This window comes from Methylophaga sp. OBS1, from assembly GCF_026319365.1.
Map to the genome: position 1 here is coordinate 745874 of NZ_JAPDMS010000001.1, position 230686 is coordinate 976559.

216 protein-coding genes, 2 tRNA genes and 2 pseudogenes (2 of these 220 cut by a window edge) are annotated in these 230686 nt (G+C 49.6%); 142 read left to right on the forward strand and 78 right to left on the reverse strand.

The genetic code is table 11. The features are described from left to right. Positions 1 to 1175 carry the 3' portion of a ribonuclease J gene (locus tag OMQ46_RS03635; RefSeq protein WP_266235764.1) on the forward strand. Its footprint begins 202 nt before the window's first position, so 1175 of the gene's 1377 nt are visible here — the last part of the coding sequence; its start codon lies beyond the left edge, outside the window; its stop codon occupies positions 1173 to 1175. A gap of 35 nt (positions 1176 to 1210) precedes the next feature. Further along, a complete protein-coding gene (locus tag OMQ46_RS03640; protein WP_266235762.1) occupies positions 1211 to 1630 on the forward strand; it encodes a PilZ domain-containing protein in 420 nt (139 codons plus the stop codon). A gap of 4 nt (positions 1631 to 1634) precedes the next feature. Here OMQ46_RS03640 and OMQ46_RS03645 read toward each other — a convergent pair whose 3' ends face one another. Then, on the reverse strand, positions 1635 to 1853 hold the full coding sequence (locus OMQ46_RS03645) for a hypothetical protein (protein ID WP_266235760.1): 219 nt from the start codon (positions 1851 to 1853) through the stop codon (positions 1635 to 1637). Positions 1854 to 1917: 64 nt separating this feature from the next. Continuing rightward, a complete protein-coding gene (locus OMQ46_RS03650) occupies positions 1918 to 2322 on the reverse strand; it encodes a gamma-glutamylcyclotransferase family protein (protein ID WP_266235758.1) in 405 nt (134 codons plus the stop codon). A 50-nt stretch (positions 2323 to 2372) separates the two neighbouring features. Between OMQ46_RS03650 and OMQ46_RS03655 the strand changes: the two genes are divergently transcribed. Further along, positions 2373 to 3290 carry a patatin-like phospholipase family protein gene (locus OMQ46_RS03655; RefSeq protein ID WP_266235756.1) on the forward strand — a complete coding sequence of 306 codons (918 nt, stop codon included), beginning with the start codon at positions 2373 to 2375 and terminating at the stop codon, positions 3288 to 3290. Between the two features lie 304 nt (positions 3291 to 3594). Here the strand turns inward: OMQ46_RS03655 and OMQ46_RS03660 are convergent, their stop codons facing one another. Beyond that, positions 3595 to 4506 carry a LysR family transcriptional regulator gene (locus tag OMQ46_RS03660; protein WP_266235754.1) on the reverse strand — a complete coding sequence of 304 codons (912 nt, stop codon included), beginning with the start codon at positions 4504 to 4506 and terminating at the stop codon, positions 3595 to 3597. A 114-nt stretch (positions 4507 to 4620) separates the two neighbouring features. On the opposite strand from OMQ46_RS03660, the gene OMQ46_RS03665 reads away from it, so the two are divergent. Continuing rightward, complete coding sequence (locus OMQ46_RS03665; protein ID WP_266235752.1) at positions 4621 to 5217, forward strand: FMN-dependent NADH-azoreductase; 597 nt, start codon at positions 4621 to 4623, stop codon at positions 5215 to 5217. Further along, positions 5217 to 6056 (forward strand): pirin family protein, encoded by an 840-nt coding sequence (locus tag OMQ46_RS03670; protein WP_266235750.1) that lies wholly within the window; start codon positions 5217 to 5219, stop codon positions 6054 to 6056. The genes OMQ46_RS03665 and OMQ46_RS03670 overlap by 1 nt, the downstream gene beginning before the upstream one ends. A 251-nt stretch (positions 6057 to 6307) precedes the next feature. On the opposite strand, the gene OMQ46_RS03675 is transcribed toward OMQ46_RS03670, so the two are convergent. Then, complete coding sequence (locus OMQ46_RS03675) at positions 6308 to 8797, reverse strand: heavy metal translocating P-type ATPase (RefSeq protein ID WP_266235857.1); 2490 nt, start codon at positions 8795 to 8797, stop codon at positions 6308 to 6310. Between the two features lie 136 nt (positions 8798 to 8933). Between OMQ46_RS03675 and OMQ46_RS03680 the strand changes: the two genes are divergently transcribed. Further along, positions 8934 to 9335, forward strand: a complete 402-nt coding sequence (locus tag OMQ46_RS03680) for a MerR family transcriptional regulator (protein WP_266235746.1) — start codon at positions 8934 to 8936, stop codon at positions 9333 to 9335. Positions 9336 to 9338: 3 nt separating this feature from the next. Here the strand turns inward: OMQ46_RS03680 and OMQ46_RS03685 are convergent, their stop codons facing one another. Next, entirely contained in the window at positions 9339 to 9746 is a 408-nt protein-coding gene (locus OMQ46_RS03685) for a hypothetical protein (protein WP_266235745.1), read from the reverse strand. Between the two features lie 184 nt (positions 9747 to 9930). Between OMQ46_RS03685 and OMQ46_RS03690 the strand changes: the two genes are divergently transcribed. Beyond that, entirely contained in the window at positions 9931 to 10425 is a 495-nt protein-coding gene (locus OMQ46_RS03690; RefSeq protein WP_266235743.1) for a methylated-DNA--[protein]-cysteine S-methyltransferase, read from the forward strand. 210 nt (positions 10426 to 10635) lie between these two features. Here the strand turns inward: OMQ46_RS03690 and OMQ46_RS03695 are convergent, their stop codons facing one another. From OMQ46_RS03695 to OMQ46_RS03730, 8 genes are all read right to left on the reverse strand, one after another. Further along, positions 10636 to 10983, reverse strand: a complete 348-nt coding sequence (locus OMQ46_RS03695) for a DUF3135 domain-containing protein (RefSeq protein ID WP_266235741.1) — start codon at positions 10981 to 10983, stop codon at positions 10636 to 10638. Between the two features lie 78 nt (positions 10984 to 11061). Continuing rightward, entirely contained in the window at positions 11062 to 12006 is a 945-nt protein-coding gene (locus OMQ46_RS03700; protein ID WP_266235739.1) for a trypsin-like serine protease, read from the reverse strand. Between the two features lie 243 nt (positions 12007 to 12249). Continuing rightward, complete coding sequence (locus OMQ46_RS03705) at positions 12250 to 12768, reverse strand: SMP-30/gluconolactonase/LRE family protein (RefSeq protein ID WP_266235858.1); 519 nt, start codon at positions 12766 to 12768, stop codon at positions 12250 to 12252. A 9-nt stretch (positions 12769 to 12777) separates the two neighbouring features. Then, a complete protein-coding gene (locus tag OMQ46_RS03710) occupies positions 12778 to 14193 on the reverse strand; it encodes a PQQ-dependent sugar dehydrogenase (RefSeq protein WP_266235859.1) in 1416 nt (471 codons plus the stop codon). Positions 14194 to 14216: 23 nt separating this feature from the next. Then, positions 14217 to 15314 (reverse strand): alkene reductase, encoded by a 1098-nt coding sequence (locus OMQ46_RS03715; protein WP_266235735.1) that lies wholly within the window; start codon positions 15312 to 15314, stop codon positions 14217 to 14219. 11 nt (positions 15315 to 15325) lie between these two features. Further along, a complete protein-coding gene (locus tag OMQ46_RS03720; protein ID WP_266235733.1) occupies positions 15326 to 16315 on the reverse strand; it encodes a zinc-dependent alcohol dehydrogenase family protein in 990 nt (329 codons plus the stop codon). A 16-nt stretch (positions 16316 to 16331) separates the two neighbouring features. Continuing rightward, the gene (locus tag OMQ46_RS03725; protein ID WP_266235731.1) at positions 16332 to 17492 is read right to left on the reverse strand and encodes an iron-containing alcohol dehydrogenase; all 1161 of its coding nucleotides are present in this window, start codon (positions 17490 to 17492) and stop codon (positions 16332 to 16334) included. A 58-nt stretch (positions 17493 to 17550) separates the two neighbouring features. Continuing rightward, entirely contained in the window at positions 17551 to 18165 is a 615-nt protein-coding gene (locus tag OMQ46_RS03730; protein ID WP_266235729.1) for a TetR/AcrR family transcriptional regulator, read from the reverse strand. A gap of 221 nt (positions 18166 to 18386) precedes the next feature. Here OMQ46_RS03730 and doeB2 point away from each other — a divergent pair, with 221 nt between their 5' ends. From doeB2 to OMQ46_RS03750, 4 genes are read left to right on the forward strand one after another with little or no spacing between them, the layout of a single operon-like run. Next, a complete protein-coding gene (gene doeB2, locus OMQ46_RS03735; protein WP_266235937.1) occupies positions 18387 to 19547 on the forward strand; it encodes a N(2)-acetyl-L-2,4-diaminobutanoate deacetylase DoeB2 in 1161 nt (386 codons plus the stop codon). Between the two features lie 53 nt (positions 19548 to 19600). Continuing rightward, positions 19601 to 20875 (forward strand): aspartate aminotransferase family protein, encoded by a 1275-nt coding sequence (locus OMQ46_RS03740; RefSeq protein ID WP_266235728.1) that lies wholly within the window; start codon positions 19601 to 19603, stop codon positions 20873 to 20875. After that, positions 20872 to 22143 (forward strand): ectoine hydrolase, encoded by a 1272-nt coding sequence (gene doeA, locus OMQ46_RS03745; protein ID WP_266235726.1) that lies wholly within the window; start codon positions 20872 to 20874, stop codon positions 22141 to 22143. The genes OMQ46_RS03740 and doeA overlap by 4 nt, the downstream gene beginning before the upstream one ends. 7 nt (positions 22144 to 22150) lie before the next feature. After that, the gene (locus OMQ46_RS03750) at positions 22151 to 23512 is read left to right on the forward strand and encodes an NAD-dependent succinate-semialdehyde dehydrogenase (protein WP_266235724.1); all 1362 of its coding nucleotides are present in this window, start codon (positions 22151 to 22153) and stop codon (positions 23510 to 23512) included. Between the two features lie 63 nt (positions 23513 to 23575). Here the strand turns inward: OMQ46_RS03750 and OMQ46_RS03755 are convergent, their stop codons facing one another. The 5 genes from OMQ46_RS03755 to OMQ46_RS03775 all read right to left on the reverse strand — a co-directional run bounded on the left by OMQ46_RS03755 (position 23576) and on the right by OMQ46_RS03775 (position 26719). Continuing rightward, the gene (locus tag OMQ46_RS03755) at positions 23576 to 24508 is read right to left on the reverse strand and encodes an MBL fold metallo-hydrolase (RefSeq protein ID WP_266235722.1); all 933 of its coding nucleotides are present in this window, start codon (positions 24506 to 24508) and stop codon (positions 23576 to 23578) included. Continuing rightward, on the reverse strand, positions 24505 to 24699 hold the full coding sequence (locus tag OMQ46_RS03760) for a CPXCG motif-containing cysteine-rich protein (RefSeq protein WP_266235720.1): 195 nt from the start codon (positions 24697 to 24699) through the stop codon (positions 24505 to 24507). The genes OMQ46_RS03755 and OMQ46_RS03760 overlap by 4 nt, the downstream gene beginning before the upstream one ends. 59 nt (positions 24700 to 24758) lie before the next feature. Then, positions 24759 to 25247, reverse strand: coding sequence for a GNAT family N-acetyltransferase (locus tag OMQ46_RS03765; RefSeq protein WP_266235718.1), 489 nt, complete (start codon positions 25245 to 25247; stop codon positions 24759 to 24761). After that, positions 25244 to 26425: a chromate efflux transporter gene (gene chrA, locus OMQ46_RS03770; protein WP_266235716.1), complete on the reverse strand. Its 1182-nt coding sequence runs from the start codon at positions 26423 to 26425 to the stop codon at positions 25244 to 25246. The genes OMQ46_RS03765 and chrA overlap by 4 nt, the downstream gene beginning before the upstream one ends. Before the next feature lie 75 nt (positions 26426 to 26500). Further along, positions 26501 to 26719, reverse strand: a complete 219-nt coding sequence (locus OMQ46_RS03775) for a DUF2061 domain-containing protein (RefSeq protein WP_266235714.1) — start codon at positions 26717 to 26719, stop codon at positions 26501 to 26503. A gap of 254 nt (positions 26720 to 26973) precedes the next feature. Here OMQ46_RS03775 and OMQ46_RS03780 point away from each other — a divergent pair, with 254 nt between their 5' ends. Beyond that, complete coding sequence (locus tag OMQ46_RS03780) at positions 26974 to 27441, forward strand: Dps family protein (RefSeq protein WP_266235713.1); 468 nt, start codon at positions 26974 to 26976, stop codon at positions 27439 to 27441. A 31-nt stretch (positions 27442 to 27472) separates the two neighbouring features. Here the strand turns inward: OMQ46_RS03780 and OMQ46_RS03785 are convergent, their stop codons facing one another. Next, positions 27473 to 28312 (reverse strand): ion transporter, encoded by an 840-nt coding sequence (locus OMQ46_RS03785; RefSeq protein ID WP_266235711.1) that lies wholly within the window; start codon positions 28310 to 28312, stop codon positions 27473 to 27475. A gap of 122 nt (positions 28313 to 28434) precedes the next feature. On the opposite strand from OMQ46_RS03785, the gene OMQ46_RS03790 reads away from it, so the two are divergent. Further along, positions 28435 to 29028, forward strand: a complete 594-nt coding sequence (locus tag OMQ46_RS03790) for a cysteine hydrolase family protein (RefSeq protein ID WP_266235709.1) — start codon at positions 28435 to 28437, stop codon at positions 29026 to 29028. A 313-nt stretch (positions 29029 to 29341) separates the two neighbouring features. Here OMQ46_RS03790 and OMQ46_RS03795 read toward each other — a convergent pair whose 3' ends face one another. Then, complete coding sequence (locus tag OMQ46_RS03795) at positions 29342 to 29890, reverse strand: lipocalin family protein (protein ID WP_266235707.1); 549 nt, start codon at positions 29888 to 29890, stop codon at positions 29342 to 29344. 366 nt (positions 29891 to 30256) lie between these two features. On the opposite strand from OMQ46_RS03795, the gene OMQ46_RS03800 reads away from it, so the two are divergent. Next, positions 30257 to 30688 carry an RrF2 family transcriptional regulator gene (locus tag OMQ46_RS03800; RefSeq protein WP_266235705.1) on the forward strand — a complete coding sequence of 144 codons (432 nt, stop codon included), beginning with the start codon at positions 30257 to 30259 and terminating at the stop codon, positions 30686 to 30688. 28 nt (positions 30689 to 30716) lie between these two features. Here the strand turns inward: OMQ46_RS03800 and hmpA are convergent, their stop codons facing one another. Then, positions 30717 to 31925 (reverse strand): NO-inducible flavohemoprotein, encoded by a 1209-nt coding sequence (gene hmpA, locus OMQ46_RS03805; RefSeq protein WP_266235703.1) that lies wholly within the window; start codon positions 31923 to 31925, stop codon positions 30717 to 30719. A 107-nt stretch (positions 31926 to 32032) separates the two neighbouring features. Here hmpA and OMQ46_RS03810 point away from each other — a divergent pair, with 107 nt between their 5' ends. The 3 genes from OMQ46_RS03810 to OMQ46_RS03820 all read left to right on the forward strand — a co-directional run bounded on the left by OMQ46_RS03810 (position 32033) and on the right by OMQ46_RS03820 (position 34564). Next, a complete protein-coding gene (locus OMQ46_RS03810; protein WP_266235701.1) occupies positions 32033 to 32614 on the forward strand; it encodes a 5-formyltetrahydrofolate cyclo-ligase in 582 nt (193 codons plus the stop codon). 32 nt (positions 32615 to 32646) lie between these two features. Continuing rightward, positions 32647 to 32967 carry a hypothetical protein gene (locus OMQ46_RS03815; RefSeq protein WP_266235699.1) on the forward strand — a complete coding sequence of 107 codons (321 nt, stop codon included), beginning with the start codon at positions 32647 to 32649 and terminating at the stop codon, positions 32965 to 32967. A 154-nt stretch (positions 32968 to 33121) separates the two neighbouring features. Next, positions 33122 to 34564, forward strand: a complete 1443-nt coding sequence (locus OMQ46_RS03820) for a sensor domain-containing diguanylate cyclase (RefSeq protein WP_266235697.1) — start codon at positions 33122 to 33124, stop codon at positions 34562 to 34564. Positions 34565 to 34623: 59 nt separating this feature from the next. On the opposite strand, the gene pqqA (OMQ46_RS16620) is transcribed toward OMQ46_RS03820, so the two are convergent. Then, the gene (gene pqqA / locus OMQ46_RS16620) at positions 34624 to 34695 is read right to left on the reverse strand and encodes a pyrroloquinoline quinone precursor peptide PqqA (RefSeq protein WP_081443609.1); all 72 of its coding nucleotides are present in this window, start codon (positions 34693 to 34695) and stop codon (positions 34624 to 34626) included. A 141-nt stretch (positions 34696 to 34836) separates the two neighbouring features. On the opposite strand from pqqA (OMQ46_RS16620), the gene OMQ46_RS03825 reads away from it, so the two are divergent. Then, positions 34837 to 35622, forward strand: a complete 786-nt coding sequence (locus OMQ46_RS03825) for a hypothetical protein (protein ID WP_266235696.1) — start codon at positions 34837 to 34839, stop codon at positions 35620 to 35622. Positions 35623 to 35679: 57 nt separating this feature from the next. On the opposite strand, the gene OMQ46_RS03830 is transcribed toward OMQ46_RS03825, so the two are convergent. The 3 genes from OMQ46_RS03830 to OMQ46_RS03840 form a co-directional block, all read right to left on the reverse strand. Then, positions 35680 to 36138: a MarR family winged helix-turn-helix transcriptional regulator gene (locus OMQ46_RS03830; RefSeq protein WP_266235694.1), complete on the reverse strand. Its 459-nt coding sequence runs from the start codon at positions 36136 to 36138 to the stop codon at positions 35680 to 35682. Positions 36139 to 36337: 199 nt separating this feature from the next. Then, complete coding sequence (locus tag OMQ46_RS03835) at positions 36338 to 36736, reverse strand: hypothetical protein (RefSeq protein ID WP_266235692.1); 399 nt, start codon at positions 36734 to 36736, stop codon at positions 36338 to 36340. Between the two features lie 160 nt (positions 36737 to 36896). Further along, on the reverse strand, positions 36897 to 38198 hold the full coding sequence (locus OMQ46_RS03840; RefSeq protein ID WP_266235691.1) for a mechanosensitive ion channel family protein: 1302 nt from the start codon (positions 38196 to 38198) through the stop codon (positions 36897 to 36899). Between the two features lie 147 nt (positions 38199 to 38345). Between OMQ46_RS03840 and OMQ46_RS03845 the strand changes: the two genes are divergently transcribed. Further along, positions 38346 to 39095 carry an SDR family oxidoreductase gene (locus tag OMQ46_RS03845; RefSeq protein WP_266235690.1) on the forward strand — a complete coding sequence of 250 codons (750 nt, stop codon included), beginning with the start codon at positions 38346 to 38348 and terminating at the stop codon, positions 39093 to 39095. A 49-nt stretch (positions 39096 to 39144) separates the two neighbouring features. On the opposite strand, the gene OMQ46_RS03850 is transcribed toward OMQ46_RS03845, so the two are convergent. Together OMQ46_RS03850 and pqqA (OMQ46_RS16625) are read right to left on the reverse strand one after the other, a co-directional pair. Then, positions 39145 to 39351 carry a cold-shock protein gene (locus OMQ46_RS03850; protein ID WP_266235688.1) on the reverse strand — a complete coding sequence of 69 codons (207 nt, stop codon included), beginning with the start codon at positions 39349 to 39351 and terminating at the stop codon, positions 39145 to 39147. Between the two features lie 244 nt (positions 39352 to 39595). Beyond that, positions 39596 to 39667 carry a pyrroloquinoline quinone precursor peptide PqqA gene (gene pqqA / locus OMQ46_RS16625; RefSeq protein ID WP_266235936.1) on the reverse strand — a complete coding sequence of 24 codons (72 nt, stop codon included), beginning with the start codon at positions 39665 to 39667 and terminating at the stop codon, positions 39596 to 39598. Positions 39668 to 40025: 358 nt separating this feature from the next. Between pqqA (OMQ46_RS16625) and OMQ46_RS03855 the strand changes: the two genes are divergently transcribed. Next, positions 40026 to 40343 (forward strand): cupin domain-containing protein, encoded by a 318-nt coding sequence (locus OMQ46_RS03855; protein ID WP_266235686.1) that lies wholly within the window; start codon positions 40026 to 40028, stop codon positions 40341 to 40343. A gap of 43 nt (positions 40344 to 40386) precedes the next feature. After that, a complete protein-coding gene (locus tag OMQ46_RS03860; protein ID WP_266235684.1) occupies positions 40387 to 41403 on the forward strand; it encodes a DUF3080 domain-containing protein in 1017 nt (338 codons plus the stop codon). A 1-nt stretch (position 41404) separates the two neighbouring features. On the opposite strand, the gene OMQ46_RS03865 is transcribed toward OMQ46_RS03860, so the two are convergent. Then, positions 41405 to 42415: a sensor domain-containing diguanylate cyclase gene (locus OMQ46_RS03865; protein WP_266235682.1), complete on the reverse strand. Its 1011-nt coding sequence runs from the start codon at positions 42413 to 42415 to the stop codon at positions 41405 to 41407. A 214-nt stretch (positions 42416 to 42629) separates the two neighbouring features. Between OMQ46_RS03865 and OMQ46_RS03870 the strand changes: the two genes are divergently transcribed. Further along, positions 42630 to 44675, forward strand: a complete 2046-nt coding sequence (locus tag OMQ46_RS03870; protein ID WP_266235681.1) for an LTA synthase family protein — start codon at positions 42630 to 42632, stop codon at positions 44673 to 44675. A gap of 200 nt (positions 44676 to 44875) precedes the next feature. Continuing rightward, entirely contained in the window at positions 44876 to 47071 is a 2196-nt protein-coding gene (locus tag OMQ46_RS03875) for a TonB-dependent receptor (protein ID WP_266235680.1), read from the forward strand. Positions 47072 to 47331: 260 nt separating this feature from the next. On the opposite strand, the gene OMQ46_RS03880 is transcribed toward OMQ46_RS03875, so the two are convergent. Beyond that, positions 47332 to 47607 carry a cupin domain-containing protein gene (locus OMQ46_RS03880; protein ID WP_266235678.1) on the reverse strand — a complete coding sequence of 92 codons (276 nt, stop codon included), beginning with the start codon at positions 47605 to 47607 and terminating at the stop codon, positions 47332 to 47334. Between the two features lie 183 nt (positions 47608 to 47790). On the opposite strand from OMQ46_RS03880, the gene OMQ46_RS03885 reads away from it, so the two are divergent. Further along, positions 47791 to 48951 (forward strand): HD-GYP domain-containing protein, encoded by a 1161-nt coding sequence (locus tag OMQ46_RS03885; RefSeq protein WP_266235676.1) that lies wholly within the window; start codon positions 47791 to 47793, stop codon positions 48949 to 48951. Between the two features lie 5 nt (positions 48952 to 48956). On the opposite strand, the gene OMQ46_RS03890 is transcribed toward OMQ46_RS03885, so the two are convergent. Continuing rightward, positions 48957 to 49280, reverse strand: a complete 324-nt coding sequence (locus OMQ46_RS03890; RefSeq protein ID WP_266235675.1) for a hypothetical protein — start codon at positions 49278 to 49280, stop codon at positions 48957 to 48959. Positions 49281 to 49420: 140 nt separating this feature from the next. On the opposite strand from OMQ46_RS03890, the gene mtgA reads away from it, so the two are divergent. The 5 genes from mtgA (at position 49421) to fae (ending at position 54903) form a co-directional block, all read left to right on the forward strand. After that, entirely contained in the window at positions 49421 to 50116 is a 696-nt protein-coding gene (gene mtgA, locus OMQ46_RS03895; RefSeq protein WP_266235673.1) for a monofunctional biosynthetic peptidoglycan transglycosylase, read from the forward strand. Between the two features lie 116 nt (positions 50117 to 50232). After that, positions 50233 to 51312 (forward strand): NAD(P)-dependent alcohol dehydrogenase, encoded by a 1080-nt coding sequence (locus OMQ46_RS03900; protein WP_266235671.1) that lies wholly within the window; start codon positions 50233 to 50235, stop codon positions 51310 to 51312. A gap of 327 nt (positions 51313 to 51639) precedes the next feature. Continuing rightward, the gene (locus tag OMQ46_RS03905) at positions 51640 to 53247 is read left to right on the forward strand and encodes a GGDEF domain-containing protein (protein ID WP_266235670.1); all 1608 of its coding nucleotides are present in this window, start codon (positions 51640 to 51642) and stop codon (positions 53245 to 53247) included. Positions 53248 to 53721: 474 nt separating this feature from the next. Beyond that, a complete protein-coding gene (locus OMQ46_RS03910; RefSeq protein ID WP_266235669.1) occupies positions 53722 to 54171 on the forward strand; it encodes an RT0821/Lpp0805 family surface protein in 450 nt (149 codons plus the stop codon). Positions 54172 to 54351: 180 nt separating this feature from the next. After that, the gene (gene fae / locus OMQ46_RS03915; protein ID WP_266235667.1) at positions 54352 to 54903 is read left to right on the forward strand and encodes a formaldehyde-activating enzyme; all 552 of its coding nucleotides are present in this window, start codon (positions 54352 to 54354) and stop codon (positions 54901 to 54903) included. 46 nt (positions 54904 to 54949) lie between these two features. Here fae and OMQ46_RS03920 read toward each other — a convergent pair whose 3' ends face one another. Continuing rightward, positions 54950 to 57064 (reverse strand): putative bifunctional diguanylate cyclase/phosphodiesterase, encoded by a 2115-nt coding sequence (locus tag OMQ46_RS03920; protein WP_266235666.1) that lies wholly within the window; start codon positions 57062 to 57064, stop codon positions 54950 to 54952. A gap of 22 nt (positions 57065 to 57086) precedes the next feature. After that, a complete protein-coding gene (locus OMQ46_RS03925) occupies positions 57087 to 58661 on the reverse strand; it encodes a methyl-accepting chemotaxis protein (protein WP_266235664.1) in 1575 nt (524 codons plus the stop codon). Between the two features lie 158 nt (positions 58662 to 58819). Between OMQ46_RS03925 and OMQ46_RS03930 the strand changes: the two genes are divergently transcribed. Continuing rightward, positions 58820 to 59797: a LysR family transcriptional regulator gene (locus OMQ46_RS03930; protein ID WP_266235662.1), complete on the forward strand. Its 978-nt coding sequence runs from the start codon at positions 58820 to 58822 to the stop codon at positions 59795 to 59797. A gap of 127 nt (positions 59798 to 59924) precedes the next feature. Then, positions 59925 to 60893, forward strand: a complete 969-nt coding sequence (locus OMQ46_RS03935) for a response regulator (RefSeq protein WP_266235660.1) — start codon at positions 59925 to 59927, stop codon at positions 60891 to 60893. Between the two features lie 247 nt (positions 60894 to 61140). On the opposite strand, the gene OMQ46_RS03940 is transcribed toward OMQ46_RS03935, so the two are convergent. Then, a complete protein-coding gene (locus OMQ46_RS03940; RefSeq protein WP_266235658.1) occupies positions 61141 to 61461 on the reverse strand; it encodes a hypothetical protein in 321 nt (106 codons plus the stop codon). A gap of 186 nt (positions 61462 to 61647) precedes the next feature. Between OMQ46_RS03940 and mltF the strand changes: the two genes are divergently transcribed. Next, the gene (gene mltF, locus OMQ46_RS03945; RefSeq protein WP_266235657.1) at positions 61648 to 63006 is read left to right on the forward strand and encodes a membrane-bound lytic murein transglycosylase MltF; all 1359 of its coding nucleotides are present in this window, start codon (positions 61648 to 61650) and stop codon (positions 63004 to 63006) included. Positions 63007 to 63221: 215 nt separating this feature from the next. Next, the gene (locus OMQ46_RS03950; RefSeq protein ID WP_266235655.1) at positions 63222 to 63878 is read left to right on the forward strand and encodes a tetratricopeptide repeat protein; all 657 of its coding nucleotides are present in this window, start codon (positions 63222 to 63224) and stop codon (positions 63876 to 63878) included. On the opposite strand, the gene OMQ46_RS03955 is transcribed toward OMQ46_RS03950, so the two are convergent. The 5 genes from OMQ46_RS03955 to OMQ46_RS03975 all read right to left on the reverse strand — a co-directional run bounded on the left by OMQ46_RS03955 (position 63879) and on the right by OMQ46_RS03975 (position 66712). After that, the gene (locus OMQ46_RS03955) at positions 63879 to 64595 is read right to left on the reverse strand and encodes an SDR family NAD(P)-dependent oxidoreductase (RefSeq protein ID WP_266235653.1); all 717 of its coding nucleotides are present in this window, start codon (positions 64593 to 64595) and stop codon (positions 63879 to 63881) included. A 41-nt stretch (positions 64596 to 64636) separates the two neighbouring features. Beyond that, positions 64637 to 64972, reverse strand: a complete 336-nt coding sequence (locus OMQ46_RS03960) for a hypothetical protein (protein WP_266235651.1) — start codon at positions 64970 to 64972, stop codon at positions 64637 to 64639. Between the two features lie 168 nt (positions 64973 to 65140). Next, a tRNA-Val gene (locus tag OMQ46_RS03965) sits at positions 65141 to 65216 on the reverse strand. Between the two features lie 188 nt (positions 65217 to 65404). Further along, complete coding sequence (locus tag OMQ46_RS03970) at positions 65405 to 65839, reverse strand: chemotaxis protein (protein WP_266235649.1); 435 nt, start codon at positions 65837 to 65839, stop codon at positions 65405 to 65407. Positions 65840 to 65968: 129 nt separating this feature from the next. Further along, entirely contained in the window at positions 65969 to 66712 is a 744-nt protein-coding gene (locus OMQ46_RS03975; RefSeq protein ID WP_266235647.1) for a dienelactone hydrolase family protein, read from the reverse strand. A gap of 328 nt (positions 66713 to 67040) precedes the next feature. On the opposite strand from OMQ46_RS03975, the gene OMQ46_RS03980 reads away from it, so the two are divergent. From OMQ46_RS03980 to OMQ46_RS04005, 6 genes are all read left to right on the forward strand, one after another. Next, positions 67041 to 67853, forward strand: coding sequence for a hypothetical protein (locus OMQ46_RS03980; protein ID WP_266235645.1), 813 nt, complete (start codon positions 67041 to 67043; stop codon positions 67851 to 67853). Continuing rightward, on the forward strand, positions 67854 to 68891 hold the full coding sequence (locus OMQ46_RS03985) for an ABC transporter substrate-binding protein (protein ID WP_266235643.1): 1038 nt from the start codon (positions 67854 to 67856) through the stop codon (positions 68889 to 68891). After that, a complete protein-coding gene (locus OMQ46_RS03990) occupies positions 68888 to 70414 on the forward strand; it encodes an ABC transporter permease (RefSeq protein WP_266235642.1) in 1527 nt (508 codons plus the stop codon). Before OMQ46_RS03985 ends, OMQ46_RS03990 begins: the two co-directional genes overlap by 4 nt. Further along, a complete protein-coding gene (locus OMQ46_RS03995) occupies positions 70411 to 71439 on the forward strand; it encodes an ABC transporter ATP-binding protein (RefSeq protein ID WP_266235641.1) in 1029 nt (342 codons plus the stop codon). The genes OMQ46_RS03990 and OMQ46_RS03995 overlap by 4 nt, the downstream gene beginning before the upstream one ends. 404 nt (positions 71440 to 71843) lie before the next feature. Then, the gene (locus tag OMQ46_RS04000; RefSeq protein WP_266235639.1) at positions 71844 to 74063 is read left to right on the forward strand and encodes an NADP-dependent isocitrate dehydrogenase; all 2220 of its coding nucleotides are present in this window, start codon (positions 71844 to 71846) and stop codon (positions 74061 to 74063) included. A 333-nt stretch (positions 74064 to 74396) separates the two neighbouring features. Next, positions 74397 to 74696, forward strand: coding sequence for a hypothetical protein (locus tag OMQ46_RS04005; RefSeq protein WP_266235637.1), 300 nt, complete (start codon positions 74397 to 74399; stop codon positions 74694 to 74696). Here OMQ46_RS04005 and OMQ46_RS04010 read toward each other — a convergent pair whose 3' ends face one another. From OMQ46_RS04010 to pstS, 5 genes are all read right to left on the reverse strand, one after another. After that, the gene (locus OMQ46_RS04010; RefSeq protein ID WP_266235635.1) at positions 74697 to 75359 is read right to left on the reverse strand and encodes a hypothetical protein; all 663 of its coding nucleotides are present in this window, start codon (positions 75357 to 75359) and stop codon (positions 74697 to 74699) included. Positions 75360 to 75446: 87 nt separating this feature from the next. Continuing rightward, entirely contained in the window at positions 75447 to 76274 is an 828-nt protein-coding gene (pstB, locus tag OMQ46_RS04015) for a phosphate ABC transporter ATP-binding protein PstB (RefSeq protein WP_266235862.1), read from the reverse strand. A 12-nt stretch (positions 76275 to 76286) separates the two neighbouring features. Then, entirely contained in the window at positions 76287 to 77186 is a 900-nt protein-coding gene (gene pstA / locus OMQ46_RS04020; protein WP_266235864.1) for a phosphate ABC transporter permease PstA, read from the reverse strand. Beyond that, positions 77183 to 78160: a phosphate ABC transporter permease subunit PstC gene (pstC, locus tag OMQ46_RS04025; RefSeq protein ID WP_266235630.1), complete on the reverse strand. Its 978-nt coding sequence runs from the start codon at positions 78158 to 78160 to the stop codon at positions 77183 to 77185. Before pstC ends, pstA begins: the two co-directional genes overlap by 4 nt. A gap of 98 nt (positions 78161 to 78258) precedes the next feature. Continuing rightward, a complete protein-coding gene (pstS, locus tag OMQ46_RS04030; protein ID WP_266235628.1) occupies positions 78259 to 79317 on the reverse strand; it encodes a phosphate ABC transporter substrate-binding protein PstS in 1059 nt (352 codons plus the stop codon). Positions 79318 to 79908: 591 nt separating this feature from the next. On the opposite strand from pstS, the gene OMQ46_RS04035 reads away from it, so the two are divergent. The 6 genes from OMQ46_RS04035 (at position 79909) to OMQ46_RS04060 (ending at position 87575) form a co-directional block, all read left to right on the forward strand. Then, positions 79909 to 80445, forward strand: a complete 537-nt coding sequence (locus OMQ46_RS04035; RefSeq protein ID WP_266235626.1) for a sigma-70 family RNA polymerase sigma factor — start codon at positions 79909 to 79911, stop codon at positions 80443 to 80445. 36 nt (positions 80446 to 80481) lie between these two features. Then, positions 80482 to 81471 (forward strand): FecR domain-containing protein, encoded by a 990-nt coding sequence (locus OMQ46_RS04040; RefSeq protein WP_266235865.1) that lies wholly within the window; start codon positions 80482 to 80484, stop codon positions 81469 to 81471. A 111-nt stretch (positions 81472 to 81582) separates the two neighbouring features. Next, complete coding sequence (locus tag OMQ46_RS04045; protein ID WP_266235622.1) at positions 81583 to 85074, forward strand: TonB-dependent receptor domain-containing protein; 3492 nt, start codon at positions 81583 to 81585, stop codon at positions 85072 to 85074. A gap of 533 nt (positions 85075 to 85607) precedes the next feature. Continuing rightward, positions 85608 to 86087, forward strand: a complete 480-nt coding sequence (locus OMQ46_RS04050) for a MotA/TolQ/ExbB proton channel family protein (RefSeq protein WP_266235620.1) — start codon at positions 85608 to 85610, stop codon at positions 86085 to 86087. Positions 86088 to 86116: 29 nt separating this feature from the next. Then, positions 86117 to 86527: an ExbD/TolR family protein gene (locus OMQ46_RS04055; RefSeq protein WP_266235618.1), complete on the forward strand. Its 411-nt coding sequence runs from the start codon at positions 86117 to 86119 to the stop codon at positions 86525 to 86527. 106 nt (positions 86528 to 86633) lie between these two features. Beyond that, positions 86634 to 87575 (forward strand): TonB family protein, encoded by a 942-nt coding sequence (locus OMQ46_RS04060; protein ID WP_266235617.1) that lies wholly within the window; start codon positions 86634 to 86636, stop codon positions 87573 to 87575. 105 nt (positions 87576 to 87680) lie between these two features. Here the strand turns inward: OMQ46_RS04060 and OMQ46_RS04065 are convergent, their stop codons facing one another. Continuing rightward, entirely contained in the window at positions 87681 to 88565 is an 885-nt protein-coding gene (locus OMQ46_RS04065) for a LysR family transcriptional regulator (RefSeq protein ID WP_266235616.1), read from the reverse strand. Between the two features lie 92 nt (positions 88566 to 88657). On the opposite strand from OMQ46_RS04065, the gene OMQ46_RS04070 reads away from it, so the two are divergent. From OMQ46_RS04070 to OMQ46_RS04090, 5 genes and pseudogenes are all read left to right on the forward strand, one after another. Continuing rightward, positions 88658 to 90232, forward strand: coding sequence for an NADH-quinone oxidoreductase subunit L (locus tag OMQ46_RS04070; protein ID WP_266235614.1), 1575 nt, complete (start codon positions 88658 to 88660; stop codon positions 90230 to 90232). Next, entirely contained in the window at positions 90229 to 92622 is a 2394-nt protein-coding gene (locus OMQ46_RS04075) for a YbcC family protein (RefSeq protein WP_266235612.1), read from the forward strand. The genes OMQ46_RS04070 and OMQ46_RS04075 overlap by 4 nt, the downstream gene beginning before the upstream one ends. Next, positions 92619 to 93538 (forward strand): annotated as a pseudogene (gene cysD / locus OMQ46_RS04080) (sulfate adenylyltransferase subunit CysD). The gene OMQ46_RS04075 and the pseudogene cysD overlap by 4 nt, the downstream one beginning before the upstream one ends. Next, entirely contained in the window at positions 93535 to 94323 is a 789-nt protein-coding gene (locus OMQ46_RS04085; RefSeq protein ID WP_266235611.1) for a DUF6671 family protein, read from the forward strand. The pseudogene cysD and the gene OMQ46_RS04085 overlap by 4 nt, the downstream one beginning before the upstream one ends. A 106-nt stretch (positions 94324 to 94429) precedes the next feature. Continuing rightward, positions 94430 to 96352: a Cache 3/Cache 2 fusion domain-containing protein gene (locus OMQ46_RS04090; RefSeq protein ID WP_266235610.1), complete on the forward strand. Its 1923-nt coding sequence runs from the start codon at positions 94430 to 94432 to the stop codon at positions 96350 to 96352. Positions 96353 to 96417: 65 nt separating this feature from the next. Here the strand turns inward: OMQ46_RS04090 and OMQ46_RS04095 are convergent, their stop codons facing one another. After that, the gene (locus OMQ46_RS04095; protein WP_266235609.1) at positions 96418 to 97824 is read right to left on the reverse strand and encodes a TonB-dependent receptor; all 1407 of its coding nucleotides are present in this window, start codon (positions 97822 to 97824) and stop codon (positions 96418 to 96420) included. 166 nt (positions 97825 to 97990) lie between these two features. On the opposite strand from OMQ46_RS04095, the gene OMQ46_RS04100 reads away from it, so the two are divergent. From OMQ46_RS04100 to OMQ46_RS04110, 3 genes are all read left to right on the forward strand, one after another. Further along, positions 97991 to 99484, forward strand: coding sequence for an alkaline phosphatase D family protein (locus tag OMQ46_RS04100; protein ID WP_266235607.1), 1494 nt, complete (start codon positions 97991 to 97993; stop codon positions 99482 to 99484). A gap of 314 nt (positions 99485 to 99798) precedes the next feature. Then, a complete protein-coding gene (locus OMQ46_RS04105; protein ID WP_266235604.1) occupies positions 99799 to 103146 on the forward strand; it encodes a PAS domain S-box protein in 3348 nt (1115 codons plus the stop codon). A 3-nt stretch (positions 103147 to 103149) separates the two neighbouring features. Further along, on the forward strand, positions 103150 to 104190 hold the full coding sequence (locus OMQ46_RS04110; RefSeq protein ID WP_266235603.1) for a response regulator: 1041 nt from the start codon (positions 103150 to 103152) through the stop codon (positions 104188 to 104190). A 156-nt stretch (positions 104191 to 104346) separates the two neighbouring features. On the opposite strand, the gene OMQ46_RS04115 is transcribed toward OMQ46_RS04110, so the two are convergent. After that, a complete protein-coding gene (locus OMQ46_RS04115; RefSeq protein WP_266235601.1) occupies positions 104347 to 105960 on the reverse strand; it encodes an AAA family ATPase in 1614 nt (537 codons plus the stop codon). A 308-nt stretch (positions 105961 to 106268) separates the two neighbouring features. Between OMQ46_RS04115 and OMQ46_RS04120 the strand changes: the two genes are divergently transcribed. The 6 genes and pseudogenes from OMQ46_RS04120 to OMQ46_RS04145 all read left to right on the forward strand — a co-directional run bounded on the left by OMQ46_RS04120 (position 106269) and on the right by OMQ46_RS04145 (position 113988). Further along, positions 106269 to 107882, forward strand: a complete 1614-nt coding sequence (locus tag OMQ46_RS04120) for a methyl-accepting chemotaxis protein (RefSeq protein ID WP_266235868.1) — start codon at positions 106269 to 106271, stop codon at positions 107880 to 107882. A gap of 396 nt (positions 107883 to 108278) precedes the next feature. Beyond that, a pseudogene (locus tag OMQ46_RS04125) lies at positions 108279 to 109412 on the forward strand (methyl-accepting chemotaxis protein); the annotation flags it as partial. Between the two features lie 147 nt (positions 109413 to 109559). Beyond that, positions 109560 to 110066: a prepilin-type N-terminal cleavage/methylation domain-containing protein gene (locus OMQ46_RS04130; RefSeq protein WP_266235596.1), complete on the forward strand. Its 507-nt coding sequence runs from the start codon at positions 109560 to 109562 to the stop codon at positions 110064 to 110066. Between the two features lie 5 nt (positions 110067 to 110071). Then, entirely contained in the window at positions 110072 to 112924 is a 2853-nt protein-coding gene (locus tag OMQ46_RS04135; protein ID WP_266235594.1) for an EAL domain-containing protein, read from the forward strand. A gap of 76 nt (positions 112925 to 113000) precedes the next feature. Then, on the forward strand, positions 113001 to 113318 hold the full coding sequence (locus OMQ46_RS04140) for an HPF/RaiA family ribosome-associated protein (RefSeq protein WP_266235593.1): 318 nt from the start codon (positions 113001 to 113003) through the stop codon (positions 113316 to 113318). 184 nt (positions 113319 to 113502) lie between these two features. Then, positions 113503 to 113988: a pyridoxamine 5'-phosphate oxidase family protein gene (locus OMQ46_RS04145; RefSeq protein ID WP_266235592.1), complete on the forward strand. Its 486-nt coding sequence runs from the start codon at positions 113503 to 113505 to the stop codon at positions 113986 to 113988. Positions 113989 to 114229: 241 nt separating this feature from the next. On the opposite strand, the gene OMQ46_RS04150 is transcribed toward OMQ46_RS04145, so the two are convergent. From OMQ46_RS04150 to OMQ46_RS04160, 3 genes are all read right to left on the reverse strand, one after another. After that, positions 114230 to 115510, reverse strand: a complete 1281-nt coding sequence (locus OMQ46_RS04150; RefSeq protein WP_266235590.1) for a PQQ-dependent sugar dehydrogenase — start codon at positions 115508 to 115510, stop codon at positions 114230 to 114232. A gap of 236 nt (positions 115511 to 115746) precedes the next feature. Beyond that, the gene (locus OMQ46_RS04155; RefSeq protein ID WP_266235588.1) at positions 115747 to 116220 is read right to left on the reverse strand and encodes a cupin domain-containing protein; all 474 of its coding nucleotides are present in this window, start codon (positions 116218 to 116220) and stop codon (positions 115747 to 115749) included. 185 nt (positions 116221 to 116405) lie between these two features. Beyond that, positions 116406 to 116906: a YgjP-like metallopeptidase domain-containing protein gene (locus OMQ46_RS04160; RefSeq protein ID WP_266235586.1), complete on the reverse strand. Its 501-nt coding sequence runs from the start codon at positions 116904 to 116906 to the stop codon at positions 116406 to 116408. Positions 116907 to 117114: 208 nt separating this feature from the next. On the opposite strand from OMQ46_RS04160, the gene rnk reads away from it, so the two are divergent. Beyond that, entirely contained in the window at positions 117115 to 117531 is a 417-nt protein-coding gene (gene rnk, locus OMQ46_RS04165) for a nucleoside diphosphate kinase regulator (RefSeq protein WP_266235585.1), read from the forward strand. A gap of 189 nt (positions 117532 to 117720) precedes the next feature. Here rnk and OMQ46_RS04170 read toward each other — a convergent pair whose 3' ends face one another. Further along, positions 117721 to 118590, reverse strand: coding sequence for an MOSC domain-containing protein (locus tag OMQ46_RS04170; RefSeq protein ID WP_266235583.1), 870 nt, complete (start codon positions 118588 to 118590; stop codon positions 117721 to 117723). Positions 118591 to 118718: 128 nt separating this feature from the next. Next, the gene (locus OMQ46_RS04175; RefSeq protein WP_266235581.1) at positions 118719 to 119288 is read right to left on the reverse strand and encodes a hypothetical protein; all 570 of its coding nucleotides are present in this window, start codon (positions 119286 to 119288) and stop codon (positions 118719 to 118721) included. Positions 119289 to 119457: 169 nt separating this feature from the next. Here OMQ46_RS04175 and OMQ46_RS04180 point away from each other — a divergent pair, with 169 nt between their 5' ends. From OMQ46_RS04180 to OMQ46_RS04265, 18 genes are all read left to right on the forward strand, one after another. Continuing rightward, the gene (locus tag OMQ46_RS04180) at positions 119458 to 120594 is read left to right on the forward strand and encodes a porin (protein ID WP_266235579.1); all 1137 of its coding nucleotides are present in this window, start codon (positions 119458 to 119460) and stop codon (positions 120592 to 120594) included. A gap of 41 nt (positions 120595 to 120635) precedes the next feature. Further along, positions 120636 to 121859: a formamidase gene (fmdA, locus tag OMQ46_RS04185; RefSeq protein WP_266235578.1), complete on the forward strand. Its 1224-nt coding sequence runs from the start codon at positions 120636 to 120638 to the stop codon at positions 121857 to 121859. An 11-nt stretch (positions 121860 to 121870) separates the two neighbouring features. Beyond that, positions 121871 to 122215: an FmdB family zinc ribbon protein gene (locus OMQ46_RS04190; protein WP_266235576.1), complete on the forward strand. Its 345-nt coding sequence runs from the start codon at positions 121871 to 121873 to the stop codon at positions 122213 to 122215. A gap of 34 nt (positions 122216 to 122249) precedes the next feature. After that, positions 122250 to 123488, forward strand: coding sequence for an urea ABC transporter substrate-binding protein (gene urtA, locus OMQ46_RS04195; RefSeq protein WP_266235575.1), 1239 nt, complete (start codon positions 122250 to 122252; stop codon positions 123486 to 123488). Between the two features lie 98 nt (positions 123489 to 123586). Then, on the forward strand, positions 123587 to 124510 hold the full coding sequence (gene urtB, locus OMQ46_RS04200) for an urea ABC transporter permease subunit UrtB (protein WP_266235573.1): 924 nt from the start codon (positions 123587 to 123589) through the stop codon (positions 124508 to 124510). Positions 124511 to 124536: 26 nt separating this feature from the next. After that, positions 124537 to 125679 (forward strand): urea ABC transporter permease subunit UrtC, encoded by a 1143-nt coding sequence (gene urtC, locus OMQ46_RS04205; RefSeq protein ID WP_266235870.1) that lies wholly within the window; start codon positions 124537 to 124539, stop codon positions 125677 to 125679. Continuing rightward, on the forward strand, positions 125676 to 126422 hold the full coding sequence (urtD, locus tag OMQ46_RS04210) for an urea ABC transporter ATP-binding protein UrtD (protein WP_266235570.1): 747 nt from the start codon (positions 125676 to 125678) through the stop codon (positions 126420 to 126422). Before urtC ends, urtD begins: the two co-directional genes overlap by 4 nt. Before the next feature lie 19 nt (positions 126423 to 126441). Beyond that, the gene (gene urtE, locus OMQ46_RS04215) at positions 126442 to 127131 is read left to right on the forward strand and encodes an urea ABC transporter ATP-binding subunit UrtE (RefSeq protein ID WP_266235568.1); all 690 of its coding nucleotides are present in this window, start codon (positions 126442 to 126444) and stop codon (positions 127129 to 127131) included. 107 nt (positions 127132 to 127238) lie between these two features. Further along, positions 127239 to 128060, forward strand: coding sequence for an urease accessory protein UreD (locus OMQ46_RS04220; RefSeq protein ID WP_266235567.1), 822 nt, complete (start codon positions 127239 to 127241; stop codon positions 128058 to 128060). Positions 128061 to 128087: 27 nt separating this feature from the next. Next, on the forward strand, positions 128088 to 128390 hold the full coding sequence (gene ureA, locus OMQ46_RS04225; protein WP_266235565.1) for an urease subunit gamma: 303 nt from the start codon (positions 128088 to 128090) through the stop codon (positions 128388 to 128390). A 10-nt stretch (positions 128391 to 128400) separates the two neighbouring features. Then, positions 128401 to 128709, forward strand: a complete 309-nt coding sequence (locus OMQ46_RS04230; protein ID WP_266235934.1) for an urease subunit beta — start codon at positions 128401 to 128403, stop codon at positions 128707 to 128709. Next, positions 128706 to 130427, forward strand: a complete 1722-nt coding sequence (gene ureC / locus OMQ46_RS04235) for an urease subunit alpha (protein ID WP_266235563.1) — start codon at positions 128706 to 128708, stop codon at positions 130425 to 130427. Before OMQ46_RS04230 ends, ureC begins: the two co-directional genes overlap by 4 nt. Before the next feature lie 10 nt (positions 130428 to 130437). Continuing rightward, complete coding sequence (ureE, locus tag OMQ46_RS04240; RefSeq protein ID WP_266235561.1) at positions 130438 to 130893, forward strand: urease accessory protein UreE; 456 nt, start codon at positions 130438 to 130440, stop codon at positions 130891 to 130893. Then, entirely contained in the window at positions 130893 to 131576 is a 684-nt protein-coding gene (locus OMQ46_RS04245) for an urease accessory protein UreF (protein ID WP_266235559.1), read from the forward strand. The genes ureE and OMQ46_RS04245 overlap by 1 nt, the downstream gene beginning before the upstream one ends. A gap of 22 nt (positions 131577 to 131598) precedes the next feature. Continuing rightward, on the forward strand, positions 131599 to 132207 hold the full coding sequence (gene ureG, locus OMQ46_RS04250; RefSeq protein ID WP_266235557.1) for an urease accessory protein UreG: 609 nt from the start codon (positions 131599 to 131601) through the stop codon (positions 132205 to 132207). A 23-nt stretch (positions 132208 to 132230) separates the two neighbouring features. Beyond that, positions 132231 to 132797 (forward strand): HupE/UreJ family protein, encoded by a 567-nt coding sequence (locus tag OMQ46_RS04255; RefSeq protein WP_266235555.1) that lies wholly within the window; start codon positions 132231 to 132233, stop codon positions 132795 to 132797. A 166-nt stretch (positions 132798 to 132963) separates the two neighbouring features. Beyond that, positions 132964 to 136365 carry an ATP-binding protein gene (locus OMQ46_RS04260; protein ID WP_266235553.1) on the forward strand — a complete coding sequence of 1134 codons (3402 nt, stop codon included), beginning with the start codon at positions 132964 to 132966 and terminating at the stop codon, positions 136363 to 136365. Continuing rightward, on the forward strand, positions 136355 to 137278 hold the full coding sequence (locus OMQ46_RS04265; RefSeq protein WP_266235552.1) for a response regulator transcription factor: 924 nt from the start codon (positions 136355 to 136357) through the stop codon (positions 137276 to 137278). The genes OMQ46_RS04260 and OMQ46_RS04265 overlap by 11 nt, the downstream gene beginning before the upstream one ends. A 75-nt stretch (positions 137279 to 137353) precedes the next feature. Here OMQ46_RS04265 and OMQ46_RS04270 read toward each other — a convergent pair whose 3' ends face one another. From OMQ46_RS04270 to OMQ46_RS04280, 3 genes are all read right to left on the reverse strand, one after another. Then, positions 137354 to 137644 (reverse strand): DUF3144 domain-containing protein, encoded by a 291-nt coding sequence (locus tag OMQ46_RS04270; RefSeq protein ID WP_266235550.1) that lies wholly within the window; start codon positions 137642 to 137644, stop codon positions 137354 to 137356. Between the two features lie 34 nt (positions 137645 to 137678). Further along, positions 137679 to 138029 carry a cupin domain-containing protein gene (locus OMQ46_RS04275; protein ID WP_266235548.1) on the reverse strand — a complete coding sequence of 117 codons (351 nt, stop codon included), beginning with the start codon at positions 138027 to 138029 and terminating at the stop codon, positions 137679 to 137681. Between the two features lie 202 nt (positions 138030 to 138231). Beyond that, positions 138232 to 138762: an REP-associated tyrosine transposase gene (locus OMQ46_RS04280; protein WP_266235546.1), complete on the reverse strand. Its 531-nt coding sequence runs from the start codon at positions 138760 to 138762 to the stop codon at positions 138232 to 138234. Between the two features lie 278 nt (positions 138763 to 139040). On the opposite strand from OMQ46_RS04280, the gene OMQ46_RS04285 reads away from it, so the two are divergent. Continuing rightward, positions 139041 to 139235 carry a hypothetical protein gene (locus tag OMQ46_RS04285; protein WP_266235544.1) on the forward strand — a complete coding sequence of 65 codons (195 nt, stop codon included), beginning with the start codon at positions 139041 to 139043 and terminating at the stop codon, positions 139233 to 139235. 149 nt (positions 139236 to 139384) lie between these two features. On the opposite strand, the gene OMQ46_RS04290 is transcribed toward OMQ46_RS04285, so the two are convergent. The 6 genes from OMQ46_RS04290 to bcp all read right to left on the reverse strand — a co-directional run bounded on the left by OMQ46_RS04290 (position 139385) and on the right by bcp (position 148120). Beyond that, positions 139385 to 140143, reverse strand: coding sequence for a hypothetical protein (locus OMQ46_RS04290; RefSeq protein WP_266235542.1), 759 nt, complete (start codon positions 140141 to 140143; stop codon positions 139385 to 139387). An 83-nt stretch (positions 140144 to 140226) separates the two neighbouring features. Then, positions 140227 to 141393: a ribonucleotide-diphosphate reductase subunit beta gene (locus OMQ46_RS04295; protein ID WP_266235541.1), complete on the reverse strand. Its 1167-nt coding sequence runs from the start codon at positions 141391 to 141393 to the stop codon at positions 140227 to 140229. Continuing rightward, complete coding sequence (locus OMQ46_RS04300) at positions 141393 to 144320, reverse strand: ribonucleoside-diphosphate reductase subunit alpha (RefSeq protein ID WP_266235539.1); 2928 nt, start codon at positions 144318 to 144320, stop codon at positions 141393 to 141395. The genes OMQ46_RS04295 and OMQ46_RS04300 overlap by 1 nt, the downstream gene beginning before the upstream one ends. A gap of 351 nt (positions 144321 to 144671) precedes the next feature. After that, positions 144672 to 145193, reverse strand: coding sequence for a hypothetical protein (locus OMQ46_RS04305; RefSeq protein WP_266235537.1), 522 nt, complete (start codon positions 145191 to 145193; stop codon positions 144672 to 144674). Positions 145194 to 145304: 111 nt separating this feature from the next. Beyond that, positions 145305 to 147452 (reverse strand): methyl-accepting chemotaxis protein, encoded by a 2148-nt coding sequence (locus OMQ46_RS04310; protein WP_266235535.1) that lies wholly within the window; start codon positions 147450 to 147452, stop codon positions 145305 to 145307. 200 nt (positions 147453 to 147652) lie between these two features. Further along, positions 147653 to 148120: a thioredoxin-dependent thiol peroxidase gene (gene bcp / locus OMQ46_RS04315; protein WP_266235534.1), complete on the reverse strand. Its 468-nt coding sequence runs from the start codon at positions 148118 to 148120 to the stop codon at positions 147653 to 147655. A gap of 120 nt (positions 148121 to 148240) precedes the next feature. Here bcp and dapA point away from each other — a divergent pair, with 120 nt between their 5' ends. The 5 genes from dapA to OMQ46_RS04340 all read left to right on the forward strand — a co-directional run bounded on the left by dapA (position 148241) and on the right by OMQ46_RS04340 (position 152796). Next, entirely contained in the window at positions 148241 to 149119 is an 879-nt protein-coding gene (gene dapA / locus OMQ46_RS04320; protein WP_266235533.1) for a 4-hydroxy-tetrahydrodipicolinate synthase, read from the forward strand. A gap of 23 nt (positions 149120 to 149142) precedes the next feature. Then, positions 149143 to 150174: an outer membrane protein assembly factor BamC gene (gene bamC / locus OMQ46_RS04325; RefSeq protein ID WP_266235531.1), complete on the forward strand. Its 1032-nt coding sequence runs from the start codon at positions 149143 to 149145 to the stop codon at positions 150172 to 150174. Beyond that, positions 150174 to 150941 carry an MBL fold metallo-hydrolase gene (locus tag OMQ46_RS04330; protein ID WP_266235530.1) on the forward strand — a complete coding sequence of 256 codons (768 nt, stop codon included), beginning with the start codon at positions 150174 to 150176 and terminating at the stop codon, positions 150939 to 150941. Before bamC ends, OMQ46_RS04330 begins: the two co-directional genes overlap by 1 nt. 11 nt (positions 150942 to 150952) lie before the next feature. Continuing rightward, positions 150953 to 151663 carry a phosphoribosylaminoimidazolesuccinocarboxamide synthase gene (gene purC / locus OMQ46_RS04335; RefSeq protein WP_266235528.1) on the forward strand — a complete coding sequence of 237 codons (711 nt, stop codon included), beginning with the start codon at positions 150953 to 150955 and terminating at the stop codon, positions 151661 to 151663. 155 nt (positions 151664 to 151818) lie between these two features. Then, the gene (locus OMQ46_RS04340) at positions 151819 to 152796 is read left to right on the forward strand and encodes a sensor domain-containing diguanylate cyclase (RefSeq protein WP_266235526.1); all 978 of its coding nucleotides are present in this window, start codon (positions 151819 to 151821) and stop codon (positions 152794 to 152796) included. On the opposite strand, the gene pyrC is transcribed toward OMQ46_RS04340, so the two are convergent. Next, positions 152785 to 153834: a dihydroorotase gene (gene pyrC, locus OMQ46_RS04345; RefSeq protein WP_266235524.1), complete on the reverse strand. Its 1050-nt coding sequence runs from the start codon at positions 153832 to 153834 to the stop codon at positions 152785 to 152787. The two genes, OMQ46_RS04340 and pyrC, sit on opposite strands and share 12 nt — an antisense overlap. Positions 153835 to 153992: 158 nt before the next feature. Here pyrC and OMQ46_RS04350 point away from each other — a divergent pair, with 158 nt between their 5' ends. From OMQ46_RS04350 to argF, 10 genes are all read left to right on the forward strand, one after another. Then, entirely contained in the window at positions 153993 to 155735 is a 1743-nt protein-coding gene (locus OMQ46_RS04350; protein ID WP_266235523.1) for an acetolactate synthase 3 large subunit, read from the forward strand. A 1-nt stretch (position 155736) separates the two neighbouring features. Continuing rightward, positions 155737 to 156231, forward strand: coding sequence for an acetolactate synthase small subunit (gene ilvN / locus OMQ46_RS04355; protein WP_266235521.1), 495 nt, complete (start codon positions 155737 to 155739; stop codon positions 156229 to 156231). 50 nt (positions 156232 to 156281) lie between these two features. Further along, positions 156282 to 157295, forward strand: coding sequence for a ketol-acid reductoisomerase (gene ilvC, locus OMQ46_RS04360; RefSeq protein ID WP_266235932.1), 1014 nt, complete (start codon positions 156282 to 156284; stop codon positions 157293 to 157295). A gap of 111 nt (positions 157296 to 157406) precedes the next feature. Further along, positions 157407 to 158150 carry a CDP-diacylglycerol--serine O-phosphatidyltransferase gene (pssA, locus tag OMQ46_RS04365; protein ID WP_266235520.1) on the forward strand — a complete coding sequence of 248 codons (744 nt, stop codon included), beginning with the start codon at positions 157407 to 157409 and terminating at the stop codon, positions 158148 to 158150. A 191-nt stretch (positions 158151 to 158341) separates the two neighbouring features. Next, entirely contained in the window at positions 158342 to 159874 is a 1533-nt protein-coding gene (locus tag OMQ46_RS04370) for a 2-isopropylmalate synthase (protein ID WP_266235518.1), read from the forward strand. Continuing rightward, on the forward strand, positions 159874 to 160371 hold the full coding sequence (locus tag OMQ46_RS04375; protein ID WP_266235516.1) for a DNA polymerase III subunit psi: 498 nt from the start codon (positions 159874 to 159876) through the stop codon (positions 160369 to 160371). The genes OMQ46_RS04370 and OMQ46_RS04375 overlap by 1 nt, the downstream gene beginning before the upstream one ends. A gap of 12 nt (positions 160372 to 160383) precedes the next feature. Further along, the gene (gene rimI, locus OMQ46_RS04380; RefSeq protein ID WP_266235515.1) at positions 160384 to 160854 is read left to right on the forward strand and encodes a ribosomal protein S18-alanine N-acetyltransferase; all 471 of its coding nucleotides are present in this window, start codon (positions 160384 to 160386) and stop codon (positions 160852 to 160854) included. A 155-nt stretch (positions 160855 to 161009) separates the two neighbouring features. After that, positions 161010 to 161591, forward strand: coding sequence for a superoxide dismutase [Fe] (gene sodB, locus OMQ46_RS04385; RefSeq protein ID WP_266235513.1), 582 nt, complete (start codon positions 161010 to 161012; stop codon positions 161589 to 161591). Positions 161592 to 161747: 156 nt separating this feature from the next. Next, positions 161748 to 162947, forward strand: coding sequence for an aspartate aminotransferase family protein (locus tag OMQ46_RS04390; RefSeq protein ID WP_266235511.1), 1200 nt, complete (start codon positions 161748 to 161750; stop codon positions 162945 to 162947). A gap of 2 nt (positions 162948 to 162949) precedes the next feature. Next, positions 162950 to 163849 (forward strand): ornithine carbamoyltransferase, encoded by a 900-nt coding sequence (gene argF, locus OMQ46_RS04395; protein WP_266235509.1) that lies wholly within the window; start codon positions 162950 to 162952, stop codon positions 163847 to 163849. Here argF and murU read toward each other — a convergent pair. Both murU and OMQ46_RS04405 read right to left on the reverse strand, forming a co-directional pair. Beyond that, the gene (gene murU / locus OMQ46_RS04400) at positions 163835 to 164512 is read right to left on the reverse strand and encodes an N-acetylmuramate alpha-1-phosphate uridylyltransferase MurU (protein WP_266235507.1); all 678 of its coding nucleotides are present in this window, start codon (positions 164510 to 164512) and stop codon (positions 163835 to 163837) included. The genes argF and murU overlap by 15 nt on opposite strands. Then, entirely contained in the window at positions 164509 to 165504 is a 996-nt protein-coding gene (locus tag OMQ46_RS04405; protein ID WP_266235506.1) for an aminoglycoside phosphotransferase family protein, read from the reverse strand. Before OMQ46_RS04405 ends, murU begins: the two co-directional genes overlap by 4 nt. Positions 165505 to 165701: 197 nt before the next feature. On the opposite strand from OMQ46_RS04405, the gene OMQ46_RS04410 reads away from it, so the two are divergent. After that, entirely contained in the window at positions 165702 to 166121 is a 420-nt protein-coding gene (locus OMQ46_RS04410) for a hypothetical protein (RefSeq protein WP_266235504.1), read from the forward strand. Positions 166122 to 166123: 2 nt separating this feature from the next. Here the strand turns inward: OMQ46_RS04410 and OMQ46_RS04415 are convergent, their stop codons facing one another. Together OMQ46_RS04415 and OMQ46_RS04420 are read right to left on the reverse strand one after the other, a co-directional pair. Beyond that, entirely contained in the window at positions 166124 to 166714 is a 591-nt protein-coding gene (locus OMQ46_RS04415) for a Maf family protein (protein WP_266235872.1), read from the reverse strand. A 13-nt stretch (positions 166715 to 166727) separates the two neighbouring features. Further along, positions 166728 to 168362, reverse strand: a complete 1635-nt coding sequence (locus OMQ46_RS04420; protein ID WP_266235501.1) for an alpha-D-glucose phosphate-specific phosphoglucomutase — start codon at positions 168360 to 168362, stop codon at positions 166728 to 166730. 83 nt (positions 168363 to 168445) lie between these two features. Here OMQ46_RS04420 and OMQ46_RS04425 point away from each other — a divergent pair, with 83 nt between their 5' ends. From OMQ46_RS04425 to OMQ46_RS04560, 28 genes are all read left to right on the forward strand, one after another. Next, positions 168446 to 169384, forward strand: a complete 939-nt coding sequence (locus tag OMQ46_RS04425) for a cation diffusion facilitator family transporter (protein ID WP_266235499.1) — start codon at positions 168446 to 168448, stop codon at positions 169382 to 169384. 74 nt (positions 169385 to 169458) lie between these two features. After that, a complete protein-coding gene (locus OMQ46_RS04430) occupies positions 169459 to 169995 on the forward strand; it encodes a nuclease-related domain-containing protein (RefSeq protein WP_266235497.1) in 537 nt (178 codons plus the stop codon). Positions 169996 to 170011: 16 nt separating this feature from the next. Further along, on the forward strand, positions 170012 to 170926 hold the full coding sequence (locus OMQ46_RS04435) for a 5'-nucleotidase (RefSeq protein WP_266235495.1): 915 nt from the start codon (positions 170012 to 170014) through the stop codon (positions 170924 to 170926). A gap of 2 nt (positions 170927 to 170928) precedes the next feature. Next, positions 170929 to 172377: an HDOD domain-containing protein gene (locus OMQ46_RS04440; protein WP_266235493.1), complete on the forward strand. Its 1449-nt coding sequence runs from the start codon at positions 170929 to 170931 to the stop codon at positions 172375 to 172377. A gap of 71 nt (positions 172378 to 172448) precedes the next feature. Continuing rightward, positions 172449 to 172533: transfer RNA gene (locus OMQ46_RS04445), tRNA-Leu, on the forward strand. 62 nt (positions 172534 to 172595) lie between these two features. Continuing rightward, positions 172596 to 173897, forward strand: a complete 1302-nt coding sequence (tig, locus tag OMQ46_RS04450; protein WP_266235492.1) for a trigger factor — start codon at positions 172596 to 172598, stop codon at positions 173895 to 173897. 88 nt (positions 173898 to 173985) lie between these two features. Beyond that, positions 173986 to 174624 (forward strand): ATP-dependent Clp endopeptidase proteolytic subunit ClpP, encoded by a 639-nt coding sequence (gene clpP / locus OMQ46_RS04455; protein ID WP_266235490.1) that lies wholly within the window; start codon positions 173986 to 173988, stop codon positions 174622 to 174624. 45 nt (positions 174625 to 174669) lie between these two features. Continuing rightward, positions 174670 to 175941, forward strand: a complete 1272-nt coding sequence (gene clpX, locus OMQ46_RS04460) for an ATP-dependent Clp protease ATP-binding subunit ClpX (RefSeq protein ID WP_266235488.1) — start codon at positions 174670 to 174672, stop codon at positions 175939 to 175941. Positions 175942 to 176310: 369 nt separating this feature from the next. Next, on the forward strand, positions 176311 to 178707 hold the full coding sequence (lon, locus tag OMQ46_RS04465; RefSeq protein ID WP_323135144.1) for an endopeptidase La: 2397 nt from the start codon (positions 176311 to 176313) through the stop codon (positions 178705 to 178707). A gap of 18 nt (positions 178708 to 178725) precedes the next feature. After that, positions 178726 to 179385 carry an SPOR domain-containing protein gene (locus tag OMQ46_RS04470; RefSeq protein WP_266235485.1) on the forward strand — a complete coding sequence of 220 codons (660 nt, stop codon included), beginning with the start codon at positions 178726 to 178728 and terminating at the stop codon, positions 179383 to 179385. A gap of 107 nt (positions 179386 to 179492) precedes the next feature. After that, a complete protein-coding gene (locus tag OMQ46_RS04475; protein ID WP_266235483.1) occupies positions 179493 to 179984 on the forward strand; it encodes a CvpA family protein in 492 nt (163 codons plus the stop codon). 18 nt (positions 179985 to 180002) lie between these two features. Further along, positions 180003 to 181511 carry an amidophosphoribosyltransferase gene (purF, locus tag OMQ46_RS04480; RefSeq protein WP_266235481.1) on the forward strand — a complete coding sequence of 503 codons (1509 nt, stop codon included), beginning with the start codon at positions 180003 to 180005 and terminating at the stop codon, positions 181509 to 181511. A gap of 67 nt (positions 181512 to 181578) precedes the next feature. Continuing rightward, positions 181579 to 182103, forward strand: a complete 525-nt coding sequence (locus OMQ46_RS04485; RefSeq protein WP_266235480.1) for a YceD family protein — start codon at positions 181579 to 181581, stop codon at positions 182101 to 182103. A gap of 33 nt (positions 182104 to 182136) precedes the next feature. Further along, positions 182137 to 182316: a 50S ribosomal protein L32 gene (gene rpmF / locus OMQ46_RS04490; protein WP_266235478.1), complete on the forward strand. Its 180-nt coding sequence runs from the start codon at positions 182137 to 182139 to the stop codon at positions 182314 to 182316. A 14-nt stretch (positions 182317 to 182330) separates the two neighbouring features. Further along, the gene (plsX, locus tag OMQ46_RS04495) at positions 182331 to 183350 is read left to right on the forward strand and encodes a phosphate acyltransferase PlsX (protein WP_266235476.1); all 1020 of its coding nucleotides are present in this window, start codon (positions 182331 to 182333) and stop codon (positions 183348 to 183350) included. Next, positions 183347 to 184309 (forward strand): beta-ketoacyl-ACP synthase III, encoded by a 963-nt coding sequence (locus OMQ46_RS04500; protein ID WP_323135140.1) that lies wholly within the window; start codon positions 183347 to 183349, stop codon positions 184307 to 184309. The genes plsX and OMQ46_RS04500 overlap by 4 nt, the downstream gene beginning before the upstream one ends. Positions 184310 to 184327: 18 nt before the next feature. Then, positions 184328 to 185266, forward strand: a complete 939-nt coding sequence (gene fabD / locus OMQ46_RS04505; RefSeq protein ID WP_323135139.1) for an ACP S-malonyltransferase — start codon at positions 184328 to 184330, stop codon at positions 185264 to 185266. Then, positions 185266 to 186009 carry a 3-oxoacyl-ACP reductase FabG gene (gene fabG / locus OMQ46_RS04510; protein WP_266235473.1) on the forward strand — a complete coding sequence of 248 codons (744 nt, stop codon included), beginning with the start codon at positions 185266 to 185268 and terminating at the stop codon, positions 186007 to 186009. The genes fabD and fabG overlap by 1 nt, the downstream gene beginning before the upstream one ends. A gap of 141 nt (positions 186010 to 186150) precedes the next feature. Next, positions 186151 to 186387 (forward strand): acyl carrier protein, encoded by a 237-nt coding sequence (gene acpP / locus OMQ46_RS04515; protein WP_266235472.1) that lies wholly within the window; start codon positions 186151 to 186153, stop codon positions 186385 to 186387. 208 nt (positions 186388 to 186595) lie between these two features. Beyond that, entirely contained in the window at positions 186596 to 187837 is a 1242-nt protein-coding gene (gene fabF, locus OMQ46_RS04520; RefSeq protein WP_266235874.1) for a beta-ketoacyl-ACP synthase II, read from the forward strand. Between the two features lie 17 nt (positions 187838 to 187854). Then, positions 187855 to 188673: an aminodeoxychorismate lyase gene (gene pabC, locus OMQ46_RS04525; RefSeq protein WP_266235468.1), complete on the forward strand. Its 819-nt coding sequence runs from the start codon at positions 187855 to 187857 to the stop codon at positions 188671 to 188673. A gap of 1 nt (position 188674) precedes the next feature. Next, a complete protein-coding gene (mltG, locus tag OMQ46_RS04530) occupies positions 188675 to 189682 on the forward strand; it encodes an endolytic transglycosylase MltG (RefSeq protein ID WP_266235466.1) in 1008 nt (335 codons plus the stop codon). A 2-nt stretch (positions 189683 to 189684) separates the two neighbouring features. Continuing rightward, on the forward strand, positions 189685 to 190311 hold the full coding sequence (gene tmk, locus OMQ46_RS04535; RefSeq protein WP_266235465.1) for a dTMP kinase: 627 nt from the start codon (positions 189685 to 189687) through the stop codon (positions 190309 to 190311). Then, complete coding sequence (gene holB / locus OMQ46_RS04540; RefSeq protein ID WP_266235463.1) at positions 190308 to 191291, forward strand: DNA polymerase III subunit delta'; 984 nt, start codon at positions 190308 to 190310, stop codon at positions 191289 to 191291. Before tmk ends, holB begins: the two co-directional genes overlap by 4 nt. 5 nt (positions 191292 to 191296) lie before the next feature. Continuing rightward, positions 191297 to 191650, forward strand: coding sequence for a PilZ domain-containing protein (locus tag OMQ46_RS04545; RefSeq protein ID WP_266235462.1), 354 nt, complete (start codon positions 191297 to 191299; stop codon positions 191648 to 191650). A gap of 39 nt (positions 191651 to 191689) precedes the next feature. Beyond that, on the forward strand, positions 191690 to 192463 hold the full coding sequence (locus tag OMQ46_RS04550; RefSeq protein WP_266235460.1) for a TatD family hydrolase: 774 nt from the start codon (positions 191690 to 191692) through the stop codon (positions 192461 to 192463). A gap of 2 nt (positions 192464 to 192465) precedes the next feature. After that, a complete protein-coding gene (locus tag OMQ46_RS04555; protein WP_266235458.1) occupies positions 192466 to 193092 on the forward strand; it encodes an arylesterase in 627 nt (208 codons plus the stop codon). 64 nt (positions 193093 to 193156) lie between these two features. After that, positions 193157 to 193525 carry a hypothetical protein gene (locus OMQ46_RS04560; protein WP_266235456.1) on the forward strand — a complete coding sequence of 123 codons (369 nt, stop codon included), beginning with the start codon at positions 193157 to 193159 and terminating at the stop codon, positions 193523 to 193525. On the opposite strand, the gene OMQ46_RS04565 is transcribed toward OMQ46_RS04560, so the two are convergent. Then, positions 193512 to 193880, reverse strand: a complete 369-nt coding sequence (locus tag OMQ46_RS04565; RefSeq protein ID WP_266235455.1) for a sirohydrochlorin chelatase — start codon at positions 193878 to 193880, stop codon at positions 193512 to 193514. The genes OMQ46_RS04560 and OMQ46_RS04565 overlap by 14 nt on opposite strands. A 95-nt stretch (positions 193881 to 193975) precedes the next feature. Here OMQ46_RS04565 and OMQ46_RS04570 point away from each other — a divergent pair, with 95 nt between their 5' ends. Both OMQ46_RS04570 and OMQ46_RS04575 read left to right on the forward strand, forming a co-directional pair. Next, a complete protein-coding gene (locus OMQ46_RS04570; RefSeq protein ID WP_266235453.1) occupies positions 193976 to 194287 on the forward strand; it encodes a hypothetical protein in 312 nt (103 codons plus the stop codon). Between the two features lie 394 nt (positions 194288 to 194681). Next, complete coding sequence (locus OMQ46_RS04575) at positions 194682 to 194807, forward strand: hypothetical protein (RefSeq protein WP_266235452.1); 126 nt, start codon at positions 194682 to 194684, stop codon at positions 194805 to 194807. A gap of 7 nt (positions 194808 to 194814) precedes the next feature. Here OMQ46_RS04575 and OMQ46_RS04580 read toward each other — a convergent pair whose 3' ends face one another. After that, a complete protein-coding gene (locus OMQ46_RS04580) occupies positions 194815 to 196491 on the reverse strand; it encodes a putative bifunctional diguanylate cyclase/phosphodiesterase (RefSeq protein WP_266235450.1) in 1677 nt (558 codons plus the stop codon). A 324-nt stretch (positions 196492 to 196815) separates the two neighbouring features. Between OMQ46_RS04580 and OMQ46_RS04585 the strand changes: the two genes are divergently transcribed. Together OMQ46_RS04585 and OMQ46_RS04590 are read left to right on the forward strand one after the other, a co-directional pair. Beyond that, entirely contained in the window at positions 196816 to 198615 is a 1800-nt protein-coding gene (locus tag OMQ46_RS04585) for an assimilatory sulfite reductase (NADPH) flavoprotein subunit (protein WP_266235449.1), read from the forward strand. A gap of 36 nt (positions 198616 to 198651) precedes the next feature. Next, a complete protein-coding gene (locus tag OMQ46_RS04590; protein WP_266235447.1) occupies positions 198652 to 200358 on the forward strand; it encodes an NADPH-dependent assimilatory sulfite reductase hemoprotein subunit in 1707 nt (568 codons plus the stop codon). A 121-nt stretch (positions 200359 to 200479) separates the two neighbouring features. Here OMQ46_RS04590 and ettA read toward each other — a convergent pair whose 3' ends face one another. After that, a complete protein-coding gene (gene ettA / locus OMQ46_RS04595; protein WP_266235445.1) occupies positions 200480 to 202138 on the reverse strand; it encodes an energy-dependent translational throttle protein EttA in 1659 nt (552 codons plus the stop codon). Between the two features lie 91 nt (positions 202139 to 202229). Further along, positions 202230 to 203627 (reverse strand): D-alanyl-D-alanine carboxypeptidase/D-alanyl-D-alanine-endopeptidase, encoded by a 1398-nt coding sequence (gene dacB, locus OMQ46_RS04600; protein WP_266235443.1) that lies wholly within the window; start codon positions 203625 to 203627, stop codon positions 202230 to 202232. 287 nt (positions 203628 to 203914) lie between these two features. Between dacB and OMQ46_RS04605 the strand changes: the two genes are divergently transcribed. Beyond that, entirely contained in the window at positions 203915 to 204373 is a 459-nt protein-coding gene (locus tag OMQ46_RS04605) for a hypothetical protein (protein WP_266235441.1), read from the forward strand. Here OMQ46_RS04605 and OMQ46_RS04610 read toward each other — a convergent pair. Continuing rightward, entirely contained in the window at positions 204370 to 207906 is a 3537-nt protein-coding gene (locus tag OMQ46_RS04610) for an EAL domain-containing protein (RefSeq protein WP_266235440.1), read from the reverse strand. The two genes, OMQ46_RS04605 and OMQ46_RS04610, sit on opposite strands and share 4 nt — an antisense overlap. Next, a complete protein-coding gene (locus tag OMQ46_RS04615) occupies positions 207903 to 208862 on the reverse strand; it encodes an ABC transporter substrate-binding protein (protein ID WP_266235438.1) in 960 nt (319 codons plus the stop codon). Before OMQ46_RS04615 ends, OMQ46_RS04610 begins: the two co-directional genes overlap by 4 nt. A 142-nt stretch (positions 208863 to 209004) precedes the next feature. On the opposite strand from OMQ46_RS04615, the gene OMQ46_RS04620 reads away from it, so the two are divergent. Further along, a complete protein-coding gene (locus tag OMQ46_RS04620; RefSeq protein WP_266235436.1) occupies positions 209005 to 210066 on the forward strand; it encodes an HPP family protein in 1062 nt (353 codons plus the stop codon). Between the two features lie 139 nt (positions 210067 to 210205). Further along, on the forward strand, positions 210206 to 211321 hold the full coding sequence (locus OMQ46_RS04625) for a YbfB/YjiJ family MFS transporter (RefSeq protein ID WP_323135145.1): 1116 nt from the start codon (positions 210206 to 210208) through the stop codon (positions 211319 to 211321). Here the strand turns inward: OMQ46_RS04625 and OMQ46_RS04630 are convergent. Beyond that, entirely contained in the window at positions 211293 to 212672 is a 1380-nt protein-coding gene (locus OMQ46_RS04630) for a heavy metal sensor histidine kinase (protein WP_266235435.1), read from the reverse strand. The two genes, OMQ46_RS04625 and OMQ46_RS04630, sit on opposite strands and share 29 nt — an antisense overlap. Next, on the reverse strand, positions 212644 to 213327 hold the full coding sequence (locus OMQ46_RS04635) for a heavy metal response regulator transcription factor (RefSeq protein ID WP_266235433.1): 684 nt from the start codon (positions 213325 to 213327) through the stop codon (positions 212644 to 212646). Before OMQ46_RS04635 ends, OMQ46_RS04630 begins: the two co-directional genes overlap by 29 nt. A gap of 141 nt (positions 213328 to 213468) precedes the next feature. Between OMQ46_RS04635 and OMQ46_RS04640 the strand changes: the two genes are divergently transcribed. The 4 genes from OMQ46_RS04640 (at position 213469) to secD (ending at position 219087) form a co-directional block, all read left to right on the forward strand. After that, positions 213469 to 215229, forward strand: coding sequence for a copper resistance system multicopper oxidase (locus OMQ46_RS04640; protein WP_266235431.1), 1761 nt, complete (start codon positions 213469 to 213471; stop codon positions 215227 to 215229). A gap of 9 nt (positions 215230 to 215238) precedes the next feature. Continuing rightward, positions 215239 to 216006 carry a copper resistance protein B gene (locus OMQ46_RS04645; RefSeq protein ID WP_266235430.1) on the forward strand — a complete coding sequence of 256 codons (768 nt, stop codon included), beginning with the start codon at positions 215239 to 215241 and terminating at the stop codon, positions 216004 to 216006. A gap of 112 nt (positions 216007 to 216118) precedes the next feature. Beyond that, positions 216119 to 216499, forward strand: a complete 381-nt coding sequence (locus OMQ46_RS04650; protein WP_266235428.1) for a hypothetical protein — start codon at positions 216119 to 216121, stop codon at positions 216497 to 216499. A 68-nt stretch (positions 216500 to 216567) separates the two neighbouring features. Continuing rightward, positions 216568 to 219087, forward strand: a complete 2520-nt coding sequence (secD, locus tag OMQ46_RS04655; protein ID WP_266235426.1) for a protein translocase subunit SecD — start codon at positions 216568 to 216570, stop codon at positions 219085 to 219087. Positions 219088 to 219126: 39 nt separating this feature from the next. Here secD and OMQ46_RS04660 read toward each other — a convergent pair whose 3' ends face one another. Continuing rightward, on the reverse strand, positions 219127 to 220305 hold the full coding sequence (locus OMQ46_RS04660) for an NnrS family protein (protein ID WP_266235424.1): 1179 nt from the start codon (positions 220303 to 220305) through the stop codon (positions 219127 to 219129). A gap of 67 nt (positions 220306 to 220372) precedes the next feature. Next, entirely contained in the window at positions 220373 to 220681 is a 309-nt protein-coding gene (locus OMQ46_RS04665) for a hexameric tyrosine-coordinated heme protein (RefSeq protein ID WP_266235422.1), read from the reverse strand. Between the two features lie 65 nt (positions 220682 to 220746). Between OMQ46_RS04665 and OMQ46_RS04670 the strand changes: the two genes are divergently transcribed. Continuing rightward, complete coding sequence (locus OMQ46_RS04670; RefSeq protein ID WP_266235421.1) at positions 220747 to 221202, forward strand: MarR family winged helix-turn-helix transcriptional regulator; 456 nt, start codon at positions 220747 to 220749, stop codon at positions 221200 to 221202. Between the two features lie 52 nt (positions 221203 to 221254). On the opposite strand, the gene OMQ46_RS04675 is transcribed toward OMQ46_RS04670, so the two are convergent. Then, on the reverse strand, positions 221255 to 221710 hold the full coding sequence (locus OMQ46_RS04675) for a CBS domain-containing protein (RefSeq protein WP_266235419.1): 456 nt from the start codon (positions 221708 to 221710) through the stop codon (positions 221255 to 221257). Positions 221711 to 222059: 349 nt separating this feature from the next. Between OMQ46_RS04675 and OMQ46_RS04680 the strand changes: the two genes are divergently transcribed. The 7 genes from OMQ46_RS04680 (at position 222060) to OMQ46_RS04710 (ending at position 229574) form a co-directional block, all read left to right on the forward strand. Then, a complete protein-coding gene (locus tag OMQ46_RS04680) occupies positions 222060 to 222572 on the forward strand; it encodes a type 1 glutamine amidotransferase domain-containing protein (protein WP_266235417.1) in 513 nt (170 codons plus the stop codon). A 6-nt stretch (positions 222573 to 222578) separates the two neighbouring features. Then, positions 222579 to 222944, forward strand: a complete 366-nt coding sequence (locus OMQ46_RS04685) for a DUF488 domain-containing protein (protein ID WP_266235416.1) — start codon at positions 222579 to 222581, stop codon at positions 222942 to 222944. Between the two features lie 130 nt (positions 222945 to 223074). Next, entirely contained in the window at positions 223075 to 223344 is a 270-nt protein-coding gene (locus OMQ46_RS04690; RefSeq protein ID WP_266235414.1) for a hypothetical protein, read from the forward strand. A 175-nt stretch (positions 223345 to 223519) separates the two neighbouring features. Then, a complete protein-coding gene (locus OMQ46_RS04695) occupies positions 223520 to 225145 on the forward strand; it encodes an ATP-binding protein (protein ID WP_266235413.1) in 1626 nt (541 codons plus the stop codon). A 151-nt stretch (positions 225146 to 225296) separates the two neighbouring features. Further along, positions 225297 to 225830, forward strand: coding sequence for an RNA polymerase sigma factor (locus tag OMQ46_RS04700; RefSeq protein WP_266235412.1), 534 nt, complete (start codon positions 225297 to 225299; stop codon positions 225828 to 225830). A gap of 157 nt (positions 225831 to 225987) precedes the next feature. Further along, positions 225988 to 227004: a FecR family protein gene (locus OMQ46_RS04705; RefSeq protein ID WP_266235411.1), complete on the forward strand. Its 1017-nt coding sequence runs from the start codon at positions 225988 to 225990 to the stop codon at positions 227002 to 227004. Between the two features lie 158 nt (positions 227005 to 227162). Then, positions 227163 to 229574: a TonB-dependent siderophore receptor gene (locus OMQ46_RS04710; protein WP_266235410.1), complete on the forward strand. Its 2412-nt coding sequence runs from the start codon at positions 227163 to 227165 to the stop codon at positions 229572 to 229574. A 149-nt stretch (positions 229575 to 229723) separates the two neighbouring features. Here the strand turns inward: OMQ46_RS04710 and OMQ46_RS04715 are convergent, their stop codons facing one another. After that, a complete protein-coding gene (locus tag OMQ46_RS04715) occupies positions 229724 to 230323 on the reverse strand; it encodes a nucleotidyltransferase family protein (protein WP_266235408.1) in 600 nt (199 codons plus the stop codon). Further along, positions 230324 to 230686, reverse strand: the end of a protein-coding gene (locus OMQ46_RS04720) for an XdhC family protein (RefSeq protein WP_266235877.1). The gene runs 624 nt beyond the window's last position; the window shows 363 of its 987 coding nt (coding positions 625-987); its start codon lies beyond the right edge, outside the window; the stop codon is at positions 230324 to 230326.

A 230686-nucleotide genomic window follows, 5' to 3' on the forward strand; every position in this document is an offset into this window, starting at 1 on the left:
CTGATCGTAAGGATCGTCTGGATGGACTTATTATTACCCATGCGCACGAAGATCACATTGGTGCCGTGCCTTACCTCTGGTCACGGTTTCAATGCCCGGTCTACACCACGGCATACACCGCTGAAATTCTGCGCCGCAAGCTCAAAGAGGTTGGCCTGCAGGATAAGGTTCCGGTCAGCATCGTTGAGCCGAGAGCGGAAATGGATATCGGGGTATTCCATGTGCGCTGGATTCAGTTAACACATTCCATTCCCGAGCCTTTTGCCCTGTTGATCAGCACACCGGCCGGCAGCGTCTTTCATACTGCGGACTGGAAGCTTGACAGTGATCCTGTGGTCGGGGAGCGGTATCAGCCAGCTGACTTCGAGGCACTGGCTGAACTCAATATTGATGCCATGGTGTGTGACTCTACCAATGCCGATTTGCCCGGTTGGTCAGCATCAGAAGCCTCGTTGAGACGTGGCCTGCAGCACCATATCGAACAGGCCAAAGGTCGTGTCGTGGTGACCTGCTTCGGTAGTAATATCGCGCGGCTTAGGACCATTGCCGATATCGCTCAGCAAACCGGACGTCATCTGGGCCTACTGGGACGGTCACTGATCAATACCTACACCGCAGCCAAACGAACCGGCTTCTGGCACGATGTGGAGACCTTTGTTGATCCGCATCATCTGGGGTACCTGCCAAGACAGACGGTGCTATTGGTGGCAACAGGCAGTCAGGGTGAGCCGCGCACGGCACTGAATCGGCTCAGTCAGAACAGCTTCCGGGATATGCAGCTGGAACCCGGCGACACGGTGATATTCAGCGCTAAAGTTATCCCTGGCAACGAGGCGGCAGTCGAAGCCTTAATCGATCGTCTCAAAGCCATGCAGGTTGATGTCATCACGGTAGATAACAGCCGTCTTCCCATCCATGCTTCAGGGCATCCGGCTCAGGATGAATTGAAAGCCATGTATCAGTGGGTGAAGCCGGCCTGTGCAATTCCTGTACACGGGGAGTATCGACATATGCGGGCCAATGCCCGGGTGGCAAAATCGGTCGGAGTGCCGGAGCAACTGGAAGGTCAGAATGGGGATCTGTTTTTTATTGCCCCGGTTCGTGGTATTCGCCGTCGTGCGGTCAGCACCGGCCGGCTGGGGTTAATCAATGACAAGCTAAAAAAGCTCTATTGATTCACACTTTTAGCCGCTTGTGCTAAGTTGCTGGAATGATTGAAGAACTACGGCAGTATATCCGCCACCCAAGCAGCATCCCTATCAGTTACCGTTTGGGGCAGCGGCATCATATTCAGCCAGCCAGAGATATCAGTCAGGGCGGACTCTGCTTTACGAGCCAAGAGCGGGCATTGGTCGGTGAGAGTATCTTTGTCGAAATCAAATGCGGCAGGCCAGGCTTTAGTGCAGAGGGCATTGTGCGCTGGTGTAGCAGGGAAGGCAGAAAATATTTAATTGGTGTCGGCTTCAGGGACAGGGCAGTGCAATATGCCATGCGGATGGTGGAGCAGGTCTGCCATATTGAAGCTTTCCGACATCGCCTGGAGCAGGAGACAGGGGTAAAACTCACCAGTGAGCAGGCTGCTTTTCGCTGGATAGCTGAAAATGCGGCTGATTTTCCAGCGGCAGATTAATTCCTCAGACTCTGGCATCAAAGCGTGGGCCGCGACGATCTGATGAGACCCTGCGCTCAATCATCGGTTTTTTATTGCGTTTACGTCGGTCAGGCTGTTGTCTTCTGTCATTTTCCGACACGGTTCTGGTTTTGTCCGCAATCGGACGTGCAGGACCGACCTGAGTCGGGCTGCTGACAGTGACCATATCGTAGTGACTGAGACGCGGTATTTCGTTCATCATGCTTCACTTTCATCTTCTGTAACTTCTCTATCGACTTGATTTTGATGAACTTTAGAAATTTAATTCACTGCCATGATTTTAATTGGAAACGCCCATTGACAATACGTTTGTTCGGATCGACCGGGTGGTTATAGATATAAGCCCAGGCGCTGATTGATTTGCCGCCAGAGACTGTGACCTCTACAGTTTGTCGCCGGTATTCACGTGGTTCGGGGAAGGCCGCTGAACATTCCTCAAAGTCATCCAGTTGCGCAAGGACTGAAGGGGTGGCCAGACGATAAACCTCGCCATGCACCTCGTCGTCAGCCATATTTGAAAGGACCGCGCCCGGATAATCATGAATCTGATACAGTTGTGCGCGTATCCTGCCGTGGCAGACAAACTCACTATGGGCTTGTAATACCTGATGCATGGGATGCTCACTGTTGTGCATCAGTGTGCCGTAGACAAATAAGTATTTATTGTTCATTTTACTTTAATTTACCTATGTAATATTCAGAATAATATAGAAATAAATTAATGAAGAAAAAGATTAAAGTCGGTCTCGCGCTGGGCAGTGGCGCTGCCAGAGGTTGGGCCCATATCGGTGTCATCCAACGCCTGATCGAGCAGGGAATCGAACCCGATGTGGTGTGCGGAAGTTCTATTGGTGCCCTGGTTGGTGCGGCCTATGTCAGCGGTAATATTAATAAACTGCAGAATTGGGTCATTGAGCTGGATAAGTTGAAAACAGTTCGCTATTTCACCATCAACCGTTCTCTGCGAGGGTTCGTTAATAAGCACAGACTACATCACTTTCTGGATGAATATGTTGTCGGCGCCGAACAACAGATTGAGGATTTGAATAAGGCGTTTGCTACCGTCGCCACCGACCTCAATACGGGACGAGAGATATGGAATACAAAAGGAAAAGTGCTGGATTCGGTCTGGTCATCGATTTCACTACCGGGTCTGTTTCCGGCGATAAAGCACGATGACCGCTGGCTGATTGATGGTGGCCTGGTTAATCCGGTGCCGGTATCCGTCTGTCGGGCACTGGGAGCAGATGTTGTCATTGCTGTGAATCTCAACAGCGACATTGTCGGCAAACATTTTCGGGCCGAGTCACCGGAAAAAGTCGATACCAGTGAACCGGCCAACCCAAGTTTCACTGAGCGTTTCACCGATATGATCGCTGATTACACCAGTAATCTGTTTAGCAATGCTGATAAAGAAGACGAGGCACCGGATTTGATGGATGCCATAGCCGCTTCAATTAATATCACTCAGGATCGCATTACCCGCAGTCGCATGGCCGGCGATCCGCCGGAAATCATTTTATCGCCAAGGCTCTCTCAGATCGGCATCCTGGAATTTTACCGGGGCAGTGAAGCTATTGAGGAGGGTAAAGCCAGTGTGGACCGGCATAAACGCGATTTTGACTACTTTCTAAACTAATCCTGTCAGTGGGTTATGAATGATTGTTGAAATGACAGTGGCATCAAGGATCTGACCGGTAAGAAGAAAAAATCCTGCTGATTGTGCTGGCGCTCAACACCCTGATGTTTATGATTAGGTTCAGCCTGGGCCGGATAGCGGTATCGACCGGGTTAATGCCGATTGAGATGGATCGCTACACTCACACTGCCGGTCAATATCCTCTGCATCTGGCATCATCAAAGAGCGTGTCAAGGGACTCTCAGAGCCAGTTGATAAGCTGTTTGATTCAGTTGACACCGCTTGGGTCCTGCAATTCTGTGTCTTATTTCGGGCACTGCCAGTCTGGCCGTTGTGCAAAGTAATCGCGCAGAAATTCAATCAGGAGCCTGACGCGTTGCGACAGAAATCGGGTATGTGGATAGACCGCATAAACGCCAATATCATTATTTAATAAACAATCATCAAGGACGGGTAGTAACTCGCCGCTGCGGATGGCCCCGGCACAAATAAAATCCGGCGACAGGATCAATCCTTTACCCTCTATTGCGGCATCCATAAGAAACTGACCGTTATTAGCCGTCATGACTGTCGGCAGATTGACCGACAGACGTTCTCCCCGGTGATTTTTCAACTGCCAGCTCGGACTGACGTGACTGTAATGTAATTTGACGTGGCCATAGAATAAATCTTCGGCGGTCTGCGGTTTACCGTTGCGCGCAAAGTAGTCCGGGCTTCCACAGAGTAATAAACGCGTTGTGGAGAGTTTTCTGGCAATCAGGCTGGAGTCAGCCAGGTTTGATACCCGGATGGCCAGATCGATGCCTTCTGCCACCAGATCCTGCTGCCTGTCATTAAAGTCGATATCAAAAATGATATCCGGATTGGCTTGATTGAACTGCCGTATGGCCTGATTCAGATGCATCAGACCAAAACTGATGGGGGCCGCCACCCTGATTCGGCCGGATACTGCTGACTGACTCTCACTGATGGCGGTTTCCACTTCATTGATATCATCCAGAATCCGCACACAATGCTGGTAATAATCACGGCCGGCGTCAGTGAGGGTCTGTTTGCGGGTGGTGCGCTTAAGCAGGCTGACGCCAAGCCGTTTTTCCAGCTCACTGAGTCGTTTGCTGACAGCCGATTTGACGGTATTCATCTGTTCTGCTGCACGGGTGATACTGCCGGCTTCCACAACCCGGACTAAAGTCTGCATTTCTTCCAGTTGATTCATTAAATGTTCTCTTATAAGAAACAATAAGTTTATTAATAGCGTGTTTTTCAAAAAAATGGAAACGATAAACTGTCACCATCGTTTAACCAAACGCAACAAAACAGGGAGAATCCAATGAACAACAGCATTTTACTGATCAACTCCAGTAGCCGGATTCAGGGTTCGGTAACACGTGATATCTCAGCACAACTGGTACAGCAGCTTCAGCAACAAACCGGCCTGAGCACGATTGAACGTGATCTGGCAGACGGCATCGCGTTTATTGATGAACAGTGGGTCGGCGCCAATTTTACCGATCCTGCAGAACGCAGCGCACAGCAGGAGGCCGCACTGGCAGAGTCGGACCGCCTGATTAACGAATTAAAGCAGGCCAGTCATATCGTGATTGCTGCGCCTATTTATAACTTCAGCGTGCCGGCGGTGGTCAAAGCCTGGATTGACCAGGTGGCACGAGCCAGAGTGACGTTTCGATATACCGAAAATGGACCGGAAGGTTTGCTTAAAGGCAAAAAGGCCTATCTGGTTATTGCCTCAGGCGGTGTTCCTCTGGGCAGCGAGGTTGACTATGCTTCGAGCTATTTACGGCATGTGATGGGCTTTCTCGGTATCGATGATGTCACCCTGGTGAATGCCAATGATCTGAACAGGGCAGCCAATGATCATGGCGATATTCAACAACAGTTGGCAGCGATTGCAGCAGGAGAACAGTGATGAGCATAAGAGAACTCAGACAAATCGTGAACGGCATCCCGGTCTCTGATGGTGCCGGCGTGCAGCTGAAACGGGTGATTGGTTCACCACAGTTGAATATGCTGGATCCGTTTCTGATGTTCGATGCTTTCGGCTCAGACAGACCACAGGAATATCTCGCCGGTTTCCCACCCCACCCACATCGTGGCTTTGAGACAGTCACCTACATGCTTGCCGGCAAAATGCGGCATGAAGACAACGCCGGTAACCAGGGTGTGATCGAGACAGGGGGCGTGCAGTGGATGACTGCGGGCAGGGGCATTATCCATTCAGAAATGCCAGAGCAGGAAGCAGGTTTGCTGGCCGGTTTTCAACTCTGGGTCAACCTGCCAGCCGCTGAAAAAATGCGTGAACCGCGTTATCAGGAACGTTCTGCGGCTGAGATCCCGGTTGAGACCCTTGAAAATGGTGGGGAGATTAAAGTCGTTGCCGGGCAGACCGATCAAGGCACCCGGGGAGTGATTGACAACGCCTATGTCAAACCGCTCTACCTGCACGTGACATTACCGGCAGGCAGCCACTTCGTACAGCAGGTTCCGGAGACAGATAACAGTTTTGTTTATGTGATTGAGGGGCAGCTATCTGTTGGTGATCATCAACGGCCGTTGAATCAGGGGCAGTTGGGTGTACTGGAGAAAGGACAGACTGTGAGCTTGTTGGCAGAAACGCAAAGCCAGTTTCTACTGGTGTCGGGGCAGCCGCTGAAAGAGCCCGTTGCCCGGGGTGGACCGTTTGTGATGAACACCCGCGAGCAGCTTGAGCAGGCCTTTGACGATTACCGTGAGGGACGGTTTGCCTGATTGAAAAGTTTGAACCACAGAGGCACAGAGGGCACAAAGCTCAGAATGGCTAAAAATTTATCCGCAGATTTCGCTGATTTTCACAGATTAAAACAACAGTTCATTGATATCGTTATCCAGCGACAGGGCTTCTAAATTGAGCTTTGAATGTTTTCTGCCAAAATAATCTGCGCTCATCTGCGTAATCTGTAGAGCATTTTATAACTCTGCGCCCGCTGTGCCTCTGTGGTTAATTTTTAAACAGTGACAAATTAGAGTTTCACCCGCCGCAGTCTGAGCGCATTAGCGATCACCGATACCGAACTCAGGCTCATGGCTGCTGCTGCAATCATCGGTGACAGCAACAGGCCGAAGAAGGGATACAGGACACCGGCTGCGATTGGTACGCCCATCGAGTTATAAACAAAGGCGAAAAACAGGTTCTGGCGGATATTACGCANCGNCGNNCGGCTTAATTTCAANGCCTGATGAATGCCACGCAAGTCACCTTTNACCAGGGTTATGCCGGCACTTTCCATGGCCCCGTCGGTTCCGCTACCCATAGCGCTACCAATCGTTGCCTGGGCCAGTGCTGGGGCATCATTGATACCGTCACCCGCCATGGCGACGGTTCTGCCTTCTGCCTGTAACTCTTTGATCACCTGATTTTTCTGCTCAGGCAAGACATCGGCTCGGATATCATCAATGCCAAGCTGACTGGCGACGGCCTCTGCGGTGACCTGGTTATCGCCGGTTAACATGACAAGGCGAATATTTTCCTGATGCAGGGCTTTTATGGCCTCTGTGGTGGATGACTTGATTGGATCAGCCACACCAATCAGGCCGGCTGCTTGATTATCAACGGCAACCAGCATCACGGTCTGGCCCTGTTTGCGATAAGCCTCTGCTTTTTCCTGTAATGGCGCTGAATCTATTCCCAGCGTGGTAAACAGGGCAGTGTTACCCAACGCCACAGGGTGACCGTCAATCTCGCCCTTAATACCCTGGCCGGTTACAGAGTCAAACTGGTTTAGCCTGGATAAGCTCAGGCCTTTTTCTTTGGCACCTTCAATTACCGCCATCGCAAGCGGATGTTCACTGCCTTGTTCCAGACTGGCAGCCAGAGTGAGCAGGGTGTTGTCATCCAGATCGGTCATTGACTCAACCATGACCAGCTTCGGTTTACCCTCGGTCAGCGTGCCGGTTTTATCTACGACCAGGGTATCAATCTGCTCCATGGCTTCCAGCGCTTCAGCATTTTTAATCAAGACGCCCATCGAGGCGCCGCGACCGGTTCCGACCATAATCGACATCGGCGTCGCCAGACCCAGGGCACAGGGACAGGCAATGATTAACACAGCAACGGCATTGACGATGGCATGTGCCAGTTTCGGTTCTGGCCCCCAGATAAACCAGGCGCCGAGGGTGAGGATAGCGATAAGTACCACTGCGGGCACAAACCAGGCCGCCACTTTGTCGACCAGTTTCTGAATCGGCGCGCGTGAACGCTGCGCTTCGGCCACCATATGCACAATTTGGGAAAGCAGGGTGTCACTGCCGACCCGCTCAGCACGCATCAGCAGGCTTCCGGTACCGTTGACGGTAGCACCGATAAGCTTGTCATCTTTTTGCTTACTGACCGGTATCGGCTCACCGGTGACCATGGACTCATCAACACTGCTATTACCCTCTATCACCGTGCCGTCAACGGGTATTTTTTCTCCGGGACGGATCCGCAATTGCTGGCCTACCCGGACCTCTTCAAGCAGAATATCCTGCTCCTGACCATCCTCAGTCACCAGTCTGGCTGTTTTGGGCGCAAGGCCCAGCAGCATTTTGATGGCGGTATTAGTCTGGCTGCGGGCGCGCAGTTCAAGTACCTGGCCCAGCAATACCAGCACGGTAATAACCGCTGCTGCCTCAAAATAGACGGCGACACTACCATCAGCATGTTGCATCGAGGTTGGAAAAATAGCCGGGAAAATCAGTGCGATGACACTGTATAGCCAGGCAACGCTGACACCGAGGCCAATCAGTGTGAACATGTTCAGGTTCATGGTTTTGACTGACTGCACAGCACGGATGAAAAACGGCCATCCGGCCCAGAGCACGACGGGTGTTGCCAGCAGGAACTCCAGCCAGTACCAGCGCTGTGTTGGGATACTGGCGGGCAAGAGGGCGGGTGCCATATCCAGCAGCATCGTGATGATAAACACCGGTAGCGTTAACACTGCGCCAATCCAGAAGCGCCGGGACATATCTTTCAACTCACTGTTGTTCTCTTCGACTTCGACTGTGTTCGCTTCCAGCGCCATGCCACAGATTGGGCAGTTACCGGGATGATCCTGAACGATTTGCGGATGCATCGGGCAGGTGTATTCAGTTCTGGTGTTCCCCAGTTGCGGTGATTCGGGCTCCAGGGCCATACCGCATTTGGGGCAACTGCCCGGCCCTGCCTGGCGCACGCCTTCGCACATCGGGCAGATATAATCGCCACTGCCTTGTCGTGATGCTGCTGGTCTGTAAGCCTGTTCATGACTGCCACAACAGCTGTGTGGCCGTTTTTCAGTATGCGGTGCTTTGTCATCACCTCCACAGCAGTTGTGATCTGCTTCTGATTGCTTGAGGTAACGCCCTGGATCGGCTTTGAAATTATTCATGCAATGCTGGGAACAGAACACATAATCCTGCTGATTATGCTGCGCGTGATAGCGCGCGTTGTCTGCATCAACAGTCATACCGCATACCGGGTCGATTGCCATGCTATCTCCTTAGCTAAGCATTGTGGCGCAGTGCCAATGTAAATCTTCATTCGGGGCACTGCCAACCAGACTCAGCTTGTGTCAGTAGGTTAATTTCTACTATAAAGTACGTACCTGGGTACGGAGTCAAGCGCTGATGACACAGAAGCTATCACTGACCATTGGAAAATTTGCTGCCATGGCAGACGTAAGCGTTGAAACGGTTCGTTTTTATCAGCGCAAAGGTTTACTGGCAGTCCCTGCCTCAACGGATGGCAGCGTCAGGCGCTATGGTCCAGCGTCACTACGCCAGTTGAAATTTATCCGGAAAGCTCAGGAAGCAGGCTTTACCCTCAGTGAGATCAAAACGCTGATCAAGCTGGATGCCACGCAGGATCATGAGCAGGCCTATCGACTCGCAATGAAGCGGCTTGAGCAGCTGGAAGCAAAGATCAGGGAGATGGTGCAGGCAAGAGATAGCCTGAAAAAGCTTGCCAGTGACTGCGCCTGTGGCGCCAAAACTCAGCCCTGTGCCATCCTGGCTGCGTTCGACTTATAAACTTCACTGCTGCGATTTGTATTCTGCTTTGATGGTCTCAAGCGTAGGCGGGATAGCATCGCAGTGACTGACATCTCCACTGCATTTAATACATTCGAGGGCATGCCAGCCGGTATTAATATATTCCTCCCGGTTCGGACCGCCCAGGCGGTTTGCAATGCCAATGGTCGCTTTCGCCCTGCTGCTGATATAGCTGTATTCACCCAGGCAGAATCGCATCTGTGCAGGATCGGCTTTGATTTTGTCGTCATATTTCTGATGTATCTCCCGACCCACCTGATTCAGGTAATGCAGCTCTGCATAGAGTTTTTGTAATGTATCGTCACTATGCTGATAGACACCCGGCGGCACGCCGCCAGCCAAGGCTGTGAACGAGAGGGAAAATAGGGCAAAAAATAAACTCAGTCTCAAGATTCTGCTCCATAGCTGATTGAGTGTATAGTCAGATGATAACGCATCCGGCCAGCTTTATCTCAGTAAGACAACGGGGCAATGATTCCCTGACCGACACGTTTTATCATAATCACTTTTATGAGTACTCGACCGAGATGGAAGTTCGCCGCGCCCGTTTTAATGACAGTCAAGGAGGAACAGGATGATTGAATACGAATTGGGCAGCTGTTCACTTGGGTGCGTGCTGGTAGCAAGCAGTGATAATGGGATTTGTGCCATTGCGCTTGGTGATGAACCGGGACCACTGGTTGAATGGCTCAAGCAAACATATCCACATGTGCAAAAAGGGCAGCAGAACCGGGTTTTACTGTCACGTCTGCAACAGGTTTTAAATTTTGCCGAATGGCCGGATGCGGATCTCAAGCTTGAACTTGATATCCAGGGAACGGAGTTTCAGAAACGGGTCTGGCGAGCCTTGCTGAGGGTTCCACCAGGACAAACCCGGACCTATACGCAGATTGCCGACGAAATTGGTTCGCCCAGCGCTGTGCGTGCGGTCGCGGGTGCCTGTGCCGCAAATTTACTGGCTTTGGCGATTCCATGTCACCGTATAATCAGGCAGGACGGTGAGGTCTCTGGCTATCGTTGGGGGCGTGAACGCAAAAAAATATTGTTACAAAAAGAAGCCCGTCTTTAAGTCTTTGATAGGGCAGTGGGCGTTGAATGGCAAACCTGTTTGTCAAGTCTGATTTGTTTGATGCTGGTTAAAAATTAACCATATTTTAAAGCTTGTCATAAAAGAATCACTTAGCGTCTTTCCAGAAACTTATCCACATACTTCTCCACAGAAAATGTGAGTAATGTGAAAAACTTTTTGTGTGTGTCTGAAAGTGTCAGCAAACGGATTTCATCCAAGCCAGTTCTTGCTTTTGCATGCAGGCCTGAATTGCAGTATCTGGCAGCTGTTTTTCGATTCATGCCGATCCTGCTGAATAATCTGTCCCAAATCCAGCTTAATCAGTCGATTAAACTGTGCCATCAACATGTCTGAAATTTCGATACAGGCGCCGAGCGCATGACTGTGACGTCGACGAACCATATCGATTCTAAACTGTAGACCATTGAGACGACGCCGTTCAGCATCGCTCTGAGCAGTTTCGTTAATGCATTGACGAATCACAGCTGCGCGTTTTTTTTCAAATGCCGCCTGATCCTGTTTTGCCAGTAATGACCATTCTTCGAAATTGATTATCATCGGGGCATCCCCTCTGAACTTCGGGCTTAAATCTGTGACAGCCCAAACTGATTTTGGTGCCTGATTTTGTAGAGGCAGTTACTGCCAGGTGTCGATATCCGCGCCCAAGAGTCTTGCCTGCTTGAATATAGCCCGTGCCTCATCGGTATCCAGTCGCACGCCGTAGGCGACATAGGGGAAGTCACTGAGTGGAGCACGTGTCTGTTTGAAAAACGGCCATTGTTTGTTCTTGCGGTAAAAGGTTTCAATAAAGCTGGTTAATGCCACCACGCCACGTTTAGGCCCAGGTAGGTTAATCATCCAGGGACCGCCGGAGTCGCCTCGGGTGGGCATGGGCAGGGATGTCTGGTATTCATTCTGATGCAGCCGGTTGACGGCCAGCAAGGCATTGTAGGAACGAAGTAGCAGTTTTTTGGCTTCGAACTGTGTGCGGAACTGCATATAAAGCAACGGATCCAGAGGCTCATAGGTATCTGGTACAAAACGTTGAAATTCCTCATCGGCCGTCATCAGGGGTTTAATCGCGCAACTGGGCACTTCTGTCACCATCGCTTTGTAGCCCTGGCCATAACCACATAACAGCGCTTTGGGAGATGCACTTGCCGGTGTCACAGGAACAGCTTCAACACTACTTGGGGCATCGCCATCAAAAATCAGCACCGCAATGTCCCTGGCCATATTTTCATCCAGACTGTCATATTCGCTGTAAACCGCAGCTCGAATAGGTGGCACGGGCACACCCAAGAACAGTTGAATCAGAGGGGTTTTAGTCACGGGGTTGAGCCGGGCATTGCGCAGGCAATGCGCCGCTGTCAGCAGTGTCAATGGTGAAGTGCCAACGACCACCGAGCTACATTCACTGGTTTCGGTTATCAGGCCTTTGACAGAGGCATGCCAGCGTAACTGGTCGATACTTATTTTACCGGTAGAGACAGAAACCGGGTCTGCGGCGGAGCCGTGAATCACAGCATTGGCAGGCAACACCCAGACCATACTCAGGATAAGCAGGAGAAATTGTCGCATCTGAACGCCCCCCGAAACAGCAAACTGTTTGCAAAGACTGTCCTGATATCAATTTAGCATGATGTAGTGATGATGTGTGAAAAAGTCATGTCTTTTGTGTGAAATAGACCCGGGTACGTAGGTCAGTTTTTTTATAAACAGTCACATAAACCGACACTGAAGCGAAGTTAAACATTGCAGAGGGCGGTCAAATAAAAGCCGGGATCCCAGGACCCCGGCTTTAAAGTCTGCTTAAAGTGAATTTTACCGTAATGGCAGATGAATTAATTCACCGGCTTTCATGTCCGGCACCAGCAGATACTGACCATCCGCTGACAGGGCAATGTCAGCAGCAGCCTGCAGATTATCGGCGATGATCTGAGGGGTCGCTCGCGGACCGGCCAGTTGCCAGACTTTGCCGTTATTCCAGTCACTGATATAGAGGAAACCGCGGGTGTCGCGAACCAGACCGTCAGCACCACCGAATCCGGTATTCAGATCCTTGACCTTGTCTGAGGCGATATCAAAACGATACAAATCACCGGTACCGAAGTCGGCAACCAGCAGACTGCCAATACCATCCATCAATAGTCCATTGGGACGTTTGATACCAGCCTGGTTATCCATAATTTCAGTGACTTCACCCGTGGTGGAAACTCGATAAATACCGGCATTTTGACCGGTGTCAGTGCCGCTGTCTGAGACATAGACATTGCCACTGCCGTCGATTTCCACATCATTGANGAATTCAACTTTACCTGGGAATTTGCTACTGTCAGCCATAACCTCAATTTAGCCGTCCATATCAATCTTCAGGACCTGATTTATATCAGCAACATAGAGTTCGTTGTTGAATAAATCGAGTCCTTTCGGATCATTCAAACCGCTGGCCAGCACGGTTTTGCTGCCATCAGTGTTGATGATGCTGATCTGACCGTCATCTTTTTTGCCAAACTCGCCGATTTCGCTGATAAACAGGCGACCGTCCGGGTGAGCAATAACCGATTCCGGCATTCTCAGTCCTTTCACGGTTTGTTTACTGGTCTGAGCCGGTTTGACAGCAGTGGTTTCCTGCTCTTCACCATAACTGACACGGTAAATCACGCCGTTGTAGTCATCCGAGACCAGCAAAAAGCCATCGGGCAGTTGCAGGACATCGGTGGGACGACCCCAGGCTTCACCCTCGATCAACCAGCCATCGATAAAGGTCTGGTGACCTGTGACCTGATTGTTGTCGTTGAAAGTGACACGCTCCAGTTTATAGCCCACCGGCTCAGTCCGGTTCCAGGAACCATGCTGAGCGATGATGGCGTCACCCTGATACTCAGCCGGGAACATTTTGCCGGTGTAAAATTTGAAACCGAGGTTGGCGGTATGGGCCTGAAACTCGACTTCAGGAAAAGTGACTTCCTGGGGCGGCTGTTTGTCTTTCCAGTCCTGATGGCGGGCATCGCCACCGGCATAAAACGGGAATCCAAAGTGCATGCCTTTTTCCGGGGCCGCGTTGAATTCGCCCGGCGGATTATCATCACCCATCATATCGACGTTGTTGTCAGTGAAATACAAATCACCGGTCTCGGGATGGAAGTCGATACCCACAGAGTTACGCACGCCGTGTGCATAAACTTCCGCTTCACTGCCATCCGGATTCATGCGAATAATCGTCCCCTCGTAGCCATTAACCTCACAAATATTGCAGGGGGCGCCGACCGTGACATACAGTTTGCCGTCCGGGCCGAAATCAATATAGCGCCAGCCGTGATGGGCTTTATCTGGCAGGTCTTCAAAAACGACTTCACGCATCTGTTCGAATGGCAGGGTCAAATCAAAACCCGGCGCAGCATAGCGGGCGATACGGTGTTGTTCAGCCACATACAGGTTACCCTGGTGCATGGCCACACCGTTACCGACTTTAAGATCGCTGAGAATATTGACGACTTCATCAGCCTGACGGTCCTTGTTCTTGTCGACCACGGCATAAACATTCTTGCCACGGGTACCGACGAAGACGGTGCCGGTGGACTGACCGACAGCCATCTGACGGGCATTCGGCACTTCAGCGTAGACTTCAACTTTGAAACCGTCTGGCACATTGAGTTTATGCAGATTGGCTTCGGCGGCTGCACGGTCTGCCATGACCGGTGCCGCCATCAGTCCCAGCGATGAGGCTGCCAGGCTTGCTAGAGATAAAAATTTGAGTTTCATCATTCCTCCTTTAATGGATTGAGGCCTCAAGCTTCGAGGAAGGGGTAATCAATATAGCCACGTTCGTCGCCGCCATAGAATGAGTCCGGGTCGGGCTCGTTGAGCGGCGCGTTTTTTTCGAAACGTAATGGCAGATCGGGGTTGGCGATAAACAGTTTGCCGAATGAGACCAGATCGACTTCGCCTCTGCTGATGATGTCATTGGCCTTGTCCAGGCTGTAATCGTAATTGGTCATATAAATGCCATGCCAGAGCGGACGCAACGAGTGAATATCAAATGCCGGACCGGCCGCACCCGGGTTATCGATACCCATTTCGGTGATATGCAGATAGGCAAGACCGAATTTGTCGAGCTGCTCGACGGCGTAGCGGAAAGTCTGTTCTGGATGGCTGTCGTGGACATCATTAAATGGCTGCAATGGCGACAGTCTGACACCGACTCGATCTGCGCCCCAGATCCGGGTGACTTCATCAACCACTTCCAGCAACAGCTTTGCCCGATTTTCAAGGCTGCCACCATACTCATCGCTACGCTGGTTACTGCCGTCACGCAGGAACTGATCCAGCAGATAGCCGTTGGCACCGTGGACTTCAACACCATCAAAACCGGCGCTTAAAGCGTTGTGCGCGGCCTGGCGGAAGTTTTCTTTGATGCGTTTGATATCGTCCAGTGACATTTCTCGCGGTGTTTCATAAGGCTTCATGCCCTCATAAGTCATGACTTCTCCGGCGGGTTTAATTGCCGAAGGCGCCATCGGCAGCTTGCCGTTGAGCAGGGAAGTATGACCAACACGGCCACAGTGCCAGATCTGCATCACGATTTTGCCCCCCGCCTGATGGACCGCGTCGGTCACCTTTTTCCAGCCTTCGATCTGAGCCTCGCTGTAAATGCCGGGAATATTGGGATAACCGATGCCGTCCTCAGAGACCAGTGTGGCCTCGGTAATGATGAGACCGGCAGAGGCACGCTGACGGTAATATTCGACCATCATATCGGTCGGAACCAGACCTTCACCGGCACGGTTGCGGGTCAGTGGTGCCATGACAAAACGATTTTTCAGCTGAATGGCGCCAACCTGTAATGGTGACTGCAAATCCGCTGTGGATTCTGATGCTTGCTTCATAGACATTCCTTTTAGACAGTAACGATAATTTTGCCCAACTGGGTATTGGATTCGAGATAACGATGCGCTTCGACAATCTCATCCAGGCTGAAGGTTTTAGCAATCAGCGGTTTCAGCTGAGCGCCTTCCAGCCAGCCGTAGATATCGTCCTTGGCACGTTTCAGTTGTTGCGGATCCTGGGTGAATTCAAACAGGGTATAGCCACGGATAGTCAGACCTTTACCCAGCACACTGAACAAGGGGAATGGAGTGGGTTCAGGGCTCAAGGCGCCATATTGAAAAATAATGCCGTGGCTGGAAGCGACCTCGGCCAGGGTCGCCAGCATCGGACCGCCAACCGGATCGAAGATGATACGGGCACCCTGACCCTCAGAGATATTTTCCACGGCGGCGATGACATCCTCTTCTTCGCTGACGACTACATGCCGGGCGCCATGATTGAGTAATTCCTGTTTCTTATCACTATGGCGGGTCATCGCGATGGGTACGGCCCCGACCAGATTACACAACTGAATGGCGGCCAGACCCACGCTGCTGGAGGCGGCCGGAATGAGCACAAAGTCATCGGGTTGCATCTTGGCAATATCGATCAGGGCACCATAAGCCGTGAGGTACTGCATCCAGACTGCGGCTGCTTCCTCCCAACTCAGGTTGAGCGGGTGAAAAGCCACCGCAGTGACGGGAACGTTAATGACTTCGCCATAGACGCCATAACGATTCAGCGGGAAATTGGGTATGGTGCTGACGGCATCACCCACCTTGTAGCCATGCACATTTTCACCAACGGCCTTGATGGTTCCTGCAGCTTCATAGCCAAGCCGTGCCGGAAATTGAGGCGCTTCCAGGTATTGACCACGACGGAACATGGCTTCGGCCCTGTTCAGTCCGATGGCTGCAACCTGAATCTGTATTTCACCTTCGCCCGGTGGCGGCACTTCTTCATCAACAAGCTTTAGAACATCCGGTTCCCCGGTTTGATTGAATCTGACTACTTTTGACATGGCTGACTCCTTGTTTTTAGAGACTGGCTTCCAGAATCCGGCGGCTCTTATCAAGGTCGATATCTTCACGCTCACCCAGTTGGGTTAGTCCATGCTTTTCCAGTTGCTGGACCATCAGCGGAATAGCCTCTGCGCCGATCTGGTAATCACTGAGCCGTGTTTTCACGCCCATCTGCTCAAAAAATCCGCGGGTTTTACTGATGGCCAGATCAATGCGGCGTTCTTCGTCTGCCTCATTGATATGCCAGACGCGGTCCGCGTACTGTAATAGTTTGTCGCGTTTAGCGGCACGTTGTTCCTGCATCACGCTGGGAAGCACAATCGCCAGGGTTTGCGCATGGTCGAGGCCATGCAAAGCCGTAATTTCGTGACCGATCATATGCGTGGCCCAGTCCTGTGGCACACCGACACCGATTAAGCCATTCAAAGCCAGTGTCGCTGTCCACATGAAATCAGATTGAAGCGCATAATCTTCCGGGTTTTCCAGAAGCGCAGGGCCTATCTCTATCAAGGTTTGTAACAGCCCCTCGGCAAAGCGGTCCTGAATCCTGGCAGCTGCTGGATAAGTCAGATATTGTTCAACCACATGGGTGAAGGCATCCACCACGCCATTGGCCAGTTGTTTGCCGGGGAGGGTGTAGGCTTTGCTTGGATCCAGTATTGAAAACTGGGGGAAAACAAGCTGGCTACTGAATGCCAGTTTTTCCTGTGTTTCATAACGGGTGATAACTGAGTTTGTATTCATTTCTGAACCGGTCGCCGGCAGAGTGAGCACACTACCGAACGGCAGCGCAGTGCGAATATCACGAGCGCCCTTGACCAGGATTTCCTCCCAGGGATCATCCCCGCAGGCCACTGCGGCTGCAACAAACTTGGTGCCATCGATAACCGAGCCACCACCGACAGCCAGCAGAAAATCCAGTTTTTTATCCCGGATAAGCTTAACGGCTCTCATCAGGGTGCTGTAGCTGGGATTGGCTTCAATACCGCCGAAAAACGCTACATGACGTTGACCCAGTGCCGTCTCTACTTCATCCAGGGTGCCGTATTTTTTAGCACTCTCGCCGCCAAAAAGGATGAGTACTCTGGCAGATGCCGGAACCAACTGGTCGATGGCATTGATTTGTCCTTTGCCAAAGACAATGCGGGTCGGGTTATAAAACTCAAAATTATTCACGTAGATCCTTTGATATTTAATAGACCAGTCGTCTAGTTATTGGGCAAATAAAAAGGCCTTAGACAGCAGCCTTGGTTAAATTCAAACGTGCATGCAATGCATTCATCGCGACATGCAAAGCGTCAGGGTTGTGGTTGACCTTGGTGAGCAAGGTGGCACCAATCCATAAATAATAGATCTCTTCTGTGACAGTTCGAGCGTCATCGTCAATGCAGATTTCACCATGGTCAATGGCTTGCTGAACAACTGCTGCCAGTCGGTTGATAACACGGTGGGTTCCCTGTTTCAGCGCCAGACGCATGCTTTCGGAAAGGTCGGTGACTTCACCGCTGAGTTTGACCACCAGGCACTTGTCGGTTGAGGTGTCACTGCACTGTGAATTTTTCCAGTTATCGAAATAATCAAGTAAACGATCCACCGCGCTGCTGTCATCACCCTGAAAGTGGCTATCCAGGGTCAACATATACTGATCAAAATAATTTTCCAGCAGCACACTGCCGAAATGTTCTTTAGAGTCGAAATAGTGATAGAAGGACCCTTTGGGCACGCCAGCCGTTTTCAGAATCTCATTGAGACCGACCGCAGCAAAGCCTTTTCCCAAAATGATGGTTTGGGCAGTGCTGAGAATATGTTGTCGGGTATCACTGTAACGTGAACTGGCTGCTTGATTCATGAAGCTCATTATTTCAGAAAATAGACCAGTCGTCTAGTCATGATTATCGATGCCTGAACAAGGACTTATTGTTTAGGGTTCAAAATGTTGGAACAAGGCTTGCTTGGTGTTAGTCTGAGCCTGAAAGTCTCGTTGTCGAAACAAAAATGCTTCCACAGCGGGCTTCCACATCACATTTCATCGAAACGTGCACCGTTTTGAGTCAAACCGCAGGGGGCAAGATGGGCGACATCTGGCAACAAGCGATCGATAGTGCGCAGCAACTGCGCCGTGACCTGCACCGGCATCCCGAGCTGGGCTGGCAGGAAGTGCGTACCGCTGATCTGATTCGTCGTGAACTCAGCGCCCTGCAGATTCCCTGGCAAGCCTGCGCCGAGCTGGGCACCCTGGGACGTCTTAACCCCAATAGCAATGGTCAACATATCGCGCTTCGAGCTGATATGGATGCATTACCCATTCTTGAGCAAAATGAACATGACTGGCGCTCAGAGCATGAGGGTTTTATGCATGCCTGCGGTCATGATGGTCACACTGCGACATTACTGGCGACAGCGCGCTGGCTGAAATCGGTTGAGTCCAGCCTGCCGGGGCCGGTAACCCTGTTGTTCCAGCCAGCGGAAGAAGGGGGCCATGGTGCAAAAAAAATGATCGATGACGGTGCGCTGGAAGGGATTGATATGATTTTCGGCTGGCACAACTGGCCGGTGATTCCCTTTGGCAAACTGGTCTGCCCGGACGGCATTGTGATGTGTGGCAACGGTACTTTTCAGATCAGTCTGCAGGGAAAAGGCGGACATGCGAGTCAGCCGGAACTCTGTCATGACCCGGTGCTGGCAGCCAGTGCCGTGACACAGGCCCTGCAGCAAATCGTCAGCCGCAACCTGGCGCCCCAGTCTACCGCTGTGGTCAGTGTGACTTCGATCGAAGCGCCCAGTGCGCCGACCGTGATTCCTGATACGGCATTGATTGGCGGCAGTATCCGCGTGCCGGATATCGTTACCCGGGATCGGGTAAATTCACTGATTACCGAGATCAGCCAGCAAACTGCCGCAGCTTATGGTGTAGAAGCCGAAGTCAGACATTTTCCACGCTACAACGCGACCATTAACCATGCTTCGCAGGCGGCTTTTGTGCGCCATCAATGGCAGCAGGATCATGGAGAAGACAGCCTGGATCAGCGCCTGCCAATACCCGTGATGGCTTCAGAAGATTTCAGTTATTACCTGGAACAGATTCCGGGGGCTTTTGCCCTGATTGGTGCCGATGACGGTCCTGAACATCAGGCCGTGTGCCATAGTCCCTTGTATGACTTCAATGACAGGTTAATACCCCTTGTCACTCGACTCTATTCGCGCCTGGTCGGTGCGCCGATTGCAGAATAACCGACCCGTTTTCCGTTGCCGTAGCATCGGCGTTTCTTTTGTGGAGGTATTTAATGAGTGTATTCGAACAGCGTGAGTCCGCCATCCGAGCCTATTGCCGTGTTTACCCGGTTGTGTTCGATAAGGCACGCAATGCAAGGCAGCGGGATGAGGACGGCAAAGAATATATCGACTTTTTCGCTGGTGCCGGGGTGCTCAATTTTGGCCACAATAATGAGCGCATGACTCAGGCCGTAGTGGATTACATTCAATCAGGCGGGGTGACGCATGCGCTGGACATGATGACTACCGCGAAACGCCGGTTTATGGAGCGCTTCGAAAAGGTCGTGCTGAAACCGCGAAACATGAATCACAAGATGCAGTTCATCGGCCCCACCGGCACCAACGCGGTGGAAGCAGCGATGAAACTGGCACGACGGGTGACGGCCAGACAGGAAATTGTTGCCTTCACACGGGGCTTTCACGGTATGACGCTGGGCTCACTGGCTGCCACAGCGAACCGTTATTTCCGTGGCGCAGCGGGTGTACCCCTGAATCATGTTTCACATTATCCCTTTGGCTGTAACAAGCCCTGTATGGGGTGCGAGTCCGGCTGTGGTCTGGAAAGCATTGAGCATATGCGCAGTCTGTATCGCGATACCTCAAGCGGCGTGACACCGCCGGCCGCTTTTCTGCTGGAAACGGTGCAGGCTGAAGGTGGGGTGAATGTCGCCTCGAAAGAGTGGTTGCAGGCCGTGGCGGCACTGGCCAAGGAGGTGGGCGCGCTGCTGATAGTCGATGATATCCAGGTGGGCATGGGCCGCACAGGTTCCTTCTTCAGCTTTGATGATATGGGTATTGACCCAGACATCATCTGTCTCGCTAAAGGCCTGGGTGGAATGGGTACGCCCATTGCGATGAACCTGATTAAGCCGGAAGTGGATGAGTACTGGTCTCCGGGTGAGCACACCGGCACCTTCCGCGGCCAGAGCATTTCTTTTGTTGCCGGCAGCGAGGCGCTCAGTTACTTCGAAGACAACAGTCTGATGAAAGAAGTGCATGAAAAGGGCGATCGGATGAATGATGCCTTAGCACCACTTGAGCAGCGCTACGACCAGGTTCAGATCCGCGGCAGAGGTATGATTCTCGGTCTGGATGTGATGACCGGCGAACGGGCCAAAGCGATTGTCGAACGCTGCTTTGAAGCCGGCCTGTTGATTGCTGCATGTGGCACCGGCGGCCGAGTGGTGAAATTGATACCGCCCCTGACGATTCCGGACAGTGATCTGGAGGAAGGGCTGAAGATTCTGGTTGAAATCACTGAAAAAGTCATGGAGGAAGCGGCATGAGACAACGTGATGACATGACTTTTCCCTTTGAGGAATATGAACGCCGGCTCAGTGAGTTACGGGTGCGGATTGCCCAGCGTCTGCTGGATGCGGTGGTGATCACTGATCCGGAAAACATCATGTACCTCACAGACTATCAGACCACCGGTTATTCCTTTTTCCAGGCGCTGGTGGTGCCGCTGGAGCAGGAACCCTTCATGATCACCCGACAGATGGAGGAATCCAACATCATCGCCCGAACCTGGGTCGAACGAACGCGGCCCTATCCCGATACCGGTGATGCGATCCAGATGCTGGTCGATGCATTGCGTGAGTTTGGCCTCGCCAACAAGCGCATAGGCTATGAACGCAATAGTTACTTCTTCCCGGCCTACCAGCAGGACTTCATTCACACCACCTTGACTGACGGCAAACTACTGGACTGTTTCGGTATTGTCGAGCAGGGCCGGATCCGCAAATCTGACGTTGAAATCGATCTGATGCGCAAAGCCGCCGCGGCTACTGAGGCAGGAATGCAGGCGGGGCTGGAAGCGTCAGCCGCAGGGGTGACTGAAAATGAGATCGGGGCCGCCATAAGCAGTGCCATGTTCAAAGCCGGGGGAGAGCCGCCCGCTGTGATGCCCTACGTCACCTCTGGTCCGAGAACCATGATCGGTCATGCGACCTGGGAAGGACGGACTGTACAGCCGGGCGAGCATGTATTTCTTGAGGTCGGTGGCTGCTACCGGCGATACCACACAGCACTGATGCGTACCGTGGTGCTGGGTGAGCTGAGTGACTCCATGTACAAAGCTCAGGAGCGCATGAAAATGGCACTGAATGCCGTGCATGAAGTGGTTCAACCGGGAATGACCGTATCTGATGTGGATAACCTGGTTCGCAATATCATCACCAATAACGATGTCGGTGCCAGGCTGGTAACCCGCTCCGGTTATTCGATCGGGATCGCTTTCCCGCCCAGTTGGGATGAGGGGTATATCTGCAGCCTCAAGCAGGGCGAATCAGCGATTCTGGAAGAAGGCATGACATTTCATGTCATTCCCTGGATGTGGGGCGTGGATGGTGATAAGACCTGCGGGATCTCTGACACCATCCATATTACTGCCGATGGCTGCGAGTCATTCTTCTCGCTGGATCGCAACTTTACCGTCAAACCGGATCAGGGGCAGAAAAAGCCAGTGGAATTAGAGCCGGTCAAAAAAGCCGAAAAGAAAACCGATCCACAGAATGACGATGTGACCCCTAAAACCGCCAAAAATGCAAAGTGAGGTGCTGATGTTACATGCAACCAATCCGTACACAGGCCAGGTCCTGAACAATTACGAGGCGCTGGATGAGGCCGGCATTGAGCGCCAGATCGCTGCTGCACATCAGGCATTCAAGGCCTGGTCCAGGAAAAGCTTAGCCGAGCGCGCTGAGGTATTAAAAACCGTTGCAGCCAGGTTACGTGACAACAAAGTCCTGCTCGCTAAGTTAATGGCAGAGGAAATGGGTAAGCCGGTCAAGGAAGGGGGGCCGGAAGTCGAGAAAGCCGCCTGGTGTGCTGAGCATTATGCAGAACATGCAGAAATGTATCTAACCCGGGAAGAACTGCCTTCAGATGCCTCTCTGAGTTATGTCTGCTACCAGCCGCTGGGCACTCTACTGGGGATTCTGCCCTGGAATGCACCGTTATGGCTGGCTTTTCGTTATCTGGCGCCGGCACTGATGGCCGGTAACACCTGTGTGATGAAGCATGACCCCAATGTGCCCGGCTGTGCTGAGGCGATCGAGACTGTCTTTCGTGAAGCGGGTGTGCCAGACAATATTATGGTGAATCTGCCGGTTGAAACCCCCCTGGTTGAAAAGGCTATTCGTGATCCACGCATTGCCGCAGTGTCTTTCACTGGTTCACCCGTTGCCGGCGGTAAGGTGGCATCGACCGCAGCCTCAGAAATCAAACCCTCGGTACTGGAACTGGGGGGGAGTGACCCGTTTATCGTATTGCAGGATGCCGATTTGGAATCGGCGGCAGATGTAGCCACGCTGTCCCGTATTATCAATGCCGGTCAGTCATGCATTGCGGCCAAGCGTGTGATCGTGGAAGCGCCGGTTTACGATGATTTTATTGGTCGGGTTTTCGAGCGACTGCAGAAGCTCAGACTGGGGGATCCACTCTCAGAAGAAACGGACATCGGTCCGATAGCGCGCTTCGATTTACGTGAAGACTTGCACCGTCAGGTCACTGAGACGATCGCTGATGGTGCCCGTTGCCTGATGGGAGGCGAAATGCCCGATGGCGAAGGATTTCTGTATCCGGTCACGATGCTGGTGGATGTCACAGCTGAAATGACGGCATTTCGTGAAGAAACCTTCGGGCCCGTGATGTGCATCATCCGCGCCGAAGATGCCAAGCATGCGGTTGAACTTGCCAATGACAGTGAGTTCGGACTGGGTGCCGGTGTCTGGACCGGTAATGCCGCATTAGCAGAAGATATCGCGATGAAACTGGAGGCCGGTCAGGTTGCTATTAACGGTATCGTTAAAACGGATCCGCGGCTGCCGAGCGGGGGGATTAAAAAATCCGGTTATGGTCGTGAACTGGGACCTCATGGCATTAAAGAGTTTGTAAACGCCAAACAGGTTTGGATCAAGTGATATAAGTGTATAAGTGAAAGAGCCGGCGATAGGCGCCGGCTCATATCGTTCAAGCTTGCTTTGCTATTGTCGGGGGCGAAGATGTAAGTAGGACTGGTCAATCAGATTCCGATGCACACCTTCAATATTAAGTGGTAACCACGCCTCATACATGTTGAGTGACTGAAATTGGTCAAGTCGGATTTCCTGCTGCAATTGTTGCAGACTTTTGCCCGCCTGCATGCCATCAAGTACGGCAGCATAGAGTTGTTCCAGATAACTCAGATAAAACCGGACATCGTCTTTATCTCCACGCTCAGCATGGCCGCCCACCAGTATGTCGAAGTCCATCGCCAGCACGTCACGGGTTGAATTGATCATACCGCGGATATCATACCCCGGCAGACTTTTGTAAGGCATACGGCCCAGGACGATCCAGTCCACGACATGCAACACACCCTCGCTGGGAAAGTGGATCGAAATCGAGCCTTTGCCGTTATTGGGGCCGTGGTAGCGGAGGTGAATCGGTGTATCACCGAGGTAGAGGCGCATCTCATCATTGAAGACCAGATTGGGGATTGCTGTTTCGGCTTGCGTAGCCAATAGATCATCCCGGGCCCATTCATGGGCGATAAAGGTGACGCCGGGACCGGCAAAGACTTCTCCCCCGTAAACATGATCCGGGTGGTTGTGACTATATATGACATAACGTACGGGTTGTTCGAAACGTGTCTCGAGCGCTTTTTTGAGCCAGCGAGCCGCATCCGTGGAAATGGGATCAGTGAGCGCGATACCGTCATCAGTGACAATAAACACGGCATGATGGGTGCCGTTACTGAACTGGTAGATATTGTCTTTAACCGGGGTAATACTGAAGTTTTCGGCATGGGCCGTGCCTGCCAGCAGGGTCATGAGGAAAAAGAACAGGGTTCGCGTCGACATCAGCATTGTTTTCTGTTTTGCTTGCCACAGGGTAGTCACAACTGACTGAGTTCGCCAGTTGATACTGTCAGTCACTCATTCTCTGAATGGACGGTGACATCGAAGTCATTGTTATCATTCACAAGCACATGAAACTCGATCGGTCGACAGCATATTTCGCAGTCTTCAATATACTGCTGTTCAGATACGCTGCAGTCGATCAGCACTGTGAAATGCTCGCCACAGTATGGGCACATGATGGTGTCTACTTCCAATGGATGAAGCATGGTCTGGCCTCCATATCAATGGGATGTATAGCCTCAGTCCATTGTGTCATGTAACAAGCTCAGCGTGAAAGGCGGAAAAGATGACGTTTATCGCCGAGTCCGATACCGGTCTCGATAATCTCGAAGCCGAGTGAGTGATAAAAGCTGAGCAGGGCAGGATAGTGATCCACCGCATCGAGTTGCAGGGTCGCGTTGCCAGTTTGCTCAATGCAGTAATGCATCAACTGTTTGCCGAATCCCTGGCCCTGCGCATCAGGATTAACAGCAAGCTGGGTAATATAAAAGTCGGCATCTGGTGCCTGCGGCCAACAGTCATCGTAATAATCCGATTTATGGGTGCCCAGTGCAATACAGCCCTGAACCCCGTCCCCAGTCTCCAACACGTAAACCTGTTTAGCCTCTAGATTAGCCAATACGGCGGATTCATCATAAACGCCCAGCCAATGGTGCATGCCCTTGTTACTCATCCACTGAGCACAGGCCTGTAACAGTGAGGTGATCTCAGGGACGTCCTGTGAAGTGGCAGGACGAATTCGAGCTGAATTCATAATAGCGCAGCGCCAATACTGGCCAGCACACACCAGGCAACAACCAGAAGTGCTGACAATCTGAAAAACTGCAGCATAATAAAACCAATCAGACCGATAATAAAATCAGTTATGTGCTGAACAGCGCTGACCCAGATAGGGTCGTACAAGGCCGCCGCCAGCAATCCGACCACACTCGCATTAACACCAGCCAGTGCGCTTGCCGCCAATGGATACTTCAGCACCGACTGCCAGAGTGGCAGCATGGCGCCAATCAGCAGAAAACCGGGCAAGAAGATGGCACATAAGGCTAATATTGCGCCGGTCATGCCGCCCATGTCTCCCGGCAACAGCGCACCCAGATAGGCTGCGACAGAAAATACCGGTCCGGGTACAGCCTGAGCAGCACCGTAACCGGCAAGATATTCATCCGCGGCAACCCAGCCGGGTTCAACGACGGTTTGTTCCAGTAGTGGCAGCACTACATGGCCGCCACCGAAAACCAGCGCGCCGGCGCGGTAAAAGGCATCCATGACGGCAACCAGACTATGGCTATCAGCCAACACGGGCAGAAAAAACAACAGACCAAAAAACACGATTAATAAAAGCCAGGCTACCCGTTTACCATAATCGACCTCAAACCGGCTGGCAGGTAATTGCTGGTCTCTGCAGAGTATCAAGCCGGCCAGAGCACCACCAATAACGACTGCTATCTGGATCAGGGGATGATTGATAACGAGCAGACACAGGATAGTGGCCAGCGCGATAAAACGTCGGCGCCAGTCCGGTGTCAGTTGTTTTGACATCAGCCAGACAGCCTGCGCCACAACGGCAAGCGCTACCAGTTTGAGCCCATGTATAGCAGCGCTGCCAACCGTGTCAGATAAATAAGGTAACCACTGGGCAAACAGAAACAGAAGAAAGGCGGAGGGCAGCGTAAACGCAAAAAATGCAGCCAGTCCTCCCAGCCACCCGGCACGCATCAGGCCCACACTAAAACCCATCTGACTGCTGGCGGGGCCGGGCAGAAACTGACACAGCATCAACAATTGGGCGAATTGTTCTTCCGTGAGCCAGCGGCGTTTTTGCACAAACGCCTCACGATAATAGGCAATATGAGCAATGGGGCCACCGAATGAGGTCAGCCCCAGTTTGATGAAGGCGATAAAAACTTCAGCTGCTGTACCTTGCTTGCTCATGCTGTGTCCATTCATTTGTCATGAGCGTGAATTATGCTTGCCTGAGTCAGGATTGCAAGTCACCGTAACAGAAGCCTAGCCGGTTTGAGCAGAGCCGGCAAACTGAGCCGGTGTTTTGCTTGCTTTTTGCTGCAAGCGATTCCATATTTTTTCATGGAAGTGGAAAGCTACCGTGTTGATAGCGGGTTCCACCATTGCCATGACACTGCCAAACAGTATGCTGCCGGTTAACAGGTAACCTACGGTAAAAGCGACACTGAAGTGCACAATTGCGAAACTGATTGTTTTAGCCATAATCATTCCTCCCTTTGAGAATGATTATCATTAATTATCTTGAACAGGTAAAACAAATTAGTTCAATCAATGTGATTGAAAAAAACGTAATAGATAAAAGAACGATATTTCATCGACACAGTCGATTAATGTGACCAGAATTACTTGTTTCACTTTAATGTAAGTAACTCATACAATGTGAAGCGTAATCAGACGAAACTCGTTTTCGTCGCCTGACTAAGGTCAATTTTCACTCTGAACAAGGAGGCATAATAATGAGTACCATTGATATTGGTATCAACAAGCAGGATAGACAAGATATTGCTGACGGCCTCAAGCGCCTGTTGGCAGACAGTTACACACTGTACTTGCAGACTCACAACTTCCACTGGAATGTGACCGGTCCGCAATTTCGCGAACTCCACCTGATGTTTGAAGAGCATTACACTGAATTGGCTCAGGCTGTTGATGACATCGCTGAGCGCATTCGTACACTGGGTATTGCAGCGCCCGGCACCTACAAGTCATTTGCCGAACTGAGCAGCATCGAAGAAGTTGAAGGCGTCCCTGGCGCCGCCGATATGGTTGTGACGCTCACCCACGGTCATGAGCAAGTGGTGAAAACCTGCCGTGAAGTGCTTAAAAAAGCGCAGGATGCTGATGACGAATCCACTGCCGCACTGGTGGGTGATCGCATGCGAGTTCATGAAAAAACCGCATGGATGCTGCGTGCCATGCAGTAATCTGCTTCAGCCAGGTTAGATAAAAGGGAGCTCAGGCTCCCTTTTTTATTGCCTGAAGCTCCGATTGTTGCACCAGTAACGCTTTGAGTTCTGCAATCTGGCGTGACAGATCAGCCACTGTGGGTTCATCAGCATGATCCCGCTGCCACTGTTCGGCGCTTTCTTTTTCCATCACATTGACCACAATACCAATCAGCATATTTAAAAAGGCAAAAGCATTCAAAAAGATAAAACTGACGTAAAAAGCCCAACTCAGGGGATGAACGGCCATGGTTTCGTACATGACATCGGTCCAGTCTTCGAAAGTCATTACCCGGAATAATGTCAGCATTGATACTGTGATATCTCCCCATAATGTCGGATTGATCTTGGCAAAGAACGTGGTGCCTACAGCGGCATAAATATAAACAATGATAAACATCAGCAATGCCACGTAACCCAGCTGAGGCAGGGCTTTCAGTAATGAATTGAGCAGCGTGCGCAGTTCCGGGATAACCGAGACCATCCGTAACACTCGGAAGATGCGAATCAAACGACCGACAAGGGCCAGCTCGCTGTCCTCGATCGGGATCAGACTGACGATAACAATCAGGCTGTCAAAAATATTCCAGCCGCTTTTGAAAAATTGCCATTTTCGTTCTTCAGCAAAAAAGCGAATGCTGATTTCAACAAGAAAAAACAGGGTAATACTGTAATCCAACCAGACCACGATATTGAGAAAAGTGGGTGGAATATCATAAGTTTTTGCGCCCGCCAGCAGGGCGGAAAACAGAATCACCCCAACCACGATAATCTCAAATAGCGGGTTGCTTCTGATGGCGTTAAAAACGCGGGTCAGGCTGAACGATGATTTGCTGTGAAGACCTTGCATTGTGGCTCCGGTTCGGTAGTTACTTCCCGCGGAATAATAGCGGTCGCCCGGATTAATGCAAGCGTCATGTGTTCCATGAATCGTATTGTGCTAAGGTCAGGAAAAAACAGGAGATACCATTAATGACTACGACATTGAGAGATATCGTCGGCCTGGGGCATGAGCCCTCAGCCCTGCGTGATTCGGCCCTGATTATGATTGATTGCCAAAATACTTACCGTCAGGGCGTCATGCAGTTGGAAGGGGTAGAGCCCGCCCTCAAAGAAGCGCAAAAACTGTTGCAACTGGCCCGGGACAACGGGGTGCCGGTGTTCCACATTCAGCATGATGGCGGAGCCGGTTCACCCTATGACCTCAACACCGCGCTGGGTGAAATTGCTGAAGAAGTCGCGCCCATTGATGGTGAGCACGTCATCACCAAAAATTTCCCTAATGCTTTTGTTCAGACACCGCTGGATGAATATCTTCGCGGACAGGGGATAAATAATATTATTCTGGCGGGTTTTATGACGCATATGTGTGTCAATTCTACCGCTCATGGTGGGTTCAACCTGGGCTATAACCCCACTGTCGTGGCCAGTGCCACTGCCACACGCAGTCTTGATGCACCAAATGGCTCAACATTACCCGCCAAACAGGTTCATGAAGCGGCGCTGGCCTCTACCCGTGATCTTTATGCAGCAGTGATTAATTCTGTCGACGATTTAAAGCTATAAGTCGTTTGGCGGGTTGCGAGCGCTATTCACCTGATGACTGTAGTGCGATTGATAAGCGTTGAACGGCTTTTCACCGGAGTACGGCGGGATATGTGACTCAGCGATGCTGGTATCTGGCACAGAGAGCATGGGGCACTGATCGAAGCAGGGTCAGACAAGTGTCGGTGATGATTGTAAATTTTTCTCTAACGTTCATTGACTGCCAGTGATAGGTTTTCTGGCATTGTTTCTACCCGGTGCTGAAAGAATCGGGTAGAAGTCAATGTTCGGCACAACTGCTGTCATAGACCAGTCTGACAAAATATATACCGGCTTATTCCCGGTCACCCAGTCTCTGCTGTGGCACCTTTCTGACCAGGCTGGTGTTGTAACCCATTTCTCCAATCAGTGCCAGCATGTGTTGATAGTCGTCTTCAGGAATTTGTGGTGTTCTTGCCATAATCCAGACGTAGTCCCGTTTATTCCGGCCAATGATCACCTGACTGTAGTCTTCAGTGAGATAGACAATGCGATAGTCGGCCTTGATCGGCCAGATGAACTGCATACCCCAGAGCGCATTGGTTTCAGTATTCTCAACAAACCCCTTGGGATGGTAGGTTTTCAGCTCACCGTCAAAGCTGCCTTCACGAAAGGTGAAGGTGGTGGCAATGGTGCCGTCGTCATTTAGCGCGTAAGACTCTACGGCGTTGTATGCTTCTTCTTCTATAAAAGTGGGTATATTGGCGATGACATACCAGTCGCCCATAAAGCGTTCGATATCCACATAGTCGACGGTTTCCAGTGGCGGTTTTGACACGGTCTGACATCCAAACAGACTGAAACAGGCCATGACTATCAGGCCTGCTTTTTTTAATGAGGGCATAACTGACTCCTAATTTTTGAGTCAGTGTTGGCTCGCATCTGTGAATTTGTCGTGAAGCCCCAGTTTAGCGCGGCTTGCCCTCAATCTGTGCAACAAAAAGGAAGAGATCTGCCGGTCAAAAAAAGAGCCTGCAACTGGCAGGCTCAAAGCGAACCGAAGAAGAGGAGTGACTCTCCGGTTGAACTGCGAATAAAGAATTTTAGTATCTGGCTGCTGTCTTAAAGGTGGCATTTGCCTGTGGCTGGAAAATTGCTTGCAATAACGGGGCGATGACCAGAGTCAGAAGCAGCAATAATAAATAAATCGGTATAAATTATACCCATTTTAATTGGGATAGACTATACCGCAGTTTTAAGGAGTACGTTAATGCAGCTCACTACACACTCGGATTACGCGATGCGTCTGCTGATTTACCTGGCGATTCATCCCGGTGATAAGCCAGCGACGGTTAAAGACGCGGCTGAGCGCTATGGTATATCCACCAACCATCTGGCAAAAGTCGCCCAGAAACTGGTGCAGGAAAAAATCGTTCTCAGTCAGCGTGGCCGAGGTGGTGGTTTGAAGCTGGCCATGCCATCTGCAGAGGTTAATATCGGCAAGGTGATCCGGAAAACTGAGAATATGGAGTTGCTTGAATGTTTCGGTGATAAGTGTGCCTGCCCAATAGACAATGTCTGCATTCTTTACAGTGCACTGCGTAAAGCACAGAAGGCGTTCCTGGAAGTACTGGACGGCTATACGCTTGAAGATGTCGTTAAAAATAAAGCCAAGCTTCAGCAAAGCTTGAATGTGGCCTGATTCGCTCATCCCTGAGCTATGTAAAGGTTCAGCCGGCCAGCTGAAGCGCCGGCCCAAATGCTTCCAGATGGATTTGTTCGCGCGCAACGCCGGATTTTGTCAGTAATTGGAAGCAGTGCTGCATCATGCCGCTGGGGCCACACAGATAAAAATCTGCCGATTTATCCAGCGTCGTCAGTAATGCCTCATCGATCCAGCCCTCGCTGTGAAAGCGTCCCAGATAACGATCATTATCCGTCGGGTCACTGTAGCGGATATGCCAATCGAAGTGTTCATGATGCGCTTTCAATGCGGCAATTTCATCAGCAAACGCCAACTTTTCTCCATTTACGGCGGCTTGTATTAAGGTCACCGGTGCCTTCTCATACTCCTCCAGGCTGGCATGCAGCATCGACAAAAGTGGGGTGATTCCCACGCCACCGGCAATCATCACCATGGGGCTGCCCGTCGGCGTACGAATGGTAAATTCGCCACAGGGCGGTCCCACCCAAATGGTATCACCGGTATCAATCTGATCATGCAGAAAGTTGGAAACCAAACCGTTGGGTGCATCATCCTGAACGGCTGTTTCGCGTTTGACACTAATCCGATAAAAGTCCTCTCCCGGCTTATTGGAAAGGCTGTAGTTACGCATCGACTCGGCATTTTTGCCTGCTGGAACCCGCACACTAATGTATTGACCCGCCTGATGGGGGGACAGTGGTTGATTATCAAGCGGCTGAAGATAAAACGAGCTGATGATTGCACTGTTGGCTTCCCGTTTAACCACCGTGAAAGGTTTAAATCCTTGCCAGCCATGGTGCTGTTCGTGGTGGCGATAGATTTCCGCTTCTCGCTTTATGAATATATCAGCTAACACCTGATAGGCCTCTGCCCAGGCATTGATGATGTCATCAGTTGCCGCATCACCCAGTAATTCTTTAATTGCGCCCAGCAGGTTCTGACCTACGATCGGATAGTGTTCCGGCTGGATCCCCAATGAGGCATGCTTTTGTGCAATCAACTCTACCGCTGCTACCAGGGCAGTCGGATCGTCAATGTTTTCTGCGTAAGCACAAATGGCACCGGCAAGCGCCTTTTGTTGACTGCCAGCCTGCTGGTGAGCCTGATTGAAGAAAACCCTCACTTCAGGATTATTTTCAAACATCCGCTGATAAAAAAGACGGGTCAACTGTTCACCATGGGCTTGAAGAACGGGGACTGTGGCTTTGATAGTATTGATGGTTTCCGGGTGCATGAGCAGGGCTCCTTAAAACAAGTATATAAAATGCGTATTTATAAGATGCATATTATTTACCAGTTATAATTTCGTCAAGTGGATAATCCAATGAGAGGAATATTTCAATGAAAACCTGGCGACAGGAACAACGTCAGCGCTTGCTTGAAGAGAGAGCTTCGCTGACTGAAAAGGCACATAAACAGATCAGTAAATCTTGTCTGGCACACGTCGCAATGTATCTGGAAGACTGTCCGCCCGACATACTGGGTATTTACTGGCCCATTAAAGGTGAAATCGATTGCCGTGTCCTTGCGGAGGGGTTGCTTGGGGCAGGCTGGACACTCGCTGTGCCTGTTATCAACAATCGCAGCCGTCTATTAGACTTTGCGCGCTGGCAGCCGGATACACCGATGATTCAGGGCACTTGGAATATTCCGGTGCCAGCACAGCCTGAGTGGTTAACGCCGAGCAGATTTTTGGTGCCTCTGGTCGGCTTTGATAAAGCCCATTATCGACTGGGTTACGGTGGCGGTTATTACGACAGGACCCTGGCTGAGAGGTCGGAGCCTGTCGAGACTATTGGCGTGGGAATGGAAATGGGGCGATTGGAAACTATTCATCCGCACGCGCTGGATATACCCATGATGCGGATAATTACAGAGACAGGTCTACAATTGCCTGAACCTCAGGCCAACTCAGACATCTAAGTAGTGTAGTTTAAGGCAATGAAGGGGCATTTATGTCGAACGTCAGCATTATCGGTATGGTTCTCTATCTCATTCTGGCGCTGTTTGGTGGATTTCTGACCGGTCTGTTCAGTCGATACGCCTATCGTGGTGCTTACAATGAGTTTGGCAGACCACTGGCCGTGATTTTCAGTATCGTCTTTTATATCGCACCGGCCTGGGCAGTGCTGAGTCTGTTCAAGGATGACGATCTGGACATTTTCTACCTGCTGCTTGTGGTCAGCTTTGCCTTTGGTGTGTTTTACTTCAATCGGATTGGCGGTGAAGAGTCCGAAGACCGGCATTATCATTTACCCGATGAGGATGAGCGCTGATGCCTCTGGCAGTATTTGAGTGAGCAGGCGCCAGATGTTATACGACCGCTGACGATAGCAGGCTGCATTGATCACAAAAATGTTTTTTTAAAACTGGTATTTAAAACCCAGCTTGCCTATCATGTCAGCTTTTTTCAGGCAAGTCAGGCCTATTATGCGCAGCCGTAAACGTCTCTATAGCGTCATCATCAGTGTCATTGTATTGCTGGGGTTTCTGGCAACCAGTCTGATCGGTTATTTTGTTGCGCGTGATTCCATTGCAGAACGCCTGCAACAGGAAATGCTGCCGTTGACCAGTGACAATATCTACTCCGAGATTCAACGGGATTTGCTGCAGCCGGTGCTGATTTCCTCATTGATGGCCAACGATACCTTCGCGATAGATTGGGTCGCCAACGGCGAGCAGGATCCAAAGCAGATGCAGCGTTATCTGGCTCAAATCCAGGAAAAATACGAAACCATCACGGCCTTTTTCGTTTCTGAAAAAAGCCGACTCTACTATCATCCTGACGGCATCATCAAACAGGTCTCAAAAGATGAACCGGCGGATGACTGGTACTTCCATGCCCGCCATATGAATCAGGATTACGAGATCAACATCGACCAGGATACGGCTGATCGAAGCCGACTGAGTATTTTCGTCAATTATCGGGTGGAAGACCGTGAGGGGGAATTTATCGGTCTTATTGGTGTAGGGCTGTCTATGGAGAGTGTGGTTCAGCTGATTGAAAATTATCAGCGTCGTTATGGCCGCGAAATTTATTTCGTTAATCGCCAGGGCGATGTGATGCTGCAGAGCAGTCAGTACAGTGATGAACTGCATATTCAGAATAAGGAAGGCCTGGATAAACTGTTCACCCGTATTCTGACCACGCCCAGTGCTTCCGTATCCTTCGAAGCCAAGAACGGTAATGTGATCTATCTCAACAGTCGTCTGGTGCCGGAATTTGACTGGTTTCTGATCGTGGAACAGATCAATGATCCGGCTTCAGAGAAAGTTGAAGCCGCTTTATGGATTAACCTTCTGGTCTCGTTGGCTATCAGTGTCGTGGTGCTGATCATCGCTCATCTGGCGCTGCGGGGATATCAGGGAAAACTCGAGACCATGGCCTCCCGTGATAAGCTGACCGGTGCTGCCACCCGCCAGGTCTTTGATAGTCTGTTCGAGCAGGCCCTGGCTAAATCCCGACGCAGTCAGCAGGCCATCTCTCTGGCATTGATTGATATCGACCACTTCAAACAGGTGAATGATAACCATGGTCATCAGCATGGTGATGAAGTGCTGGAAGCGGTAGCCCGTATTATCAAGCTACACATCCGTAAGGAAGATGTTTTATGTCGCTGGGGCGGTGAAGAGTTTCTGGTCATGTTCACTGACTGCGACCAGACTCATGCCATGCAGCGAATAGAAGCAATTCGACGTGCTATTTCAGCCTGGACATTCCATTTTGAGGATCAAAGACTGACCGTCACTGTGAGCGCGGGCCTTTCTGAACTCAAACAAGGGGAGGGCATGACCACCTTGATTGAGCGTGCAGATAAGGCGCTTTACCTTGCCAAAGGGGCTGGCAGGAACTGCATCAAGCTCGCGGAATAAACCATCAGGCATAAAAAAAGCCCCTTGAAAGGGGCTTTTTATTGCGTTCAGGCTGTGTATCAGCGGTTGCAGATGTACATAGTCACTTCAAAGCCAAAACGCATGTCTGAATATTCTGGTTTAGTCCACATAACAAATTTCCTCGTTGAGTGATTACTTGAGAAGTTCAAGTAGTTGTCTGTTATTTTAGAGATCGCCACCAGATGCACAATCAGGCTTTGGCGCGATATTGTTCAGGATTATCCTGAGCTGAAAAACGAGCAGGAGACAGGATGGCACTGAGACAGAAGTTATCGATTGCAGTCGCACTGGTTTGCCTGCTGCTTGCCTGTCTGCCTCTGGAAGCGGTTTTCAGTGAGCAGCTGACACAGATGCTGAAGATTACGCTGACGGTCTATGCACTGGCGAGGGGGCTCAATGCCGTGATTTCTGTTGCTCAGGGAACGGAAATGTCGATTGAGCCTATGGGCGTTGGTCTGACACTGACACCCGGAGAGGTTCTCGACCCACTGAATGATCTGATAGAGCAAGTCTCTACGGTTTTACTCATTGCCTCAGCATCAATTGGCGTGCAGAAGATTATTCTGATGCTGACAGATCATGCTTTAATTCAGATACTGCTTGTCTTGCTCGCTGTGATGGCGCTGCAGCTGTCGACTCTGCGGCCAGCAGTCGGTAACTCAGGTCGAGTCGTCTTAAAAATGCTGGTGATCCTGACCGTGTTGAGATTCACTGTGCCCATGCTGGCTGTGGTGTCTCACCAGACGCAAAACTGGTTACAGACAGAGCGTCAGCAAGCTGTTGCCGTGCTCGAATCAGCGCAAAGCAGTGTTGATCAACTCAACGAGAGTTACCAGTCAGAGTCGGGGGGCTGGTTGAGTCACCTGCGTGACAGGTTTGATCTACAGACTCAACTGAGTCAGGTGAAAAGTCGTGCTGAGCAGGGCGTCGAGGCAGCCGTCTATCTGCTTGCCGAGTTTGTGCTGATCATGGTCCTGTTACCATTGCTGTTTGTTTGGTTGGCGCTTCGAATTGCCAACACTATACACTGGCAATAAAAAGCCCCAATAAATTGGGGCCTTTCAAGTTTTAAGTAAAGCTGGCTGGTTGACTGATCAGGCGGCAGAATCCCGGGCATTTCGGTTACTGAGACTGCTGGCCAGTTGATTTAGCCGGTCGAGCAGTTCGAAAAACTCGGTTGAGTTCAGTTGCGTCTGACAGGCCACCTGTTCCTGTACTTTGGCAATCATTGGTTCCAGCTTCCTGGACTTGTCAGTCAGTAGCAGGCGGACGATGCGCTCGTCTTTATCTGTGCGTACTTTCTCCACCATGCCGGCATTCTGCAGGCGTTTGATAATCGGTGACAGGGTGCCTGAATCCAGGTTGAGTTTCTTCATGACCTCTTTGATGGCGATGCCGTCTTTCTCCCACAATACCAACAACACCAGATACTGCGGATAAGTCAAATCGTAGTCATCCAGCAAACTGCGATAGAGACGGGTGATATTATTGGTAGCGCTGTACAGCGCGAAGCATAATTGCTTGTCCAGTTTCAGGTTTTCGAATTGCGACATGCCTTAATCCTCATTGTTATGCATTGCGTGCAACACAAAACGTGTTTATCCATTTGCACACCATATTATGCATAATATAGGAAGATTTACAGCCGCTGTTAAGCGAGGCGGCAAAAATACAACGGCACACCGGCAGTAAAATGACTTTCCTGAAGTGCTCAGACACCCTGCACAGAGGGGCTCAGTCTTCAGCCCCGGATTAAATCAGACGAAGTTTAGGCAGGTTCTGACGCAGATGCTGTTTGATTTCTTCAACATCGGGCCGAAACACAATAGGAAAGATCTGCGCCTGTGATTCAGGTTCAATGAAAGGCGTAATCTCATAGCCTTCGAAGAACAGTTCGGCACGAGCCTGACAGATGCGTTTGATGCCCTGGCTGAATGCCGGATGATCCTCAGCGGACATGGCATTTTCACCGATGGTCCAGTTGAGTTGCTTCCAGCTCTGATAACAGGTTTTGCTGATCTGGGAAATGCGTTGATTTTCTGCTTTGATGTGAGCACCGGGCTGGCTATCCGGTGCTGATCCGGCAAATGTCTGGTTGAATGCCACTATCATCAAGACGACTGACGGTGCGATTAAGGGGGAGAACTTCATACTCACCTCGCTATTGTTGTCACTGACCTGTTGCCATTCAATAACAGCTTTTGTGAATAAGAAGTGAAGGTCAGAAACGCTTTATCATCATCTTAGCATGAAATGTTGCGCACAAGACAATAAGTTGTCGGACAGTCAATGCGTGCTCTGCCCTGGACGCTTAATGAGCGGGTTGTCCCAGGATTTTGATTTCGCGTTGCGGGAATGGGATTTCAATACCGTGTTGTTGCAGGATATCCCATATCATCAGCAGCAAATCACCGCCCACCCGGTTACGACCGTCATCGATGCCTTCCATCCAGAATTCAACCAGGATATCGATACCGGAATCAGCAAACCCCTGGATTTCTGCATCCGGTCTTTCCTCAATGGGAATATCCGGTCCACTGATGACCTGGGGATGACTGGCCACCACCTCACGAACCAGTTCAAACAGTTTGTGCAGGTCTGTTTTGTAGGCCACCTGGAAAGTGAGCGAGTAACGTTGTTTCTGATTTTTGTGCGTCCAGTTGGTAAAACTGGTGGTGATAAATTGTTCGTTGGGTACCATGATGTCTTTGCCATCAAAGGTTTCCAGCGTAGTAGAGCGCATTTTCAGCTCACGAATGGTGCCAGCTCGACCGTCTTCCATTTCGACATAATCGCCTACGGAAAGAGAGCGGTCCAGCAACAAAATGATCCCGGAAATAAAGTTGGAGGCGATCGATTGCAGACCAAAGCCTAAACCCACACCGACAGCACCACCGAAGACAGCAAGGGCTGTGAGGTTAATGCCCATGATTTGCAGCAACATCAGGAATACCACCACAAACAGGGTTACCTGGAACAGCTTGGCAAAGACTTCTCGCGTCCCCAGATCCAGGTCTTCCTGGTTGCGGATTATCTGCTGTCCGGCGTTATTGGAGAGTCTGCCCAGCCAGAACAGGACTGAACCGAAAATCAACACCCTGGCTACACCATAGGCGGATATCTTGAAGTTACCGATTTGCAGTGAAATTGTCTCAAGGTAGGCAACTACCTCATCCAGCCAGCCCAGGATATGCAGCACGGCAATCGGCAAAATCATCCACAATGCGAGTTTTCTGAACAGTTGTTTTTCAACGAAGCGGTTAATGATGGTGTAAAGCATAAAGATCACAGCGACGCTGAGGCTGATCCTGATCAGCCAGCTCTGCGCCAACAATGCCTGACCGATGTCTGCTGCCACCGACAAGGCCAGTATCATCATCAGGGGCAGGACAAGATCCCGCAAACGGTAAATCCCCTGTCTCAGGTTAAGCATGGCTCCATCAGTGGGCGCCTGACGAAGCAGGGGGGAGCGGGATTTGAGGAACTTCGCCAATGGGAAAGCTATGAGCAGCGCCAGCAGAATCAGGCCAATCTGTGAGTAGAACTTGGGACTGCTCAGCCAATGCAGACTCGTTGTCAGGAACTGATCCAGAAGTGCTTTATAGTTATCCATTGTTTGGCGTCATTGTCATTTTGATTGAGTCGGTTGAAGAATAATGTAGGTGACTCGGCGACTGATAGCAATAAAAGTGCGGCTGAACTTTATCGATTTCGACGAGTCAGCATGACATCCCCATCATGGACAGCTGAGGCCGAACTCATGAACACATCCTTTGATATTGATTACAAAGTGGCTCTGGTGACTGGCGCTAATCGCGGCATTGGCAAAGCTATCGTTGAGACTTTTCTTGCGCGAGGTGCCCGTAAAGTTTATCTGGGCGTTCGTGACTTGAACTCAGTCGCTGATCTCGAGCAAAAATACGCGGATAAAGTAACAGCCATTCATATCGACCTGAGCCAACCCGGCACCGTTATTTCTGCGGCGGCTAACGCACAGGATGTGGATATTGTGGTCAACAATGCCGGCATTTTGAAGAATGCCAGCCCACTACAGCCTGAGTCGATTGACGCGCTGGAAACCCAGATGGATATTAACGTTGCTGGACTTCTGCGGATGGCTCAAGCCTTTGCGCCAGTACTAAAAGCCAACGGCGGTGGTGCCTTTGTGCAGTTGAATTCAATTGCATCACTGCGTTCGTTTCCTGCTTTCGCCACCTATGCCGCCTCCAAGGCAGCAGCCTATTCCATTACCCAGGCATTACGCCACGAAATGGCAGAGCAGAAAACGGTGGTGTTGAGCGTCCATCCCGGTCCGATTGCCACCGATATGGCGGACAGTGCAGGGTTGAGTGATGTGGCTGAACCCCCGAGCCTGGTGGCGGATGGCATCATTGACGCGTTGAGAAAGGGCGAGTGTCATGTTTTCCCGGACAGTATGGCTAAACAGCTATGGCAGGCCTATGAGCGGTTTGCCAGAGAAGTGATTGAAATCGAACCGGGTACGGCCTAAAAAAAAGCCCCGAAAAACGGGGCTTTTTTTATGACTGACTGTAATCAGATTACAGTGCAGTGATGTTCTCAGCTTGAGGACCTTTAGCGCCCTGGCTTACGGTGAACTCAACACGTTGACCTTCTTTCAGGGTTCTGAAACCGTCGCCTTTGATTTGGCTGAAATGCGCAAAAACATCCGGGCCGCTTTCTTGTTCGATAAAGCCATAGCCTTTAGTTTCGTTGAACCACTTTACAGTACCGGTAGATGTAGACATAGATAATCCTATTTACTAATAAAAACATGCCCTAACAGGCGGTATAGCTGGAAGGTGTGCAGAAGTACTTATTAATAAACAGGACGAGCTACTTAAGGTAATGCATCGAAATGAAAAATAAATATTCAGATCAACTTTCAAGCTGAGTTCAATTTATCGGGTTTATCTGTTGCTGTCAAAAAATATTTTCAGACATGAAAAACCCCGCCATAGCGGGGTTTCCCAGTCGGTTAATCAGTTTTGATTAACGGTTATTGATATACATCGTAACCTCAAAACCAAAACGCATGTCATTGTAGTCTGGCTTGGTCCACATGGTTCTCACCTCCTGACACTTTTTGTTAACACGATTACAAGATAATACAGAGCAAGTGTTTTGAAATCAGCAAATTACGTCTGATCACTCAGTAATTTACTGATTAAGCCAAGCCTGGCGTTTGCCATCAAACGCCGATTCAGCATTCAACCTCCCTGGAAATACTGATCGACTGGCCGGAACTCCGGTCATCTCCGATGTTCTGAACATCACAGATAAGCAATCTTGTCGGGGGAGTGTCCACCGATTCTCGGGCAGCTGACCTGAGACAATACACAAGCTAACCCAGTGAGCAGTCATACGGCCACTCAGCGCCCCGGGCTTGAACGAATAAGCAATGCGTAATCAGGGAATAACAATGTTAGTGAACAGAGCAACAGAGCGCGACTGGCAGTTCGCCGATCAACAGGGCATCGACAAAAGTCTGTTTAGAGTCAATGACAAAGGCGGCAGAACGGCCATCATCAGAATGAAAAAAGGCGCGCACTTTCCTCAGCATGTCTACCAAGGAGAGGCTGAGATGATGATTCTCAACGGTCAGGTATTGATTGGTGGGGTGGAGTTGCACAAAGGTGATTATTTGTTTGCTCAATCCGGTGAGGAACATGACATTGTTGCTCTCACTGACAGCGAGATCTTTCTGTCAACGCAACAGGCAATGACGCTGATCACCTGAGTCCATGCCACGTTTTTTCCGACTTTGTTTCATCACCCTCCTGATGCTGTTGTTGACGGCCTGTGATCCGTTTTCTCAGCCTGACAGCATGATGGAGAGTTATATTGAGCGTCTGGCCAGAGTGCTGGAGCTGAATGCCCGGACCACGCCGCTGATGGAAGTGCAGACCTTTCCCCGAATGCGTGATCGGCGGATTGATATTGATGAGATCAAAATCAACATGCTGGATTTCCTGTCGCTGTATGGCTGTGAACTGCAGGTGGTTGTTGGGGAACGTAACTCCGCCATGGGCAGGGTGATGACGCCACTCAATGACTTGCGTTACCAACTGCGGTTTATCGACAAAGCCGGGCAGTGTCTGCCTGAGATTGAGCAGGATAAGTTGAAAACGGCGCTGATGCAGGCGATACAACAGAAAAAAGCCTCTCTCCCACAGTATTTCTGGAATGCGGTCTGGGCCGATGAACCCATGGCAGAACTCATGAGTCAGTCGAGCGGCTTTTATCAGCAGGGCGAGACCCATGTCAGTCCGGGCGCACTGAGCGCTGACCTGAATCATGCCCGGGAGGTACTGCATAGCCTCAAATCAGCTTCGCCCGATGCGGCGCTGGAAAAAATGGGCAGGATTCAGCAACGTTGGGTGTTTGATCACAGTGGCGGTCAGCTCATCAACAGCGTTCGATTACTGATTAGCCGTCTCAATGATGCTTCAGCGCTGCTGAAACAGAAAATCGATGGAAAGCCATTATGCTATCAGGGCAGACCTAATCCCCAGGCAGAGCGGGTGAAGGGGGTGTTTTTTAATGTCTACATTGCCCGGATACAACCCTATATTTCGACGGTGAGTCGTGATGGCGAGCAGATTTTTGGCGGCCTGGCTGCACTGGCCGGAGCTCAGGCGTCTGATATGCCTGACGCCTTCGAGCCTTATTACCAACAGGTGTTAAATATCAACAATAACGACAGCCTTTGGCAGCAGTTTGATTTGGCGATTAAACAGCACACAGCGCACTGGCAGGCATTATTACGTCAGTGTGGTATGCAACCGATGGCCGGTTAACTCAGCTGATGCAGTCCATGACCCTGTTTTTTCCGGCGCGTTTGGCTGCATAGAGTCTTTCATCAGCTTTGCTAAGCGCCGCCAGAATCGTGGTGTCATTACTGGCCAGTTCGTAGACACCGATACAGACGGTGATTTTGATGTCACCACTGTGTTTGTGGAAGAAAATTTCACTCACTTTACTGCGAATCCGTTCCGCTAGGTCCATCGCTTCAGCGCGTCGGGTTTCAGGCATCAACATGGCAAACTCTTCACCCCCAATGCGTCCGAAAATATCGTAGGTGCGTTTGTTGGCTGAGATACAGTGAGTAAAGAGTTTAAGCACTTCATCCCCGACTTCATGACCGAAGGCATCGTTGATTTCTTTAAAATCATCGATATCCATCATCAACAGACAAACGGGGTTTTTACCACGCTGGGCGCGCTGCAATTCTTTATTGCTTTCCGCGATAAAGGCACGACGGTTCCAGATACCGGTCAATTCATCCGTGTCAGCGAGATTTTTCAAATCCCGGCTTAATTTTTCCAGTTTATGATTTTTTTCCAGTAGATCCAGGTGACTTTCTACCATCAGTTGCATCTGTTCTATCAGGCCAAGTTGTTTGTCATCGTAATGGTGAGACTTGGAGTCAAGCACACAGAGCGTGCCGAATATGTCTCCATCAGGCCAGCGTAAAGGTAGACCAAAGTAGTTGATCATGTGCCTTTCCACATCAGGGTTATTCTGCCAGGCGGGATCATTGAGGGCATTTTCAACGAATAGTGGCGCATTTTTTCTCACCACTTCTTCACAGTAAAGGCCCGAGCCAAGAAGGACTTCTGTTTCTCCGATTTGATAAGGATTGCTGACAGCGCTGTTTTTAACACAAACCGTTATTTTGTCATGGTCGAGTCGCATGATAAGCGCGACCGGAACCGCGATGTATTCAGCCAGCAAATCAAGCATGGTTTGCCATTGCCTGAGCAAATCATTACTTACCTTGGGATGGGAGGTGCTATTAAACTGTGCCACAGCCATTCCTTTGCAGTTTTTTGCTAGCTTACATGATAAACCCCTGTCATCAATAGGGAATTTCCTGATTTAAAGGTGTTTTGTAGCCTGAATAACCCAATAAAATTACTGAAAGATTTGATCAAAAAGACACAAAGGCAATAACGCACATTTAATTTTACTTTAAGCCAAGCAAGCTAGAGTCTCGCCAGCTTTACTACAGAAATAACAGGCGATGACACAGCAAACTTATCCTGGTAACCGTTTTCTTGGCCCATATTCAGCATTAATTAAACTGCTGTTGGTTTATCTTACTATTCTCGGTTTATCAAGGTTATTGCTGACAGTCTGGCAATTTGAACGGTTGGATGGCACTGGCCAGTTCGCTGTAGTCATGATGAATGGGCTCAGGGTAGATCTTATTCTGTCAGGCATGTTGCTGGCACCGCTGCTATTAGTGATTCCGTTCTTAGCGCATCAATTTAGCTGGCAGTTCTGGCAACGCCTTGTTGGCCTGTGGGCGGTGTTGACGGTGACGCTTATTGTATTTCTGGAACTGGCCACGCCCACCTTTATTATCGAATATGGTCAGCGTCCAAACCGCTTGTTTATCGAGTATCTGAAATATCCACAGGAAGTCATGTCAATGTTGTGGGAGGGGTATCGCCTGACATTGATTGGCGGTTTACTCATTACCCTGACAGTAGCCTATGCCATGTTTCGGCTCAGCAAACTCTGGCTGAAGCAGAAACAGCCAGACTGGGCTTATTGGAAGACGATATTGGCCTGGCCATTGATGCTCCTACTCACGGTAATGATGATTCGATCCTCTCTCGATCACCGTCCGGCAAATCCTTCTACTTTTGCCATCACACCCGATCCGCTCGTCAATGACTTGATGCTGAACTCAGCATGGTCCGTGTATTTTGCCATTTACAATCTCAAGCATGAGGAACAATCCAACGAGGTCTATGGCGATCTTAGCCATGAACAGATTCTGACGGAAATCGATCAGGAGAAGCCCGAATTGATCGTGAATGCCGACGCTAAGCCACCCATCATCAATCCACAACATGCAAGCATTCAGCGTCAGAAACCACTCAATCTGGTCCTGATCCTGGAGGAGAGTCTCAGTGCCGACTACGTGAAAACGCTGGGTGGCAGCGGCGACACACCGGAACTGGACAAGCTCAGTGAAAAGGGTTGGTGGTTTGAAAACCTCTATGCCACAGGCACGCGGTCTGTACGCGGCATTGAAGCGGTAATCAGTGGTTTTCTGCCTACCCGGGCGCGCAGTGTGGTTAAGTTGTCTTTATCACAGCAGAACTTCTTTACCATTGCTTCATTACTTGAGAGTAGAGGTTATCTCACCGAATTTATCTATGGTGGGCAGGCGCATTTTGACAACATGGCAAGTTTCTTTGTAGGTAATGGTTTCCAGCACATTATCGATCGTGATCACTTTGAGAATCCGGTATTTGAGGGGAGTTGGGGAGCCTCGGATGAAGATGTATTTAACAAACTGCATGAAAGGTTGCAGCAGCATCATAGGAGTGACCAACCGTTTTTCAGCTTTGCTTTTACTTCCTCTAACCACTCTCCTTATGAGTTTCCCGATGGTCGGATAAAGATAGAGGGAAAAAAGCAAACACCGGAAAATGCAGTCCGTTATGCCGACTACGCACTGGGGCTGTTTTTCCAAAAAGCACGTCAGAGCGAATACTGGAAAGATACCGTGTTTCTGGTAGTGGCCGATCATCACAACCGTGTTGAGGGTGATAACCTGGTTCCAATAGAGAAATATCACATACCCGGATTAATTCTGGGTGCCGATATTGAACCCAACAGGCTTGCTACTATTGCCAGCCAGATTGATCTGCCGACCACAGTGCTGTCGATAATGGGAATCTCGGCTTCACACCCAATGATAGGCCGGGACCTGACGCTGCCAGAAGAACAAAGCAAACCCGGCCGTGCTTTTATGCAATACGATGACTACTTTGCCGAGGTGGTGGGGGATAAAGTCGTCATATTGAGGCCGGAAAACACGCCCTTGTACGGTCAGTATGATCATAAGACGCAGGCTTTGAATATGAACGGCTCTCCAGAATATGTCCCCTATGAGCCCACACTGGCTCATGCACTTTTACCCAGCTGGCTGTATCGCTGTCGTTGTTATCAGGTACCTGCCGCCAATATCAGTCTCACACAATCAGACACAGTGAAGTTGACAGACTACCCGGTCTCCCCACTGCGGGTGAGCCAGCCTGAAGTCCCCTGAAAACGTTTGATTCAGCGAATAGTGAAAGACAAAGGCGACTCGCCTTAATCAGACATCAGTTTCTGACATAACTGTGATCGGCTAATGGCAATAACGGACTCTAGATTCTCAACAAAACTAAATAGTAAACGTTATCATTTACATAATCATAGGCGTCTCGTAAAATACTGTCTCAAAGCATTTCTTTGGAGAACAGGTAGATGTCACCCCATTTCAAACAGATCTCGCTCAGCATTGCGCTGGCTCTGGGATCCCTCAGTTTCCCGGTATTAGCCGCTGACAGCAATGAAGAAAAAGCAGTTGAGCTGGATGCCTTAACCGTTACTGCCAGTGCTGATGCCTCAGCAGAAGGGCTGTCACCGGCATTCGAGGGTGGTCAGGTCGCTGAGGGTGGTCGTGCCGGTATTCTCGGCACCAGAGATCATCTTGAAACCCCATTCAGTATTACCAGCTATACCAATGAGTTTATTCAGGATCGCCAGGCTCAAAGTGTGGGGGATGTACTAAAAGCTGACCCGGGGGTCAGAGTAGCGAGAGGTTTTGGTAACTTTCAGGAAGCGTATTTTATTAGGGGGTTCATTCTTAACTCAGATGATATTGCTTACAACGGCCTCTACTCATTACTGCCTCGTCAATATATTGCTACTGAATTGTTTGAGCGTGTCGAGGTTTTTAGGGGCGCGTCATCCTTTTTAACAGGTGCCAATCCAAATGGTGGCGGCATCGGAGGCGCTATCAACTTGTTACCCAAGCGAGCACCAAATTATGACCTAAATCGAATTACGTTAGGAGCCTCTCATCACGATGACAGAAACATTGCCGCTGATGTAGCTCGTCGCTATGGTGCAAATGACGAGTTTGGCATCCGTGTTAATGCAGCGCATCATAACGGTGGCTCCTCCATTGAGGACGAAGAGGCAGAATTAAATTTGTTCAGTATCGGGTTGGATTACCGAGGAGAGCGTTTACGCCTATCTGCAGACTTTGGCTATCAAAATCATCAATTGGATGAAACAAGAACCAATGTCGCGCTGAGTTCCTTCCCGTTTCCTGAAATTAGCACTATTCCTTCTGAACCTGACGCAAGCAGTAACTGGGCTCAACCTTGGTCTTATTCTAACGAAGAAGACCATTTCGGCACCTTCAGAGCTGAATATGATTTTGCCGAAAATCTCACTGCTTGGGCTGCTTACGGTATGCGTCACGGTGAAGAAGAAAACTCCCTGGGTAACTTGAGTCTTGTAAGTGGTGTAACTGGTGAAGGTAGAGTCAGTCGGTTTGATAATAAGCGTATCGACAGAGTTCAAACAGGCGAGCTCGGATTGAAAGGCAATTTTCGTACTGGCTCAGTAGGACATGAATGGGTAACTGCCTATTCCTATTTTGTATCAGAAACGAAAAACGCTTTTGGTTTTGTAGGTGGGTTAACAAGTAATTTGTACAACCCAACCTACTATGAACAACCAGCATTGGCCGATGTTTATGATCCTCGGCTTGGTAATCGCGTGAGATTAAACAGCTTTGCCTTGGGCGATACCCTGTCATTTATGCAAGATAAGTTTTTGCTAACGCTTGGTGCAAGATATCAAACGCTTAAAAGTGAAGACTATGACTATCAAAATCAGACTGGTCGTACAGCGCAATATGATGAGAATGAGGTTACGCCGACTATCGGAGCAGTGGTAAAACTGACCGATCAAATGTCTGTGTACGCGAACTACATCGAAAGTCTTGCAAGAGGCCAGACAGCACCTGCTAGTTCAGGAGGAAATCCGGTTGTCAATGCGGGCGAGTCCCTATCTCCATATGTGGCTGAGCAAAAGGAGTTAGGTTGGAAGTATGAGAGTGAATTGCTCGGTCTCGGTTTGGCTTATTTCACAACAACAAAACCACGTGCGTATGTTGAGAATAATGTTTTCACAGAAGCCGGTGAAGATGAGCATCAGGGTGTGGAACTGACCTTATATGGCAAAGCAACCGACAACATCAAACTCCTCGGTGGTGTGACCTGGCTTGATGCAGAACAAAAAGACACCGGTGATGAGTCTATTGATGGTAATGAGGTTATTGGGGTCGCTGAATGGCAGGCAACAATGGGCGCTGAGTGGGAACTACCACAATTTGATGGTCTGGCACTGGATACTCGAGTGACTTATACCGGTTCACGTTACGCAAACGATGCGAATACGCTCAAAGTTGATGATTGGACAACGGTGGATGTTGGCGCCCGCTACATCGTCGCTATGGGCAACCAAGATCTGACACTGAGAGCACGTGTACACAATCTATTTGACCGTGACTACTGGGCTTCAGTTGGTGGTTACCCGGGTAATGGCTATCTGGTGCTGGGAGCACCACGTACAGTCAGTCTGACCGCAACCGTTGATTTCTATTGATTGATTAGGTCCCGGGCACTCATGCCCGGGACCTGACCCCGCCTTTAATTGTTTTCAAGGCGAACAGCAAGACGCCTTAAAAGCAGCTCCGCCAGTTGAATCCGGCCATCTTGCCAGCTTCAAGTTGGAGACTGAGCAACATGGCGATATTGATATTACTGGGCCCAGCCATGTCGTAAGCGCGATAGCCTGATTGTTCGACTGATATAACAGCAGTCCAAAGCTAATAAGAAAAAAGGCACCCGAAGATGCCTTGTTGTCTAGTCGTAGCTGTAGTGTTTGCGAAGGGGCTTGGTGACTTGCCAAAAGCTTTTGAGACCGGCAGGAAACTCGACGTAGTCACCGGCAACGACGGTCACTGGTGGCTCACCATCCGGAGTCACAATAATTTCACCCTCAAGCAAATAGGCTTTCTCAGTTTCGTCAAAATCCAGTCTGAACTCTGTCACCGGGCAATCCCAGATTTCCCAGCTGGCCACTCCCAGTTCTTCGAGACGCGCTTCGGACGGGTTTTTGTCAATAATAATTTTAGGCATTGATGATCCCTGTATAAAGAAACTCCCTGCATAGCAGGGCTGACTAAATCCGCAGAGAATGCGGCCGGCGAATAGTAGCAGAACTTGTTTGTTTAAGGTGAATTTAAAAGCCGGGTCGAAATGACTTTAAAGTCGCCCCGTCCAGGCGTAATATCGAACCATACACAGGAGTGGGAGGTTGAAATGGATGCAAGAGTTATCTCCATGCTGGCCAACCAACCGGATACTTTAAACGGTCGGCTGGAAATTCTTCACCAGGCTGTATTGCAAAAAATACCCGCGATCACCCGTTTGAGCTGTGCGCTCTATGACAGCAAAACGGATGAGCTGAAAACATTCCTGACCAGTTGCATCACTGGGTCGCGTGATGAGCCGCAAAAACTGCTTCTGTCTGACTGCCCTCATCTGGCTGAGCTGGCAGAAAAAATCCAATATTGTGTCGTCAATGAGGCTGACAGCTTTGATAAGCTGGACTCGAACCATGCTGACTGGCTCAGGGAGAAAGGTTATCGATCTACCTTTATTGTGCCAATGCTGCATGGACAACGCTTTATCGGGTTTATTTTCTTTGATGCGATAGAGCCGGAAGTTTTCAGTGAAAGCGCTCAGCGTGAGCTGGTGCTTCATGTACAAGTCATCAATATGACGATCGCCGCAGAAATGTCGATGGTGCAGTCATTATTGGCGACGACTCAGGTAGCTCGCGATTTTACTGATATGAGGGATTTCGAAACCGGTCTGCATCTCGACCGAATGGCCCATTACGCTCATATAATCGCTCAACAGCTTGCCCCGAAATATCAGCTTAGTGATGAATGGATTGAACATATTTTCATGTTTGCTGCCTTGCATGATATCGGCAAGATCGGTGTGCCTGACAGTATTCTGTGTAAGCCCGGCCGGCACAATGAGGAAGAGCGTGCAATCATGAAAACCCATGTCAACAAAGGCGTGGTACTACTGCGGCGGCTACTGGCCGACTATGATCTGGTAGACATGCGCGATACCGAAGTAATGCAGAACATTGTGGCATATCATCATGAATATCTGGATGGATCAGGGTATCCAAACGGTCTCCACGGTGAGCAGATTCCGCTGGAAGCCAGAATCGCTACCGTGGCTGATATTTTTGATGCGTTGACCAGTCGACGTCCCTATAAAAAGGCCTGGTCTGTTGATGAGGCACTGATAGAGCTTCAATCAATGACTGCGGCTGGAAAGCTTGACCCGGAATGTGTACAGGCCGTCATTGACGAACGCGATCAATTTGAGCATATCGTCAACCTGCTGGCAGATGAGCAGGAAAAACGTTCACCTGATGATGATATGAATCTGGGGCGGTGATAATATTAGAAAGTCAGTGTGGCGGCTTTTTCTCCATCAATACTGACCAGACAGGAAAGGTCTATTTTCTTTTTCCACTGACAGTCTGAGCTGACTGTACGACCTTGATAAATACCCGAAAAGCTTGTCGCCTCATAATCGTAAGGCAGGTCACCCTTTATGACTGTTTCACCATTAACAAGCACTTGGTGTTCAAAGGTGAGTTCATTGAAACGGCCGCTGATTTCAAGTTGCGCTTCTGAGTTAGCCGGACGATAAAACTGTTTAGGCGATGCCGTAGTACAACCGACCAAGAGCAATATCAGGCCGGCAAGAAAAAATTTATTCATAATCTATCCCAATCAGGTTTTAATGAGCGCGGCAGCCGCCGTTGACTGACAATCTCTTCATACTACCTAAACTGGTATCAAAGCCACAAGCAGTGTCAGCATTTGGTTACCTCGTGAACAGCATCTGCTAGGATTTCGATGTGAAAAATTTTAAACGACTGCTTATTCGCTATTTGTTGTTGATCGTGCTGGCCGCGGTGACTCTCAGCCTGTTGATGGTGCTGCCGTTTCGCTGGCTTAATCCGCCTTATACGATGGTGATGGCGGACCGCTGGTTGAGCAGTGAGGGCAATTTCTATCTTCATCAGCAGTGGCTCGATTGGGATGCAATCCCCAAACGGGCCGCCCTGGCTGTGGTGGCATCAGAAGATCAGCGATTTCCCCAGCATCAGGGGTTTGACTTCGACGCGATTCTGACGGCGTTAAAAGCGGCATCAAAAGGAAAAGCACTGCGCGGTGCCAGTACGATTAGCCAGCAGGTGGCTAAAAATATGTATCTGTGGACCGGGCGCAGCTGGTTGAGAAAAGGGCTGGAAGTGTGGTTTACGTTGTTGATAGAGATGAGTTGGGGTAAGCAGCGCATTCTGGAGGTTTATCTCAATATTGCTGAGTGGGGACCTGGGGTTTTCGGTCTGGAAGCCGCGAGTCGCTATCATTTCTCCAAATCAGCTGCCCAACTGACACCGATGCAGTCTGCGTTGCTGGCGTCGACGCTACCCAGTCCGCTCAACTACGACCCTGCTCGGCCACAGCCTCACCTGTTAGAACGTGCTCACTGGAATCTGGAGCAACAGGAAAGACTGGGTGGCGCAGCCTGGCTGGCACCTTTACAGTAAACATTTTGTGTTTCACAGCCAAGATTTGATCTGGATCAGTCTCATTGCTGATCGATGTTGAAGCACTCATAACCCCCTGTTAAATTTAGTTTTATAGATAACTACGGGAGCTTGTTATGGCTGAAATGATGAAAGCAGCGGTTTTTGTTGAGCCTGGTCGTATTGAGATTGAAGACAAACCCGTGCCGGCTATTGGCGACAATGACGCGCTTATCCGTGTCACCACAACCACAATCTGTGGAACCGATGTGCATATTCTCAAAGGTGAATACCCGGTTGAAACAGGGCTGACGATAGGCCACGAGCCCGTGGGCATTATTGAAAAGCTGGGTAAGAATGTGAACGGCTACCGGGAAGGACAGCGGGTGATTGCCGGTGCAATCTGTCCGGGCTTTCATTCCTATGCCTGCCAGGATGGCCATCCGGCACAGGATGGTGGAAGCCATGCGCATGGTTACAAGCCCATGGGAGGCTGGCGTTTCGGTAACACGATTGATGGGGCGCAGGCTGAGTATTTGCTGGTGCCGGATGCCCAGGCCAACCTTGCCCCCGTCCCGGATGAACTGACCGATGAGCAGGTGCTGATGTGCCCGGACATCATGTCTACCGGTTTTGCCGGCGCCGAATCAGCCAATATTAAAATTGGCGATATGGTGGCAGTTTTCGCTCAAGGTCCGATAGGGCTGAGTGCCACAGCTGGGGCGCGTCTTCGCGGTGCCGGCCTGATTATCGCCGTGGACGGGGTGGATGAACGCCTGGACATGGCCAAAAAGATGGGGGCTGATATCACACTGGACTTTCGCAAAGTCGACGTCGTAGATGAAATTTTGAAACTCACCGGCGGGCGTGGTGTAGACGCTTCGATCGAGGCTTTGGGGATACAGGATACTTTCGAAGCGGCTTTGCGCGTGCTTAAACCTGGCGGCACGCTCTCCAGCCTGGGCGTTTATTCTACTGATCTGTCGATTCCGCTGAATGCTTTTAGTGCTGGGCTGGGTGATCACAAAATTATTACCAGTTTGTGTCCAGGTGGTAAGGAACGGATGCGTCGGTTAATGCGTGTGATCCAATCCGGCCGCTTGAACCTCGAGCCCATGGTGACCCATCGTTTTAGTCTCGACCAGATCGTTGAGGCGTATGATTTGTTCTCACATCAGCGTGATGGTGTGCTGAAAGTGGCAATCAGCACAGCCTGAATATAGACTCAGCTTGGTCAGCAACAAGTGGAAAAACAATAAAAGGCCTCCAGAAACAGCCAGTAATTTAAATGACACCCCCCTCATTTCACGGGGTAGTCGTGTGCAGAGGATTTGCTAGACTTCACAGTGATTGATATAGACATATCTGTCCAGGGAAAGTGTGGGACGGGTAATTGGTGAGAGTACATTTCTGCATCATTGAGGGGCTCTCAATTGCTGGCTTAAATGGAGTGGTGAAGGGCTGATAGGTCAGGATGACGAAGCCTCATCGTTATGTGCCTACCTCAGAGATCAATCCATAGACTCGCCTTTCTTCTGCTTGCCTTGACCATTACCGGTCAGGCACTGGCCGACAAGGTTATATTACAACTTCCCTGGTATCACCAATTTCAGTTTGCCGGATACTACGCGGCAAAATCACAGGGGTATTTTGCTGAGGCGGGTATCGATGTTGAGATTCGCGCCGGTGTCAATAAAGAGGGTGACAGCCTCAACCCGGTCGAGGAAGTGGTTTTCCATCGTGCTCAATTCGGCGTTACCCGCAGTGATTTACTGATTCATCACGCTCACGGCTTACCCGTGGTGATGCTTGCCACCATTATGCAGCGTTCGCCTGCCGTATTCATTACACTCGAGCAATATGGCATTAACAGCCTCAAAGACATCGGGAATAACCCTGTTTCACTTCCATTGGTGACAGATAGATCTGCCTCGGTGATAGATGTTGAAATTATTACTGCCCTTGCCCGCGCGGGCGTAGAGATGAACCGGCTTAACAACAATGCTGAAAAATGGAACCTCGCCAGCTTACAAAGTGGTGAAAGTCAGTTGATTTTCGGCTACGCCAGTGATGAACCTTTTATTCTTGAGCGTCGAGGCTACCAGCCCAGTGTCATATCCCCCATGGACTACGGTATTGATCTTTACGGTGATCTGCTATTTACCAATGAATCAACCCTGAGAAATCAGCCTGAGCTGGTCGCTGGTTTCAGGCAAGCCGTGTTACGTGGCTGGGCATACGCTCTACAAAACCCGAAGCAGGTTGCCAAGCATATCCTGGAGACTTATCCAGTTCGAAATGCTGACTATGATCTGGAATTTATGTTGCAAGAGGCGCGAGTATTAAGGAGCTATATTCAGCCAGAGCTGATTGAACTGGGTTACAGCAACCTGGAACGCTGGCAAAGGATCGCCGATCTGTACCGTGAAATTGGCATTGCTGATCCCATCGATTTTCAACGCTTCATTTATTCACCAGAGACATCAAACAAGCTCAATCACTGGCTCTGGCCAATCAGTCTGGCTTTCAGCTTACTGGCTGCCTTACTTATCTGGTTGTTCTGGACTCGTTTACATTTGACCAGAACCGTCCGCCACAGTGAACATCGGGAGTCCGAGCTTCGGATTCAGGCAGAGACCGACCCGCTGACGGGCCTGGTGAACCGGCGCAGATTGGCGCTGGAACTGGATGTTGGTTATCTGCGTGCACGTCAGGAACAAAGACCCTTGTCCATGTTAATGCTGGATGTTGATCACTTTAAACGTGTCAATGACAAATACGGGCATTTGGCCGGTGATCGGGTGCTGTGTTCCTTATCGTTTTTATGCCGAAAGGTCACCCGTGACGGTGATGTGGTCTGTCGATATGGTGGTGAGGAGTTCGCACTGTTATTGCCTGGGACTACTATCGATGAGGCAAGTGTCATTGCCGAACGCCTGATGTCTGAAGTACGCAATGACAGCGTGGAATGGGAAAACCATGCTTTAAACTACACGATTAGTATTGGCGTTGCAGAACTTAACGCACATGATGAAAAGGGCCTTGATCTGTTGAGACGGACAGACAGGCACCTCTACCGTGCCAAGGCCGCGGGCCGGAATACGGTTTTTGCCCAGGCGCTGGGGGAACTGTCGCTGGTCAAAGGCGGTTGATTCTCTTCAAATCACCGCGCTGACAAGCTTTTGACGACGATCAGCAGTTCAACGTTCACAGCCCAGCCTCTACCGTTTTATGTTTATTGCCTCAGACACTGTCTGTATTATCGGGCGTGTTGCCCTTAAGCAGCGTTAATGAAGTGGTGATTTTGAGTCCGACAGGCGCCATGGCGTGCCATTGCAGACAGGATACAGTTTGCAATCTCTGGTGCATCCCCGACAAGGCAGACGAGTGGCAGAGCCCGTTGCAGCAGGCTTTGATTTTGTTTCTGTCATTATTTTTTCCCAGAGCTAAAGATGGTCATATTAGGTGGCCAGTAGCGAAAATAATGTGAAAAATAAGCCTGCTGAAACAATCTTGATCCAGCTAGCTGTGAACTATTAGGCATTAAAACAAATTTAACAGTGCAAGCTTGAACCTGAGTTGTCTAGGATGAGTCAAATTATGGCTGATTTCAAAAAGGAGAAGCTATGAAATCCAGATTAATTCTAATGGTCGCATTCAGTCTGCCCCTCTTTGTAGCAGGTTGCAGCGTTGATAAACAAACCGTCGGCACCGGTGTTGGTGGTGCTGTTGGCGGCGTATTGGCTTCTAATGTCGGCGGCGGTTCCGGCAAGACAGCGGCTATCATCGGTGGGACACTGCTTGGTGCCATTATCGGTGGCAAAATCGGTGCCGACATGGATGAACTGGATCGTCGCCGCGCAGCCAGTACCCTGGAGACTTACCCCACGGGTAGAACCAACACCTGGCAGAACCCTGATACCGGAAATGCTTACGACTTCACGCCGACCCGGACCTACAATTCAGGTGGTCAGCCCTGTCGTGAATACGAGATGGATGTTTACATGGATGGACGCAAGGAGGTGGTGACGGGCACCGCTTGTCGGAACGCCAGTGGTGAGTGGGTCAATCAATAAACACATTAAACACTGAAAAAAGCCGGCACAAGCCGGCTTTTTTTATTCCAGATTCTCAGCCAATAAGCCTTTTGGGTAATACCGTTTTCTAGCGATTTCACGCATGATCAATTAATGCTTGTGAGTCATCTGAAAACAGGCATAAAATTGCGCGCTTTTTCTATTTTCTGGAGTGAAATAATGTCAGAACCAGTCTGGTTTAGAACCGGTGAGGCCACCGTGTTCGCAAGTGATGATCAGGGTACCGATGCGATGCCCGAGATTTTGATTGGTAGTGTTAAAGGTCCGGCAGGTATGGCCTTTGCCAACCTGATGGGACAAACAGAGGGGCATACCCGAATGTTTGCCATCCGTGCCACCAATCAACAGGTCAAACCGGCCACTATGATTGTGCCCAAAGTCACGATTAAATCCGGTGCTTATGTCGCCCTGTTTGGCGGCGTTGTCCAATCTGCAGTGGCTGATGCTGTCCTGGACAGTGTGATTGAAGGCGTAATCCCGAAAGAACAGGCAGAAGAACTCTGCATCATTGCCATGATCTGGATTTCGCCGGAAGCGGCGGCGAATCCTGATGTCGATCGTAAAGACCTTTATCGGACTAATTACGAGGCGATGAAACTGGCGATTCAACGTGCCATGACGGGATCACCGAGCATTGATGCGTTGATTGAAAACCGCAACACCATACATCACGAAATGTATAACCCGGAGACGGGTGAGTCACTCTGGTAGGCTTAGGCTATCGACAGTCAGCCAATACAGGCTGACTGTTGATGTCTCAATGCACCGTGTTCACTGCAGCATCCTGATTCAGGCGTTCCAGCTTTTTAGCGATGACATCAAGTAACTTGCGGTACTGGGTTTCCGCTATCTGAAAGTCATCAGCGGCATCTTTTTCATCACCACATTTCAGCAGTGTCAGACAATTGCTGATCAGATAGGAAAGTCGGCTGTATTCCTGGTCAAGATAGTGCAGAAAAGTATGTTCTATGAAATGTACATGAAACGCTTTTTTCAGCCAGAAGCGGCAGTGGCTGTTCTCGCTGAAAATAGTATCGGGGCGAACTGCCCGACGCAGCGGATCCGAAGGCAGGATACGACGTTTTGCGTGTTCCACCTCAACATCAAGAAAATGAGCAAATAAGCGAAGCTGGGAAACTCTCAAACAACTGATGCTGCGATATTCTTCCAGCAAAAGAGCAGGGGCGACGAAATCGCAAGACCAGGTCAGTACTTCATCAGCGGGTATCGGTCTGGAAATGGCATAACCCTGCACCATTTTACAGCCCATGCAAAGTAAGATCTGACCATGCTTAAGAGATTCGACGCCTTCGGCTATTACATCAATATCGAAGGAAGTCGCCAGAGAAATTACGCTTTCGACAATTTTGAAATCATTAGGGTCATTGAGCATATTCCGAACAAATGACTGGTCGATTTTTACTGAGCTGATCGGTAGCGTTCGAATATGACTCAGGGAGGAATAACCTGTACCAAAGTCATCCAGGGCTGTTGTGATATTGAGCTGTTCTTTACAGGCATGTATGACGTTTTTGATTGTAGACAGCTCATCGAGTGCATGGCTCTCAAGAATCTCTATTTGGAAATAACTCAGATCCAATTCCGGAAAGTCATGACAAATCTTTCTCAACGCTTCAACAAAATTGCCGCGGGCAAGTTGATAAGCAGAAAGATTGACACTGACGGTGACTTTCATTCCATGCTCATGCCATCTTTGAAGCTCTGTCAGCGCTTCATGTATGACCCACAAGCCCAGACTGATCTCAACTTCTGACTCATTGATCGAGGGAAGAAATTCCAGCGGCATTAACAACCCTTTTTCCGGGTGCTGCCAACGAACCAGTGCTTCAAAACCGATCAATTCACCGTTGGCAATGTTTAATTTGGGCTGAAAATGAAGTCTTAACTGACCTTCATGTATCGCTGTGAGTACCTCAGGTTGATTAAAGCTATGTCGCGAATTTTGATTGACCAGATTGGCATCGCCATACATAGAGATGCTGTTTTTACCACTGTTCTTGACTCTGTAAAGTGTCTGATCGGCGTGATCAATCAAGGACTCGAGTGAGCCACGATCAAAGGGATACAAAGTATAACCAATAGAAACACCGATATTGATAATATTGCCCTCAATTTCATAGGGCTGGCTCAATACATTGAGAATTTTATGCAACAGGTTTTCGCAGTCCTGCCGGTTGTGAAGCTCTCCAAGTAAAAGTACAAACTCATCGCCACCATAGCGTGAAGCAGTATCCTGCTCGCGTATGGTTTTTTCTATCCGGTGTGTTAATTCAATCAGCAACAAATCGCCCACGTAATGACCATAGGTGTCATTCACGGGTTTAAAATCATCCAGGTCCAGAAAACACACAGCCAGCATTTCCTGCATCCGATCACTTTTGGCTACAGCACGATCAAACCGGTCTTCCAGCAGATTACGATTGGGCAGCTTAGTCAAGGAGTCATAGTGAGCGAGTTTTTCCAGGGTGGCATGATGCTCTTTCATTTTGGTGATGTCAGACATCATTCCAATGTAAATCGGTGGCTGATCGTCACTGAGTTTTAAACGATTGACTGTCAGAAGTTCTGCATAAAACTCGCCGTGTTTATTACGATTCCAAACCTCTCCCTGCCACCAGCCTTGTTCTCGGATTGTTTGCCACATCCGCCCATAGAAATCGGTATCATGCTTACCTGAACTGAGCATACTCGGGTTGTTACCCAGAAGTTCACTCCGACTGTACCCGGTGATTCGGCAAAAAGCGTCATTACAGGCAATCATGTTGACCTTTTCATCGGTCACGATAATCCCTTCCTGGGAGCGTTTGAATATTTCTTCCAGAATCTCAGGGTGATTTTTCAGGTTGAGCATACAATTACCGTTATCGTTCCCTTCAGTCGGTTTGTTTCGCCCAGAACTGTGTCGTCAGCTCTTTGAAGTTTGAGATAACTTGATTCATGTGATCACTGATGGTCACGGTGTTATCTGCTTCTTTATAATTACGATCAGAAGAGTCTCTGATGGTGTGAATACTTTTGTTGATTTCTTCAGAGACCTGACTTTGTTGTTCTACAGCGGCTGCAATTTGTCGCGTCATATCATTGATATTTTCAATGGTGTGCATGATGTGTTTAAAAGCGTCAACAATCTCCTCACCTTGCCTGGCGCTCACCTCAGCGTGACTAATACCTTTTTCCATGGCTTTCACGGCCGTGGTGGCATCATCTTGTAAACGCTCCATCATGCTACGAATTTCTTCGGTCGATAACCGGGTTCGACTGGCCAGAGAACGGACTTCATCTGCTACTACGGCAAAGCCACGACCCGCGTCGCCGGCCCGTGCAGCCTCAATTGCCGCATTAAGGGCCAGAAGGTTTGTTTGCTCGGAAATATCATTGATCACATCCAGCACAATGGCGATATTCTGACTGCTTTTTTCCAGTGCCTTAATAGTGTCTGAGGCATTGACCAGGCTTTCCTGCAGCTGCTTGTTGATTTCTGTGCTGGTGTTGATGACAGCCTGACCTTTTTCAACAGCCTGTAAGCCCTCATTGGCCATCGAACTGGTACTTTGTGCACTTTGGGATACTTCCTGAATCGATGCCACCATTTCATTGATCGCTGTAGCAACCTGTTCAGTCTCGTTAAACTGCTGTTCGGCATAACCTTTAGAGGCAATGATGGCGTCTCCAAGTGACTGTGTTTTATGACCCATTGCACCTGCACTATCCGCGATACGTCCAACCAGTCCGGCTGTTTCTGACTCCAGAAAGCGCATAGCGAGCATCAGATTGCCGACTTCATCCTGCCGACCGGTATAAACATACCGTGCAACCGGATCATCAACAATTTCGACGGCATGCTTGAACAAGTCATTCAGAGCCTGACTTGAGCGCCATAGGCCGGCTATTGAGATTAGAAGGGCGATAAAAACTAATAAGAGAGGAGGGAGGAAAGGAAAAGAGAAACTTAGTAACAGCGCGGAGACGATGGGTAAACCGGCCCAAAGCATCAATACTGTTCGAAAAGATAAGTTGTTTTTGAGCGCTTTCATCTTTTTGCCTGCTCTAAGGCCTTGGTATAGATGTTGGGCTCTTTCTACCCGTTCAGGTGACGGTTTCCGTCTGACGGATTGGTATTCGAGTTCTCCGTTATCCCTGACTGTGGGGGTGACATAAGCATCCACCCAATAATGGTTTCCATTTTTGCAGCGGTTTTTGACCAGACCCATCCAGGATTGGCCGGACTTAACCCTGCCCCAGAGCATGGAGAATGCCTCCGGAGGCATATCCGGATGACGAACGGTATTGTGACTTTTTCCGATTAACTCTGCTTCTGTGAACCCACTGATTTCAATAAAGTCTTTATTGACATAGCTAATAATTCCCTTACTATTTGTGGTGGAAAGAATATTGGCTTGACTCGAATAACTTTCTTCCACCTGAGTAACTGGTTCATTAATCTTCATGGCTGGCCTCACATTTCAACAGCCGCTTAATCTCCAGCAGAAGGGTTCACAGAGATAAGCAAGTGTCAGGAACCTCTCGTTAACATTTTTTCACAAGGTGAAAAAATGTGACGTAGTCGAGGTTATAAGCTATTTACTGGAAAGGTCTAATACTAAATATGAATCAGCTGATTGCTCGGGGTTATCAGTTTAAATTTGACCTGAAACAACTCAGGTCTTTTCTTGCTGTAGCTGAAAAACTCAGCTTCAGGGGGGCCGCTGAAGCACTATTCATTTCACAGCCAGCATTATCGAAACATATTGCTCAACTTGAGGCTGCTTTGGAGTGCAAGTTGTTTATCAGAGATAAAAATTCGGTCGTGCTGACAAACGCGGGTAAGGCTTTATATAGCACGCTGCCAATCGTGCTGGAGCAGCTGCAGCAGACCGTCGCCTCATTGAAAACCAGAGAGGAGGGAGCCGAAACCATCAAGATTGGCTATACCTGTGCTGCGATGGCTAGTTTCTTCCCTGGTCTGATCAGAGAGGTCAGACAGGCACTGCCTGCGTGTGAATTCGAGTTTTCAGAAGCAATGACGGACAAGTTGATTGAGGATGTCACACAACAGCATCTGCATGGTGCCTTTATCATGTCACGGCCTGAAGATCCCAAGTTAAAGCGAATTGATATCAGATCGGAACCTTTAGGTCTGATGCTACCGGATAACCATTTTCTCGCTATGATGAAAGAAGTGTCATTATCATCCCTGGCAAAGGAGACACTAATCCTCTTCCCCAGGCAAATGAATCCAATGCTTTTCGACGACATCATTCAACATTGCGAGCAGTCAGGCTTTTACCCTAAAAAAATTGTTGAAGCGCAGTCTGGCCATGCTGCTATTGGTTTTGTGGCAGCCGGTGCAGGAATTGCCTTTATTGTCCATTCTATGGCAACGGCCTGTCTCAAAGGCACCTGTTTCAGACCACTGACATCACCGGCCCCCCGGATTAAGTATAGTTTTATCACTCATCCACAGGCCGAGGGTGAATGGCTGAATGTCTTCGAACAACAAATACAGCAAATGCTCTGTCCAAAGCGCCGAAGCAGTCAGGCGACTGAGCATGGGGATAAAAGTACAGAGATGCTTTTAGATTGAGACCAGATCAAAGCTGGGATGGATTAAAAAAACGACCTGATTGACCTTCAGAGGTGAATTTAAGGTACTGGTTTTCCTATCAATTCAGGTCTATAGTGGTTTTATGTGAACCAGTTAACAAAATACTATGAAAGTGTTGATTGTTGATGATGCAGAAATCGACTCTTTAATCTGTCAGAAGATAGTTGAAAGCCTCGATTATCGGCCAATAGCCGTTTCCTCGGCTTCAGAAGCACTGGAAATTCTTCAAAAACCAGGGGCGCCGGACATTATTGTTATGGACTGGTTCATGCCGGAAGTGACCGGTATAGCGCTTTGTGAGCATATCCGAAGTATGCACCTGATGGTTGAACCCTTTATTCTGATGATGACAGCCAATACAGATCGACATGCTGAGGCGGAAGCGCTCAATGCGGGGGCTGACGATTTTATTTCAAAACCAGTCAATCGAATTGACATGGAGGCCAAGCTCAGGCTGGGACGACGCCTGATAAAAACCCAGTTGGAGTTGCTTGTAGCTAATCAAAAGTTGCAGGAAAAGCTGCAGATTGATGCCGTTACCGGGATTATGAACCGCCAATCCGGACTCAAGGCAATCAGTTCAGCCCTGTCAAGGTTGTCCCGGCAGAAACAAAAGCAGGGACTGCTGGTTCATTGCCATGTTCGGCTCAGTCATGAAAAGCACAGTTCTTTTATGCATGAAGTGCATGACAAAATATACATCCAACTGGCTCATCAGTTAGCTCAGATTTTGAGGCAGAGCGATGTTGTGGTGAGATTCAGAGATGACGAGTTTCTATTTTTTGCAGAGAGTGATGCTGATAGTCATCAAAACCTCATGCAACGTATTGAAAGGGCCATCATGCGCGATTATCCCAGCGAAGATGAAGAGGGGGCCTCTTCCTTGATAGCCGGGCTGGTGATTAGACCTGAACAGGCCATGACGCCGGTCGAGAATCTCTTGCAACAGACAGAAATCATCCTCAGTAATCTTCATGCTGACGGCAAGACCGCCGAGTTAATTTCTCTTCCAGCACAGCGCAATACCCGTGTTGTTGATTTTTCTGATTACCGGCGGGCGCAGGGTAAGCTCTAGGGTTCTCTCCCCGCCACTATTTCATCACACTGGAACCTGACCAATAGTGTGATCTCCACAGCGGAGAGCACAATTCAAAATTCTGATGCGATTTCAAATCAGCAGATATCATGTCTGTGATATGGGATTACAGTCCGTCAAGTCTTTTGAAGAACTAACTTTCTCATTACTGATAGACGTTATGCAAAGTACGAGCACAGAAATCAGGCTGAAAAAGTTAGGATCGCAGACAATTAAAATAAGGAGCTTAAATCAGGGGTTCTGTCCCTTGCTGACGCTGCACACAGGCATTGAAAATCTGATCATGTATGGTATCGGCGTCGGTTTCGACCGGCTGGATGAATACGCGCTCGGCGATGAGGAGCAAATCTTTGCGGCCCTGGGACTCACTGTAGATCTGCATGATATTGGCTTCAAATTCTTTCCAGTTGTGTCCTTCTTTTTGTCGGATCTGCTGAATCTCATAAGCGGTACCAGCCTGGTAAGCGCAACTCGTGATATTGCTTCGTTCAATTGGGGCTGAAGCCAGGTTTGAGACAGTCAGAATTAACAATGAAAGCGTAGTCATCTTTATTGCTCTTCTTAAGAGAAGCCTGATACTGAAGGTAGCGCGCAACAGAGTTTTTTACAAGCCTGTTTAGTGGGCTGTCATTATTTTACAAACCTCTCCAAAACCAGTTGTGGCGATGAATTAGGGTGTTCAGCTGCTTGAGCCGGCCTGGAAATACGAGACTGTTGATGTCATGTTAGCACCATGCATCACTTCAGATTATTCATACTCATCCCGTTTATCATGCTGACCGGCTGCGGCGAGTCTCCACAAAGCGGAGAACAACGCACGCTTGAGGAAATCAAAAGTTCTGGACAGCTCCGGGTTGTTACTCGTAACTCACCTACCACCTGGTATATCAATACCGATGAAGAGCCGACAGGCTTTGAGTATGACATGGGGCAACGATACAGCGAATTTTTGAATCTAGAGCCAAAGTTTATCGTTAAAGACAGTATTGGTGATATTTTTGATGCCCTGGAAAACGGCAGTGCGGATGTGGCTGCGGCCGGCTTAACAGTTCTGCCATCAAGAAATCAGAAATTTCTTCCCGGACCGACTTACGATAGCGTTCATCAGGTGCTTGTTTGCCATCGGGATGGCTACAAGCCTGAAGGTTATGATGAGCTCTCTGAGGTCAGTATTACCGTTGTGGCAGACAGCAGTTATTCGGAAAGGCTGAGTGAAATCAAGCAGAACAGGAATCCTCAGCTTGAATGGCAGGAGACGGAGAAGCGCTCCACTGAAGAGTTACTTGAGCACGTCGCTGAGCAGAAACTGGACTGCACTGTTGCCGATTCCACAATCATGCAAATCAATCGACGTTATTTCCCTGAGTTGCGCGTCATGATGCAACTGACCGAATCACAGTCTGTTGCACTGTACCTGCCCGCTGGCGCAGCTAAGCTACAGGCTGAGCTGAAACAATGGTTTAGTGAGTTTGAAAAAAGCAAAGCCATGAGCAAGCTGAGGGACCGCTACTTCGGTTACTTCAGAGAATTTGATTATGTCGATGTCAGTGTGCTGAAACGTCGTGTCGACAAACGTTTGCCACGTTATAAAAAGTTTTTCCGGGTGGCGGCAGACAGATACGACTTGCCTTATCTGACTCTTATTGCCCAGGCATATCAGGAATCTCACTGGGACCCCGACGCAGTTTCACCCACTGGTGTCAAAGGCATCATGATGTTGACAAGAAATACTGCCAAGGCCATGGATGTGGTGGATAGGACTGATGCCAAACAGAGTATCATCGGTGGCGCACGCTATTTGAGACGAATGATGGGGCGGTTTGATGACCGGGTGAAAGACCTCGACAGACTCTATCTCGGACTCGCTGCTTACAATATCGGTAGAGGTCACATGCATGATGCACAGTCACTGGCCAGGCAGCTCAATTTAAACCCCTATGAGTGGCATGATATGAAGCAGGTGCTGCCTTTACTCTCCCAGAAGAAGTACTATCAAAACTTAAAATACGGCTACGCCAGGGGGACTGAACCGGTCCGCTATGTGCAGCGTATCAGAGAGTATCAGCATATTCTTGAAAACGAATTGCAGTAGTTTCAACCCTCATTCTTTGTGGCTGATATTGTGGCAGCATCCATATTGAGCTTGGTTAGGGGAGAGTGGGGCTCTCACCTCAATGATGCTCAATTTTTATGATGACAAATCACCATTCATGGGGTGGGTGAAGCACACCTTCCAGCTTTTCATTGGATCAGGGACTTTTTCAAGTTTCAGCCTGTCTTTATTTCGTTACCAAGAGAGAGGGAATTATGACTATTCACCAGAAAATGATGCTGACATTGTTTTTCGGGATAAGCCTGATACCCCTACAACTCAATGCAGAGGAAAATCAAACCAGCCTGAATATTCCCGTGGCGATTGAACTGTTCACCACTGGTGGCATTGATGCCGATCAACACCCCAATCAGTATGAAAAGTTCGCAATGGACCTGGTCACTCAGATCGATGAAAAGGATCTGGAGCAAATCGAATCGCTCGCCGAGCAAGGTAATGTCCATTCACAGACATTAATGGGGCTGGTCTATAGCTTGCCCAATGAGGAAGGTGAAGGGAGAGTGTTATCCAACATGGTGATGGTGCCCTCGCCCAAAATGCAGAATTACGTTGAAAACTTTCAATTACCTGTAACAGATCTGGTTGAAAGAGACCCTGATAAATCCAAAGCCTATCTTGAAGAAGCGGCTGCAGAAAAAAATACACTGGCAGAAACCCTGCTGGCAGAAGCGATAATGCAGACGGAAGGGCAACGTCCTGATTTTGAAAAATCCCGTGACTATTTCCATCGTGCGGCTCTGAAACAACACTTGCGTGCACAGATCGGGCTGCTGCAGGTTTCAGCTATTCTGGAAGAAGATGTGGATCCGGCCATCATGCGCCAGATCTTCAGCGAAATGACCGGTCAATAATTACCAGTCAACACGTTGACCCTGCCAATCGAGAAAAGATAATTCGCCGTCCGGCTCAAGCTGTTCAAGAATCTTAAGCAACTGCTCTGCCACAAAGTCCGGCTGAAACAGTTTGTGTTCGGGCACCTGTTTACTGAATGGTCTCGATAAAGGCGTGTCGGTTGTGCCGGGATGAAAAGCCAGTAGTTTCACATTAGGCGCCCGTCTGGCGTATTCGATAGCGGTTGATTTGAGCAGCATATTCAGTGCTGCTTTACTGGCACGGTAGCTGTACCAGCCACCCAGGTGATTGTCTCCAATGCTGCCTACCCGGGCACTGAAGATAGTGACTTTGCAGCCCCTTGCCTGTTTCAACAGTGGCAGAAGTTGTTTCAGCCAAAGAGCCGGGGTTATGGCGTTGATCTGAAAGACGTGTTGTATCGCGTCTGAATTGAGCTCTTCCAGTCGCTTTTCAGGACTGACTTTTTGATCGTGTAATATCCCCAGGCAAATAAAAACCCGGTTGAAGGTCAACGCTGAATCCGTGAAACGTTTTACCAGCTCAGCGATTGAAGGTTCGGAATAATCAGACTGATACCAGTCGACACCCTCTAACTCTGCAGGCTGCTGACCACGGCTGACTGCGATAATCTTTTCAGACGGTTCAGCCTCTTGAAGACGACGAATAATGGCCCGGGCGATATGGCTGTTACTTCCGATGATGAGTGTAGAATTCATGAGGACATTGTGTGTCAGTGCCGGTGAAATTTACGTCGTGGTTAATCAGCGAAAGGGAATTTCCAGCGAATATCCTCAGCAGGCATCATCTGACTCACACTCATTCTTATCATGCCGGTTGGATCACTCGGCTGGCCGATGACGATGTAGCGACGTCCGGATTCGGTGAAGCCGAGTCCGCGAGCCTCGTCAAACTCTTTTATCGGGCTGCTGTTTCTGAGCGTGAATGGCAGTAATTCATCCTCATCAACGGCGGGTTTGAAAGGTGGCACCGTTTCAGGACGTTGCCGCAAGCCGACGAAAATTTCCTGTTCACTGGGTAATATCAGAATATTCCAGTGATAGAGGGTCATGACTGAGCCAGCTTTATTTTCCATAAGCTTCCAGAATTTTGATAACCATGGCTATTTTGCTTGTTTGCTGAGAGGCGGGCAAACAGGACGCTGGCAATAAACAGAATGACTGTCTTATAGCTAAAGAGAAACACCGGAAGTTTTTACAGCGCTGAAAGGTTCAGCGGCACTGTTGTATAAAAGAAGGTTTCTTGGTGGGTGCTGAGGGGATCGAACCCCCGACCCTCGCCTTGTAAGGGCGATGCTCTCCCAGCTGAGCTAAGCACCCCAAGAAAGCGTGGCATTCTACAACATCTTTTGAGAATGTGAAGCGTTTGTTTGGTTTTTTTTGGAAACCCACGAAGAAAGAGGTGCTTAGCTGTCTCGAAATTGACTTTGAACTTTAAAAAAAGCGGTCTGCTTCGACTCAGTGCGATAGATCACGCTCCTGAAGCCAGGGCCCGTTATCTGGGCGAATCAGGCGACGACCCGACAGAAGTCGCCATCCCATTTGAATAAGTAGGGGGTAATTTGCTGATGCAACTGAAGATGGGCTTGCCACCATTTCTTGAACTGCTCGAAAAGTGCCTGTGTTTGATGATCCAGGTTTTTGACATCACAGATATCAAGCAAAGATGTCAGTAATGCCTCGGCTTGATGCTCATAATCGCTGACCAATGGTGACTCATGCTGGCGCAGTATGAGCAACTCCGTTTTGAAATGCATTTGCAGTTGGGAATAGAGCATCATGAGATGCTTGATCAGATTGTTATCCTCGCCCTTTAAAAACAGGTAATAGATGGAGTTGATGCTGGCGAGAATGGCACGGTGCTGTTCATCTATGATTTCTTTGTCCTGTTCGAACTCCTTATGCCAACTTAATAACAAGGGTGTTTTCTTTTGCTGAGTCATCTTTCTACGCTCACAAGTTGATGTAGGAATTTTGCACTTGTGAACTGTTTCATAATGTGAACTGGTTAACAAAATAAAAAAGGGGAGACCTGAAACAGGTAACTCCCCTTGAATAAAGCCAGTTTTGAACTATCGCAGCGTGCGACTAAACAGGTTCAGTGCCAGTTGGTAACCAATCATGGCGGTCTGGGCATCGTAGCGGCCGCCATCACCTTCATCTCGCATAAAAGCATGCTCTGCATTGAACTCATGCCAGGTAAATGTAATGTCAGTTTGATTCAATTGCTGGTGGATTTTATCCAGACCTTCTCTCGGCACATGGTTATCCTGCTTGCCCCAGATCATCAGCAGCTCACCCTTGATATCATCCAGTCGTTCCATGCTGTGTTGCCCCGGCTTGTTAGGAATCTTCTGGATATGCAGGTCGGTGGCGTAAAAACAGGCCGTGCCCTTGACTTCGGGTTGCAGCGCGGCGCGGAATGCCAGATGACCACCGATGCAGTAACCCATCGCACCAATGTGGCCGTTGAACCAGTCTTGGGTTTTGACGTACTCAATCATTGCGACATTGTCTGAATCATAGCCCTGAACGTCTTTGGCTTCTTTGTCGGCATTACCTTTATCCCGGCCGGCGTCATCATAGCCCAACACGGTGCCAATCGGATTTAATTCGTGGAAGACTTCTGGAACCAGCACGGCATAGCCGTGACTCGCCATCAGACGTGCTGCACGCTCGATCGGGCCGGTTTGCTGGAAAATTTCAGAATAGAACAGAATGACCGGGTAACTGCCGTCGCCAACCGGGCGGTGAATATAGGTTCGCATCACCCCGGTGGGGGTATCCAGATCAACAAAATCGCTTTGAATTTTCATAGTGTTCAGCTTCTTTTGAGTTCAGAAAAAAGAAGCAATTGTACATTGTCTGGTTAATTCACATCAGCATTGGGTGGTCGCCAGTGATAGTCCGAGGATAGGAGAAAGCGTGTTTTTGCTTCATAATAAGCCGCTTTAAGTCCTGGCCGAAGGCGTTGGTGGGGGTGAACTCAAACATGACAAGTATGTCTGATTTGAGTTTGAAGTAGGGCACTAGTCGAGAATGCGAAACAATGTTGTATCTGGTTTACCCTGATAATAGAAATGAGTATCATTATCATGAGTGTCCTTAATTTACTGACTTATCCTAATTCCAGGAGATAAAACGATGATAAGCAATCGGTTCAAACGCCAGCCCCTGATCACACTACTGAGTGCTGCCTTACTGTTTACCACGCCGGTTACATTTGCAAATGGCCCTGTGGGTGAGCATGTTAATCACCTGTCTGACAATATCGACACCTACAGCGAAGAAGTAAACTGGCTCAGTACAAAAGTGGAAGCCATGATTAACCGCTATCAGGAAGGGGGTGTCGAAGCTGCCAAGCCTGAACAACTGGTTGAATACTGGGAAGAAGTCAAATTCCACTCGGCCATTGAAACCAATTACGTACCAGTTTATGCCTCAATCTGGCAGGGCTTGTTCGGTGTTAAAGGCGCGTTGGAAGAGCAGGCCCCGATGGAAGAAATCCTGAAACAACAACGCTTCCTGGAACAGTCACTGTGGCAGGCACTCGGTGCCGTGAAACTGGCCGCTCAGTATCAGGACAAAGGCCTGACTGAGAAGGTTGCTACCACGCAGGCAAACCCGACCAACTCACTGGAAGCGCTCGATGCCATCAAAAACCGTCTGGATCGCGTCGTGGCTAAATATGCTGAGAAATTGCCTAAAGAAGCCGTGGGCATCGTTCACGACACTTACCTGAATCTGTTTGAAGGTGTCGAAGGTGAGTTGATTTCACTGGATGCCGACTTGGTAGAAGATCTGGAAAAAGATTTCAACGTGATCCTGCCACAGGCTATTCAGAATGATGAAAGCCTTGATGATGTCCGTGATGTCGTTGACAGCATGAAAGGGAAAATCGACACAGCCCATGCGCTGCTGGAACAATCTGCTCAAGAGAGAAAGGACGTTTTCTAAATGCAACGCAGAACATTCATACAAACTCTGGCAGCGCTCGCCGCTGCCGGGGCTTTGCCACTCAATATCAGACAGGTGCTTGCCGATCCGGCCAGGGCCTTATCTGTCGATGAACTGCCCAAACTGGAGGGTGAACTAACGCTTTACCTGGGACGTGGCGAGGGTGGTCTGTATGAAAATGTGATTAAAGCCATTGAGGACCGTAACCCGGATCTGGACCTGAAGATCCGACGGGGACCGACCGCCTCACTGACCAATGCCATCCTGGCTGAAGCCAAAGCCGGGGTGCGTCGTGCAGACCTGTTCTGGGCGGTTGACTCTGGTGCGGTGGGCATGGTGACCGCCGACCAACTTGCACAACCATTACCCAGTGACCTGACCGGCCAGCTGCGAGAGGAATTCCAGTTTCCAGATTGGGTGCCGATCACGGGCCGAATCAGAACCATTCCCTTCAATTCGGAAAGACTGACTGTTGATAAAATCCCACAGGATATTATGGCGTTGCCTGATACCGACTTCAGTATCGGCTGGGCACCGGCTTATGCAGCATTTCAGTCTTTTGTCACCGGGATGCGGATTCTCGAGGGAGATGAGGTGACTGCCGACTGGCTGAAAGCCATGAAAAGGAAAGCCAAAACATTTGCCGGTGAACTGGGTGTGGTCATGGCGGTAGAGCGTGGTGAAGTCGATATCGGTCTTGCCAATCATTATTACTCGCTGCGCCTGAAAGCCGGTAAACCGGATGCCAATGTGGATCTGGCTTTCACCAATAATGATGCCGGCTGTCTGGTCAATGCTTCCGGTATTCTGGCGCTTAGGGAAGGGGAGCTGCCGGTTAATTTCATCCGTTATCTGCTGACCCGGGAAGTTCAGTCATATCTGGCCGAGGAGGCCTGTGAGATTCCGCTGGTCAATGGCGTTATGCCACCGGAAGGGCTGCCGAGACTTAATACCATCAATCCGCCGCAAATTGATCTGACTCGTCTGGCTGATCTGCGACCTACCATCGATCTGATGCGCAATGTCGGGGTGCTATGAAGCGATGGTCCCCGTCGTATCCACTGGCATTTATCATTGCGTTGATTGCAGTGATGCCGGTGGTGGTATTGATAGCACTGGCAGCAGACAGCCCGCAGTTTTTTGATGCCCGTAATCTGGAGATTCTCACCAATACGCTGGCTTTGATGCTGTTCACTGCCGGCGGGGCGGTACTCCTTGGCGTGCCGCTGGCACTGCTCACAGCCTATGTCAGGCTGCCTTGGGGTAAGTTCTGGCTGGTTGTGCTGGCTGCACCATTAGCTATCCCCAGTTATATCGGTGCTTTCACGCTCTATGCGGCTTTCGGTCCCGGTGGCGAAATCGAACAGTTAACCGGCCTGACTACCCCCAGTTTTGATGGCTTGTTAGGTTCCAGTGTGGTGATGGCGCTGTACACCTATCCTTTTGTGATGCTAACCGTGCGAGCCTCATTGCTGAGTCTTGATGCCAGTCTGGTTTACGCTGCCCGCACATTGGGAATGTCTTTGCTCAGCAGCTTGTGGTCAGTCGTGTTGCCCCGAATCACCAATGGCATTGCAGCCGGTGCACTCCTGGCTGCGATGTATGCGCTTTCTGATTTTGGTACCCCAGCTATTCTGCGCCTGGATACCTTTACCCGCATGATTTATGTCGAGTACAACAGCTTCGGTTTGAGTCAGGCGGCGATGCTGTCACTACAATTGCTGGTAATCGTCGGCCTGATTTTGTTTCTGGAGTCACGCGTGAAGGGAACCCATGAAAGACCGGGCAAATCGCTGACGTTATGGCCGGGCAGGCTTCGTATCTCAGCCATGCTGCTGGCCACCATGCCGGTGATTGCCTTATCCATCATCCTGCCGCTGGCTGTGTTTGCTATCTGGCTTTGGCGGGAGGGCGCCGGTAACTTTGAGCTGGTTTATGCCTGGAACTCAGCCTATGCTGCGTTTTTTGCGGCGATCGCAACGGTCATCTTTGCCTTGCCTGTAGCCCAGGCGGCTATCAGCGGTAAGTTTGGTCGACTGATGGAGCGGGTGAGTTATCTCGGTTTTGGGGTACCCGGTATCGTGATGGGCACAGCCCTGGTCTATGTTGGTCTGCAGCTCTCATTGCTTTACCAGACGCTGGCTCTGCTGGTGCTGGCTTATGTGATGCGCTTTTTACCCCTCGCGGTGGGGTCGATTCGCTCTACCTCTGAGCGTCTTGATCCCAGTCTGGTGAAGGCAGCCAGATTGCTCGGGGCCTGTCGCAAAGAGGCCTTCCGTCGCATAACACTGCCGCTCAGTATTCGTGGCATCGTTGCCGGTGCCGCTTTGGTATTCCTTGAGGTCATGCGAGAATTACCGGCAACGTTGATCCTGAGCCCGCTGGATTTTGAGACGTTGGCCACTTACCTTTGGCGTGTCTATGAAGCCGGCTATTTTGGGCAGGCAGCGATCCCCGGGCTGTTATTAGTCGTGATCTCCGCTCTGGCTCTGGCCGTCATGTTTTATGGCGAGCGCTGGAACCAGACCGATGTCATCGAAGAGGAACCCTCTCTCTCATGATTGAAGTGCAGAATGTCTCTGTCCATTACGGTCAGAAAAAAGTTGTCGACAACCTCAGTTTCACGCTGGGTGATGCCGAGTTGTTGACACTGGTCGGCCCCACCGGGTGTGGCAAAACCACCATTCTCCAGGCACTGGCGGGACTGATTCCGATTTCGGAAGGCACGATCAGGCTGGGCTCGCAAACAGTGACGGCCAACAAAACGATTGCGCCTGAGAAACGGCAGGTCGGCATGGTGTTTCAGGACTTTGCCTTATTTCCGCATCTGACAGTGATTGAAAATGTCGGCTTCAAACTCAAAGACAAAAGCAAAGCGGAACAGTGGATTGAACTGCTGGGGTTGAGCCCCTGGCGGGATACCAGACCGGCGAATCTATCCGGTGGCCAGAAACAGCGTGTCGCTCTTGCAAGGACACTGGCGCATGAGCCGGCTTTTGTTTTGCTGGATGAACCCTTATCCAATCTGGACGCGGCACTGAAAGACGATTTACGTTGGGAAATTCGTCACGCACTGAAAGATGCCGGTGTACCGGCTATCTGGGTCACCCATGATCAGGAAGAAGCCCTGTCTGTTGGCGATCGGATTGGTGTACTCAAAGACGGCAAGCTGGAACAGATTGGCACACCGGAGCGCTGTTTCAGCGAACCACAAAATCGCTTTGTTGCCCGATTCCTGGGCGATGCCAGTTTTCTGCCCGGTACGCTGGATGCGGCAAGTAATATCGTTGCCACCGCATTGGGTAATGCACCGGCAGCACCGGTGAATGGTGCGCAGGGTGATGTCGACTTATTGCTCAGACCGGACGATCTCTCGTTAACATTGGATGACACCGGTAATGGCGAGATCATCTGGAGCCGTTATGAAGGGAGTGCCCGCTTGTACGGTATCAAAACTGATACTGGCGCTATGGTCAAAATTCGTTGCAGTCATGAGAACATCGCAGAGCCGGGCCAGCGTGTGATGATGCACATCATTACCACGCATCCTCTGGCTGTTTTTGCCCGTGGGGAGCAGGCCTCGTAGCTGGTGAGTTTGATAGCGGTTGCGTTTATATCAAGCGCAGTTGCGTCAACACAAACCCTGCAGATGCCTCCATTCGTCGGCATGACAAGGCTGGTGTCATGTTGAGCGGAGCCGAAACATCTCAACGCTTTTCAGATATGCCTCCACTCGTCGGCATGACAAGAATGGTGTCATGACGAGCGAAGTCGAGACATCTACAAGCCCAGAAAAGTGACTCAGCCCTGAACGTTTTACCAAACCAGGCAAACAAAGCCTGGCTGAATCGGTATAATAAATCGCCATTGAGCGGCGCATAGCTTAACTTCACTGCGCCCATTACAATCCACATCACAAACCTGTTAACTGCAATGCTGCAGAGTCTCAGTGTCTCTGCGGTCTGGATAAGGTGTTACATAGGAATTAGCATGTCGAAAATTATCTACACTAAAGTTGATGAATCACCCGCTGCAGCGACATTTTCGTTGCTGCCTATCATCCGCGCTTACACCAAACCGGCGGATATTGATTTTGAGATCAGTGATATTTCACTGGCGGGTCGCATTATTGCCAACTTCCCGGATAATCTGACTGAAGCGCAGCGCATTCCTGACCATTTGGCAGAACTGGGCAAACTCACCCAGGACCCCAACACCAATATCATCAAATTGCCGAATATCTCGGCGTCTATTCCACAGCTGAAAGCCGCGATCAAAGAACTCAAGGCCAAGGGTTATGATCTGCCGGAATATCCGGACAGCCCGAAAAACGACGAAGAACAGAAAATTAAAGATCGCTACGCCAAAGTGCTTGGTTCTGCTGTGAATCCAGTCCTGCGTGAAGGTAATTCTGACCGCCGGGCCCCGGCAGCAGTGAAAAACTATGCCCGCAGCAACCCGCATTTTATGGGGGAGTGGAAAGCTGATTCCGCGACAGATGTAGCCCATATGGAAGCAGATGATTTCTATGGCAGCGAACAGTCTGTGACATCGAGCAAGGTCAATGAATATAAAGTGACCTTTGTGGACAAAGCCGGCAATGAAACCGTGCTCAAGCAATCCATTCCTGTACTGGCCGGTGAAGTAATCGATGCTACCCGAATGCGAGCCAGCAGTCTGCAGGCCTTTTATGCCGATGCTATCGCCAAAGCCAAGCAGGACAATGTACTGCTGTCTTTACATCTGAAAGCCACCATGATGAAGGTCTCGGATCCGATTCTGTTTGGCTTTGCCGTGAAAACCTATTTCAAGGAGCTGATTGCAAAACACGGCGCGTTGTTTGATGAGTTAGGCGTTAATTTCAATAATGGTCTTGGTGATCTTTACAGTCGTCTGGACAATGTCGATGCTGACACCCGCGCCCGGATTGAAGCCGATATCGAAGAGATTTACGCTGAGCAACCCAGTCTGGCCATGGTTGATTCCAATAAAGGTATTACCAACTTCCATGTGCCGTCTGATGTGATTGTGGATGCCTCCATGCCGGCGATGATTCGTGCCGGCGGTAAGATGTGGGATAAAAACGGTGAGCAGAAAGACACGCTGGCAATGATTCCTGATCGCTGTTATGCCGGTGTTTATAAAACGGTCATTGATGACTGCAAAGCCAAAGGCGCATTGGATCCGGTCACCATGGGCACTGTGCCCAATGTTGGCCTCATGGCCCAAAAAGCCGAAGAATACGGCTCCCATGACAAAACCTTCCAGGCACAAGCCGAAGGCGTGATAAAAGTGACAGATCGGGATGGTGACACCATCTTCGAATTTGATGTGGCGGCGGGTGATATTTTCCGTATGTGTCAAACCAAAGACGAGCCGATTCAGGACTGGATCAAACTTGCCGTGAATCGCTCACGACTGTCTGACACCCCGGCGATTTTCTGGCTGGATCAGAACCGTGCTCACGATGCTCAATTGATTAGCAAAGTCCATCAGTACCTGCCCGATCTTGACACCGATGGGCTCGATATCCGGATTCTGGATCCGGTGGTCGCAACGCAAATTACCCTGGACAGGATGCGTAAGGGCGAAGATACCATCTCGGTAACCGGTAATGTACTACGTGACTACAACACAGATTTGTTCCCGATTCTGGAGTTCGGTACCTCAGCCAAGATGCTGTCTGTCGTACCACTGATGAAAGGCGGCGGCCTGTTTGAAACCGGCGCCGGAGGCACTGCACCGAAACTGCTGAGCCAACTCCTGGAAGAAAATCACCTGAGCTGGGATTCTCTGGGTGAACTGATGGCCCTGGCTGCATCGCTCGAACACCTGGCCAACACGCAGAACAATGCCAAAGCTAAAGTGCTGGCCGATACGCTGGATGCAGCCACTGGCAAACTGCTTCAGGAAAACAAATCACCCAAAGAGAAAACCGGTGATCTGGATAATCGTGGCAGCCATTTTTATCTGGCAATGTACTGGGCACAGGCGCTGGCAGAGCAGGAGGATAACGCCGAGCTGAAAACAGTTTTCGAGCCTATCGCCAAGGCATTGTCTGATCAGGAACCGCAGATCGTTAATGAGTTGAATAAGGTGCAGGGAAAAAGTGTCGATATGGACGGCTACTACCTGCCTGATGATGCCGAGATGCTCAATATCATGCGTCCCAGCGAGACCTTTAACCAGATCCTGGCTAAACTGATTTAACAGCAACAGCCAATGGCAGATGAAAAGCCCTCAGTAGAGGGCTTTTTTTTTATGCTTATGCTGTTTGACTGGCGTCATCATTCAAGCTTGTCATATTAGCGTCATTGACTGCGGTCATAATGAGATATTTACGCCTTATTTTAGGAAAGCTGGGTTTTCATAATTGAGGCATCTGCTCAGCGATTCGGGCATTGCCAGGCGCAAAATTAAATTGATCTGGCAGCCCCTGGGCACACGATTTGGGTAGATAATGTCAATGGCAGGTGCTTAATCAATAAGGCCGACATCCACTAGGCATAATTTCAGACACTGTAATCAGCAGGCACGAAGCGTATGAAAACACAATCACCAGATGATTTGACTATTGAATTTACGCCACTGGAGAAAATTGAAGTGCTCTATAACGAGTTAGTCAATTGGTATGGTGAAGCAGATAAAAAAGAGTTACGCGTGGCCGCCAAGCTATTGATTGTGGCCCTGGAAAAATTCTCTATTCACGCAGGAGCGGGCTGGCAGCAAATGGTTCAGGAATACGTCGATATCCTCAAACAGGACCCCGATAAGTTTGAGCGGATACTGGAATCAAATCGTGGCGAGCTCAAGCAGAAAAAATCTACTGATGCTTACCACTAGTCACAGAGCAAGCACAAAGTCCCTGTTCTGTTCACTTTCCAACAGGCCGGCAAACTTTCTGGTTTGCTTTGGCAGGTAAAGCCAGTCATCGACAATATTATTTTTACTGCGTTTTTTTGTCATCTCAGCCGGTTCGAAGAAGAATTTGGCGTTTTCTGCAGTAAGAACAAAAGGGGCATGACCTTGTTGCATCATCACGTAGCTCATGATCAGCGAGCCGGTTCTGTGATTGCCTTCGAGAAATAACTGTGGCTGACTGAGCATAAAGGTAAAAATGCCGGCAGCTTGCTTCCAGACACTGTCGTGGTCGTGAATATTCAGCCACTCCATTAATTGTCCGATACCTGCTGTCTGGTTTTCGTAGAAGTAACTTTCGGTTGCTTCAAACTGAGAGGCATCTTCAGTCGCTGACACCGGTGCATGTTCAAACAGCACGGTATGATTGAGCTCAAGTAAGTAATGCGAATTCCCGTACTCAAACAGCTCAATGCCCTGAGCGATAAACTGATCGATCAAGGCATACCCCGACAGGAGATTGGCGATGACCTCATCCGAGGGGGGCGTCTTTTTAACAGTCAGCGTAGCATTGATTTGATGGAACCGCTGTTGTGTCCGGTTCAGAGAAGATCGGATCTCAGCCAAGTTTAACCGTGATGGTGTCATGATCAAGCCTTACCCCGACACCGTGATAAAACAAGTAACTGCAGCCCGAGTCTGATTAACATCCGTTTTAATCATACTCATCATCAATTAGCTGAACTCACCCCGGACATAAGCCTGAGTCAATTTCTGCTTGGGATCTTCAAAAATCTGTTGCGTGTCACCCATCTCTACCAGATGACCGGTGCGACCGCCTTTAGAGATATCCACGCCCATAAATGCCGTCACATCTGCAACACGGGTCGCCTGCTGCATGTTATGCGTGACCAGCGCGACACTATAGTGCTGTTTCAGCTCGATCATCAGTTCTTCAATCTGACGTGTGGCAATGGGGTCCAGGGCAGAACAGGGCTCATCCATCAAGAGGACATCAGGCTCAGTGGCGATAGCTCTGGCAATACACAAACGCTGCTGCTGACCACCTGACAAAGACAGTCCGCTGTTATTGAGCTTGTCTTTCACATCGTTCCAGATAGCAGCACGCTCTAATGCTCTGACAACCATTTCTTCTTCGTCACCTTTAAAGCGGTTCAGACGCAAGCCGAAAGCGACATTGTCATAAATGCTCATCGAGAACGGGTTCGGTAACTGGAATACCATGCCGATGTATCTTCTGACGACAACGGCATCGACCTTTTTACTGTAGATATTCTGGTTATGGTAATGAATCTGACCGTCGAACCTGAACGAATCAATCAGATCATTCATTCTGTTCATACTTCTCAGCACCGTACTTTTACCGCAACCGGAGGGGCCGATAAAACCGGTGACTTTGTTTTTTTCAACCGGGATGTTGGTGTCACGCACGGCACGAAAGTCGCCGTAGTAAATGTTGTTTACCTGACAGTCCAGCACGACCGGGCCTTGTGGCACGTACTTTTCAGCGATAAAAGTGTCCAGTTCGGATTGATTGTTCATGTTAAACCTCGACTAATCTTTAAATTTGCTTTTGCCGACAACGCGTGCCAGGACATTGAATATCAGTACAATCATCACCAGTACCAAGGACGCGGCCCAGGCCAGCTCGATCTGATTGTCAAACGGCATACCGGAGAAGTTGTAAATCAAAATTGACAGGGATGCGGTTGGCTCAGCCAGTTCCGCCATGTAGTAGTTACTGAACAGCGCCGTGAACAGTAATGGAGCAGATTCACCGGCGGCCCCGGCTACAGCCAGAATCACGCCCGTCAGAATACCCGGCAGGCCTGTAGGTAAAACGACTTTCAGGATGACCTGTGTATTGGTACAGCCCATACCGAATGCCGCATCTTTCATCTTTTGCGGTACCTGTTTCATGGCTTCTTCGGCAGCCAGGGTCACGGTAGGCAGCATCAATACCGCCAATGCCACGCCACCGGCCCAGGCCGAGTAGGTACCGGTAGTCACCACCAGTACGGCATAAATGAAGACACCAGCCAGAATAGAAGGGAAGCCGGTCAGTACTTTCGCCAGAAAGCGGGAAGTCGTGGCCAGCTTGCTGCTGGGGTCGAGTATGGCCAGGTAGATGGCGGCCATGGTGCCGAGAGGAATACTGATAGCGGCAGCAATACCCACCATCACCAGGGTGCCGACAATCGCGTTACCGAAACCGCCGCCCATTTCAAACCCGGCCGGTGGCAGGGCGGTGATTGCTTCCATATCAAGACGTGCACCGCCTTCCACAATCAGCATGTAGATGACAGAGAACAGGGGGATACTGGCAATGACAGCGAGTACCCATACCAAACCTGTCAACAATGTATTTTTCAGCGCCCGCCACTCAAGTGCATTCCTCTCCAGCGAGGGGAGATCGAATTGGGGTGGCATGACCTGTTCGTCGAGTTGATTCACTTTTTGCCCTCAAATTTACGCATGGTGTATTGCTGTACTGCGAGCCCAGCGACATTAACGATAAACGTAATAACCAGTAGCACCAGGGCGGCGTACATCAGTGCCTGAATTTCCAACTGGCCTGCTTCAGGGAAAGTGGAGGCCAGTAATGAGGCCAGGGTATTGGCAGGCGCAAACAGGGAAACACTGATGTTATTGACGTTACCAATCAGCATCGCCAGTGCCATGGTTTCACCCAGAGCGCGGCCGAAACCCAGTACCATACCGGCTAAAATGCCCGAAGAGGCGGTGGGCAGCATGACTTTCAGTATGACTTCCCATTTCGTCGCCCCCATGCCGTAAGCCGCCTCTTTCACTTTGTAGGGAATCCGACGGAAGGCATCAGCAGAGATAGCCGCGACGGTGGGTAATATCATGATTGATAACACCAGGGCAGCCGGTGCCAGGCCAGGGCCGCTCAGTTCAGTGCCAAACAGGGGGAACCAGCCCAGTTTTTCATGTAACCATTCCGCACCGGGTCTGAGTAAGGGGATGAGTACATAAATGCCCCATAAACCGTAGACAACAGAAGGAATGGCGGCCAGCAATTCAATGATGGTTCTGAATGTCACTTCAATCTTGGCATGGACAAACCCCTGAGTCAGGAAAATGGCAATGCCTACACCCAGCCCACCGCCAATCAGTAAGGCCAGTAGTGAGCTGTAGATTGTTCCCCAAATTTCCGGTAGTACCCCGAAAACTTGCTCGTTGGTGTCCCATGTGGTGCCTGTAACAAAGCCGAGGCCGTGTGCTTTTATCGCGGGCATGGCTTGAGAGCCCAGCTCGAATACGATGTAGCCCACAAGAAGCAGAATGGAAAGCGCACAGAAGTAAGCAAAGGCTCTGAAAATGGCATCTTTCAGGTAGTCAGAAGCAGAGGGTGGTGCAGAGAGTGTCCGCGTGCTGCTGGCTGGTTTAAAGGGATCGTAGACCATGAGAAGACCTGTTCAGGATACGGAGATTGATAGCAAAATGCTGCAAGCACCAGTCAGGCGCTTGCAGCATTGAACCAAAGCAGTTAGCTCTCAATGATTTATTTGATCATTGCTGAAGCGTTACGAACGCGCTCTACTACATTTTCGGGCAGTGGGATGTAACCCATTGCTTCAGCCGATTCCTGACCGGTGGTCACCATGTATTCGATCAGGTCACGCAGCGCTTTGGCTTTTTCATCATCCTGGTCTTTATAAACCAGCAGCCAGGTGAATGAAGCGATGGGGTAGGCATCTTCACCAGATGGGTCAGTGGCCCAGGCACGCAGGTCAGGAACGTCGCTGCCCGGCAGATTTCCTTCCGGGAAGGTGGTTGTAGCCAGCGCGGCTGCACCGGTTTCGCTACCAGCAGGAATGAAGTTGCCAGCCTGGTTTTCCAGCATCGCAGTGGGTGAGCCGGTCAGTTTGGCAAAGCCGTACTCAATGTAACCAATGGCGCCGGGGGTTTGTTTGATAGTGGCTGTCACACCATCGTTTTTAGGTGCTTTGACCAGCTTGATATCATCGGGCCAGTTGGGAGATTTAGCAGCACCGACGGTGTCTTTAAATTCAGGATTAATCGCAGCGAGGTGGTTAGTAAATACATAGCTGGTGCCGCTGGAATCAGAACGAACAACCACAGTGATTTTCTCGTCTGGCAGCTCAACACCAGGGTTGGCAGCCTGAATTTTCGGGTCGTTCCAGTGGCTGATTTTACCCATGAAGATAGCAGGGTAAACATCGCGAGGCAGTTTCAGTTGCTCAACGCCATCCAGGTTATAAGAAAGCACCACTTCACCAGCCGTCATCGGCAGCAGGATAGTGCCTTTTTTAACCTGCTCAATTTCGCTGTCTTTCATTGCCGCATCACTGGCAGCAAAGTCGACAGTTTCATTGATAAAGTCGCGAATACCCGCGCCACTACCTTTTGATTGATAATCAACACGAACGCCATCGGTTTGTTTGCTGTAGTCTTTAAACCATTTGTTATAAAGCGGTGCGGGGAAACTGGCGCCAGATCCATTCAGCTTCAATTCTGCGTGAGCTGTGGCTGATGACAGGCCGACAGCAACAGCACCTACCAACAGGACCGACTTTAAGTTGCGTGCTAATAACTTCATAAAAACTCCCGATTTAGAAAAACCTAATGCAATACGTCATGTGTATTTGCTGCACGTTAAAGAAGTTTGATTAAAGTTTTATGACAGTGATGAAATAAATGCATGCAGCACATGCAATCAGCATGATGTGTCTGCCGGCACTGCAGCAATCAGGCGGAGAGTAAATCGGTAAAAAAACGTTCATAGTCCCGGGATTATCGCCACGGGATCGAGGTTATATTAATGTCCTCTGCGAGGCTCATTCAGCGTATTCAACTCGTTTCCGGGTGATCGGGCTTTTCAGCGACGATCAATGACACTGAATCGCACATCTAACCGGCCTCCACCTGCCGAAGGTGGCCAGATCCGATGCCGCTGACCAGAAGGGAAAGCGATGCTGAGTTTGAAGATGATATCGGTCAAGCCTGCTACCTACGGAAAAGACGACTCACTCCTGGCGTAAACCCAGAAATTTAAATTTCAGGATTTTTTCCTATGTTTAATGAGGGTTTGCAAGTAGTAATTTAACGGAAACAAGTTGTGTGAATTTCATCACATCTTGGAGTCAATCAATTATTTTGCTGAGCTAGCCAGGCTCTGGGGGAGTGTGTGATGAATACACCATCTATTCATCAGCAGGTAGATAATGACACGACAGCGTCAGTCAAAAATGAGACCGTCGGCGATCTCTATCGCTCACATAATCTCTGGCTCCTGAGCTGGCTGCGAAGAAAACTGGGTTGCAGTGATGACGCCGCGGATCTGATGCACGATACCTTTTCCCGTGTATTGCAGAAAGATGATTTGTCCGACATTAGAGAACCCCGCGCCTTTCTGACTACTATTGCCCATGGCATCATGGTCAACCATCTGCGTCGGCGGGATATTGAACAAGCTTATCTCATGGCACTATCCCAGTTGCCGGAAGCTGAGTCACCATCGACAGAGACGCTCTGTATGATGGTAGAAGCATTGACTAAGATCGACGAGATGCTTGATGGTCTGCCGGATCATATTCGCAGTGCGTTCCTCTGGTTCCAGCTTGAAGGGATCAGTCACGCCGAAATTGCCTCTCGTCTGTCGGTTTCGGTCAGCTCGGTCAGACAATACATTGCCAAAGCTTTATTGCACTGTATCGAATTCGCCTAGCACGCCAGCCAACCCCCGCATATTGGCAAAATGACAATGAACCCGAAGACCACCAACCCACTCACCTCAGCCACTAACTGGTACGTGCTGCTGACTTCTGGCGAGGCCACCGACGGAGATCGCCGGGACTGGGAAGACTGGCTCAAAGCCTCTGCTGAAAATGAGCGAGCCTGGCAAAAAGTGGAATCGGTGACAGGACGCTTTGCCGGGCTCGACAGCAGAGCCAGTCTTTCTGTGCTGGATCGTCCACTGCATGAGAGGCACGCCATTTTCGCTGAGCAACGACGTCGTGCTATCAAACACCTGAGCCTTTTGTTTATGGTCGGCACCAGTGGCTGGCTCGCCTATCAGCACAAACCCTGGCATGGACTGATGGCTGATTTCGCTACAGCCAAAGGTGAAATAAAGCATGTCACCTTACAGGATGGCAGCAAACTGGTGCTGAATACCAATACAACAGTGGCGGTGCAGTTTGATAAGCAATACCGTCATATTCAACTGCTTCAGGGTGAAATATACATCGAAACTGCCAAGCAGCCCGTCGAGCAACATCGCCCCTTTATCGTCACAACCGAACATGGCTCTGCCACCGCACTCGGCACCCAGTTCAGTGTGCGTATTCATGACAAGCAGAGTCAGGTGGGTGTGTTCAAAGATGCGGTCGAAGTTAAGGCCAGTGACGTGAGTTCACACTCTGTGAGGCTTAACGCGGGTGAGAAAGTCTCATTCACACGTAATAAACTCCCTGAAAAAGAGGCTTTCGACCTCTCAGCCAAAGCCTGGACACAGGGCTTTATTATTGCTGACAAAATGCCGTTGAAAACCTTTGTCGATGAACTTTCCAGATACCATACCGGCGTTTTACGTTGTGACCCGGCTATTGCTGATCTGACTATCTCAGGTGCCTTCCCTTTGACTGACACGGATGCCACCTTGAACAGCATCAGCCAGATTCTGCCGATTCAGGTCGAGAGCCATACCCGTTACTGGACCATGATAAAGCCAGCTCAGAAAGAGTCTGGCTAGATGAAACGTTGAATTTCAAAAATTAATAATTTTTTCAAAATCGACTGACACTTTTCCAATCTCGATTGGCATAACCAGTATAAAAGCCAAAAAATATAGCGGGAGAGAAAAGTGAAACCAGTTAATCCGGGTGCGATCAGCCCCAAGAAAATCCTCCACCTTAGTATCACCCTGGCCATTCTCGGGGCAACGCCACTCGTTGATATACAGCAAACCGCCTTTGCTGCTGATGCGCCTGAATCTACTTCCACAGAAACAACTTACGATATACCTGCAGGTCCATTGAGCACGGCGATTTCCAGTTATGCTGCCCAGAACGGTGTGCGCTTAACCTTCGACCCGGCCTTAGCTGACGGCAAAAGCACCGATGGGCTGCAAGGGCAATACAAGGTTACTGAAGGTTTCGAAAAACTACTGCAAGGCAGTGGCTTGCAAGTGGTGGATGATCAGGCTGGCGGTTATTTCCTGGTGCCGGGGCAGGAAGGATTACCTGGATTGGGGGAGGACCGTCTGATTCTGGATACCGTTAAAGTGCGTGCGAAGCGCTTTTATGAAGTGGGTCCCTTACCCGGACTGGGTCTGACCAAGGAGGAAATTCCGGGTAACGTACAAAGTATTTCTGCAAAGGAGATCAGGGAGTCTCACTCGATCAGTATGACAGACCTTTTTAATTCAAAACTTCAGGGCGTTACAGTCAACGACTACCAAAGCAATCCTTTCCAGATGGATTTGCAATATCGTGGTTTTACGGCAGGACCTCAAATTGGTACTCCGCAAGGTTTAAGTGTTTTCTTGGATGGTATAAGAGTGAATGAGCCTTTTGGTGATGTCGTTAACTGGGACATGATGCCAATGAATGCTATTGCTAGTGTTGATGTGTTTCCCGGTTCTAACCCTATCTTTGGTTTGAATACGTTGGGGGGGTCCTTTGCCTTAAAAACAAAAGATGGGTTTAACCACACTGGCACTGATGTTCAGGTTCTTGGTGGTTCATTTGGGCGCAAACAGGTTCAGGCAGAAAAAGGCTGGAATAACGGGACTGTAGGTTTGTTTGGTGCTGGTAGCTTTTTTGATGAGGAGGGCTGGCGTGACAATTCACCCAGTAAGGTGAATCAGTTTTTTGGTAAAGCGAGTTACCGAGGTGAGAAATTAGATCTTCACCTTAGTACTTTGATTGTCGATACAAGCCTGGTTGGGAATGGTCTGATTCCAACCGAAGAGTATGCTGCTGATAGAGAACGTGTTTTTACATCACCAGACGTTACTAAGAACAGGTTGCAACAGTTTCAATTATCTGGCGCCTATCAAGTGAATGACACTTTTAGTATCACGGGACAGGTTTATCGTAGGAAGAGTAAACGTGAGTCACAGGGAGCGGACGTTTATACCGATTTCGAAGATCAATATGTAAAACGTAATTTAGATGAAGGAGAAGAGTTTACTTGCATATTTGATTCTAATAACAAATATGGCCTTCCAGATTATGCTGTATTCGATTTGCCAAATGGCGATTTCTTTTCGATTCTTGACCCATCATCTCCATATTATGAATTCACGCAAAAGACCGACTTCGAGGAAGCTTTTGCAACTCTCGACTCATCGATGATCAATCCTGATCTTCCTGACTATTATGTCGAGATGGCGCTAGATAATTTCCACAAGAAAAAAAACCATGAGAATAGTTTGTTTCTTAATTCTGTTGATGAGCAAGGATACCAAACGCTTCCTCCTGGAGAGCGAACTTCCTATTCAAACTCGGAATTTTCTTATGAGTTTGAACCTCTTTACATCCTTTCACAATATAAAAACGTAGACCCTTTATTCTCTGCATATTTCGGGCAAACATACTTCTATTATTACACACCTGACGGAGTCAAACACGCGCTTGTTTTTAAAAATCCCAGGAACGCAGATACATGTATTGGGGATACTCTTGTTACAGCAGAAGAGGATATTTATTTGGAAGATGAAAATAACCGGAGACAGTTTGTAGACGGTGGAGATAACGCCCTGACAGCACCGGGATTTGTCGATGGCACTCCGACAGCGATTCTTACAGATAACACAATTAACCAACTCACTGATGGGGCCTCGATTCAATTGAATTGGAACACAGACAAGCACAAATTTATGATCGGAGCGTCTGTTGACCGGCCCTATGCTGAATACATTACGACTCAGCAGTTAGGTCTGTTAACAGCTGATCGTGAGTTTTATTTTGCACCGGATGAAATCAGGGACCAGTATATTGCAGCCGACAGGCCTATCGCCAACAATAACTTTGATGGTGAACAACTTACTAAGAGTATCTATTTCAGTGAAACATGGAGCCCTGTAGATACGTGGCACTTTAATTTTTCAGCCCGATATAATGATACGCATGGTGAAAACCGTATCAAATCCAGAACATGGGGACGAGGTTATGTTTCGAGTATAGCGAGATATGAAGCCAACCCTAACGCCTACGACGCATGTGCACCGGGGGAGGATTGCCCTACTGGATACGTCGTTCCTGACGAACTCAATTTTCTTAACCGTGGGGAAACCGAAGAGTTTAGCTACTACTCTTTAAATCCTTCTCTGGGCGTGGCATGGCAAGCTAGGGATGAGCTCAATGTTTATGCAAATTTTGCTCAAGGGGTGCGTGTCCCATCTGTGATTGAACTTGGTTGTGCACTAGATAAAACACCTGTTTCGCCAAATAATATGTACAAAAGTCTTGCGGAGAAACGAAGTTGCTCATTACCTTCGACACTGTCAGGTGACCCTTATCTGCCACAAATTAAAGCCGAGACATTTGAAGTTGGCCTTCGGGGATACATTGATGATTTTATTGAATGGAATGTCACTGCATACAAGACAAACATCAAAGATGATATATATCTAGTCTCATTTTTTGGAGGACAGGATTTTTTTGACAGTATTGGGAAAACTCAACGACAAGGCTTGGAGCTAGGTATTTCAGGTCAAAAAAATAAATGGGGATTTAGCATCAACTACTCGTTAACTGAGGCGACATTTCAAGATAATTTCACTACTGGTGGGCATGATAACAGTAGTTCATATGAAGGATTTTCTGGAAACAATAACTACAGTCGAGTGATTGATGTGGAGCCCGGAGCTCGTATGCCGGGGGTGCCATTGCATAATCTCAACGCGACAGTAACTTATGACGTGACACCCAAGTGGCAGGTAGGCCTGACAGCAATAGCACACTCAGAGAGCTATGTTCGCGGGAATGAAAATAACAAACATCGTCCCGGCCAAGTTGTCTATGAGTCAGTTGAAGTTTCTGGAAGTATGGAGACAGCTCCAAGAAAAGCATCCAACAATCCCGGCACAGTTCCTGGATACATGATTTTTAACTTACAGAGCACATATCGTTTTACAGACAACTTCAGAGTCAATTTACTTGTAAATAACATATTCGATAAAGAATATTTTACAGCTGGAATGTTGGGTCGAAACCCTTTCTCTCCTGCAACCTATGGTGCTGTTGGACCTGACGGTTATAACCATAATTCACTGGAATGGAACAGTACAAACTTTGTCGCTCCCGGCGCCCCAAGAGGAGCTTGGTTAAGCATGCACTGGCAGTTCTAGTTCATGATAGGTCTCTCTCAGTGCTGGCTCTTGATGTAATGAGGGTCAGCATTTTTTCTTCAATCGTTATTTCTCAGCTCATGAAATGACTGCTGGCATCACATACCTGGATAAATGAATATGGATATTCACCGTAAATTCCGGTTGAGTTTGAAGTTAATCAAATACCTTTGTATTGCTGTTTTCATCCTCTTTTTGCTAGTAGTGCAACTTATGCAGCCGGATGCTTGATTGGGTGACCGTTGTCACTTTGTCTTTCTTAATTGGCATGGTTAGTAGAGACGCCACCTTTCCCAGAGTTTAGCCGTGTGTGTTCTCAATCTGCCAATCATCACTAAGGAAAATCACCAATGGATATCACTGCGCCGAATATCGTTGAATCCGTGCTTATCTTTCTTATCTTTTTATCCGTCCTGATTTGGGCAGTGGGCATGTCCAAATATGTCACGTTCCTGCGTTATGCAAGGGCAGATAGGGTTTTTCTCAGGCGCTTTTCCGAGTCTAACCACATAAGGGAGCTTGATGACGCGCAGATGAATCAAAAAGGTCGGCTAGCGCGTGTTTGCCATGCTGGGCTGACTGAGTTGGATTTAATTCAGACGCTGGAGGGCAAGGTCAGTAACGATGAAAAACGGGAGATTCTGAACCACGCATTGCAGCAGCAGGCGCATGTGGAGCAGGCCCGGATGGAAAACGGCTTGTCGATTCTTGCCAGCGTGGGTTCCACGGCACCGTTTATTGGTCTGTTCGGTACGGTGTGGGGGATTATGAATGCGCTGAAAGAAATCACGGCTTCCGGTTCGGCCAGTCTGGATGTGGTGGCCGGGCCGATTGGCGAGGCCTTGATTGCGACAGCGGTTGGTATTGCCACGGCGGTTCCGGCGGTGCTGGCTTATAACTATTTTCTGCGTAAGGTGCGTCTGTCATCAGCGACGATGAATAATTTCGCCTCCGCTTTTCAGTTATTAGCCCTTAAGTCCGGTGCGATTTCCAACAGACAAACCGGCAACTGATTTTTCATTATTCATAAGAGGCAAACGCCATGGCAATGAATAGCGGTGGTAGTGAAAACATGATGAGCGAAATCAACGTCACCCCGCTGGTGGATGTGATGCTGGTATTGCTCACTATATTTATTGTGACGGCGCCTTTGTTGATGAATGCGGTGCCGCTGAACTTACCCAAGGCCACAGCAGATATTGCGGTGACGCAGCCTGAGTCTGTCACTATCAGTGTCACCGAGGATGGCAGTACCTTTTTTGATAAAGAACCGGTGACGCCTGATTCGCTGGATGCCAGGCTACTGGTGGCAGCAACTAATCAGGATCAGATTGTTGAGATCTTTGCTGACGAAAAGGCCGAGTATGGCGCGGTGGCTGATGTGATGGCTGCGATCCAGCGTGCCGGTATCAGTAATTTCACCTTTGTGATGCAGCCTGAGACGGGGCAGTGAGTTTGAAAGCGGCCTTTGTTCAGATGGTCTTTTTATGACTGCCCTGGTTACAGATTTATCATCATCAAGTGCTATTGGGGCTGATCGACTATGGCCCGGCTTTCTGTTGGCACTGTTGATTCATCTGCTGGTGATAGTGGCCTTTATGCCTTCCATGCAATCGGCGCAACCGGCAGCGCCTACGAAAATCGTCGTGTCAGTGAATCAGCTACGGCCAGAACCGGAATCCGAGCCTAAGCCCATGCCTGAACCTGAGCCACCCCCGCCGGTGCCGGAAGTCATGCAGCCAAAACCGATTGATAGCAAACCATTGCTGACAGCTAAAAATGAGCTGCAGAAACCGGATCAGATCCTGGTGCCGGAGCAGGTGGAACAGGTCGAACCCAAAGTCGAGCCGGAATCGCCAGCGCTGCCTGAAGTCGAGAAACCGAAACAACCCGAGCCGGAAAAAAAGCCTGAACCGAAGCCAAAACCAGAGCCGAAGCCAGAACCGAAACCACAGCCCAAGCCAGATCCAAAACCGAAACCCAAGCCGGAACCCGTGAAAGAAAAGGTTGAGCCCGAGCCGGTAGAAGCGCCGCCTGCCACCGAGCTTGTCGAGGCTGACACCGCGCCGGATCAGACTGTGACAGAGAATAGCGCCGAGACAACAGCCGAGGTCACTAATCCCAATGCGACCAGTGCCAGCACTAACGGCAAAGACACAGACTCAAGGAACCAGGGTAATGTCAGTACCGGCGAGGTTGATCGTAATGCGGCCTGGAAAGGCTATGGGCAACTGCTGTATGCGATGGTGTCCAAGAATAAGGAATACCCGCAGCTGGCGATACGCCGGAATCTGGAAGGCATCGTGCTGGTCAACGTGCAGTTCGTGAAAGGTGAGTTGGTAGAGATTAAAATCGTCAATCCGGGCAGTGGCCATGCAGTGCTGGACAGGGCGGCGAGGAAGATGCTGGAAAAAGCAGTCAGAGCCATCCCCGTGCGAGGCGATCTGGCTGGAAAGACTTTCTCTGTTGTTGTGCCAGTCGATTTTAAACTGACCAGTTGAGTCGAGAGTGTGATGCCAGCTATCTGGCCGGGGTGGTTGAGATGGCAATTAATGATTACACATTGAGTAATTGCCCCGGGTTAAGAGCCTGAACGAGTCTCGCAGTCAATCCACCATATTCTTTTTCAGCAGATCCGTCACAATTTCTGGTACGTAGGTGCGTCGAATGGTAATGGCGTAAAAGTGCTCATAGACATTTGGCAGTACCTGGTATTCGGCTAATCGGCCATTAGCGATTTCATCCTTGACCACAACTGAAGGCAGGGCGGTAACCGCCCCGGTGTCTCTGACCAATAGGCGCAGCATCGCCATATCATCGGCTTCTGCCATCACTGCCGGACTATAACCGACTGTCGAACAATAGGCATCGAAGGCAGAACGGATTTCTGTGATGCCTGTAGGCAGAACCCACTTCAAGCCGTCATAGCCGTCCGGGAATGTCGTGTCGGGTTTAAGTTCAGCAGGTCCGATAATAGAGACGGATTGCCTTGAAACCAGCTGACTCTGCCAGATAGCGTCGTCGTTCTGCTGGCTGACGGAGCGGTTGGTCAATACCAGATCGAGTTCGTGGCTGCTGAGACCATTCAACAGGTTTGTCATCCCCCGGGTACTCAACGTAAAGCTGACATTGGCTTCCTGTAATAGAGGACTGATGAAGGATTCGGTGAAGTTTCTCGACAGGGTAGTGAGTACGCCGATATTGATATGACGTTGTGTCGCCAGTTCTCCCTTCTTCAGAAAGGATTGCAGCTCTTCACCGGTGGTAAAGATTTCATCGGCGTAACTCAGCACTTTCCTGCCGGTATCGGTCAGGACAAGCTGTCTTCCCACGCGTTCAAATAACTGTACGTCCATGGTGGTTTCAAGCTGTTTGATTTGCTGTGACAGCGCTGATTGCGACACGTGACACTCTTCCGCCGTTCGCGTGATGCTGCCTGAGATCGCAACCCGCCAGAAGTAATAAAGATGATGATAGTTAATTTTAGCCATGGTTAACCAAAACTTATTAATTTATTAATTATTATCTATTTTATTTATGTTATCGCGTTTGACATACTGCTGCCAGCAAAGGAGGTATGCCTGTGAATCAATTCATCTCGTCTCACTTATCCATTCTTATCCCTCTGGTTTTAGCCATGGGTGCCTGGCTGGCCGGCAACCCGGGTCTCTCTGACAACAAACGCCGCAGGATACTGAGAACAGTCTCCCTCGCTATCATAGTCTCGATGTTCATTGTCACAGCCAGTTATTTTCTGCTTTCTCACCAGGCTTCGACAGGCATTTTGGCGATGAACGGCATCAATCTTACGGTCCTGTTTTTGATCAGCTTCATGGCTGTGATTCTGATTAAATTTTCTGAGCGATACATCCGTTCAGAAGCACGCTCTGACCGCTTCTGGCGCTGGTTATTACTGAGTCTGACTTCAGTTTCTGTGGTTGTGCTGAGTAATAATCTGTTGTTGTTATGGCTGGGCTGGGTCTCGATCAGTCTGTGTTTCCATCGCCTGTTGTTGTTTTATCCCGACAGACCCCGCGCTGTGCTGGCTGCGCACAAGAAATTTATTCTAGCCAGGGTCGCCGAGATCTGTCTGCTGGGCGCTGTGCTGCTGTTGTATTATCAGCACGGTACATTCCAGCTCAACGCCGTTCTGGACTACTACCTCAGTGTCGCACCCGGCCACGAACTGAGTTTTGTCGAAAAAGCGGCGGCTTTCCTGCTCGTGCAGACTGCCTTGATAAAATGTGCCCAGTTACCGCTGCATGGCTGGTTGATTCAGGTTGTAGAGGCACCCACACCTATCAGTGCGCTGTTACATGCCGGTATCATCAACCTGGGCGGTTTTCTGCTCATCAGTTTTGCGCCGTTGATGGCACTGGCACCGGTCGCCCAATGGACCCTGATTGTGGTGGCCGGCTTGAGCACATTGATCAGTGCGCTGGTGATGGTGACCCGAATCAGCCTCAAAGTCCGGCTGGCCTGGTCGACCTGTGCCCAGATGGGACTGATGCTGATCGAATGTGCCCTGGGATTGTATGAGCTTGCCTTGCTACACCTTCTGACGCACTCGCTATATAAGGCTTATGCATTCCTGAGTACCGGTGAAGCGGTTCAGGATTACACGCTCAAGCAGTTGGCACCACAGCAAAAAGTGACGTTTGATACGGCACTTGTCTGTTTGTCACTGGCTGTCGTCGCGACGGCATCCATTCCTCTTTTGACGGCTTATCAAGGGCCTCTCAGCATCTGGTTGCTGGTGAACGCCGCGCTGGCGCTGTATCTGGTCTCGGCATTGAGACAGGGGCTGTCACTGGCCAGTCTGTCTGCAGTGTTCATCGCCGCAGGGTTAGTCGGTTTCTATCTTGGCGGCAAGGCGCTGCTTGATAATCTGATAGCTGAACTGCCAGTGACCGGCATGTTCTCAGCCATGGATATCTGGCTAATGGCGCTGGTGCTGGCCTTGTTTATCCTGACGGTGCAGATTCGGGTTTTCCCGCAAGCCAAACAGACACAAACCCTCTATCGCTGGTTATTCTCCGGCCTGTATCTGGATGAAATGATGACACGCCTGACACTTCAGCTCTGGCCTGTCGTGCTTCGTCCGAAACTTCAGCACAACAAGACCGAACAACAATCTATTGAGGAGTCCTGGGTATGATTGACGCCAAAGCTGAGTTCAACAGGGAAGCAAGTGCCGAGCAGCTTGCAGCTATTCGTCATGCCTGCGCACAGATTGCGCCCAACTGGCCACTGGACCGTTTCATCGCTGTCAATGCCTTGTGGGAATGTCGTCATCATCCCATCGAACTGGTCTCAGCCAGGTACGCGGCGTTGGCCGGTGTCAAAACGACCCTGTCTGCGGATGAACTGCTGGCCAGTTTTGATAATGGCACTATCTCCGAATCATCACTTATTGCAGCCGCAAAGGCTTATAAGCTGAGCACTGACATTCCTGATCTGAGAGCCGGTCTGAAGCAATCCTCCCCGGCTGTCTGGCTGAGTATCGCTGAAATTGCAGATCTGAGTCGCGACCACCACAAAATGCGCTGGCAGGACGAGACTATCCATCAAATCAGCCAGTTTTGTGGTGAGTTTATCAATCAGCACCCGGACAACCTGGAAAGTCTCTATGCCCGCTGGCTGGATTTCACGACGCATGATTATGGTATGTCTCTGTTGATGGGGGAGAAGCATCTGCGGGAAGCCTTCGTCGATCTGCCTGGTGATTTCGATACCCTGTTTGCCGAAGTCGCCGCTGAACTCGATCTCAGCAACTACGATCTGGAGATATACGCACACAAACTGCTTCTCAGTATCAATGGCTGGGCCAGCTATTTCTCCTGGCAGCGCTGGGAAAAACAACTGCAGGGACAGGACAGCCAGTATGTGGAGTCACTGCTCGCGATCAGAATGGCCTGGGACCTGGTTGTCTGGCGTCAGCTAAAAAAGAAAAACGAGACCACAGACTTTCGCACCCTGGAAGCCCGCTGGGCCCAACAGAAGTTTCAAATTAACGAGCTCATTGATGAGCATATTGAGCATTTGCGTTATTTCTGGGCCTGGACGCATGCGGCGGAACTGGAATACCAGAAAAAGCTGCATCAGATCCTGAAAACTTCAGCACGATCCGGTCAGGATACGCCTGTGTTGCAGGCCGCGTTTTGCATCGATGTTCGTTCCGAACGTTTCAGAAGAGCTTTGGAAAATCAGAGTCCAGCGATTCAGACCATCGGCTTTGCCGGCTTCTATGGCCTGCCTATCAGTTATCAGCCCGCAGAGACACCGACAGTGCGTCCTCAGTTACCGGGTCTGGTTGCACCGGCGATCAGAGTCAGTGAGAAAAAAGCAAGTCAGGATAAGCTTCATAACCTGCACACGCTGAGCCACTGGAAGAGCTGGGGCAATTCCTCGGTCTCAGCGTTCACCATGGTCGAAACGGTGGGCTGGACTTATGCGTTCAAGCTGCTCAAGGACAATTTTCTGCGTAAGAAAAAAGAGAATCTGATTGATTCACTCAGTCACCATCATGACTGGGAACTGCTGAACCAGGACCAGCCGCTCAGTCTTGAGGAGAAAACCAGTCTGGTCAGTGGCGTTCTGAAGGGCATGGGACTGACCCAGCAGTTTGCTCCGACCGTACTCCTGCTCGGTCATGGCAGTGAGACCCGCAATAATCTCCATGCCTCGGGTCTGGATTGCGGTGCCTGTGGCGGCCAGACCGGTGAGGTCAATGTTCGTGTGCTGGCGAGTTTGCTCAATGATGCGGTCATAAGACAGAAGCTGGCAGAAGCGGGCATTCAGATTCCAGAACAGACGCGTTTTGTTGCCGGTTTACATAACACCACCACCGATGAAGTGAGCTGCTTCGGGGAAATCGACACGGAGATCGAGGGCTGGTTGAAACAGGCTTCCAACGCCACGCGCCGTGAACGCGTAGCGACGATGGAGACGGGATTGCAGGAGCTTGACGACCATAAACTGGAGAAAGCACTGTCAAACCGTGCCAGAGACTGGTCTGAAGTCCGCCCGGAATGGGGACTGGCCAACAATGCTGCGTTTATTGTAGCACCGCGTGATCGCACACGCGCCTTGCCGCTCGATGGTCGGGTATTTCTACATGATTACGACTGGCGTCAGGATCCGGATGCCGCCTTACTGGAACAGATCATGACCGCCCCCATGGTGGTGACTCACTGGATCAATATGCAATACAACCTGTCTGTCGCGGATAACAACTTTTTCGGCAGTGGCAACAAGCTGCTTCACAATGCGGTTAATCAGCACATCGGGGTTTTTGAGGGCAACGGCGGTGACTTGCGTATCGGCTTGTCATATCAGTCGATCCACGACGGCAATCAATGGCGTCATCAGCCCCTGCGTCTCAATGTCTATATTGCGGCACCCAAAGCCGCGATAGAGAGAGTCATCGCGGACCATGAGACCGTCAGGCAGTTAGTCGATAACAACTGGCTGTTCCTGTTCTGCTGGGATGATGACAACGTGATTGAACGATACCTGCCAGGTAATCAGTGGGAGCTGGCGAAATGAAGTCACTCAACCACCTTCAGCAACTGGAAGCCGAAAGTATTCACATTATGCGTGAGGTGGCCGCAGGCTTTGAGAATCCCTGCATGTTCTATTCGATCGGCAAGGATTCAACCGTCATGCTGCATCTTGCCCGCAAAGCTTTCGCGCCCGGTAAAGTGCCATTCACGTTACTGCACATTGATACCACCTGGGAGTTTGCCGAGATGGCCAGCTTCCGCGATCGGCTGGTCGACAGGCACGACCTGGATCTGATTGTTCATGTGAATGAGGCTGCATTGGCTGAAGGGGTACACCCGATTGAATCAGGCTCAGTGGTCTATAACGACCTGATGAAAACGGTGGCGCTGAAACAGGCGCTGGATAAACACGGTTTTGATGCTGCCCTGGGTGGAGCGCGCCGTGACGAAGAACGCTCCAGAGCCAAGGAACGCATTTTTCGGTCCGAAGCCCCACCCACCGCTGGGACCCCAAAGCACAACGTCCTGAACTCTGGAATATTTACAACACCAGGTTGAACCCGCGGGAGACAGTGAGAGTCTTTCCTTTATCGAACTGGACTGAGCTGGATATCTGGATGTACATCCTCAGAGAAAACATTGATATCGTGCCGCTCTATTTCGCCAGGCCCAGACTTTCCTGGGTCGATGAGGGCACTGGCCAGATTCTGGGGCTGGATGATGAGCGTATCCTGCCTTACCTGTCTGAATCGGAAAAAGCGAGCATTGAAGAACGCTGGATACGCTTCAGAACGCTGGGCTGTTATCCCCAGACAGGCGCAGTTGAGAGCCGTTCTTAAACAGTGGGCGATATCATTATTGAAATGATTAATTCCCGAACCAGTGAACGGCAGGGACTCATGCTGGATAAAGACCAGGCCAACTCCATGGAGCGGAAAAAACAGGAGGGGTATTTTTGAAAACGGCTGCGTTGCTTACCAGGCATCGTAAATCTCAACAGCTGGCGCCTGTTTTGTACGATATCGGTATTGAGTTGGTCGAAATCGATTTTTTCGATACCGACACGCTGGGGACTTTTGCCGGAGAAGTTGAAAGAGTCCTGACACCCAGTGAATGCGCGCTGGAAAAGGCCAAAAAAGCTGCTGAAATGAGCGGTCTCAACATGGGGCTGGGTAGTGAGGGCAGTTTCGGTGGCGGACCGCTTGGTGGTCTGATGAACTGGAATCAGGAGATTATCTGCCTGTACCAGAAAGAGCCGGAACTGGTCGTCTACGCCTCTGCTGAGGGCCCAACTGCGATCAGGGCCATCAAAGCCGATAATATCGACGAGCTGGTCAGCAAAATGTCGGATTTTCAGCAGCAGCGATGGATTGTCCGATGCCCGGACGGTATTCTCAAAGGGCTCACGCAAGATGAGGTGGCAGGTATTTATCAGGCTCCCTTCACCCAATGGCCCGTCGAACTGGAGCCCGACTTAAGAGCGATGCACTCACCACTCAGACAGCTCATGATCCAGAAGGCGGCACTGAACCTCGCTGAGCGTATTCAATCCAAATGTCCTCAGTGCGACGCTATCGATTTCTGGCCGGATGAAAAGGCGTATGGTCCGGCCTGCCAACAGTGTGGTTACCCGACTAATGAAGTCAAAGCGCTCACAAGCACCTGCAAATCCTGTGGTTACCGGGACACTGAGACCGTGCTTGTCAGCGGTGATGAACGTTTTTGTGATCAGTGTAATCCCTGAATCAGGCCGTTGTCTGCATATTAAAGTTGCTTGAAATCAGGGCGATACCCTGTGTAGTGAATAACTAAAGAATGGCCTGAGCCATCACTACCGAGAGAGCGCACCTGTGAGCATACAAAAGAAATTCCTCATCGCCCTGGCTTCGTGCATGCTGTTATTGGCCATGCTGACGGTTGCCGGCTTAACTTATTCAGAAAATCAATCCCTGCATAAACGCCTTTCCGCCCAGTCACAACAACTCACTAATTCCACGGCGAACATGCTGAATGTGATCAACAACCTGATGCTGGATCAGGTGAATAGCAGCATGCGTTCTACCCTGGAGATGATTCGCAGCAAAGGCCGTATTTCACAATCAGGTTCGATCACTGTCAACGGCAATAGCGTCACGGATATCAGCTTTGGGGGTGAGCCGCAGGCTTTGAACTATGCGCTGGTGGATAAGGTGACTCAGCTTAACGGTGGCACTGCAACGATTTTCAGTAAACATAATGATGATTTCGTCCGGGTCAGTACCAACGTTCAGAAAGAAGGAAAGCGTGCAGTCGGCACCATCCTTGATCCCAATGGATTGGCCATCAAACAGATCCGACAGGGCGACGCTTTTTATGGTGTGGTGGACATCCTGGGAGAGCCTTATTTTACGGGTTATGAGCCCCTGAAAAATGCCCTGGGGAAAGTCATCGGCATTGCTTATGTCGGTTACAAGGTCAACATGGAGGAAGTCAATGCGGTGATTGCTTCCGGGCGACTGCTGGATCAGGGATTTATCGCTCTGGTAGATGGTAACAATCAAATCCGCCAACATGCTGCGCACCAGACTGAGGCGCTTATCCGTTCAGTGATCGACAACCCGGGATCAGGCTGGCGTGTCGATCGGCAATCCTTCACACCATGGGGCTATGAGATTGTCGTCGCCTATTCAGAAGAAGACATTACCGGCTTGCTGTGGCAAAAAGCCCTGATGTATTTCGTGGTGGCATCCGTACTGGGGTTTTCCGTGGTCGCGCTGGTTTATCTGCTACTACAGCGTGTCGTGATCAGCCGGCTGAGTCAGACCACGAAAGCACTGGTTTCTATTACCGAGGGCGAGGGCGATCTGACACAAAGGTTTAATTCCAGCAGCGAAGATGAATTTGGTCTGATGGCGAAGGGTTTTGACAGTCTGCTAGAGCGTGTCAGGAAAACCATCGTCGCAGTAGAGGAGAAGTCCAGGGAACTGGTCAATTCTGCTGAGTCGCTCAATAAAATTGCTCAGGACGCAGACAGAATCAGTAAAGAGCAGGCCGAGGAAACTGAGCAAGCGGCGACAGCGGTCAATGAGATGAGTGCCACTGCACAGAGCGTTGCAGAGAGTACAATGTCCGGGGAGCAGGCCTCTAACCAGGTACAACAACAGGCATCTGAAGCCTCAACATTCCTGAAGGAGATGGCCGGTTCGCTGAAATCCCAGGCGGATGAAATCAAAGCGTCAGAACAAACCCTGTTATCACTTAAAAAAGCCAGTTCGGACATTGGACAGGTATCCGAGGTGATTCATAGTATCGCTGAGCAGACGAATCTACTGTCACTGAATGCGGCCATTGAGGCGGCAAGAGCCGGTGAATCAGGGCGCGGTTTTTCGGTGGTAGCGGATGAAGTCAGATCCCTGGCCGGTAAAACACAAAGCTCCACCGGGGAAATTGAAAGACTGATTCAGCGCTTGCATGAGGACGTGGACAAAGTGTCACAGACCATGCTGATGCAGATTGAGCATGCGAATCACAATGTACAATCCAGCGAGACAGCCATAGCCGCTATAGAGGGTGTTTTATCGGCTGCAGATAGGATACACGGACTGAACAGTGAAATAGCCAGTGCTGCCGAGCAGCAAAGCGCAGTCTCTGAGGAGGTCAGCCGCAATGTCACGAGCATTAAGGAGCATGCGCGCGAGAGTGCTGATTATGCAGCAGAAACATCAAAAGCCAGCCAGAAGCTGCAAAGTATGGCACTGGCAATCAGTGACATGATGTCTCAATATAAAACCTGATAATGTCACAATCAGTGCACGTAAAAAAAGCCCTCGAATGAGGGCTTTTTCAGGCTGACGGAAAGCTAGGGCTTGTAACCGAACAGTTGCTGGCGCTTGATTTTATCAGCCACCACATCCGGCACCAGACGCTCCCATCCCGGCTTATTATCAGTGATCATCTTCAGCACTTCAGGAGAGAAGATATCCAGATATTCTTCGTTGAATTCCTGAATCTGTTCAATCTCATCATTTTGTTTCAGGTATTGATACAAATGTTTCTGCTGCTCAGTAACCTGCAGATTATCGACTTTATACAGTGTTTTCGTCGCAGCATCTTTGTAGGGGTAGATATAGAGCTTGACGTTGTTTTTGAACAACCGACCGAAGCCTTCCAGAATCCCGCCTTTCAGGTCACTGTAGTACTTGTCTTCGAACAGTTCGATCAGGCTGTGTGCCCCCATCGTTATCCCAATCCGGCGCTTGGTGTAGCGGGACAGGTAAGTTGCGAGGCGATAATATTCCGGATAGTCAGAAATCATGACCGTGTGGCCGGTGGCTTCCAGCACATCGGCCCGGCTGATGAAGTCTTCCAGGTCAATGCCGTCATCACCACTATGCAGGTTATGCATGGTGATTTCCATGATAGAGATGGTTTCATCCGGCGCCGAATCATCCTCTGCTTCGAACTGTTTCCGGGCCGCATTGAGCATATCAATATTGACATGGGTCACCGGACGGAAGCGGCCACGCTCGACCAGTACATTTTTCTTACGCAGGTGTTCGGAAGGCTGCAGCACTTTACCGTCAGCCGAGAACATCGCGGCATCACTCAGCCCCAGTTGAACCAGTCTTAAACTCACCACACGATTGTCGACGTGCAGGAAGGCATCGCCGCTGAGATCAATCATGTCGACTTCAATACGATCCGTAGTCAGATTATCCAGCAATGACTTGACCAGCAGATCCGGGTTATGACTGAGGTGAAAAGCGCCATAGATCAGGTTCACCCCAATAATGCCCAGTGCTTCCTGTTGCAGCGCGTTTTCATTATCCAGCATGCGCACATGAATGACGATATCGCTGGGCGCTGCCTCTGGTTCAGTCTGAAAACGGATACCCAGCCAGCCGTGACACTCATTGGTGCCATGATAGTTGCGGGCGGATACGGTATCAGCAAAAGCAAAAAAGGCCGTGTTTTCTCCGCGCTGTTCGCTGAGGCGCTCAATATTCAGTTTATACTCGAGATCAAGCATGTCTTCCAGCCGCTCTCTGCAGACATAGCGCGGGGCTTTGCCGTAGATGTCATCGCTGACTTTCATGTCATAGGCGGAAATACTTTTGGCAATCGTGCCGGCGGCGCCACCGACCCGGAAAAACCAACGTACCACTTCCTGTCCAGCACCGATTTCGGCAAATGAACCATAGCGAATTTCATCCAGATTAACGGCAAGTGCTTTTGCACCCGGGGAGAGCGATTTATTCTGTTCCATAGGGCCTCATTTCAGTTGCGATCCAGTTATCAAGTGTAACGCCTTAGTGGAGTGACTATAACAGGGCCGAGCCAACCGCAAAAAAAGCGGGCCCTTTCACTGGAATAAATACGCATTGTTTGTCACGCTATCCTGTGATCGGAATGCATAAAATCAGGGAGAGAATATGGCCATTAAATTATCTGCCGGACCCTTGCTTGGCATTGAGTCCAATCAGCTTTACACCGTTTGCTTCTTATCTGACAAGTCGGTGACTACAGCGACCGTCAGTTTTAATAACCAGTCGGTTGAAGCACAGCGACAGGCCGAAACGCCCAAAGGTTTTTTCTGGCGCGCTGAAGTCGAGCTGCCGCCCCGAGAGGCAAATTATCTTGTTGGCTACACCATCAGCTTAAACGAAACCCGGGCAACGGATATTCACCAGCGTGATCGCTGGACTTTCTATGTACCTGCCGCCGCTGAAAAGCCGCGCTTTGCCTACACCTCCTGCAATGGCTTTTCCAGTGCCGATATCCTGACCAAAACTGAGAAACCTTATGCACTCTGGGAACAGATGCAGCGCCAGCATTACCAGCGCCCTTTTTCATTGCTGATGATGGGAGGAGACCAGCTCTACGCTGATGAAATCTGGTCTGTGGTTCCTGAGCTGCAGAAATGGTCCATGCTCGACAAAGCCGACAAAATCACGCGTAAGTTCAATACCACAATGCGTGATCAAGTTGAACGCTTTTACGAGAAACTATACTGCGAGCGCTGGACCAACCCCGCTATGGCACTGATGCTGGCTTCAATCCCCAGTGTGATGATGTGGGACGACCACGATATCTTTGATGGTTGGGGCAGCTTCCCGGAACCGATGCAAAACTGTGAGGTTTACCAGGGGATATACAGTATTGCCAGGCGCTACTTTGAATTGTTTCAGATCCGCTCAAATGCTAATCAGAGTCTGCTGGATAACAGCGCCAATCATTATGCCTTTGGCTTCTCTTTCCGCAACTATCATCTGCTGGCGCTGGATAACCGGGCTGAACGTACACGGGAACAGGTAATGAGTAATGAGCAGTGGCAGGCCGTTAATGATCATCTTGATAGTCAAATCAATGCGGGCGATCTCCTGGTACTGTCTGCAGTGCCTGTCGTTTATCGAGACTTTTCATTGACTGAGTCCAGCTTTGACGTCACGCCCTGGGAGGAGGAGCTCACGGATGATCTCAAAGATCACTGGCGCGCCAAAGAGCATCAGGGCGAGCGGGCGAGGTTGATTATGCGCCTGCTGAATAATGCTGAAAAACGGGCTGATAACAAACAGCACAGAACCGTCATTCTCTCAGGCGACGTGCATTTGGGTTGCCTTGGCATCATCAACGACGCTCGCAAAACAGCCAGGCCAATAAAAATCCATCAGGTAGTGTCATCGGGTGTTGTGCACAGCTCTCCCAGCCGGATTGCCTGGCTGGGTATTATGGCGGTGACTAACGATGATGATGAGTTTCTGAACGAAGACAGAACGATTAAAATCTCCATGCTAAAGCCGTTCAGCTCAGATAAATATATTCGGGCCAGAAATTATGTCACGCTGGAAGCAGGGACAGACGAGAAACTCTGGGTAAACTGGATTTGTGAAAGCAAAACAAACAAGCCCAGTTATCCGCTGGTCTAGTTATTCAATCGCTTTAGCAGGAGCTCGGCTCAGGTGCGGGGTAGCGCTGTAAGTAATAGTCGTGTTATCAGCGCCGGGATTAAACTGCATGGAGGCGGGTAATGCTTAAGTTCGCCGATGCCGTCATCGCGTCTTCACACAATCTTATTGAGGCTAGTTTATCCTACATCTGATTAATTGATGTACAACCTTAAAGTTTAAGAGTGTAAGGTCGCTAAATATACTTAAGTAGTACACAATGTTTTCGCATAATCTCAGGTAACGTCAGGGACGACTGTTGCACATTGAGGTACAACACACCATCAGGACCCTGAATGAACTGGCTCGACGCGTTTTTTATTGCCCCGCAAGAACAACAGAATTATATAACAGGGTCTTACAATTACACCTTAGTTGTACTGTCAGTGATAGTTGCCGCGGTTGCATCGTTTATCGCTCTGCATTTTGCGTCTATGGCGCAAAGCCTGCTTGTCGAACGACAGCGACATATCGCCGTGATTGCGGGTGCCTGCATCATGGCCGCTGGTGTCTGGAGTATGCACTTTGTCGGAATGCTGGCCCACGACATCGGTGGGCATGTGGGCTACGACCTGACACTGACATTTTTGTCAGTCATCCCCAGTCTGATAGCGACTTACATCACGCTTAAAATACTGATGAAAGCCAGGCTGACGTTCTGGCAATTAGTTTACAGCAGCCTGTTTGTGGGTGCTGGTATCGGCATGATGCATTACACAGGCATGGAGGCGATGGAAATGGAGGCCAAGCTCCAGTATGTGCCGGCCTGGTTTTTCGCTTCCATTGTCGTCGCCATTGTGCTTGCCTTTGTCGCCTTGTCAGTTCGCTATTATCTTTCTCAGTTCTCCCAGAACTTATCTGCAAACCTGATCAATGCGATCAGTGCGATTATCATGGGCATTGCCATTTCTGGTATGCATTACACCGGTATGGCTGGCGCCAGGTTTAGTGATATTGATGTGACGGTTATTCATCAGGCAATGAATCAGGAACACCAGCAATTATCCTACATTGTTGCTTTCACAACCTTAATCATCTCAGCCCTGGCTGCAACCATCGCTTCACAGCTACGTTACCGTCAGCTACTGGTTGAGAAAACCAGTAATGAGCGTCGTCTGCAAACAATGATGAACACGGCCGTTGACGGTATTTTTACTATAGACAGTAACGGCATTATTCAGGACTTCAATCAATCTGCCACTGACATTTTCGGCTGGCAGCCTTCAGACATCATCGGTCAGTCATTTTTCCGACTCGTTCCTGACGAGGCGATAGAAGAGTTCCGGGGCTATTTACTCAATTTTCAGAAAACCGGGCAGACGCAGATAAGTGGACAGGCAAGAGAGGTGTTTGCCAAGCATAAAGATGGACATATCTTTCCGGTACGGCTTGGGCTTGGACATATCCAGTTAAAAGAACAGGGCTCCATGTTTGTGAGTTTTGTGACTGATATTTCTGAACGCTGGGAAATGCAGGAAAAGCTCAGGAAAAGCGAAGAGCAATACAGCTCACTGATCAAAAATATTCCCGGCGCCAGTTTTCGTTGTCTTCTGGATGAGCATTGGACCGCCGTGCTGGTCAGTGACGCCATATTTGATTTATGCGGCTGGCATCCGGAAGACTTTTATGAAGGCAGGATTCATTTTTCCGACCTGATTCATCCTGATGATGTTGAGAAAACGGATCAGGCAGTGGCGCAAGCACTTGAGAGCAAATCTAATTACACCGTTGAGTTTCGCTGGAAGCACAGGAATGGAGACTATATCTGGGTACTGGAGAATGGCTCTGTCATCTGGAAGGATGACAAACCATTATGGATAGATGGTTTGATTCTCGATATCAGCGAGAGAGTGCAAATGGAGCACAATCTCATCGAGGCCAAGGAAGCAGCAGAGCTGTCAGCGGAGAGTAAGGCGAGATTCCTGGCCAACATGAGTCATGAGATTCGCACACCGATGAATGCCATTATCGGTTTCACAGATATTCTGAATGACGCCGACAGCTTGTCGGTGGAAGACAAAAAACACCTCAAAACGATCAGCCAATCAGCCCGCTCTTTGATGCACTTGCTCAATGATGTGCTGGACAGTGCCAAGCTGGAGAAAGATAAATTAGAACTGGATGAGTCGGCTTTTCACCTGACACGCCTGGTCGATTCGGTGGTCTCTACACTGTGGCTGCAAGCCAAAAATAAAGGCTTATATCTTAATTTTGAGATTCCCAGCGATATTCATCCAAGCTATATCGGCGATGAAAGTCGTCTGCGCCAGGTATTGATCAACCTGGTCGGTAATGCCATTAAATTTACGGAAAAAGGCGGGGTTAAACTCAGTGTGTCGAGCAACCCGCAACAACAACTGTGCTTCGTGATAGAAGACACCGGTATCGGTATGGATGCGACTACCCTGGCGCAGGTGTTTGAACCATTTTCTCAGGCTGATGCTTCCATGAGTCGCCGTTTCGGTGGAACCGGTTTGGGAACGACCATATCGAAACAACTCGTCGAACTGATGGGCGGCGAGTTGTATGCAAAAAGCGAGTTGGGTGTTGGCAGTGTTTTCTACTTTGAACTGCCTTTGCAGAAAACCGACGTGGTGATCGAGCCCGTCTCAGAAGGAAAACCGCTCTCATTGCCACCTCAGACAGTGCTCATTGCCGATGACATTGAACAAAATCTAACCTTACTGACACTATTACTGGAGCGCCAACATCATAAAACGGTTCAGGCAGAAAATGGTGAACATGCTTTGGCATTATTCAAAGACATTCGACCGGATATTGTGCTGATGGACCTGCAAATGCCGGTGATGGATGGGTTTACCGCGACAAAACTGATTCGGGATTATGAAGCTGAAAATGATTTGAGTCCAACGCCTGTTGTGGCCTTGACTGCAAGTGTGCTGTCAGAGGACAAAATGGAAGCGAAACGTGCCGGCATGAATGGCTTTGCTCATAAACCGGTGGATATACATGCTTTGACCCGGGAAATGGCCAGAGTGCTGGGAATCAGCATTGCTGATGATGACATTGAACCCGAGACCTTGGTGGATGACCATAGTGGTCAAATCAACCTTCAGCAGGGACTTGATTTGTGGGGGAGTCACGTCACCTACGTTGAGGAGTTAAGCCGGTTTTTAAACCAGCATGCTGACCTGCCTGCGCATCTGCTGAATCTGGCTGCAGCATCCGACTTTGCAGCCTTAAAGGCCGATTCGCATCGGCTCAAAGGCTTGTCTGGTAATCTGGGACTCACTGCAATTTATCAGATCTCGATCAGTCTGGAGCAACAGGCGGGGAATAGCGATAGTGAGCAATGCAGCGAAGAGATAAAAGCGCTGCAGGAGGCGATGTCGGCATTAGCGCTGGAAGTGAAAGCGTTAGCTGAACTGCATCAATTGGAGCAAAAAAACAGCCGCCAGAGTCAGACACTGACTGAATCGGACACACTCGATTTGGTAGAACAGCTCTCAGCCTTGACGGGGTTGGGTGAAATGGATGAGTCCATGGTAGATAAACTGGTCAATGGCATTAAAGCGGATCTCCACAGTCTGGCGCAGGGCGTACAAAATGCCCTGGATGAATTCGACTTTGTAACAGCACAACATCATCTTGATAGCATCAAGCAGCAACTGACGAAGGGTTAAGTCATGACACTAAGAAATGCATCCTCGCCGAAAATCCTGATTGTTGATGATGAGCCGGCCAATTTAAGAGTGCTGAGACAGGTTTTGCAGCATGACTACAGACTCTCTTTTGCACGCTCAGGACAGGCAGCGCTGGAGCTCGTTGCTAAGGAACGCCCGGATCTGATTCTTCTCGACATCATGATGCCCGAAATGACCGGTCTTGAGGTTTGTAAACGACTCAAAGCTGACCCGGAATACAGTCATATTCCCATTATCTTTGTGACCGCATTGCAGGATTCGGTTGATGAGGCTCAGGGGTTTGAGATTGGTGCTGTAGATTACATCGTTAAGCCAGTGGTGCCCTCAACAGTACTTGCCAGGGTCAAAACACACATATCTCTGGTTCGTGCGGAAGCGCTTCATGAGACACAGATTGATTTGATTCAGCGACTGGGGCGAGCCGCTGAATATAAAGACAATGAGACAGGGCTGCATGTGCAGCGTATGAGTCACTACTCAAAAATTATTGCCATGGCTTACGGCTTTGACAAGACAGCAGCTGATGAGCTGATGATGGCAGCACCAATGCATGATATCGGCAAGATTGGTATTCCCGATCGGATATTGCTCAAACCCGGTAAATTGAGCGATGAAGAATATGCGGAAATGAAAAAACACGCCGAGATCGGTGCCGAGATCCTGGCTAACTCACATTCGAGGCTGATTCAATTGGCACATTCAGTGGCGCTCAGCCACCATGAAAAATGGGACGGCTCCGGTTATCCCCGCGGTCTTAAAGGCGAAGACATACCCATTGAAGGCAGAATCGTGGCGATTGCCGATGTATTTGACGCACTCACCAGTGAAAGACCCTATAAAAAAGCCTGGTCAGTAGAAGATGCGCTCGAATTCATCAAGTCGCAGTCTGGTAAACATTTCGATCCGGCGTTGCCCCCCTTAATTGAGCAAGAATTACCGGAGATACTGGCAATCAAGGCGCAATTGTCAGAGCAGGGCGTAGCAACTGAAAAGTTTGCCGAGACCGCGGCGACAGAAGCATAGCCTTTATCTGGTTTATGTCCGAGCTCTTTGCTGGCTCATTGATCTATAACGTTTCAGTTTAACAACATCTCAGCAAACCAAGGACATCCACTGAAATTTGTCCAGGATGGGGGCTACTCTTGATTAGATTGACGCCAGGTCTCGTTGAATGTGTTGTCAGGTGTCAGTAATTTTAATGGCACGGAACATCGCACATTGACGGAAGACGTTAATATCCGGTTCGACATTCATATTGCGCGACACCCGCAATACCAGTCTTAGCAGCATCTTCATATCTCTTGGGCTGATTTCCTGAAACGTGGCAAGTAACTGGGCCAATAATGCCCTGGATAAGTCAAACTCATATTGCTGTGCGAATACCTGCCAGATGCGGGCGGCATTTTCCGGGGTCGGGATTTGATATTCTATAATCGCAGCACATCGAGAGATGATGGCTTCGTCAATATCGGAAGGTCGGTTGGTCGTCATAAACAGCAAGCCGCTGAAATATTCCATTGTTCGTAAGAATTCCGCGACGATCGCATTCTGTTCAATGTTATTACCGCGGGTCACAATGAATACATCGGCTTCGTCCAGCAGCAGCACGCAGTTCCAGCGCTCAGCACGGGCAAAAATGACACGAAGATTGGCTTCGATATCTTTGGCATTGGTGCCTAGGGATCCGGAGTGCAGCAGGTACAAAGGCCGCTGAATCAGTTCCGAATAAATCTCTGCTGTCAGGGTTTTACCGACACCGGGCACGCCTTTACAGAGAATCACATTGCCGGCCGTTTTTCCCTCAATAATATCGCCACTAAAGATATCGACATTGCTGGTGAGTACATCCAGCAGATCATGATGTGTTTTAGGCAGAATTAGTTTGTCTTTTAGTGATAGGTCATAGTGGTAACGTGTCAGGTAATCAGCGTGGATCCAGACGAAACCCTGTGTTTTAAGATTAAACACCCGGAGTAACGGCCATTCGGGCATCGCCAGTACATTATCCTCGCCCTCGACCAGACAGGATTCTCTTAACTGTGAATAGGTTTTGACATCACTGGCCGCCATATCATGAATGACTTTGGTATCGATGGGTGTGCCATCGGAATTAGCCTGGGTTTTGTCGGTGTAGATCGAGCCGCTGGCAATAAACTGCTCGGAAAACTGGTCTTTTATTTCCCGGCAATAGCGGGCATAACTCGCTTCATAGTCGGCTTTCAGTGCATCTGTTTCTTTATAAACCTGTTTCAGCGCCAAAGCTTCATTGATACGTTTTCTGTTGACATCACCGGGGCTGAAGGCGATGTAGTCATGCTCGAAGCCGAAATAGCCTTTCTTGAGGTTGGGCGAAAGGTGACAGACATGCATCAGCAGGGATTCTTCCGCATGGGCGGTGGCCGGTTTGTAACTGAAATCGGTTACCAGGGCCGGGTAAAGTTTGCCGTCGGCCTTTTTTAGATAGACCCAGCCATCAATCAGTTTATGTTTGAGATAAGCTTCCAGTGTGGAGGAAAAGGCTTTGAAATTGGGGAGGGGGGAATCAAATTCACCATCACGCGCCATCAGGATAGCTTCGATAGCACGCGATGATTTCACATCGTCCAGTGATTTAGCGACCTCAGCCATATTCTGCAATGCGGCAAGCGATAATTGCCGGGGCTCAATTTCCATTTCCGTGGTTTTGATATAACCACGCTGGTCAGCTTCTTCCCGCATCACTCTCTCACGGTATGGCGCGAGTTCGGGATGTTGCGTTGCTTTGATGAAGTCGTGAGAAACAATAAATGACACTTGTCTGACCTGTATTGAAAGAAAAAAAGACCGGGGCAGCGCAGCTTAGTTCATACGGCAGCGTTTTTATCGCGCATAGCCTGACCGAATAAGGTCATCTCACGCGATATCAGGCTAGGTTTTAGCACGGCTTCTATCAGTGACGCTGTGACTCCCTTTCACAATGATGCCACAGCTTAAGATGTCGATAATAAAGATCCTGTCATCATCCTGACACAGAAAGGATGCTATCAGTGAAATAGGTTAAAGATTTCCAGAAATCCGCCGCTTAACTACATGGAACCACACTATTTTAAGGCGTTCAAAGCATGAATCTTCACAGCATCCGCATCAAAACTTCGCTGCCCGTCCTGGCGATGGTCATCACCCTCATCGTTGTCATCGTTCTGTTCACACTGATGCTCAGAATGCAAAGCCAGGCTATTGAGAGTTTAAGTACGCAATTTATGCCTGCCAACGCGACGATACTCAATGCCGACAGGGACCTCTACCAAGCCAAGCTCGCTGCTAGTGATGTCTGGCATGGTGAGGGAGATATGGAACAGGCACGGGCTGACTTTGCTGAAAATGCGGCCCAGGTCGCAGAGCGTTATGTCGAATTCAGCCAGTTTATGTCGGACTATCCGGAAGTGCTGGGCGATAAACAGGCCTTCAATAACGCCTACGAGCTGTGGCTGGAAGAGGCTAACAAGCTGGTGAGTATGGGAAAAAATTCGATTGGCGTGAACCGGCAAGCCGAATTGGAAGCGGAAGCTTTTACCACATTACGTGACTTGCTGGATAAATCCGGTGAAGCCCTGTTAGTCAAGTTTGAAGCGCTGGATCAGGCGGTGCGTGCAGACATCAAAAAAATGTTGCTGATTACTATCTCGGTGGTCTTATTGGTGCTGGCGGTGTCCTTGTTCTTCAGCTATATCATCCCCAAGAGACTCACTGATGATTTGAATAAACTGATTGGACGCGTCAACGAGATAGCAACGGGGGATGGTGATCTGACGGCAAGAATCGAGAGTGATTCACGCGATGAATTTGGTCAACTGGCAGGTGCATTCAATCAGTTCGTGGGTAACCTGCAGGAACTGGTCAAAAATATTCTTGAGCAGGTCAACGGCCTCACAGGCCTTACCTCGAAGTTATCTGCCTCATCTGAGCAGACAAAATCTATTAACGAAAACCTTAATCTTTCCACTGAATCTATCGTCAGTGCCGTACATGAAATGTCACTGGCGAACAAAGAAATGGCAGAAGTCGCCACGAATTCGGCATCTGAAGCCGATCAAACAGCAGGTTTTGCTTCACGTGGTATGGAAGTTGTTAAACGGGCAGATGAACGTATCAATGCGCTTAGTCAGGATATGGAGCGGGTACTGGGCTGTTCAAACATACTGCAGCAGAATGCCGAGAATATCGTTTCTGTCCTGGATGTCATTCGCAGTGTGGCTGAACAAACGAATCTGTTGGCGCTGAATGCCGCGATTGAGGCAGCCCGTGCCGGTGAACATGGTCGCGGTTTTGCCGTGGTCGCTGACGAGGTTCGCTCGCTGGCCAATAGGACACAGCAGAGCACGGATGATATCAATGAGATCATTGGACAACTGCAACAGGCCGTGTCGGAATCTTCCACGGCAATCAACCAGGGTAAAGTTAACGCCGATGAAACCGCAGAGTCTTTCGATGAAGCCAGAGAAGTGTTCAGAAGTATCCAACACTCATCGGAGCGTGTAAACGACATGGCAACGCAAACCGCTTCAGCAACTGAAGAGCAAACGGCGGTTGGCGATGAAATCAGTAAAAATCTGCACGGCCTCAACCAACAGACAGAGTCGGCCAGAGAAGTCGCAGAAACCGGTGATCTGCTGTCACAAGAAATCCGAGATTTCTCAGGTGCCATGGCTAAATTGATGGGGCGTTTCAAAGTATAACGGCTTCGCCAAAGCGCAGTCTTTCCCCCGAGCATAATCTTTCGAAACAGGTTAAGCCAGAGGTAATTCAAAAGTCCTGTTAGCGCTTCGAATAAACCTATTATCATGAGTCAGGTGGAGCCGAGAGCACTCTGGAGTGGCTTGCATACGAAGCCAAAAGTACTTTCCTTCCTTTTCAGTTAGATCACTGAAAATCTGATGCTGATTGTCACTAAGAATTGACACAAAATTGACAATACTTATGAGAGGCTAACGTGTTATTTAGATGTAAAAACGATGTTCAATAAAATAAGTCGCACAAAACAGAAAAACAAAGATAGAAACATCGATATATCAGAACAACAAAAGGTCGATACCAGACAATCTTTGCTGGCTCTCAACGAATACATCCCCCTTATTGAATTTTCTACTGATGGAAATATCATTTCAGCGAACGAGTTGTTCCTTGAATTGATGCAATACAGCTTAGATGAGCTCAGAGGTGTGCACCATCGTGTTTTCTGCACAGATGATTATTCTTCATCAACAGAGTATGAATCCTTTTGGACAGATTTAGCGCTTGGAGAAGCTAAGAAAGGCGTATTTCACCGTATTACTAAAACAGGTTCCGATGTCTGGCTTGATGCGACCTACTTTCCAGTAAAAAATGATGATGGCGAGGTCTATAAAATCATCAAGATTGCTAATGATGTCACAGAGGAGCATGAACAACTCAAACACCAGAGTGCCTTGGTTGATGCGCTCAAGCGCTCTCTTGCCTTTATTGAGTTTGATCATACCGGTCGGATTATCGACGCAAATCATAATTTCTGTACTGTTGTTGGATACAATTTCGATGAAATTCGTGGACAAGAACACCGTATTTTTTGTCCGGACGAGTTTATCGAAGACTATGAGAGTTTCTGGCGAAGTCTGGCTGCTGGCGAGTTTAAATCAGGCTTATTCAAACGATTGGATAAATACGGTCAGACTATCTGGCTTGAAGCCACATATAACCCGGTGGTGAATAGCGATGGTAGTGTTGAGGTCGTGGTGAAGTTTGCCAGTGATGTAACCGAGCGTATCAATCAGAGGAACGAGCTAACCAAGACAACAGAGCTGGCTTATCAAACTGCACAAAACACATTGGATGTGGGGGAGGAAGGTATTCTTCAACTCGATACTGCTTCGAAAACCGCGATAAATATATCTAACACAGTAGATAAAGCTGCTCAGGTGATGAATGAGTTAGCTCAGCAGTCTCAACAAATTTCAGAGATAGTCACTACGATTTCTCAGATTGCTTCACAAACTAACCTGCTCTCACTGAATGCGGCAATAGAAGCGGCGAGGGCAGGAGAGAGCGGCAAGGGGTTTGCGGTGGTCGCTGACGAGGTCAGAAAGCTTGCCTCCAATACTTCAGATGCTACAGTAGAAATCAGCGAAATTGTGCAAAAAAACAGTCAATTGACTGAGAAGTCATCTGAATACATGGAAGCAATCCATGATCTGGTGGAAGGATGTAATGAGCAACTTTCGCACACACAAAATACACTGACTAGTATAAAAAAAGGCTCAGATGAAATTGTCAGTGCAGTGTCTAACATTATAAAAAGGCAACAATATTAACTAACTGCTGAACTTCACTGACCAGTCTGGGGTTGGTAAATTTATGAACAGCACTTACCTTGGTTTGTAATGAACTGTAAAACCACAAAAAACTACATCAAACTAACAAGACCGTTTCAAGCAAGTTTTGGGTTAACGTTAATCGAGTTGATGACGGTTGTTGCCATCGTAGGTGTGATTGCGATGATAGCGGTTCCCAGCTATGAAAAGTATCGTCGTGATGTCAACAATCAGATTGCCGTGGGGTACTTACAAACTATACGAGGCAGTATTGAAAGATACTTTGTAGAAACAAATCGTTTCCCTGCTGGACTGGCGGATTTGGGAAATCTGCCTAATAATGGTGAAGACCCATGGGGGAATCAATTTGTTTACCTGAATATCGCAAATGCAGGTCCCGGGGTAATGGGGCAGGTTAGAAAAGACAGAAAGCTAAACCCCATCAATACTGAATATGACCTTTACAGTATGGGAGAAGATGGGGTGACTAAAAAACAGATTTCCAACAAAGACAGCCTCGATGACGTTATCCTGGCACGCGACGGTCAGTTCATCGGACTGGCCCGAGATTTTTAGCTTTCATGCTCACTCGGTCGCTCTTTACCCAGAACTCTGTTGCTAAACGCCTACTATGGGCTTTTGTACTTGCGGCCGTGATTCCTGTTTCGCTTCTCGGGATACTTTCATTTCATCAAGTCACAGAGGAGCTTGAGCAGAGTGCCTTTTCTGACTTGAGACAAAGCAGTAAAGAATATGCGTTGGGTTTGATAGCCAGAATTCAACTGGCCGAGACAGCATTACGTGTCCTACAAAGCAAAGTCAGTGCTTTACATAATGAGGGCCAAATCATTGATCCATACAGCACTGACAATACCTCAGAACTTTTCAGTCATATAGTTCACTACAGCAATGATATGGAGTGGTTTGTCAAAGGGCAGCCGACTCTCTTGCCCAGTCTCAATGCCCAAGACAAGGCTGTCTTGAACAGCGATGAGGTTGTTATCACAACCACTGATCAAAAAAATGGTACCGTCTCAATATGGGTCATTGTACCTCTTTCAGCGTCTCAAGACGGCTACCTGATGGGACGTTTTTTTCACGACTCAATATGGGAGAGGGAGCTACTAGGTGTGAATGAGTTGATGGTTTATGGGAAAAATGGTGAACTCTGGTTTACCACATTAGACGACACTCAACTCTCAGATCAAGTTGAGCAGCATATCCTGGAGCAGGTCAGTGGTTCTTTCAGGTGGTCAACTGCAGAAACACATCGGGAAGCTTACTTTGGTAGTTTCTGGCATGCTCCACTACGCAATATGTTTCACTCTCCTGAACCGGTAATTGTTTTACTCAAACCTGAAAAAGTGGCGCTATCAGCCAGTAGATACTTCAAGTCCATATATCCTCCCATCGTTGGTTTGGTCATTCTGATTATTCTCTATTTGATCACCAAGCTTATTACCCGCTATTTATCACCTCTAACAGAATTGCAGGTCGCAACAGAAAAGCTATCTCAGGGTGACTTTTCGTATGAGGTTGAAGTCGCAAGCCGAGATGAATTTTATTCTTTAGCCAATTCATTCAACAAAATGACTGATCAGCTTCGAAAGCAGTTTGAAGTTCAGGCGACCATGGCTGAAATTGACAGGCAGATTCTGTCTGCACGTGATGCCAACGAGGTGATAGAGGCGGCACTGGACAGACTGCTTCCTATTTTGAATGCCAGTATGATGGCAATCGCCACGCTTGAACCAAAGTCGCCGAAATTAGAAAAGCTGCATTACCGTATTTCCAGTAAGCCTATTGAAACTGTCGATAACCCCAGCGTTCTGTCTGATGAAGACTTGGAAAAATTAAAAGCACTGGGTGGACATTATGTAACTCTGTCTGCAGAAGAACTTCCACCATACTCCTACATCAGGAAGGTAATGAAATCCAAACCTTATTATTATCTGGTTATTCCTGTTGTAGTTGAACAAACACTGTCGGCGATAGTTGGGTTTGCATATCGTGACATGACCTCAATCAACGAAGAAGTAAAAAAAGTCGCCAGAAATTTTGGCGATAGGATAGCAGTCGCACTATCCAATGCTGCATGGGAAGACAAACTCTATAAACAAGCACACTATGACAGTCTTACAGGATTACCAAACAGAAGGGTTCTTCATGAAGGTCTAGGGCAGGTCATCGCTCGGGCACGTCGTGACAATTCGATTTTCGCCCTGTTTTTCATAGATTTGGACCGCTTCAAAAATATCAATGACTCATTGGGCCATGCCATGGGTGATAACTTGCTCATTGAGGTGGCGAAACGGTTGGTTGATAGCTCACGAACGACAGATCTTGTGGTCAGAATCAGTGGTGATGAGTTCGTTATCGTACTCACGGATACCGGGGACCAACATCACGCACTTCAAGACCTGGCAGCCGTTGCCGAAAAATTGCTAGCGGCTTTGTCTGAGCCTTTTTTCATTAATGATCAGATTCTCCATATCACAGCCAGTATCGGGATCGCGGTTTATCCGGATGATGCTGAGACTCCTGAAAGTATGTTGGAAAATGCAGATGCTGCAATGTATCACGCAAAAGCATCGGGCAGAGGGACTTTCAACTTTTATCAAGCTGAAATGACCTTGCTTGCTATCGAGAATATGGAGCTCGAACGGGCACTAAGAAATGCCATAAAAAATCATGAGTTGAGACTTTATCTTCAACCTAAATATGATGTCAATCAAGATGTAGTAGGCGCTGAGGCGCTGATAAGGTGGGAGCATTCAGAGCTCGGCTTGATTTCACCGGCTAAATTTATTCCAATAGCAGAACAGACACTGTTGGTAATAGATATTGGCTGTTGGGTGTTTGAACAGTGCTGTCTATTAATCAATCACTTAGTTGAAACAGGACTGCCCGTTGTTCCTATTGCTGTCAACCTGTCTGCTATTGAGTTTAATAGGGAAGACTTGATTACTAATCTTTCTCAAATTTTGGACAGAACCCAGACTGATCCCCACTATCTTGAATTAGAATTGACAGAGACAGTTGCTATTACAGATAAGGAAACCTGTATCCGACGCATGAAAGACATTCGGGAGTTAGGTTTGGATTTAACCATGGATGATTTCGGTACAGGATTCTCATCACTGTCTTATCTGCAAGATTTTCCACTAAATACGCTAAAAATCGATCAACAGTTTGTTCGTAATATAGAACAGGGACGAAAAAGCCAAGCTATCATCAAATCGATTATCGCTTTAGCACAAGGTCTTGAAATGCAAGTGATAGCTGAAGGCGTGGAAACGCCGGAACAATTAGATTTCTTGCTCAACAATGGTTGCAGGCTGTTTCAGGGCTTTTGGTTCAGCAGACCGATACCGGAAAAAGACTTTCTCGAATTACTAAAACAAGAAACACTGGATCTTTCATCTTTTGTATGAACCTTCTTAACTGTTAGATTTCTAACTTGCTGGCTCTTTTATTCTCAGCCGTACGGTTCCTTAACAAGGAGAATATATGCAAATCCAGGTAAATACGGATCACAATATCCATGGTGCAGTAGAACTGGCCGATTCAATTCGTGAAGAGTTACAGCGTAGCCTGAAGCGTTTTGATGAACATCTCACTCGGGTCGAGGTGCACATTAGCGATAAAAACAGCGATAAACGCGGCGGCGGTGATGATATCCGTTGTCTGATTGAAGCCAGACTGGAAAAACATCAACCCAATGTGGTCAGTCACGATGGGGCCAATGTCAAACAAGCCCTCACCGGCGCTGAAGACAAGCTGGTGCGTCAGTTGGATAAGATTATCGAGCGCCAGCGTAACCACTAGAACTTCACCAACACTACGAGGGGCAAGCGATGTGCTGCCCCTCAACTTCATCTGTTTCAACACCATACTGAACTCGCCAGAACCACATTCCGGGACAATCGGCTGTGGTCAGACGAGTTTGGCCCAATCTTAAAGCGTGGCTCAGCCACGCTTGTTTGTTTCTTATTCCACAGGAGGTTTATTTATGTCCAGCCCTGAGCATAAGAAAAAAATCTGGGAAATGATTAAAGACATCAAAGTTGGCATGTTAGTGACTCTGGACGAGGAAATGCCTCGTGCCAGGCCCATGCATCTTGTTCAGGGTGAGTATGATGGCACGCTCTGGTTTTATACCCGTCGCAGTGCCGAGAAAGTCTCGGAAACTGACAAGGACCATGATGTCTGCCTGACCTTTTCCGACCAGGAAGAGGGTGTTTACGTCTCGCTCTCAGGTAAAGCGAAACTGATTGATAATCAGGAACTGGTCGATAAGTACTGGAATCCTTTTATCGCCGCGTGGTTCCCCGAAGGCAAGGACGATCCTGAAGTCGCCTTGCTGGAAGTCAAGGTAGAAATGGGCGAACACTGGAAAGCGAAGGAAAGCAAAGCTTTTCAGCTCTATGAGTTTGCCAAAGCCAATATCAAAAACACCACGCCCGATATTGGCGAAAATGAAAAGTTTGGCGGTTAACACCATGTATCAATTTGCTGAACAGGGCATACGCTGCCACCGTTGAGAGATAATCGGGCAGGAGAATCCTGCCCGATTTTTTATGCATCGACGTCACGCAAAAAAGCCCAAACGGTGTCGCATTCCACCCAGTCCTATAAAACAACGATCAGATATAAAAAAGCCGGCAGCAAGGCCGGATTTTACAGTCAAAGGTTTAGTTTAGGAAAAAGCACAGCTTCCCTGCCGTGCGATCAATCGCTTATTCAGGGCTAAGGCGATAGATAGCACCTTCACCCATGACTGTATACAGGTCACCTTCAGGTCCCTGTGCGATGGCCCGGAAGCGACCCGGTTCCATCGGCAAAGTCATCTCGGTGACATCAACGAGCTTACCGTCATCGGAGACTTTAAGTAGATCGATACGGTTGCCTACCGGGGTACCACCGAAGCCAATCCCCATGAAACCGACGGCAAGGCGTCCTTCCCAGGCACCCCATTGATCACCTGTCAGGAAATCAGCAGTGCTGATACCTTGAGACAGCTGATTGTTCTGCCACAGCGGTTTAATCGCATTCGGATAGGTTTCAATATCCGTGATGGGCATGTACTCAGCACGTTTATCCGGGTCCATACCTTCTTTCTGGTTAGGCATGTAACCGCAGTAGTCATCCGGGCAGTCGCCACGACCCGCCATGTTAGGCTTCGGGTCCCAGCCACTGTTGCCACCGGCGACCAGCATATTCACCTCATCCGAGTGCCATGGGCCATGTTCAGTGACTACGGGCTGGCCGGTTTCCGGATGGAATGTCAGGCCCTGAACATTCCGATGACCATAGGTGTATATTCTGGGATCGTATTTGTCAGACAGGCCATTATCGGGTGCAGGGTTACCGTTGCGGTCAATCCGCAGCACTTTGCCGCCCAGGGATTGCGGGTCCTGTGGGATACGGCTGTTGTGGTTATCACCCGTGGGCACATAAAGAAAGGTATCGTTCGGACCGAAGCCAATTCGACCCCCGTTATGCGCACCGGCTTCACCGAAAGGGTGATCCGTCGGTTTTGGCTTGAAGGGTATAGCTTCAACAATATCGGTGCGATCCGATACTTTGGTGAAGTCTTTATTCAGTTTCAGGCGCAGCACCCGGTTGGTTGCTGGTGGCGTTTTGTCAGAGGCCGAATAGACATAGATGTAACGGTTATCCTCAAAATTCGGGTCGATTGCAACGCCGTTCATACCGGCCTGACCCTGACAGAAAAGATCTGTTTCCGTCGTGGCATAGTCTTTCGTGTCTTTCATACCCAACAGATGGTTCACTGACCCGTCAGGCATTCTGACTGACAGACCACGACATTTTTCGGTATATAACATCGTGCCGTCATCGAAAAAGGTGATATCCCAAGGGTTTTCAAGACCGGAAATCACCTCGGTCTGGCTGAGTTCGGACGCACCAGTATTTGCTGTGACCATGGCAGGTAAGCCAGCCAGAATGGCCGAGGCCACCATAATATTCGTCGTTCGTTTCGTAAGTTTGTGAGACATGTTCGCTTCTCCTTTGTTGGTGAGATGCTGTATGTACTCCACACACTGTCAAATGTGAGATTACAGAAAGGATCCGTTCTTTCTTTGTTGACCCTTACTGAAGCTGACGTCAAAACCCTGCAGATTGTTCCTTGCAGATTGGTACTAGCGGCGGCAGAAAACCGGATTGAACGAGAGTGGCTGGCAAACAAAAAAAACGTTCACCCAGGAGATGGGTGAACGGAGAAGCATGTGAATTACTTTCTTGGATCATCATCCGGGTTGATATAGGAAATATCCCATGGGCCTGTAGCAATGAGTTCGACTATCGTCTCTTCCTCATTTGTCCAGACATAATGAGCATGACCTGCGGGTAAGACAAAACTGTCTCCGACATTCAGAATCTCGCCTGATGCTTTATCAAATTTTTCACCCATGCCATTACCCAGACTGCCTTTCAGCACGGTAATCACCTCGGTGAAAGGATGTGTATGTGCCGGGATAGGGTAGTTCGCAGGGAATTTAAGCCAGGCAATAAAGACGCCGGGTTTAGATGGATCGCCCACTATCAGGGCGCTTTTAGCCCCATCCGGTAGTAAAGCTTCATCATTCCAGACGATTTCCTCTGCACGGAAAGACTGCATTTCATCTGCAGTCATCCGCTCGATCCTATCCTGGGCATAAAGCGGGGCGCTCAGTAACAGCAGAAGGGGAATTAATAGTCGTTTCATTGTCTTTCTCCAGTATGTTTTTATCTCGTCAGCGACTGCTTCGGATTGAACCAATCATTGCAGAAGCGAATGACACGGTAACTGGAGAAAAACATGAGATAGTCTGCGGAAAATGCTGATTGTGAGTCAGTATTTTTCTATGCATGTCTGTAACAGATGTACGTTGAAATCTGTAATGACAAAGGCTAATACAGTTCGCCAAACTGTTCCAGATAAGTGAGATAAACCCGCACATCAAACTCCAGCTGGTGATAGTTCGGTTCCATATGCGTGCAGAGCTTATAGAAAGCCTTGTTATGGTCTTTCTCTCTCAAATGCGCCAATTCATGCACCACAATCATGTTCAGAAATTCGGGTGGAGCGGTTTTAAATACTGAACCGATTCGCATTTCATTTTTGGCTTTGAGTTTGCTGCCCTGAACCCGTGAGACATAGGTGTGTAAACCCAGCGCCTGATGCAGCACATCCAGCTTGTCGTCATAGATCACTTTACTTAAAGGGCTGGATTGACGCAGGTACTGGTGCTTTAAATCTATCACATAGGCATACAGGGCTTTATTGGTTTTGATGTCGTGGGTATGCGGGTATTTCTTTAACAGAAACTGGCCGAGCGTTTCAGCAGCAATCGCTGATCTGACTTGATTTAGAACTTGTTCCGGGTAGCCTGTTAAATACTTTAATTGCATGTGTGAAATGGCTTTGCAGCCAGTGAGATGACAGAGTCATCAGACTATACCGCAGCGATAATATCGTCGCCGGATTTTTGTCATATCACTTTCGATACGCTTATGGCATGATAGCCATTCTAGCTCACTTTCCGTGAGCCACTTCCTTATCTAACTGTTTACACTTGCCAACCTCGGCGGGTGAAAGTACGCGTTGGAGTTACGCATTATGAAAGCATTACAACCCGAAATCGTTCTATCAGAACTGGATGTGAAACGTATTGAACGGATTCTGTCCACGCTGTCATCGACTGAACTTGAAAAACTGATGACACTGGAAGACGAACTGGAAAGAGGCCATGTCGTTGAACCTGCCGCCGTCCCCGGCAATGTCGTGACGATGAACTCCACGGTGAAGTTTAGTGTGTCATCATCACAGCAAACATTTTGTCTGACGTTGGTTTATCCCAAGGATATGACCGACGACGGAAAAACCATCTCTATTCTCGCTCCGGCGGGCAGCGCCATGCTGGGTTTGCTGGAAGGCGATGAAATTGAGTGGCCGACACCGGATGGCAAAGCCATGAAAGTGAAAGTGGAAGAGATCCTTTATCAGCCGGAAAGAGCCGGGGAATTCCATCTCTGAGCGAGACAGTCTAGACACAAAAAGCCGACGCAAAGTCGGCTTTTTTAATCGATTGAGCTCGATATCAATAATGCGGATTCAATATTTAGGGTATGCGCGTCTTCACGTGACATGGCTTGCCAGCTTAATTAAACACCGCATAAAAATACGGTAAACAGTTCAGTGACTACGTAGTTTGATATGTTAAGGCTAGTCTGAAATAAACACTTCATCGCCAACTTTTATCATGCCTTCAGTATCTGTCTGTGAATATACGCCCAAGTTCTGAGCAGCATCTTTGACTATTGTTCTAAGCAGAGCGGTGTCTTGTTCGAGATCCTGTTGCTTCTTGGTTACAGCGCCACAGCGTGGCGTTGAACTTTCACAACTGACGACACTTTTTCCAATCAAGATTTTCTTCCCCAACCAGTCCTGCTCAACCAAGCCCTCAATGTCTGGCAAGGTTTCAATAACGATGTTTGGTCTGAAGCGCTCAATACGCCAGTCAGCAGAAGGGTTCAATTTTTTCAAATGTGAGATTGTTGATGTGGTCACAATATGAAAAGGCATGACTAAAAAGAAAGTGCCTGGGATAGTGATGTAGTCCACCAGAACATCACTCAAGTTATCCAGATCAGGTAACGGCTCGCCAGGCTCTCTTTCAAAGGTCGCTTTAAGCTCTTCAAGCCATTGAACCTGATCTTTTTTGTATCGCCTGAAGAAGTCCTGATTATCAACCGAGCCCAGATATTCCAGCGTGGATTCATGACCGACAAGTTCAGATAAAACCGACTCGATTTCAGGATCTTGGGTACTGATTACAGTCCCATCGGGCATAAAAATATCTACCTCGTGGCGCTGTGATGGGGGCCCGGATTGTTGTTTAAATTGTGCTTTGCATCTGAGTAAATCTGGTCTCATCTTACAGCTCTGAATCTCTCCGCGTTTGGTGTCACGCAGGGCCCAGACTCTATCTCCAGTCAGTCCTTTCATGCCCAAGTGACATTCACTGACTTTTTGGCCCCCCATACCTTTAACCGGATATTTCCAAATCTCTCTGATAGTGCCGACTTTTTTCATGTTTCTTTTCACATTTTTGGGTCAAATAGGAATTGATACTGGATGTGCTCATCAGCGTTGTCTGGCAGTAGACAAACAAGCTCAACACAGGGTGATCATGGATGTCAGTAGAAAAGCATCGAAATGATTCACTGAGCCAAAAGTACACGCCACCCTTTATCCTGCATGCAATAGGCGAGGCCCAGCGTGACTTCGCTGTAGTTCTCATTTGCAGAGTGAGGCTCTGAGAGTGTTTGCAGACAATCAGCGCCATCTCGCTTGAGCTCATCGGCGCCTGCCCCGGCTTTCCACCATGAATTAACTTTGATCATGTCTGTGGGGTTCTGAGGCTCAACTTCTGCTGTTACCTCAGTTGATTCATCTGTAAGGGCTGCCTCTGTACTGTCAGCAAATGGATCATTAGAGGCTTTTTTATAACTGGTGGATATCGGATTAAGTATTTTTCTGGACTTGAGTGAATGGCCTAATAGGGGGGCATCGTTATCTAAATCAACCACGACCCAGCCATTTTCTCTTAAACATTCACCCAGGGCCTCTTCAGTCAGGCTTTGCTTTTTACAGAGCGACTTTTGATCTTCTAATTCATCAACGCCAGCGCCTCTTTTGTAGCTGAACTCGCCGCCACAGGCTGACAGAAGTGTAAAAATAATAACCAGAGGTATCGATTCCAAGGCCTTGATTTTAATACATGATTTCATTCCCTATGCGCTCCCTTAAATAACCTGACTAATCACAGATTACATTAAGCAAGCTGAGTTTTTTCTACGCAGTTTGACGTATTCCTGCATCGCGCTGCTGAACCTAACATTGCCCCTGAAGCAATTTCCAAACGCAATTGTTTTTTCGACATCTCACAGGGGCAAACAGATGAAAACACACTTCAAGTCACTTACCTACGCTGTAGCATTAGGCAGTGTCGCCATGACCGCGCCATTATCGTCACAGGCAGCAGGCACAATCACTTTCGGCGAAGATCAGTACGTCAGCGTCGGCTTTGGATTTATCGGTAGTTATAACAGCACGGAAGATGCCGCCAATGACGGCAGTGATTCAAATGACTTTACCTTGAATCATGGACGGCTGTATTTAGCCGGTGCGTTGAACAAGTACATCAAAGGCATGCTCAATACCGAAAAGTCAGGCGGTAATGACAACTTTCAGGTTATTGATGCCGTGGGTATTTTTGAGCTGACGCCTGAATTTTCAATCTGGGCAGGTCGTTTCCTGTCTCCAAGCAGCCGCGCCAATATGGCAGGCCCATTCTTTACATCAGGCGATGGCTACTGGGCTGATATCACTGCACGTTACGGCTGGAATGGTGGTGTGATTGGTCGTGATGACGGTGTGGCTATTGTCGGTACCGCGCTGGATCAACGCCTGGCCTATTCTTTTGGTGCCTTTGAAGGCAAAGACCTGTTTCGATTCTCTGTCGGTGCCGATGGCAGTGGCCTTGAGAGCACCAGCAATCCTGATCAAGACGATGACCTGATGTACGCGGGTCGCCTGCAATACAGCTTCTGGGATAAAGAGCCGGGTTACTACGGCACCGGTAATTACCTGGGTAAAAAAGACATCTTCACCATTGGTGTCGCTGCCCGTGAAAAGGGCGATGGGTCAGCATCTACAACCGAAGTCGGTGATTATTCCCAATGGACTGTTGACTTGTTGCTCGAGAAAAAACTGGCAGCGGGGGCAGTGTCTCTTGAGGCAGCTTACTTCGACTATGACACCGACGACGTTTTCCTGACCGAACAGGGCGAGGCTTACTACGCCAGCCTCGGCTATATCTTCAATGAAAAAGTGGGCTGGGGCCAGTTCATGCCATTTGCCCGTTACCAAAGCTTCGATCGCGATAGTGGTAGCGAAATTGAAAGAACAGACTTCGGTGTGAACTACATCATTGACGGTTACAACGCCTCAGTGACGGCCGTTTATAAAGACCTTGAAATTGAAGGTGACGATGACGCCGATATTTTCGATGTGTCGGTTCAGTTGCAATTTTAATTATTGAAATCAAACGCTTTTCTTCAACACAGGAGCGATAGATGAAAACCTTAGTGAAGTTAGATTTAGATAAAAAGCCATGGGAACAGGATGGTCAGATTCACAACCGATGGCATCCAGACCTGCCGATGATCGCCATGGTCAAACCCGGGGACGAGTTTCGTGTCGAGTGCATGGATTGGACTGGCGGCCAAATTGGAAACAATGATAGTGCCGACGACATTCGTGATGTGGAACTGGAGCAGGTCCATTATTTGAGTGGACCAATTGGTGTCGAAGGCGCAGAACCGGGTGATTTGATGGTGGTAGACATCCTGGATGTCGGCACCTTTGAAGATCAGCAATGGGGTTTTAATGCGCTGTTTGCACGTGAAAATGGCGGCGGTTTTCTGACCGACCACTACCCGGAAGCACGTAAGTCCATCTGGGACTTCCACGGCATTTACACCACCTCACGGCACGTTCCCAATGTTCGTTTCGCTGGCATCATGCATCCGGGATTGATTGGCTGCCTGCCCTCCAAGGAAATGCTGGAAACATGGAATAAGCGTGAGGGCGAGTTAATTGCGACTGACCCGAATGCTGTGCCGCCATTAGCATGCCCCCCCACAGAGCAAGCTGCAGTGATGGGTAAGCTCAAAGGAGATGCAGCTGCTGCCGCGGCAAAAGAAGGCGCCAGAACCGTACCGCCTCGTGAGCATGGTGGTAACTGCGATATCAAGAACTTAACCAAGGGTTCAAGAATTTACTTCCCTGTCTATGTTAAGGACGGCGGGCTCTCAATGGGTGACCTTCACTTCTCTCAAGGTGATGGTGAAATCACATTTTGTGGCGCGATTGAAATGGCCGGTTACCTGGACATCAAAGTCAATCTGATTAAAGGCGGCGTGAAGAAATATGGCATCAAGAATCCGTTATTCCAACCAAGCGTTGTCGAGCCTAAATACAGCAACTACCTGATATTCGAGGGTATTTCTGTCGATGAACAGGGTAAGCAACACTACATGGACGTCAATGTAGCCTACAAACAAGCCTGTTTGAATGCCATTGAGTACATGAAGAAGTTTGGTTACACCGGTGAACAGGCCTTATCGATACTCGGTACGGCGCCTGTGGAAGGGCATATCAGCGGTATCGTCGATATTCCGAATGCCTGCGCCACGCTGTGGCTGCCGACGGAAATCTTTGAGTTCGACATGCTGCCCAGCCCCGACGGTCCTGTGGAGTTTGTCACGCCCGGCACCGACATGAGTAAAACCTCTTAGGGGCTAATGAAATGCCTTTATACGACTATCGCTGTGACTCATGTGGTTCATTCTCTGCCATGCAAAAAATGAGTCAATCCTCAGCTCCTGCTGTTTGCCCCGCCTGTGGCGCCATGGCTGACCGAATTATCTCGGCACCACGCCTGGCTCTGATGGACCGGGGCACAAGAACAGCCATGGAGCGTAACGAAGCATCGGCCCATGCTCCTCGGCATGCAAGGCGCTCAAGCTGTGGCTGTAGTGGAACGCATACCTGTTCCACTACAGCCAGGGCTTCTGCAAAGCAGCAAACTGAGAAGCCCGGCCTACAGATGCAAACCAAGAAAACAGCAAGACCCTGGATGCTTGGGCATTGAGCATCAATTCGATTTTTTCAACTGGAGAAAGAAGATGAAAATATTTAACCGAAGAACCTTTTTAGGCAAAACAGGTGCCCTGTTGGGTGCCATGATGGCTGCGGGTGTCATGAGTAGCTCGGTCGTTGCTGACGAAGTGAATACCACAGGTCTGGCCGTGACCGATGACACCGTCAAAGTCGGTATCCTGCACTCACTGACCGGGACCATGGCCATCAGTGAAACAGGCGCACAGGAAGCTGAAAAACTCGCTATCAAACAAATCAATGAGAGTGGCGGTATCCTAGGTCGCCAGATTGAGATTATCCAGGAAGATGGTGCCAGTGACTGGCCAACTTTCGCGGAGAAATCCAGAAAGCTGCTGGTTCAGGACAAAGTGGCCGCGGTGTTTGGTTGCTGGACATCAGCATCACGCAAGGCTGCTCTGCCGGTTTTCGAGCAAGAGAATGGCCTGTTGTACTACCCAACATTCTATGAAGGCCTGGAACAATCGCATAACGTGATTTACACCGGTCAAGAAGCAACACAGCAGATCCTCGCAGGTCTCGACTGGGTCGCTGAAGAGAAAGGTGCCAAGACGTTTTATCTGATTGGTTCAGATTACATCTGGCCACGCACCTCCATGAAAATTGCCCGCAAGCACATTGAAAATGTATTGGGTGGCAAAGTGGTTGGTGAGGAATACAAGCCACTGGGTGATACTCAGTTTGGCTCTGTTATCAACAAGATCCGCCTGAAAAAGCCTGACGTTATCTTCGCTGCCGTTGTGGGTGGTTCCAATGTGGCCTGGTTCAAACAATTGAACGCTGCCGGTATCACCGCGGATAAGCAAACACTGCTGACCATTTCCGTAACGGAAGATGAAGTATTGGGCATTGGTGGTGAAAACCTGGAAGGCTTTTATTCAGTCATGAAGTACTTCCAGAGCCTGGATAATCCCAACAATGAAGCGTTTGTGAAAGCCTTCAAAGAGATGCATGGTGCCGATAGTGTGATTGGTGACGTGACTCAGGCTGCTTACCTTGGTCCATGGCTTTGGAAAGCGGCTGTTGAGGAAGCCGGTAGTTTCGATGTCGATAAAGTAGTGGCTGTCTCCGAGAAAGGGGAAATTGCACTGGATACAGCGCCAGAAGGCTACGTCAGACTTCACCCTAATCATCACCTGTGGAGTTACACCCGCGTGGGTAAATGGAAGAAAGACGGTCAGGCTGAAGTGGTTTATGAGTCGCCTGAGCTGATTGAACCCAACCCATTCCCAGAAGGTTATCAATAGACATCTGTCTGCGTTGGCAGGCTGCCTGGCAGCCTGCCTTCCTTCTCACAATTATCTTGAATCCTGATTTTATTGACTAATCCCTTGGAGTAAGAATTATGGGTGAGTACTCAATACAAGAATTGACATCAATTCTCGCCATGCAAGGTTTTGCCGGAATCAGTCTATTTAGTGTTTTATTGCTAATGGCACTGGGGCTGGCCATTATTTTTGGACAGATGGGTGTCATCAATATGGCCCATGGTGAGTTCATGGCTATTGGTGCTTATACCACCTATATGCTCTCCAAAATGACAGAGACATACTTTCCGGAGTTAATGTCTTACTACTTCATATTCGCCATATTTGCCTCTTTCATCGTGGCTGGCATCGTCGGTTACTTTGTTGAGTTCCTGCTGATAAGACACTTGTACAAGCGACCCTTGGACACCTTGCTTGCCACCTGGGGCCTGAGTCTTATCATGCAGCAAATGTTCCGGTCACTGTTTGGTGCCCGCGAAGTCAGTCCAACCTTACCGGACTGGTTGATGGGCTCCTATACACCGACAGAAACCATTTTTATCCCTATCAACGGCATGTTTGTACTTGGACTGACAACCCTGGTGACACTGGGGGTATTCATCCTGATGTATCGCTCTTCCTGGGGCCTCAATGTCCGTGCTACCACACAAAACCGAATGATGAGTGGTGCTGTAGGCATTAATACAAAGAGAACAGATCGTCTCACTTTTGCACTGGGTTGCGGCATTGCGGGGATCGCAGGCGCAGCTTTCACGACGATCGCTTCAACCGGTCCAACGATAGGCTCTCTCTATATCGTGGACACATTCATGGTTGTGGTGTTCGGTGGCGCTGCCAGTCTCTTTGGCACTATCGCATCCGCATTTACTATCGCCCAGGCGCAATCCATTCTTGAGTTCTTCATCAGCGGCTCTATGGCCAAAGTGCTGACACTGTTGACGCTTGTCATCATTCTGATGCTTCGCCCTGAAGGCCTGTTCTCAGCGAAAGTTCGCAAGTAATAAAGGGGATAAAGATGAACTTTTTCTTGCAAAGATTTTTGGGTGGGCGTGAAGGGGCTATCAGCGTCGCTATTCTCGCCATTTTGATTCTTATTGTCCTGCCGTTGAGTCTGGATCTTTTCAGGCTCAACCTGGTAGGTAAATATCTCACTTATGCCTTTGCGGCATTGAGCTTGGTCCTGCTGTGGGGGTACGGCGGTATTCTCAGTCTGGGCCAGGGGGTGTTTTTTGGTCTGGGTGGCTATGCCATGGCCATGTTCCTCAAACTTGAGGCTTCCGATCCGGAAAGTACCAAGATACAGTCAACCCCGGGTATTCCTGACTTTATGGACTGGAATCAGTTAACCGAACTGCCCTGGTTCTGGGTGCCGTTTGAGCATTTGTGGGTCGCCATTCTGGCAATCTTTATCGTGCCGGCGGTGTTTGCTTATCTGATTGGTTACTCCATGTTTAAACGCCGCGTCGGTGGTGTTTATTTCGCGATTATCACACAGGTCATTGCACTCATTCTGACCATTTTGATTGTGGGACAGCAGGGTTATACCGGTGGCATCAATGGTATTACCGACTTGAAAACCTTAAACGGCTGGGATATCAGAACCGATTCCGCCAAGTACACACTGTATTTCATCAATGCGATCCTGCTCCTGGCCGTGATCTGTCTGAGCAAATTCATTCTGACCAGTAAGTTCGGTCGGCTATTGCTGGCTATGAAGGACAAGGAAGATCGTGTTCGCTTCTCCGNTTNTGNNGTTTCCAGCTTCAANATCTTCATCTTCTGTGTCGCTGCCGTTATNTCTGCCATCGGTGGCGCGATGTTCACGCTCCAGGTTGGCTTCATGTCACCGTCTTTTGTGGGCATCGTACCGTCGATTGAAATGGTTATTTTTGCTGCTGTCGGCGGCCGGATGTCTCTGGTCGGCGTCGTCTACGGCACGCTGCTTATCAACGCCGGTAAAACCGCCTTTTCAGAGACCTTCCCCGAACTTTGGCTTTTCCTGATGGGCGGTTTGTTCATCGCTGTCGTGCTGTTTTTCCCTAATGGCCTGGCTGGTATCTATGACAAGTATTTCAAAAACCTGCCGGTTGTCAGAAAGCTGATGTCTTTAGGCAAAAAAGCGGGTGACAGCCACAAGCCAAATAATAAATTACAAGGAGCTGCCAAATGAGTACTGAAACTGACTTCTTGTTGGCCATCGAAGATTTGACCGTCTCCTTTGATGGTTTCAGGGCGGTTGACTCATTAAATATGTACATCGATAAGAATGAGTTACGCGTCATCATTGGGCCAAATGGAGCGGGTAAAACCACATTGCTCGACCTGATATGCGGCAAGACAAAAGCCAGTTCGGGGACCATTAAGTTCAAAAGCCAGGAGCTGACCAAAAAGGCAGAACATGAAATTGTCAGAACAGGCGTGGGCAGAAAATTCCAGACCCCATCCATTTATGAAACGCTGACCGTTTATGAAAATCTTGAGGTTTCTTACCCGGAGGGACGCTCGGTCTTTGGGAGCCTGTTCTTCGAATCAAATGAAGCGGTCAGGGAGACCGTGCTGCGAGTCGCCGGGGAAATCCAGTTACTGGATGAACTGGAGACCGAGGCGGCGGTATTAAGTCACGGACAAAAACAGTGGCTTGAAATCGGTATGTTACTGATGCAGGACCCGGAGCTGCTGATGCTGGATGAGCCCGTTGCCGGCATGAGTGCCAAAGAGCGCGATGAAACTGCCGAGTTGTTGAATCAGATCTGTAAAAACCGCTCCGTTATTGTCATCGAGCATGATATGGAATTCGTGAAGAAGATTGCCCGCAAAGTCACGGTGCTGCACCAGGGACAGATTCTTGCTGAAGGCGATATGGATAAAGTTCAAAACGACGAAAAAGTTATTGAAGTTTACCTCGGCCACTAATATCACTGGAGATTCAATCATGTTTGAAGTTGAAAAATTGCATGTTAGCTATGGCCAGAGTGAAGTGGTTCATGGCGTGAGTTTTACCGCCCAGAAAAATGAGACCGTTGCGATCATGGGGCGAAATGGCATGGGGAAAACCACCCTGTTCAAATCGCTGATGGGGATTTTACCGAGCCAATCAGACAAAGTGATTGTGGATGGGCAGGATGTCAGTCAAGCGGAAAGCTATCAACGGGTCGCCAGTGGGCTGGCATATGTGCCTCAAGGACGGATGATCTTTCCCAACCTGACCGTTAAGGAAAATATTGAGACTGGGCTTGGCGTATCCAAACAGAAAACCATTCCAGAAGATATTTTTGATCTTTTTCCCGTCCTGCATGAAATGCGGCATAGAAAAGGGGGTAATTTATCTGGCGGACAACAACAGCAACTGGCGATTGCCAGAGCCCTGGTGACCAACCCGAAGGTATTACTGCTGGACGAGCCCACGGAAGGTATACAACCCTCCATCATCAAGGATATTGCCAAAGTTTTAAATGAAATCAGACAAATGCGCGATATTACTATCGTCGTTTCCGAGCAGGTGCTCAGTTTCACCATGGAGATAGCCGATCGGATTATGGTCATCGACAAAGGCAAGCTTATTCATGAAGACCACCGGGATAATGTCGATGCAGATAAGATAAAGCAGTACCTGACTGTCTAGTCAATCACTGGACTGCCAGGGACGGCAGACTGGTCTGTTAAACCACAACGGTATTGGTGAGACTAACTTTGAACTGTGCCAGGGACAAAAAGACTGCACTTTCCTACATGAATGGCTGGAACGCATCGCTGAAGCTGGAGTTTGCCTATCGCTCTCCGTTTACGCGTTTGATAAAACGACAGCACCAGGGGCCGTTGGTTTTTCAAAAAGTGCTCTATCCGGAAGGACAGGACACGGCTCACGGATTAATTGTCCATCCTCCCGGCGGTGTAGCTGGAGGGGACAGTCTTGATATCAGCTTTCAGCTCAATGACGAGTCACAGGTTTTACTCACAACCCCGGGAGCGACCAAGTGGTACAAATCGCTGGGAAGACGAGCCAAACAATCCATTCATATTCAGCAAGGTCAAGAAACAGTCCTGGAATGGTTACCCCAGGAAAATATTGTATTCGATGGTGCTGATGCTGATATTTCAACCACAGTAGCGCTGAGTGGTAATGCCATTTTTTCGACGTGGGAAATCACCTGTCTGGGCCGGAAAGCCAGTGGTGAATCCTGGCAAAACGGTCGCCTGAAGCAATGTACCGAGGTTTTCCGGGATGAAAAGCTTATCTGGTACGACAGTGTGGTTCTGAGGCCTGATAGCCCCGTACTTTCATCCGTGTCGGGCCTGCGTGACAGGCTTGTTTTCGGCAATATGATTTTGGCGGCGAGTGAGCTACCCCAGGACTTGATCAAGGCTTGTCGCGAGGTCGCATTGAGTTCCGAGGCGTTATATGGGGTATCAGCCTTGCCGGACATTTTTACCGCTCGATATATAGGGGACTGTGCCCAGGAAGCCAGGCAGTACTTCGAGGCAATCTGGTCCTGTTTGCGTCCCTGGTATGCCGCAAAAAATGCCGTTCGTCCCAGAATATGGGCAACGTGACTTCATCATCACTGAGGTTGAAGAAATATGGAATTAACTCCCAGAGAAAAAGACAAGTTACTCATTTTCACGGCGGCACTCCTGGCTGAAAGACGCTTGCATAAGGGACTCAAGCTGAACTATCCGGAGGCTGTCGCCTTTATTTCAGCTGCGATCATGGAAGGTGCCAGAGAAGGGCGAAGTGTCAGTGAGCTGATGGGATATGGGGCAACCTTACTGACCCGTGATGAGGTGATGGAAGGCATCCCGGAAATGATCCCGGAGATCCAGGTCGAGGCGACCTTTCCCGATGGGACCAAGCTCATCACTGTTCACCACCCAATTGTTTGAGGAAACTATGATGATTCCCGGTGAAATACATTGTGCAGAAGGCGATATCGAACTCAATACCGACCGTGAGACACGACAGGTCGATGTCGCTAATGTTGGTGACAGGCCGGTTCAGGTTGGCTCGCATTATCACTTCTATGAAGTGAATGAGGCGCTGAGCTTTGACCGAGACAAGGCTTATGGCTTTCGACTCAATATTACAGCGGGCACAGCGGTCCGATTCGAGCCCGGCCAGATGCGAACCGTAGAGTTAGTCAGTCTGTCCGGAAACCGAATTGTGTATGGCTTTGCCGGCAAAATCATGGGGTCCTTGAAATGAGTGTCAAAATAGATCGTCAGGCCTATGCTGAAATGTTTGGTCCGACAACAGGCGATAAGGTCAGGCTTGCAGACACCGAGCTATGGGTGGAAGTGGAACAGGACTTCACTAGCTATGGTGAAGAAGTGAAGTTCGGGGGCGGTAAAGTCATCCGTGATGGTATGGGCCAATCTCAACTGACTTCGATCGATGTGGCTGATACTGTCATTACCAACGCGCTCATTATTGATGCCATTACAGGTGTGATTAAGGCGGATGTCGGCATTAAAGATGGTTATATCAGTAGTGTGGGTAAAGCGGGGAACCCGGATATTCAGCCTGGGGTTACAATCCCGATCGGGGCAGGGACGGAAATCATTGCCGGAGAGGGGATGATACTCACGGCGGGGGGCATTGATAGTCATATTCATTGGATCTGTCCACAACAAATCGAAGAGGCACTGACTTCCGGCATCACGACGATGCTTGGTGGTGGCACAGGGCCTGCTACGGGCACCTTTGCCACGACCTGCACGCCGGGCCCCTGGCATATTCACAGAATGCTGGAGGCGGCAGAGGCCTTTCCGATGAACCTGGGGTTCTTCGGTAAAGGGAATGTGTCACTACCGGAGGCGGCGGAAGAGCAGGTCAGCGCCGGAGCTATCGGGCTCAAGCTGCATGAAGACTGGGGCACAACCCCAGCGGCTATCGATAACTGTCTGAGTGTTGCCGAGGCCATGGATATTCAAGTGGCAATCCATACGGATACATTGAATGAGTCAGGCTTTGTCGAGACCACGCTGGACGCTTTCAAGGGCAGGACCATACATACTTTCCATACCGAAGGTGCCGGTGGCGGCCATGCGCCGGATATCATCAAAGCCATCAGTTCGCCCAACGTGCTGCCATCCTCTACCAATCCTACCCGGCCATTCACAGTGAATACGCTGGATGAACACCTCGACATGCTGATGGTGTGTCACCACCTGGATTCGTCAATAGCCGAAGATGTCGCCTTTGCCGAATCCCGTATTCGTCGTGAAACCATCGCTGCCGAGGATATTCTGCATGACACCGGGGCATTTTCAATGATGTCCTCTGATTCGCAAGCAATGGGACGTGTGGGTGAGGTCATCATGCGCACCTGGCAGACGGCCCACAAAATGAAGGTGCAACGAGGGCCCCTGGAAGAGGATAAAAGTCGAGGTCAGGGCGAGAGCGATAACTTCCGTGTCAGAAGGTACATCGCAAAATACACGATCAACCCGGCGATAACGCATGGTATCTCACAGATTGTTGGTTCCATTCAGTCTGGTAAGTTCGCTGACCTGGTACTCTGGCGACCGGCATTTTTTGGCGTTAAACCCACACTGATTCTGAAGGGCGGCACCATCGTCTCCGCTACCATGGGGGATCCCAATGCCTCAATTCCGACCCCGCAGCCTGTTCACTACCGTCCCATGTTCGGCAGCTTCGGTAAATCAGTTACAAATAATTCATTAACTTTTGTTTCTCAGGCTGCAATGCGAAACCCCGAGCTGCGAATGCTGGAGCTGAACAAGATGCTGGTCGCCGTCAAAAACTGCCGGAATGTGACAAAAAAGGATATGGTACTGAATGACGCAACACCGCGGATTGAGGTTGACCCAGAGACCTATCAGGTGCTGGCCGATGGTGAGCTCTTGATGTGTGAGCCTGCTGAAGTCCTGCCTATGGCCCAACGCTATTTTTTATTTTAGGTAGTTAATCATGCTGGAAATTAGTGAGAAATTATCTCATCACCATGAAACGATGACCGATCTCAGTGTGGCACTGAGTTATGACGCCAGGAAGAAAAGCCGGATCAGAGTGGCGTTGAGCAATGGGGAAGAGGCGGCGATTTTCATGCCCAGGGGATCAATATTACGCGGTGGAGACATACTGGTAGCCAGTGACGGACGAAAAATTACGGTGATTGCGGCGGATCAGGCAGTCAGTAGAGTGACTGCAAAAACCGCTCAGGCATTAACGAGGGCTGCTTACCATCTCGGTAATCGTCATGTACCTCTGCAGATAGAAGCGAGCTGGTTGATCTTCGAGCAGGATGCCGTGCTCAAAGACATGTTACTGGGATTGGGCGATATCGAGGTTGAAGATTTAGATGCCCCCTTTGAGCCTGAGGCGGGTGCCTATGGTGGTGGACATCATCACGGGCATGATCACTGATGGAGAATAGATTTGCTTTTTCCCGTTTACTGCAATTAGCCAGTCCAACACTGCCAATAGGGGCATATAGCTACTCTCAGGGTCTGGAGTGGGCCATTGAGTCCGGTGACGTTGCTTCGCCGGAGCAGGCACAAAACTGGATGGCCGAGGTAATGAATAATTATCTGGGTGTGTTTGATTTGCCCGTCATCAAGCGTCTTTATGAAGCCTGGCAGGCAGTGAACGAAGCGCAAATTCATCATTGGGATGCAAGATACACAGCCGGGCGTGATACAGCAGAGACGCTGCTGGAATCAAGGCAAATGGGGTATTCTCTACTCACACTGCAAAAAGCGTTGTCTACGCTATCCGAAGAAAGATTAGCCATCGCTGAGCGCATCAGCGAACCGGCTTTTCCAACACTTTATGCTGCCGTTGCTGTGAGTTGGGAAATTCCCGTGAAAGACTGTCTGCATGCCTATTTATGGTCATGGCTGGAGAACCAGGTCAGTGTGGCGATGAAAACGATTCCGCTAGGGCAGGTTGCAGGCCAGCGAATGCTGGGAGAGGTGTCTCTGTTGATACCGTCTACTGTTGAGTCATCCCTGTGTCTTGACGAGGATGACATATCAAACTTTTCTCCGGCATTGACGATCGCCAGTTGTCGTCACGAAACGCAGTACACACGGCTTTTTAGATCCTGATGCAATGATTAAGAGAACAACCATGAAAGAACCTTTAAGAGTTGGTATAGGCGGTCCTGTCGGTTCAGGTAAAACGGCATTAACACTGGCTTTGTGCCGACGTCTACGCGATGTCTATAACATCGCCGTGGTCACGAATGATATCTATACGCGTGAAGATGCTGAATTTCTTACCCGGAATGAAGCGCTCTCGGCTGATCGGATTATTGGTGTCGAAACGGGGGGCTGTCCCCACACAGCGATACGAGAGGATGCCTCCATGAACCTGGAAGCCGTGGCACAGCTCAGTAAGCGGTTTGATCCCCTGGATATCGTTTTCATAGAAAGTGGCGGCGACAATCTGGCAGCGACTTTCAGCCCGGAACTCTCGGACTTGACCTTGTATGTGATTGACGTCTCTGCCGGTGAGAAAATTCCGAGAAAAGGGGGGCCGGGGATTACCAAGTCTGACTTACTTATCATTAACAAGACTGACCTGGCACCCCTGGTTGGCGCGTCGTTGGAGGTGATGGACCGGGACGCCAAAAAGATGCGCGCTGACCGACCCTTCTATTTTACCAATCTGAAGGATGAAGAAGGGCTTGACGAGATTATTGCTTTTATCGAAAAGCAGGGCTTGATGCTCAATTAATACAACACTAACAGGAGGTTCGGATGAAACGCGCTTATTTAACAGCATTATTTTTTCTATTGGTCCCACTCACTTCAATGGCCCATCCGGGACATGACACGAGCACTTTTATGAGTGGCTATCTGCATCCTTTGACAGGGATTGATCATTTATTAGTGATATTGGCGGTGGGTTTTTGGGCTGCCCGAACATCCAGACAAATGTGGCAACTACCGTCTATCTTCATCGGCTTTATGTTGATTGGACTGCTGTTTGGCGCCGGTCTCCAGAGTGCCGTTTTTGTCGAGTGGGGAATACTGGCAAGTTTATTCACGATGGCCGTCGTTCTTATGCTCGCCAGTGACGTCAACAACATGGTGAAATATGGATTAACCAGCCTGTTTGCCCTGTTCCATGGCATGGCGCATGGCAATGAATTAGTGCTTGCAGACAATGCACTCGCAGTGATCGCCGGTATGCTGCTGTCATCCTCACTGCTTATTGTTATGGGTGTATACTTTGGTAAGCGCCAGGGTCGGGTTGGTGCTTACTTCAGAAACATTATCGTTTCTTGTTTAACGTTTACTGGCGCACTGTTCCTGCTCAGTTAACAAAGCAATGCTGCTTACGCCCTGTCGCGTCTCATCCGAAGCGTCGGCAAGGTAACTACGTAAAATTACGTAGATAACTCATCAATGGGTATCCGCTATGATGCCCGTTGAGCAATCTAATGTTTGAGACCCGGACAAGCATTAAACCTTTGTCAGGACAGCAGCATTGAACATAAACCAGGCCAAATCAATACATCCAGAGCCCGATGCACCACAACGTATTGTAAAAATCCGGCGTGATTACAATACCTGGGTGGCCAATGAAACGCTTGAAGATTATGCGCTGCGTTTCACGCCCCATTCGTTTCGTAAGTGGTCTATATTCCGTGTTTCAAATACGGCTCTGGGGGCGATATCCTTCCTCGTTCTCGAAGCAATCGGTGGCACTATCGCCATCAATTACGGTTTCAATAATGCCTTCTGGGCAATATTGACCGTCACTTTGATCATCTTCCTGACCAGCCTGCCCATCAGTCACTACGCGGCGAAGTATGGATTAGATATGGATTTGCTGACGCGTGGTGCGGGTTTCGGTTATATCGGTTCGACAATATCTTCCTTCATATACGCGACCTTTACCTTCATTTTATTTGCTTTAGAGGCCGTCATTATGGCGTACGCCATCAGCCTCTATTTTCCATTGCCAATTTATGTCTGTTATTTGATATCCGCCCTGGCAATTATCCCGATGGTCACACACGGCGTGACGTTTATCAGCCGAATTCAGATGGTCACTCAGCCGGTGTGGTTGGCAATGACCTTTATCCCCATTGGATTCATCCTGTTTAAGCACCCTGATGCACTGAGCGGCCTGGTTAATTTTGCCGGTGAGTCCGGTTACGACAGAGATTTCAACATTTATATGTTCGGCTCTGCGGTGGCGATTGGCATGGCCCTAATTCCCCAGGTGGGCGAGCAGGTCGACTTCCTGCGTTTCATGCCTGAAAAAACCAAATCAAACCGATTGAAATGGTATGCCGGCGTGGTTGCTGCCGGTCCCGGCTGGATCAGTATGGGCATGGTCAAGATGTTTATCGGTACTTTTCTGGCCTATCTCGCTGTCACAGCCGGCTTGTCTTTCGAACAAGCAGTGAATCCCACCTACATGTATATGGTGGCCTTCGGTGAGCTGATTGATAACGCCGATGTCGTGCTGGCAGTCACGGTGTTTTTTGTCGTGCTGTCACAAATAAAAATCAACATTACCAACGCCTATGCCGGCTCGCTGGCCTGGTCAAACTTTTTTGCCCGGCTGACACATCGTCACCCTGGCCGTGTGGTCTGGCTGATATTCAACGTGCTGATTGCCACGATGCTGATGTTGCTGGACGTGTTTCAGGCGCTGGAACAAATCTTAGGCTTGTATTCGAATATTGCGATTTCCTGGATCACTGCTGTCGTCGCCGATCTGGTCATCAATAAGCCTTTGGGTCTCAGCCCCAAAGGGGTGGAATTCCGCAGAGCCTATCTGTTCGATATCAACCCGGTCGGGGTCGGGGCCATGATCATTGCCTCGATACTGTCCGTGACCGCATTCCTTGGCGCATTCGGGCTGGAGGCCCAGGCTTTTTCATCCTTCATCGCGATTATCGTGGCGCTGATTGTCTCGCCGGTTCTGGCGTATTTAACCAAAGGACGTTTTTATCTGGCCCGTCAGCCTTACCAGTTTCATCAAACAACCGGTAAAGAAACCTGCAGTATTTGTGGCCGTGACTATGAGACTGATGATGTGGCGCATTGTCCAGCCTACCAAGGGCCCATTTGTTCTCTGTGCTGTAGTCTGGATGCACGCTGTAATGATGCCTGTAAGCCCCACGCCACGCTGAGTTCGCAATGGCAGACACTGGTGAATAAACTGCTTCCCAATAAATGGTCGAGCAGTGTACACAGTGGGTTGGGACATTATCTGCTGTTGTTGTCAGCCACGGTTATTTTGCTGGCAGCGATATTCGGGCTTTTATACACCCATATTTCGCTGACAGTGACAGAATATGCCGCGCAAATCATGCCCCAGATCATGATTGGCTTCACCAAGGCATTTTTTGCCTTGGTGCTGGTGAGTGCCGTGATCGTGTGGTGGATCGTGCTGGCCTCACAATCAAGAAATGCGGCCTACCAGGAGTCCAATCACCAGAATGCATTGCTGCAGCGAGAGATCCTGTTGCACAAAGAAACCGACGCCGAACTGCAACATGCCAGAAAAGTCGCCGAGGACGCGAACCAGGCCAAGAGTCGTTACATCACCGGGATTAGTCATGAGCTCCGTTCACCCTTAAACAGTATTCTTGGCTATGCTCAGTTACTCAACAACAGTGACCAGGAGAATGACAAAAACCGTCATGCCACCAAGGTCATTTTGCGAAGTGGGGAACATTTACTGTCGTTGATAGAGGGCACGCTCGACATCGCCCGGATAGAAAACGGCAAGCTTGAATTTGATCTGAAATCACTGCGGTTGCCGGATTACATTCAGCAAATCGTCAGCATGTTTGAAATCCAGGCCCGAAATAAAGGCCTGCAATTCAACTACACCGGGTATGAAGACTTGCCTGCCGTGGTTAAGGCAGACCATAAAAGGTTGACTCAAATTCTGACCAATATCATCGGCAACGCCGTGAAATACACGCATCAAGGCGAGGTATCACTGTATTTTAACTATGCCCGGGAGTTTCTGAATATCAAGGTGAAAGATACAGGCCCCGGGATATCCGCTTCAGAACAGGCACGAATTTTTGAACCCTTTGCCCGAGGCAACACCGCGACGGGAATTGGTGGCACGGGCCTGGGGTTGACCATTGCCAAGCTGCTGACCGAGTTAATGGGTGGGGTTATTGAACTCAAGAGTGAGCTGGGCGAGGGGAGTGAATTTGATATCAGGCTGTTTCTGCCGACGATTCGCAGTATTCAGCCGGAACATACTATCCCCAATAGAATGCCCGTCGCTTATGAAGGGGAACGCAAAAAAATCATGGTCGTTGATAACGACCCCGTCGATAGAGAACTGCTCAGTAACCTGTTGGTGCCATTAGGCTTTAATGTGATTGAGGCCGCCTCTGGGATGGAGTGTATAACGCTGTACCAGACATTAAAGCCGGATGTCATTTTCCTGGATCTGGCGATGCCGGAGATGGATGGCTGGGAAACCGCGCACATTATCAGAAATGTTCATTTCGCCACGGTCAAAATCTGCATTGTGTCGGCCAATGCCTTTGACAGGGGGCTTGAAAACTCATCGGGGATTACCGCCGACGACTTCATGCCCAAGCCGATTAACCTGTTTGAGTTAATCAATTGGCTGGAACGCGCGCTCGCTATTCAATGGATTCATAAAAGCGACGATAATAAAAAGCTGGCAAAGACAGTTATCCCGCCACCTCAGGAGACAATCAACAAGCTCATGAAGTTACTGGAAATGGGTAACATTACAGCCATCAATCAGTGTCTGGAAGCGGTGATACGGACATCACCCCATTGCCGGGACTTTGTTGAGACAATGAGCCCGATGCTGGCGTCATTTGATTTGGATGGCATCAAACAGTTTCTGGAGAAGTACTCAAATGAAAGATGAACAAAACGCCAGCGGCTTGGTACTGGTCGTAGACGACTTTCCAGATACCCTGGCTTTATTGCATGACGCCCTGATTGAATCCGGCTTTTCTGTTCTTGTTGCGAACAATGGCCCGTCCGCTTTGAAAATCTGCAACGAGGCAAAGCCGGATGTTGTGCTTCTGGATGCTGTCATGCCTGACATGGATGGCTTTGAAGTCTGTAAAGCGCTTAAAGCGGAACCGGAAACCCGGGGCATTCCCGTTATTTTCATGACCGGCCTCACTGAGCCTGAGCATGTTGTGGCCGGGTTTAATGCGGGCGGAATCGACTACGTGACCAAACCGCTGATTCCGGTTGAAGTGATTGCACGGTTGAACACCCACATGAAAACGTCTCGCCTCATGAGTCACACACAGGGGGCGTTTGATGCATTTGGTCAGGCAGCCTTGGCATTGTTGCCCGGCACGGACCGTATTATCTGGCAAACCGCGTTAGCCAAAAAACTGATGCAGGATTACTTTCCTGAGGGGCATTCGTATGATGGCTCTAAATTCTCCGAGTGGATAGCAGAGCTGGAACAGAAACAGCCCAAACAACGCAGTTCACTGGTCATTGAAAAAAATGCCAGTAAGCTGGTATTAACTGCTGCTGATATCCAGAGTGATGAGCAGTGGCTCATCCTGCTTCAGGAAGAGTCAGAAAAAGCACAAATAGAGAAGTTGAGAGCCACGTTTAATCTAACCAAACGTGAATCAGAAGTGTTGCACTGGGTCATCATGGGCAAAACAGATAAAACAATTGCCCAGATCCTGGGGAGTAGCCCGAGAACAGTCAATAAGCACCTGGAGCATGTATATATCAAGCTTGGCGTTGAAACCCGCACAGCGGCAGCATCCATAGCCATTAACAAGCTTCAGAGCGTGCCAGCATAGAGCTGTCTCAAGCACACAGACACAAAAAAGCCGACGCAAAGTCGGCTTTTTATTTAGCAGAGTGCTGACTTCAACTTACTTTGGGTTGTAGTCATCAAAACGCTCGATATATTCCTCGATGTTTTGCTCCATCATCTCTCTGTAACGCTGAGAGAAGTAATCCACCATTTTCTGCTTTTCTTGTTTCAGCTTTTCCACATCGTCAAACTGACGAACGGTGCTGAACACGTTGAAGCGAGCAGCAGAAAACAGCAGGGCTGCATTCACATTGTCGACTTCAGTTTCTGCATGCTGCTGGTTGGCAACCGCAATAAATTCGTCACAACGTTCCTGGAAGGTTTTTTCTTTTGGGGCGTTTTCGCTCATTTTCTCTCTCGTTAATAATCGTTTTAAGTTTTGCTCAGCCAAACAGTGACTTGATTCGATTGACCATAATTTTAACCCGGCTCAACAAGCATTTAACCACATTGCCATTGGCATGTTTGAAATGCTTCTTGAAGGGCTTTTTGACTTCCCAGGTGCCCTTGAAGCCATTCGGGAAAATCACCAAATCACCGGCTTTGAATGTCACTGCCGGACTGCCATCTTCCGGTGTCATCACACACTCGCCTTCAAGGATATAGGCATATTCCGTGGTGATAAATTTCCACGGGAATACAGAGACTTCTTTCTGCCAGGTCGGCCAGTGTTTAATGCCCAGTTTTTTGAGTTGTTCTTCGCTTGGATTAGGTTCTACGGTGATTTGTTTCAATTTATTTTCCTGATTAATCTCATATCGCCGGTCGATATGATTTCAGGGGAAGGTAGGTTACAAGATCAGCGTGTATTTTCATAGGCAACGATGCTATGGGACGTGTTTAAGAAGGTAGGTTGGGCTGAAGCATAAAGCCCAACAAACCCAGCAAAAAATAGAGAAATCACGTAGGTTGGGCTGACAAAGGAAGCCCAACAAATCACCGCTCACCAAAAATCCCCTCATCAACAGACTGAAAAAATCCCCAGTCCGGACTCAACAGTCCCTCTCTCATGTACCGATGAATACTTGAATAAGGCCAGTCAATGGCTTTGTCGACATAGCCATGCTTAACCGGGTTATAGTGAATGTAATCCACATGCCGCTCATAATCGGTTTCATCTCGAATGAGATGTTCCCAGAACCGGCGTTGCCAGATGCTACGCTCACGTTTTTTGATGTGACTCGACTTGAGTTTCTCAGTCTTGGCTAATGATCTTGAGAACGTTGATTTGATTAACATCCAACGTTTGGAGTAATTCGCATCGCCATCAGGCAAGGTCCACACTGCATGAAGATGATCGGGCAGGATCACCATGGCATCAATAGAGAAAGGATGTCTTTGTTTGACGTTATGCACACAACGCCGCAGTAAGGAAATATGTTCGGTCAGAAGCGATTGTTGCCGGTCAAGCAGATTAACCGTAAAAAAATAAGTGGCACCCGCCACATCCACACGTCGATAACGCATGATTCACATTCCTTGTGAAATTTAAAAAAATGTATTTGACGAATGTATCAGCCAAACACCAGACCTGCAAAATACGTAGGTTGGGCTGAAGCATGAAGCCCAACGTGGGTGAGGATTCAAACTTTGATTGTTGGGCTTCGTTCCTCAGTCCAACCTACCTTTGATTATCGGTCAGACTAGCCCAAGTCATTGCTAGGCCTCCAGACAAAGGTGTAGATTCACTCCTAGAACAATTACAGTCGCCTCTGTGCTGATTAAGTTTTACAAAAGGAAGCAACATGCAGAAGGTTTATAAGAAAGAGGCATTCAAGCTTCTCAAGCTTGGCGTTGTGGGATTTTTACTGGTCATTATTCTGGTGCTGGCAGGAGAGAAAATGACGGGTACAGAAATGGTGATATTGGCTATCACGCCTTATATCCTTTACCAGCTTTACTGTGTGTTTAATAGGACAAGACGAGCTAAGAAGAAGTAATTACCGGCGACTTGATTTCATCGTGCCTGACCCTGTGATTCTATTGCCTGGAACAATGTAGGTTGGGCTGAAGCATGAAGCCCAACGTGGGAGTAGGATACAAAGCGTGGAATTGTTTCGGTTGTTTTGATTGTTGGGCTTCGTACAAATTACCAATCTTTTAACTCATCAACTTCTTTTAATTTAGATTGCAGGTATTCTTTACTTGAATCACTCAATATTTCACATAAAGACTCTAACTCAGCTTTTATGTTTTCAGTAATGACTTTCGCGCAGTGCGTAGGGACGACTTCATCAGAATGAATTTTGAATTCAATTAACCCAGTTGCACTATATCCTGTTAGCGCACCAATACTGTATTCAGTCCCCAGTTCTAGCTCTTCGAATACTTCAGATGGAATGGGTTTATCAAGCGAGAATGACCTTTCAAAGACATATAGAACCACCATAGCTGCAAAATGCATTCTTGCAATTGTGCATCTAAAAGTACTCAGATCAGCCTCCTGCCTCATTTCACCATTCGAATTAGCATCTTCTGATGTATCTTTTGGCAGCCCTTGATAGCTTTTAGATAACGAGTCAATTTTGGAATGAATGTTCGTAAATTGCTTTGGAATGTCTTTTGTAAGATGTGCTATTGAACTTGAAGCACTCTGAATATCATGGATTGAATTTGAGAGAGTTGTATTCGCTTCAATAACTTTTTCAAGTTGGGTAGATTGCTTATTGCCAGAAATAATTGTGTAAAAAATAGCTAAAATTGCTAAAAGTAGGGATGATACTGTAAGGGCAAAAGATACTCTCTCGACTAAATGAGGCACTTCGTAGTAAGCAAAAGATATAAGCATTACGATAATGATGAGAAGGTAAGATATCCCGTATCTATAGTGAATCTCTCTATTCTTCATTAGAAATCCTTGATTCAATTTGGAAATCTCTTTCATTTATCAAAAAAAGCCGACTCAAGGTCGGCTTGTTATTCGATATCTTCCTAGTCCCATTTAAGACCAGCACCAGTCTGATACTCGGTGACTTTGGTCTCGAAGAAGTTCTTCTCCTTCCTCATATTGGCCTGTTCATCGAGCCAGGGCAGGGTGGCTTCGGCACCGGGGAACGGTTCTTCAAAGCCAAGCTGTTTGGCACGACGGTTAGCGGTGTAACGGAACTGGCCGTGATGCATTTCTTTTGAGTAACCCAGGATTGGGTCTCGCAGAATGTAGCCGGCATAAGTTTCTTCCGCTGCGTCAGCTTCTTCAAACATGGTCTGGATTTTCTTCGGATCCAGTTTGACGTTTTCTTCTTTGATAATCTGCTTGCAGACGCGGATGCCGAACGAGGCGTGCATGACTTCGTCACGCATGATGTATTGCAGCTGTTCGGCGGTGCCTTTCATGAGACCGCGACGTTGCAGGGCGAAGATCGGCGAGAAGCCGTTATAGAACCAGGCGCCTTCGAAGATGCCGCCGAAGAAGGCATAGGACATCACGAAGTTTTCCAGTTCGTCACGGTCACGCAGGTCGATATCACTGCGCAGCACGGTGTTCAGACGGTCATTGGCCAGTTTGATCTTCTGGTAAATCTCCGGCACCACGCGGTAGCGGTTGTAGATTTCCGACTGGTCCAGACCGATGGTTTCGATACAGTGCTGGTAGGTCCAGGTGTGCAGAGCTTCTTCATAAACCTGACGCGCCTGATAGATTTGCAGCTCAGGCGCCGCCATTTTTTCCATGACCGCCAGACCGATATTACGCATGGCGAGAATATCGGAGGTGGTCAGGTAGGACAGCACATTTTCATAGACGTGGCGCTCTTCCATCGTCAGCTTGTGACGATAGTCATGAACGTCCTGCGCCATGTTGATATCCAGTGGCGTCCAGTGGTTTTTGTTGGCGTTGAGGAAGTAGTTCCAGGCCCAGGGATACTTGAACGGTGCCAGCTGGTTAATGTCGGTGTCGCCGTTAACGACACGTTTGTCATCGACATTGACCGGCTTGGCGTTGCTCAGGGGCATCGCTTTGACCTCAGCCGAAGCGGGTGCTTCGGTGAGGTCATTGGCTGCAGGGGCTGCAGCTTCGGCCTGTTCTGCTTTCTCTTCTTCTTTTTTCGCCTCAGCGGTACCGGCTATCGGTGCTGAGAATGGATCATCCCAATTCAACATTACTGACATGCCTCGCAATCTGGTTCCAAAATTGAGCACGCTTTCGGTGCTTCCATACCTTCACCCAAAAACTCTTCGGCTTCGGCAACAGTGCTGGTCAGGGTCGCGCCAGTTGTGGCGGCACTGGCAACAGGCGCAGCGGTCGGGCCGGAGGCAACCGGTTTAGGACCACTTGGCTTTTCGGCTGACGGTGGCGGGGTTGGGGCCGAGCTGGTTTTTTCCGCACCGGTCGCACCCATCGAGCGCAGGTAGTAAGTGGTTTTGAGACCACGGACCCAAGCCAGTTTGTACAGGTTGTCCATCTTCTTACCTGATGGTTCTGCCATGTACAGGTTGAGGCTCTGTGCCTGGTCGATCCATTTCTGACGACGGGAAGCGGCTTCAATCAACCAGCGGGCATCCATTTCGAATGCAGTGGTGTAAAGCGCTTTCAGTTCATCAGGAATACGGTCGATGTCCTGCAGGCTGCCGTCGAAGTATTTCAGGTCGTTAATCATCACGTCGTCCCACAGACCGCGTGATTTCAGGTCTTCAACCATGTACGGGTTGATGACGGTGAACTCACCGGACAGGTTCGATTTGACGAAGATGTTCTGATACGTCGGTTCGATTGACTGGCTGACACCACAGATGTTGGAGATGGTGGCAGTCGGTGCAATCGCCATGGTGTTTGAGTTACGCATGCCCTGACGTTTGATCTTGTCACGCAGCATATCCCAGTCCATGGTTTTGCTTTCGTCCTGTTGCAGGTATTCGCCGCGGGCCTCTTTCAACAACTTGATAGAGTCGATTGGCAGAATGCCTTTGCTCCACAGGCTGCCTTCATAAGACTGGTACTTGCCACGTTCTGCAGCCAGGTCTGAAGAGGCTTCAATCGCGTAGTAGCTGACCGCTTCCATCGATTCATCAGCAAACTTGACCGCTTCTTCAGAGGCATACGGCATACGCAGTTTGTAGAGTGCATCCTGGAAGCCCATGATGCCCAGACCGACCGGACGGTGCAGCAGGTTAGAGTGACGCGCCTGCGGCACGCTGTAGTAGTTGTACTCGATGACGTTGTCGAGCATACGCATCGCAGTACGGATGGTTTTCTGCAGCTTCTCTTTGTCGAGATTACCGTTCTCGTCGACATGCTTGACCATGTTGACCGAGCCCAGGTTACAGACCGCAATCTCTTTGTCAGAGGTGTTCAGCGTAATTTCGGTACACAGGTTGGAGCTGTGAACGACGCCGACATGTTGTTGCGGGCTGCGGATGTTACAGGGATCTTTGAAGGTAACCCATGGGTGACCGGTTTCGAACAGCATGCCCAGCATTTTGCGCCACAGGTCGACGGCGGGCAGTTGCTTGAAGTTACGGATTTCGCCGCGGACGGCTTTTTCTTCGTACTCGGTGTAGGCCTTTTCAAATGCCAGACCGGTCAGGTCGTGCAGGTCTTCCACTTCTTCCGGTGAGAACAGAGTCCATTGACTTTCTTCAGCCACGCGCTTCATGAAGAGATCTGGAATCCAGTTGGCGGTGTTCATGTCGTGGGTACGACGACGATCATCACCGGTGTTCTTACGCATATCGAGGAATTCTTCGATATCGATGTGCCAGGTTTCGAGGTAGGCACAGACCGCGCCTTTACGTTTACCACCCTGGTTCACAGCAACCGCCGTGTCGTTGGCGACTTTCAGGAACGGGACAACACCTTGTGATTTACCGTTGGTACCTTTGATATGAGCGCCCAGACCACGTACACGGGTCCAGTCATTACCCAGACCACCGGCAAACTTGGAGAGCAGGGCGTTATCGCGAATCGCGCTGTAAATACCGCTCAGATCGTCAGGTACGGTCGTCAGGTAGCATGAAGACAACTGCGGACGCAGGGTGCCTGAGTTGAACAGGGTCGGGGTCGAGCTCATGAAGTCGAAGCTTGAGAGCAGGTTGTAGAACTCAATCGCCCGTTCTTCACGGTCGATTTCGTTGATGGCCAGACCCATTGCGACACGCATGTAGAACGCCTGTGGCAGTTCAAAGCGGGTGCCGTCATGGTGAATGAAGTAACGGTCGTACAGGGTTTGCAGGCCGAGGTAGGTGAATTCGAAATCGAGTTCCGGTTTCAGCGCTTTACCCAGCCGTTCCAGATCAAACAGGCCCAGTTCAGAGTCGACCAGTTCATGCTCAATCGCGGCATGAATGTAGGTTTTGAAATAGTCCGGGTAGATATCGGCCATTTCACTTTGCTTGGCTTGTCTGTAGGTTTTGTAGACAAAGCTCAGGGCTTCACGACGGATACCGTCCATCAGCAGGCGAGCGGCCAGAGTGCTGTAGGCGGGATCTTTTTCGATGAAGGTGCGAGCACCCATAACCAGGGCTTTTTCAACGTCAGACGACTTCACGCCGTCGAACAGGTTACGCTGGGTGTCACGCAGAATGCGGTCACGATCCACTTCTGCCAGACCGACACAGGCTTCGGTGATGAGATCGTGCAGACGGTCGATATCCAGCGGTTGGCGAGTGCCGTCAGCGGCGGTGACATGCAGGGTCGTCTCGTTCGCTGGTGAGGGATGTTTTTTCTCTTCTTCGGCGCGTTTTTCAGCTTGTTTCTCACGGTAAAGCACGTAAGAACGGGCCACTTTGTACTCACCGGCACGCATCAGTTGCAGTTCAACCTGGTCCTGGATGTCTTCAATGTGGACTGTGCCACCTTCGTCGAGACGACGCAGCAGGTTATCGGTGATTTGTTTGGTCAGTTCTTTAACGGTGTCGTGAATGCGACGACTGTCTTTGGCTGATTCGCCCTCGACGGCCAGAAAGGCCTTGGTCATCGCCACAGCAATCTTGCTGCTGTCAAAGTCGGTGACTTTGCCGTTACGACGGATAACGCTGTAGCCGCTTTCGGCAGAGGCGTTGTTAATGGATTGTGCTGGTTCGCTCGCCATAATGAATTCCCTGCATGTTTGGTGAAAAAACAAAAATCATGAAAACCACTAGAGATTGTGGTTTTGAAATGATTGAACCACAAGATAGTGTGTTTTTGAAGCCTTGGCAAGTGGAAAAGTTGCACATAAATTGTGCACTTTTTGTGGATAAGTAGCAGGCGATCCCGACGTAGCGTAGCAGGGGTGCCAGCTCCCGGGATTTGGGCGATTTTGGTGCTGAAAAAATATTTTTTTCAACGAGGCAAAAAAAGCAAATTTTGTCTGCCCTGAGTCAGGGGCTGGCAATCATACTGTCGCCGATGGCAGAAAACAACCACCGGCGACATCATTAATTATGAAGTTAAATTGTGATCAGAGTGTGTCAATCACAGAAATGGCTGCTGGGCTAAGCAGTTGCCGAGCACGCTGCTGATCATCACGATCACGTGCCTGGACAATCACTGCCCACTTATTGGCTTTTGTTGCTTCGATTGTTTCATTGATCAGCGGATCATGGTCAGGACGGAGCGTAAATGCGCCTGCGGCGATCAACCCCATAAATGCGCCGACCATACCCAGTGCCAGATACGTGAGTAATGGACTGGACTGAGTAAATGTTGGACCTATCGTGGTCACAACCGCAGCGATAATCACACCGGCAAGAAGGCCGACGGCGCCCAGAACATAGTGTGACAGGATCAGTTCTTTACCGATGGCCTTGGTTTCGGGTTCCAGACGGTCCTGTAGATGCGTGTCACCAGGTTTAAGTAACTGCACTTCAGCGGACTGGAAGTGACCCTGATCAATCAGCGATTCTTCAGCGTGTTTCGCTGTTTGTTCGGTTTCAAAAATCCCTGCAACGGTGTGTGGGCGTTTCTCTAAATTCATTTTCATATCTTTCATCATACCTCCTGAATGATTCGGGATATGCCCTTACTATGGGTGACAATAAAAAAGCCGCAGATATCCTTATCCACGGCAGGGGAAAAAACAGGGGCTTGCAGATTAGCGCTGGCTGACCTGGAACACACCGACCAGTTGCGTGAGTTTATGCGCCGTGTTGCGGACCATGACTGCGCGTTGCTGGAGGGCATCAATCGCCTGCGTCATCAAGCTGGCAGAATGACCGACATCGCGGGCGGTTTCTCCATGGATCTGGCTGTTCTGATCCAGTTGCTTGATAGTGGCAAACATCTGTTCTACCAGCTGATGCAACGCAGTATTTTCGGAGGAGGCTTCTTCGGTCTTTTTCAGGCTGCGATCGACATTATCAACCCCGGACTCCATGAATTTCACTGCTTCCAGCGTTTCCGCCTGCATGGTCTCGATCATCTTCTGAATTTCTTCAGCGGAGTTGGCAGTGCGTGACGCCAGGCCGCGCACTTCATCAGCCACCACAGAGAAGCCTCGACCGTGCTCACCGGCGCGGGCGGCTTCAATAGCGGCATTTAAGGCGAGCAGGTTGGTCTGGTTGGTGATTTCGGAAATGACGCCGATGATATTGCCGATTTCTGCGGTGCGGCTATGCAGGTTCTGTACTGCTTTGGCTGAGGTTTCGACTACATCGCGGATTTCCTGCGTGCCGTCCCGGACTGATTCAAACTGAATGCGGGCGTCGCGCACGACTTCATCCATCGCCTGTTTCATCGATTCTGCGGTACTGGAGGCATTGCCAATGTCATTAATCTGGGCCTCCAGCAGTTGCAACATCTTATCAATCGCGTCAGCGACTTCATTGGAGACCGTGAAGGCTTCGCGGTTGGTTTCCAGCATCGCTTCGTTGGTGTGGCTGACATTGCTGCTGGTTTTAATGACCTGACCAACAATGCCATCCAGGTTATCAATAAAGCTATTGATCCAGCGCCCCATATCGCCGGTCTCATCATTTTTCATCTGTCCGGTATCGAGCCGCTGGGCCAGGTTACCTTCCCCTTCGGCAATGGTGCGAATGACCTCCGTCATTTCATCCAGACGGTTGGCTAACGGGTTGGTGGTAAATGTCTTATAGAGCATGGCAATGATCACCAGCATCACCGTTGAGGTACCGGCGATGGCCAGATCCGGCAAATCAGTGAGAATGTGCAGCCCCGTATTGACGCAGAGTAGCGCTACCATGGCGTAGATGAAGCCTTTCATCAGGCTCACGTTAACTGAGCGGCGACGGTAAACCTCCTCAAGATCGCCCTCACACATCATGCCCCAGCGGTCCGGCGAACCTTTGAGCTGGAAGGTGACGCCTTTACCTATGACCGGGAAATGCCGGTAGTCCGAATAACCGGGGTAGGTAACAAACAGGTTATTGCCATTACGAATGGTTTCACGGACACCCGGGTGCAGTTGCCCGGTGGCGGGGTCGGTAAAGCGAATCTCAAATTCGGTGTGACGGTTGACTTTGACGGTGCCAAACTTGGTGTGAATGCCGCTTTTCAGGTTTTCACCGTGTGAGAAGGTATTGTCTTCGAAGCGCGAACGGGAGAGGGCAATACCCTGTTGAATGCTGGGGTCAAAACGTGAATCCACCATAAATATGTAGTTGTCGCCCGACTCCGGGTAAATATGGCCGGCTTCGCGCTGGATTAAATCACCCAGCACATCATTGGGTACCCGACCACATACCGCACCGAGAACCTCGCCATCCAGCACGACTGGCTGGTAGAACATCAAAGTCACTTCATCATGGAACTTGGAACTGGACGGGCCGATCTTCAATGTCAGCTCATCGACATAAGGGCCGTGCAGAAAAGCGTCGCTCAGCCCTTTTTCTACGGCTTTACGGTCGAGATCATTTTGTCCGTTGTGGGCGCTGTAGGTGGAGTGGGTGACGGTACCGCTGGTGTCAATGACAAACAGTTCGGAGAAGTCCGGCGCGGCTGCCATTCGTTCATTGAGTAGGTTGTTGCCGATATCAGGGTAGCTGCTGGCAACTTGTTCGGCGAGCAATTCCATTTGATCCCAGTGACTGGCGACCCATTGCTGCAGTAACTTGACGCGGGTTGCTGCAATGCCTTCAAAGGTTTTCTCAACAGCGCTGTAATTGTGTCGATTGAGAAAGCAGGAACGGGACATCGCCAGTTTGCCGGTACTACCAAACCAGGGTAACCATTTTTTCTCTGCCCGGCTCAGGTTCATTGTGTGGCTTTTGAGTTTGCTCATTGTGTTTCTCTTGTGGTCTATCCGAAACACACCGAGCAAATCCTGCGCCACCGGATTAAGCCGATGTTTTCATTCGGTATTCCGGCACACCGGTATCAGACCAGTGCACCGGAATAGTGCGAATGAGACTGATTTGTAATATTAATGGTCCAAATTAGTGCCGATATTTGTGATAAAAACCATTAACTTAAAATAGGTATTTAAAGTGCTGATATAACTTCTTTCACTTCATCAACATGTTCTTTTACTTTGACCTTGCGCCACTCATGACGAAGTACACCCGCTTTATCGATCAGGAAAGTACTGCGTTCAATGCCCAGGTGTTCTTTGCCGTACATTTTTTTGAGCTTGATGACATCGAATAATTGACAGACGGCTTCATCTTCATCAGATAACAGGTCAAACGGAAAGCACTGTTTTTCCTTGAAGTTTTCATGTTTCCTCAGACTGTCACGGGACACACCCACAATCACAGTATCGTGCTGGTCAAAAAATTCGATGTTGTCACGGAAGTTCTGACCCTCAGTGGTACAGCCCGGTGTGTTGTCTTTGGGATAGAAATAAATCAGCACATTTTTGCCTTTAAAGTCAGAGAGGCGGAAGGTTTTATCGCCGGTGCTGGGTACTTCAAAGTCAGGGACTTTTTGTCCCACTGCAACTTGACTCATCTGATCATCCTGTTTTGAAACGATTTAGGGAGAAACGTACCTTACACAATCATCGCTGATCTTGTCATCAACAGGCAGGCAAAGTACCATGCCTGTTATTTTTCCGGAGTCTCAAAGATTATGTATAGCGGCAGTATGGTAGCGCTTGTCACCCCGATGCATGAAGATGGTGCACTGGATGATGACAGCCTGCGAAAGCTGATTGAGTTTCATATCAGCGAAGGAACCGATGCCATCGTCGCTGTCGGCACGACCGGTGAGTCTGCTACTTTGAGCGTCGAGGAACACTGTGGTGTGATCCGCAAGGTGGTAGAGCAGGTTAACGGCCGCATCCCTGTATTGGCGGGTACCGGCGCCAACTCGACTTCGGAAGCGATTGAGCTCACTGAATACGCCAAAGATCTGGGCGCTGATGCGGCCTTACTGGTAGCACCCTACTATAATAAGCCTACCCAGGAAGGCATGTACCTGCATTTCAAAGCGATTGCTGAGGCAGTCGATATTCCGCAAATTTTATATAATGTGCCCGGCCGGACCGCTTCCGACCTGCTACCGGAGACAGTCGGACGTTTATCTGAAATCCGTAATATCCTTGGTATCAAGGAAGCCTCCGGCGATGTCTCCCGGGTGCAGCAAATCCGTCAGTTGGCGACGGAAGACTTTGAGTTGTATACCGGCGAAGACGCCAACACCGTTGACTTTATCCTGGCCGGTGGCTGTGGTGTGATATCCGTCACAGCGAATGTGGCACCGCGTCTGATGCATGATATGTGCATGGCTGCCATCAACGGCGACGAGGAGAAAGCACGGGAAATTAACCAGAAATTGGTTGCCCTTCATCAATTTTTATTTGTCGAGGCTAACCCGATTCCTGTTAAATGGGCGTTGGCTGAAATGGGAATGATTCCGAAAGGGATTCGTCTGCCCATGACGGTATTATCGGAAAAATACCATCAGTCAGTGCGTGAGGCCCTCATTACGGCGGGTGTTCTGAATTAGAATAAATGGGTGAACTTTATTAAATGAACGCGAAACATTTCAAACAAACATCGCTGGTCGTCATGATGGCGTCCGTACTGAGTGCTTGTGGCGCATTTTCAAATCTGGACCAGGTGGTGCCTGACAACACGCAGGAATATCGTCGTGCCGAAACCATGCCGCCACTGGACGTGCCGCCTGAGCTGAGTACCAACCGCATCAATGATGTTATTGCCGGTGAGAAAGATTCGACGGCCACCTATTCAGAGTTTGAGGAAGCCTCAAATAATCCGCTCGCTGCCAAATACAACATACAGCCAGATAAAAAACCGTCTCTGGCGGGTGAAGGGGCAAGCCGTCACCTTGTTGTACCCGGTGAGCGGGACGTGACATGGCAGCGTATTCAGGAGTTCTGGGCCACCCAGGGCCTGGCTATAGCACGCATCGACAGTCGTATTGGCCTGATGGATACAGCGCCAGATGCCGATGGCTATGCTTATCGCATTCGCATGGAACGGGGCGATACCTCCAAACAATCCAAAGTTTACTTAAGCGCCGTGGATGAAACCCGGACTAACTCTCAGAAGAATGAAGCAACACTGCGTCAGCTCGCCGATTATCTGGGTACCCTGTACAAAGAAGACGTACAGGAAATGCGCATCGCCCAGCCTGCACCCCCACCGGAAGAAACTGCCCGCGTGCTGTTGATCGATGAAGAGGGCGGTCAACAAAGTCTGTTTATCGAACAGGATTTCCAGACTGCCTGGCGTCGTGTCGGTCGCGTTCTGGACAGCAAAGGTTTCTCTGTTGAAGATCGCGATCGCAGCCTGGGTTACTACTTTGTGCGTTACATCGATCCATTCAAGGAAATCGAGCAGGAAGAAAAGGGTTTCTTCAGTGGTCTCGCTTTCTGGCGTGATGAAGTAGAAGAAAAGCCGGAAGAGTATTACTACATCAAACTGATTTCAGAGGCATCAGATACACGAGTGGTGGTCATGGACGCGGAAGAGAAGCGTACCTCCAGTGATACTGCCAAACGCCTGTTGAATCTGATTCAGGAGCAGCTTGCACCCTAATGCGTTTTGCGTCCCTCGGTAGCGGTAGTCGAGGTAATGCAACCATAGTCACGCACGGAAAAACCACGCTCATGATTGATTGTGGTTTTTCTGCTCGTGAAGCTGAGAAAAGACTGCATCAGCTTGATATTGATGCGCCTTCGCTCACAGCGATTCTGATTACTCATGAACATGCCGATCACATGGCTGGTGTCAGGGTCATGGCCCGCAAGCATCGTCTGCCAGTCTATGCTACGCCCGGTACAGCAGGATGCCTGCCCGCAGATATCGCTACCCATATTCGCGAGTTCAACTGTCATGAGCGCTTCACCCTCAACGATATTGAGGTGGAGCCATTCCCGGTGCCACATGATGCCCGTGAACCCAGTCAGTTCGTCTTCAGCAGCGGTTTGCACCGTTTGGGCCTGCTCACCGATGTGGGCTCCATCACGCCGTTGATCGAAGAGACACTCAACGCCTGCGACGGTCTGTTGCTGGAAACCAACCACGACGTCACAATGCTGGAGCAGGGTGAGTATCCCGAGCATTTGAAACGTCGGGTCGGCGGTCGGCTGGGGCATTTAAATAACGTGCAATCTGCCACATTACTTGAGAAAATTGACACCTCGAAATTACAACACATCATGGCGATGCATATCTCGGAAAAGAACAACTGTCCGTCGATTGTCGTCCCGTTACTGGCTAGGGCCCTGCAGTGTGAAGAAAACTGGATAGGTGTCGCTGAACAGAATGCTGGCTTTGGCTGGCGCGAACTGGTCACTCGATAAAGAGAATAGCAATGGAAAAGAAACAAGAACTGTACTCAGGCAAGGCCAAAAGCGTTTTTGCCACTGATGACAATGATTACGTGGTCCTGAGTTTCAGAGACGATACATCCGCCTTTGACGGGGAAAAAGTTGAACAGCTGAGCCGAAAAGGTGAAGTCAATAATAAATTCAATGCTCACATCATGCAGTATCTTGCCGATAACGGCGTGCCGACTCATTTTGAAAAACGGCTCAATGATACCGAGTCTCTGGTCAAAAATATGAAGATGATTCCGGTTGAATGTGTGGTGCGTAATGTGGCATCCGGCAGTCTGGTCCGTCGTCTGGGGGTGGAAGATGGTATGGAACTGACGCCGCCGGTGTTTGAATTTTTCCTCAAAAATGACGCGCTGCATGACCCCATGGTTAATGAGTATCACATCGAAACATTTGGCTGGGCAAAGCCTGAAGAAGTCAATGAAATGAAAGCGTTAACGTTCAAAGTTAATGAGCTTTTGAAGAAGCTGTTTGCTGATGCGGGTATGATTCTGGTCGATTACAAGCTGGAGTTTGGTCTGTTTAAAGGGGCCGTCTATCTGGGTGACGAGTTTAGTCCGGATGGTTGTCGTTTATGGGACGCCGAAACCCGCAAGAAGTTGGATAAGGATCGTTTCAGGCAAGGCCTGGGCGGTGTTATTGAGGCTTATGAAGAAGTCGCTCAGCGCATTGGTGTACCACTCTGAGTCCTGATTCAAACAAATTCAAGTAAACAAACCCTGAGCCCTGGCTCGGGGTTTTTTATTTCTGTGCGCTGTTTCACATAATCGACTGGAGTTATGGTGACAGTTCTTGTGTCAGAGTGTGTTATGTTGCAATTCAGTCAGTAAATGGAGCCCGTATGCAAATTCCAGCAAAACCGGTTGATGAAGAATCACGCATCGTCACGCTGAGGTCGCTGAATCTTCTTGATACTGACAGGGACGAGCGTTTCGACAGACTGACCCGACTGGCATTGCATGTGTTTGAAGTCCCTGTTGCGTTGGTGAGTCTGGTTGATGAAAACCGTCAGTGGTTCAAGTCCTGCCAGGGAGCGAATCTGACAGAGACAGACAGAGATGTCTCTTTTTGCGGTCATGCCATTCTCGGCGATGAAGCGTTCGTGATTGAAGATACACACCAGGATCCGCGCTTTGCAGATAATCCGCTGGTCATCGGTGAGCCTCATATTCGCTTCTACGCTGGCTATCCAATTCGCTACCTTGATGGTAAGAAACTGGGGACGCTTTGCCTTCTGGATTCCAAGCCCCGTCACTTCAGTCGCCGTGAGCGCCTTATACTCGAAGATCTGGCAAAGATCGTCGAACATGAAATTCAGGCTGTGCAATTGGCGACAGTCGATGAATTGACTGAAATTCCGAACCGCCGCGGTTTTTTCTCAAATGCCAATCAGGCGCTGAGTCTGTGTCAGCGTCAGAATTTACCTGTCAGCCTGGTGTTTCTTGATCTGAATAACTTCAAACCTATCAATGACCAATTCGGTCATGCCGAGGGTGACAAGGCATTGAAAACTTTCTCCAGTATGCTGAAAAAGATCTGTCGGCAGAGCGATATTGCTGCCCGGATTGGCGGTGACGAGTTCGCGCTGCTCCTGCCTAACACAAACAAATCAGATGTAGACAAGATTCTCACCCGCTTTACCGGCATGGTCGAGCAGGCCAACCGTGAGCAACCGCTGGATTACAAAATTGCATACTCTCATGGCGTGGTTCATTTCGATCCAGCTAAACATCAGGATCTGGACGATCTGCTGGCCGAGGGCGATCAGTTGATGTACCAGCGCAAAAACCGATCGAAAAAAGAACAATCAGGCCGTTAGTTGCCAGCCAATCAGCCCGCCTGCCCGCATCGGTACCAATTCATCACCGGCGAAACTCAACTTATCCGGCACCTGCCAGTTTTGTTTGGTCAGGGTGATGTTGTCGGTATTTCTGGGCAGACCATAAAAGTCAGGGCCATGTAAGCTGGCAAAGCCTTCCAGTTTGTCCAGCGCGCCGGCCATTTCAAACGCTTCAGCGTAGAGCTCAATAGCCGCATGAGCACTGTAAATACCTGCGCAGCCGCAACTACTCTCTTTGCCTGCACGCGGGTGTGGTGCACTGTCAGTCCCCAGAAAGAACTTGGGACTGCCACTGGTCGCCGCCTGAATCAACGCCTGTTGATGGGTATTGCGCTTTAATACCGGCAAACAGTAATGATGCGGGTGAATACCACCAACCAGCAGATCATTGCGGTTCAGCAGCAAGTGATGTGGTGTGATGGTGGCAGCGATACGATCTTCCGCTTCGGCAACAAACACCGCGGCATCGGCAGTGGTGATATGTTCGAACACGACTTTAAGTTCAGGAAAGTCTTTTAACAGCGGTTGCAGCACGCGGTCGATGAAGACTTTTTCGCGATCAAAGACGTCGATATCGGCACTGGTGACCTCACCATGAACCAGCAGTGGAACGCCGCGCTCCTGCATGGCTTCCAAAGCAGCGTGGCAATGTTTGAGGTCAGTGACACCGGCATCGGAATTGGTGGTTGCACCGGCCGGGTAAAGTTTGACAGCATGAACAAACCCGCTGTCTTTGGCGCGGTGAATTTCATCGGCGCGGGTGTTGTCTGTCAGGTACAGGGTCATTAATGGCTGAAATACACTGTCTTCAGGCAATGCGGCCATGATGCGCTGACGATAATCCCGGGCCATGTCGACAGTCGTCACCGGCGGGCGTAAATTAGGCATCACAATCGCACGGGCGAATACGCGCGCGGTGTCGGGCACGGTGCGGGAAAGTGCAGAATCGTCCCGCAAGTGGAGATGCCAGTCGTCGGGACGGGTGAGGGTAATTTCAGTTGGTTTTATTTGTGTCATAGCCGCGAATTATGCCATAGCAAATAGCTTAAGCTGAAAAACTTGTGATCCGCGCTCGAAGGGCAACAGCGCTTGTTCTTGACCTTATCACGCATTACAAGTAACTTTACACGTTTGATGTTTTTAAGCTTCTCGTGACGAGATTAAGAGGGAAACACGTGGAATTAAGCGGTGGCGAGATACTGGTTCAGTGTCTCAAAGACGAAGGTGTCGATTTCCTGTTCGGTTATCCGGGCGGTGCAGTGCTGCATATCTACGATGCACTGTATAACCAGGAGGATGTCAAACACGTCCTGGTGCGCCACGAACAGGCAGCGACGCATGCAGCAGATGGTTATGCACGGGCTACAGGTAAGCCTGGTGTCGTCTTAGTCACATCGGGTCCTGGTGCTACCAATGCCGTTACCGGTATTGCCACTGCCTATATGGACTCTATTCCTATGGTGGTTATTACCGGTCAGGTCGCGACTGCCAACATCGGTAGTGATGCCTTCCAAGAAGTCGATGCCGTGGGTATCACCCGTCCGTGCGTCAAACATAACTTTCTGGTTAAAGACATTAATGATCTGGCGGAAACCGTTAAGAAAGCTTTCTATGTTGCGACCACTGGCCGTCCCGGTCCGGTTGTAGTCGACGTACCGAAAGACATTACTGATCCGAATATCAAGATTCCATACCACTACCCGGAAACGGTTCAGATGCGTTCTTACCAGCCGACCTTGAAAGGCCATAGCGGTCAGATCAAGCGCGCGGTGGATCTGCTTCTGTCTGCCAAGAAACCGATGATTTACACCGGTGGCGGTGTGGTATTGGGCAAAGGTTCAGAAGAACTTCGCAAGTTTGTGCGCAAGCTGGGTTATCCGATTACCAGTACCCTGATGGGGCTGGGGGCTTACCCATCCAGTGATGAGCAATTCATTGGTATGCTGGGCATGCACGGTACCTACGAAGCCAACATGGCGATGCATGACTGCGATGTCTTGATTGCTATCGGTGCACGTTTTGATGACCGGGTTACTGGCAAAATTGCCGAGTTCTGCCCGGATGCCAAGATCATTCATATCGATATTGACCCGTCATCGATTTCAAAAACGATTACCGTTGATATCCCAATCGTAGGCAGTGTGCCTGATGTATTGCAGGAAATGAACGGCTTGTTGGAAACCACCAAGAAGTCACCCGACAAGAAGGCGATTGATGCCTGGTGGGCGGAAATCAACGGCTGGCGTGGAATGAAGTGCCTGTCCTATGACCGCAACAGCGACAAGATCAAACCGCAGATGGTCGTTGAGATGATCCATGAGATCACCAATGGCGATGCCTATGTGACTTCTGACGTCGGTCAGCATCAGATGTGGGCGGCACAGTACTACGGCTTTGATGAACCTAACCGCTGGATTAATTCCGGTGGTCTCGGCACCATGGGCTTTGGTCTGCCGGCTGCTATGGGCGTGCAGTTTGCTTTCCCTGAAGATACGGTTATCTGTGTCACGGGGGAGGGCAGTATTCAGATGTGTATTCAGGAACTGTCAACCTGTCTGCAATACGGTTTGCCGGTTAAGATTGTTGCCCTCAATAATCGTTATCTCGGTATGGTGCGTCAGTGGCAGGAATTTTTCTATGAAAACCGTTACTCGCATTCCTACATGGAGTCATTGCCGGATTTCGTCAAGCTGACCGAGAGTTATGGTCATGTTGGTATCCGTATTGAGAAGCCGGAAGATCTGCGCAAAGAACTGGAACGCGGTTTTGCGATGAAAGATCGTCTGGTGTTCTTCGATATCGTGACTGACCAGACTGAAAACGTGTACCCGATGATTGCCCAGGGTAAGGCACATAACGACATGCATATGTCGCCTTACTGTGAACCACCACAAGACCCAGAGAGGGAGCTGTCTTAACATGCGTCACATCATTTCCATCCTGATCGAAAACGAAGCAGGGGCATTGTCGCGTGTGGCCGGTTTGTTCTCTGCACGGGGTTACAACATCGAATCCTTGACTGTCGCGCCTACCGAAGACCCGACGCTGTCTCGTATGACCATCGTGACATCGGGTACCGAACGCATTATCGAGCAAATCACCAAGCAGCTGAACAAGCTGGTTGATGTGGTGAAACTGCTGGATCTGACTGAAGGACCACACATTGAGCGTGAAATGATGCTGATCAAAGTCAAGGCATCTTCCATGGCTCAGCGTGAAGATGTGAAACGCCTGGCGGATATTTTCCGTGGTCACATCATTGACGTTACAACCTCGACATACACTATCGAGCTGACCGGTGCCTGTGCCAAGCTGGACTCATTTATTGATGCCCTGGCTGAGCACAAAATCATTGAAACCGTGCGTAGCGGTGTCACTGGTATTGCCCGTGGTGAGAAAAGTCTGCACCTGTAATTAACACCCTTTCGCTTTAAGAAAAAAATCTAAGGAATTCAATCATGAGTTTGAACATCTATTACGATAAAGATTGTGACCTGTCCATCATCCAGGGCATGAAAGTCACTATTATCGGTTACGGTTCCCAGGGCCATGCCCACGCCTGCAACCTGAAAGACTCTGGCGTTGATGTCACTGTCGCGCTGCGTCCCGGTTCATCTTCTATCGCCAAAGCCGAAGGTGCTGGCCTGAAAGTCTCTGACAACGTGGCTGAAGCCGTTAAAGGCGCTGACCTGGTCATGGTACTGACACCGGATGAATTCCAGTCTCAACTCTACAAACAGGAAATCGAACCTAACCTGAAACAGGGTGCGGTTCTGGCCTTTGCTCACGGTTTTGCCATCGTCTACAACCAAATCGCACCGCGTAGTGATCTGGATGTCATCATGATTGCACCGAAAGCACCGGGTCACACTGTCCGCAGTGAATTTGTCAAAGGCGGCGGTATCCCTGACCTGATTGCTATCGAACAGGATGCTTCCGGTAAAGCAAAAGACATCGCTCTGTCTTATGCTTCAGGCGTCGGTGGCGGTCGTACCGGTATCATCGAGACCACTTTCCGTGACGAAACTGAAACCGACCTGTTCGGTGAACAGGCTGTTCTGTGTGGTGGCGCCGTTGAACTGGTTAAAGCCGGTTTTGAAACCCTGGTAGAAGCCGGTTACGCGCCGGAAATGGCTTACTTCGAATGTCTGCACGAACTGAAACTGATCGTGGACCTGATGTACGAAGGTGGTATCGCCAACATGAACTACTCGATCTCCAACAATGCCGAGTATGGCGAGTATGTTACCGGCCCACGCGTTATCAACGAAGAGAGTCGTTGGGCGATGCGCGAAGCACTGAAGAATATTCAGGAAGGTAAATACGCCAAACAATTCATTCAGGAAGGTCAGTCCGGTTACCCTGAAATGACCGCGATGCGCCGCCTGAATGCAGAACACCCGATTGAACAAACCGGTGAAAAACTGCGTGCGATGATGCCCTGGATCCAAAAGATCGTCGATAAGTCTAAAAACTAAAAGACTTTTTCACGTGTCAAGAACGGGGACGGTTGTGCAAACGACCGTCCCCGTTTTGTTTGTATAGCGCAGATGTCATAATGCTTTTATTCGATATCAGGGAGTGTATTCATGGTCAGTAGTGACAAACAGCAGCGACGCGGTATTTACCTGTTGCCGAATTTGTTCACAACAGCAGGTTTATTTGCCGGTTTCTATGCCATTATCGCGGCAATCCGGCAGGATTTTGATGCTGCTGCTATCGCCATATTTGTGGCGATGATCATGGATGGACTGGACGGCCGTATCGCCAGAATGACTAATACACAAAGCGCCTTCGGTGCTGAATATGACAGTCTGTCTGATATGGTCGCCTTCGGCCTGGCACCAGCGCTGGTCGTGTTCCTCTGGGCTTTGCTTGATATGGGCAAATTCGGCTGGATGATTGCCTTTATCTATGCTGCCTGTGGCGCCTTGCGTCTTGCTCGCTTTAACACCCAGATCGGCACTGCTGATAAACGTTATTTCCAGGGTCTGCCGAGTCCTGCTGCTGCAGCCTGTGTAGCTGGCTGGGTCTGGCTGGGTACCGACCGGGGGTTGGATCCAGCGCTGGTCAGCAATGTGGCGGTGCCCATTACGTTTTTCGCGGCGATTTTGATGGTCAGTTCCATGCGCTACTACAGCTTCAAGGAACTGGATTTGAAAAATCGGGTGCCTTTTATCAAGATGCTGGCCCTGGTACTTATTTTTGCCCTGATCGCCAATGACCCACCGCTGATCCTGTTTTCAGCTTTTCTGGTCTATGCTGTTTCCGGTCCGGTATTTACCCTGTTTAAACTGCGTCAACATCGTAGTGAACGTAACACCGGCAAATAACTTGGCAGACGAGGCTTTTAGCCCTAATATTTAACGCATAGCGATGCACTTTAGGTGCAAAAACCAATCAGCGTGATGCCGACGATGGCCCAAAAACCAGATTTCAGTCCTGCGAATACCAGAACAGACTTGAATGTTGTCCGGCCGGCCGGACTTAATGACGGCGCAACGTCTGCATACGGAGCAGGAAAATGACAGACCAGTTAATTATTTTTGATACCACATTGCGTGACGGTGAGCAGAGCCCCGGCGCGTCGATGACCAAGGATGAAAAAGTCCGGATCGCTAAAGCGCTGGAACGCATGCGCGTGGATGTGATTGAGGCTGGTTTTGCCATTGCCAGTCAGGGTGACTTTGAAGCGGTACAGGCGGTGGCGAAAGCCGTTAAAGACAGCCGTATCTGTAGTTTGTCCCGGGCGCTGGAAGCCGATATTGACCGTGCCGGTGAAGCACTCAAACCGGCCAACGCCTCTCGCATACATACTTTTATCGCCACCTCGCCGATTCACATGAAAATGAAGCTGCGAATGGAGCCCGATCAAGTGGTGGAAAATGCAGTCAAAGCAGTGAAACACGCCCGTCAGTACACTGACGATGTCGAGTTTTCACCGGAAGATGCTGGCCGTAGTGATATCGATTTCCTGTGCCGGATTCTGGAAGCGGTTATTGATGCGGGTGCGACCACACTCAATATTCCGGATACGGTGGGCTATAACTTGCCGCATCAGTTTGGTTCCTTGATTGCCACGCTGCGTGAACGCATTCCCAATGCCGATAAAGCTGTGTTCTCAGTGCATTGTCATAATGACCTGGGCCTGGCTGTTGCCAACTCGCTGTCAGCAGTGATGAGCGGTGCCCGTCAGGTTGAATGCACCATTAACGGCCTGGGTGAGCGTGCCGGTAATGCGGCACTGGAAGAAGTGGTGATGGCAGTCCGCACCCGTCAGGATATGTTTCCCTGTGATACCCATATCGATACCCAGCACATTCTGGCCGCTTCACGCCTGGTTTCCGGGGTAACCGGTTTTGTGGTCCAGCCCAATAAAGCCATTGTCGGCGCCAATGCCTTTGCCCACGAGTCCGGTATTCATCAGGATGGCGTGCTCAAAAACCGTGAAACCTACGAAATCATGCGTGCCGAAGATGTCGGTTGGAACACCAACCGCATGGTTCTGGGCAAACATTCCGGTCGAAATGCTTTCCGCAGCCGTCTGCAGGAACTGGGCATCGAACTGGAGTCGGAGGCAGAGCTTAATGCGGCCTTTACCCGGTTCAAGGAACTCGCTGATAAAAAGCATGAGATCTTTGATGAGGATCTTCAGGCGTTGGTCAGTGATGTGGTAGCGGCTACAGATGAGCGTATAACCCTGGTGTCATTAAAGGTCTGCAGTGAAACCGGGGAAACGCCGGTAGCCAATGTCACGCTGTCGGTGGATGGTGATGAAGTCCATACCCAGATGAGTGGCAGTGGCCAGGTAGACGCGGCTTACAAAGCCATCGAAGCGATTGTGCAGAGTCATACAGAACTGCAGTTGTATTCAGTCAGCAATATCACCACCGGCACTGATGCCCAGGGTGAAGTTAATGTACGTCTGGAAAAAGGCGGTCGCATTGTCAGTGGTCAAGGGGCTGATACCGATATCGTGATTGCCTCGGCCAAGGCCTACCTTAACGCCCTGAATAAAATTCTGGCGCATGTAGAAAGAGCCCATCCACAGGTCTGATGCAGCTCTCGAACTCACAACAACGGATTCTGGCTGATATGGGTATTCAGCTTTGGGCGCTTCGGCGCTCGGAGCCTGAGAACCCGCAGCAGGGAGCAGCAGAAACGCCTGTCGAGATTGAGCAGTCAGATATCAATGTTGCTGCCCCAGTCAAGCTGATTGTGGTAACACAAGCACAGGCCATGTCAGAGGCCGCGAAGCGTTTATTTAATGCGATGCTAAAGGCTGCAAGACTCACTCAAGATCAGGTACTGAGTTTAACCAGCAGGGAGTTCGAACAGATTAATACCGCCAGCATGGCCAATAAGTCGGTGCTGCTGTTGGGGAGTGACATAACTGCTGAACTGATGCCTGATTTGTCCCCTGACAATCCTGAGACTGTCAGCCAGTATCAGGCGCAGTTTTTAGCCTGTTTCAGCCTGGAGGAGATGCTGCAGCAGCCATCCCTTAAAGCGGCAGCCTGGCAGGCACTGAAACATCTGAGCCCTGTGTTCTGAAAAGGTCCTGAAATGATGCTTCCGCGTGTCATGCTTGAAGACGATCTGTTTGAGGTGCATGCTATTGAGAAAGCGGCGAATCGCTTTCCCTGGAGCAGAAAGAATTTCGCGGACAGTCTTGATGCGGGCCATTTTTGCTGGGTTTACTGTGACGCTTTTGATGTCGTTATCGGTTATGCCATTGTGCAACTGGTGATTGATGAAGCGCATCTGCTCAATATCTGCGTCAGACCCGAGATGCAAAGGCAAGGTTATGGTCGTCGTATTCTTGAGCATGTGATTGACCATGCCCTGACACGCTCCGCCAATCTGGTGGTACTGGAGGTCAGACAATCCAATTTCCGCGCACAGCAGCTTTATCACCAGCTGGGATTCAACGAAATGTCGATACGCAGGGGCTATTACCCGGCTGAGCAGGGCAGGGAGGATGCCATTTTGATGGGGCTGGATCTCTCGTCGCAGTCGATTTTCGGCGGAATTTAGCGGCAGCACTGCTGTCATTATTAAGGCCAGTCATCAAAAACCGTCAATGAATAGACGGCAGTACTACTTATGAGCACTTGCTATAGCGCAGGGGCTCTTTTAGACTAATTGACTTAATTACTCGGTTATTTTTTTCACATTTAGGAGATAAAAATATGGCTTTTGAATTGCCACCACTTCCTTATGCACAAAACGCTCTGGAACCAACGATTTCAGCTGAAACGCTCGAATATCACTATGGTAAGCATCACCAAACCTATGTGAATAACCTGAACAACCTGGTACCTGGTACTGAATTTGAAGGCAAGTCTCTGGAAGACATCATTACTTCAGCCAGTGGCGGTATCTTTAACAATGCAGCTCAGGTCTGGAACCACACCTTCTACTGGAACTGCATGACACCTGATGCCAAAGGCGCACCATCGGGTGATCTGGCCGCTGACATTGATAAAACCTTTGGTTCTTTCGACAAATTTAAAGAAGACTTCAGCAAATCTGCAGCCACCAACTTCGGTTCAGGCTGGACCTGGCTGGTGAAAAACAAAGACGGTAGCATCGCCATCGTTAATACCAGCAATGCCGGTTGCCCACTGACTGAAGGACAGACACCACTGCTGACAGTTGACGTCTGGGAACATGCTTATTACATCGACTATCGCAACGCGCGCCCTAAGTACCTGGAAGCCTTCTGGGGCCTGGTTAACTGGGACTTTGTTGAAGCCAACTACGCGGCCTGAGAATAGCGGGAGGGGCGTCAGTTTACTTCTCTCCCGTTAACTTATAAAATACCGCTTTTTTGATTGATGGCAGTTTCGTCAGAAACTGCCATTTTTCGTTTCAAAGGTCTGAAAAAGACCCGGTTTTCATGCCGTCAGGGCAAGGAGTTTTCAGCCATGACAAATTCGGTTATGCCGACTTATGGGCGACTCGATGTGGCTTTCGCCAGTGGAAAAGGCGCCTGGTTAACAGACATCAATGACAAGCAGTATCTCGATGCACTGAGTGGTATTGCTGTCTGCAATCTTGGCCATTGTCATCCTGCTGTGACCCGGGCTGTTCAACATCAGGTTGAAACCCTGGTGCACACCTCCAATATGTACCACATCCCCTTACAGACGCAGTTGGCTGATAAACTCACCGAACTGTCCGGCATGGAGCAGGTATTCTTTTCCAATTCCGGTGCTGAAGCTAATGAAGCGGCAATCAAAATTGCCCGTAAGTACGGCCATAGCAAGGGCATTGAAAAGCCGGTCATTATCGTGATGGATGGCAGCTTCCATGGCCGTACCATGGCCACCCTGACAGCAACCGGCAATGCCAAGGTCCAAGTTGGATTTGACCCGTTATTGCCTGGTTTTGTCCGCGTACCCTACAACGACCTGGATGCGCTGCGTATGGCAATTGGTCATTGGCCGGAAGCGGTGGCAGTACTGGTTGAACCCGTTCAGGGTGAGGGCGGTGTCAAAGTGCCGGAACCCGATTTTCTGGCTGGTGTCCGTGCTATTTGCACACAGCGTAAATTGCTGATGATGCTGGATGAAGTGCAGACCGGGGTTGGCCGTACCGGTCAGTGGTTTGCTTTTCAGCACAATGATGAACTGCTACCCGACGTGATGACGCTGGCTAAGGGACTGGGCAACGGTGTGCCGATTGGTGCCTGTCTGGTCGCTGGTCCTGCCGTCGGTGTCTTACAAGCTGGTAACCATGGCTCCACCTTTGGTGGCAACCCGCTGGTTTGCAGTGCCGCCCTCGCCGTGCTGGACACGATTGAGCAGGAACAACTGCTCAATCATGTTGCCACGCTCAGTCAGCAGATGCTGAACGCGTTTAAGGACAGACTGGCCGGCCAGGAGGGGGTCAAGGATGTTCGTGGACTGGGTTTTATGTTCGGTATTGAACTGAGTATGCCCTGTGCGCCTCTGGTCAAACAGGCGCTCGCTGAAGGCCTGTTAATCAACGTCACGGCTGAGTCCGTCATACGTCTGTTACCACCGATGATCATCAATGCAGAAGAAGCCGAGCTTATCGTGGATAAAGTCTGCAGACTGGTACTCGACTTTTTGTCATCCCACGCTGTTGAGAGCGTAGCCTGAAAATGAAACATTTCCTGACTCTGAAAGACCTGACTCCGGCGGAACTGAAACTGCTGATTCAACGTGCTGGAGAACTAAAGAAACTGCACAAACACGGGGACATTTACCAGCCACTGAAAGGCAAAGTGCTGGCGATGATTTTTGAGAAATCCTCAACTCGTACCCGGGTTTCTTTCGAGTCGGCGATGATTCAGTTTGGTGGTGGCTCGATTTTTCTGTCACCGGACGACACGCAACTGGGGCGCGGAGAGCCGCTGGAAGACTCAGCCAGAGTCATTTCCAGTATGGTGGATGCGGTGATGATTCGCACTTTTGCCCATAGTAAAATTGAAACTTTTGCCAAATACTCCTCAGTGCCGGTGATTAATGCCCTGACTGATGAGTATCACCCTTGTCAGTTACTGGCAGATATGCAGACTTACCAGGAGCACCGGGGTGATATCAAGGGTAAGAAAGTTGTCTGGATCGGTGATGGCAATAATATGTGCCACTCCTACATCAATGCAGCTGAACAGTTCGGCTTTACGCTGAATATTGCGACACCTGAAGGTTACGAACCGGATTCGGCCATTGTTGAAGCCAGCAAAGCCGATGTGCAGTTGTTCAATGATCCCAAAGCGGCAGCAGAGGGTGTTGATCTGGTTGTCACCGATGTCTGGGCGAGCATGGGACAGGAAGAAGAGCAGCGCAAACGTGAACAGGCTTTTGCCGGCTTTCAGGTTAACGAGACTATCATGGCGCTGGCGAATACAGACGCCTTATTTATGCATTGTCTGCCGGCTCATCGCGGTGAAGAAGTCAGCGCTGAAGTGATCGATGGACCGCAGAGTGTGGTTTGGGACGAGGCCGAAAACCGACTGCATGCACAGAAGGCCCTGCTGGAATTCCTAATCGGCGAGTAAGTCAGCCTCAAGCTGTTGCAGGCGCTCAACCGTGCCGATATCTGACCACTGGCCATGATAGTGCTGACCTGAAACTTGCTGTCGGGTAATGGCTTGATCAAATAAGGGTTTGAGTGGACGTTTTTCGTTCTTCAGACCGGCAAACATCTCTGGACGATAAATGCCTATGCCACTGAATGTGGCCTTATCAGCATTGTTGACCTGTACGTTACCTGTCTTATCCAGAGCAAAATCACCCTCCGGATTATGCGGTGGATTATCAACCAGTACCAGATGACAGAGTTTGTCAGCATCCAGCTGAAAACCTGCCAGTTGCCCAAAATCAAAATCAGTCCAGATATCGCCATTCACCACCAGAAATGGTTCGTCACCCAGCAAGGGCAGGGCATTAATAATTCCGCCCGCTGTCTCCAGTCCGCCTTCGAGTTCCGGTGAGTAACGGATTCTGGCACCATAATCCTGACCGTCACCCAGTGTTGTCGGAAATTGTTCGCCAAGATGGGCGTAGTTAATAATCAGATCATCGAACCCGGCTTTGACCAGTCCTTCAATCAGATACTCAATCAGCCGCCTGGGACCTGCTTTAATCAGCGGTTTCGGGGTGGTATCAGTCAGCGGACGCAGCCTTTCACCGCGACCGGCCGCGAGGATCATTGCTTTCATAAGATGGCCATGATTTTTGGGGATTGGGTTAAAAACTGATGCAGTGAAGCGAGTGCCGGATAACGCGCGGTTACCTGCAACACGTATTTCAGTGTCAGTGGCAAATCCTTCATATAACCGGATTTACCATCACGGTAATTAAGGCGGCAGAAAATGCCCAGGACCTTGAGATGACGTTGTAGTCCCATCAGATCAAACCAGCGGACAAAAGCTGACCTGTCAATTCCGGTCATCAATTGTTGATTCTGCGCCTGCTGATAATAATAATCGAGCCATTGCTCGATCTTGGTTTGTGGCCACTCGACGTAACAATCGCGTAGCAAGGACACCAGATCGTAAGTAGCAGGTCCAATCACCGCGTCCTGAAAGTCGATAACACCGACTTCATTATCCGGTCCCAGCATCAGATTTCGACTATGGTAGTCGCGATGGACAAAAAATTGTGGTTGGCTATTGGCGTTGTCTAGCAGAAGCTCAAATATCGAATCCAGATCCGATGGAACAGCGAGGGATAAATGTCGCTCCAGAAACCAGTCAGGAAACAGGCGCATTTCGCTCAGTAATTTTTCATCGTCATAAGCGGGCAGCTCGATCTCAGAAACCGGCGCCAATTGCATTTTGATGATTTCATCAATCGCTGCCTGGTAGAGTCGATCGGCGGAATCCTGATTGAGTGCTGACAAATAAGAGGTCGTGCCCAGATCACTGAGCAGCAGAAATCCCAGTTCAACATTTCTCGCATAGATATGAGGTACATGTGTGCCTGAGCCAGCCAGGAATTCGGCGACGCGCACAAAAGCCTCGATATCTTCATGTTCAGGGGGGGCATCCATCACGATCCGACTCTGGCCATGCTGATAGACGCGGAAGTAGCGGCGGAAACTGGCGTCGCTGGAAGCCACTTTCAGCTCGAAGTCGCGGTCGGGTAGTATCGCCGTCAGCCATTCATTGACCTGCCGAAGACGCGGATCAGAGTCTAAATCAATCTTCATGTTTTCGTTGGAATTGTTCTATATCACGCTGATTTTAATAAATTATTGTTTCTACGTTGAGGACTGTCTCAAGCGCTGTAACTGACCCGGCTGCTGAATCAGAATTGTTCATGTATCATCAGGGAATTATTTCCCGCATTGCCTGTCAATGATGCGAGGTAATAGCGTACTAAACCATAAGTAATATCGGAGTAGCAATGAACAAATTCTTATTTTCCGCCGCCTTGCTGACAGCTTCCAGTATGGCCCTGGCTCAGGATTACGTCACTCCCGGTGACCTATCTGAGCAGGCATCTGACAAAATGTACAGCATCCTGACTCAGTACAATAGCTGCATGATGCAGACCCGACTGCAATCATTGCCTGAAATCGAAAGCGGTCAGGCTGCCGCCGATCAGATCATGCAGAACTGTGAAACCCACCTCGATGCCCTCAAAGCACATTTGACCGACAATCAGGTTGAACCTGCGCTGGTTGAGGGTATGGCAAAAACCATGCGGACCCGAGCTGCCCGTCAGTTAATGACCAAAACCATGAATAACCTGGCAGCTCAAGCCCAAGCAGCCAGTAATGCTGAGAAAATAAAACAGGACGCAGAGGCAGAATCGGCCGAATAACGCTAGTGATTCAGTTGCAGTACATCAATGTCCTCGTGCTGCAGCATCTGAATCAGACGTCTCAACGGTAATCCTATCAGTGTGTTGGGATCCTCCCCATCCAGTTTTGAAAACAGGCTGATGCCAAAGCCTTCAGACTTGAAACTGCCGGCACACTGATAGGGTTGTTCTTTTTTCAGATAGAAGTCAATCTGGTTGTCTGTCAAAGTTCTGAAGTGAACGCTGAAAGGTTCTACTGATGACTGAATATGGCCATTCTTTGCATTCAGTAACGCAAGGCCGGTCAGGAATGTGACTTTTCGCCCGGAAGCGCTTTTCAGCTGAGCCATCGCATTCTGATGGTTGCCGGGTTTTCCCAGAATATCATCATCAATCACTGCGACCTGATCAGACCCGATGATCAGTGCTTCCGGATGTGTACGTGCAATCTCACGGGCTTTGCTTTCTGCCAGCCTCTGTACCAGTGTTGCTGGTGATTCATCCGATTGCGGCGTTTCATCAATATCAGGTGAAACCTGAATAAAAGTCAGACCAAGTTTGTTCAGAAGCTCAGCCCGGAACGGCGAGCTTGAACCCAGGATAAGTTGTTGCATGCTTTAATAGCCTTCAGGTAATTACAGTGGGCGCGGTGCGTCCGGTCAGATCACGAATCATGGCTAATGATTCCGCGAGTTCAATCAAATCGGCCAGAGCCTGCTGAGTGTCCAGCCGTTGTTTACTCTGATCAGCCTGATAAGACTCGATATAGACTCTTAAGGTAGCCCCTTCAGTCCCCGTGCCGGATAAGCGATAAATAATGCGATCGCCGCCTTCAAACCCGACTCGAATGCCTTGTTTGTCAGCAACACTATTATCAACCGGGTCACGATAGCTGAAGTTATCAGCATATTCGACCGTTCGGCCATCAATCTGTCTGCCGGGCAAATCTGCCAACTGTTGTTCCAGATGCAGCATCAAAGCTTCGGCCTGCTCGCTGGGGATCGATTCGTAATCATGACGGGTGTAGTAATTGCGACCAAATTCCTGCCAATGGCGATTGACAACTTCAGCGACGGGGATGGCACGGGCTGCCAGAATATTGAGCCAGAACAGCACTGCCCAAAGGCCGTCTTTTTCCCTGATATGGTTGGAACCGGTGCCGAAGCTTTCTTCCCCGCAGAGGGTGGCACGATCAGCATCCAGCAGATTACCGAAAAATTTCCAGCCGGTGGGCGTTTCGTGTGATTCAATGCCAAGCTTCTCAGCGACTCTGTCTACTGCCTGACTGGTTGGCATTGAGCGGGCTACGCCCTTGAGTCCAGCTTTATAGGCGGGTACGAGAGACGCGTTGGCGGCCAGAATGGCGAGACTGTCAGACGGCGTGACAAAGATGTTGTCACCCAGAATCATATTCCTGTCGCCGTCACCGTCGGAGGCAGCGCCGAAATCAGGTGCATTATCCGAAAACATCTCGGTAACCAGTTCTTCAGCATAAGTCAGATTGGGATCCGGGTGGCCTTCGCCGAAATCAGGCAGTGGTATACCGTTGATCACCGTACCTTTCGGTGCGCCCAGGCGATTTTCCAGTATTTCCGTCGCGTATGGCCCGGTGACGGCATGCATGGCGTCAAAGCGCATTTTAAAGTTGCCGCCGGTCAGTAAGTCATGGATGGCATCAAAATCAAACAGGCTGGCCATCAGTTCGGCGTAATCCGAGACCGAATCGATCACTTCAACCGTCATGCCATCCAGTGTCTGGGTGCCAATCTCAGTCAAGTTGATGTCAGCGCAATCACTGATTCGATATTCGCTGATATGGCGGCTGTGATTGAAAATCGCCCCGGTGATGGACTCCGGCGCCGGACCGCCGTTAGCGGTGTTAAACTTGATACCGAAATCACCATTCACACCGGCCGGGTTATGGCTTGCGGAGAGAATGATGCCGCCGAATGCCTGATATTTGCGAATAACACAGGAAGCGGCCGGGGTAGAGAGGATGCCGTTCTGCCCCACCCAGACATGACTGAAACCATTGGCTGCCGCCATTTTCAGAATAATTTGGATGGCGGTCTGGTTGTAATAACGGCCATCCCCGCCAACGACCAGCGTCTGCCCCTGACAGTCTGTCAGTGAATCAAAAGTCGATTGGACGAAGTTCTCCAGGTAGTGGGCTTGCTGAAAGGTTTTAACTTTTTTACGTAGACCGGATGTGCCGGGTTTCTGGTCATCGAAAGGGGCGGTTCTCACCGTCGTAAAGGCCATAAATCATTCCTGGTTGAATTCGAGCATCATTGCGGGTTTGTTGTTAGACTCAGCCTAACTTTTCGATTAACTATACTGACTCCATGAATAAGCCTCAACAGATTGATAGAGCGCGTTTGTTGCGCCTTGCTACCTACGCTTCTGTGGCGACCGCGGTGACGCTGATCCTGGCCAAACTGGTCGCCTGGTTTATCAGTGATTCGGTCAGTATTCTCGCCACACTGGTCGATTCCAGCCTGGATGTACTGGCTTCCATTGTGAATCTCATCGCTGTCCATCACGCGCTGCAACCGGCTGACCGCGAGCATCGTTTCGGGCATGGTAAGGCTGAAGCCCTGGCGGGGCTTGGACAATCGATGTTCATTGCCGGCTCAGCCGGTATTCTGCTGCTGCAGGGCATCAGTCGGCTGATCAATCCGCAACCGCTCGAAAAAGGGCTGCAACTCGGACTTGGTGTCATGCTCTTGTCTATTGTGGCGACACTGGCTTTAATTAGTTTTCAACGTTATGTGATTAGACGCACGGACTCAACAGCGATAAAAGCGGATGCTCTGCATTACAAAACGGACCTGCTGGTCAACGCCAGCGTCATTGTGGCATTGCTGCTGACCTATTATGGTTGGGATTTTGTCGATCCCCTGTTTGCCATCGGCATCGCTTTGTTTATTTTGTACAGCGCCTGGCAGATCGTTCGCGAGGCGGTGAACCTGCTAATGGATCATGAGTTGCCGGATGAGGACAGACAGAAAATAGGCGCACTGATTACCCAGCATCCTGATGCGATTGGTTTTCATGATCTGAGAACCCGTCAGTCTGGCAATACAGTGTTTGTCCAGCTTCATCTGGAACTCAATGAAAATCTCTCACTGAGACAGGCGCATTCCATAGCGGATGAACTGGAGAAAAAAGTAGCGGAATTGTTTGATGATGCAGAGGTCATCATTCACGAAGATCCAGTGACACACATGCCCCCCGGTCTGCAAGCAGGAAATAACGCACAAAGTGAAAGCAATCTCGTATAATTCCGCCTCGTAAAATCGAAGGGGACACAGTTATCTTTAAGTCAGACTCAACCATGCTACTGCTGTGCATTGCAGTGCTAGCGTTATTAGCTTTGTTCGCTTCTCTTGTCCGTCGCCGTCTGAATCAAACCCGTAAAGCGCGCCATCTCGACAAAATCCTGCGCAGATATAAGCTGGATGAAGTCCGGTCTATCGTGATCCCTGATGGAATTGGTGGTTTGATGGAGCTGGATCGACTGATTCTGACCGACAGAGGTCTGCTGATTATAGAAACCTATCCGATGAATGGGCACCTTTTCGGTGCTGAACAAATTGATCAGTGGACTCAAATCATAGACGGGCGCAGTTTCAAGTTTGCCAACCCGCTGCACCACATTCAGAATGCGAAGTATGCACTTCAACCATTGGCACCGAAAATTCCTATTTTCTATCGCGTGATATTTACTGGACACTGTGACTTTCCCAAAGGTAAACCAGACAATGTTTCGACAGTGCAAAGCCTGGAGCAGGACTTGCAAGCGATTCTGGAAGCGCCCAAGATGTCAGGAGGCAGTGTCAATGTATGGGAAAGAATTTTACGTATTGGCCGAAAAAACGGTCAGGTAGATTGAGAGAAACGTGATCCTGATGGAAACTAAACCGCTAGTTGTGGCAATTTCATCCCGAGCTTTGTTTGATCTCGACGAAAGCCATCGCATATTCGAAGAGCAGGGTACTGAAGCCTATTGTCGGCATCAGATTGAAAATGAGGATGTGCCTTTGGCACCGGGTGGCGCCTTCAATCTTGCTCGTAAATTGCTGGCATTAAATGATAATAATCCCAAGACGCCCAAGGTGGAAATCATTCTCTTGTCTCGTAACAGCGCTGACACCGGCCTTCGGGTATTCAACTCGATCCAGCATCACGAGTTATCGATTATCCGTGCTGTGTTTACTTCAGGCAGCAGTCCTTACCGCTATGTGGCACCGTTTGGTGCCAACCTGTTTCTCTCTACCAGTCCGGAAGATGTAGCTATGGCGCTGGAGGCCGGTATCGCTGCCGCCACGATTCTGCCTTCCAATGTGGGCAATAACCCCGAATCGGAAGAACTGCGTATTGCATTCGATGGCGATGCGGTGGTGTTTTCTGATGACTCTGAAAAGATTTACAAAGAAAAAGGATTGGAAGCCTTTACTGAAAATGAAACGCAAACAGCCAGAGAGCCTTTACCGGGTGGCCCCTTCAAAGATTTCCTGATGGCGCTGAACCGTATTCAGACAGAATATCCGGAGAATGATGCCCCTATCCGTACTGCTCTGGTCACTGCACGTTCAGCACCGGCGCATGAGCGTGTGATCAGAACCCTGCGAGCCTGGGATATTCGTATCGACGAAGCGATATTCCTGGGTGGTAAGGCCAAGGGACCGTTCCTGAAGGCTTTCGGTGCGGATATTTTCTTTGATGATCAGGAACAGCATTGCCATTCGGCCAAGGAGCATGTTGCCACCGGGCATGTTCCTCATGGCATTGCCAATAAAAAAACCATTGTTGAGCAGGACTGAGATTGGTCGTTCAGAGAAGTCGGGCTGTCCAAAACTGGATTAAACAGCTCAGTGAAAAAGATATGCCGGTGTTTTCCGGTACCGTGGCCGAAGTCAGTGCCGTATTAAACAGTGAGGATACATCGGCATCAGATGTGGCTAATGTCGTGTTGCGTGATGCTTCACTGACTGGCCGGGTCCTCAAAGTCGTCAATAGTTTTCATTTCAACCCCACCAACCAGACTATTAATACTGTTTCCCGGGCTGTGATGGTTATGGGGTTTGAACAGGTACGCGCGCTGACATTCTCGATGGTACTGGTGGATAGCCTGAACCGGGGACATCAGCGACAAAAACTCATTACCGAAATGGCCGGCGCTTTTCATGCTGCCGCCCAGGCGCAGGAGTTTGCCAAAATTAGCCATGCCGGTGATCCCGAGGATCTGTTTGTTGCAACATTGTTGTCACGGCTGGGAAATATGGCTTTCTGGGCCTTTGCCGGCAAGCAGGCAGATGAATTGCTTTCTCTGCTGGAGGAGGGAATCCAAGAAGCGGAGGCGGAGAAGGTCGTACTCGGTTTTGAGCTTGTTGAGCTGACTAAGGCATTGAGTCATGAATGGCATCTTGGTGATGTGGTCAGTGATTATCTTTATAAAAGGCTGGAAGCTAACAAAGCAGCCTGTATTAATGCCGGTCTTAGTCTTGCTGATGCCGCCAGAGCAGGCTGGGATAGCACTGAAGCCGAACTGAAAATTCATGAACTGGCAGATCATTTTGATGTGGAAGTTGCCGAGTTACGCAGACATGTCTTTGAGAACGCCCGTCAAGCCAGGGAAGTCACCGAGTTGTATGGTAGCAAAACAGCCAGTGAAGCTATCCCTGTGCCGGTGACTGAGGAGGATTCAGAGAAGGCTGAAATGCAGGACGATTCGATAATCGCTGCCAGCTACCCAGAGCCAGACATTCATTATCAAATGACCGTGATGCAGGAGATTTCAGCGACGATTCAGGAGCGGCCCAAGATTGGCATTATTCTGGAAATGGTGCTTGAAGGTATTTATCGCGGTGTGGGGACGGACAGAGCAATATTTATGATGCTCAATCCTGAGAGAAGCCACCTCAGTTGTAAATATCTGTTTGCCGATGATGCTGAGTTGTTGAGAGAGAAACTGCTGATTGATGTCAGACGCCCTGAAAATGTCTTTCATCAGATCATCGAGACGCAGAAGCCGCGTCTACTGCCCGGGGATCCAGCGCAATTAGGGGGCACCTTGTCCAAAGACACGCTAAAGCTGCTTGGCAAGCCACCCTACATGGTGATGCCGGCAATAGTGAAAAATAAAGTCATCGGCCTCTTCATTGCTGATAGAAACGCCAGCGGCCGCTTACTAACGGAGACGGACTTTCTGGCATTTCAACAATTCTGTCAGCAGGCGAATATGGGCTTAACCATTTTGGCCATGCAAGGGTAGTTTTATCCCGGCCGACTAGCTATAATGTCGGACTTCTTCAGGCGGACTACACCGCCTGATAACCAGATTTTGCGAGAGTGGCGGAATTGGTAGACGCGCTGGATTTAGGTTCCAGTAGGGTAACCTGTGAGAGTTCGAGTCTCTCCTCTCGTACCAAATAACAATGAGGCAGATGGTGTCACACCATTCATGCCTTCACCCCATGTTTGAGGTAGATAATGCAAGTTACTGTAGAAAATGTGAGCGAACTCGGTCGCCGAATGACGGTGACAGTCGAAGATGCCAATATCGAAAAAGCAGTACAGGAGCGTCTCAAGTCAATCCGACCTAATGTCAAAATGGCTGGCTTCCGCCCTGGTAAAGTGCCCATGAATATGGTGGCACGTACTCACGGTCCTGCTGCCAGACGCGATGTCATCGACTCACTGGTGCAGGAAAGCATGCGCGAAGCCTTTACTCAGGAAAACATCAACCCGGCTGGCCCGCCGCACATCGACAGCATGGACGAGGAAGGCGAGAAGTTCATCTATACCCTCAATTACGAAGTGTTTCCGGAAGTCAGCGATGTCAAACTGGATGACATCACACTGGAAAAAACCGTTGCTGAAGTCACCGACGAAGACGTCGACAAAATGATCGAAACCCTGCGTGAACAACGCATGACTTGGGATCCGCTGAAACGTGGAGCCAAGGAAGGTGACGGCGTTACTATCGACTTCGTTGGTACCATCGACGGTGAAGAATTCCAGGGCGGTAAAGGTAAAGACGTTCTGATTGAACTGGGTGAAGGCAGAATGTTGCCGGAGTTCGAAGAACAACTGATTGGTAAAAAAGCGGATCAGGAAGTCGAAGTCACTCTGACTTTCCCGGAAGATTACCGTGCAGAACAGCTGCAGGGCAAAACTGCCAAGTTTGATGTTACTGTCAAACAGGTAGCCAAGAAAAAGCTGCCCAAGCTGGATAAAGAATTCGCCGCCATGTGTGGTGTGGAAGAGGGCATTGCCGCATTGAAGAAAGAAGTTCGTGCCAACATGGAACGCGAACTGACTTCGGCGCTCAAAACTCTCAACAAACGCCGAGCTATGGACATGATCGCGCAGAAAAACGAACTGGCGCTGCCAGAAGCACCGGTAGAGCGTGAAGCCCAGTATCTGGCGGAGCAGGCCAAAAATAACCTTCGTAATCAGGGCGTTAACGTAGAAGGCATTCCTTTCGACCTGGAAAACTTCAAACCCAATGCTCAAAATCGCGTCAAGCTGAGCCTGTTGATCGGTAAGATCATCTCAGACAATGAAATCAAGCCTGACGAGGAACGTGTCAAGCAGGCTATTGATAACATTGCAGCCAGCTACGAAGACCCGGAAGAAGTGGTTAACTACTACATGAACAATCAGGAAAGATTGTCAGAAATTCAGATGACCGTGGTTGAAGACATGGTTGTTGAATGGATTTTCGACCATGTTAAAGTAGAAGAGAGTACATCAACATTCTCAGACGTCGTTAACGCTGTATCCAACTAATTGACGACGCTTAACATGAATGCAGCCCGTGCTCATCTTGAATGGGCACGGGCTGATTTTTTATTAGGATCCGGAAAATAGGACGGTTATGACAAACAAATTCTCTAACGAAGAATTCCCAGGTATTCAAAACGCACTGGTCCCCATCGTTGTAGAGCAGACAGCTCGGGGTGAACGTTCTTACGACATCTATTCACGCCTGCTGAAAGAGCGCGTGATTTTCCTGGTAGGGCCAGTTGAAGATCAAATGGCCAATCTGGTTGTTGCCCAGTTACTGTTCCTGGAATCTGAGAATCCGGACAAAGATATTCATCTATACATCAACTCACCGGGCGGCGCCGTCACAGCCGGCATGGCGATTTACGACACCATGCAGTTCATCAAGCCCAACGTCAGCACACTCTGTATTGGCCAGGCGGCCAGTATGGGCGCTGTATTGCTGGCTGGCGGTGCACAGGGCAAACGTTACTGCCTCCCTAATTCCAGAATCATGGTGCATCAACCGCTGGGCGGCTTCCAGGGTCAGGCCTCGGATATCGATATACATGCCAAGGAAATCCTCAGTATCCGTGAACGTCTGAATGGAATTTTGGCTCATCACACTGGTCAAGATATTGAGACAATCCGCCGCGATACGGATCGTGATAACTTCATGAATGGCGATAGAGCGGTTGAATATGGTTTAATTGATTCTGTACTGACTAACCGTCCTGCAGAAACGGCATAAACCGCCGATAATGATTATAGATTTGATGAGTAAGGTAGTAAGGCTATGAGCGACGACAAGAACAACGACGACAAATTACTCTACTGCTCTTTTTGCGGTAAAAGTCAGCATGAAGTTAAAAAACTGATTGCGGGTCCGTCAGTGTTTGTATGCGATGAGTGCGTCGACCTGTGCAACGACATTATTCGCGAAGAAATGCAGGAAATGTCTGCGGATGAAGCCGAGACCAAACTGCCAACGCCTCGTGAGATTAATACCGCACTCGACAATTACGTGATCGGTCAGGAAAAAGCCAAGCGCTACCTGTCGGTGGCAGTCTACAACCACTACAAACGACTTCGCAGTGGCCACAAAGAAGACGATGTGGAACTGTCTAAAAGTAATATTCTGCTGATTGGGCCCACCGGTAGCGGTAAAACGCTGCTCGCAGAAACCCTGGCTCGCCAGCTGAATGTGCCGTTTACCATGGCTGATGCCACCACACTGACTGAAGCAGGTTATGTCGGGGAAGACGTCGAAAACATCATTCAGAAACTGTTGCAGAAGTGCGACTACGACGTTGATAAAGCCGAGACCGGTATTGTATACATTGACGAAATCGATAAGATCTCGCGCAAATCGGATAATCCCTCAATCACCCGTGATGTCAGCGGTGAAGGTGTGCAGCAGGCCCTGCTGAAACTGATTGAAGGTACCATTGCGTCTGTCCCGCCCCAGGGTGGCCGCAAACATCCGCAGCAGGAATTTCTCCAGGTTGATACCAGCAAGATCCTGTTTATTTGCGGTGGTGCCTTTGCTGGACTGGATAAAGTCATCCGTAATCGTACTCATAAGGGCGGCATCGGTTTCTCTGCTGAAGTTAAAAGCCTAGATGATCAACGCCCACTCAGCGAAGCGCTTCGCTCTGTCGAACCGGAAGACCTGATTCAATACGGTCTGATTCCAGAGTTTGTTGGTCGTCTGCCAGTGGTAGCGACGCTGGACGAACTGGATGAGGATGCCTTGATTCAGATTCTGACTGAACCGAAGAACGCCCTGACCAAACAGTACAGTCGCCTGTTCGAAATGGAAGGTGCCGAACTCGAGTTCCGTGATGATGCACTCCATGCTATTGCACGCAAGGCAATGGAACGCAAAACCGGTGCACGTGGCTTACGTTCCATCATCGAAAATGTGCTACTCGATACCATGTTCGACCTGCCTTCATTGGAAAATGTCTCAAAAGTGGTTATCGATGAGAGCGTGATCGCTGGCGAAAATTCACCGATCCTGATCTACGAAGATCAGAGTGCGGACATGGCGTCTGGTGACAAATAAGCGTCTGTAAACATTCGCGGCATCGTCCTCAGGGGCTGTTGACACCCATCTGGCCTGACCTCCATTCAATTGTTCGTCAGGCCGGAGTGGGGCATGTTCTATCATTTCATCACATCACCCGCATCAGTCATTTAAAGTGCTTATGCTGATTTAACGCTTTTGGATTAAGGGCTTGAAACGACAGCTTCACTGGCTGTTACCAAAGATACCAATCACCACTCATATAATTTGAGTAATTAATCCAATTGAATGCTTGATATCCTGATGCCTGTCCCCATATTGAAATCATGTTTGATTTAAGTGCCGCGAGCGCTCTTAAGAGGTTCCCCAATGGAAAATGAAGTAAAAACCACTCCCAACGATAACGGCATGCAGGTTGTGCCTGTCCTGCCGCTACGTGACGTTGTTGTCTATCCTTACATGGTCATACCGCTGTTTGTCGGACGGGATAAATCCATCAAGGCGCTGGAAGTGGCTACCGATGAAAACAAGCAGGTTTTGCTGCTTGCTCAGAAAGACTCTTCTGAAGATGCACCGGAATCAGAAGGTCTCTACGAAACGGGAACACTGGCTAATATCCTGCAGTTACTGAAACTGCCTGATGGCACAGTCAAGGTGCTGGTTGAAGGTACCCAGCGCGCCAAAGTGGCCTATTTCAGTAAAAAAACTGAATACATGGAAGCAGAAGTCGCGGCTTTCCCCGATGACGTCACAGACGATCGTGAATCCGATGTTTTAATGCGAACCTTGATGGGACAGTTTGAACAATACGTCAAACTCAACAAGAAGATCCCGCCTGAAGTGATTGCCTCACTGTCCAGTATCGATGAAGTCTCACGGATGGCTGACACGGTTGCAGCGCACATGAGCCTTAAGCTTGAGGACAAACAGAATCTGCTGGAAATGAGCGATGTTAAAGCGCGCGTTGAACGTCTGATGGCCTTTCTCGAAGGCGAAATTGATATTCAGCAAATTGAAAAACGCATCCGGAATCGCGTCAAGAAACAAATGGAGAAAAGCCAGCGCGAATATTACCTGAACGAGCAACTGAAAGCGGTTCAGAAAGAGCTGGGTGAAATTGATGAAACGGCCAATGAGGCTGATGAGCTGGAAGCCCGTATCAACAAAGCAGGGATGCCTGCTGAAGCACTTGAAAAGGCTGAGTCTGAGCTCAAAAAACTGCGCATGATGTCGCCGATGTCAGCTGAAGCGACCGTCGTTCGTAACTACATCGAATCACTACTGGAAGTGCCCTGGAAAAAACGCTCGCGGGTTACCCTGGACCTGGATCGTGCAGAGAAAGTACTGGAAGAGGATCACTACGGTCTGGAAAAGGTCAAAGAGCGTATTCTCGAATACCTCGCTGTGCAGAAACGCGTCAAGAAGTTGAAAGGGCCGATTCTGTGTCTGGTTGGCCCTCCAGGTGTAGGTAAAACTTCGATCGCTCAATCCATTGCCCGCGCGACAAACCGCAAATACACACGTATGGCCCTGGGTGGCGTTCGTGATGAGGCTGAAATTCGTGGCCACCGTCGCACTTATATCGGTTCCATGCCGGGTAAAGTCATTCAGAATATCTGCAAAACCGAGGTTAAAAACCCGCTGTTCCTGCTCGATGAAATCGACAAGATGGCACAGGATTTCCGTGGTGACCCTGCCTCTGCGTTACTCGAGGTACTGGATCCGGAGCAGAACTCGACCTTTGCTGATCACTACCTGGAAGTTGAATATGACCTCTCGGATGTGATGTTTGTCTGCACCGCGAACACCCTCAACATCCCGGATGCACTGCGCGACCGGATGGAAATTATCCGTCTTGCCGGTTACACCGAAGATGAAAAACTGAACATCGCGGTCAAGTACCTGTTACCCAAAGCCATCAAACAGAATGGTCTGAAAAAAGTCGAAGTGGAAATCACGGAAGAGGCCATTCTGGAAATTATCCGTCGTTACACCCGTGAAGCGGGTGTACGTAGCCTGGAGCGTGAAATCTCCAAGATCTGCCGTAAGCTCGTCAAGCAGATCCTGCAGGAGAAGAGCAAGAAGAAACTGGTGGTTACCGCCAAAAACATCGAAGACTACCTCGGCGTTTATCACTATCAGTACGGGGTTGCTGAAGACAATGACCGAATTGGTCAGGTCACCGGTCTGGCCTGGACTGAAGTTGGCGGTGAGTTGCTGACCATTGAGTCCGCAGTGATGCCGGGTAAAGGCAAATCCGCCTACACCGGGAAACTGGGTGATGTCATGCAGGAGTCGATTCAGGCTGCCACTACCGTCGTGCGTTCACGCTCAACCGAGTGGGGTATCAGTGAAGACTTTCTGCAAACGCACGATCTTCACGTTCACGTTCCGGAGGGCGCGACACCCAAAGATGGTCCGAGTGCCGGTATTGGCATGTGTACGGCACTGGTGTCAGCAATTACTGGCATACCGGTCAAATCCAATGTGGCGATGACCGGTGAAATCACCCTGCGTGGAGAAGTGCTTGCCATAGGGGGGCTGAAGGAAAAACTACTGGCAGCCCATCGTGGCGGCATCGATACGGTACTGATTCCGCAGGATAATGTGAAAGACCTGAAGGAAATTCCGGATAACGTGAAACAGGGCCTCACCATTCTTCCTGTTCGCTGGATCAATGAAGTACTGGAAGTGGCCTTACAGCATATGCCTCACGGTACTGAGAGCAGTGGTGAAGCCGAAGGTGTTATTGCCAGTGATAAAACCAGTTATCATGAGGTAAACTCTCCTCAGAAAAGACACTGATAACTCCGGGAGCAGGTGATGACACTGATTCAGCAACAACGCTTATTGGGCGCGGTATTACTGGTTTGCCTGATCGGTGTCATTGCCTGGTTTTTATTGGATACGGTTGAAAAGAACCAACCGGAACAGCCTCAGGAAGAGCCGATTGCCTTTGACTCGGTGATAGAACCGATTCCGGATGATGTCGAAGTGATAGAGCCAACGGAAGAAGCACTGGTTGACCCACAGGGGTTATCTGAGCCTGCATCCTTGACCGATTCGCAGGATGCCTCAGCTGCTGCACCGCAAGCAACGTCACCGCAAAGCTCGACACCAGCGCCGGAACCAGAGCAAAAAGCGGAGACAAAACCAGCACCGGCGCCTGAGCCGGAAGTTGAAGCGAAGCCTGAACCCGTCAAAGCTACTCAAGACAATCGGCCTGCCGCAACAAGCACGGCAGAGCCACAGTGGGTATTGCAGCTGGCCAGCTTCTCTGTCCGAGACAATGCCGATGCGCTATCGACTCAACTCAAGCAAATGGGTTACGACCCGATGATTGAGACGATTTCCAATGCAGGCACACTGATATACCGTGTCAGACTTCAACCGGTCACCGACCGAATCAAGCTACAGCAAACCGCTGAAAGACTTAGCGATAAACTCAAACTCAATGCCCAGATTCTGCAACATAACCCTTGATTTGTGGTCATAGTTGTCTCTGCAATATAACTGTAAAAATGGCTGGGTTGTTGCCGGCCAATCTGTTAGAATTCGCACTTTAAAACGCAGGGTATTGCGGAGTGTATATGGTTTGGGTTGATTACCTGATTATCGGGATCATCGCCATCTCGGCCGGTATCAGTATCGTCCGTGGGTTTATGAAAGAGGTGCTCTCGCTAATCAGTTGGATCCTGGCATTCTGGGTCGCCCTGATGTTTCACTCCCATTTATCAACCTTGTTGGCAAATTACATTTCCACCCCCTCAATCAGGCTCTTTCTCGCATTCTTCGTTTTATTTGCGGTCACACTGATTCTGGGCGCACTGGTTAATCATCTTATCTGTCAGGTGGTTGAAAAAACCGGCCTGACCGGCACGGATCGCTCGCTGGGCGTGGTCTTCGGCTTACTTCGAGGTCTCGCCATCGTGACAATTTTAGTTTTAGGCGCAGGCGCGACACCGATGCCTGCAGATACTTGGTGGCAGAACTCACTGCTTATCGATCACTTTGTGAAACTGGCACTCTGGGTCCGGGAGTTTTTACCGGCAGAGATTGCACAACACATCAACTACAACTAACTCCTGACAGGGCAATTTATGTGCGGAATTATTGGTATTGTTGGTCATTCTGAGGTTAACCAGGCCTTATATGATGGATTGACCGTGTTGCAGCATCGGGGGCAGGATGCCGCTGGCATCATGACCTGTGACCAGGAAGGTAAGTTTTTTCTGCGTAAGGACAATGGTCTGGTTAAAGACGTGTTTCATACCCGTCATATGATCCGGCTCAAAGGCAGAATGGGGATTGGTCATATTCGTTATCCGACCGCGGGCTGCTCCAGTTCTGCTGAGTCTCAGCCGTTTTATGTCAATTCACCTTTCGGCATTGCACTGGCGCACAATGGTAACTTGACCAATACCAAGATCCTCAAAGAAGAACTGTTCCAGACCGATCGCCGTCATCTCAACACCGATTCGGATTCGGAAGTACTGCTCAATGTCCTGGCACATGAACTGCAAACCAGCAGCAAACTCAAACCCCAGCCGGATGATGTCTTTAACGCAGTGAGAGAAGTTCACCGTCGTTGTCGTGGTGCCTATGCTGCTGTCGCGATGATCTCCGGTGTGGGGGTACTGGCATTCCGCGATCCCTATGGCATTCGTCCGGTTGTTATCGGCAAACGTGAAACAGCTAATGGCACGGAATACATGGTGGCCTCAGAGAGTGTGGCCGTGGATATTCTGGATTTTGAACTGGTGCGTGATGTCGAGCCCGGCGAATGCGTATTTATCGACACGGAAGGTAACTTTCATTCTCAGCAGTGCGCAAAGAACCCGGTCAAGTCTCCCTGTATCTTTGAATACGTCTATTTTGCCCGCCCGGATTCAATGATGGATGGGATCTCGGTGCATAAGAGTCGCATGCGTATGGGCACCAAACTCGCAGAGAAAATCAAACGTGATTATCCCGAGCACGATATTGACGTGGTGATTCCGATACCGGATACCAGTCGCAGCGCTGCCTTACAGCTTTCCTATGACCTGGGCGTGGTGTATCGCGAAGGCTTTATCAAGAATCGTTACATCGGCCGTACCTTCATCATGCCCGGCCAGACCATGCGTAAGAAGTCCGTGCGTCAGAAGCTGAATGCAATTGACCTCGAGTTCCGGGGCAAAAACGTGTTGCTGGTCGATGATTCCATAGTACGTGGCACCACTTCCCAGCAGATCGTTCAGATGGCGCGTGATGCCGGTGCTAAAAAAGTATACCTGGCTTCCGCCGCACCGCCGGTTCGTTTCCCGAATGTATACGGTATCGATATGCCTTCCTGCAATGAGTTCGTTGCACATGATCGCAATGTCGATGAGATTGCCAAAGAGCTTGGTGTGGACTGGCTGATCTACCAGGACCTGCCGGACCTCGTCGCTGCCATCAACAAGAAGAGTAACGTCGAACGCTTTGATACGTCCTGCTTTGACGGTAATTATATTACCGGTGATATTGATGCGAATTATCTGTATTACATTGATGCGCTTCGTAATGATGCCAATAAGCAGTCAAAAGAAAAGGGCAATGCCGTTATAGAATTGCACAATAACGCTTAATGCGGCATGCAGCTTGCTTTGATCTGCTTTGCTGTTTAGTCACAATTCTTATATAATCCCGTCGATTATGCGCCAGTATTTACCTGAAGAAATTGATCCGTTTCGTTTTGCCCATAATGGGCGGGAGCTGAATGGCGAGGTCGATCTGGCCGAAATGACGCGTCTGGCCGAGTCTTTGCGAAACACCGATGGCAAAGTCAAAATCTGGATGCGGTTTGATATCGATGATACCGGCACACCGTTTATGGAAGGCCGTTTTGAAACGACTTTGTCACTGACTTGTGAGCGTTGTTTGCAGGCAATGACATTACCCATGGATATTCACAGTCTGTTGGGTCTGGTTCGTCACGAAAAGCTGGCTGAAAAGCTGTCTGATCAATACGAACCCTGGGTAGTTGAAGACTCGGAACTGACTGATCCGGTATCGGTGGTTGAAGACGAACTGATTCTGGCACTGCCCCTGGTGCCAAAGCACGAGGAAAACTGTTTGCCTGAAACGGCGCTGTTTTCAGGGGACGAAGAAAGCGAGGAGGAGGCGGTTAAGCCGAATTCTCCGTTCTCAGTGCTATCGTCACTGAAAACAAAAAAATGATTTGAATTTAATTAAGGCTTAGGAGTTTTACACATGGCTGTTCAACAAAACAAAAAGAGTGCTTCACGTCGTGGCATGCGCCGTTCACACGATGCGTTGAAAGGTTCAACCTTGTCTGTCGACGCAACTACTGGTGAACTGCACCGCCGTCACCATGTATCAGCTGACGGTTACTACCGTGGTCGTAAAGTTGTTGCAGATAAGAGCGAATAAGGCCTGGATAGACATTGAGCCTGACGATTTCAATTGATGCGATGGGCGGGGATCACGGACCTGAGGTCGTGATCCCCGCTGCCTTATCAGCGCTGAAAAAACATCCCGAGGTCAATTTCATCCTCGTGGGTGACAAAGACACCCTCACTTACCACCTGCAGCAGCATAAAGTGCAGGATGATCCTCGAATGCAGGTTCACCATGCCTCACAGAAGGTAGAGATGAACGAACTGCCTTCGCAGGCACTTCGGGGTAAAAAAGATTCCTCTATGCGGGTGGCTATAAATCTGGTCAAAGAGGGCATGGCATCAGCCTGTGTCAGTGCCGGTAACACTGGCGCACTGATGGCAACAGCCCGTTTTGTCCTCAAAACTTTGCCCGGTATCGAACGTCCGGCGATCGTGACGGCTTTACCAACCATGACCGGTCACACCTATGTGTTGGACCTGGGGGCGAATGTTGATTCCAGTGCTGCGCATCTGGTGCAGTTTGCTGTGATGGGATCGGTACTGGCTGAACTGGTCGATGGCAAGCCAAACCCATCTGTGGGTCTGCTCAATATTGGTTCAGAAGAGATCAAAGGCAACGAACGAGTCAAAGAAGCGTCTCGTCTGCTGGAACAAACTGATCTGAACTACCAGGGCTACGTCGAAGGTGACGGCCTTTACCACGGTGAAGTGGATGTACTGGTCTGTGACGGTTTCGTTGGCAACGTGGCATTGAAAGCCAGTGAAGGTGTAGCGCATATGATTCGCCATTACCTGCGTGAAGCATTCACCCGTAACTGGCTCACCAAACTGGCAGCGATTATTGCTTCGCCGGTGCTGAAGCAGTTCCGGCGCGATCTGGATCCACGAGCTTTTAACGGTGCCAATTTGATTGGTCTTCAGGGCATTGTGATTAAAAGTCACGGCGGCGCGGATGCCTTTGCCTTTGCTAACGCGATTGATATTGCGATTGTTGAAGCCAAGAAAGATGTGCCTAAAAATATCAGCAAACATCTTGATGTGTTGCTGGAGGGGCAGGTTCTGTGATCTATTCACGTATTGCCGGCACCGGTAGCTATCTGCCTGAAAAGGTGCTGACCAACCACGATCTTGAGAAGATGGTTGAGACCAGTGATCAATGGATCACTGAACGCACCGGTATCAAAAAACGCCATATCGTCGCTGATGATGAAACCACGACCGATCTGGCTTACCAGGCAGCGCTGAAAGCCCTGGAAGCGGCGGATATCACTAAGAATGATATTGACCTCATTATCGTGGCAACCACAACGCCGACCCGAATTTTCCCCAGCACCGCTTCACTGCTTCAGGAAAAACTCGGGATCGGCGGTTGTCCTGCTTTCGACATTCAGGCTGTCTGCACGGGCTTCGTTTACGCTTTAACTGTTGCGGATAAATTCATCAAGGCTGGCGGTGTCAACAACGTACTGGTTATCGGTGCCGAAGCTTTTTCCCGCATTATAGATTGGACAGACCGTAACACCTGCGTGCTGTTTGGTGATGGGGCTGGCGCTGTGGTGCTGCAAGCTTCACAAGAACCGGGCATTCTGTCTACGCACATTCACTCTGATGGTAATTTTAACCAGTTGTTGCATGTGCCTACCGGTCCGGGTTCACGTGACTTCAATGAAGACACGGCTTATGTCGATATGCAGGGTAACGAAGTCTTTAAAGTGGCCGTCAGGACATTGAGTACGATTGTCGATGAAACGCTGGAAGCCAACAACATGGATAAAAAAGATGTGGACTGGTTGATTCCGCATCAGGCCAATATCCGTATCATTGCCGCCACGGCACGTAAACTCAATATGTCGATGGATCATGTCGTGGTCACTGTCGATGAACACGGTAATACCTCGGCTGCTTCCATTCCTCTGGCACTCGATGTGGCAGTGCGTGATGGTCGAATCAAGCGTGGCGAAACTTTATTATTTGAAGCTTTTGGTGGCGGATTCACCTGGGGCTCAGCACTCATTCAATACTGATCATTCAGAGGGTTTTTGATGAAATCAGCATTCGTTTTCCCTGGGCAGGGTTCACAGTCAGTCGGCATGCTTGCTGGTCTGGCCACTGAATACAGCCTGGTTAGAGAGACTTTTCAGCAAGCGTCAGACGCACTCGGTTACGACCTTTGGAAGCTCACTCAGGAAGGTCCGGAAGAACAGTTAAACCAGACTGATCGTACCCAACCTGTCATGCTCACCGCGGGTGTCGCAGTTTGGCGTGTCTGGCAATCGATGTCTGACCTGAAGCCTGCCTATTTCGCCGGTCACAGCCTGGGTGAATATACTGCGCTGGTTGCCGCTGATGCCATTGATTTTGTCGATGCTGTCAAACTGGTGGAAAAGCGTGGTCAGTTTATGCAACAGGCGGTACCCGCAGGTGAAGGTGCCATGGCAGCGATCCTGGGGCTGGATGATGACCTGGTTCGCGCATTGTGTGCTGAAGCTTCCGCGCAAGGCATTGTTGAAGCGGTCAATTTCAACTCTCCCGGACAGGTTGTGATTGCCGGCAGCTCGCCTGCCGTCAAACAGGCCATTGCACTGGCAACAGAGAAAGGGGCCAAACGTGCCCTGCAATTGCCGGTCAGCGTGCCATCGCATTGTGAACTGATGAAGCCGGCTGCTGAACAACTTGCTGCGGAACTGGACAAAATTGATCTACGCATGCCATCTACGCCGGTGATTCATAACGCCAGCGTGACTGCAGCAAAGGATATCTCTGAGTTGAAAGCGTTGCTGGCACAGCAGTTACACAGCCCGGTACGCTGGGTGGAGACAATCCAATGGTTGGCGAATCAGAGCGTCGACACCGTGGTTGAGAGCGGACCGGGTAAAGTCCTTGCCGGCCTCAATAAACGCATCGATAAGACGCTGAATGCATTACCGGTATTTGATCCGGTCACACTGGAAAAATTACAACAAGCTGTGGGAGAAGGATAATGAGCCTGGAAGGTAAAGTTGCGCTGGTAACCGGCGCTACCCGCGGTATTGGCCGCGCAATCGCACTGAGCTTGGGAGAGCAGGGTGCCACTGTGGTGGGCACTGCAACTTCCAATAGTGGTGCTGAGACTATCAGCAGCTTCCTCAAAGAAGCCGGCATTAACGGCAAAGGTGTTGTTCTCAATGTCACCGATGGTGAGGCTATAGAATCCATTGTTGCTGCCATCGAAACAGAGTTCGGGGCGCCCGATATCCTGGTGAATAACGCCGGTATTACCCGCGACAATCTGTTGATGCGGATGAAGGATGAAGAGTGGGATGACATTATCAACACCAATCTGACGCCGATCTTCAAACTCAGCAAGCGTTGCTTGCGTGCGATGACCAAAGCCCGCTGGGGCAGAATCATCACCATCACCTCAGTAGTCGGTGCCATGGGCAATGCCGGCCAGTCCAACTACGCGGCAGCGAAAGCCGGTGTGATTGGTTTCAGTAAATCGCTGGCTCGCGAGGTTGGCGCCCGCGGTATTACAGTCAACACTGTCGCGCCAGGTTTTATCGATACCGATATGACCAGTGGTCTAGCTGAGGCGCATAAAACGGCGCTGCTGGAGCAGGTGCCGGTCAAACGCCTGGGCGAGCCGGAAGAAATTGCGGCGGCGGTCAGCTTCCTGGCCAGCCCGAGTGCCGCTTACATTACAGGTGAAACCCTGCATGTTAACGGCGGGATGTATATGAGTTAATCAGCGCTAAGCGTCTGACAGCACTGATTTTTATTGACGAGACAGTGGCGCCTGCCGGCGTTTAGCTTGTCTCCATGGTGCTGGCACTATAAAATGCCTGCACATTGTTTGATGTATTAACCACCAAAGGAAACATTAGTTATGAGTGATATCGAAGCTCGCGTAAGAGAAATCGTTGTTGAGCAGCTGGGCGTGAATGCAGATGAAGTCACTGCTGACGCTTCATTTATCGACGACCTGGGCGCTGACTCTCTGGACACAGTAGAACTAGTCATGGCGCTGGAAGAAGCATTTGAATGTGAAATTCCAGACGAAGAAGCTGAGAAAATCACCACAGTCAAAGAAGCTGTTGCATATATTAACGCTCACCAGTCTTAATATAGCTGACCGCTTAAAGATAGCCGTCTAGTGTGCGTGCACGCTAGGCGGCTATGTTGTGTATAGCAGTGCTCTATCAAGATAATATTGCTGCATTCGTTATCACTGACTTATGCAATCCCGGTTTGTGACCGTCTTCAGTGCCTTGAACTGATTGCAATGCGACAATCTTATCTTGAGTGAGTATAGGTTTTNAGGGGTAATCCTGATGTCTAAAAGACATGTTGTGGCGACTGGTCTGGGTGCCGCCACACCTGTTGGCCTGACAGTCAAAGAAAGCTGGGAAAATATTGTGGCTGGTAAACGCGGTGTCGCACCACTGACGTTGTTTGACGTGTCGGATTTCAGTGTCCATTTCGGTGCCAGCGTCAAAAATTTTGACGTCACCAGCGTCATTCCTAAAAAAGATGCCAAGAAAATGGATACCTTCATCCATTACGGCATTGCCGCCGCCAAAGAGGCCATTGAAGATGCCGGTCTGGAGGTCACAGAAGACAATGCGGAACGTATTGGTGTAGTCATTGGCTCGGGCATTGGTGGCTTGCCAGGTATTGAAGCCGGTTATGACAATTATCTCAGTGGTGGTCCACGCAAAATTTCTCCGTTCTTTGTCCCCAGCAATATCATCAACATGATCTCCGGTAACCTGTCGATCATGTATGGTTTGAAAGGGCCCAACACCGCTATCGTTACTGCCTGTTCGACGGGCACCCACTGTATTTCTGCTGCAGGTCGCATGATTCAGTACGGCGAAGCCGATGTGATGATCGCCGGTGGTGCGGAAATGGCGACTTCTAAAACCGGTCTGGGTGGCTTTGCTGCTGCTCGCGCCTTGTCGACCCGCAATGATGACCCACAGGCAGCCAGCCGTCCCTGGGATAAAGACCGTGATGGCTTTGTGCTGGGTGATGGTGCCGGTGTGCTGGTTCTGGAAGAATACGAGCATGCGGTTAAACGTGGGGCGAATATTTATGCCGAACTCATCGGCTCCGGGATGAGCAGTGATGCCTATCATATGACCATGCCGTCTCAGGGTGGTGAAGGTGCGGCCCGTTGCATGAAAAATGCGATGAAAGATGCTGGACTGAATGCAGATGAAATTGACTACATCAATGCGCATGGTACTTCGACGCCGGCAGGTGACGTCGCAGAAACCATGGCTATTAAACAGGCGCTGGGTGATGCTGCATCCAAAACCGCTGTTAGCTCGACCAAGTCGATGATTGGACATCTGTTAGGTGCTGCCGGTGGTGTCGAAGCTGTCTTCAGTGTCTTGTCGATTCGTGATCAGGTGGCGCCTCCCACCATCAATCTGGATAATCCTGACGAAGCCTGTGACCTCGATTATGTCCCGCATACAGCGAGACAAATGCCGATCAATGTCGCCATGTCGAACTCATTCGGTTTCGGTGGCACCAATGGTACCGTTATCTTCAAAAAGCTGAACTGAATCCAGAGTAGCGTTCAGTGATTCTGATAAACGGCCAACCCGATAACAGAATCCCTGTGACAGACCGTGGCCTGCAATATGGCGACGGTCTGTTTGAAACACTGGCTTTTCGCCGGGGCAAGCTGGAGTTTCTCAACGCGCATCTGCAGCGCCTGATGTGGGGCTGTGAGCGGCTGGGGATTAATTTTGCCGACAAGGATAAGCTTGAGGTTGAACTGGCCACAGTCTGTGCCCAGACAGCCGAAGACAGTGTGATTAAAATCATGGTCACCCGCGGCAGTGGTGGTCGCGGTTACAAGGCCCCAGAAGAAGCGGAACCGCTTCGAATCATTTCCTCTCATCCCATGCCGGACTATCCGGAAAGCTGCCAGCAGGGCATCACAGTCCGACTGTGCCAGCATCGTCTGGGAATCAACCCGGCACTGGCCGGCATTAAACACCTCAATCGTCTTGAGCAGGTGCTGGCGCGCAGTGAATGGGATGATCACACTATTCGTGAAGGCCTGATGCTGGATATCAACGACAAGCTGGTAGAAGGCACGATGAGTAACCTGTTTATGATTCAAAACGGGCAGTTAGTGACACCAACTATCGCAGAAAATGGCATTGCCGGAATTATGCGCGGCGAAGTCATCAAGTTGGCTTCAAAATTGGATATCCCTGTTACTGAAAAAAACATGAGCCTCAATGATCTGGAACAGGCTGATGAAGTCTTTCTCACCAACAGCATTATTGAAATCTGGCCAATAACACATCTTTGGAACACCGATCTGAAATGGCCTTACGGCATGCTGACCCGTCGTTTTCAAGCCGAGCTGAAACAAGCCGAACGTTAATATGACAAAGACCCTGTTATTTAAGGTTTTATTACCTGCGGCTATCGTGGCCGCTGTCTGCACTTATTTTGCACTGCAGTATCAACGTTTTCTCAATGAACCATTGGCGCTCGATAATGATATGAGCTACACCGTTGAACCCGGCACGAACCTGAAAAAAATCAGCGAGGATTTGAAGCAACTGGGGCTGACGGATTTACCACCGATCTATTTACAGGTTTATGGCCGTCTCACTGATCAGGCGCATAAAATCAAAGCTGGTGAGTATCAGATAGAAGCTGAGACTACGCTACCTGCGTTTCTCGATAAACTGGTATCAGGCAAAGTTGTGATGAATGCCTTCACCATCATCGAGGGTATGACTGCCCGGGAGATGATCACGAGCCTGCACGCGCACCCGAAGATTGTTAAAACGCTGGATACCCATAGTCTGGACAAGGTTATGGCTGAACTGCGCGCTCCGGAGAAAAATGGTGAAGGTTGGTTCATGCCGGAAACTTATCATTTCCCCTCAGGTACCACTGATATCGCCTTCCTTCGTCGTGCCTATCAGCAAATGCAGGAGAGCTTGGAGCAGGCCTGGCAGAACCGTGCTGAAGACCTGCCCTATGACACGCCCTACGAAGCGTTGATTATGGCGTCAATTATCGAGAAAGAAACCGGTATTGCTGAGGAAAGACCGCAAATTGCCGGGGTTTTTGTTCGCCGTTTGCAGAAAGGTATGCGGCTGCAAACTGATCCGACGGTGATTTATGGCCTTGGAGAAACGTTTGATGGTAATCTGCGTAGAAAAGATTTACGCAGTGACACGCCCTACAACACATACACGCGTGGTGGACTGCCGCCATCACCGATCTGTCTCCCGAGTATCGAGTCGATTGAGGCTGCATTGCATCCGGCCGATGGTGACAGCTTGTATTTTGTTGCTACCGGTGAAGACGGTCGACACAAGTTTTCTGCGACCTTAAAAGAACATAACCAGGCAGTCAGACGCTATCAACTCAGGTAATCATGAACGGAAAATTCATCAGTGTTGAAGGTATTGAGGGCGCAGGTAAATCCACTCAAATCAGCTTTATCCGTGACTTTCTGGAAGCAAATGGCAAAACAGTGATCGTGAGTCGTGAGCCTGGTGGTACTGACCTGGGCGAACAGATTCGTGAATTATTGCTGGCCCCGCGCGAGTCTGGCATGAGCGAAGATACCGAATTGCTGTTGATGTTTGCCGCCAGAGCAGAGCATCTGCATCAGAAAATCAAGCCAGCACTGGAACGCGGCGACTGGGTATTATGCGACCGTTTTGTTGACGCGACCTTTGCCTATCAGGGAGGGGGCCGTGGCATAGATCGCAAGCGAATTCAGACTATCTCTGACTGGACATTACAAGGCCTTCAAACGGATCTGACGCTGTTATTTGATCTGCCTGTCTCGGTCGGTCAATCCCGGGTTATCCAGCGTCAACAGCAGAAAGATCGTTTCGAGCAGGAGAAGTCGGCTTTCTTCGAAAAAATCCGTGACTGCTATCTGCAACGTGCTGAAACAGAGCCGGATAGAATCAAACGGATTGACGCCAGTCAGGATATTGAAGCCATTCAGGCACAACTCACCACCATCCTAACGACCCTTTTGTCATCATGATGGCTAATGTTGATTACAGCTGGCACCAAAAGCCCTGGCAGCATCTGCAGGCGATGCAGCAGCAGGGGAGGATGCCGCATGCACTGCTGATTTCAGGTATTGCCGGTGTGGGAAAGCGCGCTTTTGCAGACAGGCTGATAGCCAGTTTGTTATGCAGCCAGACCAACAGTGGGTTTGATGCCTGTGGGCACTGCCATAGCTGTCAGCTTCTGGCTGCCGGTTCCCATCCGGATTATAAAGCGGTGAGTCCCGAAGAGCCCGGCAAACAGATCAAAGTCGATCAAATACGTGATTTGAAACAGAGTCAGACATTGATGCCCAAGGTGTCCCGCGGCAAGGTGGTGCTCATTAGCGCGGCGGACCAGATGAATATCTCTGCCTTCAACAGCCTGCTCAAGCTACTGGAAGAACCTCAGCCGGAATCTGTGCTGATATTGCTCTCGGAAAACCGTCAGCAGCTGCCAATCACCATAAAAAGCCGTTGTCAGACATTGGCTATCCCGACCCCTGACAAGGAAGCGGCACTGGCGTGGTTGCAGCACACGGATATGTCGTTCTCAGAGGATGAATGGTTGTCATTGTTGAGAGTGAGTCATGGCGCACCGCTCGCTGCCATGGCTGCCGGCGAAGCGGGCCTGCAGCAAAGCCGGCAGGTGACTCACGACATTGCTCTGCTGATGCAGGCGAAAGCGAACCCGGTGCAAATGGCTGCTGATTGGCAACAATTCGATTTGAAATCAGTGCTGTATCAGATTCAGCAGATGATGCAGACTAAAATCAGCAATCTGCTCATTCGCGATGAGCCGGTGCCGGGCGTGATCCTGCGTCAGTACTGGGCTATCATGGATTGCATCAGCAACACAATAAAGTTAATATCATCTCAAAATAATCTGAACAAGATATTGTTAATAGAGGATTTTATGGTGACGGTTATGCAGCACGCTGATCAGCTTCATCAGCTCAAGGAAACCCAAAGGTAACAGCCATGGCAATGAATCCACGCAAGGGCATTCTGTCACTGAAAATCACCGATCAGAATATGCTCTATCATTCTTACATGCCGTTTCTGAAAAATGGTGGCCTGTTTATACCGACCAACAAGAGCTATCAGATCGGTGAAGAGGTTTTTATCCTGTTGACCCTGATGGATGAGGCTGAAAAGCTTCCCGTGGCCGGCAATATTGTCTGGATTACACCCCGCGGGGCACAGGGCAACCAAGCGGCGGGGATTGGTGTCCATTTCAGTGATATCGACGGGGGCGCTTCCGTTGTTCGGGGTAAAATCGAAAATTATCTGGTGGATAAGCTCAAATCCGATAAAGCCACCTACACCATGTAACGCACACGCGTTACGCAATCAAGCTTTCAAGAATTTTTTATGTATATTGACTCTCATTGTCACCTCAACATGCTGGCAGATGAGCCGGGCGGTATTGACGCCATGGTGAGTGAAGCCAGCGATAACGGTATTGAACACATTCTCTGTATTGCGATTGATAAAGCCAGTTGCGCAGAAGTGAAATCGATTGCAGACAGCTTCCCGCAAGTCACTGCCAGTGTCGGCATTCATCCTAATGTCGATGAGCAGGAACAATTCACTGTTGAAGAGCTTGTGGCACAGGCTGCTCACCCCAAAGTCATCGCGATTGGCGAGACCGGCCTTGATTATTTTCGCAGTGAAGGTGATCTGGAGTGGCAGCGTGATCGTTTCCGTGTTCATATTGAAGCCGCTAAAAAAACCCAGAAACCATTAATTATTCATACCCGTGAAGCGCGCGAAGATACGATGAGTATTCTCGAGAACGAAGACGCTGAAAAAGCCGGCGGCATCATTCACTGCTTCACTGAAAACTGGGAAACCGCCAAACGCGCTCTGGACATCGGTTTCTATATTTCGCTGTCTGGCATTGTCACTTTCAAGAGTGCGAGAGAACTGCAGGACGTGGCTAAGAAGTTGCCGCTGGACCGGATGCTGATCGAAACAGATTCCCCTTACCTGGCGCCCGTACCACACCGAGGTAAAACCAATAAACCGGTTTTCGTCAAACATGTGGCTGAGTTTCTGGCCGAGTTGCGCGGGGATACAGTCGAAAACATTGCAGCAACCACGACGGCTAATTTCCAGCGCCTGTTCCCTTCTACGGTTCAGTAAGCATGCGGCTGAGACATCTGCTGACCAGCTGGCTGCTGATCCTCAACCTGTCTTTGCTTGCTGCCTGTGGCGACAGTAGCCAGGCATCGCTCCGCACGCTATCCGAAGAAGCGGTTATTCTGGCTTTTGGTGACAGCCTGACCTATGGAACCGGTGCAGAACACCAGACGGAGAGCTATCCCGCCATATTGGCTGAGCTCAGCGGGCGAACAGTGATTAATGCTGGCGTGCCGGGAGAGGTCAGTCGCGAAGGCCTGGCCAGGATTGAAACCTTACTGACACAACACCAACCAGAACTGGTTCTGCTCTGTCATGGTGGCAATGACCTGCTTCGCAAACTGAGCGAAGTCGAGCTCAAACAAAACCTCACTCAGATGATACAACTTATCCGTCAGCAGGGTGCTGAGGTGGTGATGTTATCCGTACCCAAACCAGGCTTGTTTCTGAAGCCGTCACCAATTTACCGGGAAGTCGCGCAGTCGCTGCAGGTCCCCCTGGAAGACAATATCATTGTTGAGATTGAATCTGAAAACACGTTGAAATCCGACCCCATTCATCCGAATGCCAGCGGTTATCGACTGCTCGCTGAACGGATTCATCAATTGCTCAGCCAGTCAGGCGCCTTGTAACGCTCCATAAGGAACTTCAGTCATTGCGTTTGAGTCCGTTGATGAAACACGGAGACAGCGACTGATGAGACATCTTTTCCTGATAGCCAGCATGCCCATGCTAATGACTATGCCGCTCAGTGCGGAACCTGCCTTTGGCTCGCTTGCTAACGATTGCTATAACGAGTGGAAGACCCGTGGCTGGGTGCTTGGTGAGGACAATACCCCGGCGCACGATGTAGAACGCTTTGCCAACGGTATCAGGAAAATCTGTGAAATTCGCTCACAGATGTTTGTCGAAGACACCGAAATATCACCTTATATTCAAGGCCGTTTGGCCGAGCTGGCTCCCTATGTGTTTTCAGGTGACGAGCAGGCTATCCGGATGCTGATTACCAAGCTGAATCAGCGTCGACCGGGTCATCAGTTCTCTGGTAGCTTTATGCATGACTAGTCGCGGTCTGCAATACCAGTTCGGGCATGGCGGGAGATGCGCCAATGTGCTGACTGAGAACAATGCAGACAGAGGGATGCCGGGTGCGTACTTCATCGAGAATACCCGGTATATCCTCAGTGACATGTCGACCTGAATTGAGGAAATAGGGGAACACGATCACTTCATTTGCACCCTCGCTGATGCAATGGGCGACGCCATCTGGGATCGATGGGTCGGCGAGTTCCAGAAAAGCGGCCTCCACCAAATCAAACTCTGGCTGCTGACTGGAACGCAATTGTTCTGCCAGGGCGAATACTTCCTGATTTGAAGCTTGCCTGCGGCTACCGTGAGCGACAATAAGTAGGGCTTTCATCTTGTTTCCTTCAGTCATTTAAATTTAGCTCGGATATTAATGGACATTATCGCAGTCTAGTTGCGAACGATACGTGAAAAAAACGGGGAAATCTCATGCTTAGCAAATTGACCTGGATGTGGATGGCGCTGTTTATGACGGGTTTTTTCTCTTCATCCGTCATGGCGCAGGATGAACATAAACAATGCGCTATGATTGCCTCATTGACCGGCGATTATTACGCTCAGCGGCTGGAAGGAAAGTCTAAAGCGGACATGCAGCAGAGCACGCCACCTGAATTTATTAACAGTGATTTTTTCCGCATCGTAGATTTGGCAATAAACCTAGCTTTTAACTTTGATGATTCACTTAACGAAGATCAAGTGGAAACCCAGGTCTACGACAGTTGTATGCGTAATAAACCCTGATTAGAGAGAAAATTGAGAGCGATGCCGATGGCAACAAGTGATGAGGTGCCCGCCTCTTCGAAACTGATGGGCTTCTTCGCCACAATACATACACAGCTGTACTGAACGCATCTGAGCTTTCTTGATAATCTCGCTGATATCCCTGTTGCGGTTAATCACCTCGCAAGTCAGTTTGCCCATATGCTCCTCGATGAAAAGTATACGCGGGAGAAACATGCGTTGCCGGCGTTTCAGATTGACTTGCTGAACTACGTCTTCAATACTCGCGCACATCCCGTAAACCAGATCGAACCAGCCATCAGGTACTGTAATTTGATGGTTTCTCCCCAGAGAGATGGGACAGCGAAGTTTGAGGCGGGCTTTTTGAGACGCTTTCATAGTCAGGTTTAAAAAAATGGATGGCACGAAAGGTGCCATCCAAAGTCAACCAAGATATAGCAAGGATAAAGATGCTGCTTTGGCAAGCAGCAATATTAAAGACAAATGCAAAGGCAAAAAATTCACTCAGCTGAAAAAATAATTTTGGCTTAGTGTTGCCAGTTGATTGCTCCCTGATGCTGCTTGTACCAGTCGATGAAATCGTTCTCCGGCACCGGCCTGGAAATATAAAAGCCTTGTGCCATATCACAGCCAATATCGCCAAGGAATTGCATTACGGCAGCATTTTCAACGCCCTCGGCAATTGTTGTCAGGTCGATCTTGTGGGCAAGGCTGACAGCAGCCTCGATGATATGTATGGCATCCTGGCCTCGGGGCAAACGCCTCACAAATGACTGATCAATTTTCAAGTGAGTTATCGGCAAACGATGGAGGTATTGCAGAGAGGAATATCCCGTACCAAAATCATCGACCGCAATCTGAATGCCGGCGTCAGCAAGCTTAGTAAGCTCGTGAATCGTGTGGTTCATATCTTTGATAAGCGCACTTTCGGTCAATTCCAATTCCAGCACTGTACCTTCAAGGCCGAACTCAGCCAGTAGTTTAAATATATTCTCGGCGAAATCAGGCTGACAGAGGTTATGGGCAGAGATATTGACTGCGATAGGTACGGAGATGGATTGCTCCTGGAAGTGGAGCGCGGTATGCATCGTTTGAGTGAGAACAAATTCGGTGAGCGGGTGAATTAAGCTACTTCTTTCAGCGCAGGGAATAAAAGTGCCTGGTGGAATATTACCGCGGCTTGGGTGAGTCCAGCGAAGTAGTGCTTCTACACCAAGGAGCTTGCCGGAGTGGATATCGATTTTTGGCTGATAATGGAGTTTGAGCTGATTCTGTTCAATCGCTCTCATTAACTCGCCCAGCAAGGACACGTTCTCTCTGGTAGCCAGTTTGATAGAGGGTTGATATTCTACAAATTCCAGTAATGAGTCATTGGCTGCACTAAGCGCAGCCTCCGCTTGTTGTAGATAGAGTCCCGGATTGCTATGAACATCAGTGATAGTGACATAGCCCATTCGGGAATCGACATGTACCGGTATGCCTTCAAACTGGTAAGGCAGACGTGATGTACGATTTAAATCCAGCAAAATTTCATTCATATCCTGTATGTCTATGAGTTCAATCAACGCGCTAACTTCTTCAGTATCGGCACGGTATACCTGTCCTCGATTAATCAGAATATGATTGAAACGATGCGCTGTCTGCGTGATGATGCTTTCTATCACCTCATGCCCAAAAGCCGCTTTGAGCTCTACTGTGCTATTGACTGACAGCACGAGCAATATTCTGTTTTGAACAGCCGAACGTTTACGACGAGGTATCAAGCTAAGGTCATCCATCAGCGCCAGCCTGTTAGGTAATTGTGTTGCCACGTCATGACGTGAGACCCAGTGCAGGTGTCGAATGTAGTTTCGTACAGTGGCGCTGACGGCACCACTCAAAGAACCGAGGAGAACAAAAAAACCCGTTCGATAGAGCCAGTTAACCGTGGGCTGCATTTCACCGGTGACGATATCCAACGGCATATTGGGTCCAAGAATCAGACCACCAATCAAGGCAATAGTCACGCCCCCAGTCACGCCGTAAATCATACCGGACAGCACGATAGGAACATACATAGAATGGGAATAGACATATTTAATACCGCCGGTGTAGTAGACAAGTAAACCGACAGCAATCGTCAACAATACCAGCATCGGTGCAGCAGAATAGTTGATCACCTGCTTGTGGCGGTTAAACCACTGAAAAACACTTACGGTGTGCATCGCCCAATCTACTCCCTGTTAATAACCACTCTGTATTTGGCAGCCCAAAACGGCGCGCCATCCCTAACACGTTAAATTTGTATAACCCGCGAAGTCTGAAAAAGCAATTTTTTATATAACGGTTTCAACGCATGGGCAGAAGAAGCATCACGCCGCATTCACAACATTTAGATTGTTATGGGTGGACAAAAAGTAGAAAAGAAAGCGCTGTCAAAACAGCTATATTTAATTTTAAAATATACAAAGAGATAATATATATTTTATATTTATAAGTGATTTTGGTATTTTCTCAACATAGACATCAACTTTTGAGACGAATCAGGAATGAATATCAGGTTGGATAATGCGCCATTGACTGACGAGCAGTTAGCGCAACTCAATAATCTACTGCAGGATCTGGAAAGCTGGCAGGTCGAATGGCTGTCTGGCTACCTGTCAGGCTTTCGTGCTGCACAGGAGGCAATGCAGGGACAAGCTGTTTCCGTGCCTGATGCTCAGCAGCCCAGTTCAGTGGCACTGACTATTCTGTATGGCTCGCAGACCGGCAATACTGAAGATGTCGCCAATTTGCTGGCTGAGAAGGCACTGGCAGGCGGTATTGAAGCCAAGGTGGTGGATATGGCCGAGTACAAGCCCAAACAGCTGAAAAATGAAGAATATCTTGCCATTCTCTCTTCTACGCATGGGGAGGGCGATCCACCGGATAATGCGCTTGATCTGTATGAGTTCTTACACAGCCGCAAGGCGCCGGAATTAAAGCAGCTGCAGTACAGCGTTCTGTCGCTGGGTGACTCCAGCTATGAATTTTTTTGCCAGACCGGCAAGGATTTTGATGCCAGACTCACTGCTCTGGGAGCGACGGCGATTGTGCCACGGGTGGATTGTGACGTGGATTATGACGAAGCTGCTGATGCCTGGATTAACGAGCTGATTGAGGCCTTGTCAGCGACCGCTGCTATTAGCAACACGCCGAGTTTTAATCTACCTGCTCAAACAGCAGCCAAAACTACGTATGACCGTAAAAATCCGTTTCCAGCCGAGGTATTGGAAAAGCAGGTTCTGAGTGGACGCGGCTCCAGCAAAGAGGTCTTGCATCTGGAATTGTCTCTGGACGGTTCGGGCCTGCAATATCAGCCTGGTGACGCACTGGGCGTGTATGCCCAGAATGATCCTGCTTTGGTAGCGGCTGTGATTGAAACACTTGGCTTTGACCCTGAAACTTTGATTGATAACGACACAGAGCAACAAAAACTGAGCGAGTTGTTGCTGTATCAACGCGAGATTACGGTTCTGACCCGGCCGATGCTGGAACAGTGGGCCGAATTGGCTGGCTCTGATGCACTTAATTCACTGGTCGCTGATAAAGCTGCATTAAATGAATGGCTGCAGGGCAGAGATGTGCTCGACCTGATCCAGGCTTATCCGATCAAGAACCTGGATGCGACTACTTTTGTAAACCTACTCCGCAAGCTGCCGCCCAGAATGTATTCGATTGCATCCAGCCAGGCCGCGGTCGAGGATGAAGTCCATATTACTGTGGCTGCAGTGCGCTATTCGGCACATGAACGTGAGCGTAGTGGTGTGGCCTCAACCTGGCTGGCTGATAGACTGACAGAAGACAGTAAGGTCCCAGTCTACATAGACAGCAATAAAAACTTCAAACTGCCGGATGATGACAATACGCCCATCATTATGATTGGTCCCGGTACCGGTGTTGCGCCATTTCGCAGCTTTATGCAGGAACGTGAGGAACGTGATGCGACAGGAAGAAACTGGCTGTTTTTCGGTGATCAGCACTTTTTAAGTGATTTTCTCTACCAGGTCGAATGGCTGGCCTGGCGTAAATCCGGCTTGCTGACGCGTCTTGATGTCGCTTTCTCACGTGATCAGGCTGAGAAAGTTTATGTGCAACACCGTCTCAGACAGAATGCGGTTGATATCTGGAACTGGCTGCAGGAAGGGGCGCACATTTATGTCTGCGGTGATGCCGACAACATGGCACCGGACGTGAATGAAGCCTTACTGGACATCATCAGCCAGCAGGGTGGAAAAACCCGTGATGAAGCCAGCGACTATCTGCGACAGCTTACCAGAGACAAGCGTTACCAGCGCGATGTCTATTAATGCGATACGCAGACCTTAAAACCCTTTTAGGTGATTATGAACGATAAGTTACCCGAAGCAGAGCTGCTTAAACTCAACAGTCAATTTTTGCGTGGTCATATTGAAGAGGGCCTTGCCGATATGGCAACAGGGGCCATCTCCGATGATGATAATAAACTGCTTAAATTCCACGGCAGTTATATGCAGGATCATCGGGATCTGCGTGATGAACGCCGTCATCAGAAACTGGAGCCGCTGTATTCCTTTATGGTGCGTCTGCGCCTGCCGGGTGGGGTGTTGAGTCCGCAGCAATGGCTGGGCCTGGATGCGATCGCCGATGACTGCTCCAACGGCACTTTGCGTCTGACGACACGGCAGACCTTTCAATTTCACGAAATCCTGAAAAAAGATCTGAAATCTTTTATGCAGCAGATCAATCAGCTGCTGCTGGACAGCAAAGGCGCCTGCGGTGATGTAAACCGTAATGTCGTCACCAGTATCAACCCGCAGCAGTCATCGGTGCATGCCGAGGTGTACCAGATTGCACAGGATATCAGCGAACATCTCTGCTGGCAGTCAGGTGCCTATGGCGAAATCTGGTTGGGTGAGGACAAGGTCTTTCAGAGCGGTGAACCGGAAGAACCGTTTTATGGCGATGTCTATCTGCCGCGTAAGTTTAAAATCGCGATTGCGGTACCGCCCCGTAATGATTGTGATGTGCTTGCCAACGATATCGGTCTGATTGCGATTGTCGATAATGGTCAGTTGCAGGGCTTTAACATTGCTGTCGGTGGTGGTTTCGGTATGTCATATGGCGAACCAGCCACTTATCCGCGGCTGGCTTCAGTAGTCGGCTTTGTGCCTGCTGATCAGGCAGTGAAGGCCTGTGAAGCCATCGCCGCTATCCAGCGTGATTTCGGTGACCGCAGCAATCGTGCTCATGCCCGTTTTAAATACACGATTGATGATAACGGGCTGGACTGGTTTAAAGACAAGTTCGCCGAGTATCACGGTCAGCCGCTGGAGGCGGTCAGGGAATTCGAGCTAGAAGAAAATGGCGATAAGTTCGGCTGGACTGAAGCTGAAAACGGTCAGTCTCACCTGACTTTATTCATACCCGGTGGTCGCGTTGCCGATACTGAAAAACAGTTAACCCGGACCGGCTTGAGGGAGATTGCGAAAATGCTTCAGGGTGAGTTTCGTGTCACCTGTAATCAGAACCTGATGATTGCCGATATCAGTCCGGAGCAACGCAAAGAGATTGAAGCCATCGTTACAAAATATCAGCTCGATGATGGTAGTCAGGGTTCAGCCTTGCGTTTGAATGCGATGGCCTGTGTTGCATTACCGACCTGTGGTCTTGCCATGGCTGAAGCCGAGCGATATCTACCGGAGTTTATCGAGAAGCTGGAAAAGATCGTGGTCGATGCCGGTCTGCCGGATCAGTTGATCAATATTCGGATGACCGGCTGCCCCAATGGTTGTGCCCGGCCGTACCTGGGTGAAATCGGCCTGACGGGTAAGGCGATGGGTAAATATAACCTCTATTTGGGGGCTGATTTCAGTGGCCAGCGGCTGAACCGACTGTATTTAGAAAATGTAGATGAGAAAACGATACTCGATACGCTGAAACCGATGATTGAGCAATTTGCTGCCGAGCGACATGAGAATGAATATTTCGGTGATTTTCTGGTGCGTCAGGGCATTGTCGGTGAAGAGCGGACCCCGCAGATGATGCATGAACCGCTTATCAACCAGAAGTAGACAAACATTTATCCGCTGATTTCGCAGATTTTCACAGATTCAGGAGGACAGCTAAGGCTCTAAAAGCTGCGATCAAAAATCTGTGTCCATCTGCGTCATCTGCGGATGAGTTTATGCTTTATCAGCTGATACGACGGTATTTAATCCGCTCCGGCTGGTGATCCTTACCGAAACGTTTGAAGTAGTCTTCGGCATAGTCACTGTAGTTGCCTTCGAAGAAGACCACATTGGACTCGCCTTCGTAGGCGATGATGTGGGTACAAATCCGGTCAAGGAACCAGCGATCATGCGAAATCACCACGGCTGAACCCGGGAAGGCGAGCAGCGCTTCTTCCAAGGCCCTCAGCGTTTCGATGTCCAGATCATTGGTCGGTTCGTCGAGCAGCAAAACGTTGCCACCTTCTTTCAGCAGCTTGGCCATGTGCAAACGGTTACGTTCACCACCGGACAGATCTTTCACGTATTTCTGTTGATCCGAGCCTTTGAAGTTAAAACGGCCGCAATAGGCGCGTGACGGAGTCTGATAGTTGCCGACAGTAATCATATCGGCACCGTCAGAGATTTCCTCGAACACGGTTTTCTTGCCATCCAGCTCGCGTGATTGATTCACATAAGCCAGTTTAACAGTACTGCCAATCTCGATTTCACCGCTATCGGGTTGCTCTTCACCGGCAATCATCCGGAACAGGGTTGACTTACCGGCACCGTTGGGACCGACGATACCGACGATGGCACCCGCTGGAATCGAGAAGTTCAGGTTTTCAAACAGCAGTTTTTCACCGTAGGATTTGGTCACATTGTGCAGTTCAATGACCTTGTCACCCAGGCGTGGGCCGGGTGGAATATAGATTTCCTGGGTCTCGTTTCGCTTCTGAAATTCGCGAGAGTTCATTTCTTCGAATTGTTTCAGACGGGCTTTGGATTTGGCCTGACGACCTTTGGCGCCCTGACGGACCCATTCCAGCTCGGCTTCAATCGCCTTGCGATGTGAGGCTTCTTCCTTGGCTTCCTGTTCCAGACGTTTTTCTTTCTGTTCCAGCCATGAAGAGTAGTTGCCTTCATAAGGAATACCACGACCACGATCCAGCTCCAGGATCCAGCCAGCGGCATTATCAAGGAAGTAGCGATCATGGGTAATAGCGACCACGGTACCCGGGTATTCCTGCAGGAAACGCTCAATCCAGGCAATCGATTCGGCGTCCAGGTGGTTGGTGGGCTCATCCAGCAGCAGCATGTCAGGATGATCCAGCAGCAGGCGGCATAAAGCGACACGGCGGCGCTCACCACCGGACAAGGTGCCGACTTTGGCATCCCAGGGTGGCAGACGCAGGGCATCGGCCGCACGCTCCAGCGCGTTTTCCAGGTTATGGCCATCTTTGGCCTGAATCAGATTCTCGAGATTGGCCTGTTTTTTAGCCAGCTCATCGAAATCGGCATCCGGTTCTGCATAGGCGGCATATACGGCATCGAGTTCAGCCAGTGCCTCTTTGACATCAGAAACCGCTTCCTCGACAACTTCCAGAACGGTTTTGTTGTCGTCCAGTTCCGGTTCCTGCGGCAGGTAACCGACATTAATGCCGGGCATGGGTCTGGCTTCACCAATATAGTCCTGATCCAGGCCGGCCATGATTTTCAGTAATGTGGATTTACCGGCACCGTTGAGACCCAGCACACCAATCTTGGCACCGGGAAAGAATGAGAGGGAAATATCTTTGAGAATTTCGCGTTTCGGCGGAACGACTTTGCCAACGCGATTCATACTGTAAACGTATTGCGCCATGTTTAAATTCCAAAATTCCTGAATTGCCAGAAGCGCTGAATTTTACATCTCCGGCGACAGGATTGCGAATCCCGGACGCCGGAGAAACGGCTTATTTCATCGAATACAGTGACTGATAAAACTTTTTCTCGAAGTTTCTGATTTCCCGCTTTTCATGACGGTGGTAATCCGGGTGATGATAGTTGGTGACTATCTGAACGAACAGCAGGGGTGTGCCGGTAGCCGTGGTCATCATGCCGGCAATATTAAAAGTGCCATAGAGTGTGCCGGTTTTGCCTTTCACTTTGCCTTTGAACGTGTCACCACGCAGGCTGTAGCGGTAACGCAGCGTGCCACTTTTACCGGCTTCAGCCATGGCTTGCCAAAGTTCGAGCTCAGGATGAGCATGAATATATTGCAATACCGACATGATCTGAGAGGCGGACATCCGGTTATTGCGAGACAGGCCAGAGCCATCGGCCAGCGCCGCGCTGGCTAAATCAATACCGGCTTTATCTTTGAGTACCGCTTTAGTAGCCGAAACACCGTTATCAAAGCTACCGGGCTCCTGATAGTAACTACGGCCCACGGCTTTCAGGAGATTGTCGGCAATCAGATTATCGGAGTCCTTGAGCATTTCATCCAGCAGTACCGGTAACGCTTCTGATTCATGGCGGGCAATAATGCGTCCTGAAGCTCGGTCATTGCGGATGACATTACCCTGTAACTCAATGCCAGCGTGTTTGAGTTCGCGGCGGATCATTTCAGCAGCGTAAAGCTCGGTGTTCTGAACCGCAAAGCTGAGAAAGCGGGGTATTTCATGACGGCCGAGACAGCCGCCCAGCGTGTACTGATTGGTATTGTCGGCCATTAATCTGAATTTGCAGTAGCGCTTTTCCAGACCATCAGTCAGGTCGAGTTTGTTAATGATATTAATGGGGGCATCGCGCGAAATCTGAAAGTCGATCTGGGTCTTGTTTTCATCAGTGAACAGCATCTTGGCGACCGCGCAGTTATTATCCAGTGAAATACTGCTGGAAGGGGCGCTGTAACAGATACCCAAATTGTCCCAGGGCAGACCGTCTGCCAGTTCAAAATCGTCGAAGGCAGCGCCGTTGAGATAGACATTCCCCCGGATAATCGACGTCTCGCGTTTCAATGACGCCACCAGGCGACGAATGTCATCGCGTCGCAATGACGGGTCGCCACTGAAACGGAAAATAACATCATTGTCTTTGACTTCGATATCGGTGTGAAAGCGAAACTCCTTGCCCAGTTGCAGGCGCGCGGCAAGGGCGGTAATGACTTTCTGTACACTGGCGGGCGGTCTCAGCGTTTCGGCATCATGGCTGAATAGGGTTTGACCGGTGTTTGCATCAGCAACCAGCAGACTGGCCTCGGCACCGGCCGGTAATTCAGCGAGATATTTCCCCGGACCTGAAGCAGGAGTTTGGGCATTGGCAAAGCATGAAAAAAACAGGGCGAAGAGAAAATAGGTGTATTTCAACATAATCCGGTTTGCAAAACGTTGAACAAAATCATCAGGACCGCCCTCATGGGCTTAGGCATTATCCGCCAGAGTCTCCTAGTATTAGGTGGGAATGTAAAGTGGCTTAATGAGGAGCAAATCAGAACGGATACCGGATCAATTGCTTAGCCTGATTTGCGTTGTCTGAGGATAAATCTGGAAGCGACTCTGTGCGCAATACCACGAGACTATCCACCAGGCGTCAACAAACTTTACAATGGATCCCAGCTCTAATACTCAAGACAAACACTTGAGGGAGGTAGCGAATTTTGTTGGAAAAGAGCATCATCATCCTCGCCCGGCATCGTCTGAAATGGCTCAAAGTCCTGGTTGCTGACAGGCAGGCACCTTCAGTTAAAGTTCAGAATGCCTTCTACGAGCTGACCGGTCTGACCAGTCTGCGCTTTGTGCAGGATAACGGTCTCTCAGAAAAAACCCGTTACGAACTGGTACTGATTGATAATCTGGCGATTCTTACGGTCAAACACACTCATCCAGAGGTGTTGAAGTTCTTTTCCAAGGAAACTCAGAATCTTGCTGCTTATCTGGATATGCCGGCACGTGAACTGGTTGACTTGATTTTCAAGGATGGTGCTCGCTTCAATAATCAGGAAGCGGTATCGGTCGCCATTCACCGCGGTCTGGTTGAAAATATCCATAATGAGTCTCAGGCCTACGAGAAGGTGGCCTCGATCGAGCGGCGGCTGGAAGGCAAGCAGAAACCCTAGAGGTAGCCTCTTGAGTAACTGGCGACGATTTTATCGGCATTCAGTTCTTCAGCCTGACAGGCGACAATGGCAGACAACATTCTTTCGTAGGCCTGATTAAGACTGCTAACCCCATGCTGGGCTCTCGCATGCTCAGCACGCTGATATAAAGCATAAATTTCACGGGCATTAGCATGGTATGCATCATGTGCCAGGCTCAGCTCCGACAGGTGACTGGCTTTGAATAACTGCTCTTTCTGTCCGGCTTCAATCCACACCCCAGAGTGGCATCGGCTTGTGTTCATGATTGGCCACTCCAGACTCGAATCCGCGGCAGCATTGATTCTGGCTAAAAAGCGGGCGTGCCATTGTTTGAACGTCAAGCTCAGTAAAGTGGATTTGTTATCGGCCAGTGACCGGGGTTTGGCAGCATAATTGAGCCAGCTTTGTTCAGGCCGGTATCGTTTCAGCCAGGAAGAAAAGTCTCCGGCCGGCATGGGGCGGGCAATACCAAAGCCCTGTGCAAGATGGCAGCCCATGGCCAGCAGCATAAGACCGTGTTCTCTGGACTCGACGCCTTCAGCGATTACCTTGCGGCTGAAAGACTCGGCCAGGCCAATGACACCATCCACGATCACATAATCATTGGGATCATCGAGCATATCCTGAATAAAGCTTTTATCAATCTTGACTGTATCGGCAGAGAAAGAGCGTAAATGGGTCAGTGACGAATAGCCGGTACCAAAATCATCCAAAGCGACGCTGACGCCCAGTCTGTTGCGACAAGCATCAATCGTTTCACGAATTTTCTTCAGATCAGCGAGCACACTGCTTTCCAATACTTCCAGCTGCAGTTGCTGAGGGTTAAGATCCGGGTACTCATTGAGCGCGTATGCGAGTCTGGAGACAAAGGAGGATTGCTGCAGATGGTGAGAGGCGATATTAACGCTGATCTCCAGCTCGATATCCTGCTTAGACCATTCATGCAGTTGACGGATCGCCTGGTTGATCACCCACTCACCGACTTCGACTTCCAGCTCAGTATTGGAGATTTGTGGCAGAAAACTGAGTGGCGGGATCAGGCCTTGTTCCGGATGTTGCCAGCGTAGCAGGGCTTCGACACCATAAACTTCACCTGTTCCCATAATAATTTTAGGCTGGTAAAACAAGGTTAATTCATCAGCATAGAGCGCTTTTTTAACCTGATCCTGAACCAGCTGTTTTTCGCTAACGACTTTGTCGTGATAACTATCAAACACATTGTAACGATGTTTGCCGGCGATTTTTGCCTGATACATGGCCTGGTCGGCATGACGGAGCAGGGTGTCGACATCCTCATCATCACGTGGATACAGCGTCGTGCCAATCGATGCGGAAATATAGTGCGAGTAACCGTTGATCAGGAAGGGCATTTCCAGGTTGTGAAGAATGCGATCCAGGGTCCGCATACACTCTTTTTCAGAGTTGATATCATTCAGTAACAGGGCAAACTCATCACCGCCCAGGCGGGATACTGTATCTTCTCCCCGCACACTGTCCAGCAGTCTTTGGGCCACTTCGACCAGCAACTGATCCCCGGTTTCATGACCATAGTTATCGTTAACCGGTTTAAAGTTATCCAAATCAATAAAGCAGACAGCCAGTAATGTCTGATTCCGCTTACTATGCAGGATCGCCTGGTTGAAGCGATCAGCAAACAGCGCGCGGTTAGGCAGAGAGGTAAGCACATCGTAATGTGCCATCATGCTCAATTGTTCTTGTTGTTCCTTACTACGGGTAATATCAGAGAATATCCCGACGAAAAATTCAATCTTGCCATGTTTGTCTTTCAGGGAAGAGATAGAAAGCTGCTCTGCATAGATTTCCCCATTTTTATTCCGGTTCCAAACCTCACCTTTCCAGAATCCCACCGTTTGCAGTTGTTGCCACATTTCTTCATAGAAAGTCTGAGACTGACGTCCTGAGTTCAGTATTGAAGGACTCTGTCCCAGTACATCATGACGTTCATAACCGGTGATTTTGTTAAAAGCCGGGTTGACGTCAACGATCAGGCCTTCCCGATCCGTCACCATGATGCCTTCCAGAATGTTCTCAAACACCTCGCGTGAAAGGCGCAGTGCTTCTTCAGCACGCTTACGGCTGGTAATGTCACGACCAATGCCCAGCATACCGATAATATCGTTGCTGGCATCGAGTATCGGGGTTTTGATGATTTCGAGCACTTCTTCATGACCATCGGATTTAAAGCAATACTTTTCTTCCTCAATACTGGGCATGCGGAGTTGCAATACCTGTTGATCATCAAGCTCAATCTGACTGGCCTGTGAAGCAGGCATATGCGCGTGGTCGGTCTGTCCCAGAATATCCTCCCGGGTTTTGCCCATAAAGCGCTCATAGCGACTGTTGCAGTCTAAATAAATACCAGTCGGGTCCTTAATCCAGACCAGGTCGGGAATCGCTGTGAAAGTACTGCGGAGAAACTGGTGACGTTTTTCAATTTCTTTCAGATATTGAGTCACCTTAGTTTCACTGATCCTGAGCGAGTAGTTCTGCCTGGCAATGACCAGTAACAACAGCAGAATCAGGCTGGATGCGACAACCAGCGCGATAATAAGCTCATGATGCTGATGCCAGATCTGCACCAGGCTGACATCGGCTTCGACATCAAATGGTGGCAACCCCAACTCTCGCATGGATAGTTCCACCGGCAGATAATCGGCAGGCACAGTAAAGCCGGAAATACCGATTTGCTGACTGACCGGGTGGCTGGGCTCCAGCGCCAGAATAGCCGAAGCTACACGTCGGGCAGTCGACTCCCGTACTTTCGGCAGTGCGATAAAGGGCCACTCAGGAAACAGACGGGTGCTGGTCACGAACGGGTAGTCTGACAGTGCTTGACGATTGATGATATTAATTTCATCCAGCGACAGTAATCCTTCGGCCGCCATCTGTTCCAATGCACTGGTTCTGACAAAACCCACATCCGCCTCGCCATCACGTAATGCCTGCAACACTCTGTCGTGAGGCGATCCGGTAAAGACTAAATCAAGCGCATTGATATTGATGCCGGCCTGATGTAGTTCATACAGTGGCGCCTGATAACCGCCCAGAAAACCATCACCGGGGGCGGCAATGGTGTGCGCCTTAACATCTGCCAGCGTTTTTATTTCAGCACTATCTTTCAGACTAAAAATCACACCACCCAGCGCCGAAACCGGGTGACCGTTTTCCAACCTGACGAGGGTACCAAGAGCGCCTGATAATGGGTATTTGGTCCGCATCTGGATGAAGTGACGGGGGTTAGTAAAAACAAAATCAAAGCGGTTTTGCTGAACCCCTTGTTCCAGCTCATCCAACTCCAGAATATGCAGTACAAAGTCAGCATCAGCGACCTGTTCTTCGAGATAGGACTCAAGGTATTGCCAGCGTTGTTCAATAACCTCGACGGGGCGATAGGCAAAAATACCGAGATGAAAGGTTTCTGCTGCCTGACTCAGACCGGGCAGCCATAATAATAAAAATAAGAGAGCGACGCTCAAACGCTCTTTAGTCATGGCAGGAATTCGTCACTAAAAAGTTGTTGGGTCCGCTTTGCATCCTGATGATAAGGAAATAACCCCAGTCGTAATATATTCTCAGCGACCTGAGTCAGCTGAGGGTTGTCTGGTGATAGCAATTTTTTATTGTGTTCGATGTTGGGTAATCCCAAACCCTGATAGAGATACATCACTTCACCGCTGGGAACATCAAGCCTGCTGGACATTCGATACGAGGCATCCTGAGGATTGGTAAGAAAGTGTTTCTGGGCCTTGAAAAAACCGGACACCAAAAGATGAAGCATGGCCGACTGCTCCTCAACCAGATCGGATCTTACAGCTAATACATCGACAATGGTGTCCGGAACTTGACTGCTGTCGAAAAGAACACGGCCTCCCTGGCGTAGTATCTGGCTGGCTGCCGGCTCATAGGTCACAATTGCATCCACATTTCCTTCCCGCCACAAATCAACATGCTGATCAATGGTGGCAGGTAAGAGGGTGAATGCATCCGTTTTTATGCCTGCACTTTCAGTGGCTTTTGCAAATAGCAGTCTGCCCACCGCCGTCTCTTCCAGCGCGATGGTTTTCCCTTTAAGTTGCGCCAGAGAATCAATGTTCATCCTGGCTATCAATTGATCAGCCCCCACAGAAATATCCATGATGAGAATAATGGTTAAATCAAGCCCCTGATTCCTTGCAACTAACACTTCATCCAGCGTTAAGGTGGCAGCGTCGGCCTGGTTTTGTTTTAACTTTTCAATTGATTGAGTCGCAGAACCGGTATCGACTAAAGTCACATGCTCTTGGGGTATGTAACCCAGTTGTTGGCCCAAATAGAGGAACTCGTAGCCAGGCCAGACATGTGTAGCAACCCGCAGCGCTGATTCCTTGTCACTGCAGGCCGTGATAAAAGCGGATAAAACGAATAAAAACAAAACTCGCAGAAAGCGGTAAACAGGGTTCAGAGTCATTCCTCGTTGTGAAGATAAAAAAATTAGCTGACTAATAGTTTGGCATCAGTAAAAAATTATTGCATTGATCCAGCACAAAATGCAGCAAGAATTCAGCCAAAGCGACAAAAGAAATAGCTGTGACAATGAATAGGTATTTATTTTGCCTGTTTATATGGTAATACCGGGTCTGGATCGTTATGATAACGCACCATTATTGTGCAATCTGAGTGAGTTGATGCGCTTCAAAACCAATCGAGACGCCGTGGCCCAATGGCTTGGCATTGAACGCAACCAGACCAGTCATACTGAAAAAGTGATTTCGGCTTTCGGCGCCGGGACCGGTATTGCGATGACAGTGCTGTTTTCAATGTGGTTGATTACACAGACGGATATCGGCGCTACAGGAAGCTTGCTGATTATCAGCTCAATGGGGGCTTCGGCGGTGTTGTTATTTGCTGTGCCACATGGGGCATTATCGCAGCCCTGGCCGGTTTTTGGCGGCCATATGACTGCCGCTTTTATCGGTATAACTTGTCAACGGTGGTTGCCATCTAGCTTTGTTACCGCGGGCATTGCTGTCGGGGTGGCAGTGGGGGTGATGTACTATTTACGCTGCATCCATCCCCCGGGTGGCGCCAGCGCCCTGACAACTCTAATAGGTGGCAGTGAAGTTGTTGATATGGGTTATCAGTTTCTGTTTTATCCGCTACTGCTTAATGTCATCGTCATACTGGGCATTGCGATGAGCTTTAATTTTTTCTTTCCCTGGCGGCGCTATCCGGCCCATATCAACACACGGCATCTGACTGAAAACACTGGTCAATTATCGACATCGGATTATGTCCTTACCACGGAGGATTTCAATGCGGCGATCCATAAACTGGACTCCTTCGTTGATATTACTGAGGAAGGATTGACTGAACTGCTGGAGCAGGCCAGGCAGCATGCACAATACAGTGTGAATCACCCTGATGAGATTAAGCGAGGCCACTATTACAGCAACGGTAATATCGGTAATCTGTGGGGCGTCCGCCAAGTCATCGATGAGGCTGACAATCAATCCCCGGGAAAGGACAAAGTCATCTATAAAACAGTGGCCGGACAAAACTTGTATGAAACCGGTTACTGTGAACGCGAAACCTTCCGCCAGTGGGCTCGCTACGAAGTGGTGGAAACCCGGGGCTTATGGGTAAAAGCGGATAAGCCTGAACAGATCAGCTGACTGTTGTCATCCTGTCTTTTATTTCAACGACGACAGTCGCTATGATGAGCACAAAAACCTGACCTGAAAGAGCCTGAACATTAATTCTCCAGATTTAAGCAGACGAAAAGTCATTATCGCCGGTATCAGTGCCCTGATTCTGACCGTTGGCATTGCGCGGTTTACCTATACACCGTTTCTGCCATTAATGCTGGAACAGGCAGGGCTGTCGACCCTGGCCGGTGGTTGGCTGGCTACTTTTAATTACAGTGGTTATCTGCTCGGTGTCATCCTGATTGCCTGGATCAGTGATCTGGAGCTTAAATTCAAACTCTACAGGCTCAATTTGATCCTGGCTGTGCTCAGCACCATCGCTATGGGCATGACTACCCATGTGGTTTTATGGAGCCTGTTCAGGCTGATTGCCGGCTTATCCAGCACCGCCGGCATCATTCTCGCAGCGGGATTTGTGATGAGTTGGCTGAAACGTCATCAGTTCCGAGGTAATCTGGGCCTGCACTTCTCCGGTCTGGGGCTGGGTATAGCGATTCCGGGCATGGCCATTGTCTGGATGAACCATCACCTTGACTGGGCGCTGCAATGGGTTGTGATGGGTATATTCGGTCTGGTGTTTTTTATACCAGCCTGGCGTTGGATGCCAGCGCCGGTCAAACAAGCTGAGCAGCATGACAGCCAGTTCAAACCACCATCCAGAAGCTGGATGAATCTGATGATTGCGGCGTATTTCTGTGCCGGTGTCGGCTACGTAGTCAGCGCCACCTTTATTGTAGCGATTCTTGAACATATGCCGGCGCTGGCGGGCTGGGGAGACTGGATCTGGGTAATCCTGGGCCTGACCGCGGTACCGTCCTGTGTGGTCTGGGACAAAATTTCCCACCGTCTGGGGGAGACCAGCGCTTTAATCGCGAGTTACAGCATTCTGCTGATATCGATCATTATTCCGGCCCTGACTAACAGCCTCTGGCTCAATGTACTGGGGGCGATACTGTTCGGCGGGACATTTGCCGGTGTTGTCAGCCTGATGCTGGTATTCATCGGTCATAAGTTTCCCCATAACCCGGCTAAGGCGATGGCGAAACTGACCATCAGCTATGGCATCGCGCAGATTACCGCACCGGCGATTGCCGGTTATATCGCAACACTGACCGGTAGTTATAGCGGAGCGCTGTGGCTGGCTGCAGCCTGCATGGCGGTCGGTATTGCATGTTTATGGCAGATTCACCGCATTAGTCGCGACGGGGAAAATGCAGTGTAAAGCAGGTCTGCTCCTCGTCAGATTCCAGCGAGATGCTGCCACCATGTGCCGTAACAATCGATTTGACCAGTGCCAGTCCCAAGCCCGTGCCTTTGTTCTCCGTACCCCGGGAACGATAGAAGCGGTCAAACAATTTGTCTCTGTCCGATTCTGGTATCGGCCCGCCTGCATTTGATACTGTGATTTGCACTTCGTCCGGCAAAGACGCCATGTGCAGTTTGACCCAACTTCCCTTGGGACTGTGACGAATAGCATTGGTGAGCAGATTGCCGACAGCGCGTCTTATCATCAAACGGTTAGCCTGCAGCGTCGCCTCGCCCCCAGCAGACAGATTCATTGCCTTATCTTCAGCCAGAATGGAATAAAACTCTAATAAGTTATTGATTTCATTGCTCAGATTAATTGTCTCAATATCTGGTAATTGCTGAGTGTTGTCAGTCTGTGCCAGAAACAGCATATCGGCGATCATCTGACTCATGCGCTGTAACTCTTCCATGCTGGAATAGAGCACCTCACGATATTCATCGGACCTTCTGTCAGCACTCAGCGCCACCTGAGTCTGGGTCATTAAGGAAGTCACCGGTGTCCGCAGTTCATGAGCGATATCTGAGGAATAATCGGCCAGATGCTGAAAAGCGTCATCAATGCGTCTCATCATGGCATTCAGAGAGTTTGATAGCTGAGCCAGTTCTCTGGGGACCTGGTTGGTGTCGAGCGGATCATTCAATTGCGATACGGACAGATTACGAATCTTTTTCACGATGGCCGAGAGCGGTCGTAATGAATAGCGAATCGCCAACCAGCCCAGCACGGTGGACATGACAATCGCGGCTAACAGAATCAGCCACAGACTCTGATTGAACTGCTGTAGGAAGCTGAGGTGGTAATCAATCGCGATGGCTGCAGTAATGTGAAATGACTGTCCGCTTGTGGTTTCAAAACCTTGATAGCGAAGCCGATAATGTCGTTTATCCGCCGTTTCCAGCGTGACGGGCTGCTCCGCGACCTCAGCCTGCCAGCGCAATAACTCAGCAGCGTCCGGATCACTCAGGTAAACCCTGTGCCCCTTAGCCTCACTTACCAGCAGAAGAGGATGATGATGCCCAATAAGAATATCTTCGAAACGCTGAGGCAGATTGTCACCTCCCTGTTCCAGGGTGATTTCAACCCGCTTGATAATCGCCTCTAACTCGGCATTGTCACCGACTTTGAAATGGTGGCGAATAGCCGTTTCAACAAACACGCCCAGACCGCTGATTACAATCAACATAATCAACGCAAACAACAGGGTTTGTCTGGCAGCCAGCGATAAGGATTTGAATTTAGTCCTGGCTTGTTGCATCACAGACATAGCCCATGCCCCGAACAGTATGAATTAATTTCAGTTCATAGCCTTCATCGACCTTGGAACGTAAGCGACGAATTGCCACATCAATGACATTGGTGTCACTGTCAAAGTTAATATCCCACACCATGGAGGCAATCATGGAGCGGGGCAGGACCTGGCCCTGATGCCTGACCAGCAATTCCAGCAAGGCAAATTCTTTGACGGTGAGCCGGATTTGTTGACCGCCGCGATAGACCCGGCGTCCGATTAGATCGATTTCCAGATCAGCGAGTGTCAAAACTGACTCTGCAATCGGCTGCTGGCCGCGCCTAAGTAATGTTCTGATACGGGCAAGCAGTTCGGCAAAAGCAAAGGGTTTCACCAGGTAATCATCAGCACCGGCTTCCAGCCCGGTAACCCGGTCCTCGATGCTGGCTTTGGCAGTCAGTAACAACACGGGCGGTGCCGTTCCCTGCGCCTGTATCTGCTTAAGTACCTGCAAGCCATCCATGTCCGGCAGCATTCTGTCTAGAATCACCAAATCAAAAGGGGTACTGGCCTGTTCGTGTAACCCATCGATGCCATGACGAACCCAGCTCACGACAAAAGAAGCCTCGGTCAGACCCTGCGTCAGATATCGACCAGTTTTCTCGTCATCTTCAATGATCAACAGGCGCATAAAGGTTCCAAATCCAGTTAGCCTGCCAGTGCGAGTCTGACAGCTTGATGAAGCCAAGATGACATTTTTGTCATGTTGGCGTCACCTTGCTGAAAGCTGTTGTTTGCTAGCTTGGCGTTATCAACATAAAAGCACATCACTATGACACAGCATCATAACAAGCAAAGACGGCAAATATTACAGGCACTGGCATCTGCAGGATTGTTGAGTGCTGTTTATCCTCTAATGCCGGCCATGGCCAAACAGTCGCTCACGCCTTTGGTTCCGGGGCGGGCAGAGGGTAATGCTGATATTTTTGACTTTAATATTGCCCGAACACCACTGGAGATTGACGGTCAGTTCAGCGCACAGGCGATCACCATCAACGGCACTATCCCGGCGCCGCTGCTCAAGCTCAAAGAAGGTAGAGAAGCCGTTTTACGGGTCAAAAACGAGCTCGATGTCGATACTTCGATTCACTGGCACGGTATTTTACTGCCTTATCAGATGGATGGTGTGCCCGGTATTTCCTTTGCTGGGATCAAACCCGGTGAAACCTTTGAGTATCGGTTTCCGGTCGTGCAAAACGGCACTTACTGGTATCACAGTCATTCCGGTATGCAGGAACAATTAGGTCATTACGGACCCCTGATCATCGAGCCGGAACAGGATGATGACATCAGCGTTGATCGTGATTATGTGATTCTGCTTTCCGACTGGACTTTCGATAGCCCGGCCGATGTGATGCGCAAGCTGAAAGTGGCGGAGGGGTACTACAACTACAATCACCGTACCGTTGCTGACTTTTTTAATGATGTTGAAAAAATGGGCTGGCAGGCAGCCTGGCAGAAATCGGCGATGTGGGGACAGATGCGCATGAGCCCGCGCGATATCCTGGATGTGACCGGCAGTGAATACGCCTATTTGATTAACGGTAAGGCGACTGCGGGTAACTGGACCGGGCTATTTAGTCCGGGTGAGAAAGTCCGATTGAGGGTGATCAATGCCTCAGCCATGACATTTTTTGACCTGAAAATACCCGGCCTCGAAATGACGGTTGTCGCTGCTGATGGGCAACCGGTTCAGCCAGTAAAAACCGATGAGTTTCGTATCGGCGTGGCCGAAACCTATGATGTGATTGTAGAGCCTGTGGATGAGGCCTACACCCTCTTTGCCCAGTCACAGGACCGCAGTGGTTTTGTCAGCGCCACGCTGGCGTCGCGTCCCGGTCTGACAGCACCGATTCCTGACCTGTATCCCCGAGTTGAAAGGGGCATGGAAGCAATGGGAGCCGGTCATGATATGCATGGTCAAATGGCGATGGACAGCAGTGAAGATGACATGCAGATGGATCATGGAGAACACCATGCACATCAGATGGCTGCTGAGGACACAGTAGAAACCGTTTCCCACGGGCCTGATAATCATGGACCCGGCGCCGCCATGGTAGTGGATAGACCTACCTCCAGGCTCGATGATCCCGGTGTCGGTTTTGAGCATGTGGATCATCGGGTGCTGACCTATTCGCAATTGAAAAGCCATGATGGCTGGCCCGATAAAAGACCGCCGGCGCGGGAAATTGAACTGCATCTGACTGGTAGCATGGAACGCTACATGTGGTCTTTTGACGGCAAAAAGTTCTCGGAAGTGGATGGCCCCATTCGATTCTATAAAGACGAGCGCCTGAGACTGACTTTGGTGAATGACACCATGATGGATCATCCGATCCACCTGCACGGGATGTGGATGGAACTGGAAAACGGTCATGGTGACCTGAGGCCCAGAAAACACACCATTATCGTCAAACCAGGTGAGCGGGTGTCGTCCCTGATTACCGCCGATGCCTTCGGAGACTGGGCATTCCACTGTCATCTGATGTATCACATGAAAGCCGGCATGTTCCGTGTCGTTTCGGTGGCCTAGGAGTCATTCATGCCATTATCCAGAACCTTAACAACGATGTTTTCGCTGGCCCTGATAGTGGGGACAAACCAGACGCTGGCTGACGGCATCGGCCTGCAGGCCGATCCCAGCTGGCCTAAACCCATTCATGATGATATGGCCTATGGCCTGCTCCTGTTCGACCGTTTCGAAATACAAAGTATCGAGGGCAAAGAACAACTGCTCTGGGATGCGCAGGCCTGGTATGGCAAGGATTTGAATCGCTTCTGGCTGGAAACGGAAGGCAAATATGATGATGAGCACAGTGGTGAAATAGAAAATCTCGACTTACAGTACAGCCGTCGAATCAGTCCTTTCTGGGACCTGCAAACCGGTATCGGTACCCAGACCAGTTTCGGCGCCGGTGACAAGCACGAGCGTTACTACGGCATCATTGGTTTTCAGGGACTGGCACCTTACTGGTTCGAAATCGACACTAATCTTCGTCTCAGTGATGAAGGTGACACCTGGCTTGATCTGGAAGCAGAATATAACTGGCGCCTGACACAAAAGCTGATCCTGCAGGCGAGGGGAGAGACCAGTTTTGCTTTTTCCGACGCAGAGGAATTCGAGCAGGCAGAAGGACTGACAGGCATCACCGCCGGGCTACGCTTGCGTTATCACCTGAGTCGTGAGTTTGCCCCCTACATCGGCGTTACAGCCACACAATTATTTGGTGACACCAGAGATCTGGCTGAGAGTGAAGGCGGTGAAGACAGCACAACAAGCTTTGTTGCCGGGGTACGGTTCTGGTTCTGATTTATCTCGATTAAAAGCCGGTCATCACAGGCAGAAAAATGACGCTGGTCATGAATTAAATCCTGTATATTAGCAATACGCAGATGACTGCGGTTTCCTTCAGAGAACTTGGATGTATCTCCAGCAACAGAGATTGTTAACTCATCACATAGCTGCCCGGCTGTGGATCCTGAGTTTTGCCTTTTTGATGGCTTTATTGCCGGTTGCTGCCTATTTCAACTCGGCCAATAATCATTCTGACACGGGCCTTGTATCCCATCTCGATACTCAGATAGCACTGCATGATAATGGTCTGAGGCTGGGGCTTAAAACAGAGCAGTCCGGGCAGTCGTCCGTGGATATTGACCCACCGGACTGGCAGGCGCTGGTTTCTGTCTGGCTTTCACTTTTCTATTTTCATTCATCACTGTCTTCACTGACTCGGCATTTATCTGCTAAAGCCAGTGCCAGTCGTTTTCTTCGCCCCCATCTAAGAGCACCACCTCTGCGCTAATCCCGAAATCCATGGCGCCGCCAGATTCTACTGGCTTCGCACATATTCACTCTATTTTGAGGATTAGCATGAAATCTTTATCTATGCGGGCCATTGTTTATGGCCTATTAATCGTGCTCGGTTTAATGAGCGCGCTCCCCAATCTTTTGCCTGATAGAATCGCCGGTGAATTACCGGCCTGGTACAGCAAGAACAGTGTGGCTCTGGGACTCGATCTTCAGGGCGGTTCCCATCTTTTGCTGGAAGCGGACAGTCAGGCACTTATCAACGAGCAATACCAGTCAGTCGCCGATGAACTGACCGATCGACTTCGTGAAGCGGGTATCTATTACAAGCAACCTGTCATTACACCTGACGGTCTGGATTTAACATTAAGAAGTCAGGACTCCGTACAGCAAGCTCAGGCCATTGCCGAATCTTTAGCCCGTGACAGTCAAACCGGTAGCCGACGTTTTAATGTTAAAAACCAGCTTACTGGTATTCAAGTCACTCTAGACAAAGGCTGGACTGAAGCCGTGTTGGCTGATGCCGTTGAGCGTAGTCTGGAAGTGGTCAGGAAGCGTCTGGATGAGAGCGGTCTGGTCGATCCCAGTATTACCCGTCAAGGCGATGCTGGCATCCTGGTTCAAATGCCCGGGGTCGCCGATCCCACTGAGATTCGTCAGCTGCTCGGCACCACAGCCAAGATGAGCTTTCATTGGGATGCTCAGGGTGGCGTGGAAGAGGGCACCCTGTCTCTTCCGGCACAGGACGGCCAACAACAGTTCAGACTGGAAAAACGGATTGCAATGGAAGGCCAGCATATCCGTGATGCGCAGGCCAGCTTTAATCCGGACAGTGGTGAACCGGTGGTGACTTTCAAACTCGATAATGAGGGCGCCAAACTGTTTGGCAAGATGACGCGTGACAATATCGGTCGGCCACTTGCTATCGTACTTGATGACAAAGTCATTACTGCGCCGGTCATTCGAAATGAAATTGCTGCCGGTAGTGGCGAAATCAGCGGAAGCTTCACTACTCAGGAAGCAGCCGAATTGGCCTTGCTGCTTCGCGCCGGCGCTTTGCCGGTGCCACTCCTGGTAATGGAAGAGCGTAGTGTCGGCCCCGATCTCGGCAGTGATGCCATTGCCATGGGGCTGGCCACCGGTCTATTTGGCGCGGCCCTGGTTATTTTATTCATGATGAGTATTTACGGCCGCTGGGGCTTCATCGCCTGCGTCAGTCTTGCTATCAATATGGGGCTGGTGTTTGGCATATTGAGTCTGCTGGGTGCCACCTTAACCCTGCCGGGCATTGCCGGCATCATTCTGACCCTGGGGATGGCGGTTGATGCCAATATTCTGATTAACGAGCGGATCCGCGAGGAATCCAGAAATGGTAAATCAGCCTGGAAAGCCCTTCATCAAGGCTTTGACAAAGCTTACACCACAATTCTAGATTCTAACCTGACGACGCTGATTGCGGTCAGTCTGCTGTTCATGTTTGGCAGCGGGCCGGTACAGGGATTTGCGGTGACGATTGGTATCGGTCTGTTGACCTCGATGTTTACCGCGATTGCCGTCACCCGTTTGTTGATGGAGTGGTCAATCAAAGGCCGTGAGAAAAAACCTCTGGAGATTAATGGTTTTGCTTTGCTTGATAAACTGAGCAGCCGCTCGCTGGATTTCCTGCGGGGACGGTTTGTGGGGCTCACTGTATCGGCTTTATTGTCGCTCGCTGCCATTATGCTGTTTTTTCAGCCGGGTTTGAAATACGGTGTTGATTTTACCGGTGGCACGCTGGTTGAAGTTCACGCCAGTCAGCTTTCAGTGGAAGACTTACGCGCTACGCTGCAAAACCATGCTATGGCGCAGGCCTCGATTCAGGAGTCGGCAGAGCTGGGTGAGCTTCTGGTCCGATTGCCGGCCGAAAATCAGGCCCCGGCAGCGACAGCGGCACAAGTCGATGCCTTGAAAACAGCGGTTCAGAGCGTGCAGCCTGATGCTGCGTTTCCCAAAGTGGATATGGTCGGACCCAAGGTCAGCAGCGGCTTTGCCGATGATACGATTCTGGCCATTTTGCTGGCTGGATTCGGCATGCTGGCTTATCTGGCGATTCGCTTTGAATCGCATTTTGCCATTGCGGCAACGCTAACGATTGCGCTGGATTTAACCAAAACCATTGGCTTTTTTGCCCTGACCGGGGTGGAGTTTAATCTGACAGCAGTCGCGGCCTTGCTTGCTTTGATTGGTTATTCGGTCAACGACAAGGTGGTGGTGTTCGATCGCATCCGGGAGAATCTGCGTGCCAACCCGGATAAGCCAATGATGACGCTGATGAACGAATCCATTTCATCCACGCTGACAAGGACGGTATTCACCTCAGTCACGACTTTCTTGGCTTTATTACCGATGGGGATCGCCGGCGGTTCGGCGGTGGCCAGTTTTGCCTTGCCGATGTTATTTGGCATCGTGATTGGTACCAGTTCATCGGTCTTTATTGCTGCGCCAATCCTGTATTTTCTGGGACAGCGTCGTAAGCAGAAAGGGCTGCCTCAGTTGCGTCCAACTGCAGAGGAGATGCAGCAGCGATTGGCTGAAATCCCTTAAATTAGCTAATCAAGAGGAACCGGACTTTGTCCGGTTCCACTAGCTATCTGCTCTGGGTGCGATCAGAATTGGGGTATAGCGATACAGGAAAATGCCGTAAGCCAGACTCCAGAATGCCATGCTCAGCCACCAGGCCCAGAGACTGAGCGAGGGCGCTAATATCACCAGCCCGACACGCGTTAATGCGGCCAGCAGTACCAATCCCAGCGCCAGCCTGATCACCGGCACAGCAGTTATAGGCCGGCCGGTATGACCCAGCGAAACGCGGGATATCATACTCAGAATCAGTCCGCCCATCGCGCCCACAGTGAGTGCGTGTAAAGCGGTGCTCAAGCTGATTGCCAGGCCGGCATGGTGACAGGCAATTAAAAACAGACCCAGTGGGATAAACCAGTAACTCAGATGCAGTGACCATAACAGGGCATGTCTGAAAGTCGATAAGGGCCGCCAGAGGGCGCAGCGGGCAGCGATAAAGAGTGCTGTAATCGCAAACAATACTGCCAGCAGACTGTCAGCCAGATAAGCCTGTAACTGGAAAATGTAAATCGCAACCAGAGCCCATAAAAGACCAAGACCGGCTTTATCCAGCACCTCGATCCGTGATCTCGGGGGAATCTGGGTGGTATTACCGGTAAACATCGGAATCACCCGGCCACCGATGACTGTCATTAACAGGGTAATCAGTAAAATCACACTGTGCAGCGACTGAGTCGCTACCTGGAAATGACCGGCTGCAACAGCGAAATGAAATACCAGATTATCCGCAGTCAGTAACAACAACGCGCCAACGGCAAAATAGTTACGACGCTGCTGCTTTTTAATTAAAAGTCGCGCTAACAGCCAGGCAGCAATCAGCAAAAAGCTGCTGTCAACGACAATAATCAGCCACCACGGCAACATTGCGGCGAACCAGATCGTAAATCGGCCCAGTAACCATAAGCTAATCAATAAAATGAGGACTTTGCCATGAGCAGAGCGCAGGCCGGTCCAGTTCTGTACCGCTGTCAGCAGGAAACCGACGAGTATGGCCGCTACAAAACCAAACAGCATTTCATGACCATGCCAGAGTTGGCTGTATCCATGGTATGCATGACTTACCCAGCCATGCAGGTTCGCTCCCCAGAGCCATAATGCAATCATGCTGAACGTTGCGCCAAGCAGGAAAAAAGGTCTGAAAGCCAGATCCAGCAGCGCATGTTGTGATTCTTTATTTGTCATTGCTTCAACCCGGTGAAAGCGTGGCTCCGGGCAGGTTGCTGATAGCTACCGTGCCCGGAGAAAGCCATTAATCGCGCCAGTAATCATTGGCGATAGCGATAGTCTTGAATTCAATTGCCACCAGCTCAGCAGCGTTCATCAACAGTGCCGGATCTTCAGCGTATTTCGCTCTGACCCGGTGCTTGGCAGCGCTGTCTGTCTGAATGGTGCCGATAGTTTTGCGTACTATCTTGATCGCAAGCTGACGACCTTCATAGGGGGTGTCGGTAATCAGTGAAGGCATATAGTCGTCACTGGCTTTCATCTCTTCAGCACTCGCGGTGACTGGCAACCAAAAAGCCATTAACAGAGGAAACAGATAAATTATTGATTTCATGGTACTATCTCCTTATGTTCGCAAACCAACTGTTCGCAGCCTAACGTTATGCTGGATAAATATGCATGTCAAGTACCTCTTTAAGTAGCCCTGGCACGCCGGGCCCGAAATTAGCAGAGCAAGTCTGCTATGCGTTGTATTCAACCAGCGGGATTGTTACGCAGGCTTATGCTCAGTTGCTCAAGCCACATCAGCTCACCTATTCACAGTTTGTGGTGTTGATGGGGCTATGGCAGGGAGAGGGTGTTTCAGTCACCGAACTGGGCGCTAACATCGGGCTGAGCAAAGCCACTTTAACGCCCATGCTGAGAAGCCTCGAAAACCATGGTTATCTTCAACGCAAAAGGGTGCCCGGCAATGAACGAACGATGGCCATCACACTGAGCCGGCAAGGTCGTGAGTTTGCCCTCAAGGCTGAAGCTATAGCTCAGCAGGCATTGTGTGCCACAGGGCTGTCATCAGCCGAAGCATCGCAACTGATTGCGCTATGCAACAAAATTAAAAGCAAACTGGGTAAGTAAATAGCTAAAAGACAGGGGAGAGCAAACTCCCCCCTGAATAAAGGCAATGATTTCAATGTGGCCGTTGTCTGAGTTCCTCGCATGCCTGCTCTCTGGTAATCAACGCAGACATATCCCGCAGAATATTGGATGAGACTTCAATCAGGTCATCCATACTCAATATCCCACAGAGGCTCCCATCTGAGGCAACAACCGGCGCCCGCCTTACCCCGCGCCGACTCATTTCTTTCATGGTATCCGCGATATCCGCATTGTCTCTCACCGTCATCAGGTCATCGCTCATACAATCACCTACTGTGATGGCGCTTAGGTCGGCATCATCGGCGACTAAATTAATGACGATATCGCGATCAGTCAGGATACCCAAAGGTCTGTTCTGACCGTTTTCCTTACTGACAACAATCACATCACCGACGTGATGTATTTTCATCTGTCTGGCGGCTTCCTGAACTTTCTCATTTTTTTCCAACATGGCTACTTTGTGCTGACAAACATCCAGAATATTCATGGTGAACACCTCTCTGTTGTTTGATAAGACGAGTTTCGTCTGACGAGCTTACAAAGAGTCCGAACGATACATTACAAGCCAACAAATTTTTCGGGACAATTCTGGCTAAGGCTCAGCCAGGGCAGGATGTTGCTTTCTCTGCTGACCTTAATCCAGTCATACGTCTCTTTGAAAGCAGATTTTGTGAACATGGCGCGTGTATGAGTGTCTTAGTATGTAAACGCCACAAACCAACCGTAACAAATAAAAGCGACTCATCCAAATCATCTGTGTTTGCAGTCTGATTTTGAGTTCCCTGCACAAAACAGGGTGTTGGGTGAAATAGCGGTTTCAGAGAAAGGAGGCAAAAATGAAAGCCATCATTCTCAGTGCTGATCACTTTGAAGACAGCGAGGTGACCGAGCCGCTCAAGCAACTGGAGCAGGCCGGTGTTGAATATGATATCGCCTCACTGCAAACCGGCATTATTAAAGGCAAGAAGGGCACTGAAGTAGTTGCCGGGATGACACTCAATGAAGTCAATACGGCTGATTATGCACTGTTACTATTACCCGGCGGTGAGGCTCCGGCTAACTTGAGAAAGTCAGAACGGGCGCTGGATATCGCCAAACATTTCTTCGCCGAAAGCAAGCTTGTCGCTGCAATTTGTCACGGGCCACAGATTCTGGTCACAGCTGACTTGTTGAAGGGGCGCAAGGCGACTTGTGTTGAAAAAATTGCCAATGAATTGATAGATGCAGGGGCGGAATATCTTGATGCCCCCGTGGTGATTGATGAGAACCTGATAACATCAAGGCACCCCGGTGACCTGGATGCTTTCAACAAAGCAATACTGACTAAACTACAACCGGTCAACAGCTGATTCGTCATGACAAACCCAAGCACAATCAAACTGAAGAGAGTCTATGACAAGTCGGCCAAGTCAGATGGTGTCAGGCTGCTTGCTGACCGTCTCTGGCCGCGTGGCATTAAAAAGACCGAGCTGGACTATGACGACTGGATTAAAGCTTTATGTCCACCCAACGATCTAAGAAAAGCCTGGCATCAGGATGAAATCAGTGATGCCCAGTTCAAAAGGCAATATATCCAGTCACTCCAGTCAGCGCCTGAGGCAATGGCAGCAGTCGCTCAATTAGCAGAAAAAAAGCCGATTACCTTGCTCTCTGTGGTCAAAGACCTTGAGCAATCGCATCTGCCGATACTGAAACAGGCCATCATAAACGCGATGAAATAGCACTTGCTTATAGCTCGTAAAACAATAGAAGCCACTGAGGGGTGATGGTTATCTATACAGGTTCACACCACATAAAGCCTTACCCATCAAGCGGGCGTTCCGCCCTGAGGTCATCCTGGATCAGGTGAATATGATGAATGCGACAATACAACAACTCCAGCAGGACGCGTCCTATATCAGCATCGCTCAAAGATATCCTCATATTGCGAAAAAGCTGGTGATATTCTGGGGCAGTGAATTCTGTGAACCCTACCTTGACTCACTGTTTACAGAGACCCGCAACAACACCCGCAGCGGCTTTCCTCCAGACGATATGATGGCGCTATTGAAATTACGTTTGTTGCATGAAACGCTGTTCAAGTTCGAACGCAAACAGGATGTTTGGACCTTTCCTCATTGAGCGCCTAGTTGAATAACATCAGCTTGAACTGATTCTGGTCAGTAGACCTTGACAGCATAGAGGCAACATAGAACACTCTGTCTGGTACATTTAGCAGCATGACAACCTCAACGGAGAGGTAGAGGTGCAGGACCGATAAAGCCTCCGCTGCTTCGAAAACAGGTCAGGTTGTTAAATGAAAATGCTATTGCTGTTGCTGTCGCTCTGTTCTTTGTCGCTGTCTACAGGCAGCAGTGCGGTCTTGGCAGCACAAGCGTCTAATCAAATCCTTCTCACCGAAGCTGAACAAGCCTGGCTCAAACAGAACCCTGAAGTCACTGTGGCCGTCAGCCATGGTTGGGCACCAGTCGAATTTCTCGATAAGGATCACCAGTTCAAAGGTATTTCTGTTGATTATCTTAAACAGATCGAACAGAAACTACCTATCCACTTTCGTTTTGTCCGATCTGCCGAAGATCCCGACAACGAAACGGCAGACATGCTGTCAGCGGTAGCTGCGCCGGATAAACTCAATGAGTCTCACTACTCAGTGATTGACACACCTTTCCTGGCGATGCCTTTCGTTATTTTCACGAGGGAAGAAAACAGCATTATCCATGACATAGATGACCTCAATCATAAAAAAGTGGCGGTTTTCCAGGACGGTGCCGCCGCGCGTGCTCTCGAAAAATATCACCCTCAAATTGAGTTATATCGGGTGGATATCGCTGATGAGGCACTTGTAGCGTTAAATGCCGGTCAGGTTGACGCATATATCGGTAACCTGGTGGTCATCAACTATGTCGCCAGAAATCTGGGCTTTGCGAACGTCAAAATAGCCGCTGATACGCCTTATGGCACAAACCTCTACATGGCAGTCAAAGATAGTATGCCGATGCTGCAGGCGATTTTGACTAAAGGGCTCAACGCGATCACCGAGCAGGAGCGAAACGTCATCTCAAGAAACTGGGTTGCCGTCACCTATGAACACAAAACGGACCTGACATTACTGATCAGCATCGCCGGATCGGCGGCCTGTTTGATTTTGATCTTCGCGCTTTGGAGCTGGAAACTGTCCAGTGAAATCCGTTGGCGTAAGGAGATTGAGGCTGAACTCAAGCTTTCCAGGGAAAAAGCAGAATCAGCCAACAAAACGAAATCGCGCTTCCTGGCCAATATGAGCCACGAGCTCAGAACACCGCTCAATGCTGTTACGGGGTACAGCCAGCTCATTGAGAGTAATCCGCAAGGGCACTGGGAAGATAAGAAATATGCCGCTGAAATTTTGAAATCAGGAAAGCACTTACTATATTTAATCAATGAATTACTGGATCTATCTAAAGTCGAATCTGGAAAGGTGTCATTGCAGATCAAAGCCGTGGATCTGAATGAAACTGTTGAAGAAAGTCTTCTTTTGATAGCCCAGGCAGCCAAAGAAAAACAAATTCATCTGAAGCATCACAATCAGCACCCCGTTATCGCCCTCGCTGATCAAAGCAGACTGAAGCAGGTGCTGTTGAACCTGCTCAGCAATGCCATTAAATATAACCAGGCTGGCGGTCACGTCTCGGTTGAGGTCACTTCGAATGACGGTCATGCCGTTATTCTGATTGCTGATAGTGGACGGGGGATTGCTGAAGAACACCTGGAATTGTTGTTTGAACCATTTGAGCGGCTCGAAGCAGAAAATAGCCATGTCGAGGGAACCGGTATTGGTCTCACGATATCCCGTCAACTTATTGAGCTGATGCGCGGTTCTATCTCGGTTGAGAGCCAGCTGGGGACAGGCAGCCTGTTTGAGGTAAGGCTCCCAATTATCTGATTATTCAGTATTTATTTTCCTATCTCGGGATTCAATTTGACAGCCTAACTCATCTTATTGGGTAATAACTGATTGAATTATTAGATAATAATAATTATCATTTACAGTGCTTTGCGTTTCTTAGTAACCCGTTCAGGCACATACCGCATTCATGAGTGATTCTTCCGTTTATTCTCTTGCCAGCTTTGTGGAGCTGTATTACCAGGAGTTGTTGATGCACATCAGACAGCGAACTGGTTCTCACAGTCTGGCTGAAGAGGTATTACAGGAGACGTGGATCCGTGCTAATTCAAATAACAAATTAATCCCCGACAATCCCCGCGCCTATCTCTATCGTATGGCCAACAATTTAGCCATTGACCTGATACGTCGTGAGACTAATAAAAACGCCTATTCCCCCCCGGACAACCCGGTAGACAGCAGCGATGAGAGTCAGCAGATCTCTTTGGTGCCGTCACCGGAAGAGTCGGTTATCTCCAGACAGGAGTTATCAATTCTGCAAACCGCGATTGAAGAACTCCCTGAAAAATGTAGAGAAGTATTTCTTCTCTATCGTGGGGAAGGGCTAACGATGCGGCAAATCGCATCCAGTCTCAGCATTTCAGCCAAAACGGTTGAAAAGCATATTGCCCGTGCCATGCTGCATTGCCGCAAGCGTTTGCAAGAGGCGGGCCGCCAGATCTGATTTATAATTGCTGATTGTTTTCTTACACCCCGTCTATTACACGACAAACTAGAGCCTCAAGGCTGAGTGGGGGAAAACCACTCAACATATCGTCTTAATTTTATGAACAATGAGATTATTCTACTCACATATCAAAGCGTAAAGGCAGTGAGACAGCATGGATGACCCAAACCGGACTGGCTGGAACGCAATACCAGACGAAATACTGGAACAGGCTGCAGTTTGGCATGCTAATCTGAGGGAATATGATCCTGAATCGTCTCAGGCCAAGCAGACCCTGCAGCAGTTTGAAATCTGGTTAGCCGCCGATCCAAAACATCAACAGGCTTTTGATGAAATTGTTTTGCTTTGGGGGCTACTGGATTTACCCGTCAAAGCTTTCGACTCAGAAGCGATTTTGCAATCGTCCGGTAGTCTGCTACAGACAGACCGGCCACGTCACGATCACCAGCAGAAATCGACACGGTTTGTCCACTTTGCCATTGCTGCCTGTCTGATGCTGTTTATGGTCAGCGGTCTGGGTTGGCAGCTTGGCTGGATAACTCAATGGCGTAGTGATTACGTGACGATTGTGGGAGAAAAGCTGCCAGTGAGTCTCGTCGACGGCAGTGAAGTCACTTTAAACTCGGAAACCGCCCTGTCCATCGACTTTTCTGACCGTGAACGGCGTGTTGAGCTGTTTGAAGGTGAGGCCTGGTTTAATGTCAGTCATGACAGAAACCGCCCTTTTATTATTCAAACACCTCACGGTGAGGTTAAGGTCACCGGCACTCAATTTAATCTTCGGCTTGATCGACGAGGAACCACAGTGAGTCTCACAGAGGGCAGTGTGCGGCTAAATACCGATACTGACTCAGCTGCCCTTCATGCCGGTCAGCAAGCCAACCTGGCGAACAGTCGAATTAGTGCCCCCAAAGAATTTGATCAAACTGCGGTCACAGCCTGGCGTCGTGATCAGTTCGTGTTCTATAACGCTGCGCTTGTTGATGTCGTTGATCAGCTCAACCGCCATCGTCAGGGTCATATCATCATTACCAGTAAAGCGCTGAACTCACTCAAAGTCAGTGGTGTTTTTTCCACCAAAGCACCTGACGAAGCACTGGCGTTGATACTGGAAACGCTACCGGTTCAACAAACCCGGGTCAGTGACTATCTGGTTTTTTTACATTTGTAACTTCTTTCCCAGATAAAAATAAATAAAAACAGTTACTTGATATATTTTTTGCTACAAAAGTAAATTTTTTAACATTTTGAGTGGGGGAAAGTTCAGAATCAACTCGTCTTAGATGTATTTGGTAATCAATCGTATTAGCAACTACAAGAGAAGCATCTATGACTTACACTGAACATTTCCTGAGAAATTCCAAACGTCGTGTTCTTGCCGCGGCCATCACAGTGGCATTATCGCCAATGGCGCAAGTTGTTGCAGCCGAGACCGCACCCAATCCGGACAGCAGTAGTCAGAGATTACAAACCTGGGATTTAAATATTCCGGCAAAACCTTTACCCCAGGCTATCGCCGATCTCTCAGCGCAAACCGGTATCCAGGTACTCTACACAGAACAAAGTGCGTTTGATCAACAAAGCCAGGTATTGAACGGCAGTTATACCCTGCAAGCTGCTTTGGATCAGTTACTGGCAGGCAGCGGCCTGACAGCAAGGTTTACCGCTGATAATGCCGTTACGGTTGAAAAGGCAGCATCTACTCGGAATCCAGATAATTATGCATTACCTGCGATCCAGGTTCAGGAAACGCACCTCGGCCTCAACACAGAGGCTACTGATTCTTATGCTACTGGTGCCGTCAGCCTTGGAAAGGGTGTTGAAGATTTGCGGGAGATCCCGCAATCGGTCAGTGTGATTACCAGTCAATTAATTAAGGATAAAAATCTGTTAACGCTGAAAGACGCAATGCAAAATACTACGGGTGTCAGCGTTAAGACTTATGGTACTGGTACCGCCAACTATATTATGCGGGGTTTTGAGATCAACACCATCAATATTGACGGTATTGAAAGTTCAGCTACTGGTACAGGGACACATGGGCATGGTGCGCCTGATCTGGCCGCGTATGAACGTGTTGAAGTTTTACGTGGCCCAGCAGGGCTACTACAAGGCTCGGGGGAGCCGGGTGGTTTTATCAACCTGGTTCGTAAACGCGCGCTGGCTGAGCACAAGGTGGCTTTTCGTGGCTCTGCTAATTCCTGGCCCGGTTACCGCACTGATCTGGATGTGACGGGATCTTTAAACGATGCCGGCACATTGCGGGGGCGTGCTGTCGCTGCCTATGAAGATGGTGACTCACATATTGACGACGTCGAGATGGAGAAAAAAGTGTTCTATGGCACGCTGGAACTGGACCTGAGCAGTGACACTACAATCTCCGTTGGTGCCAGCTTGGAAGATACCGATGACACACCTTATGTGGGGGTGCCTTTGTACGCTGATGGTTCGTTTGCCCCCATCTCTCGCGATTTATATACCGGTACCAGCTTTAACTACAAAGAAAGTCGCCTGCGTCGGCAGTTTGTTGAGCTTGAGCATCGCTTTGATTCCGGTGCTGAAGCCGTGGTGACAATGAATCACTCTGATCGTGATATGAAATATTTGCTCAACTACACCACCTCGCCAATTGATCCGGTCACAGGTAATGTTGATCGCTGGTCGCTGTCGGCAGATCAGGAACTGGCAGAGAACAGTTTTGATGCTCATATCAACTTGCCCGTCAACATCCTGGGCATGAAACACAAAGTACTGCTGGGCGCTAACGGAAGCCATTCAGAAAACAATAACAAAGGCTACATGCGTGACGTGGCCTATCCATCCATCAATGTGTTTGATCCGGGCTCAGTCAGCAATCCAGTGCCTAACCTGGTACCAGCCTACTCACGGGGTAAAACGGATACCCGTGAGCGGGGGCTTTACTTCAAAACCACTTCCAATCTGACCGAAGCAACCAAGTTGATTTTGGGGGGGCGAGTTACCGATTGGAAAACCGATGCTATGGGGTCGGTGTCCGAGTTTGATAATGAATTCACACCATACGGTGGCCTGGTTTATGATTTGAATGACACGACCACGCTGTATGTCAGTGCGGCCGAATCCTTCGTCCCGCAAACCAATCTGGATGCCAATGAAAAACTGCTCGACCCGAGAACCGGCACCCAGTATGAGATCGGTATGAAAGGCATCCTTAATAACGGCGCTGCCAACTACCAAATGGCCGTGTTCGAGTTGACTGATAAGAACCGTGCTATCAATGACCCCAATAACCCGACTTTTTCTATTGCCGGCGGCAAGGTTCGCGCCCGTGGTTTTGAAGCCGAGATTTCCGGCAGCCTGTTTGACAAGCTGGACGTTTTGGCCGGCTATGCCTATACCGATACCGAGCAACTCGAAGCCGCTGATCCGGATGCAGAAGGCAATATCTTTAATCCCGATGCGCCGGAACACAGCCTGAGACTGTGGGGTAAATATAACTTTAACCAGCAGTGGGCTGCGGGTCTGGGCGCCGAGTACAACAGCGGTACCTTCTATGAGTCAGGCAATGTTAAATGGGAGCAGGGCGGTTACACAACGTTGTCTGCGATGGTGGCTTACCAACTCAGTAATGACAGCCGTTTCATTCTAAATGGCACTAACTTGACTGATAAACGCTATTACAGCCGGGTGTCTGGACCTACCCGTCAAAGTTATTTCGGTGAGCCATTGAAAGTTACCCTGACTTTTGAAACGCAATTCTGAGAGCACTTGCCAATACAGCGCTTCCGGCACTACCCGGAAGCGCTAATCTATAAACCATACTCAAATCAATCCCATGAGCATATGGCAGGCATTGCTATGACGCTGGCCGCTACTTTATACGTCATCTGCTCAGCTGTATTACTGGTAACTTAGACATCAGTTATATCATTGACGGTGTCGATATCCCGATAAATACCCTCGTCAGGGCTGTTGATAAGCAAGATTTGGCCGGCATAGACAGACAGAATGTCTCGTGCGCCCTTATCACCGTTTAAAGCCAGTAGTTGCGGCAAAAATGCAGCCGCAAAGCCGACCGGGTGACCACGACGACCGTTATATTCAGGCTGGGTTATCGCCGCGCCTTCTTGTAGAAGTGCTTGTGACTCTGCAATCACAGGGGATTGAATAAAAGGCATATCAGCCAGTCCAACCAGCCAGCCATCGGCCTGCTGATTGGCTTTGATGCCCCTGACCAGTGAGGCGGCCATCCCCTTGTGCGCATTCTCGGCGGTTATCAGTGTTAAGCGGGATGAAAATGGTGACTGACTAAGCAGATTGAGCAGGGCGGTATTATCAGCCCGGATAACCACATTGACTTGAGGAAACACTTCAAGCCAGGGATTTAAAGCATGCAAAATCAGTGGCTTGGCCTCACTCTGATAAGACATGACATGAAGCAGCTTATCACTGCCAAAGCGGCGTGATTGACCGGCTGCCAGCAGAATAGGGCAGATGGATCGTGCTGTCATTCAACCGTTACTGACTGCACGGACAACGGGTTGCTGCTGTGATTGCTGGCTTTTGCGTCTCAGCTTAATCAGCTGTGCCAGGATGGAAACGGCAATCTCAGCCGGGGTTTTGCTGCCGATATCCAGGCCCACCGGACCATGCAGGCGGTCAATCTGTTCTGGCGTCAGATCAAACATGGCCAGTCGTTCCCGACGTTTGGCATTGGTACGGCTGGAACCTAAAGCACCAATAAAAAACGCCTCTGATTTCAGTGCTTCCAGTAAAGCCATGTCGTCGAGCTTGGGATCATGGGTCAGGGTAATAATGGCGGTATGCTGATCCGGTGCGATTTTGACCACTGCGTCATCGGGCATCATCGGCAG

What these genes read in the sequence shown, in the direction of transcription:
- OMQ46_RS03640 (WP_266235762.1), top strand. Translation starts at nt 1,211, where the DNA reads ATGATTGAAGAACTACGGCAGTATATCCGCCACCCAAGCAGCATCCCT.
- OMQ46_RS03645 (WP_266235760.1), bottom strand. Translation starts at nt 1,853, where the DNA reads ATGATGAACGAAATACCGCGTCTCAGTCACTACGATATGGTCACTGTC.
- OMQ46_RS03650 (WP_266235758.1), bottom strand. Translation starts at nt 2,322, where the DNA reads ATGAACAATAAATACTTATTTGTCTACGGCACACTGATGCACAACAGT.
- OMQ46_RS03655 (WP_266235756.1), top strand. Translation starts at nt 2,373, where the DNA reads ATGAAGAAAAAGATTAAAGTCGGTCTCGCGCTGGGCAGTGGCGCTGCC.
- OMQ46_RS03660 (WP_266235754.1), bottom strand. Translation starts at nt 4,506, where the DNA reads ATGAATCAACTGGAAGAAATGCAGACTTTAGTCCGGGTTGTGGAAGCC.
- OMQ46_RS03665 (WP_266235752.1), top strand. Translation starts at nt 4,621, where the DNA reads ATGAACAACAGCATTTTACTGATCAACTCCAGTAGCCGGATTCAGGGT.
- OMQ46_RS03670 (WP_266235750.1), top strand. Translation starts at nt 5,217, where the DNA reads ATGAGCATAAGAGAACTCAGACAAATCGTGAACGGCATCCCGGTCTCT.
- OMQ46_RS03680 (WP_266235746.1), top strand. Translation starts at nt 8,934, where the DNA reads ATGACACAGAAGCTATCACTGACCATTGGAAAATTTGCTGCCATGGCA.
- OMQ46_RS03690 (WP_266235743.1), top strand. Translation starts at nt 9,931, where the DNA reads ATGATTGAATACGAATTGGGCAGCTGTTCACTTGGGTGCGTGCTGGTA.
- OMQ46_RS03695 (WP_266235741.1), bottom strand. Translation starts at nt 10,983, where the DNA reads ATGATAATCAATTTCGAAGAATGGTCATTACTGGCAAAACAGGATCAG.
- OMQ46_RS03700 (WP_266235739.1), bottom strand. Translation starts at nt 12,006, where the DNA reads ATGCGACAATTTCTCCTGCTTATCCTGAGTATGGTCTGGGTGTTGCCT.
- OMQ46_RS03710 (WP_266235859.1), bottom strand. Translation starts at nt 14,193, where the DNA reads ATGATGAAACTCAAATTTTTATCTCTAGCAAGCCTGGCAGCCTCATCG.
- OMQ46_RS03715 (WP_266235735.1), bottom strand. Translation starts at nt 15,314, where the DNA reads ATGAAGCAAGCATCAGAATCCACAGCGGATTTGCAGTCACCATTACAG.
- OMQ46_RS03720 (WP_266235733.1), bottom strand. Translation starts at nt 16,315, where the DNA reads ATGTCAAAAGTAGTCAGATTCAATCAAACCGGGGAACCGGATGTTCTA.
- OMQ46_RS03730 (WP_266235729.1), bottom strand. Translation starts at nt 18,165, where the DNA reads ATGAATCAAGCAGCCAGTTCACGTTACAGTGATACCCGACAACATATT.
- doeB2 (WP_266235937.1), top strand. Translation starts at nt 18,387, where the DNA reads ATGGGCGACATCTGGCAACAAGCGATCGATAGTGCGCAGCAACTGCGC.
- OMQ46_RS03740 (WP_266235728.1), top strand. Translation starts at nt 19,601, where the DNA reads ATGAGTGTATTCGAACAGCGTGAGTCCGCCATCCGAGCCTATTGCCGT.
- doeA (WP_266235726.1), top strand. Translation starts at nt 20,872, where the DNA reads ATGAGACAACGTGATGACATGACTTTTCCCTTTGAGGAATATGAACGC.
- OMQ46_RS03750 (WP_266235724.1), top strand. Translation starts at nt 22,151, where the DNA reads ATGTTACATGCAACCAATCCGTACACAGGCCAGGTCCTGAACAATTAC.
- OMQ46_RS03760 (WP_266235720.1), bottom strand. Translation starts at nt 24,699, where the DNA reads ATGCTTCATCCATTGGAAGTAGACACCATCATGTGCCCATACTGTGGC.
- OMQ46_RS03765 (WP_266235718.1), bottom strand. Translation starts at nt 25,247, where the DNA reads ATGAATTCAGCTCGAATTCGTCCTGCCACTTCACAGGACGTCCCTGAG.
- chrA (WP_266235716.1), bottom strand. Translation starts at nt 26,425, where the DNA reads ATGAGCAAGCAAGGTACAGCAGCTGAAGTTTTTATCGCCTTCATCAAA.
- OMQ46_RS03775 (WP_266235714.1), bottom strand. Translation starts at nt 26,719, where the DNA reads ATGGCTAAAACAATCAGTTTCGCAATTGTGCACTTCAGTGTCGCTTTT.
- OMQ46_RS03780 (WP_266235713.1), top strand. Translation starts at nt 26,974, where the DNA reads ATGAGTACCATTGATATTGGTATCAACAAGCAGGATAGACAAGATATT.
- OMQ46_RS03785 (WP_266235711.1), bottom strand. Translation starts at nt 28,312, where the DNA reads ATGCAAGGTCTTCACAGCAAATCATCGTTCAGCCTGACCCGCGTTTTT.
- OMQ46_RS03790 (WP_266235709.1), top strand. Translation starts at nt 28,435, where the DNA reads ATGACTACGACATTGAGAGATATCGTCGGCCTGGGGCATGAGCCCTCA.
- OMQ46_RS03795 (WP_266235707.1), bottom strand. Translation starts at nt 29,890, where the DNA reads ATGCCCTCATTAAAAAAAGCAGGCCTGATAGTCATGGCCTGTTTCAGT.
- OMQ46_RS03800 (WP_266235705.1), top strand. Translation starts at nt 30,257, where the DNA reads ATGCAGCTCACTACACACTCGGATTACGCGATGCGTCTGCTGATTTAC.
- hmpA (WP_266235703.1), bottom strand. Translation starts at nt 31,925, where the DNA reads ATGCACCCGGAAACCATCAATACTATCAAAGCCACAGTCCCCGTTCTT.
- OMQ46_RS03810 (WP_266235701.1), top strand. Translation starts at nt 32,033, where the DNA reads ATGAAAACCTGGCGACAGGAACAACGTCAGCGCTTGCTTGAAGAGAGA.
- OMQ46_RS03815 (WP_266235699.1), top strand. Translation starts at nt 32,647, where the DNA reads ATGTCGAACGTCAGCATTATCGGTATGGTTCTCTATCTCATTCTGGCG.
- OMQ46_RS03820 (WP_266235697.1), top strand. Translation starts at nt 33,122, where the DNA reads ATGCGCAGCCGTAAACGTCTCTATAGCGTCATCATCAGTGTCATTGTA.
- OMQ46_RS03825 (WP_266235696.1), top strand. Translation starts at nt 34,837, where the DNA reads ATGGCACTGAGACAGAAGTTATCGATTGCAGTCGCACTGGTTTGCCTG.
- OMQ46_RS03830 (WP_266235694.1), bottom strand. Translation starts at nt 36,138, where the DNA reads ATGTCGCAATTCGAAAACCTGAAACTGGACAAGCAATTATGCTTCGCG.
- OMQ46_RS03835 (WP_266235692.1), bottom strand. Translation starts at nt 36,736, where the DNA reads ATGAAGTTCTCCCCCTTAATCGCACCGTCAGTCGTCTTGATGATAGTG.
- OMQ46_RS03840 (WP_266235691.1), bottom strand. Translation starts at nt 38,198, where the DNA reads ATGGATAACTATAAAGCACTTCTGGATCAGTTCCTGACAACGAGTCTG.
- OMQ46_RS03845 (WP_266235690.1), top strand. Translation starts at nt 38,346, where the DNA reads ATGAACACATCCTTTGATATTGATTACAAAGTGGCTCTGGTGACTGGC.
- OMQ46_RS03850 (WP_266235688.1), bottom strand. Translation starts at nt 39,351, where the DNA reads ATGTCTACATCTACCGGTACTGTAAAGTGGTTCAACGAAACTAAAGGC.
- OMQ46_RS03855 (WP_266235686.1), top strand. Translation starts at nt 40,026, where the DNA reads ATGTTAGTGAACAGAGCAACAGAGCGCGACTGGCAGTTCGCCGATCAA.
- OMQ46_RS03860 (WP_266235684.1), top strand. Translation starts at nt 40,387, where the DNA reads ATGCTGTTGTTGACGGCCTGTGATCCGTTTTCTCAGCCTGACAGCATG.
- OMQ46_RS03870 (WP_266235681.1), top strand. Translation starts at nt 42,630, where the DNA reads ATGACACAGCAAACTTATCCTGGTAACCGTTTTCTTGGCCCATATTCA.
- OMQ46_RS03875 (WP_266235680.1), top strand. Translation starts at nt 44,876, where the DNA reads ATGTCACCCCATTTCAAACAGATCTCGCTCAGCATTGCGCTGGCTCTG.
- OMQ46_RS03880 (WP_266235678.1), bottom strand. Translation starts at nt 47,607, where the DNA reads ATGCCTAAAATTATTATTGACAAAAACCCGTCCGAAGCGCGTCTCGAA.
- OMQ46_RS03885 (WP_266235676.1), top strand. Translation starts at nt 47,791, where the DNA reads ATGGATGCAAGAGTTATCTCCATGCTGGCCAACCAACCGGATACTTTA.
- OMQ46_RS03890 (WP_266235675.1), bottom strand. Translation starts at nt 49,280, where the DNA reads ATGAATAAATTTTTTCTTGCCGGCCTGATATTGCTCTTGGTCGGTTGT.
- OMQ46_RS03900 (WP_266235671.1), top strand. Translation starts at nt 50,233, where the DNA reads ATGGCTGAAATGATGAAAGCAGCGGTTTTTGTTGAGCCTGGTCGTATT.
- OMQ46_RS03910 (WP_266235669.1), top strand. Translation starts at nt 53,722, where the DNA reads ATGAAATCCAGATTAATTCTAATGGTCGCATTCAGTCTGCCCCTCTTT.
- fae (WP_266235667.1), top strand. Translation starts at nt 54,352, where the DNA reads ATGTCAGAACCAGTCTGGTTTAGAACCGGTGAGGCCACCGTGTTCGCA.
- OMQ46_RS03920 (WP_266235666.1), bottom strand. Translation starts at nt 57,064, where the DNA reads ATGCTCAACCTGAAAAATCACCCTGAGATTCTGGAAGAAATATTCAAA.
- OMQ46_RS03925 (WP_266235664.1), bottom strand. Translation starts at nt 58,661, where the DNA reads ATGAAGATTAATGAACCAGTTACTCAGGTGGAAGAAAGTTATTCGAGT.
- OMQ46_RS03930 (WP_266235662.1), top strand. Translation starts at nt 58,820, where the DNA reads ATGAATCAGCTGATTGCTCGGGGTTATCAGTTTAAATTTGACCTGAAA.
- OMQ46_RS03935 (WP_266235660.1), top strand. Translation starts at nt 59,925, where the DNA reads ATGAAAGTGTTGATTGTTGATGATGCAGAAATCGACTCTTTAATCTGT.
- OMQ46_RS03940 (WP_266235658.1), bottom strand. Translation starts at nt 61,461, where the DNA reads ATGACTACGCTTTCATTGTTAATTCTGACTGTCTCAAACCTGGCTTCA.
- mltF (WP_266235657.1), top strand. Translation starts at nt 61,648, where the DNA reads ATGCATCACTTCAGATTATTCATACTCATCCCGTTTATCATGCTGACC.
- OMQ46_RS03950 (WP_266235655.1), top strand. Translation starts at nt 63,222, where the DNA reads ATGACTATTCACCAGAAAATGATGCTGACATTGTTTTTCGGGATAAGC.
- OMQ46_RS03955 (WP_266235653.1), bottom strand. Translation starts at nt 64,595, where the DNA reads ATGAATTCTACACTCATCATCGGAAGTAACAGCCATATCGCCCGGGCC.
- OMQ46_RS03960 (WP_266235651.1), bottom strand. Translation starts at nt 64,972, where the DNA reads ATGGAAAATAAAGCTGGCTCAGTCATGACCCTCTATCACTGGAATATT.
- OMQ46_RS03970 (WP_266235649.1), bottom strand. Translation starts at nt 65,839, where the DNA reads ATGACTCAGCAAAAGAAAACACCCTTGTTATTAAGTTGGCATAAGGAG.
- OMQ46_RS03975 (WP_266235647.1), bottom strand. Translation starts at nt 66,712, where the DNA reads ATGAAAATTCAAAGCGATTTTGTTGATCTGGATACCCCCACCGGGGTG.
- OMQ46_RS03980 (WP_266235645.1), top strand. Translation starts at nt 67,041, where the DNA reads ATGATAAGCAATCGGTTCAAACGCCAGCCCCTGATCACACTACTGAGT.
- OMQ46_RS03985 (WP_266235643.1), top strand. Translation starts at nt 67,854, where the DNA reads ATGCAACGCAGAACATTCATACAAACTCTGGCAGCGCTCGCCGCTGCC.
- OMQ46_RS03990 (WP_266235642.1), top strand. Translation starts at nt 68,888, where the DNA reads ATGAAGCGATGGTCCCCGTCGTATCCACTGGCATTTATCATTGCGTTG.
- OMQ46_RS03995 (WP_266235641.1), top strand. Translation starts at nt 70,411, where the DNA reads ATGATTGAAGTGCAGAATGTCTCTGTCCATTACGGTCAGAAAAAAGTT.
- OMQ46_RS04000 (WP_266235639.1), top strand. Translation starts at nt 71,844, where the DNA reads ATGTCGAAAATTATCTACACTAAAGTTGATGAATCACCCGCTGCAGCG.
- OMQ46_RS04005 (WP_266235637.1), top strand. Translation starts at nt 74,397, where the DNA reads ATGAAAACACAATCACCAGATGATTTGACTATTGAATTTACGCCACTG.
- OMQ46_RS04010 (WP_266235635.1), bottom strand. Translation starts at nt 75,359, where the DNA reads ATGACACCATCACGGTTAAACTTGGCTGAGATCCGATCTTCTCTGAAC.
- pstB (WP_266235862.1), bottom strand. Translation starts at nt 76,274, where the DNA reads ATGAACAATCAATCCGAACTGGACACTTTTATCGCTGAAAAGTACGTG.
- pstC (WP_266235630.1), bottom strand. Translation starts at nt 78,160, where the DNA reads ATGGTCTACGATCCCTTTAAACCAGCCAGCAGCACGCGGACACTCTCT.
- pstS (WP_266235628.1), bottom strand. Translation starts at nt 79,317, where the DNA reads ATGAAGTTATTAGCACGCAACTTAAAGTCGGTCCTGTTGGTAGGTGCT.
- OMQ46_RS04035 (WP_266235626.1), top strand. Translation starts at nt 79,909, where the DNA reads ATGAATACACCATCTATTCATCAGCAGGTAGATAATGACACGACAGCG.
- OMQ46_RS04040 (WP_266235865.1), top strand. Translation starts at nt 80,482, where the DNA reads ATGAACCCGAAGACCACCAACCCACTCACCTCAGCCACTAACTGGTAC.
- OMQ46_RS04050 (WP_266235620.1), top strand. Translation starts at nt 85,608, where the DNA reads ATGAATCAAAAAGGTCGGCTAGCGCGTGTTTGCCATGCTGGGCTGACT.
- OMQ46_RS04055 (WP_266235618.1), top strand. Translation starts at nt 86,117, where the DNA reads ATGGCAATGAATAGCGGTGGTAGTGAAAACATGATGAGCGAAATCAAC.
- OMQ46_RS04065 (WP_266235616.1), bottom strand. Translation starts at nt 88,565, where the DNA reads ATGGCTAAAATTAACTATCATCATCTTTATTACTTCTGGCGGGTTGCG.
- OMQ46_RS04075 (WP_266235612.1), top strand. Translation starts at nt 90,229, where the DNA reads ATGATTGACGCCAAAGCTGAGTTCAACAGGGAAGCAAGTGCCGAGCAG.
- OMQ46_RS04095 (WP_266235609.1), bottom strand. Translation starts at nt 97,824, where the DNA reads ATGGAACAGAATAAATCGCTCTCCCCGGGTGCAAAAGCACTTGCCGTT.
- OMQ46_RS04100 (WP_266235607.1), top strand. Translation starts at nt 97,991, where the DNA reads ATGGCCATTAAATTATCTGCCGGACCCTTGCTTGGCATTGAGTCCAAT.
- OMQ46_RS04105 (WP_266235604.1), top strand. Translation starts at nt 99,799, where the DNA reads ATGAACTGGCTCGACGCGTTTTTTATTGCCCCGCAAGAACAACAGAAT.
- OMQ46_RS04110 (WP_266235603.1), top strand. Translation starts at nt 103,150, where the DNA reads ATGACACTAAGAAATGCATCCTCGCCGAAAATCCTGATTGTTGATGAT.
- OMQ46_RS04120 (WP_266235868.1), top strand. Translation starts at nt 106,269, where the DNA reads ATGAATCTTCACAGCATCCGCATCAAAACTTCGCTGCCCGTCCTGGCG.
- OMQ46_RS04130 (WP_266235596.1), top strand. Translation starts at nt 109,560, where the DNA reads ATGAACTGTAAAACCACAAAAAACTACATCAAACTAACAAGACCGTTT.
- OMQ46_RS04135 (WP_266235594.1), top strand. Translation starts at nt 110,072, where the DNA reads ATGCTCACTCGGTCGCTCTTTACCCAGAACTCTGTTGCTAAACGCCTA.
- OMQ46_RS04140 (WP_266235593.1), top strand. Translation starts at nt 113,001, where the DNA reads ATGCAAATCCAGGTAAATACGGATCACAATATCCATGGTGCAGTAGAA.
- OMQ46_RS04145 (WP_266235592.1), top strand. Translation starts at nt 113,503, where the DNA reads ATGTCCAGCCCTGAGCATAAGAAAAAAATCTGGGAAATGATTAAAGAC.
- OMQ46_RS04150 (WP_266235590.1), bottom strand. Translation starts at nt 115,510, where the DNA reads ATGTCTCACAAACTTACGAAACGAACGACGAATATTATGGTGGCCTCG.
- OMQ46_RS04155 (WP_266235588.1), bottom strand. Translation starts at nt 116,220, where the DNA reads ATGAAACGACTATTAATTCCCCTTCTGCTGTTACTGAGCGCCCCGCTT.
- OMQ46_RS04160 (WP_266235586.1), bottom strand. Translation starts at nt 116,906, where the DNA reads ATGCAATTAAAGTATTTAACAGGCTACCCGGAACAAGTTCTAAATCAA.
- rnk (WP_266235585.1), top strand. Translation starts at nt 117,115, where the DNA reads ATGAAAGCATTACAACCCGAAATCGTTCTATCAGAACTGGATGTGAAA.
- OMQ46_RS04170 (WP_266235583.1), bottom strand. Translation starts at nt 118,590, where the DNA reads ATGAAAAAAGTCGGCACTATCAGAGAGATTTGGAAATATCCGGTTAAA.
- OMQ46_RS04175 (WP_266235581.1), bottom strand. Translation starts at nt 119,288, where the DNA reads ATGAAATCATGTATTAAAATCAAGGCCTTGGAATCGATACCTCTGGTT.
- OMQ46_RS04180 (WP_266235579.1), top strand. Translation starts at nt 119,458, where the DNA reads ATGAAAACACACTTCAAGTCACTTACCTACGCTGTAGCATTAGGCAGT.
- fmdA (WP_266235578.1), top strand. Translation starts at nt 120,636, where the DNA reads ATGAAAACCTTAGTGAAGTTAGATTTAGATAAAAAGCCATGGGAACAG.
- OMQ46_RS04190 (WP_266235576.1), top strand. Translation starts at nt 121,871, where the DNA reads ATGCCTTTATACGACTATCGCTGTGACTCATGTGGTTCATTCTCTGCC.
- urtA (WP_266235575.1), top strand. Translation starts at nt 122,250, where the DNA reads ATGAAAATATTTAACCGAAGAACCTTTTTAGGCAAAACAGGTGCCCTG.
- urtB (WP_266235573.1), top strand. Translation starts at nt 123,587, where the DNA reads ATGGGTGAGTACTCAATACAAGAATTGACATCAATTCTCGCCATGCAA.
- urtD (WP_266235570.1), top strand. Translation starts at nt 125,676, where the DNA reads ATGAGTACTGAAACTGACTTCTTGTTGGCCATCGAAGATTTGACCGTC.
- urtE (WP_266235568.1), top strand. Translation starts at nt 126,442, where the DNA reads ATGTTTGAAGTTGAAAAATTGCATGTTAGCTATGGCCAGAGTGAAGTG.
- OMQ46_RS04220 (WP_266235567.1), top strand. Translation starts at nt 127,239, where the DNA reads ATGAATGGCTGGAACGCATCGCTGAAGCTGGAGTTTGCCTATCGCTCT.
- ureA (WP_266235565.1), top strand. Translation starts at nt 128,088, where the DNA reads ATGGAATTAACTCCCAGAGAAAAAGACAAGTTACTCATTTTCACGGCG.
- OMQ46_RS04230 (WP_266235934.1), top strand. Translation starts at nt 128,401, where the DNA reads ATGATTCCCGGTGAAATACATTGTGCAGAAGGCGATATCGAACTCAAT.
- ureC (WP_266235563.1), top strand. Translation starts at nt 128,706, where the DNA reads ATGAGTGTCAAAATAGATCGTCAGGCCTATGCTGAAATGTTTGGTCCG.
- ureE (WP_266235561.1), top strand. Translation starts at nt 130,438, where the DNA reads ATGCTGGAAATTAGTGAGAAATTATCTCATCACCATGAAACGATGACC.
- OMQ46_RS04245 (WP_266235559.1), top strand. Translation starts at nt 130,893, where the DNA reads ATGGAGAATAGATTTGCTTTTTCCCGTTTACTGCAATTAGCCAGTCCA.
- ureG (WP_266235557.1), top strand. Translation starts at nt 131,599, where the DNA reads ATGAAAGAACCTTTAAGAGTTGGTATAGGCGGTCCTGTCGGTTCAGGT.
- OMQ46_RS04255 (WP_266235555.1), top strand. Translation starts at nt 132,231, where the DNA reads ATGAAACGCGCTTATTTAACAGCATTATTTTTTCTATTGGTCCCACTC.
- OMQ46_RS04265 (WP_266235552.1), top strand. Translation starts at nt 136,355, where the DNA reads ATGAAAGATGAACAAAACGCCAGCGGCTTGGTACTGGTCGTAGACGAC.
- OMQ46_RS04270 (WP_266235550.1), bottom strand. Translation starts at nt 137,644, where the DNA reads ATGAGCGAAAACGCCCCAAAAGAAAAAACCTTCCAGGAACGTTGTGAC.
- OMQ46_RS04280 (WP_266235546.1), bottom strand. Translation starts at nt 138,762, where the DNA reads ATGCGTTATCGACGTGTGGATGTGGCGGGTGCCACTTATTTTTTTACG.
- OMQ46_RS04285 (WP_266235544.1), top strand. Translation starts at nt 139,041, where the DNA reads ATGCAGAAGGTTTATAAGAAAGAGGCATTCAAGCTTCTCAAGCTTGGC.
- OMQ46_RS04290 (WP_266235542.1), bottom strand. Translation starts at nt 140,143, where the DNA reads ATGAAGAATAGAGAGATTCACTATAGATACGGGATATCTTACCTTCTC.
- OMQ46_RS04295 (WP_266235541.1), bottom strand. Translation starts at nt 141,393, where the DNA reads ATGTTGAATTGGGATGATCCATTCTCAGCACCGATAGCCGGTACCGCT.
- OMQ46_RS04300 (WP_266235539.1), bottom strand. Translation starts at nt 144,320, where the DNA reads ATGGCGAGCGAACCAGCACAATCCATTAACAACGCCTCTGCCGAAAGC.
- OMQ46_RS04305 (WP_266235537.1), bottom strand. Translation starts at nt 145,193, where the DNA reads ATGAAAATGAATTTAGAGAAACGCCCACACACCGTTGCAGGGATTTTT.
- OMQ46_RS04310 (WP_266235535.1), bottom strand. Translation starts at nt 147,452, where the DNA reads ATGAGCAAACTCAAAAGCCACACAATGAACCTGAGCCGGGCAGAGAAA.
- bcp (WP_266235534.1), bottom strand. Translation starts at nt 148,120, where the DNA reads ATGAGTCAAGTTGCAGTGGGACAAAAAGTCCCTGACTTTGAAGTACCC.
- dapA (WP_266235533.1), top strand. Translation starts at nt 148,241, where the DNA reads ATGTATAGCGGCAGTATGGTAGCGCTTGTCACCCCGATGCATGAAGAT.
- bamC (WP_266235531.1), top strand. Translation starts at nt 149,143, where the DNA reads ATGAACGCGAAACATTTCAAACAAACATCGCTGGTCGTCATGATGGCG.
- OMQ46_RS04330 (WP_266235530.1), top strand. Translation starts at nt 150,174, where the DNA reads ATGCGTTTTGCGTCCCTCGGTAGCGGTAGTCGAGGTAATGCAACCATA.
- purC (WP_266235528.1), top strand. Translation starts at nt 150,953, where the DNA reads ATGGAAAAGAAACAAGAACTGTACTCAGGCAAGGCCAAAAGCGTTTTT.
- OMQ46_RS04340 (WP_266235526.1), top strand. Translation starts at nt 151,819, where the DNA reads ATGCAAATTCCAGCAAAACCGGTTGATGAAGAATCACGCATCGTCACG.
- pyrC (WP_266235524.1), bottom strand. Translation starts at nt 153,834, where the DNA reads ATGACACAAATAAAACCAACTGAAATTACCCTCACCCGTCCCGACGAC.
- ilvN (WP_266235521.1), top strand. Translation starts at nt 155,737, where the DNA reads ATGCGTCACATCATTTCCATCCTGATCGAAAACGAAGCAGGGGCATTG.
- pssA (WP_266235520.1), top strand. Translation starts at nt 157,407, where the DNA reads ATGGTCAGTAGTGACAAACAGCAGCGACGCGGTATTTACCTGTTGCCG.
- OMQ46_RS04370 (WP_266235518.1), top strand. Translation starts at nt 158,342, where the DNA reads ATGACAGACCAGTTAATTATTTTTGATACCACATTGCGTGACGGTGAG.
- OMQ46_RS04375 (WP_266235516.1), top strand. Translation starts at nt 159,874, where the DNA reads ATGCAGCTCTCGAACTCACAACAACGGATTCTGGCTGATATGGGTATT.
- rimI (WP_266235515.1), top strand. Translation starts at nt 160,384, where the DNA reads ATGATGCTTCCGCGTGTCATGCTTGAAGACGATCTGTTTGAGGTGCAT.
- sodB (WP_266235513.1), top strand. Translation starts at nt 161,010, where the DNA reads ATGGCTTTTGAATTGCCACCACTTCCTTATGCACAAAACGCTCTGGAA.
- OMQ46_RS04390 (WP_266235511.1), top strand. Translation starts at nt 161,748, where the DNA reads ATGACAAATTCGGTTATGCCGACTTATGGGCGACTCGATGTGGCTTTC.
- argF (WP_266235509.1), top strand. Translation starts at nt 162,950, where the DNA reads ATGAAACATTTCCTGACTCTGAAAGACCTGACTCCGGCGGAACTGAAA.
- murU (WP_266235507.1), bottom strand. Translation starts at nt 164,512, where the DNA reads ATGAAAGCAATGATCCTCGCGGCCGGTCGCGGTGAAAGGCTGCGTCCG.
- OMQ46_RS04405 (WP_266235506.1), bottom strand. Translation starts at nt 165,504, where the DNA reads ATGAAGATTGATTTAGACTCTGATCCGCGTCTTCGGCAGGTCAATGAA.
- OMQ46_RS04410 (WP_266235504.1), top strand. Translation starts at nt 165,702, where the DNA reads ATGAACAAATTCTTATTTTCCGCCGCCTTGCTGACAGCTTCCAGTATG.
- OMQ46_RS04415 (WP_266235872.1), bottom strand. Translation starts at nt 166,714, where the DNA reads ATGCAACAACTTATCCTGGGTTCAAGCTCGCCGTTCCGGGCTGAGCTT.
- OMQ46_RS04420 (WP_266235501.1), bottom strand. Translation starts at nt 168,362, where the DNA reads ATGGCCTTTACGACGGTGAGAACCGCCCCTTTCGATGACCAGAAACCC.
- OMQ46_RS04425 (WP_266235499.1), top strand. Translation starts at nt 168,446, where the DNA reads ATGAATAAGCCTCAACAGATTGATAGAGCGCGTTTGTTGCGCCTTGCT.
- OMQ46_RS04435 (WP_266235495.1), top strand. Translation starts at nt 170,012, where the DNA reads ATGGAAACTAAACCGCTAGTTGTGGCAATTTCATCCCGAGCTTTGTTT.
- tig (WP_266235492.1), top strand. Translation starts at nt 172,596, where the DNA reads ATGCAAGTTACTGTAGAAAATGTGAGCGAACTCGGTCGCCGAATGACG.
- clpP (WP_266235490.1), top strand. Translation starts at nt 173,986, where the DNA reads ATGACAAACAAATTCTCTAACGAAGAATTCCCAGGTATTCAAAACGCA.
- clpX (WP_266235488.1), top strand. Translation starts at nt 174,670, where the DNA reads ATGAGCGACGACAAGAACAACGACGACAAATTACTCTACTGCTCTTTT.
- lon (WP_323135144.1), top strand. Translation starts at nt 176,311, where the DNA reads ATGCAGGTTGTGCCTGTCCTGCCGCTACGTGACGTTGTTGTCTATCCT.
- OMQ46_RS04470 (WP_266235485.1), top strand. Translation starts at nt 178,726, where the DNA reads ATGACACTGATTCAGCAACAACGCTTATTGGGCGCGGTATTACTGGTT.
- OMQ46_RS04475 (WP_266235483.1), top strand. Translation starts at nt 179,493, where the DNA reads ATGGTTTGGGTTGATTACCTGATTATCGGGATCATCGCCATCTCGGCC.
- purF (WP_266235481.1), top strand. Translation starts at nt 180,003, where the DNA reads ATGTGCGGAATTATTGGTATTGTTGGTCATTCTGAGGTTAACCAGGCC.
- OMQ46_RS04485 (WP_266235480.1), top strand. Translation starts at nt 181,579, where the DNA reads ATGCGCCAGTATTTACCTGAAGAAATTGATCCGTTTCGTTTTGCCCAT.
- rpmF (WP_266235478.1), top strand. Translation starts at nt 182,137, where the DNA reads ATGGCTGTTCAACAAAACAAAAAGAGTGCTTCACGTCGTGGCATGCGC.
- fabD (WP_323135139.1), top strand. Translation starts at nt 184,328, where the DNA reads ATGAAATCAGCATTCGTTTTCCCTGGGCAGGGTTCACAGTCAGTCGGC.
- fabG (WP_266235473.1), top strand. Translation starts at nt 185,266, where the DNA reads ATGAGCCTGGAAGGTAAAGTTGCGCTGGTAACCGGCGCTACCCGCGGT.
- acpP (WP_266235472.1), top strand. Translation starts at nt 186,151, where the DNA reads ATGAGTGATATCGAAGCTCGCGTAAGAGAAATCGTTGTTGAGCAGCTG.
- fabF (WP_266235874.1), top strand. Translation starts at nt 186,596, where the DNA reads ATGTCTAAAAGACATGTTGTGGCGACTGGTCTGGGTGCCGCCACACCT.
- mltG (WP_266235466.1), top strand. Translation starts at nt 188,675, where the DNA reads ATGACAAAGACCCTGTTATTTAAGGTTTTATTACCTGCGGCTATCGTG.
- tmk (WP_266235465.1), top strand. Translation starts at nt 189,685, where the DNA reads ATGAACGGAAAATTCATCAGTGTTGAAGGTATTGAGGGCGCAGGTAAA.
- holB (WP_266235463.1), top strand. Translation starts at nt 190,308, where the DNA reads ATGATGGCTAATGTTGATTACAGCTGGCACCAAAAGCCCTGGCAGCAT.
- OMQ46_RS04545 (WP_266235462.1), top strand. Translation starts at nt 191,297, where the DNA reads ATGGCAATGAATCCACGCAAGGGCATTCTGTCACTGAAAATCACCGAT.
- OMQ46_RS04550 (WP_266235460.1), top strand. Translation starts at nt 191,690, where the DNA reads ATGTATATTGACTCTCATTGTCACCTCAACATGCTGGCAGATGAGCCG.
- OMQ46_RS04555 (WP_266235458.1), top strand. Translation starts at nt 192,466, where the DNA reads ATGCGGCTGAGACATCTGCTGACCAGCTGGCTGCTGATCCTCAACCTG.
- OMQ46_RS04560 (WP_266235456.1), top strand. Translation starts at nt 193,157, where the DNA reads ATGAGACATCTTTTCCTGATAGCCAGCATGCCCATGCTAATGACTATG.
- OMQ46_RS04565 (WP_266235455.1), bottom strand. Translation starts at nt 193,880, where the DNA reads ATGAAAGCCCTACTTATTGTCGCTCACGGTAGCCGCAGGCAAGCTTCA.
- OMQ46_RS04570 (WP_266235453.1), top strand. Translation starts at nt 193,976, where the DNA reads ATGCTTAGCAAATTGACCTGGATGTGGATGGCGCTGTTTATGACGGGT.
- OMQ46_RS04575 (WP_266235452.1), top strand. Translation starts at nt 194,682, where the DNA reads ATGGATGGCACGAAAGGTGCCATCCAAAGTCAACCAAGATATAGCAAG.
- OMQ46_RS04580 (WP_266235450.1), bottom strand. Translation starts at nt 196,491, where the DNA reads ATGCACACCGTAAGTGTTTTTCAGTGGTTTAACCGCCACAAGCAGGTG.
- OMQ46_RS04585 (WP_266235449.1), top strand. Translation starts at nt 196,816, where the DNA reads ATGAATATCAGGTTGGATAATGCGCCATTGACTGACGAGCAGTTAGCG.
- OMQ46_RS04590 (WP_266235447.1), top strand. Translation starts at nt 198,652, where the DNA reads ATGAACGATAAGTTACCCGAAGCAGAGCTGCTTAAACTCAACAGTCAA.
- ettA (WP_266235445.1), bottom strand. Translation starts at nt 202,138, where the DNA reads ATGGCGCAATACGTTTACAGTATGAATCGCGTTGGCAAAGTCGTTCCG.
- dacB (WP_266235443.1), bottom strand. Translation starts at nt 203,627, where the DNA reads ATGTTGAAATACACCTATTTTCTCTTCGCCCTGTTTTTTTCATGCTTT.
- OMQ46_RS04610 (WP_266235440.1), bottom strand. Translation starts at nt 207,906, where the DNA reads ATGACTAAAGAGCGTTTGAGCGTCGCTCTCTTATTTTTATTATTATGG.
- OMQ46_RS04615 (WP_266235438.1), bottom strand. Translation starts at nt 208,862, where the DNA reads ATGACTCTGAACCCTGTTTACCGCTTTCTGCGAGTTTTGTTTTTATTC.
- OMQ46_RS04630 (WP_266235435.1), bottom strand. Translation starts at nt 212,672, where the DNA reads ATGTCTGTGATGCAACAAGCCAGGACTAAATTCAAATCCTTATCGCTG.
- OMQ46_RS04635 (WP_266235433.1), bottom strand. Translation starts at nt 213,327, where the DNA reads ATGCGCCTGTTGATCATTGAAGATGACGAGAAAACTGGTCGATATCTG.
- OMQ46_RS04640 (WP_266235431.1), top strand. Translation starts at nt 213,469, where the DNA reads ATGACACAGCATCATAACAAGCAAAGACGGCAAATATTACAGGCACTG.
- OMQ46_RS04645 (WP_266235430.1), top strand. Translation starts at nt 215,239, where the DNA reads ATGCCATTATCCAGAACCTTAACAACGATGTTTTCGCTGGCCCTGATA.
- OMQ46_RS04650 (WP_266235428.1), top strand. Translation starts at nt 216,119, where the DNA reads ATGTATCTCCAGCAACAGAGATTGTTAACTCATCACATAGCTGCCCGG.
- secD (WP_266235426.1), top strand. Translation starts at nt 216,568, where the DNA reads ATGAAATCTTTATCTATGCGGGCCATTGTTTATGGCCTATTAATCGTG.
- OMQ46_RS04660 (WP_266235424.1), bottom strand. Translation starts at nt 220,305, where the DNA reads ATGACAAATAAAGAATCACAACATGCGCTGCTGGATCTGGCTTTCAGA.
- OMQ46_RS04665 (WP_266235422.1), bottom strand. Translation starts at nt 220,681, where the DNA reads ATGAAATCAATAATTTATCTGTTTCCTCTGTTAATGGCTTTTTGGTTG.
- OMQ46_RS04670 (WP_266235421.1), top strand. Translation starts at nt 220,747, where the DNA reads ATGTCAAGTACCTCTTTAAGTAGCCCTGGCACGCCGGGCCCGAAATTA.
- OMQ46_RS04675 (WP_266235419.1), bottom strand. Translation starts at nt 221,710, where the DNA reads ATGAATATTCTGGATGTTTGTCAGCACAAAGTAGCCATGTTGGAAAAA.
- OMQ46_RS04680 (WP_266235417.1), top strand. Translation starts at nt 222,060, where the DNA reads ATGAAAGCCATCATTCTCAGTGCTGATCACTTTGAAGACAGCGAGGTG.
- OMQ46_RS04685 (WP_266235416.1), top strand. Translation starts at nt 222,579, where the DNA reads ATGACAAACCCAAGCACAATCAAACTGAAGAGAGTCTATGACAAGTCG.
- OMQ46_RS04690 (WP_266235414.1), top strand. Translation starts at nt 223,075, where the DNA reads ATGATGAATGCGACAATACAACAACTCCAGCAGGACGCGTCCTATATC.
- OMQ46_RS04695 (WP_266235413.1), top strand. Translation starts at nt 223,520, where the DNA reads ATGAAAATGCTATTGCTGTTGCTGTCGCTCTGTTCTTTGTCGCTGTCT.
- OMQ46_RS04700 (WP_266235412.1), top strand. Translation starts at nt 225,297, where the DNA reads ATGAGTGATTCTTCCGTTTATTCTCTTGCCAGCTTTGTGGAGCTGTAT.
- OMQ46_RS04705 (WP_266235411.1), top strand. Translation starts at nt 225,988, where the DNA reads ATGGATGACCCAAACCGGACTGGCTGGAACGCAATACCAGACGAAATA.
- OMQ46_RS04710 (WP_266235410.1), top strand. Translation starts at nt 227,163, where the DNA reads ATGACTTACACTGAACATTTCCTGAGAAATTCCAAACGTCGTGTTCTT.
- OMQ46_RS04715 (WP_266235408.1), bottom strand. Translation starts at nt 230,323, where the DNA reads ATGACAGCACGATCCATCTGCCCTATTCTGCTGGCAGCCGGTCAATCA.